Below are 230,686 nucleotides of genomic sequence, written 5' to 3'. Positions count from 1 at the left end.
TAGGGTTTCAGATGACGTTGCCAACGATTCCGTTGTTTGTCCAACACTTGGGTGGAAGTGATGAGTTTATTGGAATTATTACAGGTATTTTTACATTTTCAGCATTGCTTTTGCGACCAACTGCCGGGCATGCGTTGGAATCTAAGGGAAGACAATTTGTCTATATGATAGGGTTGGGCATTTTTGTGATTTCGATTGGTTCCTATGCGTTTATTACGAGCATTGTCTTTTTATTTATTATGCGCTGTGTTCAAGGGTTAGGTTGGGGTTTCTCAACAACGGCTACTGGTACAATTGCAACAGATTTGATTCCTAAGAGTAGACGTGGGGAAGGAATGGGCTATTTTGGTCTTTCTGGTAATATTGCGCTTGCTTTCGGGCCCGCACTAGGACTTACATTGTATGGTTATATATCGTTTACGACATTGTTTTTAATTTGTTCAGCGTTAGGATTAGTAGCGTTATTGTTATCTAGTCTGATTACATATAAGCCTGTTGATCCCGAAGCCAAAAAGGTAGTTGTTCCAAAGTTTGATGTGTTTGAGAGAAAGGCATTACGACCGTCGTTATTGCTATTTTTTATTACGACATGTTTTGGCGGAATTGCTTCGTTTCTACCGTTATATACTGAGCAAGAAGGGGTGGCAGGAATTGAGGTTTATTTTGTTGTTTTTGCGATTTTCTTAATGATCACGAGAACGTTTGCTGGGCAATTATATGATAAAAAAGGGCACATAGTGGTGTTTTTACCAGGGACAAGTGCAATTTTGATCGCAATGGTCTTATTAGCATGGTTGCCAAATTCTTTTGTTCTGTATTTAGCTGCAGCATTGTATGGATTAGGATTTGGTACAGTACAGCCAGCGCTTCAAGCGTGGGCAGTTAATCAGGCGCCTGACAATCGTAAAGGAATGGCGAATGCGACTTTCTTTTCCTTCTTTGATTTAGGTGTGGGTGTTGGTGCGATAGGTTTTGGTTTTATTGCATCTGGTTTTGGTTACAGCTACATTTACATTGCAGGTGCCGCTTCAGCGATGATTTCGATTTTATTATATATATCGTTGTTGGTGAAAGATAAAAAGGTTCGGCAACAGGGAGTGGTTTAACAGATGGTTTGGTCGTTAATGTATAGATTTGCGAATATCGGATGCTTTATAAAGAAAGTATACTTGTTTTATAAAGAGCACAATCATACAAATCTACTAAAAGGATGAATATTATGCCGGTTAATTCTTTTGTATTATCGCATGAGCCGGAAGCCATCGATTGATAAAGCGAAAAGGTCATTTGCAAAGCAATAAAACAGGACATTGTAAATGGAGTTTTATTACCTGGCACTATGCTTCCTCCACAATGAGAACTGGCTGGCTATTTAGATTAAAATTTGAGTACCATTTCCAAAGCGTTCAAAGTATGGCGAGTCAAAAGGATTGTTAAGTGCAGCTGTGGGTAACGGCACATTTATATCTTATGATACGTTATCAAATGCTTATTTACTAGAAGAAACCAAAACATTTAATAGAAATGGGTGCAACACTATCTGATGATGATTCTTATCATCCATTATTCCTAACTCCGATATTGGATATTTATGTTAAAATGTAAATGAGTTTGTGAAAAAATTCATTTAAACTGGCAGTTAAGTTGAACAAGAAATGTAAGTGAATTTCAAACTTTGGAGGTACATATGAAATTTGTAATATATCCTAGTGAATGTGAAGCAGTCGAATTTTTTGAACCAGCAGATGTTACACTTCAAGGAAAAACTTTGATAGGCATACCTTACGATGCTTATCCAGTTGAATGGAGGGTCTAGCCATGGGTATTAGGAATTATCTTATTGAAGGCGTTTCCTGCACTGGCAAAACGACGGTCTGCAACGAATTGCAGCGGCGCGGCTACCATGCTATTCATGGTGACCGTGAATTGGCTTATCAAGGCGATCCGGAAACTGGTACACCGACGGATAGCGCCACGCACGAGAACCACATTTGGCATGTAGATAAAGTAAAAGCTTTGGTCGCCAACCAAGATGAGGCGGTAACATTTTTTTGCGGTGGTTCTAGGAACTTTTCGAAGTTCTTAGATCTATTTGACGGCGTGTTTGTCTTAGATGTCGACATTGACACATTGAACCGGCGGCTTGACGAGCGACCGGAAAATGAGTTTGGCGGAAAAAAAACTGAACGGGAACTCATTGTACGATTGCACCAAACGAAAGAAGACATTCCGAAAAACGGAATTATAATCAACGCCAACGCATCAATCGAGCACGTTGTTGACGAGATCATTCGGCAAAGCGAAATAAATAAACGCCAACGATAGTAACTTACGCTTGCTCATGTATAGAGACCAATACACCGGTGCACATCGAGACGAATAATATAGATTTGTAAAAAAATCACTTAAAGTAACGGGGCTTTTCTGCAAAAAGCAAAAACGTTTATTTTACTATTGAGGCAGGATTTTTGAATTAGAAGGGGGAAAAGATGAATGTAAAGATATTTTTCAGCACAGTTAAATGCTTATCATGAAACACTTAAGCGTTACTAAATTTAATTGATGGCATGCTGAAGAGCAAGCTAACTGAAAACCAAAAAAATGCTTCATTACTTTAAAAGCATCATACTAGACCATCTAACCTGTTTGTTTTCTTTAGCAACTCTTAATTTAGCTGAACTCTTTGAACGTTGTTAATTCCTTTGTAATCGTATTTTTTATTTTCTCCCCACATCTCTCACTACATATAGCAACTATACCATCAGTTCCTTGGTTCTTTGTTTATAGGTCACTAGCTGTTACAATCCTAGGAACACCTAGTATTACGATTACTTAACTTTATTTGAGTAATCCTACTCTCACTGCTCGAGAAATCTACGCCTTTTGCAAACTTAACACTTAATCCAAATCTGGTTTATCATCTTTCATACATCAGGCACAACCCAACATTGAATATCACATCCTAATCAATATTATCAGGTAATTACCTTTCATTATTTACGTAGCACTTTTTATTAGTAATGAGAGTTCCGCTATTACTGTATTTCGCCCGATTCATGAAGATCAAGGGGCAATTTAAACCGGTACCCAATTATTAAAGCATTAGCTATCAGAACAAGTGAAGAATTGGAAACAGATTGTTACCGATATTTTAAGTTTATGAATTAAAGGAAGGAACTATCGAAAAAGTCATGGCAAAAAGCAGTTTGGAATTGGGCTTAGAGATTCTAAAAAAAACGAATCGATGGTAGATAACCTTATTCCATAATCATTTTCTTGTACAAAATTTTTAAAGAAAATTCGCCACACTCTAAGGATTAGGTGGCTTTCTGATTGATTAATTTTTAGAAAATTCAGTATTTGTATTGATTGGAATACATTTCCATTATATACTTTTATAGGTACCAACTAGTTGCTATTAGAAAAGTAACACTCGTAAAGGAGATGATTTAATGACATTGTCTAAAGGATTCTGACAATACTTCTTTGGAGGGGAACCACGATATCTTATTTAGGTTAAATTAATATTTTCATAGGGGAGATTTTCGTGATGAAAAATAAAGTGAAAATGATGTTGAGTTTTTTATTGATCTTTACAATGATTTTCGGTGGATCTTGGCAAGCAGTGATTGCCAAGGGTAATGATCAGAATTCTAGTGAGAAAAATGTAAAACAGTGGTTAAGTGAATATGAATTCTATGAGGATACCAGAGATGGAAAAATCTATGAGAAGGTTGCAATAAATGAATTAAAGCGCTTTGCAAAAGTCATAAAAGATACGAATGCTAAGTTTGATTCTAAAGCACTTGATAAGGAATTTGATAAAACCAGCGACTTTAAGCAGAATGATATTAATGAGCTTGATAGGTTTGAAGAATTGATTAAGCAATATGAAGAGGCAGTTCAAGAGGAGTATATAAAAGGAGTTGTTCTAAAAAGTGATCGACTCTTGAAAATTAAACATAAGTTAACAGTATATCTATGGGGGTATGTATCAAAAAATGATTTTAATCAACCAACTGAAATATTAATTGCAGATATACTCTTTAATTTTTATTTATCCGATAAAATTGTCAATAAAAATGCTATCGGCATCCTAAAGGATATCTCTGAAAATACGGATCACAAAGGAAATAAAATAAAAGCTCATTTGAATAACGCTGTAAAAATGCATGAAAAAGCTAATGAATTTCTAGAAAAAGATCTGGCTATCCCTGCAGCAAAATCCTATCAAAATGTATATAAACAAGTATTATTCGGACTTGAAAAAGCAGGCTATCAATTTAACACAGAATTCTTTGAATCTACTTCTGACACGGATGGTGACACGATAACCGATGGAATAGAATTTCTAGAGGGAATGAATCCATTTGAAAAGGATACAGATGGTGATGGATTAAAGGACAAAATTGAATATGAGATGAAGTCCACTATTTCCCCTATAAAATATGATACAGATGATAATGGCATAAGTGATGCTGATGAAGATAGCGATGAAGACGGCCTCAAAAATAAAGATGAGCAGGCTTATCAAACAAATTTGATGAAGAAAGATTCAGACCAAGATGGTTTAACTGACAGTTTTGAAGTTCAACAGTTTGATTCATTACCTAATAAGAATGATACAGATAGCGATGGATTAAGTGATGGAGATGAACATGTTTTAAAGACAAACCCGAATGCTGTAGACAGTGATAATGACGAGACTATGGATTCACAAGAACTCCATCAACAAACTATTCGTCAATCATTGAAACCATCTGGAAAATCAGAAATTACAAGTGTAGAAATTAGTTTTAGTGCAAAGGATAATATAAATAAAACGACTAGAATTAGCACAAACAAAGGCAATATGAAAACAACTAATTTACACGGTATTATTGGTTCTCCTATTAGGATCAATACGCAATCAGAATTTGAGAAAGCAAGCATTACATTTACTTATGATGAATCAAAGCTAGGAGACACGTTGGAAGATGATCTAGCCGTCGTTTGGTATAATGAGGAGAAAGAAATGTTTGAAAGCCTTAACGCTGAGTTAGATACAAGTAAGAATACCATAAATGTGGAAACGACTCACCTTAGTGAATATATGGTTGTTGATAAGAAAAAATGGTTGGAGCTTTGGGGTAAGGAAATAGACTACTTAAGCAGAGAAAAGAATATAGTTGCTAGTAGCGATGATTCAAGTGGAGAAGTGACAGATCTAAAAGATTCAGATGGGGATGGCTTAAACGATACCTATGAAACTGAAGGCATGAAAACACCATACGGTATAATTTACTCAGACCCTAAAAAGAAAGATAGTGACGGTGATGGGCTAACCGATGGGCAAGAAATGGGTCCATTCGAATCATTCACGTTAGAAATTTTTGGGGTTACTCTTCATTTTGAAGGTTTCTTTCCAACCAGTTTTCCTGACCGAAAAGATAGTGATGGAGATGGAATATTTGATAATGAGGATTCGAGACCATTCTACTCTGATTTATCCGAATTAGTAATTTATCAATCAGATAGACCAGAAGGCTACGATGAAAATGGAAATGTTGCGAATGATATGAAAACAAATGATTATACAGGAGATGAGATAAGAGACATTAGCTGGATGTTTAATTTCCAATTACTTGAATCTTACTTCCCAGGTATTCTCTTTGATGAGTTCGAGACAATGTCAACAAGCTTATTTTCTATGGGAGAAATGGAAGATGTTATTTTAGATATGATTGATCATTTTGAGGAAGGCAATGGTACTGATTATCGCAATCAGACTTTAACGAAAAAAGCGAGGGAGCATGAGACAACAAAAGCCTATATTGAATTTCTAAAAAATGCTTTAGTTGATGAGTTAGAGAAAAATGGAGGCAATTTGGCAGCACTTCAGTTTGATAAAAGTACAAAGGATACAAATAAATTTTATCAATATATACAGGATAATGCTTCGTACCCGACGTTTAGCAGTTGGGATGATAGATTAGGCGGACTTACAATTACAGTAAATGATACGTGGGGGAATACCATTTCCGTAAAAGATTTTTCTGTAGACAACAATCACTTTGAAGGTGTCATGCATGTCCGTTTATATGATCATTTTGGCTTAGATCAGCCAGATGTGGAGAAGATGTATGTCAATTTAGCAGGATTTCGCGCCTGGTTTGTCTTACAGCATCATGAGGATTATGACGGTGAATATAAGCCTTTTATTACTTTAATGGAAATGGATATACCATTCGAGGGGGACTTGAACAATTAAAGTTAATTTTAAAATTCTAGTTTTGATTATTGGTATTTGCTTCATTCCGTTATACTTAATTGGATGTACAAAGAATGAGGGAACAAGCGGGGAAACAAAGATTTTCGAAATTGCCAATACAGAACAGGTCGTTGGTAAAAAGGATGAAGAAGTGGTAACGCTTAGAAAGCATTATATGATACTGAATCCGCCAAAAGATTTAAAGGGTTTGAAAGAAATAGTTGAAAAATACATGAAGAATCATCCAGTTGAAGATGAAATGAAAGAAATAGAAGGAAAAAACAGGATTTTTTATATGTCCTTCTACAGGGAAAGTGACGATTTGCCAAGAGACTGGCAGCCTGATGAAAGTTACATGAATACTGATCGGATGGAACACCATAAGCATGATCTCATTGCATCAAGCATTTGGTCAGATGCTGAGCCGCAAAAAGAATACAATGTTTATGATAAAAATAAGGAAGGAAAGATAATTAAAAGGATGCGTTTTATTGGGGATCAGCTTGTTGAGTGATACACGATCTATACACTAAAATAAATAATTGGACATTATCGGAAATTAAAATAGGAACACTACATGATAGACTGGGGATCACTATGAATATTTTCCATAGTGGCCCTCATTACTCGAGCTACTCAGTTATTCTGTTATAGGGCGCTATCCTTGAAGAGGGTAGTGCTTTTTCCTTTTAAGGACCATATTGTGCAACAAACGTTTAAAGAAAATTGGTAAAGACGAAGGGAATGTGAAAGAGATGAATGGTGCTAGAAAATTCAGAAGGATTTTTTGGCACTAAAAAACAGCTCCCGGATAAACCCACCCTAGAGCTGTGTAAAGATTATTTACCAATTTTACATCAAATCATATACAGATTCCTCGAAATAGAGCCAGTGAAAATATTCAATTTGTTCGTCTGTCATATTGAATAATGTTTCCTCATTAAATTTGTTTTTTTCTAGTAGATGTTCCATTTTGTCATTTCTTTCTATTTGGCTCATGTTAAGTCCTCCTCATGGCTCTTTAAAAAGAGTTATCATTAATGAATTCGCTTTCATGATGTTACTTTTATTGTAAATCTCAATATAAGATTATACAAATATCAATTTGAGAACGATTGGATATAAAGCAATATGATGTTGCTATAGTTAAGCGAACTTGGACTTTAAATAAAGAATCATCTCATTATAGAGTTGACAAGTTCTCTAAATTTAATACAATAAAAGTTGGCTCTTTCATTGGAGCGGGTTGGGAGAGGGACAATTAAATAGAGGGAATTACATTGAGAAAAGATATTTTTCAATTAAAACAACATGAGACCAGTGTAAAACAAGAACTATCCGCAGGGTTAATCGGATTTTTTACCATTGCTTATATCATTGCCGTGAATTCCTTGATCTTATCAGAAGCAGGTGTTCCTTTAGAAGGAGCGGTACTGGGAACCATTCTTACTTCATTTGTAGGCTGTCTGATAATGGGGATCTGGGCCAATGCACCAATCCTGGTCGTTCCTGGTATGGGCATTAATGCGATGTTTACTTACACGCTTGTACAGGCAATGGAGTTGACGTGGCAACAGGCATTGGGTGTTACTGCGGTGTCTGGGCTTATTTTTACGTTGGTTGCATTTTCTTCCTTAACAACTGTGATCAAGAATGCCATTCCTGAATCTTTAAAATTAGCGATCAATATTGGAATTGGTCTATTTCTTATGTTGATCGGTTTAGAGAAAGGTCATCTGGTTGAAAGAGGCGATCAATCGATTATTGCCTTAGGTGATTTCAGTGACCCAGCTGTCTTTGCAACGATTGTTACGTTTATCATTGCGCTTGTATTATTTGTTCGTAATGTAAAAGGTAACTTCTTGTGGACGATTTTAATCGGGACTGGAATAGCATTTTTGTTAGGAGTTTTACCGTCTAAGACAAATGATTCGTTTTCTTTACAAGGATATGGAGAGGTCTTTGGTGGTTTATCATTTGCTAATTTGGCTTCATTTCCTTTTTTAGTAGCGGTGTTTTCGATCACTATGGTTGTGTTGTTTGAGAATGTTGGATTAACGTATAACCATGTTGCGGCAACAAATCGCCCGGAAAAGTTTAAAAAAGCTTTTCAAGCAAATGGGATCTCTGTTATGTTATCTGGTCTATTTGGTTCAAGCCCGACAGTATCAACTGCTGAAACAACAGCAGCAATTACTGCAGGTGGACGTACAGGCTTAACCACGATTACTACAGGTTTCTTGTTTTTAATGGTTACGTTTTTCATTCCATATATCCAAATGATTCCGTCCAATGCGATTGCACCGGTGTTAATGATTATCGGTGGGCTCATGATCCAAGATATAAAGAAATTGGAGTTACGTGATTTAAGTGAGTCTTTCCCAGCGATCTTTATTATCGTGATGATACCTTTCACGTATAGTATAGCGGATGGAATTGCGATTGGATTTATACTTTATGTAATTTTGAAATTGAGTACTGGCAATGCAAGAAAAGTATCCTTTACACTTTATGTGATAGCTTGCTTGTTTTTGATTCATTTCATTATTCAGTATGCTGTTTGAGCCTTTGTTTTTTAAAGGCTCTTTTTTTTATAATAAAATGGCGTGAATGAACAATAAAAAGCATGTTTGATGGATGAAAAATGGTAGGGATAAAATTAATGTATTTATTGACAAATCTTTTAACCACGTAAACGGAATTATGTGCTATAAAAATTTACAAAGGTCTATATAATTTCTTTCATCTTTAAGCTGTTTGTGAAAGTTGGCGTAATTGACTATGATTGCATCTAAAAGTTCCTATACTATATAACTAATCAATTAGTTGGAGGTGAAGCTTAAAAACAAGGTACTTTATCACGGTGCTAATCGTCCGTAAAACCCCCACTTTAAGTTTCGGGTAAATCAAAGAAGCTAAGTGAGGATAACGGACGTTAACACCCTGATAAGTTTCACTAACCATCAGTGGGGTCAAAAATCCCCACTGATGGAAGACTCACTTTATGGAATAATGATGAAAGGTGGGGCAAGATGTTAAAGGTTGCTGTCGTAGGGGTTAACAAAATAGGTAAGCTTCACTGCCAATATTATCATCTTCATCCTGACACAAAGCTTGTAGCGGTTTGTGATTTAGCTCAAGAACGTGCTCAAAAGATGGCAGAGAAGTATGGTGCTGCATGTTATAAAGAAATAACTAGAATGCTTGATGCAGAAGAAATAGATATTGTAAGTGTTGCTACTGCAGGTGAAGAAAATGGTAGCCATCATTATTTACCGGTTATGACAGCGGTGGAAGCAGGAAAAGATGTATTAGTGGAAAAGCCAATATCCAACAACATAATGGAAGCTCGCGAAATGGTACAATTTGCAGCACAACAAAAAGTACGATTCGTGTGTAACTTAAACCATAGATTTGTACCTGCAGCAAGTAAAGGAAAGGAATTAATAGAAAAAGGCAGTTTAGGATCTTTATTATTCCTAAATATGAAATTAACCATTCAAAATCCAAAAGACATGACCGAATGGTTTCACATGCGAGCACTACATCCACATTCCATTGATGTTATGCGGTATTTTGCTGGTGATATACGGCGTGTTCAATCCTTTATGACGAAGGCGCCTAAAAGGAATACGTGGTCTACGGTTTCTGTTAATATCGAATTTACATCAGGGGCTGTTGGTCATTTAACTGGGAGTTATGATATGTCCAGACTTCACCCTATCGAGTATTGTGAAGTAGCTGGAACTAGAGGGCGATTTGAAATAGATAATGTTTATGAAAGATTTACTTTTTTTCCACATGAAAGAGATGAGCTGCTCGTCCAGCGTAATTCTATTATGTCGGGTGTCGGGAGCTTTCATGATACTTTTGCTAATCGTTTTGCTGATTTTATTCGTCAAGTAAAGGAAGGTGTTCCACCTGAGCAAATGAATGCCTCTGGTAAGGATGCTCTTGCTGTACAAGAAGTGATCGAAGCAGCTATTCAATCCCACATCAATAATGGAGCTGTCATTGAAGTTCCTCAAGTTAGAAAACACATCATCCATTAACACTTCATTTTTTTTAACACATTAATGAAAGCGATTACACTTTTCGACAAAAGGTGATTTTGAAAGAAGATTAATTTCAAAAAAAGGGAGGAATGAAAATCATGGGTCAGATTAAATTAAATTTCTTCACACTTTTATCCTGTTTATTGCTGTTTATGATTCTTCTTGTGGGCTGTAGCAGTTCAAATGAGGAAACAACAACTAATGAAGATAATGCCTCAACGGAAGAAGCGGACAGTGGTACTGATGAATTGACTGAAATTACATTACTAATGGGTGAAGCCGATGATACCGCAGGCTTTAGAGCTGTAATGAAGGCGATGGAAGAAGACATAGGAATAAAAACAAAGATTGAATTACGGCCAGGTGGACCTGAAGGAGAAAATATTGTAAAGACTCGTCTTGCAACTGGTGAAATGTCAGATATTCTGTTATTCAACTCTGGATCTTTATTGATGGCACTGAACCCGGAGAAATACTTTGTCGATTTATCGGAGGAACCGTTTGTTGACAGAATTATGGATTCTTATAAAGAGGTTGTTTCTTCGGAAGGAAAAGTGTATGGGATTCCAGAAGGTTCAAGCCAAGTAGGAGGCTGGTTATATAACAAACGAGTATACGAGGAGCTAGGTCTAGAAGTTCCGAAAACATGGGATGAATTGATGGAAAATAACGAGAAAATTAAAGAAGCGGGTAAAGTAGCTGTCATTGGTACTTATGGGGAAATTTGGACATCTCAGCTTCCAATTCTTGCTGATTTCTATAATGTTCAAGCAGAGGCACCAAACTTTGCTGAAGAATATACAGCAGGAAAAGCAAAGTTCGCCAATACTCCACAAGCGCAAAGAGGATTTGAACGAATTCAAGAACTTCATGAGCGTGGCTTTATGAATGAGGATTATACCGTTGCCGAGTATGGGCAGGGAAGACAAATGTTAGCAGAAGGTGAAGGGGTTCATTACCCCATGTTGACACAAGCACTTGAAAATATTAATGAAGATTTCCCAGACAAGGTAGATGATATCGGCATTTTCCCTCAACCAAGTGATGATCCAAATATTAATGGACATACGGTTTGGATGCCTAATGCGTATTTGATTAATAAAGAGTCAGAAAAGGTAGAAGCGGCAAAGAAATGGATGGAATATTTCATATCAGAAAAAGCAATCCAGCTGTACGAAGAACATTCTAAAAGTATTGGGCCTTATGTTATTGAAGGGGTTGAATTACCTGAAGATTCTTATACAGCAGTAAAAGACTTAGTGCCTTATTTTGAGTCAGGTAATGTTGCACCAGCATTAGAATTTGTTTCTCCAATAAAAGGACCAAATTTACCTCAAATCTGTACATCGGTTGGAAGTGGACAAATGACTGCGGCAGAAGCGGCTAAAATGTACGATGATGATGTAGAGAAGCAAGCAAAGCAACTAGGGCTTGATTGGGACTAATGCAATAATTGAGCTGTCTTTAAGGAGGCTTGCAACTGTTAGGATAGTGAGTCTGTCTTTTGGACAGTTTGATTTTCCTTAGGAAAGGAGATGACATAGAAATGAACGGTTCGACCAAAAAAATGTATCCATTAGCTTTTCTTATCCCGGCAGCACTGGTGTATTGTACCTTTTTCTTGTTTCCGACATCGATGGCGTTTTTTTATAGTATGACTTGGTGGACATTAGATGATTGGGAATTTATTGGATTGGAAAACTTTATTCAATTCTTTAAAGAGCCATCACTGCGGATCGGATTTCGAAATACATTGATTTATGCTTTTACTACTATGGGTGGGAAAGTTGTACTTGGTTTACTCCTTGCAGTGTTTCTCTGTTCTCAGATTAGAAATAAGGATTTTCTAAGATCTATTGTTTTTTTTCCTGCACTACTAAGTACCATTGCTGTAGGGTACACCTTTAGCGCGTTAATGCACCCAACAAATGGGATTATTAATAAAGCATTATCATTAGTGGGGATTGCAGGACCAAATTGGTTAGGCGATGCAAAGATAGCTTTGTTATCTGTTGCGATGACTGATATATGGAAAGGGGTTGGGATTGCTACCGTTATTTTTATTGCTGGGATAATGGCTATACCTGGTCATTATTATGAGGCGTTGAAAATAGATGGTGGGAATGCTTTTCAATCGTTTCTTCATATTACGTTACCCCTTTCAAGACCAGCGTTTAATACAGTTGTTATCCTAGCATTAATCGGAGGGCTGCGAACTTTTGATTTAGTGTGGGCAATGACTGGTGGAGGACCAGGGTTCAGCTCTGACCTTTTAGCATCGATCGTGTATAAGCAATATGCAAGTGGCTTTTTTGGCTTGGCAACAGCTGGGAATGTCTTATTGTTTTTGTTTGTTGGTCTTATTGCTTTCCCAATCTTTAAACTCTTAAATCGGAAAGAGGTGGACCTATGAGTTCAAAACAAGAAGATGTTCTACAAGCATCTATACCACTTCAAAAGAAGAAAAAATCGCCAAGGAGACTGTTTGCGATTGAATCATTAGCCATTTTGCTTGCGATTATCTTTTTTGGGGTTCCATTCTATTTTGTCATTATTAACTCCTTGAAAGATAGTGCTGCAGCAGCGGAACTGAGCTTGGCATGGCCGGAAACCGTTCAATTTATAGCGAATTATAAAGAAGTTCTCACACTAAACGATGGAATTGTATTGAGAGCTTTCTTGAACAGCTCCATCATAACAATATCGTCCATTACAGTCATTATTTTGATTTGTTCTATGGCTGGCTTTGTTCTTTCGCGCAGGCAAGGAATGGCTAAAAGGCTTAATTACGTTATCCTGATGGGACTGATGATTCCACCGACCATTGTACCAACCATTTGGGTGTTACAACAGTTGGGGTTATTCAAGACTTTTCCCGGAATTATCTTTCTTGAATCTGCATTGCACTTTTCGTTTGCTTGTTTGTTGTATACAGCCTTTGTAGCTACTATTCCGCGTGAGCTCGATGAAGCAGCGCTAATGGATGGATGTGGGCCATTTCAATTGTTCTTTAAAATTATCTTTCCATTATTAAAGCCGGTAACTTCAACGGTTATCGTATTGTCTTCGATTCAGATTTATAATGACTTTGAAAACATGCTGTACTTCTTTCCTGGAGCGGAAAATGCTACGGTACAGCTCACTCTTTATAATTTTACAGGAGTTTATGGAACATCTTATCATTTGTTGTTTGCTGATGTATTGTTGATTTCAATTCCACCACTTATTTTATTTATTTTCTTTAATAAAAAAATAGTAGATGGAATGACTGCCGGTGCAGTAAAAGGTTAAGTAGTCCTTTGTTTTTATCACGGTCTAATCGTCCGTAAAATCTCCACTGGTGGAAGTCTCACTTTATAAAATGTCCTAAATGGCTTAAGTGAAGGCAAGATGAACCATGCAAGCACCTTTTTTTACCGATATCCTTTAATTAGACGCTATATAGTTGAGATATGAAATGGTCTATATAGTAGGGTTTCGATAATAGACTAGAGGAGGAAGATAAATGAAATTGGGAGTTAACTCTGTTCTTTTCAGCGGTTATGATTTAGCAACAGCTATCCAATACATCAAATTTAGTGGTTATGATGGTATAGAATTAGCATCTATTGTTGGAATGGTGGAACATCTGACAGATACAGCAAGTGACGTTGAACTTACTGAAATACGGAAAATGGTAGAGGAGGCTGGGCTTGATCTTTATTGTGTAGAAGCAGCTACTAATATACTTGTCCCAGAAAATCTTGAACGAACGAAAAGAGTTTTTGAACGTGCTGCCAAGCTTGGTATTCCGATGGTAACGACAGGAAGTGCCGGGAAATCTGATGATAAAGGAAGTACAGAGGCTTCCATTCGAGCAATTGAGAAATTGGCACAAGCTGCTAGTGATGTTGGCATACGTTACGCATTGAAACTACACTATGGGCAAAGTATTTACAATACGAAAACGGCTCTTAAGCTAATGAAAGAAGTGAAACATCCTGCATTAGGGCTGAATTTTGATGCGACACATGTTGGCCGTGTAGGTGATGATCCTGTAGCAGCAATTGAAGCTCTTTCGGACCATATCATTCATTCTCACATCCGTGACACCTTTATCGAACAATTACAGATTGCTGCTCCTGAATTTCAAACAGCTGGAAGGGGAACAGTTCCTTTAAAAGAAGTAGTTGATAAAATGGTTGAAATAGATTATCAAGGAGCAACAGTACTCGAAATTATTGGTGCAAAAGACTATGCATTACCAGAGGTTACAGCGATTGCGGCGGAAAGCCGAGGTTATTTAAACCGCTTATTTGCAGAGGCAAAGGAAAAGAGGGAGGAATTACAATGCTAAAGGTGGCCGTTGTAGGTGTTGGAAATATCGGGAAAATTCACTGCCGGTATTATAGTGAAAATCCGAAAGTTGAGTTAGTAGCGGCTTGTGATTTAATAGAAGAGCGTGCGCAAGCAATGGCTGATCTTTATGGAGCACAAGCTTATCAGGATATGGGAACAATGCTAGAGAATGAAGAAATTGACATTGTTAGTATCGCAACGGCAGGAAAAGAAAACGGAGGTGATCATTATAGACCAGCAGTAATGGCCATTGAAGCTGGAAAAGATGTGTTAGTGGAAAAGCCGATCTCCAATAATATAGAAGAGGCAAGATCAATGGTTCGGCTTGCTGCTAAGAAAAATGTTCGATTAGTAAGTAATTTAAATCACCGCTTTGTTCCGGCAGCATATAAAGGGAAAAAATTAATCGATAATGGTGATTTAGGTGCGTTACTTTTCTTAAATATGAAATTAACTATTCAAAATCCAAATGAAACAAGTCCGTGGTTCCACTTGCGAGCACTTCATCCTCATTCTATTGATGTCATGCGCTATTTTGCTGGCGATATAGAACGTGTGCAAGCTTTTATGACCAAAGCTCCTGGTAGAAGTATTTGGTCGACAGCTTCTATTAATCTAGAGTTTGCTTCAGGTGCTGTTGGTCATTTGACTGGAAGTTATGACATGGCTGGACGACATCCAATCGAATACTGTGAAGTAGCAGGGAACAGGGGCCGATTTGTGATTGATAATGTTTATGAAAATTTTACTTTTTATCCACATGATAGTGATGAATTGTTAGTTCTTCGTAATTCGATCATGACTGGAGTTGGAAGTTTTCAAGAAACATTTAAGAATAGATTGGACCATTTTGTAAAGCAAGTTGAAGATGGGGTAGAACCAGAAAAAATGGAAGCATCTGGTGCACATGCGTTAGCGGGACAGGAAGTGATTGAGGCAGCTATCCAATCACAAATGGCTAATGGAGCAGTAATAGATGTACCGAAAACAGATAATGAAATTTTGTTATGAAAGAATTTATTTTTGATATATTTTAAGGCTAATAATTTACAACAACGGAGAAATCGCTAACGAATATTTGGAAATAAAGGAGCGGGATGTGAATTGAGAATTAAAAGCAGTCTGTATATGAAGGAAAAGGAATTCCCATTCTGGATTGATCACAGAGTTCATACAGCCCGTAATACTCCACCAATACATGCGCACGATTTTATTGAATTAGTCTATGTAACAGAAGGAGAAGCTGAGCACCTTTTTGAAGGGGAGCATTATCCATTATCAAAAGGTGATGTGTTTATCATTAATCCTGGAGAAGTGCACACGTATAAAGTAAATCCTAAAAGTGAATTAGGAATTGTCAATTGTCTCTTTATGCCAAGTTTATTTGATGAAGCATGGCTTCGTGGATTGGGAATCTCTGAATCTATGGACTATTTCTATGTACACCCTTTTTTAGAGAAATGTGAACGATTTCATCGTTGCCTAAAATTAAGAGGACAAGAAGCAGAGGATATACGGACTAAATTGGAGGAGCTTTCGGAGGAATTTGTAAGTAAACGGAATGGTTATTCCCCGTTAATTCGATTACAACTCGTTCAATTACTCATCTTATTATCGAGAATTTACGTTAGGCGCAACGTTACGACAGAACAGTTAAATGTCAAATCTCATGAAAGAAAAATGTTTATTCAACGGATTTGTGGTTATTTGGAAAGACACTATGACCAGAAGATAACGATAGCGAATTTATCTAAATTGTTTAATATAAGCACACGACATTTGAATCGGGTTTTTAAGGCAGAGACAGGAAAAACTGTTATTGAGTTTATCCATCACATACGGATCACAAGAGCAATGAAATTGTTAACCGAGACGAATGAAAAAGTGATTTCTATTGCCATGGATGTAGGCTATGATGATCCTGCATTTTTTACACGATTGTTTACTAGAAAGGTCGGATGCTCACCTGGGAAATACCGTGACCAAAGTAATGTAGAGGTATTTAGGAGTGAAGAGTACCTAACTTCGCCAAATAAGCAATCACTTAATGAAGTATCCAAGGTATGAATCTGTTTTAGGGAGGATTTTTATGAAGAAACAACCAAATGTTATTGTTTTTGGCATTGATAGCCTAAGACGTGATTATATGAGTAGTTATGGATATCATCGATTAACTACTCCGCATATAGATGAAATGGCAAGTCAGGGAGTGTTATTTGAAAATCACTTTAGTCCAAGTATACCAACTACACCAGCTTACGCTTCTATGCTTACAGGAATGGATTGTTTTGGGACAGATGTGGTAGCACTACGGCATCAAGGGGGATTAGGAAACCATGTCAAAACATTACCAGAAATATTAGGTGAACATAATTATAATACGACATGTGTTGGTTTTTCTAATAATCCTTCTTCGAGAGGATTCCAAAAATACTTAGATTACGAGGCGTGGCAGCCTGATGAAACAGGAAGATGTCCAAAAGCAGAGAATTTGAATGAAGTGGCCATTCCTGAATTGAAGCGATTGAACGAAGCAGATAAACCTTTCTTTCTATTTTTAAGACATATGGATCCGCATTCGCCTTATCTTCCGCCAAAACCATTTGAGAGAATTTTCTATGATGGAGATGAAAAGGATCCTACAAACAAATCGATGCAACCAGTGTATAACTTCAAACCACATGCCGACTTTTTTAAATCCTGGATTCCAGAGGGAGTTACCGATCAACGTTATGTATGTGCACAATATGAAGCTGCTATAGCGTATATGGATGTTTGTATACAGAATATATTTGCTACTGTAGAAGCGCTAGGAATCGAAGAAGAGACGTTGATCGCTTTGACTTCTGATCATGGGGAAACTTTATATGAGCATGAATGTTATTTTGATCATCACGGCATGTATGACAATTGTCTAGTTGTACCACTTATTTTAAAGTTTCCAGGGAAATTACCTGAAGGCAAACGAGTTACAGATACTACGGTGATACAAGATGTAACACCGACCATTTTAGAATTATTAGGAATTGAAACAAATATCTCCTTTAATGGTCAGAGTTTAGTTCGTCCTTTGAAAGGCGAGAATTTGGCTGCTGTATCAGATTTTTATATAACGGAATGTACTTGGATGAGAAAGCATGGATGGCGCACGCCTGAATGGAAGTTGATTCAAGCATTAGAACCGGATTTTCATTTTAAACCAGAGATAGAACTATATAACTTAGTAAAGGATCCCGAGGAAAATCACAATGTAGCGAGTCAGGAGCCTGAAGTTGTGAAACTGTTACAGCAAAGAATGGAGCATTATATTGCGAAGCGTGAAGTGGAGACGGGAAGAATCAATCCGATGTATACGAATATTCATTACCACGGATTAGAAGAAGCACCATTGAAATCTTCTCAAGAAGCTTATGATAAATTATATCTTGGTTCGATTTCGAATGCTAGAAAAATCCAAGCCAAATAACACAATAGAGAGGGTCTGCCGAATTGGGTAGATCCTTCTCCGATTTGATAAAAGGTAGGAGGTAAATTATGGGGAGTTTTGGCGTATTAAAAATACCGGAATGGATTTTGAAATTCGCTTTTGTGAATGTATTATGGATTTGTTTTTCTCTCTTAGGTTTGCTAATATTTGGTCTTTTTCCTGCAACTATTTCCATGTTTGCAGTTCTTCGTAAATGGATCATGGGGGAGACGGAGATACCGATTTTTCGTAGCTTTTGGACGTATTTTAAAAAGGACTTCATAAAGAGTAATGTGTTAGGTCTAATTCTTATTCCAATTGGCTATACGTTATATATCGATTTTCAGCTTCTTCAACATGCTAGTGATAGTATGTGGATAACTATTATTTCATATGTTGTTGCAGCTATCGCCTTTATGTATATTTTAACCGTTTTATATGCTTTTCCTGTTTTTGTGCATTATGAGATTCCAATCTTGAAGGTGTTAAAAACCTCATTTCTAACGATGATTGTTTCCCCGCTTTCTACTATTATGATGATTGCAGGGAGTGTTATTCTTTATTTTTCATTGAGGAATTTTCTTGGATTAAGTGTTATTTTAGGTCCTAGTTTGTTTGCGTTTTTAATTATGTGTTCAGCTTATTTGTCCTTTAGAAATATCATACAAAGTAAAAGTAGCCAAGTAACGAAAGAATTCTAGGAAGGGGATGCCGTAGTGAAAAAAAGGCAATCATCTTGGAAAATTAAGAGATTACCTTTTTAATAAATTATCACGGTGCTAACCGTCTGTAGCCCCCACTTAAGTTTCCAGTAACAAGGAAGCTAAGTGAGGGATAACAGATGCTAACACCCTGATAAGTTTCACTAATGCTCAGTGGGGGTCAGACCCCCACTGAGCATAGTCTCACTTTATTTCTGCAAGAGTTTTTCTAACCTTTCAGCGGAAGGATTCTCTAGCCATTCTTGCCAGCTGAGCCCAACCGTACTTAGAATATTATCAATTCTTCTGCGGAATGGCAGTCCTTCTTGCGTGATTTGTATTTCCATAGGGTCTTCTTTGCCCTGTAAAATGCTCTTTATCCATGTATCTAGCTCATGCTCTAATTGGTCTGTGATTTGATGATGTGAGTGAGCAAGATTAACCGTTTCTTCTGGGTCACTGTACAAATCATACAATTCTTTTGGTGGTCGAGTGAAAGGACCACTGTCCATTGTGCGGATAAATTTGTATTGCTCTGTACGTACCCCCCTTGCTGCTTGCCATGCACATTCACTTAAATAGATTTTAGATTGTGTCCCTCGCTCTTCTCCCAAAATAGATGGCCATAGACTTTTACCATCAATATTTTCTGGAAGGGATAGAGGTTCAATGTTTGGTTCGTCACTGTTATTAATTGCATCGAATAATGTAGGCATAAGATCTACTTGTTGAACTAATCCTTTCACTCGTTTTCCGTGTGGTATTTGTTTAGGCCATCTCATTATTAAGGGTACTTGAACAGTTGTATCATAAAGACCGCAGTGATCCCAAAAGATATCATGTTCTGTTAAACTTTCCCCGTGATCGCCAAAAATAATAAGTAGAGTCTCCTCTTTAATCCCTATTTCCTCCAGATAGTCATCCAGTTCCTTTAATTTGTCATCTAAATACCGTATTTCTGCGTCATATAATGCATTGACGTATTCGGCATCTGTGATGGGACCTAATAAATCAAAATGGTGATGTTTAAAAAAGGGGAAGGCTAAATGGTTATAGGCTGGTTTCATACTGTTATTTTGCTTATCATAAGGATCTTTGTTTATGTCATAAAACTCAGTTACATATTCTTTTGGAGGCAGGTAAGGTGTATGAGGATCCCAGTAGTGAAGAAATAAGAAAAAGTCCTCATCTTTGTGCTCTCTGATCCATGGTTTCGTTAATTTGTTTATCGTTTCTCCCTTTATCCACCTTCTATTTCCGACACTATTAATATAGTAGCGAAATCCTCTCGCAAACCATTCTTGTAATTGGTATAAGTTATCTACCGCTCCAGTGGTAATCCCTGCTTGGCGTAACATGGTGGGGAGCCACTCGGTCGATTTAGAAAGGTGGTTTAACTGTGACCCGTGGGAAACAATCCCCGTGCGTAGCCCTACTTTTCCAGTGAAAATCGAGGTGTGAGCTGCCTCAGTTGGTATATCAGATGCAAATGCACTTTCAAAAAGTACACCTTCTGAGGCTATATGATCCAGATAAGGACTTGTAGGTTTAGAATATCCGTAGCATCCTAATCTTTTAGCTCGTAGAGAATCTAGTGAAATCATAATAATTTTCAAAAGAGTAAACCCCCTTCTAACCATTCGTTGATTGCCTATAAACTTATATTCTATTCTAGATGGTTAAGATGGTATTAGCGACACCGATCAAGCCATGTTTATGGTCTATTGCGCCATCTGAAATCGTTATATAAATTTGTTTGATCTTTTTGGAAGTGTATGATTATGGATATAATGTTAATAGTTCCCTGAATGAAGCCGATTGGTACCTAGATGAGGAGGACTTTAATGAAATGAAAAAGAAAAGAACGATATTCTCGATAGCTTCTTTCATATTTTCAATTTATCTCAAGCAACAAGAAAGCACTTATGATAAAAATACAAGTGCTTATTTTAGTTATCTATGTGTCGTTACAGATAAACGAAACATTCTCAGAATCTTTCGTTAATGAAAGATCTACTTGATTCACTACCCAATCATAGACTTTGGGTACCTTGATACAGATGATCTCTTGGTTTTGATTGATTGAAATTTGTTGAAGATCACTCACACTAACACTGGTGTTTAGAGGTTTATTTTTCTGTGTGAATATTTCGTTATTGGCTAATGGAAAAATTTCTGGGCATTGTCTTGGAAGCTGTAATGGTGGACACATAGGTGCAATATCAGGACGTGGCTGACAAACACGTGCTGGAATTTCCGTTGTGGCTTCGGCTTGCGTTTGAATACTTTGGCATATTGTCAAATCAATGGTTAATTGTTGAAACAAACCATTCTGACATACGAGGTTGGCATGACAATCCACATCTGTGACTTCACAGTTTAGTGTCGTACCCTCAGGCGCACATAAAATCAGCGTTTCCACTATGCAAAAAGGAATGGGTTCCGTTAAACACGTCGCATTATTACCGGTAAGTTGGACGACCACAAATCCTTGTTTCGATACCCTCACCTTTTGTAATACCACTTCCTCACCAGTTGGCAGCTGTACATTGATATTTTCTCTATCTCCTGCTGAACGATTTTCTTGACAGGAAATGGCTAATCTAGGATCGAGTAGATTTCCTTGGTCATCCGTAAGGAAACAAGTAACTGTTGGATTATCGCCAACCACTTCACAAGGATCCACACCTGGCTGAAATTGGACGATGGTTTCCACAGCAACTACATTATTATCTGGATTTGGGTCAGGCTGTTCTCCACCAACTGCAGCCATATTGGTTATTGTTCCAGCATTATTTGGAATGACTTCGATTTCTATGGTCTCACTTTCTCCGATATCAAGGCTATCAAGCTCACATGTGACAATATTGGTTGCAGGGTCGAAGGTACAATTTGATGGAATAGAGACTAAGGTCGCTTCTTGTGGCAAGACATCCATTATGATGACGCCAGTAGCAGGGGATGGACCGTTATTGATAGCTGTCACCGTGTAGGTCAATGTTTCTCCGACTAATACTGGATCTGGCATATCTGTTTTCGTAATGGTGAGATCGGCACTTGGTTCACCCGGCTGTTCTACCGATGTTACTGCAATCGCAACATTATTATCGGGATCTGGATCTTCTTCATTTCCTGAAACCATCGCAATATTAATGATTGTTCCGGCTTGGTTCGGTGTAACAACAATGGTGATTGTTTCGCTCTCACCAGGAGCCATGTTTCCAATATCACAAGTAACCGTATTGGTTGCAGGGTTAAAGGTACAATTGGGCGATGCAGACACAAACGTGACTTCTGTTGGTAACAGATCTTCTATGGTTACCCCTGTAGCTGGGGAAGGCCCGTTATTGGTTACGGTCACGGTATAGGTTAGATTCTCGCCTACCAGTACGGGATCAGGTGCATCTGTTTTGACAATAGATAGATCAGTTTCAGCTAATAAAAATTTCGTTACAAACGCATTCACATTTCCAGGATCCATAGTTTGAAAGGCTCCTGGAGTTGTTGGAAAATCAGATGAATCAGTTCGTCCCACTACGTATGCATTTCCTGCATTATCCAATGCAATGCCATTTCCTTGATCGTCACTGCTTCCTCCTAAATAGGTGGAAAAGACGATGGATGACCCATCAGGGCTTAATTTCGTTACAAATGCATCCTCACTCCCAGAAAGTGCTAGTTGAGTAGGGTCCTGTGTCGGAAAGTCACTTGATAAAGTAATCCCCGTCACGTAAACACTGCTAGAATTATCCACTGCGATGCTGAATCCTTCATCATAATTACTACCTCCTAGATAAGTAGAAAAAACGAGGGAAGACCCATCGGGGCTCATTTTCGTAATAAACGCATCAAAATTTCCGGCAAGAGCTGGTTGAATTGGATTTTGTGTTGGAAAATTAGGTGATAAGGTAAACCCTGTTACGTATATATTTCCAGTATTATCCACTGAAATCCCGTTTCCTCTGTCGGCGCTACCTCCTCCTAAATATGTGGAAAACACGAGGGAGGAACCATCCGGACTCAGCTTTGTGACAAACGCATCATTACTTCCAGCAATAGTCGGTTGGAAAGCATTCAGCGTCGGAAAATTATTGGAAGTAGTAATCCCTGTCACGTAGGCACTGCCTATAGCATCCACTGCTATGCCGTTCCCTATATCGTCACTGTTTCCGCCAAGATAAGTGGAAAAAATGAGAGAAGAACCATCAAGACTCAGTTTCGTGACAAACGCATCCCCATTTCCGGGGGCTATTGTCTGAAAGGTTCCCGGAGTCGTCGGAAAATTGTTTGAAAAGGTTCGACCTGTCACGAAGGCATTACCAGCCGTATCCACTGTGATGTCATTTCCTATGTCGAAACTGCTTCCCCCTAGATAGGTGGAAAAAACAAGGGAAGAACCATCGGGACTCAGTTTTGTGACAAATGCATCAAGGCTTCCTGCAAAAGCCGGTTGGAAAGCATTTTGTGTTGGAAAATTGGTTGAGCTAGTTTGACCCGTCACGTAGGCACTACCCACTGTATCCACAGCGATACCAAATCCATCATCGCCTCCACTTCCGCCAAGGTAAGTAGAAAAAATAAGTGATGAACCATCAGGACTTAGCTTCGTAATAAATGCATCACCGTTTAAATTTAAAGTTGGTTGAAAAGCATTTATTGTCGGAAAATTTAATGAAATGGTTCGTCCTGTTACGTACGCATTGCCAGCAGAATCCACGTCGATATCTAATCCTTCATCAAATGAACTTCCTCCTAGATAAGTAGAATAATCTAAACTAGGATCAATGATGAGAGGGTAACGAGAATCATAGTCCTCAACCTCAAAGCGATAATGATATAGACCATTTTCCAATTGTTCAATGACATAGTGGGTATCAATGCTTATCTTTTTACCGTTTATAATCTGATAACTTATCGGACGTTCATCGATAAAGGTTCCTAAAGGAGTGTTTATCTCAAGATTTCCTTCTCGGTCGATGGATACATCATCAATCCCTTTATAACCAAGTTGGATATCATTCGGATCAGCTCCAGGCTGGACGACCCATTCATATTTCAGTTTGCCGTTTTCTCCACGGAACACCCCATCAATATTTGGCCAAATCTCATGATAAACGGTCTCTTGATAAGTGGACATATTGGTATACCACTTATGAGGGTCATTACCTTTCAAATAATTAACTTTTCCCTGTAGTTTCTTTTGTCCTCCAATGGTCACCTCTTTATTTGCATTGATAAACTGTAAAGCAAAAGCAGTTCCATGTTTTTTAGAAGACTCCTTTGGTAAATTATCTACTCCTGATAGTTGCTTTTTTTGTTCAGAGAAGGATTCCGAATTATCCCTTTCCATAAATGCAAAAACAACCTCTTCCGGTGTAAAAAACACGCTACTAGCAGCATCCTTTGCATAAAAACTTACTTTTTCATCCACTTGCCCATGGTTTGGAATAAAGTGTAATGGAAGTTTGGAAAAAGCCTCCTTTACACTATGATTGTCAGACACTCGTATCACCTCAGTTAAACGATTCCTTACTGTAGGTAATATATGCAGAGTAAATGCCTAATGAAAGCCCTTTTTATTGACTCAAAAAGTTTAATTTTTAATTAGTTATTAGTAAAGGGTATCTTTACAGCCTTTTGATCAATGAAAGATTCACTTGAATCCCATCAAAAACACAGACTTTTGATACCTTTGAAATTATTAAAGTAGGCGGGGGTTACAAGCATTATTTTATAAAGGAAAATTTGATAGAGGGATGTTAATACAAAAGGAGAAATCATTTTTAAGAAGAGGATAAGCTTCAAAAGAATGGAGCATGTGAAAAACATGCTCTTTATTCTGTCGCTTATTATAATCTCAAGTGATGGAAGAACAAACAACATGTTAATATGGAGTAGGTACAATTTTGATTCCTTCAGCTTTATAAATAAAAACGTTCTTTAATCTTATTCGAAGAAGATTTTTTTGCGCTAAATCATTTTAGGCAGCAGCCACCTTTTCGTTTTCTTATAGTTATTCTTTTATTCGTTGAGGAATTGATTTCAATCGGTTGTTTAGAACGTTTGACAGGTTTAGAATAAGTTGCTTTTTTTCTTATTGTTTTTCCTTTCAAGTTGTATCAGCTCCCTTCTTTTATAGTGCATTATAGTGTCAATAATGCAAAGAAGGGTGGACCATTAGGAAGGATCTATAAAAAAAAGGCGCTCAACATAATTGGAGCCTTGAATTTGATACCATTTTGTTTTTGGTGAATTGTTTTTATATGAAATAATAACCATATCTACATTATCATCAGAATGATTTAAAACATCATAACTGGAAGGAACAGGGTCTGTAGTTGGATGATTGTGATAAATGGCTAATACCTGTTCTTCCAGTTGTTTTATTTTTTGTATGGATTCCTCAACTATTTCCTTTTTAACAAAGAAACGGCTTACTGACTTCACTTCGTTTTTCAATGGCCATATTGACAGAACATGATTATCCTTTCCCGATAACAAGCCTCATGATTCATAGGGTAGATTTGACCTGCCATTTTCAAGCATTTTATTATAAATGAATTGAGGGATAATTTTCTTTTTTTTTACTCATATTAACCCTTCCTGAAGATATGGAAGAATGAAGCCAAATCTTTTTTTATACTTGATTGCTCCCGATCATCTTGTTGATTTTTTGCGTTATTTTGTTTTTCTGTAGATGTGAAGCCTTTTTCTGTTTTAGTTTTTGTAGAAATAGAATTTTCGTCTGTCTTATTTTGGGTAGTGGTAATACCTTCATTAGTCTTATCTGTGTTATTTGAAATTGGTTCGTCTGATGTCTGTGGAGAAGTATTGTTATTGATAGATACACGGTTTGTGTCTTGTTTTCGAGGTTGATCTATGTTCTTTTCTGAGTGGTTTTTAGTATTTATAGGTATTTCTATGTTTTTTTTCGTAGAATTTTCGTTAGAAAGAGATGAAGTTTTATCCTTCTTAATTTTCAACGCTTTTTCATTGTCATGGTTATTAGCGTCATTGTTTCCTTTTTTCGGTTTTTCTGGTGTAGACGTTCGGGTAATGATATTCTTGTTGTTTAAGCCATATTGAGAGCTGTGAAAGGTTTTTGTTCCATTATTTATTGATATAGTATTTTGACTATTGTCCAAAGATCTTGTTCGACGAGGTTTATGGTTAATGGATGTTGTTTGATTTAAAGTGTTTCTATTTCTCATGCTGTTGTTGGATTGATTGGAAGGTTGATTCATATTATTAGAATGCAACATGTTTTGTAATTGTCTGTATTCTGACATTCTACGACGTGTTGGTTTCTTAGGAGGATTTGATTTTACGTGTTCTTTTAGTTGTGAAAATTCTTTTTTTTGTGTATCGATTTGATTTATAACATTTGTTAAATTATCTTCTGTCTTATGAATTACCCTATTCATCTTTTCATGCATTTCAGAAAAACGCATTCCTTTAACTTTGACTTTGATCAAGTTCACCTCTTGTTTTAGTTGATTTATAGAATCATTGATGGATTGAATTTGCTCGGAAACTATTTTCTCCTGCTTTTCATATTCGGTTATTTTTTCTTGATACATTTCTTCCATAACCTTCATTTCTCCTTTAAATTTAAAAAATTTTAATTTTAATCAAATAATTCCCTTTGCGTCTTGAGATGTTTGGATCCCTCACTAAGGAATCTAACGTTGATTTGTAGACCTCTAGATCTCATTTTAATTTTCCAGCGTCTTCAGAGTTATATAGCCTATATTGATACATGAGTATTCACCCTTTTTCAGTACATTAATATAATATTGATGAAACATTAAATCGTGACAGATGTGCTATGTTTTTGCTATTTGGAAACGTTCTGTTCTTGCGTTCTACCTTAAGAACTACTGTAAGTCATGGTTGTTGTTGCAATTATGCGGAGTATTGTAAGTATGATATTCACCCAACTTCCTAAATATCATGATATTTCCGCTAATTCACTAAAACGTTTTGTGGGGTACTGTCATAGGCTATAAGGACATTAATCTTATTTGGAGGTGTTTGCATAATGCAAACAGAAAATTTAACTGGAGGGCAGGAACTTCTGTGTATTAACACAGAGAAAGTATTTGACTGGATTCTAAACGAAGCAACTTTTGATCTAAGTTTAAATGACTTAGATTTACCGGTTAACCCTGTAACTGGTGATCAATTAGAGTGTGACGATATAGATCTTGATACCGTTACATGTACGGTTGCTCCTGCTGAAGTAGATCCGATCGAGGTATTGGATCGAGAAAATCAGGTATTTGTGGTTGATGGGGCAGAAGTGACATTACAAATAGTGAACCTTCGCAAAAACTTTGAAGTAACTATTTTTGTAGACTTAGTACCAGAGCTTGGAGGAGCCACAGTCGAAGTCGGTACTGTAGAATTTACCCGTTGTGAGCAGGTTATTTTATGTGCACCGGAGGGTACTGACATAGATGTAACTTTTACCGACTTAGACTGTTTTGTTTGTACAGCAGCGTGTGATCCCGGAACAACTACTGAGGTGGATGAACTTGATGTGACCGTTACAGTTCGTCTATGCCAAAGTATTCAATCAACTTTTCCTGTAACACTTGAGCTAGTTGCCGACTTCTGTCAACCAAGAGATATACTACCATTCCCACCATGTCCTGCACCAACTATTCCACCACAATGCCCTGTGGTTTTCCCTAGTAATGGGAATGGGGATACAGGTGATATCGGATAATTTTTTAGCATAGGTTTAAAGAGAGGAAATACTCCTCTCTTATTTTTTTCTACCAGAAAGTATAAGAAAAAAGGGCTTTAACCACGTATTCTTTATGGAGGTGAATGATTTTTATGCAAAAAATGAATGATGTTCGTAAGAAAATTTTGGATTGGAAAGAACTGAATACCACTTATCTAAAAGAAATGAAATCATTAGTAACGGAAATAAAAGCATCAAAAGAATTTCAAGTTATTAGTTACTTCACCTATTCTTTAAATATATCCCACGAACCTGGACGTGAAAATTTTTGCCTTGGTTCCTATCACATCCAAAATATAGGAGGAAAGCCGCTTACCAATCCGTACATTTGTATAAAAGTATCCTCAGATTCTGTTTTCGATTTTTCTGGTAAATATTTGTATAAAAATTCTAAGCAAGCAGTCAGATTAACAAATGCCTGGGAGAGATTAAATGAATCGACAAATAAAGAAGAATTTTGGCTAAAACCGAATGATAAGTTTACACTTGAACCATCTGAAACAGTTTCTTTTTCGAACTTTCAAATCAAATGGCTTCCAGAAGCATCTTATTCGGGCAGCATACAAGGTTTTACATATGGGGATGAGATTACTCAGGGAATAAACGCTCTGAACCGAATCAACATTAATGGTAAGGTAGACATTGTTGATGATGATGAGGAGGTATATGAGGATGAATAACGAAAACAATGAGTTGATGCAACAACTAATTCGGAATTCTATGAGAGAATATACTGATCGATTAAACAATGAAAGTCAGCAAAAGGATAATAATAGTTTTATTTTTTTAGAGAATAACACGCTTAATATGTTAATGACTTATATGTTCATGCATTTAGAGAATCAACAGGATAATGGTCGAAAGGATGAAGTGCAATCAGCCGATTTAGAGGAAATTTCACTGTCACTTGACTCAATGGTAGAAGAAAGTAAAGCGTCATTTGAAGAAATGATAGATATTTTAAAGGAAAGAACTTAGTTTGGGGTTAAAACTAGCGGTTTTATTTGTATATTTTCTTTTAAGAAGGGTTGAACAAAGGTGAAAAAAAATAAAGGATGGATATATTTACCCGTAGAAGTAAAAGTTAGAGAATTGGATGCTAAATTACTATTAGCCTATTATGCCGCCAAAGAAGGATATCAGGTTGGCCTAGGCGATCATATCATGGTTGAATTAGCAGCAGAGGAATACCCTAATGGCATTTTCTTTTCCAAAGGTGGTCCACATGGATTTAGAAAAAGGATTATTACACATGCCAAAAAAAGTGGTCATAAAGTAGTTGAATTAGATGAAGAAGGGTTACTTTTTAAAGAGAAACAATATCTTCGAGATAGAATGAGAAGAGATATGCTTCAGTTCGTTACTCAAGAATACTGTTGGGGGTTATATCAAAAAGAAGTTATTATTGGAGCGAATTCAGATTATAAAAAGAAGTGCCATATTGTAGGTAATCCAAGATTTGATCTTTTAAAACCAAAATTCAGGAGTATTTATAAAGAGGATACAGAACAAATCACAAATAAATATGGAGAGTTTATTTTAATCAATACAAGGTTTTCTCAATATAATGCTGCAAAAGGTAAGAAAGATAACATACATTTTAAGCATATCAAAAAATTATATTACAGCTTTTTGGAAATGATTAAAGCAACATGCAAAAAGTTTCCGAATATAAATATTATCATTAGACCGCATCCAGGAGAAAACTTTGCATCTTACCGTAAAGCTTTCGCTGGTAATCATAACGTACATGTGATTCATGAGGGGAACATTATTAAGTGGCTTTTAGCTGCTAAAGTCATTATACACAATGGGTGTACATCAGGTATTGAGGCTTTTCTGCTTGGGAAACCTTTGATTTCCTATGTACCTTTTACCTCAAATGAGATGAATATTCCCAATCAATTAGGGGCTAAAGCTACTAATATTGATGAAGTAAATGCTTGTGTAGAGGATATTCTATATAAGAACAAAACTCAAGATCATGCAAAGCAAATGGATCAGAGCGAAGAAGGTTTGTTTTATTATTGTGACTGGTCAAAGGACAATTTTTCCTATGAATCTATTCTGCGATTATGTAACATGATTCAACTACCACCACAACCGAAAAAATCATCCTTGACCAAAAAGCCATTTCTTATAAAAGATAATAAGAAACGGAAGCGCCGTTTCTCGCTAACAGAAAAAGAAATAAAGAACTTTTACTCCAAATTAGATGAGATAGAGGGGGAGAATAGTCATCTTATTATCAGGAAGTTAGGAAATAACCTGTATCAAATTCAAAAAAGGTAATATCTTTGTTAAAGCAGTTTATTCTAATCGCCTCATACTTAGGGAAACGTGTTTGATAAAATCATCCCATCCGTTTCTAATTAAAAGAATTGACTAAACTGATTTCCCGCAGCCACAGCCGCCTCTTCGTCTTATCTTCCTTTTTTTAATCGATGACGAATTAATTTCTATCGGCTGATTAGTATGTCTTATATGTTTAGCGTTGCTTACTATCTTATTCACTTTTTTTCCCTTCATAATCATCAGCTCCCTGTTTGGTTATAGTGCATTATAGTATTTTTTACAAAAAAAGTTTGGGCTAATAAGTTTGTTTTTAAAAAAGGGGCTTAACATTGCTTTATTGATCATTTTATTTTTTTTTGTTTTTTTGATGTGGAGATACGGGTAATGGTATTTTTGTTTAATTCATATTGGGATCCTCGAAACATCTTTGTTCCTTTGCTCGTTGGAATGGTATTTTGACCAGTGCGTCGAGATTTTTGATTGATAGATGTCGTTTGTTTAAAGGTGTTTCTATTTGACATGCTATTGTTGATTTGGTTGGAAGTTTGGCTCACATTTTTAACAGATTGAAGCATGTTTTGTAATCGTCTATATTCTGAAGGTGTGCGACTTTGTGGTTTACTAAGAGTAGTTTGTTTCATATGATCTTCAAGTTGAGAAATTTCTTCTTTCCGTGAATGGACTTCAGTTTTTATATTTGATAAATTCTCATCGGTTTTATTCATTACAATATCCATCTTTTCAAGTAATTCATTAACACGTATTTCTTCTACTTCACTCTTAATCAAATTCATCTCTTGCTTTAATTGGTTTAATGAATCATTAATATTTTGAATTTGGTCTGAAATGTTATACACCTGCTTCCCATAGCCCGTTAATTTTTCTATTTGATTACCTTCCATTCTATTATTTCCCCTTTCAAATGATGATTTTAGTTTTTTCATTGACCAAAACAACACGATTTCCGATTTAAGAACCCATTAACATATTATTGATACATCATTAATTCGTGACAATTGTATCAATTTTTTCCACTAATTCATTAACGTTTTGTTGTGAGCTGTCATAGGCTATAAATGAAATTAGTCTTATTTGGAGGTGTTTACTAGATGCAGTCAGGTAATTTAACTGGGGGTCAGGAACTTCTGTGTATTAACACAGAGAAAGTATTTGATTGGATCCTTAATGAAGCAACTTTTGATCTAAGCTTAAATGATTTAGAATTACCGGTTAACCCTGTGACTGGGGATCAATTAGAGTGTGACGATATTGATCTTGATACCGTTACATGTACGGTTGCTCCTGCTGAAGTAGATCCGATTGAGGTATTGGATCGAGAAGATCAAGTGTTTACAGTCGATGGGGCAGAAGTGACATTACAAATAGTGAACCTTCGCAAAAACTTTGAAGTAACTATTTTTGTAGACTTAGTACCAGAGCTTGGAGGAGCCACAGTCGAAGTCGGTACTGTAGAATTTACCCGTTGTGAGCAGGTTATTTTATGTGCACCGGAGGATACTGACATAGATGTAACTTTTACTGATTTAGACTGTTTTGTTTGTACAGCAGCTTGTGATCCCGGAACAACGACTGAAGTGGATGAACTTGATGTGACTGTGACAGTTCGTTTATGCCAAAGCATTCAATCAACTTTTGATGTGACACTTGAAATTGTTGCAGATTTCTGTCAGCCAAGAGATATATTAACATTCCCACCATGCCCTGCACCAACTATTCCACCACAATGCCCTGTGGTTTTCCCTAGTAATGGAAATGGAGATACAGGTGATATCGGGTAATTTTTTAGAGTAGGGATAAAGAGAGGAAATACTCCTCTCTTTTTTTTCTATGAAGGCGACCATTTACTGTTTTGGGTTATAGGAAGTATTCATATGGAGAAGGGTTGTACAGCAGTGAAAAAAAACAATAAATGGATATACTTACCTGTCGAGCAAAAAGTAAGGGAATTAGATGCTAAATTGTTACTCGCCTATTATGCAGTTATAGAAGGTTATGACGTTGTCATAGGTGATCATATAATGGTTGAATTAGCATCTGGAATATACCCTAAAGGTATTTTTTTTTCAAAAGGTTATCCGCATGGATTTAGAAAAAGGATTATCACGAATGCCAAAAAAAATGGACATTCAGTGGTTGAATTAGATGAAGAAGGTTTACTTATCCAACCTAAAAATTACCTTCGAAACAGATTGAGAAAAGAATTACTTCAGTTAGTCACACAGGAATACTGTTGGGGACACTTCCAAAAAGAAGTCATTACTAGGGCAAATCCTGAGTATAAAGGGAAGTGCTATATTGTAGGTAATCCTCGGCTTGATCTTTTAAAACCAAAATTTAGAAGCCTATATAAAAAGGATGCTGAAAAGTTAATAAACAAATATGGGGATTTTATTTTAATTAACACAAGATTTTCTAGATATAATTCTAAAAAAGGAATGAAAGATAACGTCTATTTTAAGCATATTAAAAAATTATATTATAAATTTATTGAAATGATTAAAGTAATGTCTGAGAAATTCCCGGATACTAATTTTGTTATCAGGCCACATCCAGGAGAAAACTTTGAAACTTACTGTCAAGCTTTCTCCGTCTATAAAAATGTACATGTGATACATGAAGGTAACATTATCAAATGGCTTTTGGCTGCTAAAGTTGTTATACACAATGGGTGTACATCAGGTATTGAAGCATTTTTGCTTGGTAAACCGGTAATCTCCTATATGCCTCCTATCTCTAATAAGGATGAGGTTAACCTTCCAAATAAATTAGGAATAAAGGCTGCTAATATGGAAGAGTTGCATACTGAATTGAGAGATATATTACATGAAAAAGACAAAATTAAAACTGATCTTAATGAAAATGATATTGATAGGAACGAAAAAGGCTTGTTTCATTATTGCGAATGGTCAACAGAAAATTATTCTTATGAATCTATCCTTCGTTTATGTAACACGATTCCATTACCACCTCCGGTATTTGAAAAAGTTTCTCTTTCCAAAAAATTATTCCATAACAAAGATGTAAACGGGAGGCAACGTTTTTCTTTAACAGAAAAAGAAATACAGGATTTCTTTAACAAATTAGTCGAAATAGAGGGCGAAAGTAGTCGTATTATGATAAATAAATTAGGAAACAATCTGTTTAAAATTCAGGAAAATTGATTGTGGTAAAGAAGATTTCTCTATTAGAAAGGACCGGGCGGATTTGCTCGGTTTTTCTTACCATATCAGAATTTATATCGTGTTACAGATGAAGTGAATTCGACGTAGATACCACGATGAGGAAGATAGATAAGTGCAACTACGTCTCTGACTTCGCCAAAGGCTCGTCAATAGACGAGTTTTCTTTATACGTTAGGCAAATATACAATTTTAGCAGGAAGTTACGCGACGTAGTAAAAATTTTAAGGTAAGAAGTAAATTGAAACTTACTGCTCTGCTGTCGCCTAAAGGATCGGCAATCGCCGAGTTTTCTTTAAAATGGGTTGAAATAATAGGCTGTGGTCTTTAACTGATATTTTCTTTCTTAATATACATATAAAGTAAGTATTTATCCTTCCTTAGAGTGAACGAATAATCTAGTTAGGAAAGAGGGAGAAGTTGTGTATTTTGAAGGTAAAAAAATATTAGTTATCGGTGGTACCGGAACAATAGGTAAAAGCGTAATAAAACATCTGATAAAAGAAAATCCACAAGTGATAAGAATATTTAGTCGGGATGAATATAAGCAATACAAACTTCAAGATGAATTCGGTAATAGTGATAAATTAAGTTTTGTCATTGGAGATATTCGCGAATACGATACATTGCTAAATGCAATGAAGGACATTGATTATGTGTTGCATTTGGCTGCGATGAAAAGGGTTGATTCTTGTGAGAACAATCCGTATGAAGCCGTAAAAACAAACGTTCATGGTACTAATAATGTAATGAATGCGGCTATCTCCCAAAATGTAAAAAAAGTCATTTTTACAAGTTCAGATAAAGCTATTTCGCCCACTAATTCATATGGAGCAACAAAACTTATTGCAGAAAGGTTAATTTCAGCTGCTGAACGGAACAAAAAAGAAAATGAAACGATATTTGCTAGTGTGCGGTTCGGCAATGTAATGGGTTCAAGAGGTTCGGTAATCCCTCTTTTTAAAGAAAGTATTCTTAAGAATAAGAAGATATCCATTACAGATAAAAATATGACACGTTTCATGATGACTTTGAATCAGGCAACGGAATTAACAATAAAGACCCTACAAGAAGCAAAGGGCGGTGAAGTGTTTGTATTAAAAATGCCTGTCATTAACTTAGGAGATTTAGCGGATGTTTTAATAGAAGAAACATGCAATAAACATCAAATAAATAGTGAAGAAATTGATATAGAAGTGACAGGACTTAGACCAGGAGAAAAAATGTATGAAGAATTGATGACATATGATGAATCAACATTAGCTTTGGAGTTACCTGGTATGTTCATCATTCCCGGAAGTACAAGTGGATTGAACAGATATCGTAATGCGAAAAAGGCTAAAACGGGAACGTACAGTTCTAGTAGTCAAGAAACGATAAACACTAATAAATTGCGTTTATTGCTTAAAGAAGCAGCGTTAATTTAATAATAGGTAGAGTAAGTTGGGAGGTTACTATGGATACATTTTTAAGGAATTATTGGTCTCTGTATCTTGATTTTATTAAAGATTTTGAAAAATTGAATTATAAAGGTTTTTCATTACCTTATTTATGTCATTTACCTAGTTTAATTCTTAATAATGATAAAATTTTGAATGAATTAAAGGATAAAAATTATATAAGAAAATTAAAACATCAAGTTAATGCGCCAAAAGAGTTTCAAGAGGTATTTAATCATTTTATCCGATCACACCAAAAACCGTTAGTAAAAAATAAAAATGGAAAAGTTGTTATACATGTTGATAAGTTACTCCGTTTTCCGCCACATACGTTAAACGATTTTTTTGATCCATCCAATACAATTTTACTAACCAAAGGAAAAAAGCCTAGCTCATTATCTGGTAATAAAAGCAAGGTGAAAAAAACTAGCGGTAAAAAGAGTAGTGCAAGAAAACCTGCCCCATCAGCCAATAATAAAAGCAAGGCAAGAAAACCTGCCCCATCAGCCAATAATAAAAGCAAGGCAAGAAAACCTGCCCCATCAACCAATAATAAAAGCAAGGCGGGAAAACCTGCCTCATCAGCTAGTAAAAAACGAACAGTGAAAAAAAACAACTCATCAATACAGAATAAAAGAAAGAATACCAGAAACCAATCTTTAAATAGTAAAAATAAGAAATCTAGATCAGGTAGTAATATTAAGGCGATCAAAGCTAGATCATTAAGTACCAATCATATCAATAAGAAAATGAGAGCTGTATCACTAACAAATGCCGAAAAACAAAGGAAAAGGAACAATGCCGTAAAAAAGAGGAACAATGCAAAAAACAAGATAAATGCAATGAAAAAGAATACTCCATTGCAAAAAAGATTTCCTTACGTTCATTTATTTAATTATGCAATAGATACGAGCAAAGAAGCAGTAAAAGTACAGGCAAGAAATATGTTAAAAGCTTATAAGGGGCACCATTTTTATAAGAATAAAGAATTCCAAACTTGGTTTTTAAATAATATCGCTACAGTTATATTTCATATTGAAATGACTCAAAATTTCCTTAACAAAGTTCCAGTTTCTTGTATAGTTGTATCGACAACACATAGTTTTAGGAATCGTATATTAGCTTTAGTGGCTGCGGAAAAGGGGATTCCAACCATTTGTATGCAGCACGGGATCATTTCAAGTGAATTAGGATATATACCGAAAATCGCCACGGTGGACGCAGTATATGGAAACTTTGAGAGGGACTGGTTCAAAAAAGTGGGAGCCCCAGATCAATCTACCGAAGTTATCGGACACCCAAGGTTTGATGAGGTGTTTGCATCTCCTAAAATGACACGTACTCAATTCAACAAGAAATTAGGGTTAGACCCAAAAAAGAAAACATTAATGATTGCTGTTAGAGGAACTGAAGATGACGACAAATGGAGAACGTTAATCCAAACAATTTCTAAAAAACTTAACCTTAATATAATCATTAAAAATTATCCAAGTAATACGCCTCACAAATTAACTAAAGAGTTTTCATTTGTTCTTCCGACACAAGGTTATACTATTTATGATATATTTCCACATGTTGATGCAGTAGTTACCTATTCATCTACAGTAGGATTAGAGGCTATGCTTGCCCAAAAAAATGTGTTTATTTTGAACACGAACTTTTCCGGTTATACAGGATACTATAAAGGTCTAGGAAAACTAGTTCAAGCCGATCCTCGAATATTAGCTAACCTCATTATAAGTTATTTTACGAATCGACAAATGAGCAGTTATGCAGCGAATACACGTGAAAAATTCATTGCTTACGCTTATCCTAATTTAAGCAAATCCGGAGCACGATTGAAAAACTTAGTAAAGAAGTTGACAACTTAGCATGATGTGTAAAAGGAGGAATTATGAATACGTACGTAAAAAATTATTGGTCTTTATATCTTGATTTTATTCAAGATTTTCAAACGTTAAATTATAAAGGTTTTTCATTGTCTTACATCTTGCATTTTCCTCGTTTGATAAGAAAACATACGGAACTTTGGAATGCATTATATGACAAAGAGTTTAGCAAACAATTTAGAAATCGTGTTAAAAATCCAAAAGAAATACAAGAAGTTTTTAATAAGTATGTAGAGTCTCATAAGAAAAAAAACTTTGTAAAAAATAAGCAAGGGAAAGTGGTCGTTAATTATGACACAATTCTTAGATTTCCAGAAAAAACGTTCAAAGAATATTTTGATCGATCACATACAATGATCGTAACTGCTGGCAGTAAAAACAAAAAAAGACCAAGTGTTTCCGCTATTAAAAATAAACAGCTTTATAATATTCCGACTAAATATTTAAGTAATTATACAATTGACACAAAAAAAGATATCGTTAAAGTTCAAAATCAGGCCAGAATTTTGTTGAAATCCTATAAAGATCATCATTTATATAAAAACAGAAATTTTCAAAGTTTGTTATTAAATAAAATAGCTGAAGTTATTAATTGTATTGAACAGTCTATCAAACTTTTTGATGAAGTTTCTGCTTCATGTGTGATCGTATCTACTACTCATAGCTATATAAGCCGAATACTTTCTTTGGTTGCTTTAGAAAAGGGAATACCTACAATCTGTATGCAACATGGAATTATTGGAAACGAATTTGGCTTCACACCTAAAATTGCAACGGTAGATGCTGTCTATGGGGATTTTGAGGTAGATTGGTATAAAGCAAGAGGAGCTCCAAAAGACTCTTTGGAAGTTATTGGACACCCAAGATTTGACCAGGCATTTTTGCCACCTACCATATCACGGAATAAATTTTTTAAGCAATTAGGCGTTGATAAAAGTAAAAAGACTTTATTAATTGTTGTTAGAGGAAATCGAGATATCGATAAATGGAGAATGTTAATTAAAACCATTTCTAAGCAGAATAACTTAAATATACTAATTAAAGACTTTCCTAATAGTCCCCCGCATCCATTGACAAAAGAGTTTCCGTTTGTCCATTCTACACAGTCATTTGATCTTTATAACATTCTTCATAAGGTTGATTGTGTTGTATCTTACACATCTACAGTAGGCTTAGAAGCTATGCTAGCACAAAAACCTGTATATATTTTGGACAATAAGATACCAAGTTATACAGGGTATTATGATGGTTTGAATGAATTGGTTCAAACAGACCCAAAGAAATTAGGTAAATTGATTTTAAAATATTTTAATGATCCTATTTGGGCAAGTTATGTCAAACAGAAAAGAGAAGAATTTATTCGTTATGCTTATCCCGATGCCAGTATGTCAGGCGAACGTTTGAAAAAGTTAATTAATGTGCTGACAAGTTAGATTATTTCAAAGAAGTTTTTTTTTATCACGGTGCTAATCGTCCGTAAAACCCCCACTTCAAGGTTCGAGTAAATCAAAGATAAGTTTAGGGATAACGGACGCTAACACCCTGATAAGTTTCGCTAACCACCAGTGGGGGTCAAAAACCCCCACTGGTGGAAGTCTCACTTTATATGATAATTTAATTTATTTAATAAGAGAGGGAAAAACATGAACGATTTTAACAAAAAAACGCTTGATGAAATCCATGATTATTGGATTAATCAAAGTATACCAAAAAACTATATCAAGCATGTGAAAAGAAGTGAATTTTTAGCTAAATATGTGAAAAATTATATAGAACCAAAAGGAAAGATCATTGAAATTGGATGTAATGTAGGAAGAAATTTAAACCACCTTTATGAAAATGATTTCAAAAAATTAACAGGTATTGAAATAAGTGAAAAAGCGATTATTGAACTAAAAAAAACATATCCATCTTTATATGAAAGTGCAGAGATTATTCATTCTCCTATAGAGGATATCATTAAAGACTTTACTTCTAATCATTTTGATCTGGTTTTTACCATGGCTGTGTTGCAACACATTCATCCAGATAGTGAATGGATTTTTGAAGAAATAGCAAATATCACCAAGTCCTATTTAATTATTATTGAAGCTGAGAAACAAAAGCATTGGAGAGTTTTCCCTAGAAATTACAAAGAAATTTTTGAAAAACTGGGATTAAAACAAGTAGAAGAGAATATAGTTGACCAATCCGAAGGCTTGAAAAAATATACAGTTAGGGTTTTTAAAAAATTGAATTCTTAAAAACAAATACAAAACAACTTCTTTATGATCAATTATTTTGATCACTAAGAAAGCTTTTAGGAGAGGATGGAGGCTTGAGTGAAGTATTTATTGTTATCAACATATCCCATTGATAGTTCCAGAAATTCTGGGGATGATTTAATTGGGAAAAGTTTAATCAAACTTTTAAAAGACTTAAAAGGTCAGAATGTAAAAGTAGACACTAGGTATATTGCAAAGACAAATTCAACAGAGGACTTAAAGCAAAACTATAAGGCTATTTTAGCTCCAGCTATGAAACTAAGAGTAAGTAATGGAAAGGTTGCACCAAGGTATCGTAATGAATATATGGAATTTGCTCTTCAATATAATATTCCAGTTTATGCAATTGGAGCCGGATGGAATCATTACCCTGGTACTTTTTCACAGTCTGAAAATGTTGAGCTAGCTCAGCCTGAAATAGAGTTGTTTAATAAACTATTTAACAAAGAGAATGCTGTGAAAAGTCGGATATCTTGTAGAGATATATACACTGAAAACATTCTGAAAAATCATCATATTTCTTGTTTTGGAACGACAGGAGATCCTGGTTTGTTTGACACTGATTATATAGGACGGGCACCTAATTTGCCTCAAAGAATCAATACGATTGCTGTTTCACTCCCACATAATAGACATAATTTTGATAAAGCCTACGAAATAGCTTTAAATCTAAAAAAGAAATACTCATGTCAAGTTAAATTGGTCCTTCACGGATATCGAGGTAAATTATACTCACGATTACTACAAAAATGGTCAAATACACCTATAGAAATTATTGATGCATCTGGTAGAGCAGAAAAATTAGAGTTTTACAATGATATTGATTTGCATGTTGGATTTAGGCTTCATGCACATATCTGGTTTTTAAGAACTAGAAAGCCGAGTTTGCTGATTGCTGAGGATGGAAGGTCGACTGGACATCTAGCTACCATTAACGGACTTGGTTATATGGCAGCTCCAAAGTTTGCGATTATTTTGGCACAGCTTTTACCGGAACTAGCAAATGAATGTAGACTAGAACTTCATAAGCAACCCCCTTCAGATGATGTCTATAACCTACTAGAAAAGGAAATGGAATCGGGGTATGAGGTGACAAAAAACTCATTAAAAATAGTGGATCAATTGTGGGAAGAAAAAATGAAATCATTTCTAAATTTGATCCCTGACTAGTAACTAAGCTCTCTAAGCAATTTAAAACCTTATTATTCTACATGAATATATTTTAGTAAAATGACCCTAATCTGTTAATTAGAAAGGAGAAAGATTTATGTATCAAGATATTTGGGTTAAAGGGAAGGTGATACAAAAAGGCAGTAGAGAATGTGAAAATAGATATAATAAAATTAAACAAGAGCTATCTAAATATAACTTTAATAGACCTTTAAATGTTCTTGATTTAGGTGCCAATTTTGGGTATTTTTCATTCAGAATTGCAGAAGATTTTGATGCACAAGTCACAATGATAGAATCTAATAAGGAAATCAAAAAAATTCTAAAACAAAATCAGAATAATAACGTAAAATTAATAAATAAACATGTAAGTGTAAGTGATTTAAAAAATATCCTAACAAAAGAGAAATTCGATGTCATACTGGCACTTAGCGTTTTGCACCATTTTGAAAATTATAATGAGGTTATAGATACGCTATTTATTGCTTCTGAATTGCAATTTATTGAGGCTTCCGCTTTAGAAGAGGCAAAGGGTGGATACAATAGTAACCGTGTGAAAGGTATCATGAAAAATCTACAAGCAAGGAACCCAGAAATTTTAACTTATACAAATAACATAAGAAATATTGGCAAGAGGCCGCTTATGTTATTTAGACAGTCAATTAAAGGATAAAAAGAAGCTACATGATTCATCTAATAAGAATCATGTAGCTTTTTTAGTTTAGAAGGTGTAACTTTTTAGCCTTTTCTTTTCCGGTATTTGAAAAATATGAATGAAAGATAGCCATTGCTGAATCCTTATCAAACATCCCATCCAGAACATGTGGCCAGGATTGGATATTCTCAATATCTATAACTCTCTTCCATTTATGATAAACCTTAACTTGTATCTTATCATAGCCTAGTACACCGAGCGCTGCTATTCGATGTTGCCCTCCTGAAATTAAAAATCGGTAATTATTCTTATTCTTTAAAAAATGGCCTTTAATATATCCATCTGCATATTGTTCTGGTTGATAACCCTCTAAAGCCAGCTTCTTATAGATGCGAATTGTTCTTATAAATTCATTCTTTATAAAGATATCTGTTTTAGGTCCATAATGATGATCATCTGTTCTATCTAATTTAAAAGCAACCCCCCAAGGTAATTGCAGTTTATGATTAGTAATTGGAGGAAATGGTTGGTCATTCCTGACAAATAAACAATCTTGAATAGTTTTTGGTTGAAATGATTGATAATATTTATTTAGTATAGAGTCTTTATAACTAATAGTTGGATCCTTAATATATTCTTTTAACAATGCACTTAAATAATGCCAACCTTTATCGGTAAAAGTATAACCGAGCCAATCACAACACTTATTAATTTTGACTGTCACTATAGTGGAATCGCTATCTAAAGCCTTTAAACCTTCTGGGATAGACATAAAACATTCTCCTTAATACTTATTGGTCAGTTGAAATGTTATCTCCTCTTATCAAAATACTTATAATATATATATAGTTTAAAGAAAAATTCATTCGCTTTTTTAATGATTAGAGTTAGATTATTATCAATACTCTAGGTTATTGTTAAAGCCAATATAATTGTTTGGCATATTTACAGCCTAAAAATACAAATCGAGATTTAATTTAAACGGCCACCCATTAAATTACATTATTCATGAATATATTTTTGTTAGTAAAAATAAGATAGTGTGAGAAGGGATTAGAAAGGGTGAAGAATTTGAATATCCTTGTAACGGGTGGAGCAGGTTTTATTGGAAGGTGGGTAGTTGATCAACTTTTAAAGGATGGTCATAAAGTTTGGGTGTTGGATGATCTTTCAAACGGGAGAAAAGAAAATCTTGAAGACTTGAAAACTAACAAATATTTTATGGGTTTTATAAAAGGTGATATAAAAGACATTCGTGTACTTAACCATTTGTTTATGAAAAAGTTTGATATTTGTTACCATTTAGCTGCAAGCATTAATGTACAAGACAGTATTGATAATCCTAAAACTACTTTTAATAATGATGTCGTCGGCACCTTTAATATATTGGAACAATGTAAAAGACATCATGTGAAGATCGTCTTTATGAGTACTTGTATGGTATATGAACGTGCTTGGAGCGATGAAGGTATTCATGAGAATAACCGAGTGAAGCCTGCTTCTCCGTATGCAGGTTCGAAATTAGCGGCAGAAAATATGGTTTTATCTTATTATTACGCTTACGGTCTTCCTGTAACCGTTATTCGGCCATTTAATACGTATGGACCTTTTCAAAAAACTGGAGGAGAAGGTGGCGTAGTCGCTATTTTTCTTAAAAATAAGCTAGCGGGTAAATCACTGCATATATATGGTGACGGAACCCAAACTCGAGATCTGCTTTATGTAGAAGATTGTGCTCGTTTTGTAGTGGAATCTGGCTATTCTAATAAGGTAGATGGTGAAATTATTAATGCAGGACTTGGCCAAGATGTCACTATTAATCAATTAGCTCAACTTATTGTCAAGGATGAAACATGGATAAAACATGTTACACATATTCACCCGCAAAGCGAAATACCTAAATTACTATGTGATTACAGCAAAGCAAAAACGTTATTGGACTGGGAGCCGAAATATAGTTTGGAGGAAGGAATCCAAAAAACGGAAGAATGGATTGAATCTACAAATCTTATATAATGGAAAGGAATTAAAGATGAAGAGTAAAGACCATCTTGCACTTCACGGTGGAAAACCGGTTAGAGATTCCTATTTACCATATGGAAAACAGTGGTTGGATGAGGAGGATGTAAAAGCTGTTACCAATGTATTAACTAGTGATTATATTACTACTGGACCTGTTATTTCCGAATTTGAAGATGCAATAGCTTCATTTGTCGGTGCAAAGTATGCTGTAGCTTTCTCTAGTGGAACGGCTGCATTACATGCTGCATGTTTTGCAGCTAGAATCAAAGAAAGTGATGAAGTCATTACAACTCCGATAACATTTGCAGCAACATCGAATAGTATTTTGTACAATAATGGAACCCCTGTATTTGCCGATATACACCCTCAAACGTACAACATTTCTCCGAAAGCAATCAAGCCTCTTATTAATAAAAAGACAAAAGCAATTATTACTGTTGATTTTACGGGGCAGCCTGCAGAGTATGATGAAATCATGTCCCAAGCTAAAAAACATGGACTTATTGTGATTGATGATGCCGCACATGCATTAGGTGCTACTTATAAAGATCAGCTTATAGGTTCTATTGCAGATATGACTATGTTTAGCTTTCATCCAGTCAAACATATCACCACTGGAGAAGGTGGCATGATAACAACAAATAATAAGGAATATTATGAAAAATTATTGAGTTTCAGAAATCATGGTATAACTCGTAATCCTATGAAACTTCAACGAAGAAATGAGCCTTGGTATTATGAAATGCAAGATTTTGGCTTTAATTATCGAATGACAGATATTCAGGCAGCTCTAGGATTAAGTCAAATGCAAAAGATAGATACAATCCTTGCTAAAAGGAGAGAATACGCAAAAAAATATAATCATGCATTTGAAAAAATGGATGAGATTATCACGCCATTTCAACAAACTTACAGTAACTCCAGTTGGCATTTATATATTATACGATTGAATTCTAGTAAATTAAAATCAGGACGTACCGAAATATTTAAAGCATTGCAAAAGGAAAATATAGGAGTAAATGTTCATTACATCCCAGTTTATCTACATCCTTTTTATCAGAAATTGGGTTACCAAAAAGGGGTATGTCCACATGCTGAACAAACTTATCAAAAGATTATAACCCTTCCATTGTTTCCAAAAATGTCTGAACAAGATCTTGATGACGTAATAACAGGTGTGAAAAAAGTGATATCTTATTATTCTATTTATTGAGGTGACAACCATGAAGGTAGTGGCAATCATACAGTCACGAATGGGATCTACTAGATTGCCAGGAAAAGTTTTAAAAAAAGTACTTGGAAAACCATTGTTAGTTTATGAATTGGAACGCATAAGCAGGTCCAAATATATAGATGAATTCGTAGTTGCTACTACAGATCAATCAAAGGATGAGCCGATTGTATCATTATGTGAGTTTATGCAGATACCATTTTATCGAGGTTCAGAGAACGATGTGTTAAAACGATATTATCAGACAGCTACGGCTTTTAATGCAGACGTAGTGATACGTTTGACTTCCGATTGTCCTCTTATTGATCCTGAACAAATTGATAGAGTGATAGAGGATTACTTCAATCATGATTATGATTTACAATATGTCTCCAATGTACTAAAAAGGACATTCCCAAGAGGAATGGATACAGAAGTATTTTCACTCCAAGCATTAAAGAAAGTTTATGAAAAGGCAATATCAAAGGAGGATCGAGAACACGTCACCAGATATATCATAAATCATCCGGACATTTTTAAAATATTTAACGTTGCTCACAGTGAAAACTACAGTTATCACCGCTGGACAGTTGATACGCACGAAGACTTTACCCTCATAAAGAAAATCATCGAAACATTGTATCCTCATAACCCGTATTTCACTATGGAAGACATTATACATTTACTTGAGAAATATCCTGCATGGCAGTCAATTAATACGCATATCCAACAGAAAAAAGACTGAAAGGTAGAGTTTATGAATGTATTGATAAGGGCAGATGCTTCTATTGATATAGGAGCTGGTCATGTTATGAGGTGCTTAGTTTTAGCGAATGATCTCCGTAAGAGGAATGTTAATGTCACTTTTATTTGTCGTGAATTACCCGGTCATTTAATAGAATATATACAATCAAACGGGTTCAAGGTCCATTCTCTTCCTGCTTTACAAAACGAGGAGAACCATTTAAATTGGCTCCAAAATAACTGGAAAGTAGATGTACTGCAAACAATTGAATTATTAAGGCAAGCATCTAATATAGATTGGTTCGTTATTGATCACTATGCTATTGATGAGAAATGGGAATATATCATAAGACCATTTGTTAACAAAATAATGGTGATTGATGATTTAGCTAATCGCTATCATGATTGTGATTTGCTTTTAGACCAAAATCTGTATCGAAATATGGAAGAACGCTATTTAAAACTTATCCCTAAACATGCTACTGCTTTATTAGGAATTAAATATCTTTTGCTAAGACAAGAATTTAGAGATTTAAAAGATATAAAAGAAAGAAGTGATATTGTAAAACGAATACTTGTATCTTTTGGTGGCAGTGATCCAACGAATGAAACAATGAAAGCATTAAAGGCCTTGGATATGATGAAAAGGCCAGATATCACAGTTGATGTAGTGATTGGATTTTCAGATCGGAACTATTCATCTATTAAACAATTTTGTGATAAAAAGCCTCATATAAAATTGCACAGTCAGATAAATTATTTAGCAGAGTTGATGGCAAAAGCTGATTTGGCAATTGGAGCAGGCGGAAGCACGACATGGGAAAGGTGTTATGTTGGTTTGCCAACTATTACGATTGAAACAGCGGAGAATCAGTCTGAAATATTATCATACTTATCAGAATTAGGTGCGATAAGTCATTTAGGACATAGCGAGAAGGTAACAGAACAAGACATAACAAATAATCTCCAAAACGCTATCAATTCTCCAAATATGATCAAGAAGATGATAGGTGCATCTAAATGTATCATGAAGGACTTTGAAGATTGCTCAGTTGTTAAACATTTAAAGTAAAGGAGGATCGTTATGGGTGAAACTGGAGATTTTCAATTGAAATCACTTAATCTGAAAGATTTGAAAAAGGTTCTCCAATGGCGTAATTCAAAAAGAATTAAGTCAAAGATGTATAAAGATCATCACATAACTTGGGAGGAACATTATCAATGGTTTAAAAATGTATCAATAGATTCACGTCAAAAAGTGTGGTTATTGTATCATCAAAACCGACCTTTGGGATTAGTAAATTTTTCAGATATTGACAAAGAAAATTCCCGATGTTACTGGGGATTTTATATAGGGGAAGAAAAGGCACCTAAAGGTTCTGGAACGATTATGGCAATTTTAGCCCTGGACAAAATTTTTAATGAAGTTGGACTATACAAAGTTTGTTCCGAAGTTATTTATACGAATAGTGAAAGTATCCATTATCACAAGAAGTTGGGATTTGAATCAGAAGGTAAATTTGTTGATCATGTGTGGAAAGATGGTCAATATTTGGATGTTATTCCTATGGCATTATTTAAGGAAAAATGGGTGCAGGTTAAAACAAAACTTATAAAGGACTTGGGGGGTGGATAACCGTGAGAGAAATATATTTGGGAGGGCAGCAAGTAGGAAAAAGTAATCCTCCATTTATTATTGCTGAAATGTCTGGTAATCATAATCAATCATTAGACAAAGCACTGAAAATAGTAGATGCAGTAGCGAAGACAGGGGCAAATGCACTTAAAATCCAAACATACACCGCAGATACGATGACATTAAATGAGGCTAAAAATGAATTTGTGATAACCGATGCCAAAAGTCCTTGGAAAAATAAAACATTGTATGAACTCTATCAGGAAGCGTATACGCCATGGGAATGGCATGAACCGATTTTTCGACGTGCACGTGAAATAGGAATCATTCCTTTTAGTACACCGTTTGATAAAACAGCAGTTGATTTTCTCGAAACATTAAATACACCATTTTATAAAATTGCATCATTTGAAAATAATGATATACCGTTAATTAAAAAAGTTGCCTCAACGGGTAAACCAATGATTATATCTACAGGCATGGCTACTGCAGCTGAATTAGATGAAACAGTAAAAGCCGCAAGAGAGGCTGGCTGTAGAGACTTAATTCTCTTGAAATGCACCAGTACATATCCAGCAAGTCCGAAGAATACGAATATTACAACGATTCCTCATATGATAGATCTATTTCAGACACAGGTAGGTTTATCAGATCATACTTTAGGAACGGGTGTTGCTGTTGCAAGTATAGCGTTAGGAGCGACTGTCATTGAAAAACATTTAACATTAGACAGAAAAGACGGTGGTGTGGACTCTACCTTTTCTATGGAACCGTCTGAAATGAAATCATTAGTAGAGGAAACTAAGCGTGCATGGCAAGCGATAGGTAAGGTGCAATATGGTCCAACAAACAAAGAAAAATCTTCTTTACAATTTAGACGTTCTATATACGTTTCTAAAAATGTGAAGAAAGGAGACATTTTTACAGAAGATAACATAAGAGTTATAAGACCAGGATATGGTTTGTCTCCAAAATACTATGAAAAAGTATTAGGAAAACAAGTAAAAAATGATATGAAATCTGGCACTCCTCTCACTTGGGATAACCTGTAACCTTTTTACAGACATTTATGTAGTAAGCAGTAAATAACCCCCACCAATTAATGATGGGGGGGATTTAACGCTTAAAAGTTTCTATTTTACGATTAAAACAGGACATTCCACATTTTGAACAATACCGTTACTAACACTGCCAAGGAAAAATTTCTTTATACTGCCAAGTCCCCTGCTGCTTCCAGTTCACTGTCCATTGTGCGGATAAATTTGTATTGCTCTGTACGTCCCCCCCTTGCTGCTTGCCATGCACATTCACTTAAATAGATTTTAGATTGTGTCCCTCGCTCTTCTCCCAAAATAGATGGCCATAGACTTTTGCCATCAATATTTTCTGGAAGGGATAGAGGTTCAACGATTGGTTCGTCACTGTTATTAATTGCATCGAATAATGTAGGCATAATATCTACTTGTTGAACTAATCCTTTCACTCGTTTTCCATGTGGTATTTGTTTAGGCCATCTCATTATTAATGGTACTTGAACAGTTGTATCATAAAGACCGCAGTGATCCCAAAAGATATCATGTTCTGTTAAACTTTCCCCGTGATCGCCAAAAATAATAAGTAGAGTCTCCTCTCTCCCTTTATCCACCTTCTATTTCCGACACTATTAATATAGTAGCGAAACCCTCTCGCAAACCATTCTTGTAATTGGTATAAGTTATCTACCGCTCCAGTGGTAATCCCTGCTTGGCGTAACATGGTGGGGAGCCACTCGGTCGATTTAGAAAGGTTGTTTAACTGTGACCCGTGGGAAACAATCCCCGTGCGTAGCCCTACTTTTCCAGTGAAAATCGAGGTGTGAGCTGCCTCAGTTGGTATATCAGATGCAAATGCATTTTCAAAAAGTACACCTTCTGAGGCTATATGATCCAGATAAGGACTTGTAGGTTTAGAATATCCGTAGCATCCTAATCTTTTAGCTCGTAGAGAATCTAGTGAAATCATTATGGTTTTCAAATGTGAAAGCCCCTTTTCAGACTAAACGAGATGATCCGTCATTTGAGTATATTTTTATTTTAAATATATACGGAAACTGTATCGACATTGATTAAGCCATGAATGTGCTTTAGTTTTTTAGGAATGAGAGTAGTGTGTTAATATAGTGAAAACGATATCAAAATTTGAGCTTTAGGTAATTACGAGGAGGAATAAATATGATTAAAGGTATAAGCCACACCGCGTTTACTGTTCAAAATATGGAGGAATCGTTAGAGTTCTATTGTGATCATTTGGGTTTTGAAAAACTGTTTGAGTTACATAACGAAGATAATGAGCCGTGGATTATTTATCTAAAAGTTTGTGATGGGCAATTTATCGAATTGTTTTATGGAGGAAAGAAAACAACAAACATAGATAGTGAGACTATTGGTTATAATCATTTATGCTTAGAAGTAGACGATATAACTGAAATTGCAGATCATTTAAAAGGAAAAGGATTAACATTAGATGTGGAACCAAAACAAGGCTTGGATCTAAATCAGCAATGTTGGATAAAAGACCCAGATGGTAACCGAATTGAATTTATGCAGTTACATCCAGACTCTCCGCAATCAAATAAATAATTATGTTTATCACGGTGCTAATCGTCCGTAAACCCCCCACCAACAGAAGCAAGAGGAAACAAAAGAGGAGAAAAACTTTTTGGATCGCTTATTAGATCTATTTAGATAAAGAATATTTTTGATGGCATACCTGTCTGTTAGGTATGCTATCTTTATTGTATAGACCAAGCATGAAAAAGTGACAGGACATTTATTCCGTTATTTTAGCTTAAATTGGTGTTTTTTATATGTTCGCGGACATCTGTTCCGTTATTAACTCAAAATCTTACCATTTTTCTAGTCAAATGACTAAATAGCGGAATAGATGTCCATCAACGCTGGAAAAAGAGTATTTCACAAGGAAATAAGGGATTAAATGTCCGGAAACGAGTGAAGCATGATGAGATACACCGGAACAAACACGGGCAAATACATTGGAACTTACAAAATGGACAGAGAACTCGGTTACCATCGATATATCCACTTTTTTGAGCGGTTTTTGCTCGAAAAAGTTAGCTGAAGGGTAAAACCCACGAACAGGGGAGTGGGCAGCCTATTGTCTAGTTTTTTTAATAGTTGGAGTCTTTCTCCTAAAAAATTTTTGCTTTTTGTGAATGGTGTAAGGAGTAGGAGACTGACTTAGGAAGGGAGGATAAAATTATAAAAAGAGAGTTGACAAAAAAATAAAATTGTTATAGCATCTATGTAACCGCTTAAATAAACGCGTGTTTACAACATTTGTTTTTACATATATCTGTTATAACATCAAAATAAACACGTGTTCATAACAAAAGTGAAATCTAAAATAAACACGTGTTCACAAATGATAATTTTCGATAATATACTTCAAAAAGTATAAACAGAGGTGTCTTGATATGACAAAAATCAATAGTGCAGAAATTGCGAAGCTAGCAGGTGTTTCCAGAAGTACGGTTAGTCGTGTGATTAACAACTACCATAACGTACCTCCTGAAACAAAAGAAAAGGTATTAAGAGTGATTAAAGATTATAACTATTATCCGAAGTTGCATGCGCAGGTTATGGCAGGAAAGAAAACAGGAACAATTGTGTTATGTATCGTTGATGATGGTAATATATCGAATGATTCCACCAGTAACTTTTTGATTACAAGAGTGATTGAAAGTGCTGCAAGTGCTGGATATTATGTTTTGACAGTTGTTATTCGAGATATAAATGAAGCTGGTGCCAAAACACAAATAAGAGAAATCTTCCATCAGAAACGAGTAGATGGAGGAATCTTTATCGGTGTTGATCTACAGGAGCCGTTAATCGCTGAATTAATCACGGAAGGATTTATTATTGGACTTTTCGATTATGAAAAAAATATTGATGCTCCTAATCTATTAACCTATAACTTTGATGATGTAAATGGAAGTAGTGTGGCAGTGGAACACTTGATTGAATTGAATCACAAAGATATCGCTATTTTAACAGGAAATATGAAACGCTTCTCCGGAATGAAAAGATTCGAGGGCTACAAGGAAGCAATGAAAAAACATGGACTTCAAATTAGGGAAAACTGGATTGCTGGTGGGGACTTTAATTCCAAAGCAGGCTATGAGGGAACAAAGCAAATTATACAGTCCGCTACCAATATTCCGACTGCGATTTTTGCCTCAAATGATAGTGTGGCTTTTGGTGCAATGAAAGCTCTTGGTGAAATGGGATTAAAAGTTCCTGAGGATATCTCCATTATCGGGGTAGATGACCATCTATTAAGTCCGTTTCAAAAGCCAGCTTTAACTACTATGAGGGTGGACTTCAATACTATGATGCAAAACTTAACATTTGATGTGATCAGAAGCATTAACGATGAAACGATAGAAGAACCAAAGCTTACCAATATGGAACTCGTTGTAAGAGAATCCTGTAGAAAAATCTAATGTTGAAATAACTTGAGGAGGTGGTGGAACCCAAAAAAATAAGTATAGCACTCTTCACCCAAGAATTCTTTTTCAGAAGATGTAAGTTACTGTCGGTCTTTTAATGGTCCAATTAAGGGGAGGTAATTTATAAAATGAGAAGAAAGAATTTATTTGTTGTCATTATGTCTTTGTTATTTTTATGGATGACTGGTTGTTCATCAAGTTCAGATGAAAGTAGTAACAACAGCAGTAACGGCGATGGTGAAGGAGCATTTACTTATTGGTATCCATGGGGAGGAGATTCTGAAAAGTGGGATAAAGGCAGAATGGCCGATTATGAAGAAGAAACAGGAACAGAAATTAATGCTGTCTATGTCCCCCCTAATGGTGGTTTAGATAATGGAAAGCTATTATCTGCAATCAGTGGTGGAAATCCCCCTGATTTAGTGGTTACTTCTGGAGATGGCTACCAGTTAGCCTATGGATTAGCGGCACAAGGGGCTTTGGAACCGATTGATAAATACCTTGAGAATGCAGGTTTTAATGAAGAGGATGTTCTAGAGGGATTCCGTGATTTAATGAAACAGCCAGACGGAAAAACCTACATTTTGCCACAGGATTCAAATGTGAATATGCTTTACTACAATGTGGAAATGTTCGAAGAAGCCGGGTTGGATCCTGATAATCCTCCACAAACAATTGAAGAACTAGATGCAGCGGCAGAAGCCTTAACGAAAATTGAGAATGACAATATCGAAAGACTCGGCTTTATTCCTTGGTTAGATGCAGGAGAAGAACCCTATTTATGGGGGTGGATTTTCGGAGCTAACTATTTCGATTCAGAGAAAAAAGAAGTGACCCTAGAAGATCCAGCAATAGCTGATGTCTATAATTGGATGGATACTTATGCACAAAAATACGATCCTGAGAGAATAAAATCTTTCACATCAGGTTTTGGAGGCGCTTTCTCCCCCGATCATCCATTTATGACTGGAAAAGTTGCCATGACGGTTACCGGAAACTGGTTTGCTAATGCCCTGAAAATTTATTCGCCAGATACCGAATATCGAGTAGCACCAATTCCAAGTCCTCCTGGAGGAAGAGAAAAATCTACTGTGTTTGGTACGAACGTTTACTTAGTTCCAAAAGGAGCAAAAAATCCTCAGGCGGCTATTGACTTTGCTTTGTATGGAAATACAGATGAAGTATTGGCTGGAAACATTAACATTTGGCGCTCTATTTCCATCTGGAAGGAGAAATCAGATGCGATTGAGTGGGAAAATGACCCTATCTACGATACAGTATTGGAAATTGCCGCTTCCCCAGAATCAGGGCATCCAGCTTTAACTTCAATAGCTGGAGAAATGGGAGATGAACTGATTAGCCTGCGAGACAGTGTCATCTATAACGACAATGATCCGGCAGATCTTTTAAAAGAGTCTGATAAAAAATTACAAGAAGCTGTAGATAAAAAATAAAGATCATCTGATTACAGCTGAATAATCAGTTATTCAGCTGTAATCAAAAATGGAGGTCACCCTTTATGAAAATGCCTGTTCTATCTAACCGAGAGACAGATAATGCGGTATCTTCCATCTCAAATCGGCTGAATCTGCAAAAGTTTTTGAGCAAGATGCCTGTCTATCTGTTTTTATTTGTCTTTGCATTTGTGTTTATTGTTCCTTTTTTTTGGCTACTATCAGGTTCCTTGAAAACAAGCTCTGAAGTGTTTGCAGACCCACCAATATGGATCCCTGAAACGCTCAACTGGGCAAATTACAAAGAAGCTTTTACTTCTTTTCCATTTTTTCTTTATTTTAAAAATACCATTATCATTGTCTTTTTTACATGTGTTGGAGCAGTCTTTTCCAATTCATTAATTGCGTACGGATTTTCCCGGATTGAATGGAAGGGAAGAGATGCTGTATTCATTATCGTGCTGGCAACATTAATGTTACCTTTTCAGGTTATTATGGTCCCTTTATTCTTATTATTTAAAGAAATCAATTGGGTTGGTACATTCTTGCCATTAATTGTGCCACACTTTTTTGGAAACCCTTTCTTTATTTTTTTACTGCGTCAGTTTTTTATGGGCATACCCAAAGAATTGGCTGAATCAGCACGGATGGATGGGGCAAACGAATTGATGATTTATTGGAAAGTCATTCTACCTTTATCGAAGCCGGTATTGGCAACGGTTGTCATCTTTCAATTTATTGAGGCGTGGAGAGATTTCCTTGGACCACTCATCTTTTTAAATGACAATAAATTATACACATTGTCGTTAGGGGTTCAACAAATCATGTCGCAGAATGACCCAAGGTGGACATTGTTGATGGCTGTTGGGGTAGCGATGACCTTGCCGATCATTATCATCTTTTTCTTTTTACAGCGCTATTTTATTGAAGGTATCACATTTACAGGATCAAAAGGGTAAATACAACTGAAAAGGGAGATTGAACGTATGAATACGGAAAGAAGGAATTTGCGAAACGGCTTACTGTTTATTTCTCCATGGATAATCGGATTTGCATGTTTTACGGCTATACCGTTATTCAGTTCATTATACTATTCGTTTACACAATACGACCTAATTTCAGAACCGACTTTCGTGGGATTCGATAATTATCGTAGCTTGCTATTTGAGGATGATTTATTTTACCAAGTATTAGGAAACACGATGTATATGATATTTATTGGATTAACTTTTACAACGATTATGACGATTTTCATTGCCATCTTATTGAATACGAAAGGGATTAAAGGAATCTCTTTCTTTAGAGTTGTATTTTTTATTCCGACTCTAGTTCCATTTGTAGTGTTAGCGATATTATGGATTTGGATTTTACAGCCTGATTCGGGGGTGGTTAATTCTCTCTTAGGTCTGTTTGGTATTGAGGGTCCTGGCTGGTTTTCAAGTCCTACTTGGTCAAAACCTGGATTTATCCTGATGGCGACCTGGATGGCCGGTAATATGATTTTAATATATTTGGCGGCATTAAGTGATATTCCGCAATCCCTCTATGAAGCAGCATCTATCGATGGGGCAAACGCGTTACACAAAGTCTTTCTAATTACATTACCCATGCTTAGACCTGCCATCCTGTTTAATGCCATCACAGGAATGATTGGTGTATTCCAGTCTTTTGCAGAAGCATTTATTATTACAGACGGGGGTCCGGATAACTCTACATTGTTTTATTCACTCTATCTGTATCGAAACGCCTTTCAATATTTTAATATGGGCTACGCTTCAGCAATGGCATGGATTCTATTAGTAATTGCTTTAACGATTACAGCCATCTTTTTCTCTTTATCGAAAAGATGGAGTTAATACATTTAAATAATACGAGGAGGATTTTTATAATGGAAAAAAAATCACTTTTAGGAACAGATGTAGTAGCACAAATAGGAATTATTGTGAAGGATATTGAAAAGACTTCTAAAACGTTTGCTGAATTCTTTGGAGTAGACGTACCATCAGTAGATTGGACAGATGAATTTGATAAAGCACAGACTCATTATAAAGGAAAGCCTGTCAAATCTCGTGCTAAGCTAGCTTTCTTTGAAATGGGAAATATTCAGCTCGAATTAATCGAACCGGATGAGCATCCTAGTACATGGAGGGAATTTCTAGAAAACCATGGGGAAGGTGTCCATCACATTGCATTTGTGGTCAATGGAATGAAGCAAATTATAGCCAATATGGAAAATCAAAATATGCCTCTTGTACAGACGGGGGAATATGAAGGTGGACGTTACGCGTATATGGATTCATTTGATCAATTAAAAGTCATCCTGGAATTATTGGAGAATGATTAGGAGGAGGTTGCAAATGAAATACCTGATTACAGGTGCCAATCGAGGTCTTGGACTTCATTTAACAGAAGAAGCCTTAAAACGAGGTCATCAAGTATTTGCTACGACTAGGAAACAACAGAATGATCATTTACAGGAATTGAAAGATAACTATACGGAGGCCTTAACCATTTTGATATTGGATGTTCAAAGTGAAGAAGACGTGGAAGAAGCGGCAAAAAAGTTAAGAGACAATAGTCAAAAGCTAGATGTGCTGATCAATAATGCGGCCATTTTAAATGAAAGAGAAAAATCGATCGAGGATTTAGATATAGAATTATGCTCCACTGCCTTTGATATTAATGTGTTAGGCCCAATGAGAATAGTGAAACACTTTTTACCTTTGATGAATAAAGGAACATCCTCTTCTATACTCAATATATCGTCTGAAGCGGCCAGTTTTACTAACGCATATGCTGGAGATTACCCTTACGGCATTTCAAAAGCAGCTTTAAATATGTTATCTGAGAAACTAAGCAAGTATTTAAAGGAAGAGCAAGTACAAGTGCTATCCATACATCCTGGATGGATGAAAACAGATATGGGAGGTGAAAAAGCACCTTTTGATCCGATTGAGACAGCAGAAATGATTATTGACCTTTCCGAAAGAAAAAAAGAAGTGAAATCTCGATTTACCTTCGTTAACAGGGATGGTAGTGCTATGGATATCTGACAGAAAGGTGTGTTTGACTATGAATATACTAGCGGTAGTAGGAGATTATTACCATGATGAGGCGTTAATGAAGAAGGCGTTGAATGATGTGGTCGGGGATATGGATGATGTTGAACTGACCTATTCTGATCGTGTAAATCTAGTGAAAGACCTAAGCAGTAACCCCGATCTCGTCATATTAGGTGCTGAAAATCGTTTAAATCCGAATGAAGATGTAATCGAATATTGGTTATCAGAAGACGATGCTGAAATTATTGCTGAATATGTAAGGAATGGCGGAGGTTGGTTTGCCTGGCATTCAGGGATGGCAAGCTACGAGAACAATCAACCATATATCAACATGCTCGGTGGATTTTTTCAATATCATCCTGATGAGCACCAAATGGTTACTTATCTTTATCAAGCACATCCTCTTTTCGAAGATAAACAAGATGCTTTTCAAATTAAAGATGAACATTATTTCATCAAACATGGAGATGAAATAGAAATCTTTTTGAAGTCAGAGTCTGTTGATGGTGAATCAATTGCTGGATGGACTCGAAGTTACGGAAATGGCCATGTAGCATGTTATGCACCCGCGCACTTAGAAAGTGGCATGCAGCATCAGGATGTTCAAAATGATATGAAAAGGTTAATGGAATGGTGCTTAAGCTAGATTAATTCGACATGGAGGTTACTATGAATTCACTATCAACAAAAGAAATTGTGAAGATCGGTATTATTGTAAAAGATGCTAAAGCTTCTGCCTCTGCTTATGCCAAATTATTTGGAATAGATGAACCGAATGTATTTACAGTTAGCCGAGATGATGATCCTACCAAGCATCCTGATACTTGGTATAAAGGTGAAGCAATTTTACCACCTGAAGTTCGCATTGCTATAATAGATACTGAACCGATTTATTTAGAATTAATCGAGCCGATATCCATTGAAGAAAATCCATTTAGGGACTATTATACAAAGCATGGATCAGGTGTGTTTTTTCTATCTTTCTTTGTAAAGGATTTTCAACAACATATTAGCTTGATGGAAAATATGGGTATGCCGATGAATTATAAACAGTCATTTGCAAATGTGGAATACGCTTATTTTGATTCTGAAGACGAATTAGGTCTTGCTTTAGAGTTGAAGGAAGAGAAATAACAAGAAAACCATGCTTGTCTTTCTGAAGAGAGAGGCAAACATGGTTTTTATTTATAAAGCAGGAAAGCATAACCATTGGTATCACAGCATTTTGGTATCCTATCCCCGTTTAAAATGAGTCATAAATAAAGATATAGTTGACTAATCATGTTGTTTATGATGAAAGTTATCGTGTGCAAGAAAACCGCTTCGGCTACCCACTTCCCTTTCCACGGGGTTTTGCTCGGTTTTTCTTAAGCATCAAGACATACATATGGTGTATTGGAATGTTTAAATGGTAACATGGCAAGTGAAGTTATCAAAGCAGACAATCATATAAAATGAATGATCGTTATGTAGAAAAATATTATACATAGAGGAGGAATAAAAAATGACTGAGCTGAACACATTGTTTCGTGAAAAAATCGGTATGCCAGAGAACAAAAAAGTCACATTTACGACGCTAGATCACATTCTTGAAAAAACGGCAGTTGCGTTTCCTTTTGAAAATTTATGTATTATAGCAAACAAAACGGAAGCTGTAACCAAACAGAATTTAATGGACAAAATACTCGTTCGAAACGAAGGTGGTTTATGCTATGAGTTAAATCCATTACTTTATTTTTTTCTGGTGGACAATGGATGTAAGGTAACTTTAATTCGTGGAGAAGTGTACAATAATGAAAAGAAGGACTGGTCTCACCTGGGAAGAACTCATGCAGCAATTCTTTTGGAACATGAAGGCAATAACTATTTGCTGGACACCGGATTTGGTGGCAATTTGCCATTGAAGCCTGTGCCGTTAAATGGTGAGACTGTTACGTCACGTAATGGGGATTTTCGAGTTCGAGCGCTACAAAGTGAATATGGGGATTATGTGCTCGAAATGAAATTAAAATATAAACATACGGAATGGCAAATAGGTTATGCTTTTGATTCACAACGACTAGTGGGGAATGTAACTGAATTAGATGAAATAAGCAATATTATTGTTCACACGCAAAAGTCACCTTTTAATAAAACGCCAATGATTACCCAACTTACAAGTGATGGGAATATAACATTAACGAATACTTCTTTCACGCAATGGAAACATGGGAAATCGAAAAAGGAACAGATTGATGAGACAAGATTCAAACAGTTGGCGAAACAGTATTTTGGATTCCAAGATCTGTGAGAAGTCGGATTCTGTCATTTAGCCAAGAGGAATCCCGCAATGTTAATGGCATCCTTGTACACACTTCAAGAATCGTGAGTCTCACTTTATTTGCTGGCCACACTCACTTAATGTCACTTAAAGGAAGTGAAAGGATGAAAAAAGAAAAACTAATCAAGAAGTTTGATAAACAGGTGAAAATGTATGAAAATAATCGCAAAAATGCAACACTCTTACCATGGAGAAAGAAATTAATAAAAAAAGCATATGGCAATGTTTTAGAAGTCGGAGTTGGGGCTGGGGCAAATTTCCCTTTCTACACAAAGGAAACTGTTCAAGTTACTGGAGTAGATTTTAGCTCAGAGATGATAAAGAGTGCGAAACAATCGGCATCTAATTATCATTTCCATACAGAATTTCTGGAGGAAGATGTCGATCATTTAACATTCGCACCGAACTCCTTCGATTGCATTGTATCAACCCTTTCACTATGTAGTTATGCCAAACCACATGAATTAATGAATAAATTTAATGACTGGTGTCGAGAAGATGGTACCGTGTTATTAATGGAACACGGTCTTAGTTCAAACCTTTTTTTATCTTATACACAGAAAATTATTGATCCCTTACACAAAAAAATAGCTGGCTGTCATTGTAATCGAGATATAGGGAAGATAGTTAAACATTCAGACCTTCAAATTAAAAACATCGAAACATATTGGTCTGGTATTCTATACTTAATTTGGGCTATACCTAACAAGAATTAGTTCAGACTAATTCAGTAATACTATAGATTCTGAACACACACTCAAGTGAATTTGCAGGATCCTTAGCCTCTATTTCGACTACTGCATCTGATTACCTCAATCTGATCAAGGTTGGGGAAAATTATTGGCAACATAATTGAGTTTTTTTTAATCGTTTTGTTAACTTTTCATTTTTCGTTGAAATCAATGTCTCGCGCTTGCTGGACTTGAGCAATGGTATAAAAATCACGTTACGGGATATACCTTAAAGGGTTGGTGCATTGTCTACTTTTGTCAATGCATTTATTTTGAACTCTATCCGTATGGAGGCCATCCAATTACTAGCAAAAGCGAATGGAACCGCCCATTTGGAAGAGTGGGACCTTTTTCGTAAATTCAATAGAGAGTCACGCTAAAAAAGCGTGGCTCATTATTTAGTGAGGATTGGTTTGTGTTTAGGCAAAATTATTAAGGTGCTCATATTGATTCTTAAGAGTTATTTTGCAAAAATCTAAGCTGGACAATACTATTTAAAATAAAAACAGAACAAGAGAACAATCCCCATACAATATTACTTTTTCTCAAGTATCTCCTTAATTCTCTGTAAATCTTTCCTATTTGCTCGTCTTATCATCATCCCCATAAATGGTGTGAACAATTTCGAGAACCCTGATGGTTTGCCTTTGTTTCTCAACACCATTTGAGTACGATTATCATCTACAAAATGCCATGTGTAAATCGTCTCCATTGGAAAAGGTCCGTTTGCAGTTTTCATCACAAGTTTACTACCAGGGATTAATTCAGTAATTTGATAAACATATGCAAGCTCTCCTCTGAGAAACCAAGCTTTGAATGCAATTTGTGAACCTAACTGAAGTGGCTTTGAATTTTTCCACTCAGCTGAATGAATGTTTTCATACCATTCAGGGGCGTTGTCAGGGTTTGTAGCATACGCTGATACATCATCAATAGGACGGTTTATTGTGATTTCTGTTTCTATATCTACCATTGTGACTTCCTCCAACCTCCTTCCTGATTTTTAGAAAGATTCAGGGATTATTTATCTCGTGCTAACTGTCTGGTAAGACCCCACTTCAAGCTTCAAGTAATACAAGGACAAGTTATGGAAAACAGACACTATCACCCTGATAAGTTTCGCTAATGATCAGTAGGGGCCAAAACCCCCACTGATCATAGTCTCACTTTCTTTCTACATAATTTTTTAGTAAGGTGCCAAGGAGATATTCCCAGCCTTTTGTGTGATCTTCTTCCCAATTTTCTTGAAGAATGCCTGAAGCTGTGTGGGATAGTTGAAGTAATGTACCACCGTCTTTTTCAATCAGACGATAAGTATAGGCACTGTTTACTGCACCTTGCATGCCAAGATGTCCGAATAAACGAATTTCTTCAGGAGCATTTACATAATAAACTTTTCCCCAAATGGCACCTTCATTTTCTCCCCATTTTTCAAGAAAATGTCCTCCCGGAACTGGCTCAAATGTGAATTGAGATTTTTTACCTTCAGGGGCTAAGCGGAACTCCCACCATTCTTGTACTTTATCTGTTAATGCTTTAAATACTGCTTCCCGTGGTGCAGCCATAAATATTTCTTGCTCGATATTAAAACCATTATTGTTTGTTGTCATTGTTTGTGTCCCTCCATTTTGTTCTACAGTTGATTTTAAGTTAAGTAATGCACTAGCGGTGGGTTTCATATACTTTCCTACCCATCGGTTATACACCTCTTGAAGTGGAACGGCATTAAGAAAGTTTATTTTATATTTCCCCTCACGTCTGACTAAAACCAAATTTCCTTCTTCCAAAACATTCAGGTGTTTCATGATGGCATATCTTGTAACGTTAGGGAAACATTCATTTAGTTCACCAGTTGTTTTAGGTGATTCCTTTAGTAAATCAAGAATTTGTCTTCTAATTGGATGTCCTAATGCTTTAAATACACTAGTAAATGCTTCTTCCATTACAAAAATCCTTTCAATAGTGGTGTTCCCATAAATGTGACCAAAAGGTAACGTATATAATGTGACTTAATGGTAACATGTGAAGAAAGGGTGAGTCAATATTGTTGTTGCCTTGCTTTGATTTTGGTAGAGTAGAGTGTAACTTAAGTAGCTTTAAGGGCGCTGAAAAATAGCTTAATAGAGCCAGTTTTCTTGTTTAGATAGTAATGTATTAATGTGTATACAAGGTTAATAAGGTATTTAATAAAACATCGAATTATTTTAAAAATGGGTTAAAATGTAACCGTTGACATTATAAGTTGAAAATAATTATTTTACTACATTAAATATGGAGGTGACATATGAAGATAGCAATTATTGCTGATGATTTATCGGGTGCAAATGATACAGGAGTTCAGTTTGCGAAAAATGGATTTAAAACCTCTGTACTGATAAATCAAGATGATTTTCCATTATCAGATTCTGAGGTGGTTGTACTGGATACTGATAGTAGATCCATATCAAGCTCTGAAGCATACCTTAGAGTGAAAGCTGCCTCACAACTTATTCATGCTCAACCTTTTGAGATGGTGTATAAGAAAATAGATTCTACACTGAGAGGGAATATCGGCGTAGAATTAAATGCCGTTACGGATGTTTTTACACCTGATTTCGTTATCATAGCACCTGCATACCCGGAGAATGAAAGAATAGTGGAAGATGGCAAGATGTATGTACAAAATAGTCCGTTGCATCTTACGGAATTTGCTTCAGATCCGAAAACACCGATCTCCACTTCCTTTATACCATACATTTTACAGCGAGATATACAACAGGAAGTTGGTTTAGTAAATAAAAGGGATTTAGAAAAAGGAAAAGCTCATATTCTTAACAAGCTTGAGAAATGGAAGGAAAAGAATATTACTTACATCTTGTTTGATTCTAATGAACAGAGTGATTTAGAGAAAATCGTTTCTTTTATCTACTATTCCAATTTCCATTTAGTATGGTGTGGCAGTGCTGGCTTAGCGAATGCGATAAGCTGCCTAATTGAAAGAAGAAGTGTTCCACCACATTTGCATAAACAAGTTGAGAACGGTACTATCTTGACGGTGATTGGGAGCGTTAATCAGAAAACGAGGGAACAGTTTGATAGATTGTTATCTAGCCAAGAAAATAAAGGTATCCAACTTCACTCCCACTTAGTAGTTGAAAACGAAGCTACTTGTCTAGCGGAGTTGCAAAGGGTGACAGATGATGTACTTGCTTCCTTATCTACATATAAAAGTATTGTAGTATATGCTGCTGGTAACAAACGAGAAATTGCTCAAGCAAGGGAAATAGGTAAAAAATATGGGTTAACTTCAACTATGATCAGTGACAAGATTTCTCAATCGTTAGGAGTCATTACTGCAAATGTGCTGGAACATAATGAATGCGCTGGTTTAGTCTTAACTGGTGGAGATACAGCTAGGCAAGTATGTTTATCTTTAGGTATAGCAGAACTTCGTTTAGTGAGTCAGTTAGAAGAGGGGATCCCAGTTGGTGTCATTAGGTGGAAAGGATCAGATTTAATAACGATAACGAAAGCAGGAGGATTCGGAAAGGTAAATGCATTAGAAAATGCAATTGATTACTTGAAGGGAGTGAATGGATAGTGCGTCCAATTATAGGTATAACAATGGGAGATGCAGCAGGTGTTGGACCCGAGATTATAATAAAAGTACTGAAAAATAACGATGTGTATAAGTTGGCAAAGCCGTTAGTGATAGGAGATGTGAAAATTTTAAAAAGAGAAGCGGCTTATATAGATTCTTCATTACAATTTAATGTGGTGGAGAATCCAAGTCAAGGTTTATATAAATATGGCGTAATAGATTGCTTGGATGTAGATCTATTGCCAATTGATCTACCTTACGGACAAGTTTCTGCAGAAGCAGGTCATGCAGCCTATTCCTTTATTGAAAAAGCAGTGCAATTGTCACTTGTAAAGGAAATAGATGCTATTTGTACTGCGCCATTAAATAAAGAAGCACTACATAAAGGTGGGCATACTTATCCAGGGCATACAGAAATATTAGCTGAGCTGACAGACACGGATGATTTTTCGATGATGTTAGCTACACCAAAGCTAAAGGTTATTCACCTTACTACTCATGTGGGTCTTCATGACGCGATTGAGCAGATTACGCCTGAAAGAACCTATAAGGTTATTAAGTTAGCTTATGATACGTTTGCTAGAGCTGGTCATCGAGACGTGAAAATTGCTGTGTGTGGTATAAATCCTCATGCTGGAGAGAACGGCTTATTTGGAAATGGAGAGGAAGAGGAAAAGCTAGTGCCAGCGATTCAGAAGACTAATAAGGAAAATATGAATGTAACAGGACCCTATCCAGCTGATACATTATTTTACCGGGCTGTTCGAGGGGATTTTGATATTGTAGTTGCTTGTTACCATGATCAGGGGCATATTCCAGTTAAAGTAATGGGTTTGGAAAAGGGTGTTAATATTACTGTTGGTTTAAAAAATAATGTCATTCGTACTTCGGTCGATCATGGCACAGCATTTGATATTGCAGGTAAAAATAAAGCTGATGAACGCTCTTTATTAGAAGCATTAATAATGGCGGTTGATTTAGTTCCTGCTCCACATAGTCTATAATGTTTACACTTTATGCTATTGGGTTTCATTTTGGTACTTACACTGACTTTAAGTACCAACATTGCTTCGTGTGCTTTCTGGTTTTAGTACTTAAATGTCTTTTAAGTACTATTTTGATGTTGCGCATCTGTATTTTGGTGCTTATTTTTAAGAAAGGGAAAATTTCTATAAAACGCTTGATCTCAACATTGCTTAACTTTGTCAATATAGTATCTCCATACAGATAGAATATTTTCCGCATTATAATAATAGTAGCTACAGAAAACGCTTAAACAATCTGGTATAGTATGAATAATATGAATGTGATTAAGAGGGAGGAAAAGTAATGAAAGCAGAAGTAGCTTACGAGATTAAAGCATTACTTGGTGAAGGACCATGTTGGGATGAAAGGAATCAAATTTTGTACTGGACAGATATTTCAGGAAAGGTCATTCACCGATTCGATCCGGAAACGAATCAGAACGACACGTTTCAAATCGGTCAGTTTGTCGGAGCAGTTATTGTGGCAGAAGATGGACGATTAGTTTTGGCGGCGGAAAATGGTTTTTTTTTCTATGATACTGTAACAGAACAATTGACCTCAATACATGATCCAGAAGTAGACAAACCTGACAATCGATTCAATGATGGAAAGGTGGATCCTGCTGGAAGGTTTTGGGCAGGAACGATGCAAAAGAATGACAATGATCCAGAAGGTGCTTTGTACTGCTTGGATGATAAGCTTGAAGTTAAGAAAAAGTTATCTGGATTACGAACTTCCAATGGTATGGCATGGGATATGAAATTTAATAGAATGTATTTTATCGATACTCCTACTAGAAATATTTATATATTCGATTATGATTTGGAAACGGGAACTATTTCGAATCAGCGTGTTGCCTTTCAATTCCCTGAAGCATACGGTTTTCCTGACGGTATGACGATTGATACGGATGGCATGCTCTGGATCGCTGGATGGGGTGGTGGTAAAGTAAGTAGGTGGAATCCGGAAACAGGGGAAGTTTTGTCAACGGTAGAAGTACCGGCCCTAAATGTCACCTCCTGTACTTTCGGTGGAAAAGGTTTTGACACACTATACATCACAACTGCAAGAGTGGGGATGACAGACGAGGAATTGGAAAAACTCCCGTTGTCCGGCAGCCTATTCTTGGTCAAAACCAATACAACAGGATTGCCAGCTGATCGTTTTAGGAGCAGTCACAACGTTTAAATGTTACGTCCGAGAATCAGCTTTGTGACTTCAGATCAATCTTAGAAGAGTACATAAAAAAATAAAAAAAGGACATGGTAAAATGTGCTATCCCTGATTGCTTCTCAGTAGAGGTGATCAGGGGAGTTGGTGTTTGTTATCACGGGCAATTCGTCCGTGAAACCCCCACTGATGAAAGGATCACCTTATATTGTTCGGTTGTGAAGTAGTGTAATGATTCCGTTTTTGCATGCTGCGATTTTCATATTATTATTAAGTTGGAAATTTATAAATAAACAAGCATTATTGTAAATACTTTTATTGAGATCCCTTTTATCATGAAGAAGTGTCAAAATTATATAAAGGGGAGAGTAACATGAAAAGTATGAAACGTATTTTTTTATTTTTGGTTACTGCTTTATCATTAGTATTGATTCTATCAGCATGTAATACAGAAAATACAAACTCAATTGGTGAAAACAATGAGACGGACAATAATGGTGAGGAAGTTTCAAATGGTGATAATGAAGTAAGTGAAGAAAATGAAGCTTCTTCTGAACCTATTGTGGTTGGTTTTTCACAAATTGGTGCAGAGAGTGGATGGAGAACGGCCGAGACTCAATCTATTAAAGATACATTAGAAAATGATCCACAGTTTGAATTGAAATTCTCTGATGCTCAACAAAAACAAGAAAACCAAATCAAGGCACTCAGAAGTTTCATTGCTCAACAAGTAGATATAATAGCATTAGCTCCTGTAGTAGAATCTGGGTGGGAAACGGTTCTAAAGGAGGCAAAAGAAGCAGATATTCCCGTAATTTTGTTAGACCGTCGTATTAAAGTAGAAGATGAATCATTGTACACAAGCTTTATAGGATCAGATTTTATACTTGAAGGTGAGAATGCAGCAAAAGAATTAATTAACCTTATTGGTGAGGACGTAGAAACGAACATTGTAGAACTTCAAGGGACTGTAGGAGCCAGTGCAGCAAATGACCGTATGGAAGGTTTTGCAAATATTATTGATGAAAATGATAATTATAACATTATTAAATCGCAAACTGGTGACTTTACAAGATCAAAAGGTAAAGAGGTTATGGAAGCGTTCTTAAAATCAGATGGAGAAAATATTGATGCGGTTTATGCTCATAATGATGACATGGCATTAGGAGCAATTCAAGCCATTGAAGAATATGGTTTAAAACCTGGGGAAGATATAAAAATTGTATCTGTAGATGGAATTAAAGATATATTTGAGGCAGTAATTGCAGGGAAATCAAACATTATTGTAGAATGTAATCCATTGTTAGGTCCACAGCTTGCACAAGCAGCAAAAGATTTAATGGAAGGTAAGGAAATTGAAAGATGGATTAAAACAGAAGAATCAGTGTTTGTCGGTGCAGAAGCAGCAGAGGCAGCCTTACCAGATCGCAAGTATTAAATGAAGCTAAAAATCGAGATTGTATTTTCAATCTCGATTTTTATTCCTCTTGATAAAAATTTCTTAATAATGAATAATGAGTTTAACTAAGAATTTTACTAAGGGGGAAGAACAATCAATGTAAAAAAAGTAGTATTATATTTTAATAACAAAAGTATTAGATTTAAGCTCTTATTTTATTTTTTTATAATTATCATACTATGTGTATCTACATTGAGTTTTTTTGGCGGAAATATTTATAAAGATTCACTAGAAGAAGAAGCAAATATGCATACTGATCAAATGATTAATCAAGTATGGAGCAATATAAAAACACGGATTGAAGAAAACGAAAATATCATGTTTTACCTTTCGCAAGAAGAATCAGTAAAAGAGTTCATGCTGGAACAGGAAAGTAATAGTTACAAAGAACACTTAATAAAGAACAAAATGCGAATTTACAAAAATAGACATCCTGAGATTGCGGGAATTTTAGTCCTCAACAAGCATGATAGGTTTATAAGTAATGAAATCTCACGTATTTCAAGAGATCCACTCACAAAGGAACCCTGGTATATAGAGACAATAAAGACTCCTGAGAAAACCCATCTAATTAGCAATCCGATTGGTAGAAATATAAAAAACGATTCCAATTATCAAGTAAATAATGTACTCACACTTGTAAAGGCATATGAAGATCCTACTACAAATGAAGTAATGGGTGTTATCTTAATAGACTTAAAATTAGATTTCATCAAAAATATCATTGAATCTATAAAGTTAGGGAAAAGTGGTTTTGTTTTTATTACTGATGAGAGCGGTAAAGTTGTATATGCACCTGTAAATGATATTGTTTATCGAATCCATCCAAGTTGGTTACAGAATGAAAGCCCCTCACCGATTGAACGCACTATTAAAGGGAATAATTATCAAATAATTCACAACACTATATCTGAAATCGGGTGGAAAGTAGCAGGAGTTTTTTCTTTAGATGAAACGACAAAAGTAGTTTCTGAAGTTCAAAAGCTTACTTTTGTAATCGCTTTAATTACTTTGCTGGTTGGTTCTATATGTTCATTGTTTTTTGCAAGTATGATAACAAAACCAGTAAATAAATTGAAAACATTGATGGGAAATGTAGAAGAAGGAAGGTTTGATTTACGATTTCATTCCAAATACACAGATGAAATAGGACAATTAGGTAAGAGTTACAATAAAATGATTGATGAAATTGAACGTTTAATTGAATTAGTATATAAAGAACAAAGAAGCAAGCGAGAAGCCGAATTAGAAATCTTACAAGCACAAATTAAACCACATTTTCTATATAATACGCTAGATACTATTCAATGGATGGCTGACGAATATAATGCCACAAAGATAACGGAACTAGTGAATGCGCTAACAACACTTTTCCGAATTGGATTAAATAAAGGCAAGGAATTTATCACAGTAGAAGAAGAAGTGGAACATGTTAAAAGCTATCTTATTATACAGATGACAAGATACGAATCAAAGTTAGAGTATGAGATAAACATGAATGAGAGTTTGAAAGATTATCAAGTCTTAAAACTTATATTACAGCCCTTGGTAGAAAATGCAATCTATCATGGAATAAGAAATAAGAGAGGCAAAGGGAAGATTCTAATTAATATGGATACTCAAGATGATAAGCTTTTATTTACAGTTCATGATACTGGAATTGGGATCAAAAGCGATAAATTGCGAGAGATTAATAATTATTTAAAGGAAATGGATTCTAATGATTCTAAAGGGTATGGTTTGTTCAACGTTAATGAAAGAATCAAATTATCATACGGAACTGACTATGGTCTTAAAGTGTATAGTGAATATGAAAAAGGTACAACAATTATTGCAATCCTTCCTCTTAAGTTATTCTAATTTATCATGGTGCTAATCGTCCGTAAAAACCTCACGATTCGAGTAAATCAAAGAAGATAACGGACGCTAATACCCTGATAAGTTTCACTAACCATCAGTGGGGTTAAAAACCCCCATTGATGGAAGTCTCACTTTATTTTCAAGGGGTGTTAATTAATGTGGAAATTATTTATTGCTGAAGATGAAAGTATTATTAGAAGAGGGCTGAAAAAATCATTAGAGTGGGAAACTTATTCAATAAATGTGATAGGTGAAGCTGAAGATGGAGAAGAAGCGCTAAATAAAGCTATCGAATTGAGGCCGGATATTCTTTTTATCGATATCAATATGCCGTTTTTAAATGGCTTAGAACTAATGGAAAAATTACGATCAATATTGCCGGATGCGGTTTTTATCGTTATTTCAGGTTATAATGAGTTCATTTATGCTCAGAAAGCAATAAAAATGGGAACAATAGATTATATATTAAAACCAGTAAAAAAGCCGGAATTAAAGCGGGCGGTTGAGAATGCTATTGACATTTTGAAAAGAAAATCTATGAATAGGCTTCGTGAAAAACAATTAGAAGGCAATAAACAACTTCTGAAGGAAAAATTTCTATTAAGTTGGAGTCTTGAACACTATCAAGAGGACGAAATAAAAAAACATGCACAGTTACTTGATATCCATTTATCGAAAAGCACTGGATTATCGGTGTTTAAGATTGTAAAGGAAATTAACATTGGAAGTATGGAACAAAATTGGAGTGATGTTCTATTAAGTTTTTCAATAAAAAATATTATTAGTGATCTCTTAAGTGGCTATCAATCAAAAGAAATGTTCGAGGATCAATCTGGTCATGTTGTCTTATTGTTACCAATGATAGATACAGAAACTTTATTCGATATCAATCGAAAAATAGTATTAGAATTAGAGCGGTTTCTAGGAAAAGTTGTGACTAGTCGGGAATGCGTATTAACTTCCTTTTTGGATTTTCCTAATGAATATAAAAAAATAATAAGTGATTTAAAATCAGCTAATAGAATGACACCCATTGTCGCATTGGCGAAAAATTATATTGATCAACACTATTATAGTCAATCTATTTCATTACAACAGGTTGCTAGTTATGTACAAGTAAATCCTACGTACTTAAGTAAACAAATTAAAAATGAACTTGGTGTCTCATTTATTCAATATCTTACAAATGTGCGAATTAATAAAGCGTTAACCTTAATGAGGGATCCATATTTAAAAATATATGAAGTTGCGGAAATGGTCGGTTATAGTACACAACATTATTTTTGCAACGCCTTTAAAAAAGTGGTTGGGATCTCACCAACTGTATATCGTACAGGGGAAAAAATACATGAATAAAAGAAGTGTCACAACTATCATAGCGTTTGGAACGCTTATGGTAGGTTTAGTAATGTTTATAACTTATGAAATGTATCAATCGAATTCTAATTCAGAGCCGGAAGTAGATTATGTTATTGGTGTTTCACAACCTAATCTACAGGAACCTTGGCAAATTTTAATGAATGAAGAATTACGAGAGGAAGCTTCCAAACATCCTAATTTAAGAGTTATTTACACGGACGCAGCGCAAAGTACACAACAGCAAATTGATGATATTAATACTTTAAAAGGATATGATATTGATTTATTAATTGTATCTGTTGAGGATTCAATAGAAATGACACCAGTTATATCGAATGTCTATAATGAAATTCCAGTAATTGTATTAGGTAGAGGTGTGGAAGGCTATAACTATACACTTTATATTGGCACTGACCATTATTTAATTGGTGAAATGGCTGCCGAAGCCACTAAAAAATTGTTAGGAGATCAAGGTGGGAAAGTAGTTGAAGTGCAAGGCTTAACGAGTGCAGTTCAAGCAGAAGAAAGAAGTCGTGGCTTTAGAGAAAAAATAAATCAAACGAAAAATATTAAAATTGTAAACACTGTTGTTGCTAATTGGCAACGAGATAAAGCAGAAGATAAATTAAAGGCATTATTAAAAAATAGTCATGAGAAACCCGATCTAATATATGCCCACAATGATGCGATGGCTTTAGGGGTGTATAGAGCGCTTCAGTCGTTAGATTTTGGTCAAATTAAAATAATAGGTAGTGATGGAGTAGATAAGCCAAATGGAGGACTTCAACTTGTAAAACAAAAGAAAATAGATACAACTTTTATAACTCCTACAGGTGGTAAACAAGCAATACAATACGCTATTCGTATTCTAGCGGAAGATACAGAAATTCCTAAAAAAATAATATTAAGAAATCATGAAGTATCTTCTCAAAATGTGGATGACTTTTATCTTAAGAAAAATGTGTTAAATAATCATTCAAAAAATGATGAGAAAGTAACACTAGGGTTTGCACAAGTAGGGAGTGAAAGTGCTTGGAGAACAGCGAATACAGATTCTATTATAAAGGCAGCTGAGCGTGAAAATGTCAATTTACTAATAAAAAATGCTAATAATAATCAAGCAAAACAAATAGAAATCATTAGGGGATTTATCCAACAAGGGGTAGACGTTATTGGATTTTCGCCTATGGTTGAACACGGATGGGAAGAAGTATTACAGGAAGCAAAAGATGCGGGAATACCTGTCATCTTGTCTGATAGAGAAATAAAGGTTAAAGATGATTCATTATGGACTTCTTTTATTGGATCAGATTTTGTTGAAGAAGGAAGAAGAGCTGCGCAATGGGTAGTAGATCAAATGAAATCAAGTAAGGATTCAGTTAATATTATTGAATTAGAAGGCACAAAGAATTCAGCTCCAGCAACAGACAGAAAACAAGGGTTTAAAGAAGTGTTAAAAAACCATCACAATCTTCAAATAATAGATTCATTGTCAGGCGATTTCACATTGGGAAAAGGTAAAGAAATGATGGAAAAAGCGTTACAACAGTTCGGCAATGATATTGATATAGTATATGCGCACAATGATGATATGGCAATTGGAGCAATAGAAGCTATTGAGAATTATGGTTTGCGACCTGGGAGTGATATCAAAATTATCTCAATAGATGCGACCAATAAAGCTTTTAAAGCATTAAGCACTGGTAAATTAAATTTTACTGTGGAATGTAACCCGTTGTTGGGACCACAAATTATGCAAGCTGCTAAAGAATTAAAAAAAGGTAAGGAGATACCGATGAAGATTATTACTTCTGAAGAAACCTTTACCCAAGAAGAAGCAAAAAAGGAAATGAAAAAAAGGAATTATTAAATTTAGTCGATCCTAGTCCCCGTTTCACTAACAATGAAGCGGGGATATTTTTTTGTTTATCACGGTGCTAATTGCCCGTAACCCCCACTGATGGAAGTATCACTTTATCATTTAGCGGAAATGTGCAAAAAAAGACTTTTATTTTTAAATACAAAAATAGAGGATGAAATTATACTTTAATTAAGCCTGTTCTTACTTTATCACGGTGCTAATCGTCCGTAAAACCCCCACTTCAGGTTCTTAGTAAATCAAAGAAGCTAAGAGGGGGCTAACGGCTAACACCCTGATAAGTTTCATTAACCATCAGTAGGTGTCAAAAACCCCCACTGATGGAAGTATCACTTGCAATAGGTTAAAACACAGAAATAAGAGGGTGTTCTATATGGTTTCTGAATATTTGTTAAGGGCCGAAGAGATATCTAAGTTTTTTCCAGGCGTAAAAGCCTTATCAAACGTAAACTTCACTTTAAAACAAGGTGAAATTCATTCCCTTATGGGTGAAAATGGTGCTGGTAAATCCACTTTAATTAAAGTGCTTACAGGAGTTCATAAAAGGGATGAAGGTTCTCTATTTTTCAAAGAAGAAAAGATCGATATTAATTCTCCACAAAGTGCTCAGAACATGGGGATTAGCGCAGTGTATCAGGAAGTTAATTTATGTGAAAATCTCTCTGTGGCTGAAAATATTTTTATTGGTAGGGAGCCAAAGAAAAAAGGGAGAATTAATTGGAAAGAAATTAATTCAAGAGCTGAGCAAATACTTTTGACGAGACTAAATATAGAGATTGATGTAAATAAAGCTCTTTCTTCGTATTCTACTGCTATTCAGCAAATGGTAGCCATCGCAAGAGCTGTTGATATGTCTAGTGGTGTTCTTATTTTGGATGAACCTACTTCCAGTTTAGATAAAAATGAAGTAAAACAATTATTTAAGGTAATGAGAGCTTTGAAAGAAGAAGGAATGGGAATTATATTTGTTAGTCATTTCTTGGAGCAAGTCTATGAAATATCTGATCGGATTACTGTTTTAAGAAATGGCCAATATATTGGAGAATATGAAACGAATCAGCTTCCCAGAAAAGATTTAGTATCGAAAATGATTGGACGGGAATGGAATGAAAATTCTACTCGCAAAGAAGAACAAATTAAAAATCTACCATCACCCGAATTACTTTTAAGTGGAACTAATCTAGCAAGAAAAGGATCTATTAATCCATTAAATATAGAGCTGCACAAAGGTGAAGTATTAGGGTTAGCTGGATTGTTAGGATCAGGTAGAACCGAATTAGCTAAATTGCTTTTTGGAATTGATAAGCCTGATCAAGGAGTTCTTTATTTAAACAATGAAAGAATTCGATCATTAAACCCAAAATTATCAATCGAAAGAGGTTTGAGCTTTTGTCCGGAAGATCGCAAAGTAGAAGGGATAATTAATGATTTGACCATTCGCGAAAATATTATTTTAGGATTACAAACCAAAAAAGGCTTATTAAAATACATTCCTATGAAAGAACAAGAAGAGATCGCTAATAAATATATCAAGTTATTAAGAATAAAAACACCGAGTATGGAACAACGCATTGATAACCTTAGTGGTGGGAATCAACAAAAGGTGATTCTTGCTAGATGGTTAGCAACAAATCCAACTTTACTTATCTTAGATGAACCAACAAGAGGAATTGATGTTGGATCTAAGCAAGAAATAAGACAATTAATTTTTGATTTAGCAAAAGAAGGAATTACCATTTTATTCATATCTGCTGAGCTAGAAGAAACGGTAGCTTGTTGTGATCGAGTGATTATTTTAAGAGATCGGCAAAAAATTGGAGAATTACAAGGAGAGGAAATGACAGAGTCCAGGATTATGGACATGATAGCCAAAGGAGATGAAATAGATGAAGCTATATCTTCTTAAATTTTCTAGGCAAAAAATATTTTGGCCTTTAATAGCTTTAGTTTTAATACTGGTTTTAAATTTATTTATAGACCCTGGTTTTTTTGAAATTGAAATAAAAAATAATCACTTTTTTGGCAGTCTGATTGATATTTTAAATCGTTCGATACCACTTGTAATAATTTCAATTGGAATGACACTTGTTATTGCAAAAGAAGGTATAGATATTTCTGTTGGTTCAGTATTAGCCATATCAGGTGCTACAGCAATTGCTATCATGGAGCATCAAAACGTGTGGGTTGCTTTAATTGTTGCTTTAATTGTCGGAGTTGTTTGTGGTTTTTGGAACGGGTTACTTGTATCCGTATTTGAAATTCAGCCGATGGTAGCAACTTTAATATTGCTCGTTGTTGGTAGAGGGATTGCTCAATTGATCACTGGCGGGCAAATCTTAACGACAGATAACGAGACTTACGATTATATCGGTACTGGATTTTTGTTTGGTTTTCCGTTTCCAATTTACATCGGTATATTTGTTTTTTTGATAATGCTTTTGCTAAAGAAACGGACAGCAATGGGTTTGTTTCTAGAATCTATTGGTAATAACATGACTGCCAGCAAATTTGCAGGGATTCAGCCAAAAAAAATTATTCTACTCGTTTACACGATTTGTGGGCTTTGTGCTGCGATCGCTGGCGTTATTGTAAGTGCAAATGTCAGCAGTGCAGATGCAAATAATGCTGGATTATGGATAGAACTGGATGCAATACTTGCAGTTGTAATTGGTGGTACGTCTATGCGGGGAGGAAGGTATTTTTTAGGTGGTACTGTAGTTGGGGCATTATTTATTCAGACATTATCAACCACTATTTATTCGATCGGGATAAACCCACAAATTGTCATGGTAGTTAAAGCTGTGGTCGTCATTCTGGTGTGCCTAATGCAGTCGGAATCATTTAGAAGAATCTTTGCAAATTTGGGCAAAAAGAAGGTGTCATACACATGAAAATTTTTAACATCGCATTAAAAGAAAATCATATTTTTATACTGGCAACAACTGTATTAATTATATTGTTATATGGATATGGATCTCTTTCATTTACTGGATTTTTTAGTATTCAAGTTTTCTTGAATTTACTTATTGATAATGCCTACCTTATTATTGTAGCGACTGGAATGGCTTTTGTAATTATTACCGGTGGTATTGACCTATCAGTAGGAGCATTTGTAGCGTTTATCAGTATGGTTTCAGCTACTCTATTGGAAATTGGATTCAATGCATATTTAGTTATCATTCTCTCTCTTTTAATTGGCGTTCTTTTCGGCGGATTTCAGGGGTATCTCATTAGTCAATTTGATTTGCATCCTTGGATTGTCACATTAGCCGGTATGTTTTTAGCGAGAGGTGCTAGTTTTTTAATTAGTACAGAAAGTATTGTAATTACTAACGAAACATATAGTGATTTATCAAGTGCGAAATTACCGATCGTCGGAGGAGGCTATTTATCTATTGGAGCCATTATAGCGTTATTGTTAGTAGTAATCGCTATATTCATGGCCAAATATACTAAGTTTGGAAGAAATGTTTACGCAATAGGAGGAAATATAAGTTCTGCAAGATTGATGGGACTTCCTGTCAGGAAGACCACCATTTTAGTATATATGTTTTCAGGCTTTTGTTCTGCGCTGGGTGGTTTTGTTTTTACCCTATACATGCTTTCTGGATATGGTTTGCATTTATTGGGTATGGAAATGGATGCGATTGCAGCATGTGTGATAGGAGGAATCTTATTAACCGGAGGCTTTGGTTACTTGATAGGACCTATGCTTGGAGTCTTAAGTATGGGTACTATTCAGACGATTATCATGTTCCAAGGTACACTTAGTTCATGGTGGACAAAAATAGCTGTTGGTTTTTTGCTTTTTATTTTTATCGTGCTCCAACGACTTGTTGTTTTAAATAGAAGAAGGAGAGAGAAGAAATTCAGTAAAGAAATAAAGGGTAAACCTGACACTGAATCATTTGCTGCGAACAGCTAGATACGTATTCCTTTTTCACATTCATCAATAGTATCAACACACCTTTTGCTATCCATTAAAGGAGGTGATCTAAGTGTAGATTTTAGTAAGAAGTTCGTGTACGTGATTAATCATTTTTGTATGAATTATGCTAAGAGGAGGATTCTATGAATATCAAAATGACAAGGAAATTAATGTTTGCATTTTTTATCATCTTTATGTGTTCACTACCACTCTCCACCTTAATTGCTGATTCGGAAAACAATGGCCAAAATGGTTTAAAGGGAGAGTTTTACACTAGTTCAGAACCAGGTGCATTTGATTTCGATGAGAAAAAAGCAACTGTTGTGACACCCAATATCAACTTTGGTAATTTGGAGTCATTATTAGAAGAATTAACGGGACAAGCTGATGATGCATCTGTAAGATGGACAGGTCAGCTAATGCCTGAATTCACTGAAGATTATACCTTTTCAATGATAGGAGATAATGGCTTTCGCTTATGGATAGATAATGAACTAGTAATTGATCACTGGGTGAACGATTGGGATAACGAACAAGAAAGTGCTCCTATTTCATTAGAAGCTGGTCAAAAGTATGATATTAAAATTGAGTATTTTGAAGACATGGGTGGTTCCAATTTAAAGTTAAGCTGGTCCAGTGATTCACAGCCAAAAGAAGTGGTTCCTATTCAAAACTTATATTTGCCAGAGGATTATTCTGTTCCTGGTCCAACTAATGGGGTCATTTCAGCAGACGGGATGCAAGTTTCGCTGAATTTTGAAAACGCTTTAGAGGAGTTGCCAGATGAAGCTGCCAGTTATTTTTCAGCAATAGGTAATAAGCAAGTGGTTAACGCTGAAAGAAAAGCAGATGATCCTTCTACCATTATTTTGGAACTAGACTATCCAATTACTTCAAAAGATAATGACTACCTCTATGTATCTTATGATGGTAATGGTCCAATTACGACTACAGAAGGCAATTCACTGGAAGGTTTTACGACTTTCGCTATTAATAACTCTGAGTATATTATAGCCTCACCATGGGCAGAAGAGGTAGATGCAGAGAATGTATTACCTGAGTACCCAAGACCACAAATGGTTAGAGATGACTGGATGAACTTAAATGGCGAATGGCAGTTTGAATCTGCCGCTAGCGATGATTCACTTCCAACCGGTCAAACCTTGGATGAAACCATTTTAGTACCATTTGCAGTTGAGTCAAAATTATCAGGTATTGAAAGACACGAAGATCATATGTGGTATAAACGGAATTTTACGATTCCTGAAGAATGGTCTAATAATGATCTGTTATTACATTTTGGTGCAGTCGATTGGGAAACAAACGTTTATGTGAATGGCAATGAAGTAGGTACACATAAAGGTGGATATGATGCCTTTAACTTTAATATTAGCGAATATTTAGTAGAAGGAGAAAACGAATTAATCGTTGAAGTAAAAGATTCTACGTCATTAAGCAGGGCGCTTGGGAAACAACGATTAAATCCAGGTGGAATCTTTTATACATCTGTTTCAGGTATATGGCAAACAGTATGGTTAGAACCTGTTTCTAACACACACATTAGCAATTTGAAAATGACACCTGAAATAGATGACGAGTACTTAGAGTTACAGGTAGATGCTACGAATCACACCGATCAAGAAGTAGAAGCAATTGCATATAAAGAAGGTGAAGAAGTTGGCAGAGTAACAGGTACTGTTGGAGAAAAGATTCAAATACCGGTACCAAATCCTAGATTGTGGTCAACTACAGATCCGTTTTTATATGATTTGGAAGTGCGATTGAAGGATGAAGATACGACTGTTGATGAAGTGACTAGTTACTTTGGTATGAGAGAAATATCAAAGGGGATGGTTGACGGAACGCTTCGCCCATTACTCAATGGTGAATTTGTTTTTCAAATGGGACCGCTTGACCAAGGATATTGGCCAGCTGGTCTTTACACAGCTCCAACAGATGAAGCATTAAAGTTTGATATAGAACAAGCAAAATCTCTTGGTTTTAACATGATTCGGAAACATGCCAAAGTAGAGCCACAACGTTTTCATTACTGGGCGGATAAAATGGGTATGTTAGTTTGGCAAGACATGCCTAGTATGTTTAATAATAATCCCTCACCAGAAGAAGCTGCACAATTCGAACATGAATTTGAAGAGATGATCAATGAGCATTATAATTCCCCTTCATTAATTTTATGGACAGTGTTTAATGAAGGATGGGGTCAATATGATACAGAAAGAATTACCAATTGGGTTGAGGACTTAGATCCAACTCGCCTTGTCTCTAATGCTAGTGGATGGACTGATGTGGGTGCAGGTGATGTGATAGATTTCCATGCATATGTAGGTCCGGATTCACCAACACCTACCGAAGATCGTATCGCTGTACTTGGAGAGTATGGTGGGCTTGGCCTACATGTTCCTGGCAATGAATGGAGTGGGAATGTTTTTAACTATGAAATGCAAAGTAGTAAAGAAGCATTGACAAACCGCTATCTTGGGTTAATTGATGGTATTAAAGTATTAAAAGAAAATCCTGGTCTAAGTGCAGCTGTCTATACGCAAATAACCGATGTGGAGATTGAAATTAACGGTTTACTTAGCTATGATAGAAAAATTGAAAAAGCTAATTTTGACAAACTGCGTGCTGCACACCGAGAACTAATTGGCATTGTTGAAAATAGTGACTTAGAGAAGCTAATCAGTGAAGCTCAAGAGTTACTCGATAATGCCCAAATAGGGGAAAAACCGGGACAATACGATCAGGCTGTTGCAGATGCATTACAAAAAGCAATAGCTAGCGCTCAAGAATTTTTGGAACAGAATGTACAATCCAATCAATTGTTAAAAGAAGCTATAGCAGATTTAGAAGAAGCAATGGATCAATTTAAAGATCAGGTAAATCCTCCAATTACAATAGGTGCAACAGTTGATCAGTTTGATAGCGACTCATTATCAGAAGAATGGTCTATTTATAGGGAAGTAGAAGACAGATGGAGTTTGACAGATGTACCTGGTAAGTTAAGAATTTTAACATCAGAAGGTGATTCTCATGAAGCATCTAATTCATTGAAAAATCTCTTTTTAAGAGACGCTCCTGATGGTGATTTTGAAATTACTACGAAGGTTACTGCTCCTATCCGTCAAAATCATCAACAAGCTGGTTTGTATATTTGGGAAGATGAAGATAACTATGTAAGATTAGGACATGTTTGGGATACTAGCACTACTGATGGATACAGTATTGAGACAGCTAAAGAAGAAGAAGGGACGTATTCGAAACCAGATAATATGGTCGCACATCCTGAAACAGACACTATTTATTTGAAATTGAAAAAAATGGGTGACCAAGTGACCTCTTATTATTGGAATGGATCTGAATGGATTCAAGCGGCAGATCCTATGACGGTTTCACTAGATAATATAAAAGTAGGATTTTATGGCACATCTACTTTTGCTGGCGATATCAATGCAGACTTTGACTACTTTACACTTCAAGCTTTACCGATCAATCCACCAGATCTACAGGAACTAATGGATAGCTATATTGAGTCTGGTGATTTAACAGGTCCATTAGCGGAGCAGTTGACAAATACGTATAAACAAGCAGTTCATCATTATGAGAAAGAATCAGAAGCTCAAGCACGTAAGTTTATTGAAAAGTATTTGACACAGATCGAGAAACCATCGATGCAAAAGCATATTTCAGAAGAAGCAAAAGAAGCATTAGTGGAAGCAGCCGATGCTTTTAGTGAACAGTTGGATAAAATGAAATAAATGGAAGAAAGAGGAGTAGCAAATTGCTACTCCCCTTTTTACCTTTAAAAAGGCACCTATCTGAGGTGTCTTTTTTTAAGTAAAGATAGTAAAATTTTGGTGTTTGTCTAGCTCCCGGCGCTCTACGCTTTTCTTAAGTTTAAAAACTAGTATTAGTAAGGTTCGACTGTTGAGAGGTGAAAAAAATAAATCTTATGAAGTGCATTAAATGTTTTCTAATGTACTTCATATGGTATAAACTGTGTTATGATCTACATTAGTTGTCTTAAACGGAATCGATAGAGAATTTATTTATAGGATATTAGGAAGGTGAGCTTTCTGTTATGATTGATTTTTTTCAGAATTTTAATCCAATAATCCAGGCATTTATAGCTACATTATTTACTTGGGGAATGACTGCGTTGGGAGCTAGTCTTGTTTTTGCAACAAAAACCATCAATCAACGATTAATGGATAGTATGCTGGGGTTTGCTGGTGGTGTCATGATTGCAGCAAGTTATTGGTCTTTACTAGGACCAGCTATTGAATTGTCAGGTGACAACAAGATCGGAACTTGGTTTCCGGCAGCGTTCGGATTTTTATTAGGTGGTATTTTTTTATGGGGAATAGATAAGGTTTTACCCCACCTTCATCCAAATACTCCTGTTGATAAAGTGGAAGGAATCTCTCAGAAAAAAAGAAAAAGAAGTACATTACTAGTACTCGCAATTACGTTACATAATATCCCAGAAGGGTTAGCGGTCGGAATTGCTTTTGGTGCCCTTGCAAATGGTGGAACAGAAGCATCTTTAGCTGGAGCCATAACATTAGCGCTTGGAATCGGTATCCAAAACTTTCCTGAGGGTGTTGCAGTTGCCATGCCGTTAAGGGCAGAAGGGATGTCTCGGGGGAAGAGTTTCCGGTACGGGCAATTTTCCGGAATGGTGGAACCAATTGCTGCGGTCATTGGAGCAATTGCAGTCTCTTTTATGGAACCATTATTGCCTTATGCATTAAGTTTTGCAGCGGGAGCGATGATTTTTGTTGTAGCTGAAGAAGTTATTCCAAGTTCACAAGAGAAAGGCAATAAAGATTTGGCTTCCATGAGTTTAATGGTAGGTTTTGTATTAATGATGATTCTTGATGTGGCATTAGGTTAATGGACAAATTTTAATCAAAGCAAGGATTTATCACGGTGCTAATCTTCCGTAAAACCCCCACTGATTGATGGAAGTCTCACTTTATCTGAAACTAAATTGTTACGATTAGGGGAACAGGAATTGTATTGCTGAAGCATTTTGGTGGGAAATGGTTTTAGCAATACATTTTTTTGCTGGAGGATTTATATAGCATTTCTACGACTATCTATTTTTAGGGTGTATAAATTATTGGATATTATATTAACTTTGTTGGATTTTTTAGCTTATTCTTCTATGAGATAATCCAGAATGAAAGCGATAACAAAAACGGAGGGTTAAATATGAGAAAGTGGAGTAATAATTTATTTCTAGGTTTAGTCGTTTTGTTGGTAAGTTTATTAGTAGCATGCTCAGGTGATAGTGGAGAGGAAACGTCTTCCAATAATGGAGAATCCTCAAGTGATGATGCTGTCACTCTTAAATTTTGGAAATCAGAAGATATTGGTCGTGCTGATTACCAAGCATTCATGGATATTGTTGAGAAATTTGACAAAGAGCACCCGAAAATCAATCTTCAAGTAGATACAACTCCAAATGCTGATTATCGAACTCGGTTAAATACACAGGCAGCTGGTGGACAATTACCTGATGTATTCCAAGTTTGGCCAGGAGCAGAGCTGAAACCACTTGTAGATGGTGGTGTTGTACAGCCAATCAATGATATTGTCAGCTATTGGACAGAAGAGACAGGTCTATTGGATGAAGAAGACTTCGATGACTTTTCGATTGATGGTGATGCCTATGCGGTTCCCGCTAACACGAACCCAACACACATGATTTTTTATGATAAAGATATGTTAGCGGATGCAGGATATGATGAGTTTCCTAAAACATACGATGAGTTCCTACAGCTTATAGATGATCTGAAAGCAAATGATATTACACCTATCGCCTTAGGTAACTCAGATGCGTGGGTATTGCAATCTGTTTATATCTCAACGATAGCTGATCGATTTACCGGTAATGATTTCTTGCAAGGTGTTGCAAATGGAGAAAGAGCATTTACAGATGAAGACTTTGTGAAGTCATTGGAAGTGATTGATGAGTTAGTGAAAAAAGAAGCGTTTAATAAAGACCTTAATACGATTGATAGTTCCCAAATGATTGATTATTTTCTTCAAGGTAAAACAGCCATGGTTATTGATGGTAACTGGGGAATTTCTTCAATTCTAGAGAATATGCCGGAAGATAAAAATATAGGTGTTTCGATGATTCCTTTAAATGATAAGAAAACGATATCCACTGTTGCAGGAACGGGAGTTGCTATTAATAGTGAATTAGAGGGAGAAAAACTCGAAGCAGCACACACTTTCTTAAAATATGTCTATAATCAAGAGTTATGGGAAAAGTTAATTAAAGTTGGTCGTCCAATCATCGCAAACGTAGAGGTACCGGATGATGCAGAGTTGCATCCGTTAACTAAACAAATGTTTGAAGTGATTGCCGAATCTGAACCAGCACCTGTTTACGATGCAACCTTAACACCTGCAGTAAATGATCAATTAGAAAATGAGTTGCAATCGATAACGGTTGGCGGGTCAACCCCTGAAGAGGCAGCAAAAAATATTCAACGTGTAGCAGAGAGTAATCAAAAATAGCCATAGTATGTGCTGGAAAGTAGAGTGTCTAAGGATACTCTACTTTTTGCGCATAAGGAAAATGTTATACTCTTCTTATTACTAATGATGAATTTAATAGGAGTAAATAGACATGCAATTTATCCACTATATTAAAAACAGTTTAAAATGGAAATCTGTTATTATTTTTCTTTTACTTGTAACGATTCCAAGTGGTTTAATCGGTTCGATCGTTATTTATCAATCTAACAATATATTAAAAGAACAGGTTATTAACACTACTTACCGTAATTTAAATAACATGGAGTCACAATTAAATACTGTTATCAAAGAAGTTGAGGAGATATCTAGATATATGATTTATAGTAATGAATTCCGAGACTTCATGACATATCCAGCTGTTACTGGAGAAGATTACAAACATTTAAATGAAGTTCGCAGTAATTTGAACGGATTTTTCGTATTCCACCAATCAGAGAAAGATTATTTTCATTCTGTAGAAATAGAAGGAGAGAATCAGCAAGTACTGTCAGTTGGTGAAATTGTTGAAGGAAATGAAGAATATTGGGTTAACAAGGCGAAAGAGAAACAAGGGGAAATCCTTTGGAGTACACCTTATGAGATGCATAATCAACGAACCAATCAAGATGAAAAGGTGATCACCTTATACCGTGTAATTAATCATCTCTATGATATTAAGCGGCCAATTGGACTTGCTCGTATCCGACTAAATCAACAAGCGTTGTATCAGTATGTAACAGAAGGCTATACAAACGAACAGCATCAAGCTTTTTTTGTTCATAACCGAGAACAGGATATTACTGGATCTGATTCGGGAAAGGACTTTAGCTATCAAACCTTTATGGATAATATCCAAACGGAAGGAGAGAGTTTTCAGCTTCAGTCAGATGGAGATGTATATTATGGGGTATCAAGATATATCGAGAAGATAGATATGCATTTAGTATCGGTTGTCAGTGAAAAATATGTTCTGTCTGAAATGAAGGATATTCAATCGACATTTGGATATATGATTGTAATCGCAGTGTTAATGGGACTGATGACATTTGCTGGATTTGTCTTCTTTGTCGTTCGTCCTATATTAGAATTAACAAGAGAAACAAAACGGCTGGAGCTCGGAGACTTTAAAGCGAGAGTTAAAATCCGATCGAAAGATGAAGTTGGTCAGCTCGGCTATCGTTTCAATTCGATGGTGGAACAGATTCAGAAATTAATCGACAGCAAATATAAGCTGGAAATTCAAAATAAACATTCAGAATTAAAAGCGTTACAAAGTCAAATAAATCCTCATTTTCTATATAATACGCTAGATATGATTCGTTGGACAGCTCGTTTAGAGCAGGCACCGGAAACAAGTAAAAGTATCGAAGATTTATCTACTTTGTTTCGAATTACCCTTAGTCAAGGGAAGATATGGATTCCATTAAAGGATGAATTAAAATATGTCCAAAGCTATATGGAGTTGCAGAAGAAACGATTAGGAGAAACATTTCAGTATGCCATTTTTATGGAAGCAGGTTTAGCTAACAGTATCGTTTTAAAATTAATACTGGAACCTCTTGTCGAAAATAGCTTTAAACATGGTTTCAGGCAAGCACAAGAAAATAAAAACATTACGATACGTTGCTATCATAAAGATGGGGGAATCGTAATGGATGTCTTAGATAATGGTGTCGGGATGGATATCGAAAGAGTAAATCAATTGCTGCATGCTGCTACACAAGACCAAGACAGTTATGCGCTGAAAAATGTTCATGATCGTATTACCAATGCATTTGGCAATTATTATGGAATTGAAATGCTAGAAAGGAAGGAAGGTGCATGTGTCCGAGTCAATCTACCATGGATTAAAGATGATTTGATGTTGAACGAACTGATAAAAGGAGATGAAAGGTCAAATGACGTTAAAGATGTTGATCGTTGATGATGAACCATTAATATGCCAAGGACTATCTAATACAATTCCTTGGGAGGAAATAGATATCGATATTGTTGGATCTGCCAATAATGGTAAAAAAGCATTAGAAATGATACGCAAAGAGCCAGTGGATATTGTAATTACCGATGTGTATATGCCAGAAATGGATGGCATAAATCTATCAAAGGCACTTGTTGATTGTTTTCCTGAAGTGAACATTATAATGATCAGTGGTTATGAAGAATTTGAATATGCTCGCCAAGCAGTTCGAATTGGGGTGAGAGATTATTTATTAAAGCCAGTGGATATCGATGAATTGCTTACATTAGTCAAAAAAGTAAAACAACAAATATTGAAAGATCGGAACGAAGAATTAGATAAACAAGAGACGATGTTAACCAACTATTTATCTCAACAACTATTTGACTTGCCTGATTCCTATAATTTGAGAGAAAAAATGGATAGGCAAGCATATGCCTTTCGCGTCATGGTGATCGAAAGAAGAAATTATATGGAAGTTTGTTCAAAAGATAAAGATGAGGAATTGGCGGACTGCTTGATACCACTAATAGTACCATTTGAGATGTCATCGATCTGTATTGAAACACATGAGAATCAATTGGTCGTCTTTCTTTATGATCAGCATGATATTTCTGATGAGCGAATGAATAAGCTAACTGCTGTCATAATGGAAACTTTTGACAACGAGATTTCAATAGCTAATTCTTCTGGTTGTCGTGATTTGGATTATGTATCGGTGCTATATCAAGAATTAAACCAACGGCTAAGTTTCTATCGAGGTTCAGCCAAACAGATTATAACGGATACAGAAGATATGCCGTCTGAAATACAATACGAAATGGATAAACAAAAAATGAGTGCTATTAGTGATGCTGTTTTTCAACAGGATATGTCTGAAGCAGAGAAACTGGTGAAGCAACTCTTCACTGACTGGGAGCATAACAAGTTAACACTGGAACAAATAAAACATCAGACTATTTGTCTCATTAACTCAATTAAGGAAAAAGGTCAAAATTCTACCTTTGAAGATCTGGATTTTACACTACATCAGGAACTAGATTTACTTATTTATAATAGTGTGGGTGCCATTCAAGATTTAGTGTTAGAGGATCTTAAGCGGGTGAATAATTACTTACAACATTCAAGCGAAAATCATTGGATTATTCAACAAGCTAAACAATATATTGAGAGAAACTATCAAAAGGATATTAAAGCAGTGGAAGTAGCGGAAGAACATTATATTACACCCAATTATTTTAGTATGCTATTTAAGCAAGAGACAGGTTACAACTATTCTGAATACCTTAATACTATTCGGATTAATAAGGCGAAAGAGCTGCTCGCAGGAACCTCGAACAAAGTGTTTGAAATAGCGGAGTATGTCGGATATCGGGAATATAAATATTTCGTTCAAGTATTTAAAAATTATGTTGGTATCACTCCTACACAATTTCGCCGGTTCCATTCCATAGAAAAGTAGATATAATGTTAACTTTTTAGGATTTCAGATAAATGAAAGCCCTTTTATAATGGAGGAAAGTTAGCAGTTGTAGGGAGTGATGACATGCATTTACTAAAGAAACCGTGGATTATCGCGGTGGGTGTTATACCCGCATTAACGATCTATTTGATTTTTAGTATAGTTCCAATTTTTATTTCCTTTTATTATTCTTTTATGTCTTGGAATGGTTTTTCTGAGATGCAATTTATTGGACTAGCAAACTTTAAAGAGGTACTTCAGGATTCTGTCTTTTGGTTATCTGTACGGAACAATATTTTAGTAGTTCTGGCATCCGTGTTTGGACAGATACCGATTGCTTTGGCATTAGCGTTATTATTGAATCGAAAAATAAAAGGCGCTAAATTTTTCCGAACGATCGGTTTTATGCCGGTAGTTATTTCAACGGTGGTTATTTCGATAACCTGGCGTATGATCTATAACTCGGAATATGGGATGATCAATAACTTTTTAGAGGCAATAGGGTTAGGTTTTTTACAACAGAATTGGCTTGGTGATCCAACCTGGGCAATGGTTGCTGTTTGTATCACGATTATTTGGCAGTTTGTCGGGCTTTACTTTATTATTTTCTTATCCGCATTGCAAACGGTTCCAAAGGAAATCTTAGAAGCTGCAGACCTTGATGGGGCGTCAGAGTGGCAAAAAACACGTTATGTGGTGATCCCATCGATATGGAATATCATTTTAATTTCGATCGTGCTTTGTATCAGTGGTAGTTTGAAGACATTCGATTTAATTTATGTAATGACATCTGGTGGACCTGCGAATTCCACGGAAGTAATGGCTACTTATATGTATAACAAAACATTCGAAGGACTTCGCTATGGGTATGGTAGTGCGATTTCTGTATTAATCTTTGTGTTTAGTATCGGACTGATCTTAATAACTACTAAATTACTTCGTAGAAAAGAGGTGTAGATAATGAGTGATTCAATGGTTACTTACGATACCGTTTCCAAACAAGCACGCAAGAAAAAGAGGTTTAAACGAAGTACGATTTATTTGATACTATTGGCGTTTACCATTATCAATGCTTATCCGATTTTTTGGATGATTATGAATTCCTTTAAAACAGGTCAGGAATTTTCTTTTGATCCGTTCGGCCTGCCAAATGACTGGGTGTTTGTCAATTATGTTGATGCATGGGTAACGGCTAATATTGGATCCTATTTCTTCAACAGTTTATTTGTCGGTATTGTCGCTTTGATTATTTGTATATTAGTTGGCGCATTTGCTTCCTATTTTTTGTCGCGCTTTGAATTCAAAGGTAGAAACATGCTTTATGGCTTTTTTGTAGTAGGGCTGCTTGTACCGATTCATGCTACATTGGTACCGATGTTTATTTTAATGCAGAAGCTTGGTTTCATTAATACTCATCTTGCCTTAATTTTTCCATACGTAGCGTTCAATCTACCAATTACGATTTTCTTGTTAACAAGCTTTATGGGTTCTTTTCCAAAAGAAATTGAAGAATCAGCTATTATGGATGGATGTGGTCCGTTTCGGATCTTTTGGTCGATTATTTTGCCGATGAGCCGTCCAGCATTAGCGACGGCAGTAATATTAAACTTTATTAACAACTGGAATGAATTTTCATTTGCATTAGTATTAATTAACGATGATGCCTTAAGTACTTTACCATTAGGGTTAGCAAATTTTGCAGGTGAATATGCAACCAATTATACTGCCCAAATGGCAGGGTTAACGATGGTATTGATTCCAACTATTTTGTTTTATTTAGTAATGGAAAAACAAATCGTGAATGGTATGACACAAGGTGCTGTAAAAGGTTAAGAGGAGGATTACGTGTGACAAAAACATTGTTTTTTTATGATGAGCAATTTCCTTATGAGGGGACTAGGCCATCACAAGAATGGCTGAATCAAATCGGAGATCAATTCGAGGTGGTAGATGCAGATCATTTATCTGAAGCGTTAACTAATCATGATTTTAGCAGTTATGTGCATTTACATGGTCCTTATTTTCCTAAAGAAGTATGGCCGGATTTGTTAGCTTTCTTTCAACAAGGGCATGGTCTATTACATATTGGAGGTGCTCCTTTTCGCAATCCGGTTAATCAATCAGAACAAGGGAATTGGCAAATTGAAAGAACACAAACAGCTTATCACCGACAATTACAGATCCATGAAATATTACCGGTTGATCCTGAGCCAATAGAGCAACTAGTGGCCGATTGTAAGGTGCCAATTTTGGAGGGGAAAGAGTCGCTTTTTTCCATCAAACCGACACATAACCTGATTTTGCATGTAACGCGATATCGAGATCGTCCAGAAGAAAATGGCTCTAGTGGTCCAATGGATGCTCATATTTATCCGCTACTCAAAGGAATATCCAAAGATGATCGGGAAGTAGCTGCTCCAGCAGTATTATTGGAAAATACGAAAGGAACCTTTGCTGGGGGTAAGTGGTTATTGATCAATCAAACTATTAATGATCACTTCTGGCAAAATGGCGGAGTAGATGCGATATCAGAGTGGGCGGCTTTTACTGACAAAGGTGTGACGGAAATTTGGGTCAAGCCAAATTACGCAACATATGAGCCTGGTGACCGGCCAACCATTACGATTCAGACAGAAAAAATGGTTAGTAATGAACAGGCTTCGGAAGCATGGCAGTTTGATATTACACTTACCCATGAATCGGAGTTAGTCTGGACAGGTAGCGAAAAAATAAACGTAACAGATGAGCTACAATTTTTACGAATTCCAGTAGATGTAACTATTGAAAAAGGACAATATCTAATTGAATGTCTTGCCACTGCTGAGTCTGGAGAAAAGCGCATTTTCACACAAGGCTTCTGGGGAAATGATCCAAATTTATTACAACAAGGAAGTGTCATGGAAGCAGGAAGAGACTATTTCTGGAAAGATGGTCGTCCTTTTCCAATTGTTGGGCAAACCTATATGACTTCTGATGTTGCACGTAAGTTTATCTTTATGCCAAACGTAGCAGCTTGGGATCAAGACATGGCTACAATGAAAGAAGCAGGGATTAATTTAATTCGTACCGGCCTTTGGACAGCATGGCGTCATATGATGTTTATCGATGGACATCCATCTGAAGAGGTATTACGCGCAATTGATGCATTCCTGCTTACTGCCAAAAAGTATGATATCGAAGTAACCTTTAACTTTTTTGCCTTTACGCCAATTGCTTTTGAGGGGGAAACCCCTTATCTTGATCCGCGTAGTGTAAAAGCACAAAAACGTTTTATTAGCGCATTAGTATCGAGGCATGCAAAGACGACTAATGTGCAATGGGATTTAATTAATGAACCATCAATGTTTGATCCGAAGCGCTATTTCCAAGGTCCTCGCTCGGCACAGGATCGCTTTGAACATGCCGCATTTGTGAAATGGTTGCAAGAGAGACATGAGTCCATAACTATACTTCAGGAGCGTTGGGACATGACACCTGAGGAATTGCCGGACTTTGAGTCAGTTGCATTACCTGAACAAGAAGAGATTAATTTTGATATCCAGGATATGAAGCAGCCCAAACAAGGACTGCGTTGGCTGGATTATACGTTATTTACGATGGACATGCATAATCAGTGGGCAAAGGAATTAACCACTACGATTAAGTCAATCAATCAAAAACAGTTAGTGACAGTCGGGCAAGACGAGGCGTTAAGCAGCCAGCGTCCAACGCCGTTTTTCTATGAAGAAGCGGTTGATTATACTACTGTTCACTCCTGGTGGCTGATGGATCAGCTTGTATGGGATGGTATTTTTACCAAAGCACCATATAAACCGAATTTGATTCAGGAAACTGGTATTATGTATGTCGAAACAGCAGACAGTAAAGCGAAACGATCGGAAAAAGAGTTGCGTAATATTCTCGAACGAAAATATGCGTACGCCTTCTCAACCGGTGGAGCTGGTGCAGTCCAATGGTTATGGAATACTAATTTTTATATGGACAATACGAATGAATCTAATATTGGTGCGCTACGAGCAGATGGTACACAAAAACCGGAAGCAGATGTATCCTATGATTTTGGAACGTTTATCGGTGAAATTCGTGATCTATTTGTTGATCGAAAACTAGAAGAGATAGCGGTTGTGTTCCCTTATTCTAATGATTTCTCTAATCGTAAATTTGCTTTTGATGCAACTACTAAATTAACAAGGGTTCTCGCTTATCAACTGAATGTACCATTTAGAGCGATGGGTGAATATCACTTAGAAGCATTGGAGGAACAACCGCCGAAGCTGTTGATGGTACCAAGTGCGCATAATTTTAGTAAGGAAGCGATGGAGAAAATATTTCAATATGTTGAAAATACAGGTGCGACCCTTTTATGGACAGGACCGATTGGGCTGGATGAATACTGGAAGCACAGACAGAAACTAACAGACAAACTAGGAGAATATCAGTTATCCAATGTTGTACGGGAAGAAGTAATAGCGATAGATGGTGTGAATTATCCCGTTTCGTTCGGTGATCGTCGTATTGGCGAAGTAAGCAAGGAGCGTATAATTGGTCAGGATGATGCAAGTTTAATAGAAGTAGAGATAGGTAAAGGAACATTACTATGGTGCCCGTTGCCTGTTGAATTGAACGAACGTACCGATGTCTTAACAGCTTTATACCAAAAAGCAATATCTTATGCAGGTGTAGAAGCAGAACTGGAATGGGTAGAAGGTGGAGACCTTCCAGGGGTTTATGGAAGAAAATTGTCATTCCGAGATGGATATCTGTATACATTCGTATCCGAATATGCAGTTGATACAGATATAAAAATAAAAGACACCGCAACCGGCCACGTATATCAGTTTAATCTGGAGAAAGAACGATCTGTCTTATTTGCAACAGACAAGCAAGGTAGTATAAAAGCATCCTATCGAGATCAGAAGATTACCTAAAATAAGGTCCTACCCTTAGGTTTTGTATTAGGGTGGGACCTTTATTAGATAAACGACAAATCAAAGAAGTGAGCAGATAGAATTGTTGAATAATACAGAGATAAACGACAAATCCAAGAGTAGAGCGTGAAGATTTGTAGAATAAATCGAGATAAACGACAAATCAAAGGAGTGAGCAGATAGATTTGTTGAATAAACAGAGATAAACAACAAATCTATAAAGAGCGGAAAAATATTTGTGAAAAAAGGGGAACAAAAGACAAACTCAGGATTTTATCCAAAAATTTATCACGACATTCAAATTAATCGTTCTCTTTTTTAAAAACATTAGAAATGGTGATAAGAATTATGCCAATTATGATGGCAGGAGTAGAGAAAGAATAGACACTTTCAGGAGCATCTTGAATAATATCTAATGTCCCATTAAACGCTATTCCTAGAACAAAAATCACAAAACCTAACCAAAAAACCATCTTGCCAAACGGAGTATGTTTTTTCATCATTGCCTCCCAAAAAAATTATTTATCTCTTTTCCTCGTAAGTAGAATAACACATAATGATGTTTTAAAACTATAATATTTGTAAAATAATTACCATCTCTGATTTTTAATGATTTTCCACTGATATTTTGTATTACGAAATTCATTTTCTCTGTTATAATCATGTTCACGAAGGGAGGCGAAAAGAATTGAGCTAAGACCGTTTTATTATGCGCATTAATGTAAGCGTTTGCTTAAATGGTAACTGGTATGAAACGGTCCAAAAAATTAGAGGAGTGATTATTTGAGAAATCAATCGTTCACTAAAAAAGTATTTAGTTCAATCACAGCCATGACTTTACTTCTATCAGGTGCAGCAAGTGTATCAGCAAATGATCATAACACAAACGAACAATCAGATGTAACAGAGGGAATTCAACTTGAGAACTTAGACAGAGGATTAGTAGCAGCTTCCACCTCTGAAGGTGTGTTTTTAAGTTGGCGGCTTTTGGCAAATGAAGTATCCGGTTATTCGGATAGTGGTCTAACAGGTGTCGACTTCAACGTATATCGGAACGGTGAAAAAGTGGCAACGGTGGAGGAGAGTACCAACTATTTAGATACAGAAGGTTCCTCTGGAGATGAATATACTGTTAGTAAGTTAGTGGATGGAGAAGAAATAGAGGAGAGTGATACAACCATACCATGGGACGACGGATATTATGATTTACCTCTACAGAAGCCAGATGATGGGGTGACTCCAGCTGGAGAGTCTTATACGTACCATGCGAATGATATGAGTGTTGGTGATGTGAATGGCGATGGTCAATATGAATATGTCGTAAAATGGGAGCCGAGCAATGCTAAGGATGTGTCACAAGTTGGCTACACCGGCAACACTTATTTAGATACTTATACAATTGATGGAGAGCTTCTTTATCGAATAGATTTGGGTGTTAACATTCGTTCAGGGGCTCACTATACGCAATTTTTAGTTTATGATTTTGATGGAAACGGCAAATCGGAGATCATGTTTAAAACAGCACCTGGAACAAAGGTCATCAAGTACAATGAAGATGGTGAAGTTGCATCAGAAGAATATATAACAATGCCAGAAGAAGATATCGAAGCAGGGTTTAGTCATGATGATGATTATCGCATGAGTAGTGATGACTATTATGAGCATATTGTGGATTTATTTATGAACTGGCATAAGCAAGAAGAAGTTGTGAATGGTGACTGGCCAGAAACTTTGGAAGAATCCTTTGGCATCGAGCAACAGTATGATTATCCATTATCTAGAGAAGATGCGGAAAGCTTAGCAGATTATTTCATGGATGAGTATGCACCTTCCCGTAGTGGACGAAATGATCTGAGAAATTTTGAAGGATTCATTTTGGAAGGGCCAGAATATGTAACAGTATTTGATGGTGAAACAGGTGAAGAGTTAGAAACGATCCATTACAAACCAGCACGTGAGGATGATGGTTTAAGATGGGGAGACTATGCGATGTCACGAATTGAACCTGGCAATCGTGTTGATCGTTTTCTAGCTGGTGTTGCATACTTAGATGGAAAGAATCCTTCCGCTGTATTTGCGAGAGGATACTATACGAGATCAACTATCGTTACCTATGATTGGGATGGAGAAAATTTAAAGGAAAACTGGTATGTCGATAGCGGTTGGACACCAATGAGCAATCCGTTTAATGATGGACCACATGGCGTAGATGGAACGAATGAAGAGTTTGGAAGCATTACGACACAAGGGTTCCATTCTTTAAGTGCAGCAGATGTCGATGGCGACGGCAAACATGAAATTGTCTATGGTGGTGCAACGATTGATCATGATGGTTCTTTACTATACAGTACGTTCGATGAAATGCCAGAAGAAGGATCAGCAGAAGGCATGGCACGATTAGGTCATGGAGACGCAATGCATGTAACTGACATTGATCCGAACCGTCCTGGCTTGGAAATGTTCATGGTATTTGAAGGTGGACCATGGGCACCATATGGTTATGCCTTACGAGATGCAGCCACTGGTGAAGTCATTTATGGTGCGTATACCGGTCGTGATACTGGACGTGGTATGATTGGTGACGTTCTGCCTGAAGAGCCTGGATTAGAGACATGGGCAGTTGGCATGCATACAGCTGACGGAAGAGAAATGGCGGATAGCTGGCGAGATGCACCAGGAACGAATATGAATATTAAATGGGCTGCAGATATGACAACACAAATTATTAATGGTTCGAGGGATCAAACCCCAACGATTAACCACTGGCAAAAGGGTACTGTCTTAACGGCTGAAGGAACGAGAACGAATAACTGGACAAAAGGGAATCCGGGCTTAGTGGCTGATATATTTGGAGATTGGCGAGAAGAACTACTTGTAAGAACAGAAGATAGTTCGGCCATTCGAATATACTTAAGTACGGAAGTGACGGATCGAAAACTTTATACATTGATGCACGATCCACAATATCGAGCAGAAGTAGCTAGGCAAAATACAGGCTACAACCAGCCTTCTTACACAAGCTTTTATTTTGGTTCTGATATAAATTGGTCTCAAGTACCAATTCGAAATGTATGGCTGCCGATAAATACTTCAGTTCTCCAAGAACTAATGGATAGCTATATAGAAGTTGGTGATTTAACCGGTCCATTAGCTGATCAATTGGCGAACACGTATAAAAAAGTGGTTCATCATTATCAGAAAAGATCAGCAGATCAGGCACTTAAGTTTATCGAAAAGTATTTGACTCAGATTGAGAAGACATCAATGCAGAAGTACATTTCGGAAGGTGCAAAAGAAGCATTAGTGGGAGAGATCGAAGCTTTTGCAGAGCAGTTGAATTAATTCGGATAAAAGGTAGATGTTCTATTTAAAATAGACAGAAAAGGAGTAAGCACCTGCTTACTCCTTTTTATTTCCAAATATGTTCAAATATGAGAGGTGAGTATATTTCTAGGGAAGATAGATTTCTTTTTATTAAAATAATTTACATGATTTTCTATCTATTGAATGCAGATTTTAATAGTGCTAAAATTATATCACTAATTTATGGAAGTCTTATTTATAGTGTTTGGTCTATATTTTTTCAAATTGTGTAAAAAAATGTATTAAATTTTTGGTTACAGATCAAGAGTTTTATAATTGCTAATTTAGAAAACGCTTTCTTTCTATTAGAAATTATTAAACTTAATTGTTTCTAGTATTTTAATCTTTCAAGGAGGAAAATAAGTGAAATATGCAAAAATAAACCCTCTCTCTAGATATCCTTACTCACTAAAAAGTAGACTTTATATTATGTTAACAGCAAGTTCAATTATCCCTCTGATATTAATAGGCACGATTTCAGTCTACGCAATATATTCTATATTAGTAAATAAAATTGATAAGGGTATTGAAAATAATATAGAACAAGTAAGTTTAAGTTTAGAAAATACCCTAGAGAATATGAATTATACATCTCAGCAGTTTACATTTAATGGTTTAATTGGACAAGACGTATACAAATATTTAAGGTCGGATGATTTAGTTGAGAAAATCAAACAAACAAATATGATAAATCACAATATTGCTTTAATGAATTATACAAACCCTATAGTAGGTATGACGTTATATTATGATAAGAAAAATCAAACTCCCCTTTTTACTAATATGCAAACAGAAGACTTCCAACTAAAACATTTACCTTTATTAACTACAACGCAAGGTAGTAATTTTTATGGCCCTCACGAGTCACAATATAAGAATAGCAATAATAATGTATTTTCTCTCAGTAGAAAATTTGATATCACTAATGATGAGCAAACTTCTAATGTAATAATTTATATTGAGAGTAATTTTAGTGCCTTTGAAAATATATTAACCTCAATGCAGTATGGAATGGAAGCATTTCATATTTTAGTGAATAGTAATGGGAAAGTAATTTACACAGGAAATGAACAATTAATTCTAACTGGAAGTGATTATGATTTAAATAGTGTAGAAGGCTACAAAGCCTTTAGTAAAGAAAGTGATCAAAACTGGAGAATTGTTACTTTTATTGATCAAAATGACTATGGTTATGAAATAAGAAAATGGTTATATACTTTTTTATTATTTGCATTATTATCACTTCTATGTAGTATTTTTATTGCTGTATTAATTAGAAAAATAGTATATAAACCACTGAATAAAATTAATCAAGGGATTGCCATGATATCAGGTAACAATTTAGAAGTGAAAATGAATTTTAGTGGAGTTAGAGAGTTTGATTCTATCATTTCCGAGTTTAATAACATGACTAATAAAATTAAAAATTTGGTAAAAAAGGTGGAATTGGAAGAAAAGAATAAAAGTGAAGTCGAAATTGAAAAGTTAATGGCACAAATTAATCCACATTTTTTGTATAATTCTTTAAATACGATACAGTGGCTATCTAGAATGAGGGAACCAGAAAAAACAGATCGATTTGTAGCATTGTTTATAAAGTTACTAAATTATAATTTAGCAAAAGGTGGTTATGTTGTACCAATTAAAGAAGAAATTAATACGTTGCTAGATTATATAGAATTACAGAATATTAGGTATGACAATATATTTGATGTTGAAATAGAAGTGGATGAACAAGCATGGGATTACAAAACGCCGAGATTTTTATTACAACCCCTCGTAGAAAATGCTTTATATCATGGCCTAGAGGGTAATGAAGGGTCAATTAAGGTATACGTCACAGCAATTGGTAATAATAAATTATCGATTGTTGTTATTGATGATGGTAAAGGGATGGTTGAAACAGAAATTGCTGATTTATTAACAGGAAGAAAAAAGAAATACGGACTAGGTATTGGTCTGAATTATGTTGATAAGATGATTAAGATTTATTTTGGTCCTAGTAGTCGGCTTGATATATCAAGTGAAGAGAATAAAGGAACAAAGATTAGTATAACATTACTTTATGAAGAAAGGATGGTTGATCATGATTAAAGCTTTGATTGTTGATGATGAGCCTCTTGTTAGAAAAGGGCTTAATTTTGTACTTCCCTGGACTAAATATGGTATTAAAATTGTTGGGGAAGCTAATAGTGGCCGTAAAGCTCTTGAATTTATACAAGAAAATAAAGTTGATTTAATCTTTACAGACGTTAGTATGCCCGAAATGGATGGTCTAGAATTATTAAAGGAAATTTCTCAGGATTATCAAGATATTTCTGTTGTAGTATTAACATGTTATGAGGAGTTTAACTATGTTCAAGAAGCGTTACGTTTAGGTGCTATAGATTATATTCTAAAAACTCAATTAGAAAATGATAAAGTTGATGAAGTTTTAGCACCAATAACAAAGCGACTACATTCCAAATTACAAAGAGATACATTTAATAATTTTAAAAATGGACTTATGTATATATCCCTTTATCAAAATAAAGATACTGAAATAAAGGAATGGTTAACACTGCATTTCAATCTTCCTGTTTCTGAAGGTGTTGGGTTTATACCGACCGATGAGGATGGTGAGCAAATGGCAGAAGAATTCCTGAAAGAAGAAATAATAAAGGAGCATCATGGGCTAGTCGTAGTAAAAGTTTATAATCTTGAAGGATATTCATGGGAAAAGATATACAAACTGTTAAACCATTACATAGAAAATGTTTTTTATTATGATTACAATCCTAATACGAAGATTTATGAATGTAATATTAACGATTTACAAGATGCTAACCCAAAAGATTTGAATAAATTAATCTTACAATGGTCGAGCTATGAATGGATGTTTAATGATAGTTTCTTTAACAAATTACTATCTTTAGTGGAAGAAATGCGTCCATATCCAAGTGAAATTCGGCAAATATTTTACGAGGCAATGTTTAAATGGGCAGATGAATTTGCGATCAGTCATTTTATTCACGAATGGTTGAGTAAATTTGATGAATTTCATTCTTGGCAGGATTGGAAATCTTGGCTAGAGGACGTCCGCGATTCCATAAAAAAAATATATAATAATAGTCAATACCCTGAAGAAATTGTTGTAGCTATCTATAGATCAATTGAATATATGCGAACTCAAGAAAATCTGAATTTTACACAAGAAGATATTGCTGAAATTGCATGCATGAGTAGAGTTTATTTTAGTCGGTATTTTAAAAAAATCGTTGGTTCCAACTTTGCTGATTTTGTAAAGCAACTTCGTATTGAGAAGGCAAAATATATTATTTCTACAACGAATCTTCCTATTTATGAAATTGCCGAACAAACTGGTTTCAAAGATGAGAGATATTTTAGCAGGGTTTTTCAAAATACTGTAAACTGCTTACCTTCGGAATATAGAAAAAAGGCGAAAGCCCAAACGAAGTATGAAAATCGTAAAAAATAATGCAGAAATCTGTTCAGATATTTTTGTAAACGGTTACAATATTAGGCGTTTTTATATACAGTAATCTATCCCTAACATCTTACTTTTTAAATTACAATTAGTTTGTAAAACATTATGAAAAAGAGAGGGGAATAAAGTTATGAGGAAATCATTTTTATTTTTAATTTCATTACTTTTTTTGGCTTCTATAGTGGCCTGTAGTGATGATGAATCTTCATCGTCAGAAGATAATAATCAAGTGCAAGATTCATCTGGTCCTATAGAAATAACAATTGGTAAAGCGGGTAATTTAGACTCCGATCTACCTAATGGGGATACGGTAGAGGACAACGAATATACGAGATTTTTGGAAGAGGAACTGAATGTTGACTATATGCTTGCATATCAAGGAAGTTCACAAGATATTCAGCAGAAAAATAGTTTAGCAATTGCTAGTGGAGATATACCAGATGTAATGGTTGTTGACAAAACCCAACTTACACAGCTAGTCGAGGCTGATTTAATCGAAGATATGACAGATGCATTTAATAATACAGTATCTGATGATTTAAGAGGCGCATATAAAGATACGGATGATTATGGATTATCACAAGCGACATACGATGGCAAGTTAATGGCGATTCCTAATATTAATCCAGGAGCTGATGGAGTTAATTTACTCTGGGTACGTGAAGATTGGTTAGATAATCTCAACCTCGAAAAGCCTAAAACTTTGGACGAAATTATTGAAGTAGCTAAAGCTTTTAAAGAACAGGATCCGGATCAAAATGGAAAAGATGATACTGTCGGACTTCTAGGTAGTCAAAATATTGTAAACATTGGAAATAGTTTATTTGGATTTGATACTATCTTCAGTTATTTTGATGCCTATCCTGAAATGTGGATTGAAGATGAGGCTGGGGATGTTGTTTATGGATCGATTCAACCTGAAACAAAGGAAGCACTTGCAAAATTACGGGAAATGTATGAGTTAGGTGTCTTTGAATCAGAGTTTGGTGTGAAAAAACCTGAGGATTCGGAAGAACTCGTAGTCAGTGGGAAATCAGGGATTATTTTATACCCATGGTGGGCTCCTTTTTCGGTACTTCGAAGTCAGTTAGAACAGGATCCAAAAGCAGAATGGACAGCATTAACTGCTCCAAAGAATGCTCAAGGAACAATGAATACACATATGACAGCTCCCAGCTCATCTTATTTAGTTGTTAAAAAAGGATTTGAAAAATCAGAAGTCATTGTAGAAACATTAAACTATCAATTTGATATTGATCAGGTACAAGGTGATGGTTATGGGTTTTATGAGGGTGTAGAAGATATGGGATTTAACTGGGCAAATATGCCTTTCTCGTTGTTACTAAGTAGATATGATGATAAGGAAGTGAAAGCTGCTCAAGTGCGAGAGGTTATAGAAGGTAATGGTTCACCGGATAACTTAAAGGGAGAACCTAAACAGATTTATGAAGATTATTTAATAAACCAAGAGAATCCGAAAAAGGATCTGTCCGCATGGGCAAGAGCTAATGCATTTCTAACAGGTGCCGATGTGATTAATAAAACAGATGTAAACAAGGTCCAGGGAGTATTTTATGGTCAAACAGAAACAATGGAAAGACGTTGGGCAAATCTGCAAACAATGGAGGATGAAGTGTTTTTGCAAATAATTCTTGGCTCCGAGCCTTTAGATTATTTTGATGAGTTTGTTTCAAAATGGAAAAGCCAAGGTGGCGACAAGATAACAAAAGAAGTAAGCCAAATTGTTGATGGGAATTAACATTAACAAACGAGAAATGGATTATTTGGCCATTTCTCGTTTACCTTTAATGGTGACATTTGTTAAAACGAGGAGTGGAAGAAATGCAGTATAAAGGAGTAACTATACACTATCATTTAATGTTACTACCAGGAATGATTATATTATTTATTTACAATTTATTACCTATAGCTGGTAATGTTATGGCTTTCCAAGATTATATTCCGGCAAAAGGGATTTCTGGCTCTGAGTGGATTGGATTTGAAAATTTTACGTACATGTTTGAATTGGATGGTAGTAGGAGAGTATTTTTTAATACGATTTTTATTGCCAGTATGAAAATTATAATGAATATTATAGTTCCAGTAACATTTGCTTTACTATTAAATGAAGTCATATTTATGAAAATAAAAAGGTCGATTCAAACAATTGTTTATTTGCCACATTTTTTATCATGGGTTGTGCTAGCTGGTGTGTTAATAGATATGTTATCAGGTAATGGTTTAATTAATAAAGTAATTTCATTTTTCACTGGTGAAACGATGTTCTTTTTGGCAAGTAATACTTGGTTTCCGGTTGTAATTGTTTTAAGCGATGTTTGGAAGGAGTTTGGCTTTAATGCAATTATTATATTGGCTGCACTCACTGCTATTAATCCTGCATTATATGAAGCGGCAGATATAGATGGAGCTAGTCGTTTACGAAAAATCTGGCACATTACCTTGCCTGGTATTGCACCGACTATTGTATTATTATCAACATTAAGTATAGGTCAAATTCTTAATGCTGGATTTGATCAGATCTTTAACTTATATAATCCACTAGTATATGAATCCGGTGATATTATAGATACCTATGTTTATCGTACGGGATTAATAAATGCCCAATTTGGTTTAGCTACTGCAGTAGGAATGCTGAAAGCTGTTATTGGATTTGTGTTAATTATACTATCATATCGACTTGCATATAGATATGCAAATTATAGAATATTCTAGCTTCGACATTGAGTGAAAGGATGTGTTTAAGTGGATGTTGTAAGAAGAAATACGAGTGTAACTACGAAAGTTAAGGGAAAAAGACTTAATATAACTGATCTAGTAATTCTAACAATCCTATTGGTAATATCATTTCTTTGCTTACTGCCGATAGTCCATATCTTTGCTCTATCTTTTAGTAACAGTTCTGCTGCCTCAGCTGGGATCGTGACGCTGTTTCCAATAGAATTTACGATTGCACCGTATACACAAATAATTGATGATCCATATTTTTTTAATTCATTTTTTGTCTCTGTTAAAAGAGTATTACTTGGTGGGATTATTAACTTTGTATTAACTGTAATGATGGCATTTGCTCTCTCTAATGAAACATCAGAATTTCGAAGTCGTAATATTTATATGTGGATCATTGTTTTTGCTTTTATGTTTAACGGTGGTTTGATCCCGACATATATGGTGGTACAGTCTACGGGTTTAATTGATACTTTATGGGCCTTGGTTCTGCCAACAGCTGTGCCAATATTTAATGTAATAATTTTAATGAACTTTTTTAGAGGTCTACCAAGGGCTTTAAAGGATGCAGCTATAGTTGATGGTTCTGGACCTTGGCGAATGCTTATTCAAATATATATACCATTAGCTCTTCCTGCGATTGCGACTGTAACTTTATTTAGCATTGTAATGCATTGGAATTCCTTCTTTGATGGATTAATCTATATGAATAAAACTGAAAATATGCCATTACAAACATATATTCAACAGCTAGTAATTCGTCCGGATGAGATAACATCAGCTAATAAGGATGAGATAATGCAGAAAGCATCTAGTAGAACTTTTAATGCAGCTAAGATAGTGGTTACTATGCTTCCTATTTTAGTGATCTATCCATTTCTTCAGAAGTACTTTGTAAAAGGTATCACTTTAGGTTCAGTTAAAGAATAACTAGTTAGTCCCAATAATGTTAAAAGATAATTGTTGCAAACGTAAGCTTGTTAACAGGAAATTCTAGGTTTGTTATATAGAGAGTGGGGGGTGAAATATCAATGAATTCTAGTGGGTTTATGGGATTGTTTATTAGGGTATCGGAGTGGGTATTCCGGTTTACGGCTGTTAATTTATTATGGATTATCTTTAATTTACCTATAATATTTTTGATGTTAAATATTCTATTAGTAACAAATTTCCATCATTTAATCATACTATATTTGTCTGTAATAGTTATTGCGCCTTTTATTTTTTTTCCGGCTACAACAGCAATGTTTGCGCTTATACGCAAATGGACGTTGGGAGAAGATATCTCTATTATAAAAACCTTTATAATGTATTATAAAGCGAATTATTTGAACAGTATGCTAGGTGGAGGAATTATTTCTATAGTATTGGTGGTATTATTCATAGATTACTGTTATCTGGAAAATTACTTAAGCCCAAATAGACCTGTTTTCATTTTGTTTCTGTTTATATTCATGTTCATGTTCATTGTGGTATTTACCCTGCACTTTTTTTCCATAACTGTTCATTTAGAAATAAAGTTATTTTCCATTTTAAAAAATTCGCTATTGATAACGTTAGGAAAACCTATTCTCACTCTTACTTTAGGAGTTGTTAGTTCATCAATCATTTACATTAGTATTAAAGTTTTTACCTTTGCTATACTTTTTTTCATGGGTTCACTTATTGCTTACATCGCTTTTGTTTGCTGCAGTAATATTTATGAGAAATTTTCATCCGTACAGGAGAATGTGTAATTTCAAAGATGAACAAGAGTTTTCATACTTTATAGATTATGGAGGTAAATTTGATGGACAGACAGAAACCAATTATTGAAGGGGAATGGGCCGATCCATTCATATTAAGGGATGGAGAATATTACTATTTATATCCAACGAAAGATAGTGAAGGATGGTTATACGAAAAATTCCATGTGTTTCAAAGTGTTGATTTAGTGAACTGGGATGGACCATATTTAGCATTGGACTTGAGTGATGTGAGTTGGGCAAGTTCAAGAGCTTGGGCACCGAGTGTAAATAAATACAATGGTAAATATTACATGTATTTTTCTGCTGAAGCCCAAATTGGTGCAGCTGTATCTGATTCTCCAATTGGTCCATTCAAAGATTTACTTGGTTATCCATTAATAAAAAAGAACGAATACAATTGTCAAAGTATTGATGCAGACCTATTTATTGATGATGACAATCAACCATATTTATTATGGGGACAAGGTAAATGTTGGATAGTACCGTTAAAAGAAGATATGGTTACATTTAAATCGAAACCAGTGTTATTATCCAATCAATTATATGAAAGCCGTAGCAAAGACCCAAATGTATTTGACATTGGTGTTTATAATGAAGGTCCTCATCTGCAAAAAATGGGAGAAATTTATTTACTGACATGGAGTAATTACGATACCCGAGACCCAAGATATCAAATTTGCTATGCGACAAGTAAAAATATTTATGGTCCTTATAAAACTCCCGTAGATAACAGAGTGACACGTCCATCCAATCATGTTTTTGGAACTGGTCATGCATCAATAACAGAATATAATGAGGAATGTTTTTTAGTATACCATAGGCTAATAGACCCCGAAGAGTCTTTATTGAGAGAGACGTGTATAAGTAAAATTGATTTTATAGATAAGAGACCGGTTGTTAATGTGGATAAACAAATTGAATAATTTAAATCAATATTAATAGTAGTGATTAACTACGGAGTGGTAGATACTAAGTATTGATATTTGTTCATATTTGGTTTGAGGAGGGGGATTTTTTGTAGTTAACCAACCAGTTCGATTAACTACAAAATAGTCCCCGTCTATTTTAAAAAATTCCCAATAAAGTCTGTATGTTTCTTTAAATCATATTGTTTGTATAGTTCGCTTAATAGTCGATTTGGACTCCCTAAGAAAAAACGTTCATATTGGGTTTGCCTGCTGCCAAATGCACTCATTGTGGCGTCCCAAGCTAGGCGAAACAACTGTACTCGGTCTTTTGCCTCTAGTGTTGCACTTTGCAAATATTGATCGAGATCTCCTCTAATCTCGGACTCAAAATCAGCTTCGGTTGGAATAGACACAAGCCCGCTAGATCCTAATAGTTGGACAATTTCCGATAGTCGAGCATATACTTTTGGAAAAGTAGAGGTAGCTACTTGTAAAGGAGATAGTTCTGGACGCATTAGTTCAAATTCATCCATCTTTGCATTCGTCTCTGCTTTCAATAATAAGGCTTCCATCGTTTCTAACACTGTAATCATTTCGGCCATATTTTCTTGAATATTTGGATATTCACTAATATTAATGGTATTTACAATGGCCTCTGCCAGTCCTATCATAAACTCTGTTTTAATAATCTGTCTGCTAACGATTTGATGTAAAGTATAGGGAGCAAATGCACTTGTATTTTTAAAGCTATTGGATATTTCTAAATTGTTATAAAAGAATACTCTTTCCCATGGAACAACTACATGATCAAATACCACCAAACTATCTGATTCTTCAAACCTAGAGCTTAGTGGATAATTATAAGTTGACTCGCCTCCAACAAAGGAATCTCTGCTAATGAATTTCAATCCTTTTGTATCACTTGGAATAGAAAAAGCAAATGCATAGGCTTTATCTGAGATACCGCCAGGGGAAAAGACAATAATTTCATCGGTAATGCCACCTTGGGTTGCTAGTAAACGAGCTCCTTTTATGACGATTCCTTCTTCGTTTTCAGCAACCACTTTCGCTGCGATCGGTTCTTCGGAGTCTTCAAAGTAAAGTTGTGACCGATTAACTTGTGGGCTTATAAAAGTATGTGTAAATGATAAATCCTCTTCTCTGGCCTTCTTATAAAAATTAATCAAATGTTGTGGGAAGCAATTTTCTTTTCCATTCAACAGTTTAGCCGAAGCAGCAAAAGTCATTAAAACAGTATTCATATAATCAGGGCTTCTACCAAGCATACCTCCGCTCATCTTCGCCCAATGTTGAGTCGTTTTTCTCCTTTTTATCAGTTCTTCTTTTGTGGTTGGCTGTAAGTAAGAGGTTCCGACTAAACTTCCTGTAACAGGTGAGGGGTAGGTCATAATATCTTTTTGGTCTTTTTGATGCTGTAGGTCATAAAGGGAGGCCTGACTCTTAATAATTCCTCTAAACGCATGATGCTCTAAGATGTTTTTTACTTTTTCTCCATTATGCCAAAGTTCCACTTGCCGATTATTAATTCTGTTTCTGTATACTTCCCCTGTTATTGCTGGCATACTTAGCCCCCTTATCACAAAAAATAAACTCACATTATTATATTTTTGGATGGGGAATATGTTCCGGTTGAGGGATGTACTGTTTGATGATTATCTTGTATGTTGAGTGTGATCAAAGAGATCACATGTTTTATATTATTTAATGGGTAAAGAGGGACATCTTACTGTCCCTCTTGGGTGAGAGCACGTGTTGTCTCTCCTTTAACCAGCGTAGCACTGATTTCGTCCTTTTTGATTTGGAGATCTCCTTTGTACATATCCATTAATCGCTTGATCGTTTTTTTTCCTAATTCTTTTTCATCTTGTTTTAAATGTGAAAAGTTTAATTCAAGGTCATTAAATGGTGGACTATCAAAACAAATAATCGATATATCATCTGGAACCTTCAAATCTAATTCTTCTATGGCCTTTTTGGCTAACAACGCGATATTATATTCTAAGGCAAAAATAGCTGTTATTTCTGGGTGTTTTTGAATATGTTTTTTAATACTTTCGATGTCTTCTTCTTTAGAAGCAAGCGGATATGGCAAAGTACTGTGAATATCAGCGTGCCATAGACTTTTATCTACCATCACATTTTTTTCTGCATATGCGTGAACAATGCCGGCAATCCGATCTTCAATAGTGGTTGTTTCAAAGTTAGACGGCATAAGTACAGCAATATGTTGATGACCGATGTCAAATAAATAGTTAACACCTGTTTGTGCTGCTTCTTGATTGTCCGTAGAAACAGAAGTTACACCGATTCCTTTGATGGATCTGTCAATTAAAACAAGTGGAAATTTATTTACGACCATTTTTAATATTTCTGAACTATAATGTTCAGAATGTGCAGGAGCTACAATCATGCCGTCTACTCCTAATTCGATTAGCTCCTGCATCATTTGTTCTTCTTTATCTGGTAGTCCTAAAGATATTTTTAAAATGACGAAAAATTCTTCATCGGTATCCTCAGTTAATGAAGTTACCAAATCATTTCCGAAGCTTCCATCAAGTGATGTGATAATTAATCCGAATAGCGGCTTTTTTACATCAGGTGATTGTTTTATTTGATTAGTGGAGGAATCTGCGACGAAAGTTCCTCGTCCTCGTTGCCGGTATACATATCCTTCATTCATTAGTAACTCAAGAGCTTTTTTACTGGTAATTCTACTGACCTGGAATTTTTCGGATAATTCCTTCTCTGATGGGATCCGGTCACCTACTTGGAATTTTCCGTTTGTGATGTCAGCTTTTATGGATTGATAAACTTGTTGGTATAGTGCTTCCATTATGCATACTCCTTAATTAAGACCTATAAATATCATCATCTCTATTAATCATATCAAAAAGGTCTTGAAAAACAATCTAATTAACTTTGTAGTTCAATGATGAATGCTTTGATTTCATATGGGTGTATCGTGAAATGTAGCGGTTCATCAGTCTTGTTTTGCGATATTGGTTCCTCAACTAAATTACATTCTTGCCAGGAATGAATAGGGAAATCACTTTTGATCTCGATTTCTTCTCTAGCTCCTGTAAATTCATGCAATCTAACGATGATTTTATTTTCGTCTTCTGCTTTTTTTACAGCATCAATCATGACGTGATCAGAATCAACAGAAAATAAGGATCTGTTGTCTTTTTTTCCTTCGATAGCAACAAGCGGGTTATTCAGGTTCCATGCTTGTTGAACTGTTTGTGCATTTCTCCAGTCGCCTTGGTGTGGATAAAGCGAATATTGAAAATAATGTTCTCCTTGATCTTGCTCGACATCAGGATTTGTAGAACTTTTCAATAACGTTAGTCTCATAGTGTTATCCTTGATATCATAGCCATATTTACTGTCATTTAATAAACTGACGCCGTAGCCTGTTTCTGATAGATCTGCCCATTGATGTCCGACAGATTCAAAACGGGCAAGATCCCAGCTTGTATTCCAATGAGTTGGACGTTTAACATTTCCGTACTGAATATCATAAGTGGCTTCTGTTGATCGTACATCTACCGGAAATGCAACTTTTAATAGTTGTTCTCGTTCATGCCAATCAATATATGTCTCAAAATCAATACGGGAATTTTCGTTATAGACGATCATATTTTGTTTGATGGTCGAATTAGCATACTCCCATTGAAATTGAACAATAGATCGGATTGGTCCATTTTCTATTAAATCTACAGAAGTTAACTTATGGATCTCTTTCATTTTTTGTTGATAATAGATGTCGATATCCCAAGCATCAAATTGCATTGGTTTATCCTCAAACACTTGAAAGGTATTAGCTTTTGCTTGAGCAGGAAGGACATCTCTTTTTGCTTTTTTATCAACTATTTTGGTAAGCTGTCCGTTTTCGTTCCATGCGATTTCGAGTAAAGGTGTCGATATCGTATCACCAGAATAGGCAAAAACAGTTGAAGACGCATCTTTATGCCTTTTGGCGTAGATGGATTTACTACCTAATGCTGGAACATCATTCACCTTCACCACCCAACTGCCATCTTGCGTCTTTTGAGATTCCAGTTTCTCTCCTTGAGCATCATACCATTGAAGCTCTTCTGCTTGGTTTGCTATTTCGACTAGGTCATTTCTCGTGAATGAAGAAGAGTTCATAACAGTATAACAATCGGATTGAGTTTCTACCAGACGGGTAGAGGCTTGATCATAGGATTCTTTGGCCAGTTGATAGGCGTCTCTATACTCCTGATAACTATCTTCATAAACTTCTCTTATCGAAGAACCAGGTATAATATCATGGAACTGGTTTCTTAAAACAATTTTCCAACTGTCATGAAGCTTTGTTTGAGGGTAGTGTTCCCAATTTTTCTCCATAACCGAAGCAAGAACATTGATCCATTCACTATCTCTTAATAACAATTCCATTTTTCGGTTCATTCGTTTATTATATGCTTGGCTCGTATAAGTTCCTCGATGGTATTCTAAGTATAATTCTCCGTCCCATGTATGGACGTATTGATCTGTATTTTCAATCGTATCGTGTAATCGTCTGAAATATTCATCAGCTCTACCTGTTTTGATATTCGGTAAACCAGGCATCTTATCTAATCGCTCGATCATTTCCAACATTTCGCGATTTACACCACCACCGCCATCACCATAACCGTAAGCTAAAATCAGTTCATTGTTTACGCCTTTGTCACGATATGCTTCCCAAATCCCTTTAACTGACTTAGGATTTATTTTTCCGTTATATGTGTAAAACCAACGGTCATCTTCAGGTGTTGTAATAAAGTGGGTTAAAATTTCTGTTCCGTCAATGCCACGCCATTTAAATGTGTCATGCGGCATTTTATTATACTGGCTCCAGCTTATCTTCGTTGTCATAAATGTTTTAATACCCGATTTCTTCAATATTTGTGGTAATGCCCAGCTATAACCGAATACATCGGGAAGCCATAAATATTCACATTCTTTGCCAAATTCCTCTTTGAAAAATCTAGTTCCGTGTAAAAGCTGTCTAACTAATGATTCTCCAGAAGTTAAGTTACAATCTGCTTCCAGCCACATACCGCCTTCCGGTTCCCAGCGTCCTTCTTTTATACGTGTTTTCATTTGTTCGTAAATCTCGGGGTAGTCGTGTTTTATATATTCATATAATTGTGGTTGTGTTTGTAAAAAGATATAGTCTGGGTATTGCTCCATTAAACGTAAAACAGTGGAAAAGGAACGTGCTGCTTTCTCACGGGTATGCTTTAAGCGCCATAACCAAGCGACGTCTATATGTGTATGACCTATAGCATTAATGGATACCGGATATTGATTTGGAATATTATCTAGTTTTTCTTTTAAGACAGATAAAGCATGATAAGCAGATTGGTAGAAATCATCTGTACCTGGATTTGACCAATCAATCTCACGGTAGGACATATCCACTGCTTTTAATAGTTCCACTCTTTCTGGCTGATTTTGCTCTAAGTATTTAACTGTTTCTATCGTCGCCTTTGACGTAAAATACAAATCATCTAATGCTGGATCTAGACATGCGAGAAACGCTGTTTTTAACTGATGTTCTTGAATGGTAGGCTGGCCACCGCCTTCTAGTCCCGACCAGAGACGGAAGCATAGTGTCAGATTATTCCCAGCTAATTGCGAGTCGAAGAATACTTCCTGATGATTAGAATCTACTCCTTGGTAGGGCTGATCATTAACATAGAGTAACGATTCGAATCCGGAGTTATGACCTCCACCTGTTTTTCCAAAATCAAAAACGCCAATTATTTTGGAGTCTTTCCAAGTTTCAGGGATCGTTACGTCTGTTTTTAACCAAAGGTATTTATCTCTTCCTTCCCATCTATCATTAATATTTATTGTTTGCCAATCAGTGCTAGATGGTGGACGTTCACCAATTCTACCTTCTTCATCTAGTAAACTGTTAAATGATGTGATTCGTTTAATATTACGATATCGGTAAGTTTGTAATTCGTTTATTTGTTTATCGAGCTTTTCAACAGTCCAAAACATGTTCTGTTCCCTCCATTTTTTAGTTATCCTTTTGTTGCTCCGCCAAAGCTAAATCCTTTTGACATGAACTTTTGCGAGAATAAGTAAAGAATCACAGCAGGCATTGTGTAAATGACGGAAAATGCCGCTAGCTTTCCGTATTCGACCATTCCATATGTGCCGAAGAATTGATATATCGTTACAGATGCTGGGAATTTATCTGGTGATTGAATCAAAATATAAGGAACAAAGAAATTTCCCCAGCTCATGGAAAAGGTAAAGATCGCAACTGTGCAAATACCAGGAATCATTAATGGTGCGACTACTTTACGTAAACAAAGCCAGATCGATGCACCATCTACCCATGCGGATTCTTCTAATTCTATTGGTACCCCGTCCATAAAATTCTTTAGCATCCATATTCCATAAGGTAGGCCAGATGCGGTTAAGAAAAACATCGTTCCAATTAATGAATCTTGTAAGTTAAGAAACATAAACAATTGATACACAGGTACCATTACTGCTGTAATAGGTAGAGAGGTCATAAACAATACGGTAAACATAAAAGGTTTTTTATATTTTAGAGCATATCGGGATAGAGGATATGCAGCTAATACGCCAACGATTATGACAAGTATCGACTGACCTAATGATAAAAACAACCCAATAATAAATGAACGTATATTGGTAGGGTCTGACAAAATAGCAGTAAAATTTTTGATCGTAAACGCAGAAGGAATCGTTAAGGCTTGCTTGGCATTGGGATCAATTGATGCGAAGATTACCCATAATAGTGGTAATACAAACAAAATGCCAATGATGCTTAATACAACGTACGGTATTATTTGTTCCAGTTTAAATCGATTCATTGTTCTCCTCCTCCCTACATCTGAACTTTCATTGATCGGATATAGAACAAGCTAGCGACAACACCAATTAACAACAGTACGAGTGAAATGGCGGTACCATATCCTAATTGATAATTGACAAAGGCTTGATTATACATAAAAATAGGTAGTGTTTGAGTGGATGTACCAGGACCACCACCTGTCATCGCATAAATTAACGTGAAGACTCCGAGCGTTTGTAAGGTAACTAGAATCATATTCGTCACAATAGAACCTTTGACAATTGGGATGATAATACGAGATAAGATTTGGAGTCTGGAGGCTCCGTCAATTTTAGCTGCTTCTTCTAAGCTTTTGGGAACGTCATCAAGAGCTGCTTGGAATACTAACATGGAAAAAGCTGTTCCATGCCATATATTCGCAATACATACACTAATCATCGGAAACGTATATAGCCATGTTACTGATTCCAAACCAATCGATTGTAAAATAGTATTGAGTGTTCCACTGTCGCTTAAGAAGGCTACCCAGCAAAATGCTACGACGATTTCTGGTGTCACCCAGCCTGCAATCACTACAATACCAATGATTCTTCTAAAGGTAGTATTTTTCTCTTTCATTAAGAAGGCTAATAGAAACCCTAAGATTTGTTGCCCGACTATTGCTGATAGAAACAGGAAAATAATCGTTTTGGTCAAACTTATTCGAAAATTAGGATCCTGAAACATTTTGACGAAATTTTCAAATCCAGTAAACTGCATATGCTGTGCTTGTGCACCAGTTAATGCAAGGTTTGTAAAAGAAAAATAAAAGGTTAGTAGAATTGGTCCGACAAAGAAAATTAATAAGAGTACCCATGATGGTAAAAGAAAAAATATCGATCGACGAGCAATGGATCTGGCTGCTAGATTCACAGGATCACCTCGTTTTTCATCATTGTATAGAAACTCCCTCTTGAAAGGGAGTTTCTCTTTTATAAGTTAAGAATGCATATACACCTAATTTACACAGCAACTTTTATGACTTTCTCCCATTCTTTCGTGGATGAGTGGTAAACCGTCGCTGCGGAAAAACGCTCCCTTTCCGTGGGGAACGCTTCAGCCTCCTCACGAGCAAAAAACGCTCGTTGCGGGGTCTTCAGACTGTTCCTTTCCCACTGGAGTGTCGCATTTTTCCGCAGCTTTGAATAGTGTTCTGTACGAATAAGAGGAAAGCCTAGAAATATTCAGAGGATTTCTCTTTCATAAATCAGAACATAATAACCAGTGAAGTATCTTGCCGGAGCGTCTCCTTGTACTCATCTTTAATTAGAATGGGATCAAAACAAAATAGGACAGTGCGGGTTATACCCGATTTTTCTTATTTTTCCATTACCTTATCTTCACCTACAATATCTGTTACTTGTGTTTGGTATTGTTCTACTGCTTCTTCTGGTGATATCGCGTCTGTGACGACTTGTTCTACTAGTGTTTGAATGACGGTGGAGACGTTTGGATACTTGTCAACGGCTGGTCGGAAGTTTGTGTTTTCTAGGAAAGAAGTAGCTTCATCAAAGAACTCCATTTCCTGATATTCAGGCTCTTCCGAAACATCTTTAAACGGAGTGATATTTCGATCATTTAACTGCAATTCAAGATTCATTTCTGGAGTTGAAGCCATTTTGATAAATTCCCAAGCCATATCTTTATTATCAGATTTTGCTGGAATGGATAACGCCCATCCACCAGACATGGATGTGGTGCCAGGTTCCTGGCCATTTTGTGTTGGCATGGCAGCAAATCCGAGTTTCTCATCGAATTCTGGCCAAGGAGCTGACCCTTCTTCGTGCCAATTACCTGTTTGCCACATGCCGTCTAGCCCGATGGCAAGCTTACCTTCTGGCATTAATTGTTGGTAGGCAATTGTACTACCTTGACCATTTAACACTTGTGATAATTCTGGCCCTAAACCTTGTTCATAAATCGTATCAATAAAAGTGAATGAATCTAACAAGCCGTCGCTCTTCACGATCCATTTTTCTTCATCAAAGTCATACAGTGGATCTTTCGTTCCGTATAATAGCATTTCGAATGTTTGCATAGAAGTCGCTTCACCTGTAGCTTTACCTGAATTCATCCAAATAGGTGTGACATCTTCACCTAAATTTTCTTTGACAGCAGTAGCTGCACTTAATATGTCTTCCCAGGATTTAGGCTCCCAAGGTACAGTTATACCAGCTTCAGCTAATAAATCCTTGTTATACCAAAGCCCTCTAGTATCTGTGTTGTATGGAACTCCATAAATACTACCGTCTTCTGCTTTGACTCCATTTTTTACAGATTCCGTAATGTTGTCCCAGCCATCCCATGAATTAACGCGATCATCAAGTGGTTCAAGATATCCTGCACTTGCATCCGAATTCACCATAAAAGTATCCTCTGTAACGATGTCTGGAGCTGTATCTTCGGATTGAAGTAATAGGGCAACTTTTGCGAAGTAATCCCCCTCATTAACTTCCAGCGGGGCTAGGTTTACATTCACATCTGGGTATTCTTCATTGAACTTTGGAATGACATTGTCATTTAGCCAATTTACTAAACCTTGATTCGTTCCACCGCCAGAGCGGAAAGTAATGCTAATTTCGTTCGTGTTTGCATTATCATTGTTGTTAGTGGACTCTTCATTTTCACTATCAGTTTGGTTTTCTGTTTCATCTGGAGGAGAGGTATCTTGGTTAGACTCGCTTTCAGAGCAAGCGGTGATAAACATTAAAAATGACATACATAATACAAAAAACATCATTTTGTTCATTTTCATTTCAAAACTCCCCTTTTTATGAAATTTGAATAAAAGACGCAAACAACCTCAGGAAACGCTTACAAACAACTGGTGAATTTAATAAAAAGATCACTTCCTTAACCTAAAATGATATGTTGATATACTATTGTATGTTAATGGATATGTCAATATGTTTTATTTATGCTATTTTAAAAGATGAAAAAATGTAAGTAAAATACTGCGAATATATAAAATTATGTAACCTCTTAATTAGTAAGATTAGGAAAGGAGGAGAAGTCGGTTGAATAACAAGGTACGTTTAATTCAAATTAAGAAAGGATAGTGGAATATGAGAAAGTTAATCAAGCTATTGCTGGTATCTTTCACCTTTTTATTTATAATGGCGTGTAGTGATGACAGTACTTCAAACCAAGAGCAAAATGATGGTGATGGGTCAAATGAATCGGAGGGAGAAACTAATTCTAGTGATTCTGAGGAGCTATTTGAACTGTCTGTTATGTTAAATCTCCACACACCAGAGGTACCTCAAGATAAATTAGAAAAGTTATTGGAAGAAAAAACGAATACAGCACTTGAGATTCAGTGGATTCCAGACGGTAACTATGAAGAACGAGTTAACACAGCTTTTTCCACCAATTCATTACCTCATGCCGTTCTAGTCAAAACAGCTCAATTCACACAATTTAAAGATGCGATACGAGATGAACAATTTTGGGAGATTGGTCCTTACTTAGAGAAGTTTGAAAATCTAAGTAAACTCCGTGAAAGTACATTGGAAAATTCCAAAGTGGATGGGAAATTATACTCTTTGTATATGGGACGTCCGTTGTCACGTTCAGGACTAATCTATAGAAAGGATTGGGCGGACAACTTAGGAATTGATACGCCGACTACTACCGATGAATTTTATGAAATGTTACGTGCTTTTACAGAAGACGACCCGGATGGCAATGGAGAAGATGATACAATAGGTCTTACGGATAGAGGAAACTTAGGAACATTTGTTACAGTTTCCAGCTGGATGGGTGGACCAAATAGATGGGGCGAACGAGACGGTCAGTTGTTACCTGAATTTATGTTTCCAGAATATAAAGAGACCTTGGACTTCTTTAGAGATTTGCATAGTAACGGATATATGAACAAGGACGCACCAGTAACGAGTAAGACAGATCAACAGGACATGATGAAAAATGGAACAGCAGGCGCTTATATCGGATCTATGCAAGATGTGCATGGCATTTATCAGGATGCAAAAGGCATCAATCCAGATGTGGAATTTGATGTACACAATTATATCGAAGGACCAGACGGGGAATTTGGCGTCCGTGCTATACCCGGATATGGCAGTCTTATCCTGTTTCCGAAATCCGCTATCAAATCAGAGGCAGAATTGAAAAATGTACTTCAATTTTTTGATTATTTAATGTCAGAAGAAGGTGCTAATTTACTCATTTGGGGAAAGGAAGGAGTACATTATGAAGTAGTTGACGGTCGGGCGAAAGTAATTGACCAGAACAAATTTGATATCGAGATTAAACCGTATACGCCATTTGAGATTGGTGAACCACTTACAAATGGTAGATATGAACCTTATTTCGACTATGAGCCTGCCGCTAAAGCAAATGAGTTATATAAAGATAATGATAACTATGTGGTCAATGACCCAACGATAGGGCTGGACTCTGAAACATATAATCAAAATGCTGCTTCATTAGATCAAATTATCGAAGATGCGACATACCAATATATCTTGGGGGAAATCGATGAAGCAGGGTTTGACAAAGCCATAGAAAAATGGAAAGAGGCCGGTGGAAATGACGTGATAAAGGAATATAATGAGTAATGGTATGAGTTTAATATCCCGCTACTAGCGGGATATTTTTTTGTGAGAAAATATAGAATCCCCATGTTGCCAACCTTAACATTAGTTGCTATGCAAAATCTAATGGACAAAATTTCGTTTTCAGTACAAACTTTGTCTATAAGAACTAATCTTGCGGACAGATTATCATTATTTGACATATTATTGTCCGTAAGAGCTAATCTTATGGACAAATTTGTTTAAATCGCTCTTTTTTGTCCGTAAGAAGGAAGCTTATAGACAAAAATAGTGAAATGTTCATTATTCTGTCCATAAGAATTTCCTACTTGCATAGAACTTCTTATGCGTAAGGCGGAGAGGTTTTTCTTATCTTTTTAAATCCGCATGATACCCAAGACATAGGTATTATTGCACTTTCCATATGATAGGGAATTCGGTATGCTAAAATTACTTTCTGGAAAATTAAAGGAGGGGTAGTTTTGGCAGAGAAGGTAAATGTATCTTTACGAAACAGGTCTTTTTATATCGATTATTCCCGTGGTTATGAGAATAGTCGCGATATGCAGCACTATCATCTTCATCAGGATTATGAGATTTTTTATTTGCTTGAAGGAGAGAAAGTTTTCTTGATTGATGATGAGAAATTCATCGCTACAAAAGATACTATCATGCTGATTGATAAAAATATCCTACATAAAACGATCGTCAATGATCATAAATATCAGCGAATCGTCCTAAATTTCCGAGATTGTTTCCTCTTGGAAGATGATCAATTCCTGCTTTCTACTTTATTTAAAAGAGGCCCTCTGATGCTCTCAGTTAAGAACCCAACCACATTTCGAAGCATTTTAGAAAAAATGTTAGAAGAATATTATCTAGATACTCCTGGAAGTGATCGTTACCTACAATTACTCCTGTCACAATTTTTACTCGAATGTGAACGGCTAATACGTACTCAGACGTCGATGATGGAACAATCAAAGGCTGCTTGTAATCAACATGAATTAATAGATGGTATGATTACGTATATAAATGAACGTTTCCATCAAGATATCACATTGTCGATCCTTGCTGATACGTTTTTTCTCCATGAGCAATCGATAAGTAAATTATTCAAGCAAACTATTGGATGTAGCTTCACAGAATACTTGAACGCTGTACGTATTACAGAAGCAAAAAGGTTACTGATAGAAACAGATATGAAGATCAACCAAATTACCAAGAAGGTTGGTTATATGAATCATGTCCATTTTTGGAGAATCTTTAAGAAATTCACCGGCATGTCACCAAACAATTTTAGGGAAGTAGAGACAAATAAATGTAAGCGTTTCACTAATAAAGCGTAAAAAAATGTAATCTAGCGATTGGTAAAATAAAACTAATAAATGATGGAGGTGAATAGTCGAATGAAAAAGTTGAAAAAGATGCGGCAAATGTGGTTGATTGGTGTTATCGCGATTTTACTTGTACCTTTGATGGAAGTGGATGTTGTAAACGCGGAAGAAGCAGAGGACGAGAAAGTACTTGCTTTCCCCGGAGCGGAAGGTGGAGGAAAATATACATCAGGTGGAAGAGGTTATGATGTGTATGAAGTAACAACAACAGAAGACTATGGCGAAGATGAGGAACCGATTGAAGGATCATTACGAGATGCGGTAAGTGAGGATAACCGCACAATTGTATTTCGTGTGTCAGGTACCATTGATTTGGAACAGCCTCTAAGAATTAACAGGAAAAACCTTACGATTGCAGGCCAGACTGCTCCAGGTGATGGGATCACTGTAGCTGGATATGGTACTGATATAAGTGATTCAGAAAATCTTATTATTAGATACATGAGATTTCGTCCTGGTAGTGACAATATTCACACAGAGTTTGATGCATTTGGTGGACGAGATATAAAGGATGCGATCATCGACCATGTTTCAACAAGTTGGGGGATCGATGAGACTTTTTCTATGTATCGAAATGAGAATACTACTGTACAGTGGAGTATAATCAGTGAAAGTCTATTAATCTCTGGACACTCCAAAGGAAGACATGGCTATGGCGGGATCTGGGGTGGACATAATGCGACGTTCAGCAATAATCTAATCGCAACCCATATTAGTCGTGCGCCTGCGCTAGGAAATGGTGGCAATACCATTCATCCGGTAGCCAATGATGAACTAGTGAATAACGTCATTTATAACTGGGGATTCAACTCGATGTATGGCGGGGAAAATCAGCGCAATAACATAATTAATAACTATTATAAGCCCGGACCTGCAACATATAGCAATGTCAGCCAGCGAATTATTAGTCCTGGCCGTGATGGCGAACCAGGCTGGTTTTATATTGCTGGTAATGTGATGCATAATAATGAAGAGGTAACGGCTGATAATTATTTGGGTGTAGAAGACATTAAACAGGATGTAACGTTTGGTGATCAACCTTATCCTGTCGCCTATCAGAATGAGTTAAATATTAAGCCAGCTGAAGAAGCATATGATCTCGTGTTAAAAAGGGCAGGTGCAACCTTACCGAAGCGTGACCCAGTAGATGCTCGTATTGTTAACGATGTCAAGAATGGTACAGGTCGTATCATTAATAATGAATGGGAGGTAGGCGGCTTCCCAGAAATGAAATCAGAGAAGGCACCACAAGATTCCGATCATGATGGAATGCCGGATAGATGGGAAATGGAAAATGGACTCGATCCTGAAAATGCAGAGGATGGCAAAGAGATCTCGGATTCAGGATATTCCAATTTGGAGCTTTATCTGAATTCATTAGTGGATATGGAGCATGAGCCAGCAAATCCTGAGGTGGAGTTAGCATCTCCAGTTGTACACAGTGTACATGAGACGGGGAAGGATATTACATTTAATGTGAATGTGGCAAACAAAGAAGATATTGACAAAGTGGAATACTATCAAAATGATGAAAAAATTGGCGAAGGTTCAGGACGCTCTTTCTCCTTCACTTGGGAGGATGCACCAGAAGGAACATGGTATGTCTCAGCGAAAGCAATTGATGAAGGTGGTAATGCCACTCAGACAACTTCAGCACCGATTTACGTAAATACGAAAAATCAATCCGGTGACTGGAAATCGAAAGACATCGGAGGAGTTGCAGTAAAAGGTAATGCATCCCTTGCGGATAATGCCTTAACAGTAAAAGGTACAGGCCGTATTATGGGAGATGAAGATGAATTCCAATTTGCTTATCAAACATTGAACGGTGATGGCTCTTTAACTGCAAAAGTTTCAGATATAACCAAATTAAATAACAATGCGATATCTGGATTAATGATAAGAGACCAGCTAGCACCTGATGCCAAAACAGCGATGATTAGTACTTCTGTCGTTAAAGCTGACCGTCAGGATACATTATATGCGATACATTTTTCATCGAGAGAGGAGAAAGGAGCAGACATTATCGCACCGGGCGAACATGATAGACCGGAAGAGAATGGAGTTCCGTCTTTATTAAATACGGATATCCCGTATTGGTTAAAAATTGAACGAGAAGGCAATCAAATTACAGGATATGCATCTGAAGACGGAGAAAGCTGGGTAGAAGTCGGTCAGAAACAAATCGACATGTCCGACAAAATTTATATCGGATTTGCAGTTGATGGCTCGCAAAACCCTAATCAATTAATCCATTACACTACAGCGACTTTTACTAATATCCAATTAGAAAATGATTGATAAGGAATAGGGAAAGGTCCTGTGAAATAAACCATACTACTCATATTTTTGAGGTGGTGTGGTTTTTTCTTTTACTCTGATATATGTAAAATCATGTTAAAATAGATTTAATGTACTAACAACGACCGGGCAAAGAAGGTTTACTAGTGAGTTCCTATACTAAATTACCCTTAACAGACGCTGAAAAAGTAAAACTTAGAAGAGCCAAAGTGAAAATGGGAGAACTACATACTTTTAATAAAGACCAGATAGCCCAGATACTAGATATTTCAGTTGATAAAGCTAATCATCTTAAGGGGTTAGCTGATTTTCAAACTGTTCCTTCCGTTGGAGATAAACTAGCAAAAAACCTGGTTTATCAATTAAATATTTTTTCGTTATCAGAAATCAAGGAAAAGAATGCAGCTGAACTTTTTGATAAATTAGAACAAACCCTAGGTGTTTGGGTTGATTCTTGTGTTGAAGATCAAATTCGTTGTGTAGTTAACTATGCAAATAACCGAACAAGTAATAAACAGTGGTTTGATTTTACTGAAGAAAGAAAAGCTTATCGTGAAAAAGTTGGGTTTCCTGAAGATAGACCTACAAAGGCCTGGTATGAGTGAAATAAATTCGTGCACAAAGTCCGCCTTAGTTTAAAACAAACGAGGAGGTGAAAAAAATCATTACTTAAATCGACTTTCCTTTTTACCTTGAATGTGCTAATGTTTACTCATTATGATATCGCTTTCAATTATTGTTTTTTACGTAACTTTCCTATGGTAGGAAAATGGAATATCCCAAGTACTTTACTTACAGTTTATCTTTTAATAATACATACTAATGTGCAAAGTAGGTGTCACATATGGAATTACGGGGAATTTGGGGAGTTTTTTATAAAATATCGATTTGGTTAACTCGCGTTGCAAGTGTAAATCTTCTGTGGTTTCTCTTTAATTTACCTGTAGCAATATTTTTATTTAATATACTTTTAGCAAATTATATAGGAGAGTTAATCGTTTCTTTAACGTTAATCGTAATATTAATTCCACTGGTTACTTTTCCAGCTACAACTGCTTTATTCGCTGTAGTGCGAAAATGGGTTTTAGGAAAAGACATAAAACTAGTAAAAGATTTTTGGAATTATTATAAGCAAAATTATTTGAACAGCCTAAAAGGTGGCATATTTATTACATTAGTCTGGAGCTCGATGCTATTTTATTTTTATATCCTAAAATTTAATTCTCTAGAGATATTTACATATTTATTTTATCTTTTGCTTGCTATATTATTTGTCTTCACTATTCACTTTTTTTCTATCACGGTCCATTTTCATTCGAAGACAATTATCGTTTTAAAAAATGCATTGTCATTTACAATCATTAATCCTATTCTGACAATTGAAATTCTGGTGGTTAGTGGCTTACTGATTTATCTGAGTAGTACGTATTTCTCTTTCCTGATCCCATTTTTTATCGGTTCTACTATTGCATTTGTTTCTTTCCTAGGTTTCCACCGGTTCACATCTAGGTTAAAAATTGTAGATTAACATGTCTTTCCAATTGAGGAGAGGCATTATTTTTTTGTGATAATGACCTTGATATAAAAGGCTTTATTAAAAAAAGACAAAGTTATAAAAAAAGTGTTAACCCCATTTTTTAAAAAATAAAAAGAGTATTATTGCAGGAAAGGTTTCCACTGTTTACATTTAAAACACATCTTTTTTCACAGATTCTACATATGAAAAGGATATTTGTAAGCGCATGCATAACTGAGAATTTTAAGGAGGGATTAAAAAAATGGAAAGGGCAAAAGAATTAAATCAACAGGAATTAATGAATAAATCCAAACCTAAAAGTAAATTAAAGAAATTTTTGTTACAGCTATCAAGGGATAAATACCTTTACCTCCTAGCGTTACCGGGTTTAATTTATTTTCTCCTATTTAAATATGTCCCGATGTGGGGGATTACTATTGCGTTTAAAGATTTTTCTCCTTTTTTAGGGTTTGCGGAAAGTCCCTGGGTAGGGTGGCAGCACTTTCAAAGATTATTTACAAACCAAGATTTTTTTATGTTATTAAGAAATACACTGGCGATTAGTTTTTTGAATTTGCTTTTCTTTTTCCCTTTACCGATCGTTCTTTCACTATTATTAAATGAGGTAAGAAACCAGTTTTATAAACGGACAGTACAGTCGATTGTGTATTTACCACACTTTTTATCATGGGTTATTATTGCTAGCTTAACCTTTATGCTATTGTCTAAATCTGAAGGGATCATCAATCAGCTCATTGTGCTTTTTGGATTTGAAAAATTTGATTTTCTCACTAATTCGGATATTTTCTGGTTTTTACTTACAGGACAATCCATTTGGAAGGAAGCTGGTTGGGGTACGATTATCTTTCTGGCAGCCATTGCTGGAGTAAATACCGAACTTTATGAAGCTGCGAGAATTGATGGTGCAAATAGATTTCGCCAAATTTGGCATGTGACATTACCTGCGATTAGAAATGTTATTATTATTTTACTTATCCTGCGATTGGGAGATGTTATGGAAGTAGGATTTGAGCAAGTTTTCCTAATGTATAATGGAGCAGTTTCCGAGGTCGCAGAAGTATTTGATACTTATGTTTATCGTGTCGGGATCCAGCAAGGCCAATTTAGTTACAGTACGGCTGTAGGGCTGTTTAAGTCATTTGTCGGATTGATTTTAGTAGTGATTGCCAATAAGATGTCTAAAAGGTTTGGTGAAGAAGGAATTTATTAGGAAAGGAGTGTAAGGAAAATGATTAAAAAGAGTTTAGGAGATAAAGTATTTGATGTTTCTAACTTAATTTTTCTAGCAATTACAGCGATTGTGACAATCTTTCCAATTTATTATGTAGTCGTAGTTTCCTTTACAGATCCGATTGAGTATATACAAAAGAGTATGGTTATCTTCCCAGAAAACTGGTCACTAGCTTCCTATGAGTATTTGCTCTCATCCGGAGCATTTGTGCAATCATTAGGGGTGAGTACCTTTTTAACTGTTGTAGGTACAACATGCAGTTTAGTGATTACTTCATCATTTGCTTATGCTCTATCAAGGAAGAAATTTAAAGGTAGACGATTTATTTTATTATTAGTTTTGTTTACGATTTTATTTAACCCCGGGATAATCCCTAACTATTTGCTTGTTAAAGAGTTAGGCTTAATTAATAGCTTATGGTCTGTCATTTTAGTCTCATTATCCAATGGATGGTTTGTCATTTTAATGAAGGGATTTTATGACAGTATTCCCGATACGTTAGTGGAAGCTGCTACCATTGACGGATGTAATGATTTAACAGCATGGATTAAAATTATTTTGCCATTATCTCTACCATCAATTGCAGCATTTGGGTTATTTTTTGCCGTGCAATATTGGAATCAATATTTTAATGCCTTGTTATATTTAAATGAATCAAGTAAGTGGCCGATTCAAGTATTGCTGCAAAACATGTTAATAGATGCATCCAGCAGTAGTTTAGGCGATGTGGATCCACTTCTGCAGCCACCACCAAGTGAAACGCTTAAGATGGCTGCGGTTGTTATTGCGATTATACCGATCCTTATGATATATCCATTTCTACAAAAACACTTTGCTAAAGGGGTGATGATTGGATCGATTAAAGAATAAAAAGGCATCGGTATGAATACAAGAAAAGTTCAAAAATAGGAGGGTTAATATGTTGAAAAAAGGTTTGCTTATGTTAGCAATATTGTTCTTATCTATTTTAGTAGCTTGTAGTGGTAATAATGAAGAAAGTAGCAATAATAATGATGATAGTAATGAAGATACTGGTACTGAAGAGAATGGTGGAGAAGAAGCTGCCAATAATTCTGATCCTACCAAAGTAAGGATTATGAGTCACTTCTTTAGTCCAACGCCACCTGAACAAGATGGGGAAGTTGAACAGAGAATCGAAGAAGGAACCAATACAGACTTAAGTATTGAATGGGTTTCAGCAAATAACTATGAAGAAAAATTTAATGTAATGTTAGCTTCAGGTGATTTGCCCGATCTTATGCTAGTGCCAGATCCATTTAGTCCGGTATTTCGTCAAGCTGCACAACAAGGTGCTTTTTGGGATGTGTCTCCATATATTGATGATTACCCAAATATAAAAGAAGGTATAGCTGATATTGCCTGGAAATTGACGAGTATGGACGGAGCAAATTATGGGATCCCACGCCCAAGACCGTCTGAAGGAGATACATTCTTCTCTCTCAGAAAAGATTGGTTAGATAATTTGGGAATGGAAATTCCAGAAACATCGGATGAGTTATATGAAGTAATGAGAGCGTTTACTCATGATGATCCTGATCAAGATGGTCAAGACGATACAATAGGTTATGCAGGCTATGTAAATCCAACTGATATGGGTAATATGGGAGTTTTTGAAGGTATCTTTACAGGTGCTACCGGTCAATGGAAAGATGTAGATGGAGAGCTGATCCACACATCCTTATTACCCGAAACCCGTGATGCAATTGAGTTTTTAAGTAATGCATATCAAGACGGATTAATTCCAGAAGATTTTGCGTCCCTTCAGAACAGTCAGACACAAGAAATGTTTAAAAGCGGGGAAGCAGGAATACTAAGTGAAAAAGCAGGTGCTTTCCAGCAAGTATATGACACATTAAAAAGTATCAACCCTGATTTTGAGTTTACTAGCCTTTATCCACTGGAAAAAGTGAATGGATATAATCCAGCAGGACCTGGTTTTGCTAGTGTCAATGTTATTCCTAAAAGTGTACCGGAAGAAAAAATGAAAAGTATCTTGCAAATGATTAATGACTGGATGGAAGAGGATGTATTCCAACTACATCGACATGGTATTGAAGGTGTTCATCACACAGTAGAAGACGGAGAAGTAGTGATAAACACAGAAAAAGCACAAGAAGATGCCATCGGTGACTTTAATCAAATCGTATATGTATCTGATCCTTATGCAAGTACTGTAAAACCAACGTTCCCAGAAGAGGCTAAAAAGTTATACAAAGAAATTCAAGATGCCCGAGAAAAAACTAGTGTTCCAGATGTAAGTTTAGGGTTGTATTCGGAAACTGCCCAAACGTATTTACCTGAGTTAGAGAAAAACTTACAAGACTTGAAAACAAAAATTATACTTGGATCGGAATCAATTGAAGCTTGGGATAGTCTTGTCGAAGAGCTTAAGCAAGATCCTGATATGCAAGCAATGACTGAGGAAATGAATGAGGCTTATCAGGCACGATAAAAAATAAGAGTAAAAAAATCTCTCTGCTAATACACTAGTAGGGAGATTTTTTAATCCAAGGATATATGCTAAAATAATGAAAGCGCTATTATTTGGAGGGAGGAAAAAATTATTGAAGCAAAAATTTCGAAACTATCGGACTTATATCGCTAATCTGCTCTTAAATAAAAATTATCGGAAAAATTTAATTGGTTTTTTATTAGTTACAAGTCTTCCAGGTATTATCTTTACGTTTGTTCTTTTCATCGTAAGCAAAACACAAATGGAAAACGAGCTACATGAGGTTCATGAGAATTATTTGAATAAAACGATTGAAACAATTGATGAACATTTAACGAATATTGAGTTGTTACTCGGACATTGGGCATCAGATTCAAATTTCATGAATACTTATAACAGTATTGATGTTGTAACCGAATATGAAAGTGTACATCGCATTTATAATACGTTATTAATTATGGAAGGTTCTAATCCTTTAATTGGCAGAGTAGAGTTATTTATTAATGAACCAAAACCGTTAGTCTTTTCGAAAAATGGCTATTTTCATTTAACAACCGATGAACAAAAAGAAAATTATCAACGTTTATTACATGACTATGATCGAAATTTATATTGGACATCGGATTTAGCTCCCATTGAATCAGGTTATGCGAATAGGTATGCACCGATAAAATTAGTACATAAAATCACCACATTTGATTCTCCTGGTTCGGCATCGATCATTGTTTTTCTGAATAAAGATGCTTTACTTGAATTAATCAATTCACCTTATAAAGAAGGTTCGGTTTTTATTCAGAGAAATGAAACAGATTGGATTTTTACTGAAGATGGTCGCAGTAAATTAACTGACTTAGAAAACGAAGTATTAACAGAAATAGAACAACATACCTTCCTGAAAGAGCCCTTTGTTTTAGAATGGGATGGGCTTCGGTATACCGTCACATATGATACTATTGCACGGTTACAGGAAGATTGGAAATACATTTCTGTGGCACCTTTATCGACGATTACTGAACCGGTTGTATTTATTTCCAAGTTATTTCTCATTATCAGTTTTAGTATGCTGGCAATTGCTATTATTTTAACTATTTTTGTTTCGAATAAACTGTATGCACCTGTTAAAAAGCTTTTGGAGAAAATGAATCGAAATCGAGATCGAAAAACTATTAGTGAGTTTGAAATTATTGAAGAAGCATGGGAGAATTTATCAACTGAAAGTGCACAACTGGAGAAAAGGATAAAAAGCCAGCTTCCTTATTTGCGGCAAGGCTTCTTATTACAGTTAATACAAGGTTTTTTTTACTCATATCCTGAACATATCTTGATTGAGAGAATGGAGCATTTTGGCTGGACAGTTAAAAACCACCGTTATATCTTAATGTATATTCAACTATTTGGCTTTTCCAAAATTAAAGATAAGTTCGGAGAAGATGAAGGGCTGATTACATTTGTAGCGTGTAATATTACTGAAGAATTGATGCAAGATGCTAATATTCAGGCAAATGTCATTAATTTTCATGACCTGTCTCTAGGTGTATTTATTACTTATGACGATAACATGTCATATACTGATTTAAAAAATGAGCTAGTAGAGATAAGCGAAGATATTATAAAATATATCAATCAATTATACAAGCTGGACGTATCTATTGGTATCAGTAGAAGAATTGACAGTATTAAATTGATCCATCATCATTTTGAAGAAACAAAAAATGCCCTAAGCTTTCGGAATGTCCATGAAAATAATCAAATCATTGAAATTGATCATATTGATTATCTCACAAAGAAAAGCGCAACACTTGAATACCCTCTTGATATCGAAAAGCAAATGTCACAAGCTATTAGATTGAGGGATAAAGAAGAGACGAGTCGTTTATTGAAGGTGTTTTTTCAATCTATTACATCTAATTACACTAACGAAGCACTTTTTAAACAGAATGCCTTTCAATTATTAGGCAGTGTTCTGCAGGTAGCAATGCAATCCGGGTTGATGAATGATTTTGTCTATAAAGGTGCTAATTTGTATCAGCAATTGAATGCTATCAAAGATATGGAAGAAATCAATCGATGGTTTGAAGTGAAAGTGATTGACCCGATGATTGATGAGTTGTCACAGAAGAAAAATCAAAGGCTGCAAATAATAGTGGAAAGGGTTATGGAACTGTTGGAAGAACATTATATGAGCGATATCTCGTTAGATGAGTGTGCGGAACAAGTGAAATTAAATCCATCTATTTTAAGTAAAGTATTTAAAGACATCACGGGCTGGAATTTTATTGATTATTTGACTAATATTCGCTTGAACAAAGCGAAGGAAATGCTGATTGAAACAGATTTAAAAATTAATGAGATAGCCCAAAATATTGGTTATCGCCACAGTTATTTTAACCGTCTTTTTAAAAAAAGTGAAGGTGTGACTCCGAGTGAGTATCGTTCACTAAATCGGAAAGTCATTTAATCAAAAAAAGATAAATTTTTAAAAAATGTATCATTGCAAGGAATGGGAATATCAGATAGAGTTTTATTGAAAGCGTTTTATCATGGTGCTAATCCCTCATTTCAAGGTTCGAGTAAATCAAAGATAGGTTTAGGGATAACGGACGCTAACACCCTGATAAATCTCACTTTATATTTAGGGAGGTAAAATAATGGATTTTCAAGATTTCAAACATCCAAGTCCAGAATACGGGATTCATCCATTTTGGTTTTGGAATGGAGAATTGACTGAGGCGGAGATTTCCCATCAGCTAAAAGAAATGGCAGATAAACATGTGACAGGAGTGTATATTTGTCCAAGACAAGGAATGGACGTACCTTACTTGTCCGATCAATGGTTCGACAAGGTAGAATATGCAATTCAGACTGCTGCAAGTTATGGTATGGATGTTTGGTTGTATGATGAATACCCTTATCCAAGTGGGATGGCTGGTGGAGAAGTAACATTAGAGCATAAGGATGCCAAACAAACAAACCTGGTCCATCATGCGGAAACAATAAGTCGAGAACAGAAGGTAAGGATTCAGTTACCTTGGGGCAAGATTCTTTTTGCCAAAGCTGTTCCGCTCCATCCAAATTCGGAGGAACTTTTATGGGAGGAAGCGATTGATCTAAAGCTCAATATAGGCAACTCACAGGTTGAACATATCTATCAAAAGACAGGGTTAACAGCATATAACCAAAGACGTTTCTTTACTTATGGACCTAAAAAAGTACTAGAGTGGGATGCACCTCATGGAAGCTGGGAGATTCATTGTTTTATTGAAGAGGAAATAGAAGATTTTAAATACTATGGTACTTTTGTAGATCCATTGCATAAAGAAGCCATTCAAACATTTATACAATTAACACATGATCGTTACTTAGAGAAAGTAGGTACACATTTTGGACAAACGGTAAAGGGAATGTTTACTGATGAAACCCATTTATTGGGGCGATTTCCATGGTCACCAAAGCTAGTCCCATATATCAAGGATACTTATGGATATGATATTAGAGATTATTTATACTTACTAATCACTGATGCGAAGGGTTATGCAAAGGTACGCTATCATTATTTTCAGTCGATTCATGTTTTGCTAAGAGATACTTATCATAAGCAAATTCATGATTGGTGCGAGAAAGCAGGAATTGACTATGTCGCAGAAGTGCCATCTACCAGAATGTCAGGTCAAGTTTACAGTCATGTCCCTGGTGGTGATAGTGCACATGAGAAACTAGGACGTTCCCTTGATTGGATTTTAAAAAGGTACTTCTTCAGCATGAGAGCCAACCCTAAAATGATAAGTGCCTTAAGTAATCAACTCAATCGGGATAGAGCATTGATCGAATGCTTTCACAGTGTAGGCTGGTCGATGACATTGCAGGATGCAAAATGGATGATTGATCGTCTTTCGGTATTAGGCATTAATTTCTTTAATTTCCATGCCTTTTTTTATACGCTAAATAGTTTAGTCAAACATGATGCCCCACCTTCGCAATTCATGCAAAATCCTTATTGGAAATACTATCGAAAGCTTGGCGATTATGTTTCACGGATCAGTTATTTAATGAGTCAAGGAGAAGTTGTTCGTCCTATCGCTGTGTTAGATCCTACAACAAGCTTCTGGACCAAAATGGCGAATCCATTTGCCTCTTTTTCTTATGCAGGAGAAGATGATAAGGAAAAAGCCATGCTGGAAAGCTTGAAAAATGACTGGGCAAGTATTTGTTTGGAACTGACAAAGGCTCATAAGGATTATGACCACTTGGATCCAGAAATTTTATTACAGGCGGAAATAGTAGATGGCAATATTAAAATCGGAAAAGCAACCTATAAGGTATTAATTTTGCCTCCGATGACAAATTTAGAAAAACAAGCATGGGAAAAAATCAAGCTATTCCTTGATCAAGGTGGAACAGTCATTGCTAATGGATTATTACCATATGAAGAGATTGGAGAGGGTACGGATCATTATCAAGAAATGAAGTGTTTATTTGATGATGATGTGAATGCTTATTTTCTACCTATTTCTGCAAACCTATCGTTATTAGAAAAAATTCTAGATGATGAAGTGTTTATCGATGTGAAGGATCAATCGCAAAGCTTTTTGGTTCAGCATCGGAAATGGGATGATTCTGAACTGATTTTTATTACTAATCAGGAAGACGGTAGACACGAGGTATCACTTGGGCTTTATCAAGCAACAGAGGATTATTACTACTACTTAATAGATTTAGAGACAGGGGAAAGAAAACCAATATCATCGGTATCAAGAGAGGGGATTTATCAAATAGATTTGTCTTTTGAGCCATTTCAATCTTATATGGTGCAAATCGAGGAAAATTCCCGTCAAATAGTAACAAGCAAAAAAGAAGTAAAAAACATGACAATAGCAAGTAATCAAGAATGGCAATTGGAGACAAAGGATAAAAACATCGTAAGATTTAATTCCTTTTTGTTGGACATTGCAGGCTCTGATGTAAAACAAAGTCAAGTAGCTGCCAAAACCTTTATTGATCAATGCGAAGATTTAGCTCAACATAATACGTTACCTGTTTCCTTTACACAGTTATTTGGGACACCAATGAAAGCTCGTTTAAATTATCCGATCGACGTTAACTATCAGACAATGTTTATTGTTGATAAAATGCCGCCTGACTGTACACTTGTGATGGATCGCAACGCTATTTCAGAAGGATTGTCGATCTATATTAATAATCGAAATATAGATTCTGAGTCCTTTGAAGATATGTTTGTTTATGATCACAATAATATCGTTGCAGATATAAGGGGTTATTTGGAAAAAGGAGAAAATGTTATAACAATCAAAGGAGAAGTGGAGAAAGATTGGGATGGAGTTGTTGATCCTATTTATTTCAGAGGAGATTTCGGGATTCAGTTTAATCAAGAGAAAACACCTATTCTAGTAGAAAAACCAACTACAGCTTATTCATTGGTCGGACCTTTTGAACGATTACCTTTTTATGCAGGTACCATTGAATTCACTAGAAACATAGAGCTTCATCCTGAAGACACTACTTATCGAATAAATATCGAAGAAATCGACGAAATACATGATGTTGTCGAAGTAATGGTTAATGATGTTTCATTAGGTGTAAAAGCTTGGACTCCTTATACTTGGGACGTGAGTGGGGATCTGTTAAATAAAGGTTCAAATAAAATTACGGTACGGATTACGAATACGTTAGTAGGCCTACTGGAAGGGAAGTATTTTGACTATAAGAAACATGAACTGATAGATGTGACAGAAATGGAATAAGGAGGGAATCACTTGAAAAAACAATCTACTAAACCGAACGTCATTGTATTTTTTACTGATCAGCAGCGTTGGGATACCACTGGTGTTCATGGTAATCCCTTAGATTTAACCCCTAATTTTGACAGAATTGCACAAGAAGGCACACACTTATATCATTCTTTTACTTGCCAACCTGTATGTGCGCCTGCACGTGCTTGCTTTCAAACGGGCAAATATGCAACAGAGACAGGATGCTTTAAAAATGGTATTCCATTACCGGCGGAGGAAAAGACTTTAGCGGATTACTTCAAAGCGGATGGCTACTATACCGGATATATCGGAAAATGGCATTTAGCTGCGGAAGAACCAGTAAGTGAAGAAAGGCAAGGTGGCTATGATTACTGGCTTGCGGCCAATGGATTAGAGCATACGTCCGAACCTTATCAAACAAGAGTTTATAATAACAAACAAGAACCTGTTGATTTACCAGGTTATCGTGTTGATGCGCTGACAGATGCAGCGATTCGTTTTATCGAAAAGGAAGAGAAAAAATCACAGCCTTTTTTCTTATTTTTATCCTTCTTAGAGCCACACCATCAAAATCGCACAGATAATTACCCAGCACCAACAGGATATAGTGAAAGATATACGTCTAAATGGACACCACCTGACCTTCAGGCATTAAGTGGAACGGCTTTTCAGCAATTAGGTGGCTATTATGGCATGGTAAAACGACTTGATGAAGCATTAGGGAGATTAATGGATATACTTAAAAGTTTGCAAATAGAGGATAATACCATTGTATTGTTTACTTCAGATCATGGCTGTCATTTTAAAACACGTAACCAAGAATATAAACGCTCTTGCCATGAGAGTTCTGTTCGAATACCTACAGCTGTAACCGGCCCTGGTTTTGTTCAGGGTGGACGAAAGAAAGAACTAGTAAGCTTAATTGATTTTGCACCTACATTATTAGATGCAGCTGGAATCACTATACCTGATGAATTGTCGGGACAATCCTTTTTGCCTTTGGTAAATAATAAAGACACAGATTGGAAGAATGAAGTGTTTATTCAAATCAGTGAATCACAAGTAGGTAGAGTGCTTCGTACAAAGAGATGGAAGTACAGTGTTTCCAATCTGTCCATCGATCCTATTGAACATGATAAAGCATCCGTTTACCAGGAAGAATTTTTATACGATTTGGAAGCTGATCCATATGAGCTAACTAATTTAATAGAATTAGAATCTCACAAAAAAGTAAAAGAACGTTTGCGTGAGAGATTATTAGACTACATTCTTGAGATAGAGGGAGAAACTCCAGATATTCAAAGCAAAACTGAAATACCAAGTGGTCAGCGAAAAGTGTTACCTGATGAAATAGGTTTTTAGTAGATAATTTAATTAAACAGTAGTAAAGCAATGCAAAAAGTGTCATTAGAACCCTAATGACACTTTTAGTATGAAAAGAATTATGAATAGACCGTTTCTAATAACAATTATGATAAGGATTGGTAGCAAAAATTGTAAAAAAGATCCAGTGATAAATAGGGATTTAATATTAGAAATATTTTAGTGAATCGTCGATATGTAGCTGTAATTAGATTGGTTTAAAAACGAAAGGGTGTATGTAAGATGGAGTTAAGTTTAAAAAAGCTTTAATCAAAGAAAGCTTTGGGGCGATTGAGGAACAAATTATAAGTATAAAGGAGTTTCGTATAATGCAAAAATGGTTTGGCTCTTCAGGTATATGTATTAATAAGAACAATGAATTGCTTATGGTGTTACAAGGAAAACCAGACGAAAATAAAAAATGGTCAGTACCGTCAGGGGGACAAGAAATTAACGAAACTTTCGAAGAATGCTGTATTAGGGAAATGGAGGAAGAAACAGGTTATATTGTGGAATTAATTGATGAAATAAAAGTGAAAAAAGCTAGTTATAAAGAACTCAATATATCTGTTGAAGTTCATTATTTCTTAGTCAAGATTGTTGGTGGGGAGAGAAAAATTCAAGACCCTGACCATTTAATCTATGATATTGCATGGAAAAACATAGATGAATTAAAAGAATTAGATTTAAGTTTTCCAGGAGATAGAATTTTATTAATTGATTGCATGAACAACCAAAAATAGTGACTTAAGTTTTAGAGAGCGTATATTTTTTGGTGAATAAAAGTGAAAACTTTTTGAAGCATTATTCTAGAGTGAATGTTGTTAATCATGTAAAATCAACTATGATAGCGCTTTAGTATAGTGTTAGAGTTATAGAGAATAAGTCACAATGTCGGCTAGTTGAAGTGGTGAGTGTAAAATGTCAAATCAGGACAGCAAGAAATCAAGCTTGAAAAAGATCGGCTTACTAGCGATAACATGGCCAATTTTTATTGAGGTTTTTCTGAATACCTTTATGAGAATAGCTGATATTTTCATGCTAAGTTTTGTTTCAGATGAAGCAGTTGCGGCAATTGGTGTGGTCAATCAAATTATGATGTTTACATTTGTATTGTTCAATTTTACAGCAATGGGATCTGGTGTTGTTGTTGCACAGTTTGTCGGTGCCAATAAACTACAAGATGTTAGTAAAACAATTGCGAATGCGATTTTTGTTAATTTACTCTTCGGTTTCTTTATCAGTAGTATGGTCGTGGTTTTTCGCTATCAATTTTTAGATCTGTTTCATTTGTCCCCGGAATTGATCGAATATGCCAATATTTACATACTTATAGTTGGGGGAACATTGTTTACGCAGGCAATGGTTATGACTCTTTTTTCTGCACTTCAAGCTCAAGGATATACGAAAGAAGTGATGTATGTTGCCTTAGGGATGAACATACTTAATATATTTGGTAACTACTTATTTATTTTTGGTCCGTTCGGTATTCCATCATTAGGTGTAATGGGGGTGGCGATTTCTACTGCATTATGCCGTGCAATGGCAATGGTCGTTATCTTTGTCCTTTTATACAAAAAAACAGCAGTCAAAATCAAACTACAGGATTACTTCAAGTTAAAAAAAGAATATGTAAAAAAGATATTAAGTATAGGTGTTCCTGGTGCCGGGGAGCATTTATCACATAATTTAAGTCAATTAACGATTACCGTTTTTATTACGATGCTAGGGGCTGATGCGTTAGCAACTAGAGTGTATACACAAAATTTAACGAATTTTATGACAGTATTTTCATTATCTATTGCCAAGGGAATGCAAATTTATATTGGTCAACTCGTTGGGGCAGGGAAGCTGGAGAAAGCATACAAGGAGATGTATCGCGGCTTAAGAATTGCGATAATTGTTGCCCTAGTAGTTGGAGTTACGATCGCTCTTTCTGGGAAATTCCTGCTTGGATTCTTTACGAGTGACGGTGATATTATTGCGCTAGGCTCTATTATTTTATTTTTAGGAGTTATATTGGAACCAGGCAGAACATTTAATCTTGTAATCATTAGCTCTTTACGGGCATCAGGTGATGCTACATATCCAGTAATGGTAGGTATTCTTTCGATGTGGGGAGTTAGTGTAACACTAGCTTACCTGTTAGGACTGCCATTAGGCTATGGATTAATAGGGGTGACTATTGGAGTGATTGTTGATGAGTGGTTCCGTGGCGGTTTAATGTTCATCCGTTGGCGTAGTAAGAAATGGCAGGAAAAAGTGCTCGTGGAAGAAGTAAAGCCAGCTGTTGGTCAATAGTATAAAATTAGAAGGTTATTTAAAGGAGGTAAACATCGTGAATTTTGTTCCAAATGACCAAACTAATCAGAAATCCAAACAGCAAGGAGCAGTCAGTCGTTACGCTACACAATTCGCACTTGGATTCGGCCAAATAAACATTGATATTAAAGAAACCGACTAAGAAATATTTGCTATGATATGCTAGGAATTGGAGAATAAGGAAGACATACATATTGATATTCAAAACAATACGTTGAACATTAGCGGTTCTATCCATAAAATAACTGATACGAAAGAAGACAATATGTATCAATCACCAAACTATGAAAGTAGTTTTCAGCAGTTGTTTTTGCCCCCCAGTACCGTATCGGAGGAAAACGTTGAAACATCTTATAATAATGGTTAAGAATAATACACCTTTTTAGGCTGCTTTTCCTCGAAAAATTCGAGAGGGGATTGGTAGCCTGTTTTTTTATATTCTTACTTCACCATAATATTTTCACATACTTTCTAACTAGCGTTCTATATTGCCTCAAGAATGTCCTACTTATTTATAGTTTTTTATAACATTTTTAACATTTTTTATATATAAAAAGAGAACATTATTCTATATAATCAGAAATGTAAGCGATAACAATAAGGGTGAAGGGGTGAATGTTTTGAGGTTAAAGAGAATGATACTGAGAAGTCTTATCTTATTATTCGCACTAATACTTGTGGGGTGTAATGACGAATCCACTAATGGTGGGCAAGAAGATCAAAAGAACTCTGATGAAGAGACACAAACAGAAGATTCTACAAATGAACAAGTTGAGTTAAGAGTAGCTTGGTGGGGAGCGCAAGATCGTCATGATCGAACACTTCAAGTGATTGAACTATTTGAGAAAAACCATCCTAATATAACCATTTTGCCAGAATACACTGGATGGGATGGTTATTGGGAAAAATTAAATACGCAAGCAGCAGGAAGCAATTTGCCGGATATTATTCAAATGGGCGATACTAAAATGAATGAGTATCTATCTCATGGTACATTAATGGATTTAGCACCATTTATCGATGAAGGTATTATTGATATGTCGAATGTTGATGATGTCTATCAGGATATAAATGTTGAAGGAGAGAAAGTTTGGGCTATTTCGTTAGGTGCAGGTGCAAATGGAGCGATTTATAACCAAACTCTATGGGATGAAGCAGGAATAAACTTAGAGCCTGGTTATACGTATCAGGATTTATATGAAGAGATGGTAAAAGCAAAAGAAGTGTTAGGAGAAGGTTTTTATGGCTATAGCTTCTCCAATGCAGACTATGAGCAATTTTATATTTATGCAAGACAAAATGGAGAACAATTTTACAATGATAAAGGAACAAGTCTTGGATTTAAGCCGGAAACACTTATAAATTATTTTAAATATGTTTCTAAATTAATAGAGGATGAGGTAACACCTCCACATTCATTAGTATTAGAACACTTGGATTTATCAGATTCATTAGTTGCTAGAGGAGAAGTGGCACTTCAAGTTGCTGCGAGTAATCAAATTGTGGGGGTTCAGTCGGGAACTGAAGACGAAATTGGGCTAATAGTACTCCCTTCATTAGAAAATGGTGAACATGGTAACTGGATTCGACCGAGTCAATCACTTGCTATCAATTCAAATACAGAAAATGCAGAAGAAGCAGCAATGTTTATTGACTTTATGACCAATAATTTAGAAGCAAATGAAATATTAGCAGCTGAACGAGGAGTACCAATTTCGTCTGAGGTCCGAGATCATATATACGATAAGTTAGATGCCTCCACACAAAAACAATTTGCATTCTTAGAATCGCTAGCTGAATACTCCAAACCAGCTGATCCATTACCACCACCTGGTGAAACGGAAGTGAGAGCTGCTTTCATGAGAATTGCCGAAATGATTAACTACGGTCAAGTTACGTCTGAAGAAGCAACGGAACAATTTATGAATGAAGCTAACAAAATTCTTTCTGATTAAAAAAAGAGCTTTTAGCTCTTTTTTTAATCAATAGGAAAGATAACAGCAATAAGAATGAGGTGGAGATAATATGAATGCAGAGAGTCATAGTATTGCACAATTAACACAAGAAAAGAAGGTTCAACTAGAACAGGCTAAAAAAAGAAAGCGATTGAAAAAACATATTGAAGGATACTTGATGATTTCCCCATGGTTGATAGGGTTTATCTGCTTTGTGCTTGGTCCAATGATTGCATCTCTATATTTTTCTTTTACTAACTACGATATGCTATCTAGTCCTGCTTGGGTTGGTGTAAATAATTATATTGAAATATTCACAGATGATCCAAGGTTTGTAAAATCATTGCAAGTAACATTGATATTTGTATTTGTTTCAACACCATTAAAGCTGATTTTCGCTTTGTTTCTTGCGATGCTATTTAATATGGGCAGAAAGGGAACAAAATTATTTACCACTATTTATTATGTACCATCTATTATTGGGGGAAGTGTAGCCATTGCGGTTGTTTGGAAGCAACTTTTTGGAAATGAAGGGGCATTCAACTCCGTTATTGAGTTGTTTGGTATCCAAAGTGTAAATTGGATTGGACATCCTGATTTTGCCTTGTCCGTTTTGATTTTGTTAATTATTTGGCAGTTTGGATCTCCTATGATTATCTTTTTAGCGGGTTTAAAACAAATACCAACAGAACTATATGAGGCAGCTGCAGTTGATGGGGCAAACAAATTTACACAGTTTTTTAAAATAACGATCCCACTTTTGACCCCGGTGATTTTTTTTAATTTAGTAATGCAGACAATTGGTGGTTTTATGACATTTACTCAGTCCTACTTGATTACGAAAGGTGGCCCAATGGACGAAACGCTTTTTTATGCGGTTTATTTGTATGAAACAGCCTTTCAATTCTTAAGAATGGGATATGCTTCAGCTATGGCATGGCTTCTATTAGTGGTGATTGCTATAATTACTCTTATTTTATTTAAGACTTCTAATCAATGGGTCTTCTATGAAACAAAGGAGGGAAAATAAGGTGAAGAAACATCTACCTAATATATTGTACTATCTGTTTGTTATTGGGCTAGGGTTTATCATGATCTATCCGATTCTTTGGATGATAGCTAGCTCACTTAAGCCTAATCAAGAGATTTTTAGCAACGTTACTTCCCTTATTCCAAGCGAATTTGTCTGGTCTAACTATATAGAAGGATGGGAAGGGTTTGGAGGGACATCCTTTGCATTATTCTTTAAAAATTCTATAATCATTACAACACTAGTAGTGAGTGGCTCCCTATTTTCATCAAGTATTGTAGCTTACGGGTTTGCTAGATGTACTTTTAAGTTTAAAAAAATTCTGTTTGCTTGTTTAATAGCGACTGTTATGTTACCTGTTCAAATTACACTTATTCCACAGTATATCTTGTTTCATAAATTGGGGTGGGTAAATACGTTTTTACCACTCGTTGTACCGGCGTTTTTAGGAGGTGTTCCCTTTTTTATTTTTCTAATGATTCAGTTTATAAGGGGGATTCCCAAAGAATTGGATGAAGCTGCTGTTATAGATGGTTGTTCTACATTTGGAGTTTTTTTGCGAATTATATTACCATTATTGAAAGCACCTTTAGTTACTGTTGCAATTTTTTCTTTTATGTGGACATGGGATGATTTTTTAGCACCATTAGTTTATTTAAATGAAACAAGTGTGCAAACAGTAGCATTAGGATTAAGAAAATTCATGGATTCACAAACAGGAACAACTTGGGGGCCGTTGTTGGCGATGTCTAGTTTATCATTGTTACCACAATTTATTCTGTTCCTCTTCTTTCAAAAGTATTTAGTGAAAGGTATAGCGACTACCGGATTGAAATGATGTAAGTAATAATAGAGGGAGTTGGGAGTGCCAATTTGTCAATTTTTAAACGCTATCGAATAAAGAATATTTTCTTTGTGAGTTTTTTCCTCCTTATGTTGATTGTTTTTATCATGGTGATTATTATTAGTTACCACTTTTCGGTCAGAGAAATCGTACAAAAAACTACCGACCATCAAGAAAAAAATCTAAAATTAATCAGCGAAGATATTGATGGAAATTTATCCTCTCTACAAGATTATACGATTGTAATGTCACGACAACAAGCGTTTCGAGATGCTTTAAAAAGCTTTGCTAATAATTATGAGAGATCAACCACTTTTTCAACACTAACAAAAGACTTTTCTAATATCATTTATAGTGTACCAGTACCGCATTCAGTCGAAATATTTATAGAAGATCCACCTCGTGACAATTTATACTATCCTGTTCGATATCAAGAATTAGATTATGTAATTAGTGAACCATGGTTTTCTGATTTGGAGAAAGTGAATTCAATTTGGTTAGATGAACGAAAGGTTAATACAATAGCGGGAGAACAAGAAGTTGTTAGTTTAGGAAGAAAAATTGTCTCGCCAAGAGGAAGTTTGCAAGCAGTACTTATTGTGAATATTGATCCTGTCATTGTCGAAGGATGGTTACGAAATTATAAAGAAGATGCCAATGTTGTGTTAATGCTTAATCACAACGATGTTATTACGAAAATTGGCGACCAAGCTTTTCAAGAAAATTTTCCTATAGAGTTGTTAGGTAAATATTCAAGACAATTAACTCAACAAGATGTCTCAAACCTAAAAATCATTCGTCAGGGGCAAGAATATGTGGTCGTATCTTATCAGATTCCATCTGTTGATTGGGTGTTAATGGAAGTTACACCATTGACAGAGTTAACATCAGGCTTAAAAGATATGATTAATTATTTAATTTTGATCGGAATAACTGCTATTATCATTGCATTTATCGGAACTTTTTATCTGACACGGAAATTCACCGAACCAATCATATTCCTCGCAAGAATGATGGGTACGAAGGAATTGAGTAAGTCCAAGAAGCATATTCCGGGGGATTATACAAATGAATTTGGTGAATTATTCAAAGGATATAAAAAGTTAATTAATAGAGCAGAAATATTATATATGTCATTAATAAAGCAAATGAAGCGTCAAAAAGAAGCAGAGGTGAAAGCATTACAAGCGAATATTAATCCTCACTTTTTATATAATACGTTGGATCAATTAAATTGGATGGCGATCGAACGTGACAATCACGATATGAGTCAGATGCTTGAGTTGCTCGGAAAAATGTTGCGAGTAGGTTTGTCGAAGGGAGAGAGTATTTTTACGGTAGAGCAGGAATTACAATATTTATATTATTATTTGCAGATACAAAAACTTCAATATGGTGATGCTTTACAATATTCAATTGATGCACCTGCTACTGTATCAAAATATTATATTCCAAAGCTCACGTTTCAACCCTTTGTAGAAAACGCCATCATTCATGGTTTGCATAACCAACATTCAGGCGTGATTTCTGTTGAGTTAAATGAAACAGATAAATATGTTATCTGTAAAATAAGTGATAATGGCGTAGGTCTTACATCCGAAGCTTTTACTTCATCGAAAATGAACACAGGTGGGTATGGTATACGTAATGTCAGAGAAAGATTAGATGTCTATTTTGGAACAGAGGCAAGTGTGACAATTGGCGAGAGAGCAGAAGGTGGAGTAGTAGTAACCATCAAGTTACCTAAAATTATGGATAAAGAATTATTAGACCAATTTTTACTAGAGTCCTTTTAATTACAGGGGGTTAGCAAAATGTGGAGCGTAATGATAATTGATGATGAAAGCAGAGTGCTTTCTGGGATGAGGAAGATCATACCATGGGAAGAACTTCAATGTGAATGTATAGCTGAAGCTAATAATGGGAAGGAAGGTTATCAATTAATATTACATTACAACCCAGATATTGTAATTACGGATATTTATATGCCTGAATGGAACGGGATAGAAATGATCAAGAGGTTAAGGGAAGAAGGATATGATGGAAAAGTAATTATATTAAGTGGTTATAGTGACTTTGAATATGCAAGACAAGCAATGCGTTTAAAAATAGATGATTATTTAGATAAGCCAGCATCTGTAACGACCATACGAAATGTAATGCAAAAATTGATTGATACTTTAGAGAGGGAAGCTAATGAAATGTTGCGATATTCTCAGCTAAAGGAAAAAATAAAGCTATATGAACCTGTAGTAAAGAAGGAATGGTTAAAGTCAATCATTATGGGGGCAGAGTTGGTGGAAAGATCACCGGTGGTTATTGCAGAAGAATGGAAGTGTAAGTTACATGTAGTCATAGTCCTTTCTTTTGATAAAACTTTAGAGGAAATAACGGTATATAAAAATGATTGGTATTTATTCAGGTTTGCCATTGGGAATATCGTAAAAGAAGTCACAAGGCAATACTTTGATGATTTCCATTATCTTGAATTATATAGCCACCAGTCTGCTTTAACGTTGCATATAAAAAAAGAAGCAGATGTCGAATTACAGAAGAAAGTGGATCTACTAAAAAAACAATTGGAAAATCGAATAAGAGTATATATGCAAATCAATGTCGTGATCTCTATAGGTAGGATTAAAAATGATTGGAGAAATTTGGGGGAATCTATGAGTGAAGCTCTTGCCAAAACACCACTGGAGAAAAATTCAACATTGATTGATGGAGAAACTACTTTTTTTAAACAACAAAGAATACTAAAGTCAATGGAATTTCATCAAAAGATCTCGGAAGCTATTAGATTTGCTAATAATACCATGGCGAATCAGGTAATGGATGAATTGTTTTATCAAGTAAAAGAGCATGATTTTAAGCAAACGACTGCCATTCAGATTGGTATTGAGATGTGGACAATTATGACATATTCTTTGTATGACATTGGTATTCGAATTGATGAAATGTTCGATACTCATTTTGATATGTATCAAGAATTATCCATGATCCATTCCTGGGAAGATTTTTTACTTTTTATGAAAGAAAAAATTCAAATCGTTTGTCGCAATCAACAGTGGGATGAAAACTTAAAACATCGACAATTAGTAGAAAAAATGATGGAATTTATCCATCAGCATTTACATGAAAACATTACTTTACAAGATATCGCTGACGAACTATATATTTCTCGAAATTATCTAGGTCAAATCTTTAAAAAAATTGTCGGGGAACCTTACAAGAATTATATTACAAGAGTCCGTATGGAAAAAGCAAAGAAGCTGATACAAGAGGGAAATAATTTAATATATGAAGTATCGGAAAGTGTTGGCTATGATAATCCAGCTTATTTTTCTACTATCTTCAAAAAATTCATTGGTTACACACCATCAGAATTAATTAATAAACAGATAAACTAATTTCGGTTCTTTTTGAACTTTCTCTGATTTTGAGGGACATTTTGTTTATGTAGGTCTATTTTCCAAAAACAAATTATTGTATAAATTCCGGTAAAGATAAAATAAGGTGTTAACTTACGGATATTAGTCATATAATTTGTAGAAACCGATTACATAGAGAAAAAGTAGGAGGAAGTATGAAACAAAAATCCATAACGATATATGATATAGCAAAAGAAGCAGGAGTTTCCTCCGCTACAGTTTCAAGAGTGATAGCAGGAAATTATCCTGTAAGTGAAAAAACTAGAAAAAAAGTGCTTGATCTCATAGATAAATATGATTATCATCCGAATGCTGTAGCGAGAAGTTTAACAAAGAAAGAAACAAAAATGATAGGATTCGTTTTGCCGGATATTACGAATCCTTTTTTTTCGCAAGTATTTATTGAAGCAGAAAAATATGCACTAACTAAAGGGTATACACTTATATTATGTAATTCTATGAACAGCAGTGAAATGGAATCAAAATATTTAAGGATACTTTCTGAGCGTCAAGTAGAAGGTATGATTTTTATGGGGGGAAGAATTAATAAGACGTTTACTGATGTCGTGGAGGTAAATGAATTATTACACGTACTCGATAAAATGCCTGTTGTGATGATTAATGGAAAGATAGATGGTCTTGATTGCTATAGTGTTCGAACAGATGAAGCAAGAGGGATTGAATTAGTTATCGATCATTTAGTAAGTCTCGGACATGAGAAAATCGGTCTTATCGGTGGTGTAAAAGGAGTTACAACTACCGATATAAAAGTCGAAGCTTATAAAAATCTCTTATCAAAATACAGATTAACATTTAGAGACAGTTGGCAGATTTATAGTGGATTTGATGTGCAAACAGGAAAAGAAGCAATCAATCAATTAATGGAGTCAGATAAAGAAGAGTTACCGACGGCATTAATAGGAATAAATGATTTAGTTATCATTGGGGCACTAAAAGCATGCAGACAGAAAAGAATAAAACAATTCTCTTTTGTCGGTTTCGATAATACAGATTTAGCCAAAAATTCTAGTCCTGAAATAACGTCTGTAAGCCATCCTTATAGTGAACTTGGAAAAAAAGCGATAGATCTGCTAATAAACGCTTCTAAAGCAAACAGTCAAAGAAAAGATATACTTATTGCTCCTTATTTAGAAGTAAGAGAATCATCTGGGCTTACTAAATTGTGAATCATAGGTCTCGTAATGAATAAAAGATAACACAAACCCAATATAGAAATATACTTAGATCGTAGGAGGAGGATAGCATTGGCAACGCCTAAGCACATTGTTTCAGCAGCTACAATTGTGATAAACGATAAAAATGAAATGTTATTAATAAAAGGACCACGTCGGGGGTGGGAGATGCCTGGTGGACAAGTTGAAGAAGGGGAATCATTGAAGGAAGCAGCAATAAGGGAAACAAAAGAAGAGTCCGGTATCGATGTTGAAGTAGAAAAGTTTTGTGGTGTTTTTCAAAATGTTAAAGGTTCCATTTGTAACACATTGTTTTTGTGCAAAGCAATCGGTGGAGAGATAACAACTAGTTCGGAAAGTTTAGAAGTAGGTTTCTTTCCTATTAATAAAGCTTTAGAAATGGTCGAATGGGGAAATTTTAGACAAAGAATTGAGTATACGTTAAACGAAAGTCTTCATCCGTTTTATATTGAGTTTTAAGAACTTTGAGAGGAAAGAAGATAGCTAAATGAGCTATCTTCTAGAAATTACATTTGAAAAGAAGTTGATCTAATATTAATTCTGTTGTTGATCATGTGCTTCATCTTTTATTTCTTCTCTTAATCCCGAAATTGCTTCTTCTCTACGACGATTTTTTTCTTTAATTTTTTCTTTTTCCTCTTGTGAAGCAAATTGCATTGTGTCATGTGCCGCTTCAATATTCTCTATCGTATCCTGTACCATATGTTGTAATTTTTCAACATTATCTGATCGGTCATCTGGCTTTGGTTTGTTATATTGCTCTGCCACCATAATTCCTCCTTCAACTTTAATTATTTTTATTATGAGTAAGAGAGACGAAATTATGTATCCACTAATTATTGGGAGCGTAATCATAGAGCTGATGGATTCAGAGCAAAAATATAACGTAACCAACATTGTGAATTTTATATTATTTTATCCTATTTCTGCTTGAAAACTAAACAATAAGGTATAAAATACTTTGATATGAGTATTATCATATTTTTTTACTAACAGTTTGGAATAGCAGGGATAGCTTACTTAAAAGGCATCTGAATTAATGTTTTAGAAATCTTCCCATTTAAAGCTCCAATCAGTTATTCTTAACCAAAAAACATAAGGAGATAGCATGAAAAAAACGAAGTGTAATTTAGTCCAGATTATCATAGGAACTATATTTCTATGTGGTATAATGTTTATCTCATATGGTAACAACACAATATTAGTCCTACTTGTATTTACTTGTTTATTTGTACTTGGAATTACTATTAAGAAATATAGATATATAATCATTACCATTTTTATTTTTCTGTTAAGTTTTCAGTTATATGTATCGGTAAGGAAGCTGTTACACATATACATGGAAAACATCCAGATAATAGTTATTTTAGACCGCATCTTACTCAGTATTGTAATATTAAGTCTTGTATTCACCTCTTACCTTTATAAGAAGCCAGTGGATTCTTACCTAAATAAACCACAATGGCATAATAGAGTATACTTTCCGTTTGTAACGCATGGCTTTCATTTTATCAAAATAAGTAAATTTCTAAAAATAGCTATTTTATGTAATGTGGTAGTATTCGTTCCACTGATTTTAGTCTTTAAAAATATAGGAGAAATAAGAAATCTGTTCTTCTTTGCTATTATGTTTTCGCTCATCAATGCTACTATAGAGGAGCTAATTTGGCGAGGAGCATTTTTGAATATGCTCACTAAAGAATTTTCGAAGGTCTTTGCGTTAATCGTTACTAGTTTAGCTTTTGGAATTCAACATATCGTTCTGGGTATTCCAATAGTTGCTGCCATTAGTTTTTCCATTGGTGGTCTATTCTTTGCGATTGTTGTGATACGAGCGAATAGCATTTTTCCGGCAATTATGTGGCATTTCATCATTAATTTGTTTATGGTTTTTAGTGGTTTAATTATTTGATTTTAACAATATAAAATACCTTTGACATAAACAAATTATACATTGTCTGGATGCCAAAGGTATTTTTCCAGGAATATCTGTTTTTTTATCACGGTGCTAATCGACCGTAAAACCCCTACTGATGGCAGTCTCACAGTACGGTTACTTAGTGATTAAGTAAGTTTTTCCATCCCGTTGTTCAATTTTTCTTTCTTTCATTAACTTGCCAAGTGCACGTTTGAATGCTGCTTTACTTATGTTAAAGGTGTCACGGATATTTTCTGGGTCACTTTTGTCGGAAAACGGAATAACACCATCACTTTCTTCTAATCGTGCCAATATCGCATCAGCATCTTCCCCCATACTGTGCTGTTTTAATGGTCTTAGTGAAACATTTAATGTACCGTCATGCTTCACTTCAATCACGCGTCCCTTCACTAGTTCACCTAACCGTGGTTCTTCCTTTCGTTCGGTGTGATGGATAAATCCGCGATAACCTTCATCAGTTATACATACAGCCCCTTCTCTGTCTGTACGATAAATACGACCACTGATGGTTGAATTTAATAGATCATCAGGTGCTAATTCGAATTCTCTTTCAAAAATTCCTTCAGTTGCAGGGATTGCGAGAAGGCGTCCTTTACGATCTTTTCCTAGTGTAACATAAAGCTTATCGCCTACCGCTGGCCATACATTTTCAAACAATGGCAAGTCATCTTTTGATACGAGGATTTCTTTTGATGTACCAATGTTAACAAATACTCCTAAGTGTGGTAATACTTCCACAACTTCAGCCCAGCCATACGCATCGATTTGAATAGTTGGTAATTGTGTAGTTGCAACAGTTTGTCCTTTTTTATCCTGATAAATAAAAACATCAACAGATTGCTCAGCTTCAAGTTCTGAGTCTGTTTCATTATGGTGTAGGAGTATGTCATTTTCTAAAACATAACCAGTATCAATTTTTCGTAGTACCTCCAGTGTTTGGATCGTACCTATTAGATTATTCATGTTAAGACCTTCTTTCTTCATTTATATGTATTGGAAAAGGGGTACTCTTACTATAAGAGTACCCCTTAGGTTTATAAAGTAACACATAAGATTTATTATTATTTTTATATCCCGATAAATTCGGGTGGGAAATTTCAATAATGGAATTTCGCTTAACCGCGGTACATGTTCCACTGGGTATTTTCTAACTTAAGCAACGTAAGCCCTACCTGCTCTTACGTCCTTGCGACCCCTTAGTCGCGCCAGTGTGAATAAGCATCTTCAAAAAACTTTCCGTAGAATGCCAGATACACTTAGTTGTTACTTCAGTTTTGTTAACTTGACTATAATCTCATAAATAAAGATAAATGTCAACTATTGTAGATCTTTTCTCGATCCCAATCATTCTTACCTTACGGATTCGATCACCCAAATAAAAAAATAGTAACCGGTTTCTATTTTATAGCATTTTATTTTATTTCGTTAATACTATATATAGTAACCGGTTACTTTGAAAAAGGGGAGATTTCGTGTTCGATATTTCTAATAAAGCACAAACAATAGAAGGATTTGGGGCCTCAGGAGCTTGGTGGTCACAGGCTATTGGCGAATGGAATGATGAAAAGCGTAAACAAATTATTGATTTATTGTTTGATCAAGAGGTTGGAATTGGCTTATCCATTTATCGTTATAACATTGGGGCAGGTTCTGGAGAAGAAATCAGTGATCCGTGGAGACGATCGGAATCATTTGAAGTAGAAAAAGGTATCTATAATTGGGGTCGAGATAAGCATGCAATAAGAGTATTAAAAGAAATTCATCGTAAAGGTGTCCAGAATATTGTAGCCTTTGCAAATAGCCCGACCGCAAGAATGACAAAATCGGGTCTGGTTACTGGTGAGAAAGATGGAACATCCAACTTGAAAGAGGATATGTATGAAGATTTTGCAGCGTACCTCGTTGATGTAACCAATCATTTGATCAAAGAAGAAGGCATTCCAATAACATATTTGAGTCCTATTAATGAACCACAATGGGACTGGAGGATGGAAAAAGGTCAGGAAGGCTGTCATTATTCTCCTGATGAATGTGTTCAACTGTTGAAAATTTTGCGAAATAAGTTAGAACAACAGTCTCTATACGATGTAAAAATATCAGCTATCGAAGCGGGAGAATGGAAAACGGCTCGAACATATATTGATCCTATTTTCAAAGATAACGAATTAATGATAGCGCTTACTCATTTTGATGTCCATTCTTACTGGTCTGATGTACAAGATAAAATAAAAATCGCTAACTATTTGAAAAAGAATTATCCGTCACTAAAGTTAAATATGAGTGAATGGACCGAAATGAAGCAGAACCGAGACTATGGCATGGATTCGGCTTTAGTATTAGTGAACACAATTCATGATGATTTAACCGTAGCAAATGTCAGCTCATGGCAATATTGGATTGCAGTTTCAAAATACGATTTCCGAGATGGGCTCATCTACACCAATGAGGGAACAGAGGACATAGAAGAAACGAAGCGATTATGGGCGATGGGCAATTACAGCAAATTTATTCGACCAGGTGCAAAGAGGATTAATCTGCCTCAGCCTGAAACACAAGACTTCATCAAAACCTCGTTATTTTACGATGAAGCTGCCCAGCAATTGATTTACGTTGTTATAAATAACGACAAAAGCAAAAAACGTGTACCAATCCAATTTACTGAGTTTAACTATGCAGAGTTATTCGAAACCTCCGAAATTAATAACCTAACCAATCTATATAAAGGAGAACTCCCAGAATATTTTGACGTTCAGCCAGAGAGTATCACCACCATTAAAATATATTAATTCCTTTTAAGGAGGTGATTTTGTCACTTAGGTAAAAGCCAAGTTACATCTATTCTTTTAAAAAATAATAATGGGGGAAGTGTCAATGAAAAAGATAAGTATATTCATTCTTAGTATGATGGCGGTCTTATTAATACTTAGTGCCTGTAACTCTAATGAGGAAGAGGAAAGTGGTAAGGAAGACGAGGATGTTGTAACACTTTCGTTCTGGAATAGATACCCGGAACTTAGAGGTGGATTTGACAAGTTAATCGAGCAATTTGAAGCAGAGCATCCAGGAATAAAGATTGAAAAACAAGAAGTCCCAGAACCAGAAACACAACTTCGCACCGCGCTTTCAGAAGGAAGTCTACCCGATATGTGGACTAATATTGTGGAATTAGCTGAATTAACTGAAGTAGATGCGGTAAAAAATCTGGATGAAATATTTACCGAAGAAGTGAAAGGTCAGTTTCAGGAAGGTACTTGGTTTGAAAATGGGACAACTTCAGACGGTTCTGTATACGGATTCCCGTTGGCATCACCAAGAAGTAAAGCAATGATCATGTATTATAATAAAGACGTTTTTGACATGTTAGGTTTAACTGAAGATGATATACCTTCTTCATGGGCTGAGTTTAAAGAGCTTGGTAAAAGAATTAAAGAAGAATCAAATGGTGGTGTTTATCCGATCGTTTGGAATAATCCAGGTTGGGCGAATGAACAGCTAGTTTCCATGATGGGAACTGCGATTACACCGGAAGTGCCTTGGCAAGAAAATTATAAAGAAGGTGTTCCACAAGTATTAACAGAAGGTAAAGTTGAAAGTGCAAAATTTTTAAAAGAACTGCTAGATGAAGGACTTATGGCACCTCAAAGTGTTGAAATTGGCTTGGGTGAGGCAGAAGCAACTTTTTCAGTCGGTCAAAGTGCCTTTTTATGGAGTGGTGACTGGGTTGGCAGACAGCTGTTTGTTGAAACAGAGTTTGAAAATTGGGGTGTAGCGCCACTTCCAACAAAAGATGGTAATCCATACTATTACCATGCTGGATCAGAAGCGACCAGTATCCGTGTTAATAACAAAACAGAACATTGGGAAGAAGTAAAAACATTTTTGGAGTACTCACTTGAGCATCTTCACGAAGTAGTTTATGTCAATACAGGTGCTGGGCTGCCTGCTAAAAGAGATGTCGGTGGTGAGCCGCCATTTGAACAATATAAAGACATAATGGAATTAGAAAATGAATTGGCAATTCCAGTACCAAAACCAGCAGAATTCAACCCTAAAGTAGTTGAATTTAACAAGGCTTACAGAAATAAATTAGAAGTTGGCGGTATCGGTGATGCTGTAGTCGGTTATATCACAGGCAATATTGATGATCTGGAAGCAGAAATAGAAAAAATAGATCAGGATATGAAAGATGCTTTCTTTGAAACACTAGAGGAATTCCCAGAAGTTTCTCAAGATGATTATATTTATCCGAACTGGGAACCTTTTGAACCTTATACAGTTGATAAATATGATGAGCTAAAGTAGGTAGACATAAATTACTATAGTCTGGAAGCGGGCTATAGTAATTTATCCTTTTCTGTCAAAAAACAGTTAGAAAGGGTGAAAGTGTTTTGTCAAAAAATAGTAAATCGGAATTTAATGAAAAGTCTGAGTCTAATACAAAGTTACAAACTTTAAAAAAGAAAAAGGCCATTTGGGCATATATTTTTCTAGCACCGCAAATTATTGTGTTTTTTGTTTTCTCCGCATATCCAATTGTGATGAGTTATGTGTATTCCTTTTATGAGTGGACAGGAATTGGTCCTTTGAATGATTTTGTAGGGTTAGGTAACTATCAGCAATTATTATCTTCACCACGTTTCTGGAATTCAGCATTGGTTTCTATTTATTATATTTTAGGGACAACCTTACTTGGTGTTGGGGGTGCGTTAATATTAGCGATTATCCTGAACGATCAAAAGCTTAACGGGAAAGGCTTTTATCGAGTGATTTACTTTCTCCCGGTTGTTACGACAACAGCAATTGTTGGGATAATTATGGGGAATATTTTTGGAATTAATGGTTTTTTTAATCAAATTCTTTTAGATTTCAGTATTATCAATAAACCGATTCCCTGGTTAACAGACCCTTTCCTTGCGGTAATCATATTAATTGTGATTGGATCCTGGAAAGGTCTCGGAATTAACATGGTCTATTGGCTGGCGGGTTTGCAATCGATTCCTAATGAACTATATGAATCGGCACAACTCGATGGAGCAGGATTCTGGTCGATTTTAAGACATGTTACATTACCATTATTAAAGCCAATGGCCGCTGTTATTATTTTGTTATCACTCGTAAGTGGTATCAATGCATTCGACTTAGTAAAAACACTAACAAATGGTGGGCCAAACTTTGCAACCGAGACGATGGATCTATTTATTTATAATTTCGCCTTTTCCAGTCAACTAGGCGGGGGGCAGGTGCGAATGGGGTATGCTTCTGCAGCAGGTGTTTTATTAGGGTTATTTACCTTTGTTATCAGTATGATATTCGGTGCTGCTTCATTTGGTAAACAGGTCACAAGACTTAGAGGAAGCAAAAGAAGAAAAGGTGGTGTGAATGTATGATTTCGACTAAATCAGCGCGCCTTGTTATACACGTATTCTTAATCCTTTTTGGGATTGTTTGGATTTATCCTTTTGTCTGGATGGTGTTTTCTTCATTAAAAACAAATCAGGAATTTTTGACTAGTGGCACAAAACTTATTCCGGAAGAATTTCAATGGGAGAATTACGCAAATGCTTGGTATACTGCAAATTTTTCAGGTTACTTCATCAACACTGTGATTTTCACAGTAGCTACTGTTGTGATTGTCATTTTCCTTTCCTCATTAACCGGCTATGCACTAGGGAGAATTGATTTTCCAGGTAAAAAAACAATTATGATTTGTGTAGTAGCTATTATGTTTATACCCAAAGGCTACACTATCATTCCATTATTTAAATTAGTAAGTAATTTGGGTCTAGCTGATTCCATTTTAGGTATTATTGTTGCAGAGGCTTCGGGTGCTCACGTTTTGTTTATTCTTATGTTTGCTTCTTTCTTTGCGAATCTGCCGAAATCAATTGAAGAAGCAGCTGAAATTGATGGTGCCGGATTTTTAACGGTCTTCAGCAGAGTCATGCTACCGTTAAGTATGCCAATCGTCGCAACTACTGCGATTATGCAATTTATTTGGACGTGGAGTTCTTTCTTAGTACCTCTCGTATTAACCATTAGTAAACCAGAGCTGAGAACCCTAGCAGTAGGGATGCAGAGTTTTGTTCAAACATATGCAGTTGATTTCTCTGGTATGGCAGCTGGAGCAACGATTTCTTTATTTCCAGTCATGATTATTTTCATCATCATGCAACGTTACTTTATTGAAGGGGTAGCAGGGGCAGTTAAAAGCTAACTATGCAATAGTAGGGATTCCCACAGATAACAATGTGAAAGTATTCCTGTGGGATCTCTTTTTCCTCCATAAAAAAGAAAGGTATGATAAAAGGTGAATACGTTTATTTATAAAGGATCTGAGTGGGTAATGAAAGTGTGTTTCCTGAATGTATTGTGGATTATTTTTACAATTATCGGATTAGGATTTATCGGTTTTTTTCCAGCTACCGTTGCGATGTTTACGATTGTAAGGCGCTGGATCAAAGGGGATGTTGAGGTACCGATTTTTAAAACATGTTGGGATTGCTTTAAGAAGAACCTTTTCAAAGCAAACATTCTTGGATATATAAGTGCTGCTGGTGGAGTCGTATTATATCTGGATTATCTCCTGGTCAAACATATCAGTGGACCAATTCAAATAGTTCTGATGTTTTTACTGATTACCATCTCTTTCTATTATGTAATGGTAGTATTTTATGTTTTTCCGGTATATGTACATTACGATATCAGGTTAATGGAATGTTTTAAATATGCATTTGTAATTGGTTCCTCCTATCCTTTACGTACGATATATATGGCGTTTGCAACCTTTGTAATCTATTTTGTAACAGTCTCTTTACCTGTTGTTTTTTTATTTTTCTCTGGCAGTATATTAAGTTTGCTTCTGATGCGTTTTACATATGTAGCTTTTGAGAAAGTAAATGACAGGTTAACTGCAAATGCATAATTTTGATAGAAGGATCTGGTAGAGAGTATACTATCAGCTTAATGCTTAGAATTTGTCTAACTTTTCTGATTTGTGGACAAACATGGATTCAGAACTTTTTATTCTCTCATAGATTAAAGAAAAAGGAAATGAGGGGATAATTTGTTTGGATATTCTATGATTCATATGGTGCGTAGCTATGCGAAACAACTAGATAGACCTTTGCGTGATGAATTAGTTAATCTGTATCGGCCTTTTAAATATACACCTTGTTTTTTGCATCGCTTATCTGAGAATCGGTTAAAGCGCAGAAAAAAACTGTCAGTTATTCTTCAGTTTCACCCAGAGGCTTATGATGATGGTTGTTATCAATTAGAGCAGATTACCAAGAAACATGGAAAAAATAAAATAAATCATTACTATTCCAGGATTTCCTGTTGTTCAGCTGATATAACCCCAGATAGCTTGGATGAGATACTAACAAACTGTAAGCATGTTAAGAAGGTGTATAAGAATAAAGAGGTTCATGCCTTGTTAGATGTAGGTGTTGAATCAGCTAACGCAAAACAAGTGATTAGAAATGATGTAAGGTTAACAGGGCAAGGGACGAAGATTGCCATTATTGATACAGGTATTTATCCTCATCAAGATTTGTCAGGAAGAATCACTGATTTTGTAGATTTTATTAATGGACGCTCGGAACCATATGATGATAACGGTCATGGAACACATTGCGCTGGAGATGCTGCCGGAAATGGATATGCTTCATCTGGAAGGTATATGGGACCGGCTCCACAAGCAAGCGTTGTAGGCGTGAAAGTATTAAATAATATGGGGTCAGGTACCTTAGACACGATCATACAAGGTGTTGAATGGTGTATCCAATATAATGAAAATAATCCGGATAGTCCGATTGATATAATCAGTATGTCTCTGGGAACAGCTCTACAAGAATATGGAGAGGAAGATCAGGATCCGATGGTTCAAATCGTTGAGGAAGCTTGGAGGAATGGGATCACTGTTTGTGTTGCAGCTGGTAATAGTGGACCTGATCCACAAACTATTTCCAGTCCAGGTCTAAGTGATCAAGTTATTACTGTTGGAGCGTTTGATGATCGTGACACCGCAGATACACGCAGTGATGATGATGTAGCAAGCTTCTCCAGCAGAGGACCAACGATTTACGGTGAAGTAAAGCCAGATATTCTCGCACCAGGAGTCGATATTATCTCCTTACGTTCCCCGAATTCTTATATTGATAAAATTCAAAAAAATAATCGTGTTGAAGAATATTACTTCACCATGTCGGGTACGTCGATGGCGACACCAATTTGTGCCGGAGTAGTTAGTTTGATGAAACAGCATAACCCGAATTTAACCCCTGACCAGATAAAAGAATTATTGAAAGCCGGAGCCGATTTATGGGAAGACGAAGATAATAATATCTATGGTGCTGGTTATATTAACGCTGAAAATTCAATACCACAATAAGTGGGGAAGTGGATCAGAAATATGAATAAACAAATTAGTAAGATTTAAATAATCAAACAAACGCTAGGATATAACTATGTTATTCCTAGCGTTTTTTATATGTATGAGTAAAGAAATTTATGTATTTGTCTAGCTCCAAGTGCTACGTTTCTAAGCGGGAACTCTGAGCTTTTCTTGTAAGGTAGGAAAGTATATAACCGTTGGTATCACAGTATTTTGGTATCCTATTCGCATTTTAAACAATGCGTTATTTATGCACTTTCACAGGCATAATAACCCAAGTTGCAAGGTCTGACAGATGTTGTAGCGCATGCATTAAACGAAGGCGCCCACTTCAACTCCTGTGGGACTCGTTTGCCCTGAAAATCCACTTTTTTGAGCGATTTTTGCTCGAAAAGTTAGCTGAAGGGCAAACTCCACGGGAAGGGAAGTGGGCAGCCGGAGTGGTGGTCAAACGGACAATATATTTCATAATGGCTACTAATAGCAATCGTCACATATTTACTTAGCATATAGTTATAAGGCTGGGTGGTTTTGCCCAGTTTTCCTTATTCAATTAATTACAAAGAATAGCTAACAATTTTCAATCGTTTTTTACTGGAATGGACAGTTGTGTTGTTTGCAAATTGTCTGATGTAGCTGTGACAGTAATGATTCCTTCTTCTTGTTTGGAACGGAGGAAAGCTAATACTTTTCCATGGTAGGCTCTTCTATTATTAGCGTTGTATATTTGCAAGTCTTGAACATTACCGTTTTCCATCCCAATAATTTCTCCCGGTCCTTCAACGGAAAGTTCAATTCGATTATCTGCGAGAAAAACGGGGTGTCCCTTTTCATCTGCTATTTGCATTTCAACATGTGTGATATCCTGACCATCTGCTTTTAACACGGGATAGTCAATTTCAATATCAAGTTTCTTTGGATGTGAAGCAGTTATCAGTTGATTGGTATGTTCGTTACCATCGATATCTTTTGCCACCACCTTTAACACACCTTCTTGAAAAGCCACATGCCAGTGAAGATAGCTGTCAGCTTCTTTCATTTTTTTCTTTCCTAAGGAGGTGTCATTCAGAAATAACTCGGCTTCTTGGCAATTTGTATAACAAAAGACTTCAAGTTGCTCTCCATTTTTCCAGTTCCAATGAGGATCACCTTTCCATCTGGGATTTTGTTCTGAGGCTAAATCGTCTTTGCTTTTTGCAGCCAAAAATACCATAGGTTCTTCACTCCAGAGACTTTGTCGGTAATAATAGTTTGATTTTTTATTGCCGGCAAGGTCTAAGAAACCAGCTTGAGCGGCCCTTATTGGCCAGCCTTTTGCCTCTCCCAAGTAATCGATTCCGGTCCAGATGAATTGAGCACAGATGGCATCATTGTCTTTTACTTTTAGCCATGCATCTAAACTAGGGCTGTTTTCACTACCATAAATCACATGGTCTGGAAATTGTTCGAGGTCATTTAGATATAGGTGTTCTTTATAATTGTAGCCGACGACGTCCAAAGCTTGTGCATAACCAGTCAGATTAGACAGCTCGGGAAATGCAAGTGCTGATGTAACAGGTCTTGTATCATCACACTCTTTCACATATTTAACAAGACGTTTGGCGATGGTGGCTAGTCTTTCTGCATTAGGTTTATTAGGATCATAGATTCTCTCGGTAGCAGGTTTATTTGCATCGTTATTACCTGTCATTGTTCCGAAATAAGGATGACAATAAGGATCGTTAGGATAATCTATTTCATTACCAATACTCCATAAAATAATAGAAGGGTGGTTTCGGTCTCTTAAAACCATTTCCTTTAGATCTGTTTCACCCCATTGTGGAAAGTCCTCGTAATAACCAAAATGTTTAGGTGGGTATACGTTATGCCCGGTAGACCACTTGTTTTTTACACCTTCCCATTCGTCAAATGCTTCATCCATCACTAAAAATCCCATGCTGTCACATAAGTCTAGTAAGTTTGGGGCTGGCGGGTTATGACTCATTCTAACTGCATTACATCCCATTTCTTTTAAGGCTTTAAGTCTTCTAATCCATACCTTTTGTGGAACGGCTGCTCCCAAACCTCCAGCATCGTGGTGCAGACAAACACCTTTTATTTTCATATTTTGATCGTTTAAGAAAAAGCCTTTCTTTGCATCAAATGAAAATGAGCGAATCCCGGTTATCGTTGATACATCGTCAACAACCTTATTGTCTTTTATCACTTCTGTGACAACCGTATAGAGATAAGGATGATCAGGAGACCATAAATTTGGCTCATTTATAACTATTGTCTGATCGACTTTGATACTGGATTCTTCTGATATAAATTTAGTTTCAGAGGAAGATCCGATAAGATCTCCAGATTGGTCAAAGAGTGTATTTATTATTTGAATTTCCTCAGATTGATTTGTCTCATTGGTTAATTGTACGTTGACTGCTACAGTAGCCTCTTCCGCTGATACTTCTGGAGTTGTTACGAATACCCCGTATTGATCAATATGAATTGGATCTGTTACCGTAAGATAGACATCACGATAAATGCCAGAGCCCGTAAACCATCTGGAATCAGCGATATCTTTATGATTCACCTTTACAGATATAGTATTGTTTTCTTCAAAGCTAACAAAGTCCGTGATGTCATATGTAAACGAACTGTATCCGAAAGGTCTTTTACCAATGTAGTAACTATTACACCATACCTGGGAATTGTTATATATACCTTCAAAAGTAATATAAACTTTTTTTCCTTTTAATTCAGGAAGAAGTGTGAAGTCTTTTCTATACCATCCGATACCGCCTGCTACGTAACCAGTTCCACTTGAGTACTCTTCGGAAAAAGGTTCTTCAACAGACCAATCGTGGGGAAGAGTTATATCTCTCCAGTTGGAATCGTCATAGCCTTTATACCATGCTTTAGGTTCATCTCCTCGGGAAAATTTCCAATTTAGATTCATATTACGAACGATTCTAGTTTGGTTCATTTTGTCACCTCTCCATTATTTTTTTGGTAGATTGAATCAAAGGTGAAGATTACTATTAGTATATAAATATAAATTAATGAATGTAATATATTGCTAGAAATAGACAGTAGCTCGGAGGCAACTTGTTGACTTTGGCAGAACAAATATTGGTTAACAAACATATGCTTTAGTACCATTCTTTTGTAAGGGGCTTAAGTATGATAAGGAAGGCGACGAATCAAGATGTTCAGTTTATTTTATCGAAAGCAAAAGAAGTAGCAAATGAAGCTATGTTATCGAAAGATGCCATAAGTCAGGAACAGGCTCTGCAAATGGCTTTATTTACCCTTGAGCAAAAAGGTTATTATTTAGTATATGAGAATAAAAATCGAGACATTGCTGGTTGGGTTCTAGTGGGGGAAAATATTGATTATATCACCAATCAAACTCATGCCTTTATTTACGAGCTGTATGTTTTACCCAAATATCGGGATTTAGGCATAGCTAAGCAATTATTACAAGCTGCCATAACAGAAAGTAAGCTTTATGGTTTTAAAGAAATTCGGCTCAATGTGTTTGCTAATAACTTTGCGAAAGAAATATATAATCGGATCGGTTTTCAAGATTTGCAAACCATTATGTATAAGAAGCTGTAGTTTCTAACGTCATCCTTCATTCAAGTGAAGGGTGACTTGTTTATGTTTTTATTTTTAAAAAGAATCAACTTTAGTAGATTTGATAAATTCTTTAGGTGTCATATTAGTATGTTTCTTAAACACTTTTGTAAAATAACTTTGATCCGAAAAATGCAGTGCATTACATATGTCTGTGAGAGAGCGATTAAAATATATTATCATCTTTTTCGCTTCCTTCACTTTTGCTTTTTGCATATATTGACTAATCGATATGCCAACTTCTTTTTTGAATAAATTAGATAAGTATTTTTTATTTACTTTTAAGTAATTGGCTATCGCCTCCACACTTAAATCAGGGTCATAGATATGTTTGTATATATAATCCTGACTGAAGGTAATTTTCCTAGTGTATGTTTGTTTTTTAATTTTTGTCACCATGTCGGTAAATTTATATAGGATTTCTTCTCTAAACCACGAGATTTTAGCAGTTGAATTTAATTCTTCCAATTCTTGAATCATAACATCACCTAAAGAATAGGCATCTTCTGGGTGAACGCCTCCCCTTATTGCCGCTCTGGTTGCCAGTGTTATCGTAGCAATCGTTATATTTTTATCACTTCTTATAGCACTTGTTCTAGATAGAACGCCTAACTTAAAATCGTCTCTATTCATAAACGCTTTATAATAAGGAATAATCTCTTCTGTATTACCCTCTTCAATTATTTGATATATCCTCCTTTCCAGAATAGGATCGTGATGATGAAACGAGTTTTCTCTAACATTTGCAATGTACTCTGAAGAATGGGTGATATCTGAAGCATAGTCCCTGTGTTTTATCATATTTAATTCTTCTCTAATATTAATTTGAATTCCTTTTAATAAAAAAAGTGCTAGATTGCCAGCTTCTATTAACTGATTTTTGCTTACTACCCTTAATGATAATAGATATTCTTCTACATCAACTTTTAAGTATGATTTATTTATATTATCCAGCAGTCTTCCTATACTATTTTTGGAAGGTGGATTATATAAGACAGGACCTAATACAATCCAGCCATTACCATCCGAAAAAGGTATACTTAAAAAAGTTTCAAAGTACATGGTGTCAATCAATTGTATATCAATACCTAGTACCTCGGTATATTCTAGATGTTCACTTAAAGATTGGAATAATGGATTGAATGGCGTTTGCTCCGGAATGGATTCATATGTTTGGGAATCCTGGAATATATTCAATGGTATTTTTGTCAATTCATAAAAAGATTCAAGTAATGATATATTATGGTGATTTTTCAGGTTAGGCATACTATTCATCCCTCACTTATCTGAAAGCGTATACAATTTAAATGAATAATTACTGAAAAGCTAACTTTTATACCATAAATAAGCGTATCAATTAGTTATACTTTTGGCAAGTTAGTGAATAGTTATTAGCGTTCAGTATTTTTAAAAAAACAGAGGGGTGAAATGATGTTTACGAAAAAAATGGTTGGAGTAGTGTTCTTATTTATTTTGGTTAGTTTATTAGTTGCATGTAGCAATTCATCCAGTGGTGGAGATGTAGAAGATCTCACTATACCAGAAAATCCGGAAGATATAACTGGTGATATTACCGTTTGGGCATGGGCGCTGGAAGCAAATTATTTAGAGAAAGATGTATTGCCAGCATTTCAAAAAAAATATCCAAATGTAAATGTAACGGTTGAACACATTGGCGTTGATCAAGTTTATCAAAAAGTAAGTGCTGGGCTATCGAGCGGTGGCAGTGGTTTGCCTGATGTCGTCCAGGTTGAAAATAACCGTATTCATTCATTTACAGATGAATTTCCAGATGCATTTACTAATTTAAGTGCATTGGGTTATGACGAACATGAAGATAGATTTTCAGAAGCTAAAATCTCGGGGTTAAAAGATCAAGATGGAAACATTATAGCAGCTCCTCGTGACTTAGGGCCAGTAGGTGTAATTTATAGAGTAGATATTTTCGAAGAAGCTGGTGTTGATCCTTCTACAATTAATACTTGGGATGATTATATTGAGGCAGGCAAAAAAGTTGTTGATCATACCGGGAAATATTTCTTAGGAACTGATGGTGACGGTCTACTCAGAATTATGATGCAACAACAGGGAAGCTATTACTTTGATGAAGAAGGGAATTTAGATATTACATCAGCGGCTGGAGAAAACGCAGCAAGGGTATTACAAGAAATGAAAGATAATAACTTAATTACTTATACCAATAATTGGGATGGTCAAGTAGCAGCAATGAAAAATGGGGAAGTTGCAACTCAACCAGGAGCTGTCTGGTGGAGTGGTACGATGTTAGAGCAAATGCCTGAATTGGCTGGAAAGTGGGATATGTTTAAACTACCAGCATTTGAAGAAGGTGGAACAAGAGCGTCCAACGATGGTGGTTCTGCTTTAGCAATTCCTTCTTCATCGGAAAATAAAGTTGCTGCATATGTTTTTGCAGAGTTTGCAACAACAGATGTTGACTCACAAATAAAAGCTTTAACAAATAGGGGATTATTCCCAGCTTTACTCGAAGCATATGAAGAACCTATATTCTCGGATAACCAAGAATATTTTAACAATCAACCATTTTTCAAAAAATTTGCAGATACAGTAGAAAACATACCTCCAGTTAACCATGATGGTGCAGAATTAGAAGTCCGTTCTGTTATGGGAAGCGAGATTGAAGCATTCTTATTAGAAGATAAACCTGCTATAGAAATGCTTGAAGATGGTGAGAAGCAAGCAGCACAGCAAACGGGTAAAGAAACAACAGAATAAATAATGGGCTGGCTGATGCATGCTATCCAGTCAGCCTTCTTCTTAATTAGGAGGGATGTTACGTGGAAAATGCAGCTGAAAAAGTTGATTCGAAAAAATATAAAAAAAGTATTATTACCCCTAAGACAGCACCATATATTTTTGTGTTTCCAGCAGTGGTACTATTTCTAGCATTTACTGTGTATCCTATAATCGCTTCATTTTTACTCAGTTTTCAAACTAGAGTTGGTGGTGTATATACCTTCTCTGGATTTGATAACTATATAAGATTATTTAGTGATCCTATATTTTATAAAGCTTTAGGTAATACTTTTATCCTTTTAATTGTTCAAGTACCTATTATGTTATTTTTTGCGCTGATTTTGGCGGTGTTTCTTAATTCAAGATTACTTCAGATGAAAGGTTTTTATCGAGTTTCTTTCTTTACACCTGCTGTTACATCGTTAGTTGCAGCTTCTATCATTTTTATTCTGCTACTCAATACTGATTATGGGCTAATTAATTATATATTGACTTCTATTGGTCTCGAGAAAGTCAATTGGTTAACTAATGCGTTTTGGGCAAAGGTAGCTTTAATCATTGTGACGACATGGAGATGGACTGGGTACAATATGGTTATTTTGTTAGCTGGACTTCAAAATATTCCAAATGAATTATATGAAGCGGCAAGTATTGATGGTGCTTCGACGATTCGTAAATTTTTTTATATAACAATACCTCAATTAAAACCAGTGTTATTGTTCTGTTTTGTCCTTTCAACGATTGGTACATTCCAATTATTTGATGAGCCATATAACTTAACGAATGGTGGACCAAATAATGCTACGTTAACGATAACCTATTACCTATATAATCAAGGCTTTGGCTATTTTGATTTTGGATACGCTTCTGCGATTGCCTATGTCATTGTATTATTTATTGCGATACTATCATGGCTTCAATTTAAGGTGGTGAAGGATGACTAATGAAAAGTGTATATGTTAAAAAATCATTGTTACATTTCATTTTAATAGTTGGGGTTATCATTTCACTTGGACCTTTTTATTGGATGATCGTTGGTGCGACAAATCCTTCAGGTGATGTATTAAGCTTTCCACCAAAGATTGTTCCAGGGAATTATCTGATGGAAAATTTATCGAATTTGAGTGATGCTATACCAATAATGAAAGCTCTTTTTAATTCGGCAATCATTGCGGTAACATTTGTAGTAGCTAGTTTATTTGTTTGTTCAATGGCAGGTTATGCCTTTGCAAAATTTAAGTTTAAGGGTAGCAATATTATTTTTTCAAGCTTTCTATTAGCAATGATGATCCCTTATCAAGCAACCATAATTCCTCTTTTTCAAATTTTTGGAGCTTTGGATTGGATCAATACGTATCATGCGGTCATATTACCGCAGATTTGCTATCCATTTGCTATTTTTTTGATTCGACAAAATATGAAGGGGATTCCGGATTCCATGATTGAAGCAGCTAGAATTGATGGTGCTGGTGAAATTTCTATTTTTTTTAAACTAGCGTTACCTACTATGAAACCTGCATTAGCAGCAGTAGGCATATTTTTATTTACGCATCAATGGAACAACTTCATGTGGCCATTAATTGTCATGACGACAAGTGAAAAATATACATTGCCTGTTGCACTGTCAACATTGGCAGGACTAAACTCTGTTGATTATGGTCAGTTGATGCTTGGAACAGCTATTTCCGTATTACCAATCATGATTGTATTCTTAATGTTGCAGAAACATTTCGTTTCAGGTATTTTAGGTGGATCTGTTAAGGAGTAATAGTAGAATTTATCATGGTGCTCGACCGTAAAACCCCCACTGATGGAAGTCTAACTTTATAGAGAGAAAAGGAGTTTAACAAATGAAAAATATTATAAACGAAACAGCAATCAAACTAGGAGTTTGTTATTATCCCGAACATTGGTCGGAGCAGTTATGGGAAGAAGATTTTACACGAATGAAAGAAATAGGATTTGAGTACGTGCGAATGGCAGAGTTTGCATGGACGATTTTTGAGCCTGCAGAAGGAGAGTTTACATTTGATCTTTTTGATCGGGCGATAGATTTAGCGGGGAAGCAAGAGTTGAAAGTAATATTAGGTACACCGACAGCGACACCTCCTGTCTGGTTAACAGAGAAATATCCAGAGGTGTTAAATGCATCGCAAGAGGGTGTTCGTTACAGTCATGGATCAAGAAGGCATTATAATTACAATGCAGAAATTTACCACACTCTTTCTAAAAGAATTGTAACAAAAATGGTCGAGCATTATCGCGATCATCCGGCAGTAGTTGGCTGGCAAATTGATAATGAAATAAATTGCGAAATCAGTATGTTTTATTCAGAAGCGGACACCTTAGCATTTCGTGAATGGGTGAAAAACAAATACGGTACATTGGATAATTTAAATGAAGCGTGGGGGACGGTATTTTGGAATCAGACTTATACAGATTGGGAGCAAGTATTTTTACCCCGTCCAACTGTGAATAACTCCCAGAATCCACATCAAAGTCTTGATGAGAAGCGTTTTATCTCTGATAGCGCCATTCGTTTTGTGAAGATGCAGTCCGATCTAATCCGTTCTTTAACCAATAAACAATGGGTGACGACGAACGGCATGTTTGGCCATCTTGATAATCACCGCATGACGAAGGATGCGTTAGATTTTTATGCTTATGATTCCTACCCGAATTTCAATAAAATTATAGAAGATTCATCGACCAAGCAGTTACGAGATCGGAAATGGAGTTTGAATTTAAGTACGGTTCGTAGCATGGGTGGCAATTTTGCGATATTTGAACAACAAGCAGGTCCGGGAGGCTGGGTGAATCGCATCGAACAGCCGACACCAAGACCGGGCCAATTGCGTTTGTGGACGTATCAATCAATGGCACACGGCGCAGACTTACTGCTGTATTTCAGATGGCGTACAGCTACGAAAGGTTCAGAGATATATTGGCACGGAATTAATGATTATCATAATCTGCCGAATCGCAGAATAAGTGAAATTAAACAAACGAGCAATGAAATTAAAACAATTGGTTCGAAATTATTTGGTTCAAGTTATGTTGCAAAGACCGCCATTCTTATGGATTATGATAATGAATGGGATGGCGAAGAGGATAAATGGTATGGCAGCTTTATTGGAAAAAGTCGTGAGGCGTGGTTTAAAGCATTTCAATATCATCATATCCCGGTTGATATTTTTAATGTGCATACTGAAACAAAGCTGGATGATTTATTAAAATATGAAGTGCTTGTTTACCCTCATGCTGCAATTATGACAGAAAGTACTGCTGAACTTCTGACCCAATTCGTCGAGCAAGGTGGTCAAATAGTATTTGGCTCAAGAACTGGCTACAAGGATGTAACTGGTCAGCCGTATATGAAAGCATTTCCAGGTACTATTAAAGAGTTAGTAGGCATCACGGTAGAGGAATATACATTGTTGAATGGCTGGCAGGAAAACCCTGATGTGAGGTTATTTAATAAAAAATTGGTTGAGACTTTTGGGTTTAACGAAGTGCTTCGAATAGAAGATGATGACGTAGAAGTTGTGGGAACATATGAAAATGCTTTTTATGAAGGAAAGCCTTCACTAACGAAGAGAAAGGTTGGAAAAGGGAAAGCCTATTATTTCGGAGGAGTATTCGATTATGAAATTGCCACAATGGTCTTGGAGGATCTGCAAGTGACAGACTATAAGGATATGTTTAAGCTGACAGAAGAGATTGAATTGGCAGTACGTGAGAAAAATGGTGAAACGCTCTTTGTTTTGATGAATTATTCAAAGGATGAACAGGTTGTGGAGTTAAAGCAAGAAATGACTGACTTGTTAAGTGGCAAGACTATAAATGGTAAGAAGCAACTGCATGCATATGATGTGGTGGTATTGAAGTAATAGCATCTTAATTTGAAAATATTAGTCACTCCTCAAGTATTTTTGGAGTGACTTTTTTAATCATGCAGCTTATCTTACTACTAGACTATCACAAGAGATTTTGTTATCTTTAGAGCAGAATAATAGAAAGGAAGCTTGATAAGATGCAGCGGGATAAACCGTATGAGTTACAGTTGTATGACGCTTTAAACAGAAGAAAGTTATTATCGAATGAAGAAAGAAAAAAATATAAAAAGCTCCAAATAGGATATCAAGGCGAATTATTATTCGATGCCTTCGTTGATAAAATACCTTACAAGACCTCTCCCTTTCCTTCAAAAATCGCTACTTCCAAATCGACAGTATTCATATCATTAACAATCAACTCCATTTATTTGAAGTGAAAAACTATCAAGGCGAATATTATTATGAGAAGGACAAGCTCTACCTGGAACAAGGTGTTGAAGTCGATGATCCATTAATTCAATTGAAGAGGTCAGAATCATTACTTCGTCAATTGATATCAGGATTAGGATTTCACATTCCCATTCAAGCACATGTTGTTTTTGTTAACCCTGAATTCACATTATACCTCGAATCGCGCCATCCTAAAATTTTACTACCTACACAGTTGAATCGTTATTTCCATCAATTTCAGCAAAATATACCAATAGCTCCTACTTTCCATTCATTAGCAGCCAAATTAAAAGAGCGTGCACTTAGCAAGTCTCCCTATTTACAATTACCAAGTTATCATTTTGATGAATTACAAAAAGGCATTCCATGTAAAAAATGCAATACTTTTTTACAAAATACAGATGGTCGACTTGTCATATGCTCCACCTGTGGTAATCAAGAGCTAGTGCAAGACGCTATTTTACGAAACATTCAAGATCATCTATTTCTTTTTACAGAAGAAAAACTAACGACTAAACGAATGGCGGAATGGTGTGGACCAAATGTTTCTAAAGAACGTATTCAATATACTTTAACTAAAAATTTTGAGAAAAAAGGAAATAAAAAGGGTGCGTACTACACAAGACGAAATAATCCAGATTCACGTATATAAAAAACAGAACGAAACATATAATAGGGATTCACACACGTAAGAAGCGGTGTGAATCCCGAAAAAAGCGTATAATCGGTATTCACGCATCCAAAAAAAAGGGTGAATCCCTTAAAAAAGCGTATAATCGGTATTCACGCATCCCAAAAACGGGTGAATCCCGAAAAAAAGCGTATAATCGGCATTCGCGCATCCAAAAAACGGGTGAATCCCTTAAAAAAGCGTATAATCGGTATTCACGCATCCAAAAAACGGGTGAATCCCGAAAAAAAGGATATAATCGGTATTCACGCACCAAAAAAACAATTGAATCCCTTAAAAAAGCGTATAATCGGCATTCGCGTATCAAAAAAATGAGTGAATCCCGAAAAAAAGCATATAATTGGTATTCGCGCATCCAAAAAAACGAGTGAATCCCGAAAAAAGGATATAATCGGCATTCGCGCATCCCAAAAACGGGTGAATCCCGAAAAAAAGGATATAATCGGCATTCGCGCATCCCAAAAACGGGTGAATCCCGAAAAAAAGCGTATAATCGGTATTCGCGTATCAAAAAAACGGATGAATCCCGAAAAAAAGGATATAATCGGCATTCGCGCATCCAAAAAACGAGTGAATCCCTTAAAAAATAGAAAATCGCCATTCTTTTTATCACGGTGCTAACCGTCTGTGAAATCCCACTGACCATAGTCTCACTTTATCTTCATACAAAGAAATGTCATCTAAGTTTAAAAATTGTTATAATAACTAGGTAAGTCATTCTATAGGAAGGGGGCATTTTCGTGAAAAAACTTACGTTAGATTCAGAAGAGTTTAAACGAATTATTCATAATTTACATATTGAACAGCTTCACTTAGATGAGAAACGTCAAAAACAAATATTATCATTAGTAAACTCAGGAATGAAAATTACTCCTTCAGTGCTTAAGGAAGCATGGAAGAATGGATAAGTATAATAATGAACAAAATGATCAGTTTTTGTTAGAGGTAAATCTGTTAGGAGCCGAGACATACGAGGAACTGAAAGAAGCTGAGGCATTTGCTTTTGCAGTGCGTGCAGCAGAATTGGAACGGACACAGAATCGGATCAAATCATTTAAAGAAAGTGACTTTCAGGAGTTACACCGTTACCTTTTTCAGGATATTTACCCGTTTGCCGGACAATACCGAAATGTGCAATTGTCTAAAGGTAATACACGTTTTTGTCAGGCACAGTTTATTTCTTCCTACGCGGCACAACTATTTGAGGAATTAAATAATGAGTCCGGGTGGGAAAATAAAGACAAAGCTGCAGAGCGTTTAGCTTATTTCAAATCTGAATTAAATTTATTACACCCTTTTCGTGAAGGGAATGGAAGAACGATTCGAATTTTCCTCCATGCATATGCCATGACGATGGGGTATAAATGGGAATATGAAAAAATTGATAGAGAAGCATATTTAAATGCGATGATAGCATCAGTTACAGATACTAACGCTTTATATCAATTGTTTTTGGATTCAATCGTTATTGTTTAAATATTTTATGTTGACACACTTTGGGCAAAAGTGTGGCTTTTTTTTGCACTCAAAGAACTATAAAATTCGTCTAATCTGTCCTACAATCAGATAATCATTTTCTTAGCATTTGGGATTAAATCTTAAGGACGTCTGCTGTTTTCATGAGAAGGTAAGAAAGTGATTGTATTGAAACAACAAATATTGAATATACATTACTTATCGTCATTTTTAACCTTTACCACGGTGCTTACCGTCTGTAAGCACCACACAAGCTTCAATTAACACAAGGATATGATCAGTGGGGGTCAAAACCCCACTGATCATAGTCTCACTTTATTAACAGGAGGTAATGTTATGAAAATGAAAAAGACGGCAATATGGTTGTTGGTTCTATCCTTTTTTACGTCATCGTTATTATGGGGTGAAACTATCGTAACAAACGCATCAGAGATTGATTCTATTCCAAACACAACAAGAAATATCAAGGACTATGACGATAGTTATCTTTCCGTAACTGGTTATGCATCATTAGGGGTTAATGACCGAAGTCAATACATTGATACTTCTTATTATCGAAAGGTTAAAACAGAACGAGAGTTTTTACAGGCGATTTTGGATGCAGGAAATGGAAGTGTCAAAGTAATTGAAGTGGCGAGAGATTTAAACCTAGGGTGGAAAGAGTTAAATCTGAGTGAAGAAGAAGCTAAAAAGTATCGTTTTATAAGGGAATATCGGGATCCTATGAATGGATTTACCAATCCAATATTAGCTTCATCCGGTGTTTCACAATTAGATGTAAATAATGTGAATGGGTTAACTATTTTTTCGAAGAAAGGAAAAACAATTAGGCATGTAGAAATAAATTTACAAAGATCAACGAATGATGTTGTTATAAGGAATCTCAATTTTGATGGAATGTGGCAATGGGATGATACTGGAAGACATAAGGAAGTAGGCTGGACATTTATAAAGGTTAATGGGGCGAATAACGTTTGGATCGACCATAGTAAATTTTCCATTGCATCTGATGGTTTAATTGATACAGAGAATGGTGGCTCTAATATAACTATTTCATGGTCTGAGTTTGGATTACCTGCAAACGAGAATCCGCCAGAAGATAGTGATATTTATCAATCGATTCAGTTTATGGAAGAAAAATATGCTGCAAGTGAACTTAATATAGATAGTGTGTATTATAAGATGCGTAATGGCGGTGCGACCAAAGAACAGATTATGGCATATTCCGCCTATCACAGTAAGGTGCATTTAACTGGTTCAGGAGATAAGGACTATGTAGATTATGTAAGTAGTAGTGGAAAAGATTACAAAGATGGTAATCAAAGAATCCGATTAACTCTTGCCTATAATCGTTATACCAATATTGGGCAGAGAGTTCCAATGATTCGTCAAGGTACTGGTCATGCATACAATCTGTATTTAGACAACTCAACTCATGAAGATGTTTTAGAAAATGTAAGTGCTATTTCTGAGCATGGAAGAGATACACTTTCACGAGCTCTTAATGCAAGAAACGGTGCTTCGATTGCAGCAGATACTTCTGTATTTCATGACATTAATGAGCCAATTATAGGTGCTGAAATACAAGGATTAGATACCAAAAACATGGATGCACAATGGGCGGAGCTATTCCATGACGCTTATAATAGAAATTTAATTGTAAATTCCCAAATATCAAATAAATATGGAACGTATACAGGAAGCAGTTGGGATAATAATGGTGAAAATCTATTTACTAGAGGGTTTACATGGTATGACAAATCAACAATCGGAAATTGGGCGTGGTCTTCTCATATTGTGGGAAGTGAGAATATGGATAAAATGAATCCACCGTCAGAACCATTTACCTTTGAATATAATTATGATGAGGAACTACCCTATACGTATAATGTACTTCCTTTAAATAGTGTTGTGGAAACACTTAGTGAATACGCAGGGGTAAACAAAATTAACAATAATATTAAAGATTGGTTAAAAACAGAATGAAAATGGATATAATCTGAGTGTAATTTAAGTTTGGACTGTTCAGCAATCGGCCATAGGTCTGATTGCTGAACATAAAGGTTAAAATCATTTCTATTTAACAGTAAAAGTGCCTCCTGAAGTATTGCCACGTTACTTCCTCACATATTTTTATTTTCTCCTTTATTCAAATGTATAAAGTGATTAGAGCAATTCTTTACACTTTTTTTATACTTTTCTAGTTAAATTATTTATACCTACCACTTACTATAAGATTATCACGGTGCTAATCGTCCGTAAAACCCCCTTCAAGATTTGAGTAAATCAAAGAAGCTAAGTGGGGAATAACAGACGCTAACACCCTGATAAGTTTCACTAACCACTTTATCAACATCGAAAGGGTGAATATATATGTCAGAAACGATTCTTAAAGCAACGAATGTTTCCAAAAAATATGGCAAAAACAATGCGCTTGATAAAGTATCGATCGACATTAAACGAGGTATGATTTATGGATTAATTGGTGAGAATGGCGCAGGAAAATCAACATTTATGCGCACGATCATGGGGTTAAGTACCATTGATGAAGGCGAAATCGAACTTTTTGGAGAAAACAGCAAGAAGGGGTTGCAATATGCACGAAAAAAAATGGGACAATCTATTGAAACACCAGCACTTTATGACCGATCATTTTTATGACTTAGCACGGATTGAAACGAATCAAAAAGAAATAGAATTAACTTCCGTTTCTCTCCCCAATTTAGTCGAAGAAATTTTTTTGTCCTATTATGAGCAATTGGAAGAAAAAAACATCGGGCTTCAATTCCCTGGACAAATAATGGACCGACAAGTTATTGCCGATCCATTAATGCTTACTCGCGTTATCCAAAATATCGTGCAAAACATTATTCGTTATGCCAAAAGTCAAGCGGTTATCCATTATAGAAACGAAGATAGCTATCCGTCATTATTGTGAAAAATGACATCAAACCTGATAGTAAAGTTGCGGTAGAAAAAGTATTTATGCGTTTTTATACGGAAGTTACCAGTAGAACGAATGCTGAAGCAAGTGGGTTAGGCCTTTATCTGTCTAAAAAACTGGTAGAAAAGATGGATGGGAAAATGGAAGCAGAGATTGAAAAGGATTGGTTTATTCTTCAAATCCATCTTCCTGTTCACGGTATGCAAACTTAATTTCCAGATGGGTGTTATGCGCTTTTCTTAATAATTTGATCAATAATCCCGTATTCCATTGCTTCTTGTGCGCTTAAGAAGTAATCACGTTCTGTATCTATTGCTACCTTTCCAACATCTTGACCTGTTCGCTCAGAGATGATTTTGTTAATGTGATGTTTCAGTTTTAAGATTCTCTGAGCTGTAATTTCAATTTCCGTCGCTTGACCTTTTGTTCCACCGCTAGGTTGATGAAGCATTATTTCGCTGTTGGGAAGAGCATATCTCTTTCCTTTTGTCCCCGCAAGAAGCAGTAGGGCTCCAAAAGATGCAGCCAACCCCGTGCAAATAGTTCTAACATCCGGTTTTATAAGTTCCATCGTATCAAAAATTGAAAATCCTGCTGAGGTGGATCCACCTGGACAGTTAATATAAATGGAAATATCTTTTTCAGGATCATCTGCTTCCAGAAACAACAGTTGGGCTGTAACAATATTTGCTACTTGATCATTAATTTCATCGCCTATGATAACAATTCGATCTTTTAACAAACGTGAGTAAATATCGTATGAACGTTCTCCGTTACTTGACTGTTCAATTACATATGGAACGGTAGCCATATCATTTCCTCCTTTTCTATGCGGCCATAGAATACATATTGAGAGGTGAATTGGAATGCTTTTGCTGTGGTTCTGCCAACAAATGCAAAGTGGAGATACAATCAATTAATACAACTGGATCATCTGCCTGAAGGGACTGATAGAGCGAGTTATATAATATTTCTCTCTCTTCTTCCTGCCAAAAAGAATCAATGGATTGAAGGGAGGTGTCGGTCTTTAATCTTTTTTTCGCTCTGTGAAGGGTAGATTTGACTGCCATTTCTGTTGTGTCCAGCAAATCCGCTATTTCATTTGATTGATAACTGAATGCTTCTTTCAAGATGAAAATGGCTGCTTGTTTTGGAGTTAAATTACTCACTAATAATTTGACCAAATCAATTATTCTGTCTGTCTTGCGTACATTGTCCTCTTTTCCTTCATCCTCTACTGTATTAACAACCTCAAGTTTTCTTTTCTTTACGGTATCAATCCATTGATGATAAGCAATCTTGTTCAAAAGTGCTGAGCTTATTTCAGACGAATGATAATATTTAATCGCTTTAAAGAAAGTTTCTTGCATGAGATCTTCAGCATCCCATTTATTTTTGGTAAGGAAATAAGAATATCTCTTCAACCCGGGATATAGCTTTTGTACTTTCACATGATGACCTCCTTGATTGGCAGTGTTAGCATTCAATTCATTCACTCCTTTTTAACCTCTCTACTTATATAACTAATTTAGGGAATGGAAAGATACGGGCAAAATAAATTTATTTATTATTATTCTGTGTAACTTTATTTTAAATGTAAATACGAACTTTATACCAGGATATACAATTGGTATTCTTAATTCGTTTTACAAACATTATAATCGATCACATGATAAAATGAACTAGTGTAATTTTGTAATGAGAGGAGTTAATATGATGAAGGAAAGAAGCTTAGTGATTGCATACTTATTATGGTTTTTCTTTGGACAAATCGGTGTGCATCGTTTTTATACAGGTCGAACCGGAAGTGGTATTGCCCAATTATTACTTGGTGTTGTGGGATGGGCTACTACTTGGATCCTAATTGGTTGGATTCCGTTAGTCGTACTATGGATTTGGTTATTTGTAGATATATTCTTAATACCGGCAATGTGCAGGAATCCAAGATAAAGATAAGTCTGTTGTATCCCTTTTAGGTGATGCGATAGGCTTTTTTATTTGGATAAAAAGTTATTGGTGTAACTTTTCACCAAATGTATCGACTAACTTAAAAAAGGGAGTGATGATGTGTTTAGAAAGAAAATATATATAACTTTTGTGTTTTTCTTTATCTTATTCTTAGTTGGTTGTGAAGGAAGTGAGACCAGTGAACAAAAAGAAGATAATACTAATACTGAAAAGCAAGAAGAAGAGGTTGTTACTGAGAAGGAAGTTACTGAAGCAAGCACCCAAACCAAAAGTAAGGCAGATGATGTGATAACAGTAAAAAAGCAAGTAGGAGATGCTAATAAATATGAAGACTTTCAAGAAATCACTGGCGAAACATTAACTGAGTTAGTGAATGTTTTTGAGACACTTGATTGGGAATTGGGGGTAATAGATCTAGAACACTCTCCAAAATATCAATTGAATTTTAAACTGTCTGATGCAGAAAGGAAAACATACTTGTTATATTTATATTCTGATCATAGTGGTTTTACATTGGTTGAAGAAAATGGTGCTAGGTATGTAACACTAGATCATCAAAATAGAGCTTCGAAAATATATAAAATAATTAGTGGTAAGGAGTTAACAGTAGCAAAGTAATAATTGAGATAGCGCTTTTAAAGGGGGCTATTTTTTGTGTCTAAGTAGGCGTATTTTATATTCGGAGGAGGCATCCATCATTACCACAATAAATACTCCGCATATATTTTGTAGTGAATATGGCTGGTTCTTTTTTTAGGCTAAGACTAGTATTTAGCTTACATTTCGATACTTTTACAATTGCCACTGACTTAACCCACAACTATTACCAATTTTTTCTTGACGAGAACATAAGGTATATGTATAATTATAAATCGTAATCATTACGCTTTGAGGAGGGGTGTTGTAAAATGAAAATGTCATGTGCAAAAGGGTTAAGAGTTTTAGTTATCAGTATGTTACTTTTAGTAGTTGGGTGCAAGGCTACAAATTCATTACAGGACGGGTCTGGAGATAATGAAACAACAACATCTTCATCAGCTACAGAAAACTCGTCTGAAGAACAAGAACAAACTTCTGAAAGCCAAACACAAGAAGATGGCGAACATACACACGAAGAAGATGATCATGATCACAGTCATGTGCATGATGAAGAAACAGAACAAATTTATGCCGGTTATTTTGAAGACAGCCAGGTAGAGGATCGTCCACTTTCAGATTGGGAAGGAGACTGGCAATCTGTATATCCATATTTAGAAGATGGTACGCTTGATGAGGTATTTGCCCACAAGGAAGAAGAGGGTGATAAGACAGCTGAAGAGTATAAGGAGTATTATGATGAAGGGTATCAGACAGATGTTGATCGTATCGTAATTGAAGGAGATACTGTAACTTTCTTTGAAGACGGTAAAGAAAATTCAGGTGAGTATGTCTATGATGGATATGAAATTCTAACATATGATGCGGGAAATAGAGGAGTCAGATACATATTTACACTAGCTGAAGAAGCTGAAGAACTTCCTCAGTATATCCAATTTAGTGATCATAGTATCTATCCGACTGAAGCTGACCATTATCACCTGTATTGGGGTGTCGACCGAGAGGCTTTATTGGAGGAAGTCACAAACTGGCCTACCTATTATCCATCAGAAATGGGTGGACATGATATTGCTCATGAGATGATGGCGCATTAAACTTTAAAAAAGCAATAAAAAGATGGTGTGATTTGATATTTCACGCCATCTTTTTGTTTAAGTAAAAATTTTCAAAATATTTTACTTCACCTGTCGTAGTAATTGTGATAAAATGAAATTACTACGACAGATGAAGTATATGGATTTTAAGGAAAGGAGGATCAGCTTTTTGATTAGTAGTGATGTTATTCGTGGATACAATGATACAATCATTCTTTATTTACTGTTAGAAAAAGAGTCATATGGATATGAAATATCAAAAAGAATCAAAGAGCTATCCGATGAAAAGTACGTCATCAAAGAAACTACTCTTTACTCAGCCTTCAACCGACTATTGAAAAAAGGCTTTATTGAATCTTTCCATAAAGAACAAACCTTCGGGAAAAAACGAACGTATTATAAAATGACCGAAGCAGGATTGCTTTATTATAAAGAAAAATGTCGAGAGTGGGAGTTAACAAAAGAAGTGATTAATCGATTTATAAAGGAGGAGTTTCTATAATGGATACCATTATTAATTACTTGGATAATATGTTTTCTTCATTACCTAAATCACCTGAAATGAGACAATTAAGAGATGAGCTTTTAGCTAATATGGAGGATAAATATCATGAATTAAAACAGGGTGGTAAGACGGAGAATGAAGCAGTAGGTATTGTTATTTCAGAATTCGGTAATATTGACGAAATTATTGAAGAATTTGGGATTTCACTTGAGGAAGATAGAAGGTCAAAGCCATTACTAACAGAGGCTGAAGTGGAGGAATACCTCAACACAAATAGAACAACAGGTAAGTTGATCGGAATAGGAGCGACTTTGTGTATTTTAGGTGCTGCAATGCTTGTTCTTTTACTTGGTATAATTGAAAATGGGTTCATTAATATCTCTACGGAAACAGGAACATATGTTGGATTAATTTTTCTTCTATTATGTGTAGCGATTGCAGTTGGTTTGTTTATTTATGCTGCGATGAAACTAGAAAAGTATAAATCTATCAGTTTCGAAGGAGATTTTGATTTGTCAATTGGGCTTAAGGATAAAGTTAGGGCAAAGAAGGATGCTTTCCAACCAACTTATATGGCAGTAATGATTATTGGAGTTGTTCTCATTATTTTCTCACCAGCTGTTCTCTTTACCATGATAGCTTTTAACGAACAAGCAGCTAATTTTGGTGTGTGTATTATGTTAGTACTTGTCTCTATAGCAGTATATTTATTTGTCTATTTTGGTAATGTTTATGCTGCATACGAAAAGCTACTAAAGGGTAAATCTCAAAGAAAAAAAGCAAAAGAAGAAGAAGGAGACCGTATTATTGGTGCGGTAGCATCGATTATTTGGCCGTTAGCTGTCATTGTTTTCTTAATAAGTGGTCTCGTTTACGGTCAATGGCAGATTAATTGGATAGTGTTTCCTGTTACAGGTTTGTTATTTGCTATGTTCAGTGGAGCTTATTCTATTTTGGTAAGAAAAGAAGGATAAAGATTGGAAAGTGCGCGCCCATTTCAAAATACATGCATTACTTAAGCTCAATACAGAAAAAGGTAGGTAATGCATGTTAGGGTATCAACTAATACAATAGCGTTTAAGAGATTTCATTTTAAGTACCAATTAAAAGCATTTTTATATAGAACCTTTTCAACTTGATTTTCGTCAAGAACATCGTAAACTAGCTCTAAATCAGAAACATTAAAAGGTCTATTTGCTCTTGTTGAAGGTAAGTCTGTTCCGAACATTAATGCATCTGGGTTGATAGAATATATATTCCGAATTGCTTCTCCTGGGTCGAAATCAATTCTTCCGAAACCAGTCGCTTTTACTTTCACTCCTTTATCTACTAAAGATAAAAGGGTGGAAAAGCCACTTTTTGATAAACCCAGATGGTCTATAGAAACCGCAGGCAGCTTTTCGACTGTTGTTGCTATCTCCGTTAAGGATTTAGAATTGATGTATAGCTCTGTATGCCAATTCACTAACTCATAGACTCTTCTAGCAAAGTAATCCAAACGTGAGATATCCTCAGAACCTCCACGATTGACATTAAAACGAATAGCTCTCACACCAAGTTTGTGTAGTTTAATGATTTCATCATCTGGTGTAGTGTAAGGTAACTGAGTGACTCCAACAAAATTTTCACCAAGGGTTTGTAATGCATCGATTAAATAGGATTGATCAAATCCTTGAAAAGAGCCTGATACAACAGCTCCTCCAACCACATTAAAATTATTTACACTGTGGAGGTAATCTTGACTGGTAAAAGGATCAGGGATATATCCTTGGTTTTTAATCAATGGAAATTTCGTGTCAATAATATGTAAGTGTGAATCAAAAATTTTCATGTTTTTCTCCTCCAGTATCTAACTTACAGCGAAAAAACAGTGAGCTTTTTCTCCATGAAGAGACACACCCATAATTAAATAACAAATTCTATCAGTTTTTTTGATGTAACTCTATCAAGTAATGAATAAGGGAAATTAAGTAACATAGCAATAATATTATAATTGTACCAATTGATAACAATGTGGTTTCTATATGGTCTCTACCATCAAAAATAGTATTAAAAATAATAAAAAGGATATAGCAAATTACAAAAGTCCCCAAAAATAATCTAACTGATATTCTCAAGGTATTCCCTCCTTTTTCCTACTATCAGAAAGCAAATTTCTATTCATCATTCCTACTACTTCACTTCTACAAATAGCGGAGTTGTCTTCTTGAAGAATCGCATTTGTTTGTAGAACAAATTAAAGCATAGTAACCTCTGTTGGTTGAGACAGTATTAAAAATAACCTTTTAGTAGTAATTATTTTATTTTGATTATCATACATTAAAATGAATTCCCCTTTTCTTCAACTAATTTTAATATACTATTCAAAATGGTGATTTGGAAATTTAAATAAGAACAAACGATAAAATTAATGATCGCCTATGTTGACTCTTGCAACTCGTTAGTTGAAAATGATCTACACGAATCTTGGTAATTCTATGCTTCTTACTCTTAATAAAAGAAATAACTGCTCTTCTTTTGCAAAGGTGCCGGTTCAGGATTATAGATGAAACTATTTTTATATTCTACATAGAATGTATTAAGTTCTAAACTCTATGGAGGTGTTAAGAATTATCCATATAGTTAAATCCGGTGAAACACTAACTCAGATATCTTTAGATTACCGAAAATCACTAAATGAAATCATCCGTGCTAATCCATCTATTAACCCCAACATTATATATCCTGGTCAATCAATTGTTATTCCAGGTTTTCCGCCACAAAGTGCAATCCCATACCAGATTGATGTGTCTATTAACAATCGATGGCTAAAGTTACTAAAAGGTCGAGTTCTGCAGAAACAATATCCCATAGCTGTAGGAAGAATGTTACATGATACACCGATAGGGAATTATATAATTATTAACAAAGCTCCTAACCCTGGTGGCCCGTTTGGTACAATGTGGATGAGTTTATCCAAACAACATTATGGAATTCACGGAACAAATGACCCAAGTTCGATCGGTAAAGCTGTATCTAAAGGTTGTATTCGGATGTATAATAGAGATATTGAGGAATTAGCTAGTATTGTTCCAATAGGAACACCAGTTACAATACACCCATAATTTCCTGAAGTATGTAGATAATCTATATACTTTTAATTTGTTTTTTTAGTTTTTTTGGGTACTACTTTAAGGTACTCTATTAAAAAGAATTCTGATAGTAATTGTTTTATAGATTCATCTGCATAAAAGGAAAAAATCTTTTGTCTTCCCAAATCCTCTCGTAATTTTTACCACTATAAACCTAAAATAAAATAGTCCAGATGGTTTTAAGACCCTGTTCCAATAATTGAAGTTTCCTCTTTCCCGAAGAGTACCACCCCATTAACACTATAAGGCCAAAACATTTAAACGATGGATTCAATGATGGCAAGGAGTTGCATAATCTTCTTATCTGAATAGCTCCCTGTAAAAATTATCTCTGCCTAATTTATCAAGGTAGTCAATTTTTCGTTTTTCGAAAAAATCATTTACATTACCTCTTTCAAAATACCAAATACAATCAATTAAAATTGAAAATTTAATTAAATCAAATAAATGTACTTTTTCAGATTTATTCAGTGGTCTATAATTCGAATATTCTAATACTATTTTCTTTGCATTACTAATATCAAAAACATTTTCTTCTAAACTGAATTTTTCCCAAGTATCCCAATCAAAGCTAGTTTTAAACGGTTCTATCAAACACACAAGGTCAAATGCTAAAAAGGTATAATTGGCATCATCGAAGTCTATTAGAGCCTTAAATTTGTCATTTTGATAAAGGACATTTGTGAAATGAAAGTCACTATGACAAATACCTTTTGGCAATGAGCAAGGAAGCTTTAGCTGATTTAGTTGATATATGTACCACTTTAGTTTTTCTTGAGCATTTAATGTATTAATCTTTTCAGCACTTTCCCGAGCTAACTTTTCGCATTGTTCAACGTTGTAATTCAAGCGGTACTGTATTAAATCCGATTTATAGCCTTTAGTAATATTGTGTAATTCTGCAACTTTTCTAATGAACTGTTTTTTTTGATTATATGTTGGATTATCTATATGCTCACCCTCAATAAAATGAAATAAAACATATGGTTTATCATGATAGATACCAATATACTGTCCATAATGATTACATAATGGAGTGGGACAAGGAAAGTTTTTATCTTTTAAATAGTTTATTAAGTTAATTTCAAAGCAAACCGATTCTTTAGTACGATTTTCATAATATCTAAAAACAAGTTTATCGGTTGTTGTCTTCATAAAATAATTAGTCTGAACTGTACCTGAGGTAATTGGGTAAGCATATTCAAGTTCACCTAGGCTGTAATATGAAAGTATATTTTTAAGATGATCAGTTGAAAAAGTTGTTTTAACCGCCATAGCTTATTCCCCTTAAGAAATTCGTAATTCTACTATTATAAATAACTAATATTTGATTAGGGTCATTGTACATCAAAAGAAGATTTATTTCTTCTATTTTATTGATCTCCTTATTGTACCAACTTGCTTCGTTAGTACAATATACTAGATAATCATTTGCCCTTTTTCATCTGCATATAAATTGCTTTTTGTATTAACTTATATATATATCCAATTATTCTTCTAGTGAAGGATTAAAATGAATGATAAATAAATTGTAGTTATCGACTCTTTCAATCACTATCTAAAAATAGATAGCGATTTTTTTATGTTTTTTCAAGTATATTTTCTTTTTCTCACACATAATGTTTTAAAAATGTTCGATTTAAACATTAACGAACAAAAATAAAATATCATGCATGGAGTGAGGAATAAATATATGGAAAAATCCCTCAATCAAAGGCAACACAAGATTTATAATTTATTAAAAATAGAAGAAGCGGTAAAAGTAAATGATTTATCAAAGCAATTTAACGTAGCAGAAATGACAATAAGAAGAGATTTAGAGAAGCTAGAAGAACACGGCTTAGCAAAACGAACTTTTGGAGGCGCTATCTTATCTGCTAATACGGATATTACTTTTAACAGCCGCAATGCATTACATGTAAAAGAAAAAAAGATGATTGGCTATCTTGCAGCGCAATATGTTCAGAATGGCGATTCTATTTTTATTGATGCTGGCACAACAACCTCCCATTTTTCCCGTTATTTATCAAGTAGCCTGGCGATATCACTTGTAACAAATGGAGTGAACATCGTTTCTCAGAATCAGGATTCAAACAAAGAAAAAATTTTACTAGGTGGTATTTATAGAGAATCCACCAAGTCTTTAGTTGGACCTATTACCCAGTCACATCTGGGAAATTTATATTTTGACAAGGCATTTCTTTCCGCTTCCGGTTTTTCTGTGGAGAAAGGATTTACAAACTCGAACAGTTTGGAGGTTCAAATTAAACAAAAGGTAATAAAGCAATCGAATGAAGTAAATCTGCTTATTGATAGTTTTAAATTTGAAAAAAATTATCTTCACAAGATTTGTGACTTACACGACGTCCACCGTATTTTTACAGACAAAATGCCACCTGACAATCAGAATATAATCATTCAACAATCTGGAGTGGAACTAGTCATATGTGACATCTTTTTACAATAGGATGGATAACGTTAATAATCACATTAATTACGTGATTTATTAAAAATTTAAAAGGGAGAGGTCAGCTATGAAAAGGAAATGGTTATTATTTTTATTATTATCAGTCTCATTTGTCTTATTGTTAGTAGCTTGTAATGAGGACACACAAAGTGATGGGGAAAAGGATCTGGGGAATGACGCTGATGAAGAGAACTCTGATGGCTATACATTCGGATATACCTCGATGACGCAAAACAATCCTTTTTTTCAAGTCTTAGAAGAAGCAATTAGAGAAAAAGTGGAAGCGAATGGAGATGAGTTGATCACAACCAATCCCGCGATGGATGTGGAGTTGCAAATCAACCAAATAGAGGACATGATTGCCCAGGATATCGATGCGATTTTTCTAAATCCAGTTGATTGGGAAGGAATCAGACCTGCGTTAGTAATGTTAGAAGAAGCTGGTATTCCGATTATTAATTATGACACAGAAGTCAAGGATTTTGAATATGTGACAGCGTATGTAGGATCTGACAACAAAAATGCAGGAAAAGTAGTAGGAGAAGACTTAGTGGAAAGATTTCCTGATGGTGGGGAAATAGCGATTCTCGACAGCCCGACAATGAATTCGATTAATGATCGAATAGAAGGATTTATGGAAGCAATTGACGGTCATAATTTTGATATTGTGGCACAACAAGATGCCAAAGGAGATTTAGAGACTGCTTTAGGTATTACGGAAGATATTCTGCAAGCACATCCTGACATTATTGCAATCATGGGAGGAAACGATCCAAGTGCATTAGGAGCTTTAGCGGCAGCAAAGTCAAATAATGTGCAGGATATTGCGATTTATGGTGTAGACGGTTCTCCGGATGCAAAAGCTGAAATCGCAGAAGGTAGTCAATTCGTAGGTACCGGGGCCCAATCCCCGATTTCTATCGGAGAAAAGTCTGTTGAAGTAGCGTATCAAATTTTAAATGGTGAAGATTACGAAGAGAGAACCCCAGTAGATACGTTTCTTATTAATGAAGAAAATGTAGAGGAGTATGGGGTAGACGGCTGGCAATAAAGCGGTTAGGAGTTTTACATACGGTGTAAAACTCCTTTCTATACAGATTAGATAGAAGGTCGAAAAGAGGTGAGGGTATGAGTAGAGAACTATTAAGTATGAATCGAATCACCAAGTCATTTCCAGGAGTGAACGCATTAAACGAAGTAGAATTTCATTTGGAGCCAGGCGAAGTGCATGCTTTGCTGGGAGAGAATGGTGCCGGGAAATCAACGTTGATTAAAGTTTTAGGAGGCATCTATCACCCAGATGATGGTGAAATTTCTGTTAATGAAAGGAAAGTGAAGATAGAGAAGGTTACCGACGCTCAAGAAAATGGGATAAGTATTATCCATCAAGAAATTGTGCTCGTACCGTATTTGTCGATTGCAGAGAATATTTATCTGGGAAGAGAACCATTAACAAGAGCCGGATTCGTTGATATGGATAAAATGATTGAGTATTCCACAAAGTATTTAGAAGATTTTGGTCTGTACTTGAATCCGAGAACAATTATAAAAGATTTGACGGTAGCACAACAACAAATGATCGAGATTATTAAAGCGGTTTCATTTGAAGCGAAGATTATTGTAATGGATGAACCAACGTCTTCGTTAACAGACAAGGAGGTGAAGGCTTTATTCCAGACAATTCGCCGGTTGAAAAAGCAAAAGGTAGGCATCATCTATATCTCCCACCGCATGGAAGAATTATTTGAGATTACCGATCGCATCACGGTAATGAGAGATGGTGAGTATATCGGAACAGTGCAGACGCAGGAGACCACTCGTGATGAATTAGTAGCGATGATGGTAGGGAGGAGCGTTAGCAATATTTATTATAGAGAAAAAGGAAGGAAGAATGAGGATAAGGTCTTAGAAGTTAACCATCTTTCAAAAAAAGGTGTAATCGAAGATATTAGTTTTAACTTAAATAGAGGTGAAATTTTAGGTTTTTCAGGTTTAGTTGGCGCAGGAAGATCAGAGCTAATGCGGTGTCTTTTTGGTATCGATGCATTTGACGAAGGTGAAATTCTGTTGAATGGCAAGCAGGTAGAAATTGAACGGCCCAATGATGCGATTGAGTATGGATTAGCTTATGTACCGGAAAGCAGAAAAGATCAAGGCTTGTTTCTGTCTAAAGCAGTGGATTACAATATATCGATTAAATTTCTCAATAGATTTATTAAATGGCTACGGGTAGACAATAAAGTCGAACAGCAGCAGGTAAATTATTATATTAATGAGTTAAAGATTAAGACACCCCATGCGAAACAGACAGTGAGAAATTTAAGTGGTGGAAACCAGCAGAAGGTACTGATATCAAGGTGGTTAGCAACAAAACCAGATGTATTAATACTAGATGAACCGACAAGAGGGGTTGATATAGGGGCAAAGTTTGAAATCTATTCGATTATGCAAAAATTGGTCGAAGAAGGGGTCTCAATTATTATGATTTCTTCGGAGTTACCAGAAATTATTCATATGAGTGATCGAGTCGTTGTGATGTACAAAGGGCGAGTTGGTAATGTATTAGAAGGAAACGCAATAAAACAGGAGCAAATCATGTATTACGCTACAGGGGGTGGAATTAGGTGACTCCATTAACCTATGAAAATGGCAGAGAATCGATATGGTTTAAAATGAGCAATGCTGTTACGAGTTTTATGAGAGAGAATATGGGGATTTTAATTGGATTACTCGTATTATGTACCTTTATCTCAATTATGAATCCTGATTTTTTGTCTACTAATAATCTTATGAATGTCTTAAGACAAACCTCAACTAACATGTATTTAGCGATAGCGATGACAATGGTCATCATCTTAGGTGGTATAGATTTATCCGTCGGCTCTATTATTGCGGTAACCGGTGTTGTAACAACATTGTTAATTGCGATTTTAGGATTTCCGGTTTGGGCAGGAGTTTTAGCAGGATTATTAGTTGGTATGCTTTTTGGTGCGTTTAACGGGTATGTGGTGGCCACTACTATTATTCCACCATTTATTGTGACCTTAGCTACGATGAATATTGCCAGAGGTGCCGCCTATGTCTTTAGTGATGGAAAACCGGTGAGAGTGATGTCTGATTCCTTCAATAACATTGGTTCTGGTTATATTGGAGGAGTTCTGCCAGCACCTGTTCTCTATCTTATTATTATTTTAATCATTGCTTACTTCATTATGAATAAAACAAAATTAGGAAGATATATGTATGCTGTTGGTGGTAATCCGGAAGCTGCAAAATTTGCCGGAATTAATATTAAAAAGATAAAAATCATAGCTTATACCTTTAGTGGTTTGATGGCAGGGGTAGCAGGGATAGTGTTATCTTCTAGGATGTTTTCTGGTCAGCCAACTGCAGGTGATATGGCGGAGTTAGATGCGATTGCCGCCGTTGTATTAGGTGGTACGAGTATGACTGGTGGGGCAGGTAAGATCGGAGGAACGGTCATCGGCGCACTGATTATCGGTGTCTTAAGCAACGGCCTTAATTTAATGGGAGTTAGCTCCTTCTGGCAATACATCGTAAAAGGTATCGTTATCCTTATCGCAGTATACGCAGATGTCATCAAGAAGCGGAAATAGTAAAACGCTATATGTAATTTTGTAGAATACAGGGGGTGTATTTTTGCGTAATGGGATAGCGATTGCTGGTACTGTTATGGTCGATGAAATCAAAACAGTGAAAGGATACCCGGCAAAATCAGAATTAACGACGATTGAACGGATGAGTCGGTCAATGGGAGGAGCTGTTTCTAACTGCTCACTATCTTTGGCTCATATAGATCCAGCTTTACCTATTGAGGTCATTGCTTATTTTGGAGCAGACGAGAAGGGACATTATTTATATGAAGGTTTTTCTAAATATAAGAATATTGATTTAAGTAAGGTTCAATTTACTAAGGAGACACCATTTACGGATGTAATTTTTGATGAATTCGATAAAACAAGAACCTTTTATACGTTTAAAGGAAATTCTACTTCATTTAACGAAGATGCTTTTCCACTCACTGATATTAGGGCGAAAATTTTGCATGTTGGTTATGTCCTCTTGCTAGATGCCTTAGATAAAAACGATGAGCAATATGGGACAAAGCTGGCAAAATTATTGTACCATGCCCAAAAAGAGGGGATCCAAACATCGATTGATATCGTGAGTGAAAATAAAGATAGATATGAAATGATTGTGCCGCCAGCTTTAAAATATACAAATTACTGCATTGTAAATGAATATGAAGCAGCAAAAAGTACAAGAATAGAATTACGTGAGCAGGATGGCAGATTAATAGGAAGAAACATAAAAGGTGCGTTGGGTGAAATGAAGAAGATGGGAGTAAAGGATTGGGTGGTGATTCATGCACCAGAAGGAAGTTTTGGTTATAACGGAGAAACATTTTATAGTTTACCTTCTCTGCTGATCGACAAAGATAGAATCAAAGGTACGGTTGGAGCTGGTGATGCCTATGCAGCAGGTGTCCTATATGGTGCGGAAAAAGGGTATTCACTGTATGAATCTATGAAAATCGCCACCGCCAGTGCTGCTTCCTCTTTGTTGGAAGAAGATAGTACTTCCGGGGTGAAAGATATACAAACATTAAAAGAGATGTATGATGACTGGAAGAAAAGAGATGAGATTTCTTTTTCATAGGGGGATAAACGATGTTAATTACACTTAGAGAAAACCTGGAAATGGCGGAGAAAGGGAACTATGCGGTAGGAGCCTTTAATGCTCCTACCATAGAATCGGCAAGAGCTGCATTAGAGGCAGCGGAGGACTTAAAAGCTCCGCTTATTTTAGCGCATGCCGAGGTTCATAATGAGATTATGCCACTACAGTTTATCGGACCAATTCTGGTGGAGATGGCGAAAAACGCAAGAGTGCCGGTTACGGTTCATTTGGATCACGGTTCTAGTTTCAAGTTAATCGAACAAGCGATTGACATAGGTTTCACATCTGTCATGATTGATGCTTCTCATTTACCTTTTGAGGAAAATGTCAAAGAAGTGAAAAAAGTAGTAACGTATGCGAAAGCACGAAATGTTTCGGTAGAGGCAGAATTAGGGGTGATGACTGACTCCAAAATAGGTGGCGGAGAAAGCTATGATGGTGCAAGTAAAGAGAGGGAAGATAATGACGGTATTTATACCGATCCGGAAACTGCCAAAGCATTTGTGGCGGAAACAGCTATCGATGCATTAGCAGCTGCATTTGGCACCGTACATGGTATTTATTTAGAGGAGCCTAAATTAGACTTTGATCGATTGGAGCAAATCTATCAAGGAACAGGTAAACCTATCGTGATGCACGGCGGTTCCGGCTTAAGAGAAGAGGATTACACACAGACCATTAATGCAGGGGTAAGAAAAATCAATTACTATAGCTATGCAGCAAAGGCCGGGGCTGAAGCCGTAAAACAATATGTCAATCACTCAAAACACATTTTCTATCACGATATCACCACCGTCGCCAAAAAGGCGATGAAACAAAACTACCAACGCGCCATCGAAATATTCATGAATTAGGCGGGATGGATCTCAGCCACAAAGATATATTCACCGATACTAGAATAAAAAGATACACAAGTTGCCTGTAACTGCCTAGGTTAAGCTAAGATAACTGAGGAGTTACAGGTTTTCAATGTTAGGAACAATGTTGTGAAAACCCCCTGTAGTTTACCAAAATTATAGTATAATAGATTAAATGTCACCAAATACTTTTTAACAGACAGTTTTATCTCGCCAACCGGTTAACTTATAGTTAAATCATTTTTTCGGCGCCTCTCATTGTCGAAAGAATAGAAGGAAGCACATAATTAAAAAGGAAAAAGGAGGCTTCATATGTCTGATTACTCGCTAACAGTCGCTACAAGAAAAAGCCGATTTATCGCCTTATTTATCGATTGGTTATGTATCAGTGCCTTTCTTATCCTACTCTTAGGTTTAACACAGCTCTTTTATTGGCTCGTTTTTAATGGAATTCCCATTTTGTCGTATTTGCAATCTCAACTAATTGCTATTTTCACAACTGTGATTCCAGCCATTATCGTATTTTCAATTATGGAAGGGTCATCTCGTTCTTCCACTTTCGGTAAACGAATCCAAAGCTTGAAAATAAGCTATCCTGATCATCCCAAAACAAGGAGTACAATACGTAATATAGTGAAGTTTCTGCCGTGGCAGTTAGGCCATATGGGAGTTATTCACGGTATGTATCATAACTTCAATTGGGTAGCGCTGACGCTTCAAAGCATATCAATGTTGTTAGCTTTTCTCTATATTATGATGGTTCTTGTACGTCGGGATCATCGCCATCTTGCAGACTTAATAGCTGGAACGACGGTAGTAAAAAGTAACTCCTCAAATCCTTAATGCGATGCTTGATGAATCATAGTATAATGAGGGGAAAAAAGGGTGACCGTTACTTTCGAAGGAGTATTTCTATATGAATAAAACCTATTTTATGTGGATTGCTATTCATATCCTTGTATGGCCTATAGCAATTTGGGGATCGGATCTACATTTATCTTCACAGCAGTTGGCAAGTTTATGTTTATTTTTAATTATCTTGTTTATTATTCCACTATTTTCAGAAAAAGCACTCTTACAAACGATATTATTCTGTGTACAATCACTTACACCATTGATTATTTTTTATCCTGCTGATCAGGTACTCAATCCATATCTAATGCTTGTTCAAGCATTAGTAATAGCAGAAGCGGTGTTTAGACTCTCTCTGACAAAAAGTATAGTTGTGATGCTGGCTCAGATTGCAGGATTACTCTTGCTTCTAACGCAAACGGCCCTTTCCACTTACCAATTAGCGTGGACGGTCCTTTTTTACATATTAGTTATGGTAGGGTTGTTGTATTTTCAAACGGTAAAAAAAAGCGAAGTAGAGGTCCGGGAAAAGAATGACGTGTTACTCGATGAATACAGAAGGATGAAAAGACAACTAGTGACTGAAGAGGAGAACGCTAGACAAGATGAGCGGATGCTGATTGGACATGAAATTCATGATTCTGTCGGTCATAAACTGACAGCTTTGTTAATGCAATTAGAGGCATTTCGCTTAAATACAGATGAAAAAGATAAGGAAAAAGTTGAAAAACTAAAAGAACTGGCAGAACAAAGCTTGGAGGAAACAAGACGAGCGGTGAAATCCTTTAAACAAAATGAAGTCGGTGGATTGCAAGGTTTAATAAGATTAATTCGTAAATTAGAAATGGAAAAATTCATGAAAATCAATTTTTCCGTCAAGCATGGAGCATTCGCCGCATCATTGACAGGAGAGCAGTCCTTTGCGATTTATCGAGCGGTACAAGAGGCACTAACTAATATTATGAAGCATAGTTCTGCAAGAGAGGCTCACATTTCTTTTGAGGCACCGGGTGGAAGTGTTTTTCGCTTTGAAGTGGTAAATCCTGCAAGAGCAAACTCCTTTTTTCAAGAAGGTTACGGATTACATGCAATGCGAGAACGCTTGGAAAAGGTGGGCGGCACTTTGGAAATACACCATGATGAGCGACAGTTTGCTGTCAGAGGTAGTATTCGACTAACGGAACGGAGAGGATAGTATGATTAAAGTATTGTTGGCTGAAGATCAGGTGATGGTACGCCAAGGTTTGAAGGCGATGATCGAAACAGATGCGGAAATTGAAGTAACTGGGGAAGCGGATAACGGTAGGCAGGCTGTAGCATTGTGTGAAAAACAATTATTCGATGTCGCCGTTTTAGATATTCGCATGCCAGAAATGGATGGAATTGAAGCAGCTAAAGTGTTACGATCCCGTTTTCCTCATCTTAAAATTTTAATGCTGACAACTTTTGATGATAATCAGTATATCATGGATGCGCTAAAACTTGGTGTCAGCGGTTATATGCTGAAGGATGGAGATACTGAATCGCTAATTCGCTCAATCAAAAGTGCTTTAAAAGGAGGTCTGTCACTTCAGGATCGAGTGGCAGCAAAAGTAATGCCATCATTACTGCAAAATGAAGAAAAAGAGGCAGTTGATCCAACATTAACACCACGAGAAAGAGCAATCCTAAAATGTATTGGAGAAGGACTGAATAACAAAGAAATTGCAGAGCGATTGGGATTATCTGTTGGTACCGTTAAAAATCAAACTAGTCAAATATTAGACAAACTAGAATTACGAGACAGAACCCAATTAGCGATATATGCAATTCGTCACCACTTAGTATGATGTGTAGAAAAAATGACTAAAGTAATATATAAATAAAGAATGAGTGACCAGAGTCAGTAGTGACTTTGGTTTTTTTGTTTTATGATGGATATATCAATGACGCAAGAGATTAAAGGAGGCAATCACATGCTTGAAACGATACATTTAAGTAAGTCCTTTAAGGGCAAAAAAGCGGTACAGGACGTTAATTTATATCTCGATAAAGGTGAATCAGTTGGCCTATTAGGTCCAAACGGTGCAGGGAAATCAACAACGATTTCAATGATTTCGACTTTACTAAAGCCAACTTCTGGTGAAATAAAGTTGAACGGCATCAATACGGTAAATAAACCTGGGGAAATAAGAAAAATTTTAGGTGTGGTTCCACAGGAATTAGCACTTTACCAAGAGCTTTCTGCTTATGAAAATCTGAAATTTTTTGGATCTATTTATAAAATGAAAGGTAAAGAATTGGAAAAAAGTATTCAACATGCCTTGGAAATTGTCGGGTTGAAGGAACGCCAGAAGGATTTAGTGAAAACTTTTTCCGGAGGTATGAAGCGAAGAGTCAATATAGCTGCCGCCTTATTGCATCAACCACAAATATTGATTCTCGATGAGCCGACAGTCGGTATTGACCCCCAATCGAGAAATCATATTCTCGAAACCGTACGAGCATTAAATGAAACGGAAGGCACGACGGTTTTATATACGAGTCATTATATGGAGGAAGTTGAGCAGCTATGTGACCGTGTGTACATTATGGATGATAGCGAAGTAATTGCGGCAGGCAGTAAAGCAGAACTGCTCAGCATTTTATCGTCAGAAGATACGATCAAATTGGAATTAAGCATGATTAATGAAGATTTCGTGGAAAAGGTCAAATCTCTGGAAGGCGTTCGTAAGGTGGAAGTGGTTAATTCACAGCTGAAGATCATTGCAAAAAAAGGAAGTGATTTGATCAGTGAGCTGGTCCATTTATCTGACGGACACCAAATTCAATTGCTGAATTATCAAACAGAGACACCTAGCTTGGAGGATGTATTTCTCCATTTAACAGGCCGGACATTGAGAGATTAAGGAGGTGTTGGTATGGGAAGTTTCATCAAAAAGGATTTATTAATGTTTTTGCGTGATCGTAAAGAACTGATTATAACACTTGCGCTCCCAATCATTATCATCGCTGTGTTGAATTTTGCTTTTGCCGGGTTATTAGGGAGTGACGAGGAAATTTCGATGGATTTACAATTGGCTTTGGTCAATCAAGATGATAGTGAAAATGTAGCGCAAGATTTGCAGAAAAAACTGGTTGCTGAGAGTTCGATTGACGAAACAAAGGCAGCTACGATCGCAGAACAAGCAAATTATGGTGATCCCGTGCAAGCTTTGTTTGGTTTTCTTAAGAGTGAGGATTTACAAGAGTTGGTCACTGTACACGAACTGGACGAAGCAGCAGCGGCAGAAAAAGTAGAGCAAGGTGAGATCGATGGCATGCTCGTGATTCCGGATGGTTTTACGGTGGAAAGTCTATATGCCGCCTTTACCGGTAAAGCGCCTAATGTTTCGTTGATCTATAAAATGAAAGAGGAAACGACAAACAATGGGACCTTATATGATATTATTCACGGGTTTATTGATAATCTGAATTACCAATTTGCCATCCAGCATATTGGTGGCAGTAATGAAACGGAAATAGTTCAACCACAAGGTGGTGTGGAACAATTAGGAAAAGGAGAAGCTTTCACATTATCCCAATATTTCACGCTCGCAATGGGGATTTTGTTTGCATTATTTCTATCAATTACTGTAGCAACTAAGACAGGTGAAGAAATCAGACAACAGGTTTTTAACCGGATTTTGGTGTCAAATAGCCATCCTATACTATTTTTGATGGGGAAAATGGTATCAACATTTATATTAGCATCGTTGCAAATGACTGTCGTCTTTATTTTAGCGCACTTTATATTAGACGTATTTCCTGGTCGCTCCGTCGAATTTTGGTTAGGTGTTGGGACGATCATTTTACTTTTTGCTCTAGCGGTTGCCAGTTTAGCGGCAGTGTTCACATCTATTTCTTTAAAAATGAAAAATGTTGATGCTGCGAATGGTGTGTTTAATGCTATTGTTATGGTATTGGGTGTACTTGGAGGGAATTTCGTTCCGATCTACGTTTTCCCTGACTGGATGCAGAAACTTGGTGAATGGACACCAAATGGCTTGTCGCTTTCTGTGTTGATGGAATGGATTCAATACGAAGAAGCATCTTCTTTAATGATACCAAGTTTGATGCTGATAGGTTTCTTTATACTATGTACGGTGATTGGTTTAGCGATGTATCCTAGAAGGGGGGAAGCATAATGAAGTCGGTAATATGGGCACAAATTTCTAAAGATAAACGTAATCCAATCCTTGTTCTTGCTTTTATTATTGGAAGCATTTTGGCGACCCTCTTTTTTGCAGGTGGCATACAAACACCAACAAAAGTAGCTATTTTTAGTGAGGAAGTGAATGCTGAGGAAATTGAAGCAAAATGGGAAGAACTTTTAAATGTGGATGATTCTTTGAATTTTGTTGTAACAGATCCTACTGAAGCACGTGAGGATGTGCGTGATGGCAATATAGACGTAGCTGTGCAATTAATGGAGATGGATTACAGACTTTTAGTGACCTCTGAGCTTCCGACTGTTTCGATAGTCAGACAGCATGTTGATAAGGTGTTTCAACAGGAGGCGCAAATTAGTGCACTGATCAGCTCAACAGGGGATGAAAATGTCCGAAGTGAAGTCGAAAATTATTTGGCTGATGCACCTGTGCAAATGGAAGCACAAGGGTTAGATAGTGAAGAGGTGCCGAACTATAACATGGGTATACAATTAATGTTTGCTTTTACCTTTCTGATCTCAATGTTTCTTGTTGGATTTAAAGTCAATAATGTCACAAATGATAAAGTTTCCGGTGTATGGAATCGGATGATTCTATCTCCGATCAGTAAAACAAGTATGTATTTCGGCTATATTCTGTACAGCTTCTTAATCACCATGTTCCAAATTGTTGTTGTTCTAGTAGTCTTTAAGTACGTAATGAATTATGAGCTGGGCGATAACTTATGGATGCTTGTCTTAATTTCAGCGTTTTTCACATTCAGCATGATCAGTATTGCGATGCTTTTAACTGGACTCGTAAAATCACCGGAGCAATTTTACGCCATCTATCCGTCTATAATACCGTTAATACCATTAGTAAGTGGAGCATACATGATGCCAGGTACGATCACAAATCAAGTTTTGTTGTTTATCGCAGACTTATTTCCACTGGCACATGCAATGGATGCGCTTATGTCCGTTATCTTCTACGACGCCAACTTCAGTGACATCCTGATGCCATTGTTATTCATGATTCTAATTGGTGTTATAGCCATGGGTATCGGCATTAATCTGATTGAAAGACGTGGATTGAACAAAGTAGTGAAGTAAAGTTATTTTAAGTGCTGAACTATAGTGGGTAAGAAGAGAGAACCTGGGCGAGTCGGGGTTCTCTTTTTTGGATTTTTACTGTCTTTTTTTACGATAAAAAACACGTCGTCAGAAGCGATCTAATCGACGTTACGGTTCAAAAAACAAGGGGAAACGTCGATTAGATTTTCTACAGTAGAAAAGGTAGAGTCCCATAAAGCATGAGGGACATTCCCTTTTCTTTTTTGTGTACATAAAATCTGACTGCCAGCTATATATTTGTATTAGGGCTAGTACGTTTCAAAGGTGGGGGATCCCAGTGAAGCTAAATGAAGAAGTTATTCGTGTAGGGCAGTCGGCCTCGGATTGGGAAGAGGCGGTGAAGCAGTGTGGACAGTTATTGATTGAAAATGGAAATGTGGAAGCCCGTTATGTCAATGCAATGGTGAATACGGTTCATACGTTGGGTCCGTATATTGTTATTGCCCCAGGAGTGGCATTACCGCATGCTAGACCGGAGGATGGGGTTTTACAACAAGGGATATGCGTTTGTGTTTTGCAAAAACCTGTTTCTTTTTCCCCAGATAAAGAAGCAATCGTTTTTATTGGTTTAGCTGCGCAAAATAAAGTAATGCATTTGAATTTATTGAAAGCGGTTGCGGAGGTGGTAGGAGATAGTGAAAAGTTAGCACAATTAAAAAAGGCAAGAACGGTACGTGAAGTACAACAGTTGTTTGAGAAAGGGAGCGGGTGAAGGTATGAAGATATTAGCTGTTTGTGGTATGGGCTTTGGTTCAAGTATGATGCTGAAAATGACAGTGGAACAGGTGTTAAAAGAATTAAACCATGTAGCAGATGTAGAGACAGCAGATTTTAGTACAGCAGCTAGTTTACCAGCAGATTTAATCGTAACGAATGCAGAATTTGCCAAACAGCTGGATGATGGATCAAAACCAGTAATAGCGATAGACAATATAGCGGATAGCCAAGAGGTTAAAGAAAAATTGATTGCATATGTTGGGTAAAACTGATGACCGTTTTGATAACCTAGGGGGTGGAAGAAATGGGCTTTTTTGAATTTTTAATGAATGAAGTGTTAAGTATTCCTGAGGTATTAGTTGGTCTGATGGTATTAATTGGTCTTGTTGCTCAACGCGCTATTGTATCAAAGGTTCTAACAGGAACGCTAAAAAGTGTAATTGGGTTTGTCATATTAGGTGCTGGTGCTGGGGTTATTATTGGCTCGCTAGATTCGTTGGGTGGCATTATTGAAGAAGCGTTCCATATTCAAGGGGTGGTACCGAATAATGAGGCAATCGTTGCGTTGGCTCAGCAGACGTTTGGTGCGGAGACAGCCTTAATTATGGGATTTGGATTTATAGCTAACATTTTATTTGCACGGATTACCTCATGGAAATATATTTTTTTAACCGGACATCATACATTATTTATGGCTGCTTTATTATCGGCTGTTCTTGGCACAGCAGGATTAAACGGATTCTGGCTAGTATTTATTGGTTCCTTATTATTAGGATTTTTAATGGTGGCTATGCCTGCATTAGGCCAACCTTTTATGCGTCAGGTAACTGGTAATGACCAAGTAGCAATTGGTCATTTTGGTACAATTGGATATATTTCCTCCGGGTTAGTTGGAAAATGGTTTGGCAATAAAGAAAAGTCAACTGAAGATATCAAAATCTCTGATCGTTGGGCCTTTATAAAAGATTCCTTAGTTTCTACAGCGCTGACCATGGTTGCTATTTTTATCATTATTGCTGTTTTGGCAGGGTCGGATGTTGTCTCTAATTACAGTGGTGACCAGAATTATTTGATGTTTAGTATTATGCAAGGGATTACCTTTGCAGCAGGACTAAGTATTATTTTGTTAGGTGTACGGATGATACTAAATGAAATTATCCCTGCATTTAAAGGGATAGCAGATAAGATTGTTCCAGGTGCTAAACCGGCATTAGATGTGCCGATCGTTTTTCCATATGCACCAACTGCTGTGATGATTGGTTTCTTGTTTAGTTTTGCAGGTGGATTAATTAGTATGGCAGTACTTGGAGTACTAGCACTTCCATTGATTATCCCTGGACTTGTCCCACACTTTTTTACAGGAGCAGGTGCAGGTGTATTTGGAAATGCAACGGGTGGACGTTTAGGTGCTGCTCTAGGCGGTTTTGTTAACGGGGTACTCATTAGCTTTATTCCTGCCTTTTTGTTACCGGTGTTAGGTGATCTTGGATTTGCTAATACGACATTTGGTGATACGGACTTTGGGATAGTTGGTATTTTAATTGGTATTTTAACATCCTTTTTTCAATAAATAGATGAAACCAGTCGTGAACATAGTTCACGGCTGGTTTTTTATAAGATATTTATCCTTTCACAGATCCCGCTGTCATCCCCTCAATTAATTTTTTCTGGGCAAAGAAGAACATAATACAGACAGGAATGATGGTAATGATCCCCCCAGCCGTTAATAAATCCCACTGCACACCCAATTGACCGATTAAATTCTTTAATGTGACAGGTATCGTTCTAGTAGCTTCATTCGTAAAAAGTACGGCAAAAGTGTATTCATTCCATGACTGAATAAAAATATAGACACCAGTTGCAACAATTGATGGCGTTAGGACTGGCAGGATTACTTTTATAAAAGCTATGGCTCGATTTGCGCCATCTATCATGGCTGCTTCCTCTAATGCATTAGGCAAGTCTTTTAAATAACCTGTAAGCATCCACACGGAGAAAGGAATCGTAAATGTTGCATAAGCCATTACTAACGATAGTGGCGTATATAATAGATCAAAGCTTCGCATGATCGCAAATAAGGGAATAAGCAACAATACATTTGGAAACATATTATTCGTTAAAAATAAACCCATCAGTAGACTTTTTCCTTTGAATTCGTATCTGGTAAAAGAATAAGCTGCCAAAGTAGAGACAAAAAGTGTAACAAAGGTAGTGATCGTCGCCACTAAGAAACTATTCCAGATCGGCAAAAGAAAATTAAACTCGCCAAATAGTTTTTGATAAGAAGCAAAAGTTAACTCTTTTGGCCAATAGGTGACGGTGGAACCATATAACTCATCTTCCGGTTTGATGGATGTAACAAATGTCCAATAAAAAGGAAACAGCAAAAACAGTAAAATAGTACCCAATGGAATATATAATGAAACAATTCTCTTCCAACGCATCACTCATTACCTCTCTTTAAACGCATTTTTGAGATATGGAACAGCTACCATGGCTAACATGAACATTAAGACAAGTGCCATACTGGAAGAATAGCCTAAGTCCAAAACTGTAGCCTTATTGAAGATATAAACACTTAAGGTTTGTGTAGAGTATGATGGGCCACCACCAGTCATGTTATGGATAATATCAACAGAATTAGAAACCCAGATAATTCGAAGTAATATAGTAATTATGATGACATTCTTTAATGATGGAATCGTGATATGAAATAGCTTTTGTAGTTTGCTGGCACCATCAATTTCAGCAGCTTCATACATTTCCCGTGAAATCACTTGCAATCCAGCCAATATCATAATGGCAAAAAAAGGGATACCTTGCCAAATGATTGTGACGATGACAGATCCAAAGGCGGTGGATGTTTGAGACAAAAAGGGAATTCCTTGATCAATCAGTCCTAATTTCATTAACAAGTCGTTTAAAACCCCATAATTTCCATCGTAAATCCACTTCCACATCAGACCTATTAAGACACCAGGTGTAGCCCATGGGATAAGGCTAACCGCACGGACAATGCCGCGTCCCCTAAAAGATTGGTTCAATAATAACGCCAACAAAAAGCCGAACAAAAATTGCAATCCAACACCAAAAACAACCCATACAATCGTGTTTTTAAAGGCAAGCCAAAAGATAGGATCAGAAAACATGTCTGCAAAATTTTGAAATCCAAGATAGGCAATCTTATCAGGACGCCTTAAATCATAGCTCTGAAAACTCATGAAAATGGCCTCAATAACGGGTATAAAAACAACAAAGGTGACAATCAATAATGCCGGTAATACTAGTAGATAAGGCCATAAATTTATTTTTTTCCGTTGCACCTTTTTTCACCTCTGTTTCGTAGTGACTTGGTAAAAGGATTCATGACACAAATTTTGGTAGGTCATGAATCCTGTTGAATCCGATTACATTTTTGTTATTCTTCGTGTAGACTTTTTTGTAATTGCTGCATAGCTTCTTCCGCTGTGATATCTCCTAATAATGCAGAGGCTGTCGTGTTTGGCCAAACTGTACTGATCCATTCTGTCGTCGTATCTTTAATCGGTAAAATTCCGGCAAAAGGCATTCCTTCAATCGAAGCTTTCATAAATTTATTGTTTTGAAAATGGTCCATTTCCTGTACACGAGTACTTACTGGTACATTACCTGTTGCGATCGTCCAATCTTCTTGACCTTTACCAGTGGCTAAATAGGAAACCCATTCGAATGCTGCTTCCTTATGTTCGGTTGATTCGAAAATAACATTATTGGTATCTCCCATTGATGTCCATTGTCCAACACCTTTAGGGAACGGAAATGCAGACACATCATCACCGAATGTTTCCACCATTCCAGCGGAAGAACCTGTATGGTGAACGGTCATGGCAGTCCGCCCTGATTTGAAATTAGCAATAATTTCATTAAATCCATCAGTAGTAGCAGATGGTGGGGCATATCCATTTTGGTATATATCAATAAAGTCCTGCATGCCTTGAATTGCTTCTTCACTGGTCATATTGTCAAAGTCCCCGCCACGGGCATGAATAAAACTTCCCCAAGGCTCCTGGCCACCAGTGGCACCACGCATACCGAAACCATAAATATCTGTATTTCCATCACCATCAGTGTCCATTGTTGTTTTCTCAATGGCGGTTAACAATTCTTCATAGGTGGTTGGAACTTCAACACCTGCCTCCTCAAAAATCGAAGGGCGATAATACATGTATAAAACTTGCGTATTCCAAGGCATTACATATATGCTGTCTGTGCCACTTGCTGTTTTCATAATATTGTATAAGTTCTCGTCGATATCGGATTTATCTTCCCAGCTATTAATATAGTCATCAAGATTCACCAGTAAATTATTTGCAGTAAAAAGTGGAGTAGAGGTCAGTTTAAAAGCAGCAACATCTGGTCCGCCGCCACCCATTGCAGCAGTAAACAATGTTTCACTATATCCGCCGCCATCCCATGGATATTCTTCTCCAACAACTGTAATTCCTTTATCATTTGTCTCATTAAATTCTGCTATAATATCTTGCATTAAGTTAGAGTATTCGGAATTATCAGCCCAATACCAATAGGTTAGTTCAACCTTTTCCTCCTGATCTGACTGCGTTCCTTCCTGTTCCGTTTCGGTTGATTTGTCATCTTCAGAGTCAGTGGTATCTTGATTGGAAGAGGAGTTATGGGTAGAGACACAAGCAACTAAAAGGAAAGATAATGCCAATACGAACATCAATGCTATTAATCTCTTCATCCTTTTCAACCCCTTATTTTTAAATTTTGTTCTTTATGATCCAATGCTTTTTTACAAGCTGCGACAATGTTGTCAGCAGTTAATCCATACTTTTCGAGCAATTCTTCAGGTGAAGCGGATTCTCCAAACGTATCTTGTGTTCCAACTTTGTGCACTGGTACAGGGTATTCTTCAGCTAAGAGTTCTGAAATAGCACCACCTAGCCCCCCGATAACGGAGTGTTCTTCAGCTGTTACCACACATCCAGTCTGTTGTGCTTCATTAATAATAGCTTCCCTATCCAGTGGTTTAATGGTATGGATGTTAATAACGGAAGCATTAATTCCTGCTGAAGCTAGCTGTTCTCTAGCTTGGAGTGCACGTTCGACCATAATCCCACATGCAAAAATGGATACATCTTTCCCTTGTTTAATTGTACGTGCTTTACCGATTTCGAACGGAGTGGTTTCGTTAGTAACGATGGGAACCGGGGTGCGTCCTAGCCTTAGGTATACTGGTCCCATCCATTCCACGCTAGCTTTAGTGGCTTCATATGCTTCATTTTCATCAGCTGGAACAATAACAGTCATTTCAGGCATGGCTCTCATCGATGCAATATCTTCTAAAGCTTGGTGAGTTGCCCCATCCTCTCCACATGTCAATCCTGCATGGCTGACTGCGATTTTTACGTTTGCCTGATTGTAGCAAGCGGCTAGACGTATTTGTTCATTTGCTCTTTGTGCGGCAAAAACAGCATAAGTAGTAGCAAATGGAATGTAATTCGATAATGCTAAGCCTGAAGCTGTTCCGATCATATCTTGCTCTGATATTCCAATTTGAAAGTACCTTTCGGGATATTTATTCGCGAAAGCCTCCACTCTGACAGATTCAGCTAAATCGGCACATAAGGCGACGACCTTTTGATTTTCTTCTCCCATTTCTAGCAAAGCTTTGCCAAAACCATCACGACCACTTTTTGCCTTAGTCATCAGTATTCCTCCTTCATTATCATTTCGCAATTAAGTCTGATCCGAAACTGCTAGTGCCGATTTCTTCCAGTGCGCGAGTGGCTTCCTCTGTTGAAGGAGCCTTTCCGTGCCAGATTGCTTCATTTTCCATAAAAGAAACTCCTTTTCCAATCACAGTTTTTGCGATAATGGCTGTTGGAGCACCAGTGTTTTGTTCAAATAGATCAAATGCCTTTTTAACTTCATTTACTTCGTTTCCATCAATTTCAATCGTATGCCAGCCGAATGCTTTGAATTTTTCAGCGATAGGCTCAATATTCATGACATCCTTGACATGGCCGTCAATTTGGATGTCATTCCAGCTAACAATTAATGCGATTTGATCCAAATGGTGATGTGCTGCTGTCATCGCTGCCTCCCAAACTTGGCCTTCTTGAATTTCACCATCACCAACTAAGCAATAGATCTTCGCATCGCTTCCTCGAAGACGATTGGCTAGTGCCATTCCATTGGCAATTGAAAGTCCTTGTCCCAGTGGACCTGCTGAGGTTTCAAGTCCGGGTAAGTCATGACGAGATGGGTGTCCCTGTAATCGGGAATGTAGTTTTCGGAAAGTCCATAATTCTTCAATCGGGAAGTAGCCACTTCTTGCCATGGCTGAATAGAGCGCTGTACAAATATGCCCATTGCTTAAAACAAAGCGATCACGGTCTTCCCAATCAGGTTGTGATGGCCGATGGTGTAATCGATTGAAGTATAATTCGGCAATGATGTCGGCAGCACCTATTGCACCACCGGGGTGCCCAGTATTTTTACTTGTTAATTGAATGACATCACGTTTAATTCTTTTTGCAATTTCTTTTACTTCTCTCGTATTTGCCATTAATATTTTTTCCTCCTTTAATTTGGATTGGTCTCCATCATGTTGACAATTCGTTGTCTAACATCATGAAACTGCAATTCTAGTAATTTTTCTGCTTCCCCAATATTTTGCGTTAGGATAGCTTGATATAGTTGGTGATGAAGTTCTGCAGCTTGTGCTAAATTTTCGGAGTGATGTAGTTCGCTTTTTTGTTCGAACAATTCCCAAAATGCATGAAGTAATTGGTCTAACACTAGGTTGTTTATTCGTGAATAAAGAATACGGTGAAATAATTGATCCTCTTCTTTAAATAGTTGCTTTTTAAGAGCTTTTGCTTCCATCCGATTAACCAAATCTCTCATCATCTGTAAATCTTCCAAATTTAAAGCTTCAATGGCGGAAGGTAAAAACCCCCTTTCAAGGTTATAGCGAACATCTAATAGTTCCAGTAAGGATGCCGGTCTTGCGCGAAGCAGAATGTTCCAACCACCGAGTATGGAGTTGCTGACATCAGGGAATTTCACTTCTCTTCCTCTTCCTTGTGTAGGTACAATAATTCCACTTGCTTCAAATTCACGTAACAATTCACGTAAAACAGGCCTGCTAACACCTAGGCGTTCTGTTAATTCTTTTTCTGATGGTAGATTTTTTTTTGCTGATAGGCATTCCACGATGATGTCGATAATTGCACCTTTTTGTGCCACTTTTTTCTCTGCATTCTTTTTCATCATCTTCCTCCAACTAATAGGGACATCTTAACTTGTTAAACATTTATTAGATTTGTATGACAAATGGATAATAAGTATGACAAAAATAATGAAGCTGGGGGTCATGAGGAACTTAGCCAAGTTCTATTCGACCATAAGGATAAAAAGACAGTGTGGGACGTCGGTTAGAAGAGTTCTATTCGACGGTAAGGATAAAAAAACAGGATGGAACGTCGATTAAAAGGATTCCATTCGACGATAAGGGTGAAAAAAAGGGGATGCCCATAAGTCATTTGCTAGTACTTATGGGCATCCCTTCGATATTCTTATTCATAGATATAAGCAATGGTATCTAATGCTTGATCGATATTTTTAACGGTGACATTAGCTTTGTTAGACAGTTCTTTTAATGGATGGATGAGTGATTCTGGTCTGACAATAATGGTTGGAATATTCATCGCAATCGCAGTGCTTGTGTCCATTGCGGTATTCCATTGCGGTATTCCATTGCTTGAATTTTTCGCCAAAAAGGGCAATGACGATATCCGATTTTTTCATCAAAACTTGTGTTCTAAAATTATTAATATCTGAAGCAGCAGCGTCTTTATATAGATTACTAGGTTGTTTACCTAAGATGTCCTCTCCGACATTATCAGAACGGTCATGATTTGTTTGTGGTCCGACAAATGTTAGTGGAAGGCCTTTTTCTTTTGACTTTGCTTCTACTTCTTTTCGCCAATCATCATGGATCTGTCCTGCCAAATAAACAGTTAACTGCATATATAATCCCCTCTCTAATCAATATTATCTTCATCATATTAAAAACTGCATCCTTTTTCAAAAAATAGAATATTAATGATAGAAGCTTCTTTGAGATAATGTTAACAATTGTAAAAGGATATGTTAACATTTTAGTAGGAAATAATTTACTTTTTCGGGGGCGTAAAGATGAAAAGTAAAGCTCGAACAATCAGTACACTTATATGTAGTTTACTTATTTTTGCTGTTGGTTTATATAGAATATTAACTGAATCACTTACTTCAACACCTTTGATTGTAGCATATATCTTTGTAATTGCTGGACTAATTGGAGTTGTGGCAAACGGTATTCTGCTAGGTAAAATACCAAGTGCTAAATAAAAATTCAAAAGATATATTCACGAGATAAGTGCTAGTATCTCGCCAAGAAACAAACTATATTCCCCAATGGAGGGTTGTTAATTGGAAATGATAATTAACGTAGTACTTGGAGTAGGTATTGTCTTTTTAGTATTAGTTTCGTTTATTGTGTTTCATAGCTTTAAAAACAGATGAAAAGGAGGATTTGCATGGCTCCAAATAAACCTTTTAATGATGTAATGGAGCATAAACAAAACATAGAGGGGGCTCCTACACATAAAGGTGGTCGGCTTCCACTCCCAATTAAAATAATCGGATATTTCCTTTTTGGTGGGATGATCCTGATGGGAATTATGGCTATGGTTGCTAATTTTATCTTTTGAGGAATTTCGCTCCTTGCCCAAGCTACTAATTAAAGGATGGAATTAAATGACTATTTATCTTGTGCGACATGGTAAAGATGAAGATGGCTTCCGAGGTGGTTGGAGCCAAAGAGGACTTATTGACGAAGGCATTCAACAATCTAAGAAGTTAGGAAACTATTTGAAAGAGAAAAAGAAGAATTTTAGGATAGATCGTATTATTTCAAGTGATTTAAGAAGAGCCTTGGACACAGCAGAATATATTGGTGATAATCTTCAATTATCTGTTTTATCATCTAAGTATTGGAGAGAAACAAACAATGGTTTGCTTGCTGGAATGCCAAATGAAGTAGCAAATCAAAAATATCCAGGCTTATACTTTAATAGTTTGAAAATGGATGAGAGATACCCTGGTGGGGAAAGTCCCATGGAAAACTTCACAAGAATAAAACAGGCATTTGAAAGGTTATGTATGGAACAAGTTAAACGAAATCAACAAGAAAATATCTTAATCGTAACTCACGGTGGGGTCATAAATATCATTTATCATATCTTGAAAGGGAAAGAATGGACCAATAAAAATAAACCATTTCCTGCTTTTCATACAAGTATTCATACTATTGAATATATCAATGATAATTGGGAAGTTACGCAAGAGAATTCAAATGCACATTTAATATAACAGAATTTTTAATTTAATTATAGAGTAACTAGAAAAAGGTGGTCATAGAAATTGATCGCCTTTTTTATTGGAGAAATCAATTATATATATGGAATAATATGCTAATATTGAATTGAGTAGTTATTGAACTTATGGGTAGTATTGTTCTACAAGGTTAATGGAATATTTTCTAAAGCTTAGGTAAGAGGTGTTTGGTTATATGAATAAGTTTTTATCTTATTTAGCTTTATTAATTGTATTTTCTTTAGTAGGTTGTTCAGATAGTGAGAATATCTCTAAAATCAAATTCAATGATATTACACAAATAAGAATGAGTATGTGGACAATCACTACGATAATGTAGGTGTGGAATTAACTCAAGACGAGATTAATCAGGTTTTAGATTTATATAATTCGGTTCCAGAAGAAAGAATTAGTGAAGTTAAGCAAGTTCCCTCTGACCTAAAAGCAGGAATTACATTTGATTTAAAGAAGGAAACGGAAATTCGTATTCAGTATGATGGGGAGAAAATTTATAAAACATACTCAGATAAAAAAGGACAAAAAAAGTATGTAATTGATTATCCAGAATTAAATACATTCTTTGATAACAAATTAGAAGAGAAAAACTAGATTTTCTTACTGTACTAACTTGGTAGTTGAATAAAAACAAGGAGAATTATTAAATATCTGTGGGGGGATAATGTGAGTTTGTATTTACGCAATTATTCGAATGTACTTAAAAAGAACTTTATGTTACTCATAATGGGATCAGTTTTGTTGATACTAACCTTCTTTATATGGGCTGGGGTTCCTTTTTTTATAATTGGAAATGCGGTAGCAGAAATAACTTCTAATATGGCAATTATTCATTTTTGTATTTCTATTTCAGGAGGACTTTTGTTTTCTTTGTTCTTTGTGCCAATCAATTTAAAAGTTGCTACAAATATAGCTAAGATAAAAGATTGTAGTGTGGTGAATGCTTTTATTCGTATAGAAATAATATGGATATTAGTATGTTCTTTAATTTTTGAAATAGTTTTAATTATCGTAATTCAACTATAGGGTATTTTTCACAACAATGGTAATGCTTTATCTTTAATTAAATTACTATAATCAAATAGAAGGAGAGTACAATGGAAAATTCTTTATTAATGAGGGCAGAGGTAACCTATTCTTTGAATTTTTTGATTTACATACAAAATATTTACCTTAATCAAAATCGTAGTGAAGGAGAATTAAGATTCCCGTATTATCGATCTGCAATATCTTTTAAGGAAGAGTTTGCTTTAAATTTTAAAAATGTATGGGATGAAATTTCACAAAGAGTATCTGATCATCCTAGTAACGGTTTAAAAATATTTGCTGAAGAAAAAGATTTGTTTTATCAAAGTTTGTTCATTAAAAATCCCGATAGTTTAAAGGAATTTCATGAAATTTATAAATCCTTTAAAGTGTGGTGGGATAGCTTTATAGGGCATTTTGCATTAGAAAGGTCAATCGATGAAAAAGGTCAAGAATTATATAAAGAGCTGGCAACTGCATTAACGCAAAGAAGAATTCAACCTCAAAAGGAATTGGATATTAGCTTAGTTTATGATGAATGTTTATTAGTTAATTTAGATATTTCTTCTTACTTTGCAGTCGTTCCTATCAAAGATTTCTTTTTTAAGTATAATGATTTGGTTTCCGAATTACAGAAGTGTATTGATTAAGCTTAACTTAAAAGAGAGGTGAAACGATGAAAGAAAGAGTGAAAGAAACATTCAATCAGCTTGCCAAAGTTTATGAACACAGCGTAGACACAGTGAGTTTGTATAATAGTGAATATGAAAGACCAGCTATGTTAGAGCAATTGCCACAATATTTATATGATAAAAGTATTTTAGATGCTGGATGTGCAGCGGGATGGTATACTCTGCAATTTATCAACCGAGGAGCAAATGTGGTAGCAACTGATATAAGCCCCGAAATGGTTAATGCTACAAAAAGACGTGTAGGAGAAAAGGCAGAGATACAATGTTTAGATTTAGCGGCAGAACTACCTTTTGAAGATAATACGTTTGATATCATAGTTAGTTCACTTACACTTCATTATCTCAAGAAATGGGATAATACTTTTAGCGAATTTCAAAGGATATTGAAACCTAAAGGGATCCTATTGTTTTCCGTTCATCACCCTTTTACTGATATAAAATTACCTCACAATGCCAATTATTTCTCAACAGAATTAATTATTGATAAATGGAATAAGGAAGGCAAATTATATGAAGTACCATTTTACCGACGACCTCTAAGCGAAATAATAAACCAAACACAAAAATATTTCTCTATTGAAAAAGTTACGGAGCCGCAGCCTACTTTGAAATTTAAAGATCAATCACCGGAGAGATATAATATATTGATGAAAGATCCACAGTTTTTAATTATAAAGGCACTTTTGAAATAAAATATGAAAGGAAGGAGCATCACATGGCTATATATAAAGTAATTTTATTCGATTTGGATGGTACACTTTCAGACCCAAAGGTAGGTATAACTAAATCTGTTCAATATGCGTTACATAAAATGAATATTTTTGAGCCTGATATTGATAAATTGGAATGTTTTATTGGACCACCATTACAGGTGTCATTCACTGAATATTATAATTTTGATAGGGCAGACACACAAAAAGCAATAGATTTATATAGGGAGAGGTTTAGAGAAACGGGACTGTTTGAAAATGAGTTATATTCCAATATTCCTATACTATTAAAAACGTTAAAAGAACAAGGGGTTTCTTTAGTTGTTGCAACTTCAAAGCCTACTGTTTTTGCGGAGAGAATATTAAAGTATTTTAATATCGACCAATATTTTGAACTTATTGTAGGAAGTAATCTCGATGGAACAAGATCCTCAAAAACAGAAATTATTCAATACATATTAGATACATATAATGAACATAAACTGGATGACTTTATTATGATTGGAGACAGAAAGCACGATATTATTGGAGCAATTAATACAAGAATTGACTCTATTGGAGTTACTTATGGGTATGGTTCATGTGAAGAATTGAGTGATATCAAGCCAACTTATATTGTCGAAAGTGTTAATCAGTTACAAAATACTTTGATGGGGGGCAAAGTAAAATAAGCAATTGGGAAGCATTTTTTTAGGATTAGAGCCTTTTTTTCACAGGGTATGGGTAGAAGAGGGAAATCACCTTTTTTATTGAAGTAAAGGAGGAGAAGATGAATAAACATATACAGCGGGAATTGTCACTTCTATCTCTTGTCCTTGTAATTGTATTTGTTGTCATATTCATAGCTTGGTTATTGTTTAAGGATTCTTTAAGCCTAGAAACAGTTGTAAGAGAAAGTACGATTGAACGTGTGAATAAACAGGAAGGTACTATTACTGTAGAGTGTGTACAAAGCAAAGTTGATGAGATTAGTAAATTTAAAGAGGGACAAAAAGTAAAGGTATGGTTCGCCGTACCAAGAAGTGATGAAGACCTTTGGAATTGCAAGGAAAATAAAATTAAAGGTGTAGAAGTTTTGGAATAGTAAGAACAATTATTATCAACTTGTCCTTTGTTTTGTATTTGAACTTAATGACTTTAGAGTGTATAAGATAATACGATAATATTCTAATGGTGGTGAAGGTAATGAGTATTGGTGCCTGGGTTGCCTTAGGTATCGCCGTAACCGTCGCAATAGGTTTGTTTGGAAAGTCGAAAGAGAAATAATTGCTTCTTTAATATTTTATGAATGGAACCAGGTGGTCAACATGTTGATCGCCTTTTTGTATTGTAAAAAAATTCCACTATTAAAGCTGAGTAAATAACTTGTGATCTCTTCTATTTTGATTTATAATCAATTACAGACATAAAAGGTCTTTAATATATCTATGAGGTGAAAAGTAATGAAATATTCAAGAGCCACTAATTATGCTTTACACACAATGGCCTATTTAACGTTGACACCAAAGGGAAAGTCTGTTGGTGTAGATCAATTAGCTAAAATCCAAAATCTATCACCAACTTACCTTTCGAAGATATTAACAAAGCTTGTCAAAGCAGGGCTTATTGAATCAACTCCTGGTGTTAAAGGAGGATATAGTATTGTAAGACATTCTCGTGAAATTTCTTTTTTAGATGTGATCCATGCTATTGAAGGGGAAACCACCTTATTTAGCTGTTCATTGGAACATGAAGATAATAAAAATGGAGAATGTTTAATTGAAAATGTCATGATTGAAGCAGAAAGAAAGATGAAAGATGATTTAGACAACAAATACATTATTGATATCGCAAAACAAATCGAATCTGCAAAAAATCATAAAATAAACTGTGAACAATCACATTAATTTTTTTATCCCAATTATAGATATTAAAGGTCTTTAATGTAATTAATAAAAGGAGGAAGATAAAAATGTTGTTAGATTGTGTCATTATCGGTGGAGGACCATCAGGCCTTAATGCTGCTTTAGTGCTAGCAAGAGCAAAAAAGAATATTATGCTGTTTGACGAAGATAAACCTAGAAATGCTGTAACCCATGAATCACATGGATTTATAACAAGGGATGGTATCAAACCTTCTGAATTTAAACGAGTTGCTAAGCAGGATTTAATGAAATATTCCAATTTATCAATTGAAAATCAACGAGTGTCTGATATAAAAAAAGAAAATAGATCCTTTATTATTCAAACAGGTAATAGGCAATCTTATCGTTCTAGAAAGGTTATTTTAGCTACGGGTCTTAAAGATGTACTGCCAGATATAGCAGGAATTCATGATTTTTATGGTACGAGTTTATTTGTTTGCCCCTTTTGTGACGGGTGGGAATTAAGAGACCGTCGACTAGTTGTTATTGCAGAAAATGATCGTGCAATGCATTTGACAAAAATGGTTTCTAATTGGAGCAGTAACCTAGTTGTCTGTACAAATGGAAAAAATATATTCTCACAAGAGGAGGTAGAGTTACTAACTAAAAAAAATATCAAGATTATGGTAGATGAAATAGACAGTTTACAAGGAGAAAATGGTCATCTGCAAAAGGTGCAGTTTAAGAATGGTAAAGAAATCGAAAGAGAAGGAGGTTTTGTCGCCGGTGAACTAAAGCAGGCATCATTTTTGGCTGAGACATTAGGATGTGCCAAGAATAAGATGGGTGGCATAGAAACAGATAATTTGGGACGTACGAATATTGAAGGAATCTATGCCAGTGGAGATACCACTTTCGCACTCCCTCAATTAATTGTAGCCGCAAGTGAGGGCAGTAAAGTTGCAAGTGGAGTTGTAAGTGACTTAATAAATGAAGATTTTTAAAGTAAATGAAAAGGAGATTGATTCAAATGGACAACAAAGAGTTTAGTTCCAAAGAAATGGCACATTTTGCAAAAAAAGTTGAATTCCTTGATAATCCTGAAAGAAGAGGAGATATACCTCCAGGACAACTACTGCAAATGATTCCTGTTCATAAAGGTGATAACATCTTAGATTTAGGTGCAGGCACAGGATATATAACCATTCCAGCTGCTAAAAGCGTGGATGGGTTAGTGTATGCATTAGATATAGATACTAAAATGTTAGACATTGTAAATACCAAGGCAAAAGAAGAGGGGATTACAAATGTCAAAACGTTGGAAGCTAGTATTGATGATATTCCTTTGAATGATAATGCAATTGACATTGTATTAGCTTCCTTAGTTTTACATGAGGTTAAGGATTTATCAACTTCACTAAAGCAAATTAAACAAGTACTAAAACCTGCCGGATACTTCGTTTGCGTTGAAATAGAAAAGCAGGAAAATCATAATGAAAACCATCCGAGAATTCCTTCATCGCTTATGGAACAAGAGATTAAGAATGCAGGACTTAGTGTAATGCAGAAATTGTATACAACTGATGATATATACATTATCATTGCAAAGAAATAATAATTGAAGATTAAATGCTGGAGCCTCATATTGGAGAGGTTCCTTCTTTAGTTGCGCTAAATTTTAACTTGTTATAAAAAAATGATCATGTGACAAATAGTAATTTCATATTCTTTACAATAAGCAGCGACACAAGATCTCACTTTTAAATAATACAGGGTAAAAATAACAACGTTGTTAAATGAATTAATGAAAGGAGGTGGTTTGTTTTTAGCTTAGTGAATCATCAATAGGGGGTATGGATTAATGGGGAAAAAGAGCATTTTTGTATGGAGTATGTTGGTAATGTTCATGTTAGCTGCTTGTAGTGATGATGATACATCATCAAATGAGGAATCATCATCAGGGCCTCAAGAGATATCGATGATGTTCAATTTGCATGTGCCCGAGGTTCCGGAGCCTCGTCTGGAAGAACTTTTAGAAGAGGCAACAAATACAAAATTAGATATTCGCTGGGTACCTGATAATAATTATGCAGAGAATCTTAATACGGCAATTGCGACAAACAATTTACCTGATGTATTTTTGCTAAAGGATGTGACATTGGATCAGCAAAAAGAAGCTGTACGAGACGGTCAATATTGGGAAATAGGACCATACTTAGAGGAGTTCCCTAATTTAAATAAGTTAAAGCCTGAAATTTTAAAAAATACGATGATAGATGGTAAGTTATACACTTTATATGCTGGACGTCCACTTTCTCGTCAAGGATTAATTTATCGCAAGGACTGGGCAGATAACTTAGGTTTAGATGCACCAACTAATTTAGAGGAATTATACGAGATGATGAGAGCGTTTACCGAAGATGATCCAGATGGAAATGGCAAAGATGATACAATAGGTTTAACTGATCGGGAAATTTTGGGAACATTTGAAAACTTCGCAACGTGGCATGGTGCACCGAACAACTGGGGTGAAAAGGATGGAAAGCTCTTGCCACAATTTATGTTCCCTGAGTACCGTGAGGCAATGGATTATTTTAAAAGCTTATTTGATAATGGCTATATCAATCGTGATGCTCCAGTAACAAGTAAAACTGATCAGCAGGATTTATTGAAAAACGGAACTGCAGGTGTCTATATTGGCACAATGGGTGATGTAGAGCCGATGTATCGAGATGCAGTTGCAATTAATCCAGATGTTGTTTTGGACGTGCATAATTATATAGAAGGCCCTGATGGTGAATATCGCACCAGATCGATTCCGGGATATGGAAGTATGTTAATTTTTCCAAAGTCCTCCGTTGAAACAGAGGAGGAGCTAAAGGGGATCCTCGCTTTCTTCGATTTCTTAATGACACCTGAGGGTTCCAATTTGTTGTATTGGGGTGTAGAAGGTGAGCATTATGAAGTGGTAGATGGTTATGCGAAAGTAATACCAGAAAATAAAAATCAATATAATCTTGAAATTCGGCCATATACCCCTTTAGAAATTGGTGAGCCTGAAACGAATGGACGATATACGGGTTACTATGAATATGAACCACGAGCAAAAGCAGATGAGCTTTATATGGATAATAATGATTATCTAGTTAAAGATTTGACTGCTCCACTTGATTCTCAAACATGGGCGGATAAATCAGAAATTTTATCTCAGATCATGGTGGATGCTACTTATCAATATTTCCTTGGAGAGATTGATAGTGCAGGTTTTGATGCGGCGATAGAAAAATGGAAAGAAGAAGGCGGCCAACAGGTGATAGAGGAATATACTGAACAATGGAAGGAAATGCAATAAACAAGGCTTACGGGAAAACAATGGGACAGAAGGAATTATCCTCTGTCCCATTTTTCTATAATTTATCACGGTGCTAATCGTCCTTACAATTCCAATGATGGAAGTCTCACTTTATCGTTGCTCAAGCTTGGCAATACGTTCTTCTAAAGGTGGGTGTGATGAGAATAACGATATCATGCCACCTTTTCCGCTGATTTTCATCGTCTGGATGGCGGAGTCGTCGGAACGATCATTAATTGTTGCTCGGTCGACATGCTTTTGTAAAGAGCGTAATGCATGTGCCATTTTGTCACGTCCTGCCAAGTCCGCTCCACCTCGGTCTGCGTGATATTCTCGGTGTCGGGAGTAGGCACTTACGACGATACTACCAAGAATTGAAAATAAAATTTGAAAGACAATAATTGCAGCAAATTGTACGATCCACTGGATTTCTGAACGGACAAAACGTGATACGATAATCGCTGCAATACGAGAGAAGAACACAACAAACGTATTGACAATACCTTGTAAAAGCGTCATTGTCACCATATCACCATTAGCAACGTGTGCCACTTCGTGTGCGATAATACCTTCTATCGCATCGTCATCCATCGTTTCTAACAGTCCTTGTGAAACAGCAACCAATGAACGTTTTTTAGTTGGTCCGGTTGCAAAAGCATTTACTTCTCTGGATTGGTAAATCCCAACTTGCGGTGTGTGTGCCAATCCGGCTGCACGGGATAATCGCTCCACTTTCTCATATACAACACGTTCTTGAGCTGATGCTGGACGGTTTGGATCAATTACTTTTACCTTCATCATCATTTTAGCCATCCAACGAGACATCGCTAGTGAGATGAAAGCTCCTGCAAAACCAACTACCAAACTAAAGACCATGAGTGTAGTGTAATTAATAGTACCATCACTTTCGATGGTTCCACCAATATTTGTGTATCTTGTGATAATTGACCATACGATAACAATCGTCGTCATTACCAGAATATTCGTAAAAATAAATAATAATAAACGCTTACCCATTTCTTAACCCCCAATTCAGTGAAATCTTCATATTCTATAATATCATACTTGTCCATTTAGCAAATAATATAATGATACTTCACATTTTATCACGGTGCTAATCGTCCGAAAAACTTCCACTTCAAGATTCGAGTAAATCAAAGAAGCTAAGTGGGGGATAACGGACGCTAACACCCTGATAAGTTTCACTAGCCATCAGTGGGGCCACTGATGGAAGTCTCATTTTATCGTTGCTCAAGCTTGGCAATACGTTCTTCTAAAGGTGGGTGTGACGAGAATAACGATATCATGCCACCTTTTTAGATCAGCTAGAGCATTTACCTGTATGTAATACCATTATTGATATTTATGATGATCGTTTTAGAATTGAATCCTTCCTTCGTAAATTCGGTCTGATTTCTAAGGAAAAAGCACCCCTTTTTTAATAGTATAAAAAGAAGGGGTATTTGTGATGCTTTCATTTATCTGTTAACGACGGGTAAATTCAATAATTCCTATTTCTAAACACTATGAGAGATAAGTCATGGTCTTCCTTTTTGCTAAATTCAAATAAATACGAAAGGGAAATTGTGAATATTGTAAATAAGTCTTTTATTATGTGAAAAACCTTTTGATCAAAATACACTTAAAAAGTGAGCAGTTAAGCTGTGGATTACTTTCTTTGTTTATATAAGAGTTAGCTGATTTTTCTTCTCTTATTCTTAGGGAACTTACCTTTGGATTTTATGGATTTATTAGAAAAACAACACATTAATCCATTGTGTATCAAGAGATTAGATCGGCTGTAAAAGAATATTTATTTTAATAGATCTCTTATTTAATAGAAGTATATTATTGTTTAATTGTTAATATATATCATAAGTTAAATTAACCATATTTTTAAGACAAATTGACAAATAGTTTTAGTGGTTTTATATCAAAAGGTTATTCCTTTTTATTAGTATTCTTTTCTGGTTAATAGGTTGCTCGGAATCAGAAACATCTGAAGACATTATTAATGAAATAAAACCAGATGAAAAGGTAAGTTTGTTGTAATGTCTTTTTTAAAAGAGGTTCTAGAGCAAGAAAATTCGAAAAATGCCGAAATATTTTTTAACCAAATGTATTGAATTTATATTATTTATATTGTAATATGTCTGTAAACGATTACTTATATTATTTTAAACACATTAAAATTATAATCTGAAAGCGATGGAATATGAACGATCTCTTGAGTTATTATGTTGCAACTTCAATTATTAATAATAAATCAGTGTAAATAATCGTGTTTTTAAGATAGCTATGGACAATTATATTTTTTAACTCATGTGATAACGATTACACATATGGTGAATCAGGAATGATAATTTCAAAGAAAAGGAAGTTGATCAAGTGGGTATATTAGTTGTTGGAAGTTTTATGATGGACTTAGTGGTACGAACATATAGGGCGCCAGAAGAGGGAGAGACAATTATAGGAGACAGTTTTGCTAGGTTTCCTGGAGGTAAGGGGGCAAATCAAGCAGTTGCAGCTGCTTGATTAGGAGAAAAAGTGACAATGGTTGGAAACTGAGAACGGATGAATTTGGTGATGAGGCAATTCGTACTTTAGAAAAGGAAGGTATTAATACAAATTATCTCTTGCGAGATCCGAAACATACAACTGGTGTTGGTTCTGTTACATTAGAAAGGGATGGAAGTAATCGTATTATTGTTGTACCTGGGGCAAATTTAGCTACTCAGATACGGATGTAAACCAAGTGAAAGACATTATTCGCTCTTCAAAAATATTAGTTATTCAATTGGAAATGGATATAAAGATGGTTGAAAGAGCAGTTTCATTATGAAACTGAATCAGAAATATTAAAAGGAATTAAAGTTAAAGATACTAAAGATGCTGAAAGAGCTGTTGGGAACCAGAGTTATCATTAGTCCAATTGTACTAAAATAATATCCTCTATCTTGGTTATGTATCCGAAGTGCTTCATTTTTGTGAAGCTATTTTTGAAGACCTGAGATAATTTAAAGATCATATGTAGCTATTTATGATTTATGGAGTGTACATGGAAGTGTTGATTTATATGCAGATGAGTTATCTAATTTCCTGAAATGTGGTTGAGCCTGGGATAATATTTTTTTCAAGGGAGGAGAAACATTGAATAAACAATATAAATTTGTTCTTCTTAATCAATCTGATAATGTCGTTGTGGCACTAGACACCATACCTAAAGGTAGTGTTGTACCTATAGAAGAAATAAACGGAAAAATGAATGATATTAACTTAAAAATGGAAATAGCTTTTGGACATAAATTTGCGATTCGGTTGATTAAAAAAGGAGAAGCTATCATTAAATATGGGGAAGTAATTGGCTCAGCAATAACCGATATTGAATCTGGTGAACATGTACATGTTCATAATTTAGAAGGAGTAAGAGGGAGGGGAGATCAACTTGACAAATATTGATAATCAAACATTTATGGGATACCGAAGACATGACGGTAGTATAGGTATACGAAATCATGTATTAATCCTACCTACTATTACGTGTGCTACACAAGCAGCTAAACAAATTACTGAACTTGTTGACGGAACGGTTTCCTTTATACATCAACATGGATGTGCTCAAGTAGGCGATGATTACGAACAAACATTTAGAACGTATTATGGCATGGGAGCGAATCCTAATGTATATGGTGTGGTAGTGCTTGGATTAGGTTGTGAAACACATCAAGCGAAAACAGTTGCTGGAGAGTTAAAAAAAACAGGTAAGCCAGTTGAACTAGTTTCCATTCAAGATGAAGGTGGCACCTTAGATGCTATTAGTCATGGTGCGAAGTTAGCAGCGAAGTTAGTACAAGAAGCATCGACTCAAAAGCGCGAACCTTGTAGTTTAATAGATTTGATTGTTGGAACGGAATGTGGAGGATCTGATGCTTGTTCAGGTTTATCGGCAAATCCGGCAGTAGGAAAAGTGAGTGATTTAATTGTTGAACAAGGAGGGACAGCAATATTAGCAGAGACAACAGAATTGATTGGTGCCGAGCATCTTTTGGCAGAAAGAGCAGTCAGTCCACAAGTTTCTGAAAATGTATTTGAAATTATAAAGAATATGGAAGGCCGAGCATTTGATATGGGAGTGGATATTAGGACGGGGAACCCAAGTCCAGGAAATATCAAGGGTGGAATTAGCTCGTTGGAAGAAAAGTCATTAGGTGCGGCAAATAAGGCCGGAACCAGTTTACTTCAAGAGATAATTGCTTATGCTGAAAAGCCTACTAAAAAAGGACTTGTGTGGATGGATACACCAGGTCATGATATTGAACAATTAACAGGAATGTCTGCGGGAGGTGCGCAAATAGCTTTGTTTACTACTGGACTCGGAACACCAACTGGGTCTCCTATAGTACCTACAATCAAGATAAGTACAAACACACCTTTATTTGAACGAATGAGCGAAAATATTGACATGAATGCAGGAACAGTTATTGAAGGAGCAGAATCACTGGATAGTGTAGGAGATAGAATCTTGAAAGAAATAATTAACGTTTGTTCAGGAAAACTGACTAAAGCAGAAATATTGAAACAGCATGATTTTGGTATATGGCGAATTGGTCCGACATTTTAATTTTAGGAAGTGAGATACAATGATGATAATAAATAGATATTGATTCAATGAGTCCCAAACACTTCGTAATTCATGAATAATCTTAATGACGGCTATCTAGCAACTGCACATGTTAAGTCTTTCCCTAAATGTTTAGGAAAGGTGTGTTGATGATTTTTAAATTGATTGAAATGGGACAAATTGATAATGATTTTATAGATAGAACCCCATTCAAAGTAATGGAAGGAAGTTCATATTTGTGTCATAAATCGTACTGTAATAGATTCGAGTTGTAGCAAGAAGTACCGATATGCCTGATAGTTCAAGTGGAAATATTGGGTATAGGTGTGTAAACGGTCTATGAATAACCGATATTATCAGAAAAAGATATATAATATTTAAGCATAAAAAAATCGCCTCATTGTGTAAGTGATTAGAAACAAAAAAGGAGGCGATAAAAAAGAATATGGTTAAAATTCTTTTTAAAAATTATATTCAAAGTATGTAAATCACACAAAATACTAATCTAAATAAAAACTAATTTCTATAGTGTAGAGGTGAAATTTTGTTTATATTAATAAAACTATTGCAATAACAATTTATATTATAGTATATTATGTGTAAACGATTACCTATTAAAGTTTACGCTTACATAATAAAGTGGATTCCTGTAGTATAAAGACACTACAAAATAAAGGATGATATTGATATAAATGTTTGTAAGAAGCATTAATTTTTTACAGATAATTTAATGAAATGTAATAAAAAAATTTTTTTAAGTATATCTGATAACGTTTACATATAAGTATAAAGAATGTGAAAGGGGTGATATAACACTAATTGAAATTTGCATTACACTCACTATTATAATAAAAATGCGTGGTAACAAAAGTTGAAAAATGGAGAGTTTATTTGTTTTTAATTCAAAGGATTTTGTTTTAATTTTGACAACATGTTCTAATGTTTCTGAATCAAGTTGAGCCAATGACGATGTAGTCACTGTGAAGCTTTGGGGCTTTCATACTGATGAAGATATGAAGTTTTTTTGTGCGTTAGAAGAAGAAGAATATAGTAGTCAATAAATTTACCAAATGAAAAAAATATTGAGGGAGAAAGACTTGCAAAAGGAGGAGGTATAAAGAAGTAAGTTAGTTAATAATCCAATTCTTTCTCGCCACTATATGAAAGCACTTACAGATAATGATGATATTGCAGACAATTGAAAAGAAATGAAGTTAATTTAAAGAGTATAAAGTAATGTATGAATAGGAGGAAAAAATATATGAAAAAAACAATAATATTTATGCTGTTAATGTTGCTTGCTTTTTCAGTAAGTTGTAGTTCTGATTCTAGTACAAATAATGATAGTACGGATAACGGTGTAGTTGAATTAAGTTTCTGGAGACATGAACACCCAGAGGAAGAGGCAGCTTTAAAAAAACTTATAAAGTCTTTTGAAGATGAACACCCGGATATAAAAATAAACATGGAAATTAAAGCTGACTATGAGACTGCTATTCGAACGGCATTGTCTGGAGGAACTGCACCGGATATTATGCAAATAGATGGTCCTACACTTGCTTCTTATGCTGCTAATGATGCAATCATACCACTAGACGAATTTTATGAACGTGATGGAGGAAAAGAAGATATTCTTGATCCTATTGTAGAAAGCTTGACATATGAGGGTAAGATGTACGCAGCTCCACTTAATGATGCTAGTATAGCAATGTTTTATAATAAAAAATTATTCGAAGAAAACAATGTAACAATGCCACCAAAAGAGGTGAGTGAAGCTTGGGATTGGAATGAAGTCCTAGAAGCTGCTAAAAAAATTACTGATAAAGATAATGATGTGTATGGTTGGCAACCATCTATGGGTGGTGTTGATTCAGGTGAAGGTCAAGTATTTTCTTTAATGCCATTAATATGGCAATCGGGAGGATCAATTGTAAGTGATGATGTTTCTACTGCCAGCGGATATCTAGATTCAGAAGAATCCATTAAAGCACTTGATTTTTTGAGATCGCTTTATCATGAAGAAGGAGTTGCACCTGTAGAACAACAGGAAGATGCATTTCCAAATGGAAAAATTGGAATAATGACTGTTGGGCCTTGGGAAATTCCTTATTTAGAAAATGAATTTCCGGATTTTGTATTAGGTGAGGATTGGGGAATTGCTCCTTTATGGAGAGGAAAAGAGCAAGTTACACCAAATGGTAGCTGGAATATGGCTATTACTTCACAAACCGACTATGAAGAAGAAGCTTGGTTATTCCTTGATTGGGTAACAGGAGAAGAAGGTGCAAAGGTATGGTATGAGGAAACAAAAAATTTACCAGCAAGGGAATCAACAATGGAATTTTATGATGAATTAGGTGAGTATCCAATGAATATATTTGTCGAACAAGCAAAAAATCACGCTCATCCACGCCCTGTTACTCCCGAATACGTTACAATAAGTCAATCTTTTGGAGATTTGTTTGTAGATTTAGCGATTAAAAACACAGATGTAGAATCTGCAGTAAATAAAGCAGTTCAAGATATAAATAGCGTTCTTGAATAATGAGCAATTAGAACAAATTAAACTAAATGAGGAAGTTTAAAGAACTTCTTCATTTAGTTATAGATTGGGGATGAACTATATATGAAATTAATTTCTTACCGTAAAAGTGAGGCGATAGCAGCATACTCATTTATATTACCGGCTTTTATATTACTCTTGATTTTTATTCTAAACCCTATGTTTCAATCATTAATTACAAGTTTTTATGATGTGAATTTAATTAGTGATGATAAATCATTAGTTGGAACAGCTAATTATACAAATTTACTTAGTGATATGGATTTTTATTCGAGTTTGGGTCATTCTTTTTATTTTGGACTATTAGTTTTACCTATACAAACAGCGGTTGCCTTAGGGTTAGCGCTACTAGTAAAAAAACATTTTCGTGGTGTGGGAATATTTAGAATGATTTATTTCGTTCCCTTTGTGATATCGATGAGCGTCGCTTCTTCAATATTTAAAATGATATATAATAAAGATTCTGGTTTAATGAATGCGATTCTTAGTGGTTTTGGCTTTCCATCCTTAGATTTTTTATCTAATCCTAGTATAGCAATGCTAGGTGTAGCTCTTCTAGGTACATGGAAATCTATGGGATTTTTTATGATAGTTTTTTTAGCAGGTCTCAATAATATTCCGGATGATTTATATGAGTCTGCTCAAATAGATGGTGCTGGACCAATAAGACGTTTTATTTCAATTACTCTGCCATTACTGAAAAAAGTTATGACATTTGTTGTTATTATTACAACGATGGATGCATTAAAAATATTTATTCCAGTTTATGTAATGATGGAAGGTGGAGGTCCTGCTGGCTCTACAAGAACTGCTGCATATTTTATATACAACACAGCATTCCAAAAAATGGATATGGGATATGCCTCAGCATCCGCGTTTATATTCTTTATTATTATTTTAATAATTTCTTTAATTCAATTAAGGGTGCTTCGTTCAGATGTCGAGTATTAAGAGGGGGAAGCAATTTTGAAAACATTTAAAGTATTTTTTATGACAGTTATTTCGTTTTTTATATTATTACCTATTATCTGGATGATATTAAGTTCTTTTAGATTTGAAGAGGAAATATTTAAGTATACCGAATTAGGTTTACATTTACTGATTCCTGAAAATTGGACATTGCAAAATTACAAAGATATCTTTTCCGGAGATCAACGACCATTAGATGTGTACATGCTTAACACACTCTTTATTGCTGTAGTAGGGACTTTTTTAGGATTATTGGTTAATTCTCTTGCGGCATTTTCATTTGCGAAATTACGTTTTCCTTTCAAAAAAACATTATTTATGGTTTTCTTGTCAACTTTAGCTATCCCGTTTGAAGCTATAATGATTCCACAATATTTAATAATTAGGGACCTAGGATGGTTAGATACTTATACAGCATTGATAGTGCCTCAAATCGTTTGGGCATTTGGGATTTTTTTACTAATTCAATTTTTTTCAGATATACCCACTAGTCTAATAGAAGCTGCTCGAATAGACGGTGCCTCTTGGCTGAAAATTTATACTCGAATAGCTATTCCAATGAGTTGGCCTGCGTTGATTACTTTAGGTATTATTACATTTGTGAATAAATGGGATGAATTTTTATGGGCATTGATTGTTATAAGTGATGATGCTAAACAAGTGATTCAAATTGCAATAGCGTCTTATTCATTAGAACATTATACATCTTGGGGAATGACTTTTGCAGCTTCTACTATTGCCTCTATTCCAACTATGCTTATTTTCTTATTACTGCAAAGATATTATGTCCAAGGTGTAAATACTTCAGGTTTAAAGTAAAATACTTATGGAGGATGACAATGGAGTTTTTGGTTGAAAAGGGATATGCAGTAAAGTGGTTTGAAAAAGGAGATTGGAAAAAATATTTGTTAAAACAAAAGAGCGAAAACGAATTATATTGTATTTAATGTATGGTATGTGTAACTATAATGCAACTGGTCACGTTTATTATAAAATGGGTCCGATAGATCATTATATCGATGAAAAAGTGAGTTTTCAACTGGTCTTGGGAGAATGGAAAAAAGATATTAGATCAGTAAAACGTGATTATCGTTCTATAGAACAATTTTTATGGAATAGATTTGCTCAGTTAGAACTAAAGTCGTTGGAAGATGATTTTCGAAATTTAAAGCTTTTAGAACCCTATGTCCATCACACTTACAATTGGGCTTTTAATAATTGGAATTCAGTATGTTGGCAAGAATTTAATTTAAATAGTGAAAGAGTAGGTATTGTTACTGCTAAGCAAAAGCTAGGTGAAGGTGCGGAAAATCAATGGCGAGAAAAAAGGTTCTGCGTCAAATGTTGGGGTAGGAATCTTTGCTCCTATCCCTTAACCAACTTGAAAATCTAGGTTTTTAAATAGTTGATGCAGTAATACGCGTAACCTTAATCGATCGTATCGTTTAAAGCCAAATGCATTACGTTTAATAACCTTTGTTTGATTATTTAGTCCCTCCACAAATCCATTGTTGTAGTCAAAGGCAAAGCTATTTAAAACTTCTGCTTGCCAGTTCTTGAGTGTACCAGCGGCTTTGATGAACTCATCTAGTCCTGCTTTTTCTTCCTGCTTGTAATAGTTATACAGTCCTTGTTTTACTTCACCTTGATCTTTTGTTCCAACCTTTTTCGCTTCTTCAAACCAGGAGCGAAATGCTTCCTTTAAACCATAGGCGTTTCGTAAATCCTCGGACAAGCCTTAATCTTTCTCTAAATACCACAAGTTTTAAAGAATTTAAAAAGTGAGGATGTAGACACAGCAGGAAGAAATTGATTGGGGAAAGGGTGAAAAGGTCAAAGTAATTTTTATGGTCGCACTTCGGATTGATAAAAATAAAAGAAATATAATAAAAGATCTTAAATTTTTTAGTTGGTCCGGTTGCAAAAGAACGTGTTGTATATGAGAAGTGGAGCGATTATCCCGTGCAGCCGGATTGGCACACACACCGCAAGTTGGAATTTACCATTTTATCACGGTACTAATCGTAAAACCCCACTGATGGAGTCTCACTTTATATAAAACAAAGGCTTATCGTCACATAAAAATAACGATAAGCCTTAATAAATCATTTCAACAACGACTCTGCGCCGTCAATAAACAACTCGGTACCGGTAATATGACTGGATTGCTCGGAGGCAAGGAAGGTAACAAGATCCGCAACTTGCTCTGGCTTTCCGGGTTGATGTTCTAATGGTTTGTCTCCTTTTGGATACTTGACAGGAATATCGATCTTTTTTAGTTCAGGGGTTTTCTTTGTGTTTTCCCCAATGTTTGTCTTAATGGCGCCAGGACAAATGATATTGACTCTGATTTTATACTTGGCTAATTCTAACGCCGCCATTTTGCCAAAGGCCATCTGTCCGGCTTTTGACGTGCTGTAAGCTGACATTCCGAAATTAGAAAAGATTCGATTGCCATTAACCGAACTTGTGATGATCACACTGCCGCCTTTTTCTTTCATAAAAGGTATGGCATATTTGACCGTATGGAAGGTTCCTTTTAAGTTGGTATTGATGGTCTTGTCCCAATCTTCGGGAGTTAAATCTTCAATCGGTGCAAGCACACCGTTTATCCCGCCATTTGCAAAGATAATATCGATTCTTCCCCAGTTGTCTACAACTTCTTTCATTCCTTTTTCGACTCGTACAGGATCAGATAAATCAACATCTGTAATGAGAGATTCACCACCGTCTTTTTCTATTTCTTTTTTTACCTTTTCTGCTTGTTCTTCTTTCAAATCCATTAAGCATACTTTTGCACCTTCTTTTGCAAGTTGGATGGCAGAAGCACGTCCAATACCTGAACTACCACCGGTTACTACAGCTACTTTATCTTTAAATCGTTGGCTCAAGGGTGATGCCTCCTTTTATCTTCATTGTTTTAGTAAAATGTAGCGCCCGGCGTCTAGTATGACTTCTCTCGCCTCCGTACGATAAGTTACCATCGATTCACTTTCAGCTCGTCGTGTTTTATCTCCTGCAGTTCAAGTCCAGTCCATACGTCGCTGATCGGGCACTCTGCGCTTTTCTTATAAACTTTCCCCATTTTTGATTTATTTACACATTAAGATGGGAGGTAACGTTTGCAATCATCGAGATGCGGTGATACATTTTTAACAAATGATAAAGAGGTGAGGGGAATGCAATATACATATTTAGGTCGCTCTGGCATGAAGGTGAGCAAACTATGCTTAGGAACGATGAATTTTGGTGTTAGCACAGAGGAAAAAGAAGCGTTTCGAATCATGGATGCAGCACTCGATGCCGGAATTAATTATTTTGACACCGCTAACAATTACGGTTGGGGAGAAAATGCCGGACTGACAGAAAAAATTATTGGTAAATGGTTTGCGCAAGGTGGCAATCGCAGAGAGAAAGTAGTATTAGCGACAAAGATGCATGAGAAGATGTTTGAGCCAGTTTATGGACCAAACGATGAACCTGGATTATCAGCGTATAAAATAAGACATCATCTAGAAGACTCATTACGAAGACTGCAAACAGATCATGTGGAAATATATATGATGCATCATATTGACCGTCATACATCATGGGAAGAAATATGGCCGGCCTTTGAGAATGCTAATTATCAAGGTAAGATCGATTATGTAGGTTCAAGTAATTTCCCTGGATGGGCATTAGCGGAAGCACAGTCTCATGCAAAATCGAGGAACTTTTTGGGGATCATTGTCGAGCAACACAAATATAATTTGAATTGTCGTTTGCCTGAATTAGAAGTATTACCTGCTGCCAAAAGATATGGAATTGGTGTTGTACCATGGAGCCCGCTAGATGGAGGTCTGCTTGGTGGAAATGCGTTAAATCCAGCGAAGAATTCACGAAGCAACCAAAACAAAGAACGTGCTGAGAAACAGCGCCATCAATTAGAGCAATATAGTGACTTGTGCAAAGAAATCGGTGAGAGAGAGGATACGGTGGCATTAGCGTGGTTATTGGCGAATCCGGCAGTGGACGCACCGATTATTGGTGTGCGAACCGCAGAACAATTAGAGAAATCTCTTCGGGCAGTTGAAGTGAAGTTAAATGATGAAATTCTTGGTCATTTAGATAACATTTTCCCAGGACCGGGAGGACAGGCGCCAGAAGCATATGCTTGGTAAAAGGGAGGAAGCGTCAGACAAAAGTATTGTCAGACGCTTTTTCAATGGAGTGGATGGATTTAGATGCAACATGTTCTGTTCCTGGATGAATCCAATGAACAGCGCTTACGTGTCTTGTTGTGTTAAGTCCTGAAAAGCTTGTTGTTGCTGTACTAACTCTTGACGTACGAGATTTAGTGCATTTTGATCATCCGTTACATTCTCTGCTTGAGCGAGTGAACGTTCTGCTCTGTCGATCGAATGTTTAATTTGATCAATAATTTCTTCATTCATATGACTTTGTGCCTGATTCATTGCCCGCTGCAAATGGAGGATCGACTGTTGCGCTTGTGCTAGCTGGTTTTGATCCTGCAAACTGGAGATATTGTTACCTTTTTTCAATGTTACTCCTCCTCTGTATATCATCACAGTTATAATGTGTTGTTATATAGATGGAATTATACATTGAAAAAGGCGAGAGCAAAAACTCTCGCCTTGATAAGAAACATTACTTAATCTTATCTGATCCAAACAATTCATCGCCTGTCTCAATTGCAGGGCGTGGTGCTTCTTCCATATTATAACCTAGGAAAAAGCCAGTATGTGGAGGCTGATTATAAGCGACATTTTGCCAGGCAATCCCTAGACGGTAAACTGGATCATGCATTAACGTATAAATTTTTTCTTCCGTTAGCTCAGTTGTGGTGTAAAGACGTAATTCTTCGCTGTCAGACGATGGCCAGATTACTTCTTCACGCCAGTCACCAACTAAATCTGCTTGTAAAGATGGGTTACCTTTTGTCCAGTTGTTCGTTCGTGTACCTTCTGGAGTTAAAAGGTTAACGAGTTCTTCTTTTTCATAATCCCATTTATCAATTCTGCCAACACCGTGTGGATCATTGTTTGAATCAAAAGTATGATCAAGCAATTCTCGACCAAGATCACCATCCCACCACACAGCATGGTTAACAGATCTCGGAGTATTTTGGGAAATTAATTGTCCATCTGCGGCATGAAGGCCATTACCTGCACTGCCATCCCATACGCCAGATGCCCAGAATTCAGCACCATCGAAGCGAGGATCGATATCTGCAGCTAGTCCACGACCGACATCTGTCCTGAGATCAACACCAAACAGTTTTTCGCCACTTTCGGCATCACGAATCCCATATCCAATTGGAATCGAACTATCTTCATGAACTTGGAAAATTTCAAGACCTGGCCGATTTGGATTTAAATCACTAACATGTTGTGCGTCACCATGTCCCCAGCCGGTTGAATGAAGTCCAGTACCATCGTCGTCGATAACCGCTGCGCCGTAAATGATTTCATCTTTACCATCTTGATCAACATCAGCTACAGAAAGGCTGTGATTTCCTTGTCCGGCATAATCTTCATTACCTTCCTCATCACTATCAAAAACCCATTCTTTTGTTAGTTCACCATCACGCCAGTTGTAAGCAACAAGTACAGCGCGTGTATAGTAACCACGTGCCATCACAATGCTTGGGCGTTCTCCATCAAGGTAGGCAACACCCGCCAGGAATCGATCAGCACGGTTTCCATAGTCATCACCCCAATCATTGAGATTGCCACGACCAGGAGTGTAATCAATGGTTTCTAATGCTTTTCCTGTTTCCCCTTCAAATACAGTGAGATATTCAGGGCCTTCTAAAATAAAACCGCTGCTATTGCGCCAGTCAGCTTCTGGATCTCCAATTACATTACCTTCTCCATCAACGGTTCCATCAGCTGTTTTTAATACAACTTCTGATTTCCCATTGCCGTCAAAGTCGTACACTAAGAACTGAGTATAATGAGCACCAGCACGAATGTTTTTACCAAGGTCTAAACGCCACATTTTTGTTCCATCCAGCTTATAAGCATCAAGATAGACATTACCAGTATAACCGGAGCGGGAATTGTCTTTTGAATTGGACGGATCCCATTTTAAAATAATTTCATATTCACCGTCTCCGTCAAGATCACCTACACTAGCGTCATTAGCACTGTACGTATAGTCGACGCCATCTGGTGTTGTCCCACCTTCTGGCTTGTCTAATGCGATACTTAAGTAGTTTTTAGACCATACGTTAACTTCTTTTGTAATCTTGTCGCCACTGCCTTTGATAATTTTTACTTGATAGGTAGAATCTATAGTTCCATCCTCATCAAAAAAGTTTGAACTGTTTTCAATTGGCTTTTTGTTTACTTTTTTACCATCACGGAACACATTGAATTTAACATCTTTCGGATCAGTACCAAGTGTCTTCCAGCCTACATACACCCCGTCGTCCGATTCAACTGCGACTAACGAGCGATCAAGTTGTTCCATCTGGCGTTTTTGAACTTCGGTAATTGGAGATTCCACTTTATTGGATGGATTTGAAATGCCGCCTTCATTTACAGTACGAACCTGATAATAGTAGGCATTATACGTTAAAATGGAATCATCGGTAAAGCTTGTATCCGAAGTAGTCCCGATTTTTTCAAATTCGACAGCACCTTCTGGATAATCGTCTGGGTTAAAATTAGCACGATATACATAATAAAGACTAGCATTATCGACGGCATCCCAGCTTAAAGTAACGTTATCGAGCTCGGCATTACTTACTGACAAATTACTTGGAGGTTGAGGTTTGTCCACATCCTCATTGATTATCGAAGCGGATACTTCATTGCTTCTTTCTGACTCGATACCAGATGAATGCACAAGTGTTACCGCATATGTGTAAGAGTAACCTAATTCAACGCTAGTATCAGTATAAGTTGCCTCTGTTACTTCATCTATTTTCTTGAAGTCTTCGTCATTTTCTCCTTTGCGATAAATATTATAATGACTGGCGTTTGGATCACTTTGCCATGACAAAGCTACTTCACTGTCAGCTGTGTAGGAAATGGAGTCAACTTTTAGACTATCAATTTGTTCCATTGAAACAATTTCTAGCCCGTTAATTCGTCCATTTTCACCGATATCGATGGTTAATTTTCCATCGGTAATTGTTACATCAGTAGTTAACTCAGCATATTCACCACCATTTGAGGTGATATTGCCGTAATCCTCGCCATTGATGACAAAGCTTGAACGATTGAAGGCAATATCATCACCAGCTATAATGCGTAGGAAATACTCTCCGTTTGGTATATCCAAAGTGAAAGAATAGTCGGAGTTAATAATAAAGTCGCGACGTACGTCATCAGGGTTACCACGGTCACGATAATCAACTGTCTTACTTAATCCGTAACCTCTTTCCTCATCATAAAGTAAGGTATTGGACACTTGTGTGTAGCCATCAGCAACAGGACTATCTGCTGAGCCGAAGTCGAATAAATAACCGTCATTTGTTTCTGCTTGAATAGAATCTGGTAAATTGGTTGGAAGTAGACTAACCACTAATACAGTTATTAGGGCGATGGAAATTTTCTTCATCAAAAGAAAAAACCTCCTATTTTATTGGGATGAAATGGATTACTTTTTGAGGATTCTATGGTGAGAGAATACAGTTGGGTCTTCATCACAGTCTCACTTTATATATATCACCACCTTTATAGGCTATTTAGTTGGTCCATAAGTCATAGGTCTATGTGATGACAACGCTTACATTTTTGAGGCGGTATAGATTTCAATCAAGAATCCGGATTACTTGATTACATTATAGATTAGAGAAGTGGGATAAATTCGTCAAGGAAATGTCTGTTTTTTATACAAAGAAATCTAGTTTTTGGTGTTTATCAATTGCCATCTAAAGTAGAACAATACTGTGAGACTATTACTGTAAATGGATAAACTGTTAAGAGAATAACAAAACTCCAACATAAACTTATATGCTGGAGTTTCATATTACCGAATAGATTCAATTAATGATTGAAGACGTGCCATTCCATCACCAGCTTCTATAGCGTATTCGTACTGAATTACGAGCACATTGTCTTCGATTTGATAAAGATAATAGCCTTGATGCTGATTTTTAGCACGAAATGTTAATCCTGAATAGGGATTATTACCATCTTTTGGTTCCTCGATTTCACTTACATTGTCGAACTTTTCGCTATATTGCGCTTGAAATTCTGTTGCAAGTTCTTCTATCATTGCATTTTCTTCCACGTATAATCGAATCGATGCATATTTATCGCTTTCGTCATGGTACCTTACAGTAGTTCCTTCGATAGCATACTTACTAAAATATTCATCAACCTTATATTCAATGCCATATGGTTCCATTCGATATTTATATACTTTTGTGTTTTCTTCCGTTCCTTCAATGCTGATAGTTTGTGTTTCTTCACCTATCCTATTAACTTTAAAATCTTGTGGGCTGACATCTTCATTATCATTTTCTCCCTTATCAGGTGTTTTATCCTGACCAGGTATAGTCATATCATCCTTATCTTCCGTCTCGTCCACACTTAAACCTTCCATATCATTAGGATTTTTTGTATCCTCTCCAGCATTACCAATCTCTTCATTTGATTGGTTGTCATCTGCTGGTAGTGTAATTTGGTCTGTGTTGATCATAGTGTAGACAAGTACCCCGCAAACCAAGATTGCAGCAGCAGTAGAAAACCAGATAAATGTTTGTTTGGCAGTCGATTTAGTCCGTTTTTTCTTTGCGTGTTTTTGTAGAGCCATTTTCATCGATTCTTTTTTATGTGGATCTAACTGGGCATTAGTTTTCAAATCTTTTAACTCCTTTATTAATTCGTCTTCATTATGACTCATAATAAACCTCCTCCACTTGCAGTTTCAAAGCCTTCAAAGCACGATGAAATGTTACTCTAACTTTTGAATCAGACCATTTTAAAATGTTTGCTGTTTCAGATACAGATAACTCCTCAATTCCACGAAGGATAACGACATCCCGATAGTCGTGCTTGAGTTTTGCAATTGCTCTGTGCAGCTCCAGCTTTTTTTCAGTTAAAAGATGTTTGTCCTCTGGGGAGATGTCGATTTTATCCTCATAGGTCTTAATCAGCTTTCGCCAGTCTTTTCGTTTTTGTTTTCTTGCTTCATCTATCGCCAAATTTCGAGCAATGGAGATTAACCAAGTCTTGGGACTGGAATCCCCTTTGAAAGAATCATATCGATCGATTGCTTTAATGAATACTTCTTGTACCAGATCTTCGACATCTGATGTGGATGTATAATAGACCAAAAAACGGTACACATCATCAGCATAAGCATCAAACCAATCTGTAATTAACTCTTCATCCATTCCGTGACCTCCCTGTTAGTTTGTCTTTGGTTGTTCTTTACTTATAAGACGACGTTTATACGAAAACATTACACTTTCCGCATAAAAAAAGAAAGGTCCTCATGAAAAGAACCTTTCTTGATTAAAAGTGTTGTTAGACAGTTTCCTAATACCACATTAAAAAGTGGGTTGTGTTTGTTGTTCAAGGGTTGTAGTTAGTTGAGTAATTTGGTTTTGCAGGCGTTGCTTGGTGTCATAGTCAACGATTGGGTCAGTTGGTTGTTGTTTGTCGATGCATTTGTCGATGACATAAACCCCTTGCAGACTCTGCCCTTTTAAAGTGGCGATTAACGGTTTTAATGAATATTCAATAGCTAATAAGTGTCCTGCACTTCCTCCAGTCATGACTGGTAAAACGGGTGTTTCTTGTAAAACATCTGGTGGTAATAAGTCGAGTAATGTTTTTAAGACACCGGAATAAGACGCTTTATAAACAGGTGAACCGATAACGACAGCTTTTGCTTTGCGAATTAGTGTTGTTACCTCTTGGATTTTTGGATGATCAAATTGTGCTTTGAATAACACTTCAGCTGGTATATCCTGAATAGAAAGATAGGTAGTAGTTAATCCTTTCGCTTCGAATGTTCGTGCAGCATATTGTAAAGCTAAATCTGTTCTGGAACTAATCGACGGGCTTCCGGATAATAAAATAATTTCAGACATGATGTAAAACCCCTTTTCGTTAAATTATAGGCAAATAAATGAAAAAAACCCTCTTCTATAAAGATAGAAGAGGGTAGATATTGATTAATTAAGTCCGCTCTTCTTATCTATCAAGCATCAAGCTTGCTGGAATTGGCACAGTACTTTCACTTAAGTCTGTTGCCGAGGCTTCAAAGGGCCAGTCCCTCCACCTCTCTGGATAAGAAAACTTTTTCGTTTATGAAGTTAAGTCACACTATACAGAACATAAAAATAACTGTCAAGGGTTTTCTGAAAATTCCTTCTTTTCTGAATATAAGGTTGACAAAAACATGTAACCTGTGTAAATTAGTTCTTAATTTCATATTTTCAAAGCTTATCAAGAGTCAGGGTAGGAACTGGTCCGTTGATCCTGCAGCAACCACTTTATTAAACAAAGTATGGTGCTACTTCCAGCAGACGAAATGTCTGATAGATGAGATTACATTTACGGGTTATCCTGTTTTTCTCATTGAAAAGCAGGATTTTTTTATTAAGGGGGAATCAAGTGACACAGATAATTGAAACAAACCATCAACTAGAAGCAAAAAGATTAGCTGACATTTTCGCTGAAAGAGCTGAGCTGATCGATGCAGAAGCAAGTTTTCCGTATGCCAACTTTGAGGATTTGAAGAAGAGTGGCTTTTTATCCTTAACCATTCCAAAGGAGTATGGAGGAGAAGGGCTTAATCTATATCAATTCTTGCAAATTCAGGAGACATTGGCAAAAGGGGATGCACCTACAGCATTATCACTAGGCTGGCAATTAGGAGTGTTATTAGAACAAGCAGAGGATCGTAATTGGAGTGAAGAAAGCTTTGCCAAAGTGTGCCGGTTAGTAGTGGAGAAAAAGGCATTATTAAACTTAGCTCAAACAGAAAGAGCTACTGGCAGCCCCTCCCGCGGTGGTATTCCGACTACTGTTGCTGAAAAAGAAGGGAATGGCTGGAAGATCAATGGTTCAAAGTCATTTACTTCTATGGCTGTCGCACTTGATTATTCGATTGTCACGGTGGACGTCAATCGAACTGGTAAAAAAGGCTATGTACTTATTGATCATAAATTACCTGGTGTTCGAGTGGAGGAAACATGGGACAGTATTTCTATGAAGGCGACGAAAAGTGATGATTTAATTTTAGATAATGTGTTGGTAGCAAAGGATGACTTATTATTTCAAGAAGATCCGAAGAAGCCTTTTCCTAAAGGATGGTACTTACAAATTCCTGCTGTTTATTTAGGAGTAGCTGCAGCTGCAAGGGATTATGCGATCCATTTTGCCTCTACTTTCCAACCGAATACATTGCCTGGTCCGATTAAGGAAGTACCAGAAGTCCGTAGGAAAATTGGGGAAATCGAATTGGAATTGTTTAAAGCACGGGAAGTGTTATATGCTGTTGCGACAAAATGGGTAGAACAACCGGATAAACGAGCAGAACTTGGCCCGTCCTTACAAGCAGCTAAACACATTGTCACCAATAGTGCGAACAATATCGTGGACTTGGCAATGAGAATTGTTGGAGCAAGAAGCTTGTCTGCTAAAAATCCATTGCAACGACATTATCGCGATGTCCGTGCTGGATTACATAATCCGCCGACAGATGATGCTATTGTCTATAATTTAGCGAAAAGTGTATTGGATTAAAGTTAGTGCTTTATAACAAAAATGTAAAATAATGATTGACAATTATCTACAAAAAAGTTACATTGTTAACTATAATTTTATAGCGAACTCGTTTTCTTATCGCGAGAGGTGGAGGGACTGGCCCTTGGAAGCCTCGGCAACAGACTTGAATGAAAGTACTGTGCCAATTCCAGCAAGCTTAATGCTTGAAAGATAAGAAAAGAATAGGACTGTTAAGTATTAAAAAAGTCTCTTCTTTTCTTAGAAGAGGCTTTTTTTTATTAGTGTAATGAGGGGGAAACAAAATGGGAAAACAAATCATTTTAAACGCATTTGATATGAATAGTGCCATGCACAATTCGCACGGTTTATGGAAACATCCGGAAAACGAAAGGCACCGTAAATATAAGGATTTGGATTACTGGATCGAATTAGCAAAATTATTAGAGCGTGGCAAATTCGACGCTGTATTTTTCGCAGATGTATTAGGTGTGTATGATGTCTATCAAAAAAGTAAAGCACCATCAATTAAAGATGGATTGCAAGTACCGTTAAATGATCCGGCATTACTCGTTTCTGCGATGGCAAGTGTGACAGAACATCTGTCGTTTGCTGTAACGGTAAGTACAACATATGAAGCACCATTTGGTAATGCGAGACGTTTTTCAACCTTGGATCATCTAACAAAAGGCAGAGTTGCCTGGAATGTTGTTACCTCTTATTTACCAAATGCAGCTCGGAATTTTGGGTTAGAAGACATGATCAAGCATGATGAACGTTACGATATTGCAGATGAATACCTGGATGTATCGTACAAATTATGGGAACAAAGCTGGGAAGAAGAGGCCGTAATAGAAGACAACGAAAATAATACATTGGTAGACCCTGAGAAAGTGCACGAAATTAATCATAAAGGGCATTATTTCAAAGTAGAAGGTCCTCATTTAAGTGAACCATCTCTGCAACGGACACCAGTTATATACCAAGCAGGTACATCAGAAAAAGGCCGTGAATTTGCTGCTAGGCATGCAGAATGTATTTTTGTCGGAGGTCCAACACCGGAAAGGATTCGCTATTATGCCGATGATATTAGAGAACGTGCCAAAAAGCATGGCCGTAACCCTGACCATGTTAAAATTATTTCCTTTTTAAATGTGATTGTAGCTGAAACAAGGGAAGAAGCGGAAGCGAAATTCGAGGCGTATAACAAAGAGTGGAGTGCAGATGCCGCTAAGGCACAATATGGTGCAAGTGGTTATGATATTGCTGAATATGAGGAATACGATCGAGATGAGCCTTTTAGTTACAAGAAGAAAACAGAAGGTGGGCATTATAAAGCTGCTACATTAACCAAAGATGCACCGAAACAATTGACAGTAGGTGAGGTATTGGATCGATTCGAGTCAATTGACCGCAATAGTTATATTATAGGTAACCCGAAAGAAGTAGCAGATGAGATCCAATACCAGTTTGAAGAATCAGGCGTCGATGGATTTAACTTAACTCATTTAGTTACACCAGGGGATTTAGAAGCATTTGTTGACCTGGTCATCCCAGAACTGCAGGAAAGAGGTTTATACAAAAAAGATTATCGAGAAGGAACATTACGAGAAAAATTATTTCCACAAGGTAATGCGACATTACCAAATGATCATCCTGGAAGTAAATTCAGAAGGAAGTGATTGTAATTGATTGTCTTAGATCAAGTGACCAAGGAGTTTAAAAGCAAAAAAAAGAAAATCATCGGTGTTGATAATGTCTCTCTTACGATTGAGCAAGGTGAAATTTACGGTATTGTCGGTTATAGTGGAGCCGGAAAAAGTACACTGCTTCGTTGTATGAATATATTAGAACGCCCAACATCAGGCAAGGTAATCGTTAATGGCCTCGATTTAATGACATTATCGGGTCCGAAGTTACGGAGTGCCAGGCAATCAATTGGCATGATATTTCAAGGGTTTTATCTTGTGTCATCCAAAACTGTTTATGAGAATGTAGCATTTGCTTTAAAAGCAGCAGGTGTTGCTAATCAGAAGATTAAATCGAGAGTAACACACTTGTTAGAGCTGGTGGGACTTGAGGATTATGCCGGGCAATATCCTGCACAATTAAGTGGGGGACAAAAACAACGTGTCAGTATCGCACGTGCTTTGGCCAATAATCCGAAAGTGCTGTTATGTGATGAAGCAACCTCAGCTCTTGATCCAAACACAACTAAATCTATTTTAGCTTTATTAAAGAAAATTAATCGTGAGCTCGGTTTGACGATTGTAATTATTACCCATGAAATGGAAGTGGTTAAGGAGATATGTCACCGTTGTGCAGTGATGCAAGAGGGGCGAGTGATTGAACAAGGAGCAACATATGATATTTTCTCTAACCCGAAGGAACCATTAACGCGAAAGTTTATCGAAACGGTTCTTGATTTCCAGTTACCTGAACAATTACTCACCAGTATTGATGGGAAATTGGTCAGATTGCACTTTTGGGGCGATCTGGCAGCTGATGCGATTGTATCTGATATGCTGCAAAATTTCGAAGTGAGAGGCAATATTTTGCATGGGAAAGTCGAATATATTCGCGATGAACCACTAGGTATTTTTGTCATGGAGATTGAAGGTAATGAAAAGGTAACGCAGGATGCAATTGATTACCTGAAAAGACGAGTTAGCAAAGTAGAGGTGATCAAAAATGGATAGTGTTATAGAGCTGATCCCAGAATTAAATGTAGCCTTTTTTGAAACATTGCTAATGGTCGGCATTGCACTATTGATAGCGATAGTAATTGGCTTACCGTTAGGAATTATTCTATATATTACCGATAAAGGGTTGTTCCTGGAGAATAAATGGGTGAAAGGTATTGTTGGTGTCATTATCAACTTAATTCGATCGATTCCATTTATCATCCTATTAGTGTTCTTATTACCTTTTACGGATTGGATTGTCGGGAAAACAATTGGCCCGCTGGCTGCCTCCGTATCCTTGTCGGTAGCGGCGATACCTTTTTATGCAAGAATTGTAGAATCAGCTGCGCGAGAGATTGATAGAGGTGTCATTGAGGCAGCAGTAGCAGTAGGTGCTTCACCTTGGATGATTATCAAAAGCATTATTTTTCCTGAAGCAAAGCCGGGTTTTATTAGTGGTTTGACCATTACGGCTATTAGTTTAATAGGTTATTCAGCCATGGCAGGCACAATTGGTGGTGGCGGTATCGGGGATTTGGCAATTCGATATGGTTATTATCGCTATGATGATACGGTAATGTTTACTACGGTCATTTTGTTAATTGTATTAGTACAGTTTATTCAATACTTTGGAGACTTTTTAGCGAAAGCTGTCAATAAAAAATAGGGAGAATGATAGAATGAAAAAATTAATCTTATTTATAATAGTTATTAGTTTATTAGCGGCGTGTGGATCAGATGAAGGAAATGCAACAGAAGAGAAAAAGGAGTTAGTACTAGGTGGAACCATTCCATATAGTGATATGTTGGAGGAAGGGGTTAAACCATATTTAGAAGAAAAAGGATACACCGTGACAATCAAAGAATTTAATGATTATGTACAGCCAAATAAAGCTCTAGACAATGGTTCTTTGGACGCGAATCTGTTCCAACACCTCGTTTACATGGAGGCATTTGCTGAGGAGAATGATATGGAGTTATCGAGTGTGATTACAGTGCCAACCGCTCCAATCGGCATTTATTCGAATAGTTATGATTCATTAGAGGATATTGAAGAAGGTAGCACGGTAGCAGTTGCTAATGATCCGACCAATTTAGCACGAGGACTGACTGTATTACGGGATAATGGTCTTATTGAGTTTTCCGAAGATGTTGATCCATTGAAAGCATCTGAAAAAGATATTACAAGTAATCCCTTGAATTTAAAGTTCGAGCCTGTTGAAGCGGCACAATTACCACGGACATTAGATTCAGTTGATGTAGCAGCGATAAATGGAAATTTTGCGATTTCAGCAGGTATTGATTTAACGACAGCCTTAGCTCGCGATGAATTGCCAGAAAATATTATTAATCGTGTCGTTGTGAACACCGAAAATATTGACGATCAGTATGTGGCAGATATAAAAGAAGCGGTTGAGTCCGATCATTTTAAAGAAGTGATTGATGAACAGTTCCAAGGATTTCACCGTCCGGATTGGATGAATGAATAATGGTACAGCTCTTAAAAAATTTTATTCAAGGAAAATGGGTTTCGGCATCCTCTGATCAATTTCAAGAGGTGCCGAATCCAGCAACAAAAGAAGCGTTAGCACAGGTTCCGATTTCATCCGAGACAGATGTGGATCAAGCTGTATCGGTGGCACGAGAAGCGTTCAGCTCCTGGAGACGTACTCCTGTTCCGAAACGAGCACGTATTCTGTTTCGTTATCAACAATTACTTGTCGAACATCAAGAGGAGTTGGCACAAATTGTCACAGAAGAAAACGGAAAAAGTTTGAAGGAAGCTCGTGGTGAGGTGTTAAGAGGAATCGAATGTGTGGAATTCGCAACAAGTGCTCCTAGTTTATTGAAAGGAGAAACGTTGTCAACAATTGCGACAGACCTTGATTCGGAGTTGTTCCGATATCCTGTAGGGGTTATTGGTGGGATTACCCCTTTCAATTTCCCTATGATGGTACCATGCTGGATGTTCCCACTTGCAATAGCGTGTGGTAACACCTTTGTATTGAAGCCTTCTGAGAAAACGCCATTATTAGCAGTAAGACTGGCGGAATTATTACAAGAAGCAGGGCTTCCTGACGGTGTGTTTAATCTCGTGCATGGAGCAGAAAATGTTGTAAACGGGTTGTTAGAGCATGAAGAAGTGGATGCCATCTCCTTTGTCGGTTCGCAGCCAGTAGCTGAATATGTCTATCAAACCGCAGCGAAATACGGAAAAAGAGTTCAGGCGTTAGCGGGCGCAAAAAACCACTCGATTGTATTGGCTGATGCTGATTTAGATGTTGCGGTGGAGCAAATCAAAAATGCTGCATTTGGTTCTGCGGGTGAGCGTTGTATGGCATGCTCGGTAGTTGTCGCGGTTGATGAGATTGCTGATCAATTAGCCGAAAAGTTAGCTGAAGCTTCTCGTAATGTGACAATTGGAAATGGATTAGATGAACAAGTCTTCTTAGGACCAGTTATTCGAGAACAGCATAAACAGCGAACCATTAGTTATATTGAGAAGGGGATTGAAGAAGGTGCGGACCTGTTATTAGACGGACGAGAGCGAGAAGGTAAGGATGGCTTCTTTATAGGTCCGACAGTATTCGATCGTGTCAACACCTCGATGAAAATATGGCAAGAAGAGATTTTTGCTCCAGTGTTATCAATTGTACGGGCTAAGGATGTAACAGAAGCCATTACGATTTCAAACAAGTCTCATTTTGCTAATGGTGCTTGTTTGTTTACGAATGATGCTCGAAGTATTCGAGAATTTCGCGAGACAATTGATGCCGGCATGCTCGGCGTTAATATAGGTGTCCCTGCTCCAATGGCATTTTTCCCTTTCTCAGGGAATAAGCAATCTTTTTATGGTGACCTGCATGTGAATGGTAA

The 230,686-nt window shown here is 36.0% G+C and carries 199 protein-coding genes, 5 pseudogenes and 3 riboswitches (2 of these 207 cut by a window edge); of the genes and pseudogenes, 162 read left to right on the top strand and 42 right to left on the bottom strand.

Annotated elements, in window-relative coordinates; translation table 11 throughout:
• The 6 genes and pseudogenes from ACTWP4_RS02140 to ACTWP4_RS02115 all read left to right on the top strand — a co-directional run.
• Nucleotides 1–1,106: the 3' portion of an MFS transporter gene (locus ACTWP4_RS02140; protein WP_443127357.1), read on the top strand. It extends 67 nt beyond the left edge of the window; 1,106 of the gene's 1,173 nt are visible here — the last part of the coding sequence; its start codon lies off the left edge, out of view; its stop codon occupies nt 1,104–1,106.
• Between the two features lie 113 nt (nt 1,107–1,219).
• Nucleotides 1,220–1,566 (top strand): annotated as a pseudogene (locus ACTWP4_RS02135) (winged helix-turn-helix domain-containing protein); the annotation flags it as partial.
• Nucleotides 1,567–1,687: 121 nt separating this feature from the next.
• A complete protein-coding gene (locus ACTWP4_RS02130; protein WP_443127106.1) occupies nt 1,688–1,816 on the top strand; it encodes a hypothetical protein in 129 nt (42 codons plus the stop codon).
• Nucleotides 1,817–1,818: 2 nt separating this feature from the next.
• A complete protein-coding gene (locus tag ACTWP4_RS02125) occupies nt 1,819–2,325 on the top strand; it encodes an AAA family ATPase (protein WP_443127105.1) in 507 nt (168 codons plus the stop codon).
• A 1,225-nt stretch (nt 2,326–3,550) separates the two neighbouring features.
• Entirely contained in the window at nt 3,551–6,250 is a 2,700-nt protein-coding gene (locus ACTWP4_RS02120) for a DUF3289 family protein (RefSeq protein WP_443127356.1), read from the top strand.
• A 22-nt stretch (nt 6,251–6,272) separates the two neighbouring features.
• On the top strand, nt 6,273–6,764 hold the full coding sequence (locus ACTWP4_RS02115; RefSeq protein WP_443127104.1) for a hypothetical protein: 492 nt from the start codon (nt 6,273–6,275) through the stop codon (nt 6,762–6,764).
• A gap of 338 nt (nt 6,765–7,102) precedes the next feature.
• Here the strand turns inward: ACTWP4_RS02115 and ACTWP4_RS02110 are convergent, their stop codons facing one another.
• Nucleotides 7,103–7,249 (bottom strand): BH0509 family protein, encoded by a 147-nt coding sequence (locus ACTWP4_RS02110; protein WP_443127103.1) that lies wholly within the window; start codon nt 7,247–7,249, stop codon nt 7,103–7,105.
• A 281-nt stretch (nt 7,250–7,530) separates the two neighbouring features.
• Between ACTWP4_RS02110 and ACTWP4_RS02105 the strand changes: the two genes are divergently transcribed.
• From ACTWP4_RS02105 to ACTWP4_RS02060, 10 genes are all read left to right on the top strand, one after another.
• Nucleotides 7,531–8,814 carry an NCS2 family permease gene (locus tag ACTWP4_RS02105; protein ID WP_443127102.1) on the top strand — a complete coding sequence of 428 codons (1,284 nt, stop codon included), beginning with the start codon at nt 7,531–7,533 and terminating at the stop codon, nt 8,812–8,814.
• A 468-nt stretch (nt 8,815–9,282) separates the two neighbouring features.
• The gene (locus ACTWP4_RS02100; RefSeq protein WP_443127101.1) at nt 9,283–10,302 is read left to right on the top strand and encodes a Gfo/Idh/MocA family protein; all 1,020 of its coding nucleotides are present in this window, start codon (nt 9,283–9,285) and stop codon (nt 10,300–10,302) included.
• 101 nt (nt 10,303–10,403) lie between these two features.
• The gene (locus tag ACTWP4_RS02095; RefSeq protein ID WP_443127100.1) at nt 10,404–11,750 is read left to right on the top strand and encodes an ABC transporter substrate-binding protein; all 1,347 of its coding nucleotides are present in this window, start codon (nt 10,404–10,406) and stop codon (nt 11,748–11,750) included.
• A 101-nt stretch (nt 11,751–11,851) separates the two neighbouring features.
• Nucleotides 11,852–12,718, top strand: coding sequence for a carbohydrate ABC transporter permease (locus ACTWP4_RS02090; RefSeq protein ID WP_443127099.1), 867 nt, complete (start codon nt 11,852–11,854; stop codon nt 12,716–12,718).
• Nucleotides 12,715–13,596, top strand: a complete 882-nt coding sequence (locus ACTWP4_RS02085; RefSeq protein WP_443127098.1) for a carbohydrate ABC transporter permease — start codon at nt 12,715–12,717, stop codon at nt 13,594–13,596. The genes ACTWP4_RS02090 and ACTWP4_RS02085 overlap by 4 nt, the downstream gene beginning before the upstream one ends.
• Nucleotides 13,597–13,810: 214 nt before the next feature.
• A complete protein-coding gene (locus ACTWP4_RS02080; RefSeq protein ID WP_443127097.1) occupies nt 13,811–14,641 on the top strand; it encodes a sugar phosphate isomerase/epimerase family protein in 831 nt (276 codons plus the stop codon).
• Nucleotides 14,635–15,654 carry a Gfo/Idh/MocA family protein gene (locus ACTWP4_RS02075; protein ID WP_443127096.1) on the top strand — a complete coding sequence of 340 codons (1,020 nt, stop codon included), beginning with the start codon at nt 14,635–14,637 and terminating at the stop codon, nt 15,652–15,654. Before ACTWP4_RS02080 ends, ACTWP4_RS02075 begins: the two co-directional genes overlap by 7 nt.
• Nucleotides 15,655–15,747: 93 nt before the next feature.
• Complete coding sequence (locus ACTWP4_RS02070) at nt 15,748–16,710, top strand: helix-turn-helix domain-containing protein (RefSeq protein ID WP_443127095.1); 963 nt, start codon at nt 15,748–15,750, stop codon at nt 16,708–16,710.
• A gap of 22 nt (nt 16,711–16,732) precedes the next feature.
• On the top strand, nt 16,733–18,109 hold the full coding sequence (locus tag ACTWP4_RS02065) for a sulfatase family protein (RefSeq protein ID WP_443127094.1): 1,377 nt from the start codon (nt 16,733–16,735) through the stop codon (nt 18,107–18,109).
• A 68-nt stretch (nt 18,110–18,177) separates the two neighbouring features.
• Nucleotides 18,178–18,810, top strand: coding sequence for a YesL family protein (locus tag ACTWP4_RS02060; RefSeq protein WP_443127093.1), 633 nt, complete (start codon nt 18,178–18,180; stop codon nt 18,808–18,810).
• 209 nt (nt 18,811–19,019) lie between these two features.
• On the opposite strand, the gene ACTWP4_RS02055 is transcribed toward ACTWP4_RS02060, so the two are convergent.
• The 4 genes from ACTWP4_RS02055 to ACTWP4_RS02040 form a co-directional block, all read right to left on the bottom strand.
• A complete protein-coding gene (locus ACTWP4_RS02055; RefSeq protein WP_443127092.1) occupies nt 19,020–20,426 on the bottom strand; it encodes a sulfatase in 1,407 nt (468 codons plus the stop codon).
• A gap of 341 nt (nt 20,427–20,767) precedes the next feature.
• The gene (locus ACTWP4_RS02050; protein WP_443127091.1) at nt 20,768–24,313 is read right to left on the bottom strand and encodes a DUF7948 domain-containing protein; all 3,546 of its coding nucleotides are present in this window, start codon (nt 24,311–24,313) and stop codon (nt 20,768–20,770) included.
• A gap of 674 nt (nt 24,314–24,987) precedes the next feature.
• Entirely contained in the window at nt 24,988–25,311 is a 324-nt protein-coding gene (locus ACTWP4_RS02045) for a Mov34/MPN/PAD-1 family protein (protein ID WP_443127090.1), read from the bottom strand.
• A 92-nt stretch (nt 25,312–25,403) separates the two neighbouring features.
• Nucleotides 25,404–26,399, bottom strand: a complete 996-nt coding sequence (locus tag ACTWP4_RS02040; protein ID WP_443127089.1) for a hypothetical protein — start codon at nt 26,397–26,399, stop codon at nt 25,404–25,406.
• A 452-nt stretch (nt 26,400–26,851) separates the two neighbouring features.
• Between ACTWP4_RS02040 and ACTWP4_RS02035 the strand changes: the two genes are divergently transcribed.
• From ACTWP4_RS02035 to ACTWP4_RS02020, 4 genes are all read left to right on the top strand, one after another.
• The gene (locus ACTWP4_RS02035; RefSeq protein WP_443127088.1) at nt 26,852–27,541 is read left to right on the top strand and encodes a hypothetical protein; all 690 of its coding nucleotides are present in this window, start codon (nt 26,852–26,854) and stop codon (nt 27,539–27,541) included.
• 113 nt (nt 27,542–27,654) lie between these two features.
• Nucleotides 27,655–28,242 carry a hypothetical protein gene (locus ACTWP4_RS02030; protein WP_443127087.1) on the top strand — a complete coding sequence of 196 codons (588 nt, stop codon included), beginning with the start codon at nt 27,655–27,657 and terminating at the stop codon, nt 28,240–28,242.
• Complete coding sequence (locus ACTWP4_RS02025; protein ID WP_443127086.1) at nt 28,235–28,540, top strand: hypothetical protein; 306 nt, start codon at nt 28,235–28,237, stop codon at nt 28,538–28,540. The genes ACTWP4_RS02030 and ACTWP4_RS02025 overlap by 8 nt, the downstream gene beginning before the upstream one ends.
• A gap of 60 nt (nt 28,541–28,600) precedes the next feature.
• On the top strand, nt 28,601–29,854 hold the full coding sequence (locus ACTWP4_RS02020) for a surface carbohydrate biosynthesis protein (protein ID WP_443127085.1): 1,254 nt from the start codon (nt 28,601–28,603) through the stop codon (nt 29,852–29,854).
• A gap of 344 nt (nt 29,855–30,198) precedes the next feature.
• On the opposite strand, the gene ACTWP4_RS02015 is transcribed toward ACTWP4_RS02020, so the two are convergent.
• On the bottom strand, nt 30,199–30,759 hold the full coding sequence (locus ACTWP4_RS02015) for a hypothetical protein (RefSeq protein WP_443127084.1): 561 nt from the start codon (nt 30,757–30,759) through the stop codon (nt 30,199–30,201).
• A gap of 207 nt (nt 30,760–30,966) precedes the next feature.
• Between ACTWP4_RS02015 and ACTWP4_RS02010 the strand changes: the two genes are divergently transcribed.
• The 8 genes from ACTWP4_RS02010 to ACTWP4_RS01975 all read left to right on the top strand — a co-directional run bounded on the left by ACTWP4_RS02010 (nt 30,967) and on the right by ACTWP4_RS01975 (nt 40,492).
• On the top strand, nt 30,967–31,656 hold the full coding sequence (locus ACTWP4_RS02010) for a hypothetical protein (protein WP_443127083.1): 690 nt from the start codon (nt 30,967–30,969) through the stop codon (nt 31,654–31,656).
• Between the two features lie 114 nt (nt 31,657–31,770).
• Nucleotides 31,771–33,039 carry a surface carbohydrate biosynthesis protein gene (locus tag ACTWP4_RS02005; RefSeq protein WP_443127082.1) on the top strand — a complete coding sequence of 423 codons (1,269 nt, stop codon included), beginning with the start codon at nt 31,771–31,773 and terminating at the stop codon, nt 33,037–33,039.
• Nucleotides 33,040–33,479: 440 nt separating this feature from the next.
• On the top strand, nt 33,480–34,484 hold the full coding sequence (locus ACTWP4_RS02000; RefSeq protein WP_443127081.1) for an SDR family NAD(P)-dependent oxidoreductase: 1,005 nt from the start codon (nt 33,480–33,482) through the stop codon (nt 34,482–34,484).
• 29 nt (nt 34,485–34,513) lie between these two features.
• Nucleotides 34,514–36,367 carry a hypothetical protein gene (locus ACTWP4_RS01995; protein ID WP_443127080.1) on the top strand — a complete coding sequence of 618 codons (1,854 nt, stop codon included), beginning with the start codon at nt 34,514–34,516 and terminating at the stop codon, nt 36,365–36,367.
• 23 nt (nt 36,368–36,390) lie between these two features.
• Nucleotides 36,391–37,818 (top strand): hypothetical protein, encoded by a 1,428-nt coding sequence (locus ACTWP4_RS01990; protein ID WP_443127079.1) that lies wholly within the window; start codon nt 36,391–36,393, stop codon nt 37,816–37,818.
• A gap of 210 nt (nt 37,819–38,028) precedes the next feature.
• On the top strand, nt 38,029–38,628 hold the full coding sequence (locus ACTWP4_RS01985; RefSeq protein WP_443127078.1) for a class I SAM-dependent methyltransferase: 600 nt from the start codon (nt 38,029–38,031) through the stop codon (nt 38,626–38,628).
• A 78-nt stretch (nt 38,629–38,706) separates the two neighbouring features.
• Nucleotides 38,707–39,819, top strand: coding sequence for a polysaccharide pyruvyl transferase family protein (locus ACTWP4_RS01980; RefSeq protein WP_443127077.1), 1,113 nt, complete (start codon nt 38,707–38,709; stop codon nt 39,817–39,819).
• 97 nt (nt 39,820–39,916) lie between these two features.
• Nucleotides 39,917–40,492, top strand: coding sequence for a class I SAM-dependent methyltransferase (locus ACTWP4_RS01975; protein WP_443127076.1), 576 nt, complete (start codon nt 39,917–39,919; stop codon nt 40,490–40,492).
• Nucleotides 40,493–40,535: 43 nt separating this feature from the next.
• Here the strand turns inward: ACTWP4_RS01975 and ACTWP4_RS01970 are convergent, their stop codons facing one another.
• Nucleotides 40,536–41,246, bottom strand: a complete 711-nt coding sequence (locus ACTWP4_RS01970) for a hypothetical protein (protein ID WP_443127075.1) — start codon at nt 41,244–41,246, stop codon at nt 40,536–40,538.
• Between the two features lie 299 nt (nt 41,247–41,545).
• Here ACTWP4_RS01970 and ACTWP4_RS01965 point away from each other — a divergent pair, with 299 nt between their 5' ends.
• From ACTWP4_RS01965 to pseI, 6 genes are read left to right on the top strand one after another with little or no spacing between them, the layout of a single operon-like run.
• Nucleotides 41,546–42,490: a dTDP-glucose 4,6-dehydratase gene (locus tag ACTWP4_RS01965; RefSeq protein ID WP_443127355.1), complete on the top strand. Its 945-nt coding sequence runs from the start codon at nt 41,546–41,548 to the stop codon at nt 42,488–42,490.
• A gap of 16 nt (nt 42,491–42,506) precedes the next feature.
• Nucleotides 42,507–43,709, top strand: coding sequence for a UDP-4-amino-4,6-dideoxy-N-acetyl-beta-L-altrosamine transaminase (gene pseC / locus ACTWP4_RS01960; protein WP_443127074.1), 1,203 nt, complete (start codon nt 42,507–42,509; stop codon nt 43,707–43,709).
• Between the two features lie 10 nt (nt 43,710–43,719).
• Nucleotides 43,720–44,451, top strand: a complete 732-nt coding sequence (locus ACTWP4_RS01955; protein ID WP_443127073.1) for a cytidylyltransferase domain-containing protein — start codon at nt 43,720–43,722, stop codon at nt 44,449–44,451.
• Nucleotides 44,452–44,463: 12 nt separating this feature from the next.
• Nucleotides 44,464–45,522, top strand: a complete 1,059-nt coding sequence (pseG, locus tag ACTWP4_RS01950) for a UDP-2,4-diacetamido-2,4,6-trideoxy-beta-L-altropyranose hydrolase (protein ID WP_443127072.1) — start codon at nt 44,464–44,466, stop codon at nt 45,520–45,522.
• 12 nt (nt 45,523–45,534) lie between these two features.
• Nucleotides 45,535–46,086 (top strand): UDP-4-amino-4,6-dideoxy-N-acetyl-beta-L-altrosamine N-acetyltransferase, encoded by a 552-nt coding sequence (gene pseH / locus ACTWP4_RS01945; RefSeq protein ID WP_443127071.1) that lies wholly within the window; start codon nt 45,535–45,537, stop codon nt 46,084–46,086.
• Between the two features lie 2 nt (nt 46,087–46,088).
• Nucleotides 46,089–47,138 (top strand): pseudaminic acid synthase, encoded by a 1,050-nt coding sequence (gene pseI, locus ACTWP4_RS01940; protein WP_443127070.1) that lies wholly within the window; start codon nt 46,089–46,091, stop codon nt 47,136–47,138.
• Between the two features lie 81 nt (nt 47,139–47,219).
• On the opposite strand, the gene ACTWP4_RS01935 is transcribed toward pseI, so the two are convergent.
• The 3 genes from ACTWP4_RS01935 to ACTWP4_RS01925 are packed head-to-tail and all read right to left on the bottom strand — an operon-like array spanning nt 47,220 to nt 48,099.
• Nucleotides 47,220–47,297 carry a universal stress protein gene (locus tag ACTWP4_RS01935; protein ID WP_443127354.1) on the bottom strand — a complete coding sequence of 26 codons (78 nt, stop codon included), beginning with the start codon at nt 47,295–47,297 and terminating at the stop codon, nt 47,220–47,222.
• Nucleotides 47,294–47,731, bottom strand: a complete 438-nt coding sequence (locus tag ACTWP4_RS01930; RefSeq protein ID WP_443127069.1) for a sulfatase/phosphatase domain-containing protein — start codon at nt 47,729–47,731, stop codon at nt 47,294–47,296. The genes ACTWP4_RS01935 and ACTWP4_RS01930 overlap by 4 nt, the downstream gene beginning before the upstream one ends.
• A complete protein-coding gene (locus ACTWP4_RS01925) occupies nt 47,671–48,099 on the bottom strand; it encodes a sulfatase-like hydrolase/transferase (RefSeq protein WP_443127068.1) in 429 nt (142 codons plus the stop codon). Before ACTWP4_RS01925 ends, ACTWP4_RS01930 begins: the two co-directional genes overlap by 61 nt.
• 197 nt (nt 48,100–48,296) lie before the next feature.
• Between ACTWP4_RS01925 and ACTWP4_RS01920 the strand changes: the two genes are divergently transcribed.
• The 11 genes from ACTWP4_RS01920 to ACTWP4_RS01870 all read left to right on the top strand — a co-directional run bounded on the left by ACTWP4_RS01920 (nt 48,297) and on the right by ACTWP4_RS01870 (nt 58,145).
• Nucleotides 48,297–48,704 carry a VOC family protein gene (locus ACTWP4_RS01920; RefSeq protein ID WP_443127067.1) on the top strand — a complete coding sequence of 136 codons (408 nt, stop codon included), beginning with the start codon at nt 48,297–48,299 and terminating at the stop codon, nt 48,702–48,704.
• 854 nt (nt 48,705–49,558) lie between these two features.
• Entirely contained in the window at nt 49,559–50,587 is a 1,029-nt protein-coding gene (locus tag ACTWP4_RS01915) for a LacI family DNA-binding transcriptional regulator (protein WP_443127066.1), read from the top strand.
• Between the two features lie 134 nt (nt 50,588–50,721).
• Complete coding sequence (locus ACTWP4_RS01910) at nt 50,722–52,047, top strand: ABC transporter substrate-binding protein (protein ID WP_443127065.1); 1,326 nt, start codon at nt 50,722–50,724, stop codon at nt 52,045–52,047.
• A 65-nt stretch (nt 52,048–52,112) separates the two neighbouring features.
• Nucleotides 52,113–53,006, top strand: a complete 894-nt coding sequence (locus ACTWP4_RS01905; protein ID WP_443127064.1) for a carbohydrate ABC transporter permease — start codon at nt 52,113–52,115, stop codon at nt 53,004–53,006.
• 27 nt (nt 53,007–53,033) lie between these two features.
• Nucleotides 53,034–53,903, top strand: coding sequence for a carbohydrate ABC transporter permease (locus ACTWP4_RS01900; RefSeq protein ID WP_443127063.1), 870 nt, complete (start codon nt 53,034–53,036; stop codon nt 53,901–53,903).
• Between the two features lie 32 nt (nt 53,904–53,935).
• Complete coding sequence (locus tag ACTWP4_RS01895; protein ID WP_443127062.1) at nt 53,936–54,391, top strand: VOC family protein; 456 nt, start codon at nt 53,936–53,938, stop codon at nt 54,389–54,391.
• Nucleotides 54,392–54,404: 13 nt separating this feature from the next.
• On the top strand, nt 54,405–55,100 hold the full coding sequence (locus ACTWP4_RS01890) for an SDR family oxidoreductase (RefSeq protein WP_443127061.1): 696 nt from the start codon (nt 54,405–54,407) through the stop codon (nt 55,098–55,100).
• 19 nt (nt 55,101–55,119) lie between these two features.
• The gene (locus tag ACTWP4_RS01885; RefSeq protein WP_443127060.1) at nt 55,120–55,755 is read left to right on the top strand and encodes a ThuA domain-containing protein; all 636 of its coding nucleotides are present in this window, start codon (nt 55,120–55,122) and stop codon (nt 55,753–55,755) included.
• Nucleotides 55,756–55,778: 23 nt separating this feature from the next.
• Nucleotides 55,779–56,243 (top strand): VOC family protein, encoded by a 465-nt coding sequence (locus ACTWP4_RS01880; protein ID WP_443127059.1) that lies wholly within the window; start codon nt 55,779–55,781, stop codon nt 56,241–56,243.
• A 370-nt stretch (nt 56,244–56,613) separates the two neighbouring features.
• Nucleotides 56,614–57,399: an arylamine N-acetyltransferase family protein gene (locus ACTWP4_RS01875; protein WP_443127058.1), complete on the top strand. Its 786-nt coding sequence runs from the start codon at nt 56,614–56,616 to the stop codon at nt 57,397–57,399.
• 134 nt (nt 57,400–57,533) lie between these two features.
• A complete protein-coding gene (locus tag ACTWP4_RS01870; protein WP_443127057.1) occupies nt 57,534–58,145 on the top strand; it encodes a class I SAM-dependent methyltransferase in 612 nt (203 codons plus the stop codon).
• A 550-nt stretch (nt 58,146–58,695) separates the two neighbouring features.
• Here the strand turns inward: ACTWP4_RS01870 and ACTWP4_RS01865 are convergent.
• Both ACTWP4_RS01865 and ACTWP4_RS01860 read right to left on the bottom strand, forming a co-directional pair.
• On the bottom strand, nt 58,696–59,133 hold the full coding sequence (locus ACTWP4_RS01865; RefSeq protein ID WP_443127056.1) for an SRPBCC family protein: 438 nt from the start codon (nt 59,131–59,133) through the stop codon (nt 58,696–58,698).
• A gap of 190 nt (nt 59,134–59,323) precedes the next feature.
• Nucleotides 59,324–60,103, bottom strand: a complete 780-nt coding sequence (locus tag ACTWP4_RS01860) for an SRPBCC domain-containing protein (protein WP_443127055.1) — start codon at nt 60,101–60,103, stop codon at nt 59,324–59,326.
• A 341-nt stretch (nt 60,104–60,444) separates the two neighbouring features.
• On the opposite strand from ACTWP4_RS01860, the gene ACTWP4_RS01855 reads away from it, so the two are divergent.
• The 18 genes from ACTWP4_RS01855 to ACTWP4_RS01770 all read left to right on the top strand — a co-directional run bounded on the left by ACTWP4_RS01855 (nt 60,445) and on the right by ACTWP4_RS01770 (nt 89,320).
• Nucleotides 60,445–61,740 (top strand): four-carbon acid sugar kinase family protein, encoded by a 1,296-nt coding sequence (locus tag ACTWP4_RS01855; protein ID WP_443127054.1) that lies wholly within the window; start codon nt 60,445–60,447, stop codon nt 61,738–61,740.
• The gene (pdxA, locus tag ACTWP4_RS01850; RefSeq protein ID WP_443127353.1) at nt 61,737–62,744 is read left to right on the top strand and encodes a 4-hydroxythreonine-4-phosphate dehydrogenase PdxA; all 1,008 of its coding nucleotides are present in this window, start codon (nt 61,737–61,739) and stop codon (nt 62,742–62,744) included. Before ACTWP4_RS01855 ends, pdxA begins: the two co-directional genes overlap by 4 nt.
• 325 nt (nt 62,745–63,069) lie before the next feature.
• A complete protein-coding gene (locus tag ACTWP4_RS01845; RefSeq protein WP_443127053.1) occupies nt 63,070–63,954 on the top strand; it encodes an SMP-30/gluconolactonase/LRE family protein in 885 nt (294 codons plus the stop codon).
• Between the two features lie 355 nt (nt 63,955–64,309).
• Nucleotides 64,310–65,374 carry an ABC transporter substrate-binding protein gene (locus tag ACTWP4_RS01840; protein WP_443127052.1) on the top strand — a complete coding sequence of 355 codons (1,065 nt, stop codon included), beginning with the start codon at nt 64,310–64,312 and terminating at the stop codon, nt 65,372–65,374.
• Nucleotides 65,375–65,587: 213 nt separating this feature from the next.
• Entirely contained in the window at nt 65,588–67,255 is a 1,668-nt protein-coding gene (locus ACTWP4_RS01835; protein ID WP_443127051.1) for a cache domain-containing sensor histidine kinase, read from the top strand.
• Between the two features lie 156 nt (nt 67,256–67,411).
• Complete coding sequence (locus ACTWP4_RS01830; RefSeq protein ID WP_443127050.1) at nt 67,412–68,611, top strand: response regulator transcription factor; 1,200 nt, start codon at nt 67,412–67,414, stop codon at nt 68,609–68,611.
• Nucleotides 68,604–70,484, top strand: a complete 1,881-nt coding sequence (locus ACTWP4_RS01825; protein ID WP_443127049.1) for a substrate-binding domain-containing protein — start codon at nt 68,604–68,606, stop codon at nt 70,482–70,484. The genes ACTWP4_RS01830 and ACTWP4_RS01825 overlap by 8 nt, the downstream gene beginning before the upstream one ends.
• Nucleotides 70,485–70,866: 382 nt before the next feature.
• Entirely contained in the window at nt 70,867–72,399 is a 1,533-nt protein-coding gene (locus ACTWP4_RS01820) for a sugar ABC transporter ATP-binding protein (RefSeq protein WP_443127048.1), read from the top strand.
• On the top strand, nt 72,380–73,384 hold the full coding sequence (locus tag ACTWP4_RS01815; RefSeq protein WP_443127047.1) for an ABC transporter permease: 1,005 nt from the start codon (nt 72,380–72,382) through the stop codon (nt 73,382–73,384). The genes ACTWP4_RS01820 and ACTWP4_RS01815 overlap by 20 nt, the downstream gene beginning before the upstream one ends.
• Entirely contained in the window at nt 73,381–74,418 is a 1,038-nt protein-coding gene (yjfF, locus tag ACTWP4_RS01810) for a galactofuranose ABC transporter, permease protein YjfF (RefSeq protein WP_443127046.1), read from the top strand. The genes ACTWP4_RS01815 and yjfF overlap by 4 nt, the downstream gene beginning before the upstream one ends.
• A gap of 146 nt (nt 74,419–74,564) precedes the next feature.
• A complete protein-coding gene (locus tag ACTWP4_RS01805) occupies nt 74,565–78,197 on the top strand; it encodes an FIMAH domain-containing protein (protein ID WP_443127045.1) in 3,633 nt (1,210 codons plus the stop codon).
• 323 nt (nt 78,198–78,520) lie between these two features.
• On the top strand, nt 78,521–79,336 hold the full coding sequence (locus ACTWP4_RS01800) for a ZIP family metal transporter (protein ID WP_443127044.1): 816 nt from the start codon (nt 78,521–78,523) through the stop codon (nt 79,334–79,336).
• Nucleotides 79,337–79,656: 320 nt separating this feature from the next.
• Nucleotides 79,657–80,973, top strand: coding sequence for an extracellular solute-binding protein (locus tag ACTWP4_RS01795; RefSeq protein WP_443127043.1), 1,317 nt, complete (start codon nt 79,657–79,659; stop codon nt 80,971–80,973).
• Nucleotides 80,974–81,085: 112 nt separating this feature from the next.
• Nucleotides 81,086–82,897, top strand: a complete 1,812-nt coding sequence (locus ACTWP4_RS01790; protein ID WP_443127042.1) for a histidine kinase — start codon at nt 81,086–81,088, stop codon at nt 82,895–82,897.
• Entirely contained in the window at nt 82,872–84,392 is a 1,521-nt protein-coding gene (locus tag ACTWP4_RS01785) for a response regulator transcription factor (protein ID WP_443127041.1), read from the top strand. Before ACTWP4_RS01790 ends, ACTWP4_RS01785 begins: the two co-directional genes overlap by 26 nt.
• 84 nt (nt 84,393–84,476) lie before the next feature.
• Nucleotides 84,477–85,349 (top strand): carbohydrate ABC transporter permease, encoded by an 873-nt coding sequence (locus tag ACTWP4_RS01780; RefSeq protein WP_443127040.1) that lies wholly within the window; start codon nt 84,477–84,479, stop codon nt 85,347–85,349.
• A 3-nt stretch (nt 85,350–85,352) separates the two neighbouring features.
• Nucleotides 85,353–86,225: a carbohydrate ABC transporter permease gene (locus ACTWP4_RS01775; RefSeq protein ID WP_443127039.1), complete on the top strand. Its 873-nt coding sequence runs from the start codon at nt 85,353–85,355 to the stop codon at nt 86,223–86,225.
• Between the two features lie 14 nt (nt 86,226–86,239).
• Nucleotides 86,240–89,320: a beta-galactosidase gene (locus ACTWP4_RS01770; protein WP_443127038.1), complete on the top strand. Its 3,081-nt coding sequence runs from the start codon at nt 86,240–86,242 to the stop codon at nt 89,318–89,320.
• A 302-nt stretch (nt 89,321–89,622) separates the two neighbouring features.
• Here the strand turns inward: ACTWP4_RS01770 and ACTWP4_RS01765 are convergent, their stop codons facing one another.
• Complete coding sequence (locus tag ACTWP4_RS01765) at nt 89,623–89,820, bottom strand: hypothetical protein (RefSeq protein ID WP_443127037.1); 198 nt, start codon at nt 89,818–89,820, stop codon at nt 89,623–89,625.
• A gap of 331 nt (nt 89,821–90,151) precedes the next feature.
• On the opposite strand from ACTWP4_RS01765, the gene ACTWP4_RS01760 reads away from it, so the two are divergent.
• The 8 genes from ACTWP4_RS01760 (at nt 90,152) to ACTWP4_RS01725 (ending at nt 101,586) form a co-directional block, all read left to right on the top strand.
• Entirely contained in the window at nt 90,152–92,662 is a 2,511-nt protein-coding gene (locus ACTWP4_RS01760; RefSeq protein ID WP_443127352.1) for a rhamnogalacturonan lyase, read from the top strand.
• Between the two features lie 384 nt (nt 92,663–93,046).
• Nucleotides 93,047–94,777: a histidine kinase gene (locus ACTWP4_RS01755; protein ID WP_443127036.1), complete on the top strand. Its 1,731-nt coding sequence runs from the start codon at nt 93,047–93,049 to the stop codon at nt 94,775–94,777.
• Complete coding sequence (locus tag ACTWP4_RS01750) at nt 94,770–96,161, top strand: response regulator transcription factor (RefSeq protein WP_443127035.1); 1,392 nt, start codon at nt 94,770–94,772, stop codon at nt 96,159–96,161. Before ACTWP4_RS01755 ends, ACTWP4_RS01750 begins: the two co-directional genes overlap by 8 nt.
• Before the next feature lie 139 nt (nt 96,162–96,300).
• A complete protein-coding gene (locus ACTWP4_RS01745) occupies nt 96,301–97,929 on the top strand; it encodes an extracellular solute-binding protein (RefSeq protein WP_443127034.1) in 1,629 nt (542 codons plus the stop codon).
• A gap of 83 nt (nt 97,930–98,012) precedes the next feature.
• A complete protein-coding gene (locus ACTWP4_RS01740; RefSeq protein ID WP_443127033.1) occupies nt 98,013–98,903 on the top strand; it encodes an ABC transporter permease in 891 nt (296 codons plus the stop codon).
• A gap of 30 nt (nt 98,904–98,933) precedes the next feature.
• Nucleotides 98,934–99,845 carry a carbohydrate ABC transporter permease gene (locus ACTWP4_RS01735; RefSeq protein WP_443127032.1) on the top strand — a complete coding sequence of 304 codons (912 nt, stop codon included), beginning with the start codon at nt 98,934–98,936 and terminating at the stop codon, nt 99,843–99,845.
• A gap of 101 nt (nt 99,846–99,946) precedes the next feature.
• A complete protein-coding gene (locus ACTWP4_RS01730; RefSeq protein ID WP_443127031.1) occupies nt 99,947–100,651 on the top strand; it encodes a YesL family protein in 705 nt (234 codons plus the stop codon).
• A gap of 53 nt (nt 100,652–100,704) precedes the next feature.
• On the top strand, nt 100,705–101,586 hold the full coding sequence (locus ACTWP4_RS01725; protein WP_443127030.1) for a family 43 glycosylhydrolase: 882 nt from the start codon (nt 100,705–100,707) through the stop codon (nt 101,584–101,586).
• Nucleotides 101,587–101,723: 137 nt separating this feature from the next.
• Here the strand turns inward: ACTWP4_RS01725 and hpaB are convergent, their stop codons facing one another.
• The 6 genes from hpaB to ACTWP4_RS01695 all read right to left on the bottom strand — a co-directional run bounded on the left by hpaB (nt 101,724) and on the right by ACTWP4_RS01695 (nt 111,236).
• On the bottom strand, nt 101,724–103,154 hold the full coding sequence (gene hpaB / locus ACTWP4_RS01720) for a 4-hydroxyphenylacetate 3-monooxygenase, oxygenase component (RefSeq protein WP_443127029.1): 1,431 nt from the start codon (nt 103,152–103,154) through the stop codon (nt 101,724–101,726).
• Between the two features lie 161 nt (nt 103,155–103,315).
• Nucleotides 103,316–104,425 (bottom strand): GntR family transcriptional regulator, encoded by a 1,110-nt coding sequence (locus ACTWP4_RS01715; protein WP_443127028.1) that lies wholly within the window; start codon nt 104,423–104,425, stop codon nt 103,316–103,318.
• An 80-nt stretch (nt 104,426–104,505) separates the two neighbouring features.
• Nucleotides 104,506–107,613, bottom strand: a complete 3,108-nt coding sequence (locus ACTWP4_RS01710; protein ID WP_443127027.1) for an alpha-mannosidase — start codon at nt 107,611–107,613, stop codon at nt 104,506–104,508.
• A 23-nt stretch (nt 107,614–107,636) separates the two neighbouring features.
• Nucleotides 107,637–108,461, bottom strand: a complete 825-nt coding sequence (locus ACTWP4_RS01705; RefSeq protein WP_443127026.1) for a carbohydrate ABC transporter permease — start codon at nt 108,459–108,461, stop codon at nt 107,637–107,639.
• Between the two features lie 14 nt (nt 108,462–108,475).
• Nucleotides 108,476–109,354 (bottom strand): carbohydrate ABC transporter permease, encoded by an 879-nt coding sequence (locus ACTWP4_RS01700; protein ID WP_443127025.1) that lies wholly within the window; start codon nt 109,352–109,354, stop codon nt 108,476–108,478.
• Nucleotides 109,355–109,799: 445 nt separating this feature from the next.
• Nucleotides 109,800–111,236 (bottom strand): extracellular solute-binding protein, encoded by a 1,437-nt coding sequence (locus ACTWP4_RS01695; RefSeq protein ID WP_443127024.1) that lies wholly within the window; start codon nt 111,234–111,236, stop codon nt 109,800–109,802.
• Nucleotides 111,237–111,546: 310 nt separating this feature from the next.
• On the opposite strand from ACTWP4_RS01695, the gene ACTWP4_RS01690 reads away from it, so the two are divergent.
• From ACTWP4_RS01690 to ACTWP4_RS01585, 22 genes are all read left to right on the top strand, one after another.
• A complete protein-coding gene (locus tag ACTWP4_RS01690; protein ID WP_443127023.1) occupies nt 111,547–113,061 on the top strand; it encodes an extracellular solute-binding protein in 1,515 nt (504 codons plus the stop codon).
• A gap of 458 nt (nt 113,062–113,519) precedes the next feature.
• The gene (locus tag ACTWP4_RS01685; RefSeq protein ID WP_443127022.1) at nt 113,520–114,386 is read left to right on the top strand and encodes a helix-turn-helix domain-containing protein; all 867 of its coding nucleotides are present in this window, start codon (nt 113,520–113,522) and stop codon (nt 114,384–114,386) included.
• Nucleotides 114,387–114,446: 60 nt separating this feature from the next.
• Nucleotides 114,447–116,735: an Ig-like domain-containing protein gene (locus ACTWP4_RS01680; protein ID WP_443127021.1), complete on the top strand. Its 2,289-nt coding sequence runs from the start codon at nt 114,447–114,449 to the stop codon at nt 116,733–116,735.
• A gap of 146 nt (nt 116,736–116,881) precedes the next feature.
• Nucleotides 116,882–117,340: a helix-hairpin-helix domain-containing protein gene (locus ACTWP4_RS01675; protein WP_443127020.1), complete on the top strand. Its 459-nt coding sequence runs from the start codon at nt 116,882–116,884 to the stop codon at nt 117,338–117,340.
• A 239-nt stretch (nt 117,341–117,579) separates the two neighbouring features.
• Entirely contained in the window at nt 117,580–118,263 is a 684-nt protein-coding gene (locus ACTWP4_RS01670; RefSeq protein ID WP_443127019.1) for a YesL family protein, read from the top strand.
• Between the two features lie 250 nt (nt 118,264–118,513).
• On the top strand, nt 118,514–119,482 hold the full coding sequence (locus ACTWP4_RS01665) for an ABC transporter permease (protein ID WP_443127018.1): 969 nt from the start codon (nt 118,514–118,516) through the stop codon (nt 119,480–119,482).
• 18 nt (nt 119,483–119,500) lie between these two features.
• Nucleotides 119,501–120,373 (top strand): carbohydrate ABC transporter permease, encoded by an 873-nt coding sequence (locus ACTWP4_RS01660; RefSeq protein ID WP_443127017.1) that lies wholly within the window; start codon nt 119,501–119,503, stop codon nt 120,371–120,373.
• A 49-nt stretch (nt 120,374–120,422) separates the two neighbouring features.
• A complete protein-coding gene (locus ACTWP4_RS01655) occupies nt 120,423–121,976 on the top strand; it encodes an extracellular solute-binding protein (RefSeq protein WP_443127016.1) in 1,554 nt (517 codons plus the stop codon).
• 112 nt (nt 121,977–122,088) lie between these two features.
• On the top strand, nt 122,089–124,434 hold the full coding sequence (locus ACTWP4_RS01650; protein ID WP_443127015.1) for a helix-turn-helix transcriptional regulator: 2,346 nt from the start codon (nt 122,089–122,091) through the stop codon (nt 124,432–124,434).
• 190 nt (nt 124,435–124,624) lie between these two features.
• Nucleotides 124,625–127,735, top strand: a complete 3,111-nt coding sequence (locus ACTWP4_RS01645) for a glycosyl hydrolase (protein ID WP_443127014.1) — start codon at nt 124,625–124,627, stop codon at nt 127,733–127,735.
• 12 nt (nt 127,736–127,747) lie between these two features.
• The gene (locus tag ACTWP4_RS01640; protein ID WP_443127013.1) at nt 127,748–129,106 is read left to right on the top strand and encodes a sulfatase-like hydrolase/transferase; all 1,359 of its coding nucleotides are present in this window, start codon (nt 127,748–127,750) and stop codon (nt 129,104–129,106) included.
• Between the two features lie 329 nt (nt 129,107–129,435).
• Nucleotides 129,436–129,849 carry an NUDIX hydrolase gene (locus ACTWP4_RS01635; protein WP_443127012.1) on the top strand — a complete coding sequence of 138 codons (414 nt, stop codon included), beginning with the start codon at nt 129,436–129,438 and terminating at the stop codon, nt 129,847–129,849.
• A 178-nt stretch (nt 129,850–130,027) separates the two neighbouring features.
• On the top strand, nt 130,028–131,407 hold the full coding sequence (locus tag ACTWP4_RS01630) for an MATE family efflux transporter (RefSeq protein ID WP_443127011.1): 1,380 nt from the start codon (nt 130,028–130,030) through the stop codon (nt 131,405–131,407).
• Nucleotides 131,408–131,444: 37 nt separating this feature from the next.
• Complete coding sequence (locus ACTWP4_RS01625; protein WP_443127010.1) at nt 131,445–131,570, top strand: hypothetical protein; 126 nt, start codon at nt 131,445–131,447, stop codon at nt 131,568–131,570.
• Nucleotides 131,571–131,597: 27 nt separating this feature from the next.
• Nucleotides 131,598–131,795: an Hsp20/alpha crystallin family protein gene (locus ACTWP4_RS01620; protein ID WP_443127009.1), complete on the top strand. Its 198-nt coding sequence runs from the start codon at nt 131,598–131,600 to the stop codon at nt 131,793–131,795.
• 253 nt (nt 131,796–132,048) lie between these two features.
• Nucleotides 132,049–133,383, top strand: coding sequence for an ABC transporter substrate-binding protein (locus ACTWP4_RS01615; protein WP_443127008.1), 1,335 nt, complete (start codon nt 132,049–132,051; stop codon nt 133,381–133,383).
• A gap of 70 nt (nt 133,384–133,453) precedes the next feature.
• Nucleotides 133,454–134,413, top strand: coding sequence for a carbohydrate ABC transporter permease (locus ACTWP4_RS01610; RefSeq protein WP_443127007.1), 960 nt, complete (start codon nt 133,454–133,456; stop codon nt 134,411–134,413).
• Complete coding sequence (locus ACTWP4_RS01605) at nt 134,391–135,251, top strand: carbohydrate ABC transporter permease (RefSeq protein ID WP_443127006.1); 861 nt, start codon at nt 134,391–134,393, stop codon at nt 135,249–135,251. Before ACTWP4_RS01610 ends, ACTWP4_RS01605 begins: the two co-directional genes overlap by 23 nt.
• A gap of 35 nt (nt 135,252–135,286) precedes the next feature.
• Entirely contained in the window at nt 135,287–137,053 is a 1,767-nt protein-coding gene (locus tag ACTWP4_RS01600; protein ID WP_443127005.1) for a sensor histidine kinase, read from the top strand.
• An 18-nt stretch (nt 137,054–137,071) separates the two neighbouring features.
• The gene (locus ACTWP4_RS01595) at nt 137,072–138,667 is read left to right on the top strand and encodes a response regulator transcription factor (RefSeq protein WP_443127004.1); all 1,596 of its coding nucleotides are present in this window, start codon (nt 137,072–137,074) and stop codon (nt 138,665–138,667) included.
• A gap of 176 nt (nt 138,668–138,843) precedes the next feature.
• Nucleotides 138,844–139,875, top strand: coding sequence for a LacI family DNA-binding transcriptional regulator (locus tag ACTWP4_RS01590; RefSeq protein WP_443127003.1), 1,032 nt, complete (start codon nt 138,844–138,846; stop codon nt 139,873–139,875).
• Nucleotides 139,876–139,953: 78 nt separating this feature from the next.
• The gene (locus ACTWP4_RS01585; protein WP_443127002.1) at nt 139,954–140,361 is read left to right on the top strand and encodes an NUDIX hydrolase; all 408 of its coding nucleotides are present in this window, start codon (nt 139,954–139,956) and stop codon (nt 140,359–140,361) included.
• Between the two features lie 75 nt (nt 140,362–140,436).
• Here ACTWP4_RS01585 and tlp read toward each other — a convergent pair whose 3' ends face one another.
• The gene (gene tlp, locus ACTWP4_RS01580) at nt 140,437–140,670 is read right to left on the bottom strand and encodes a small acid-soluble spore protein Tlp (RefSeq protein ID WP_443127001.1); all 234 of its coding nucleotides are present in this window, start codon (nt 140,668–140,670) and stop codon (nt 140,437–140,439) included.
• 340 nt (nt 140,671–141,010) lie between these two features.
• Here tlp and ACTWP4_RS01575 point away from each other — a divergent pair, with 340 nt between their 5' ends.
• A complete protein-coding gene (locus ACTWP4_RS01575; protein ID WP_443127000.1) occupies nt 141,011–141,814 on the top strand; it encodes a CPBP family intramembrane glutamic endopeptidase in 804 nt (267 codons plus the stop codon).
• Between the two features lie 141 nt (nt 141,815–141,955).
• On the opposite strand, the gene ACTWP4_RS01570 is transcribed toward ACTWP4_RS01575, so the two are convergent.
• On the bottom strand, nt 141,956–142,804 hold the full coding sequence (locus ACTWP4_RS01570; RefSeq protein ID WP_443126999.1) for a CvfB family protein: 849 nt from the start codon (nt 142,802–142,804) through the stop codon (nt 141,956–141,958).
• Between the two features lie 509 nt (nt 142,805–143,313).
• On the opposite strand from ACTWP4_RS01570, the gene ACTWP4_RS01565 reads away from it, so the two are divergent.
• The 6 genes from ACTWP4_RS01565 (at nt 143,314) to ACTWP4_RS01540 (ending at nt 150,233) form a co-directional block, all read left to right on the top strand.
• The gene (locus tag ACTWP4_RS01565; RefSeq protein ID WP_443126998.1) at nt 143,314–144,627 is read left to right on the top strand and encodes a glycoside hydrolase family 30 protein; all 1,314 of its coding nucleotides are present in this window, start codon (nt 143,314–143,316) and stop codon (nt 144,625–144,627) included.
• Between the two features lie 85 nt (nt 144,628–144,712).
• Nucleotides 144,713–146,143, top strand: a complete 1,431-nt coding sequence (locus tag ACTWP4_RS01560) for an ABC transporter substrate-binding protein (protein ID WP_443126997.1) — start codon at nt 144,713–144,715, stop codon at nt 146,141–146,143.
• Nucleotides 146,144–146,229: 86 nt separating this feature from the next.
• Nucleotides 146,230–147,228 (top strand): carbohydrate ABC transporter permease, encoded by a 999-nt coding sequence (locus ACTWP4_RS01555; protein WP_443126996.1) that lies wholly within the window; start codon nt 146,230–146,232, stop codon nt 147,226–147,228.
• Nucleotides 147,225–148,055: a carbohydrate ABC transporter permease gene (locus tag ACTWP4_RS01550; protein ID WP_443126995.1), complete on the top strand. Its 831-nt coding sequence runs from the start codon at nt 147,225–147,227 to the stop codon at nt 148,053–148,055. The genes ACTWP4_RS01555 and ACTWP4_RS01550 overlap by 4 nt, the downstream gene beginning before the upstream one ends.
• 129 nt (nt 148,056–148,184) lie before the next feature.
• Nucleotides 148,185–148,763 (top strand): YesL family protein, encoded by a 579-nt coding sequence (locus tag ACTWP4_RS01545; protein WP_443126994.1) that lies wholly within the window; start codon nt 148,185–148,187, stop codon nt 148,761–148,763.
• A gap of 141 nt (nt 148,764–148,904) precedes the next feature.
• Nucleotides 148,905–150,233, top strand: a complete 1,329-nt coding sequence (locus ACTWP4_RS01540) for a S8 family peptidase (RefSeq protein WP_443126993.1) — start codon at nt 148,905–148,907, stop codon at nt 150,231–150,233.
• A gap of 583 nt (nt 150,234–150,816) precedes the next feature.
• On the opposite strand, the gene ACTWP4_RS01535 is transcribed toward ACTWP4_RS01540, so the two are convergent.
• Nucleotides 150,817–153,201 carry a glycoside hydrolase family 2 TIM barrel-domain containing protein gene (locus ACTWP4_RS01535; RefSeq protein WP_443126992.1) on the bottom strand — a complete coding sequence of 795 codons (2,385 nt, stop codon included), beginning with the start codon at nt 153,199–153,201 and terminating at the stop codon, nt 150,817–150,819.
• 197 nt (nt 153,202–153,398) lie between these two features.
• Between ACTWP4_RS01535 and ACTWP4_RS01530 the strand changes: the two genes are divergently transcribed.
• The gene (locus ACTWP4_RS01530) at nt 153,399–153,836 is read left to right on the top strand and encodes a GNAT family N-acetyltransferase (protein WP_443126991.1); all 438 of its coding nucleotides are present in this window, start codon (nt 153,399–153,401) and stop codon (nt 153,834–153,836) included.
• Between the two features lie 54 nt (nt 153,837–153,890).
• On the opposite strand, the gene ACTWP4_RS01525 is transcribed toward ACTWP4_RS01530, so the two are convergent.
• Nucleotides 153,891–155,120: an AraC family transcriptional regulator gene (locus ACTWP4_RS01525; RefSeq protein WP_443126990.1), complete on the bottom strand. Its 1,230-nt coding sequence runs from the start codon at nt 155,118–155,120 to the stop codon at nt 153,891–153,893.
• Nucleotides 155,121–155,285: 165 nt separating this feature from the next.
• Between ACTWP4_RS01525 and ACTWP4_RS01520 the strand changes: the two genes are divergently transcribed.
• The 11 genes and pseudogenes from ACTWP4_RS01520 to ACTWP4_RS01470 all read left to right on the top strand — a co-directional run bounded on the left by ACTWP4_RS01520 (nt 155,286) and on the right by ACTWP4_RS01470 (nt 166,238).
• On the top strand, nt 155,286–156,608 hold the full coding sequence (locus ACTWP4_RS01520; protein ID WP_443126989.1) for an ABC transporter substrate-binding protein: 1,323 nt from the start codon (nt 155,286–155,288) through the stop codon (nt 156,606–156,608).
• A gap of 110 nt (nt 156,609–156,718) precedes the next feature.
• A complete protein-coding gene (locus ACTWP4_RS01515) occupies nt 156,719–157,573 on the top strand; it encodes a carbohydrate ABC transporter permease (protein ID WP_443127351.1) in 855 nt (284 codons plus the stop codon).
• The gene (locus tag ACTWP4_RS01510) at nt 157,573–158,397 is read left to right on the top strand and encodes a carbohydrate ABC transporter permease (RefSeq protein WP_443126988.1); all 825 of its coding nucleotides are present in this window, start codon (nt 157,573–157,575) and stop codon (nt 158,395–158,397) included. Before ACTWP4_RS01515 ends, ACTWP4_RS01510 begins: the two co-directional genes overlap by 1 nt.
• Nucleotides 158,398–158,479: 82 nt before the next feature.
• The gene (locus ACTWP4_RS01505) at nt 158,480–160,519 is read left to right on the top strand and encodes a beta-galactosidase (protein ID WP_443126987.1); all 2,040 of its coding nucleotides are present in this window, start codon (nt 158,480–158,482) and stop codon (nt 160,517–160,519) included.
• 304 nt (nt 160,520–160,823) lie between these two features.
• Nucleotides 160,824–161,567: pseudogene (locus tag ACTWP4_RS01500) on the top strand (nuclease-related domain-containing protein); the annotation flags it as partial.
• A 779-nt stretch (nt 161,568–162,346) separates the two neighbouring features.
• On the top strand, nt 162,347–162,514 hold the full coding sequence (locus tag ACTWP4_RS01495) for a Zn-dependent hydrolase (protein ID WP_443126986.1): 168 nt from the start codon (nt 162,347–162,349) through the stop codon (nt 162,512–162,514).
• A complete protein-coding gene (locus ACTWP4_RS01490; protein ID WP_443126985.1) occupies nt 162,507–163,082 on the top strand; it encodes a Fic/DOC family protein in 576 nt (191 codons plus the stop codon). Before ACTWP4_RS01495 ends, ACTWP4_RS01490 begins: the two co-directional genes overlap by 8 nt.
• Nucleotides 163,083–163,418: 336 nt before the next feature.
• Complete coding sequence (locus ACTWP4_RS01485; protein ID WP_443126984.1) at nt 163,419–165,068, top strand: hypothetical protein; 1,650 nt, start codon at nt 163,419–163,421, stop codon at nt 165,066–165,068.
• Between the two features lie 387 nt (nt 165,069–165,455).
• Nucleotides 165,456–165,743 (top strand): ATP-binding cassette domain-containing protein, encoded by a 288-nt coding sequence (locus ACTWP4_RS01480; RefSeq protein ID WP_443126983.1) that lies wholly within the window; start codon nt 165,456–165,458, stop codon nt 165,741–165,743.
• Nucleotides 165,679–166,020 carry a sensor histidine kinase gene (locus ACTWP4_RS01475; protein ID WP_443126982.1) on the top strand — a complete coding sequence of 114 codons (342 nt, stop codon included), beginning with the start codon at nt 165,679–165,681 and terminating at the stop codon, nt 166,018–166,020. The genes ACTWP4_RS01480 and ACTWP4_RS01475 overlap by 65 nt, the downstream gene beginning before the upstream one ends.
• A 47-nt stretch (nt 166,021–166,067) precedes the next feature.
• Nucleotides 166,068–166,238, top strand: coding sequence for a hypothetical protein (locus tag ACTWP4_RS01470; protein WP_443126981.1), 171 nt, complete (start codon nt 166,068–166,070; stop codon nt 166,236–166,238).
• 14 nt (nt 166,239–166,252) lie between these two features.
• Here the strand turns inward: ACTWP4_RS01470 and clpP are convergent, their stop codons facing one another.
• The gene (clpP, locus tag ACTWP4_RS01465) at nt 166,253–166,837 is read right to left on the bottom strand and encodes an ATP-dependent Clp endopeptidase proteolytic subunit ClpP (protein WP_443126980.1); all 585 of its coding nucleotides are present in this window, start codon (nt 166,835–166,837) and stop codon (nt 166,253–166,255) included.
• A 16-nt stretch (nt 166,838–166,853) separates the two neighbouring features.
• A complete protein-coding gene (locus ACTWP4_RS01460; protein WP_443126979.1) occupies nt 166,854–167,477 on the bottom strand; it encodes a sigma-70 family RNA polymerase sigma factor in 624 nt (207 codons plus the stop codon).
• Nucleotides 167,478–167,742: 265 nt separating this feature from the next.
• On the opposite strand from ACTWP4_RS01460, the gene ACTWP4_RS01455 reads away from it, so the two are divergent.
• The 5 genes from ACTWP4_RS01455 (at nt 167,743) to ACTWP4_RS01435 (ending at nt 171,164) form a co-directional block, all read left to right on the top strand.
• The gene (locus ACTWP4_RS01455) at nt 167,743–167,976 is read left to right on the top strand and encodes a TM2 domain-containing protein (protein WP_443126978.1); all 234 of its coding nucleotides are present in this window, start codon (nt 167,743–167,745) and stop codon (nt 167,974–167,976) included.
• Nucleotides 167,977–168,093: 117 nt separating this feature from the next.
• Nucleotides 168,094–168,612, top strand: coding sequence for a hypothetical protein (locus ACTWP4_RS01450; protein ID WP_443126977.1), 519 nt, complete (start codon nt 168,094–168,096; stop codon nt 168,610–168,612).
• A gap of 290 nt (nt 168,613–168,902) precedes the next feature.
• Nucleotides 168,903–169,685 (top strand): metal-binding protein ZinT, encoded by a 783-nt coding sequence (locus ACTWP4_RS01445; RefSeq protein ID WP_443126976.1) that lies wholly within the window; start codon nt 168,903–168,905, stop codon nt 169,683–169,685.
• A 169-nt stretch (nt 169,686–169,854) separates the two neighbouring features.
• Nucleotides 169,855–170,187, top strand: coding sequence for a PadR family transcriptional regulator (locus ACTWP4_RS01440; protein WP_443126975.1), 333 nt, complete (start codon nt 169,855–169,857; stop codon nt 170,185–170,187).
• Nucleotides 170,187–171,164: a permease prefix domain 1-containing protein gene (locus ACTWP4_RS01435; protein ID WP_443126974.1), complete on the top strand. Its 978-nt coding sequence runs from the start codon at nt 170,187–170,189 to the stop codon at nt 171,162–171,164. The genes ACTWP4_RS01440 and ACTWP4_RS01435 overlap by 1 nt, the downstream gene beginning before the upstream one ends.
• Nucleotides 171,165–171,277: 113 nt before the next feature.
• Here the strand turns inward: ACTWP4_RS01435 and ACTWP4_RS01430 are convergent, their stop codons facing one another.
• On the bottom strand, nt 171,278–172,021 hold the full coding sequence (locus ACTWP4_RS01430; RefSeq protein WP_443126973.1) for an amidohydrolase family protein: 744 nt from the start codon (nt 172,019–172,021) through the stop codon (nt 171,278–171,280).
• Between the two features lie 778 nt (nt 172,022–172,799).
• On the opposite strand from ACTWP4_RS01430, the gene ACTWP4_RS01425 reads away from it, so the two are divergent.
• On the top strand, nt 172,800–173,294 hold the full coding sequence (locus tag ACTWP4_RS01425; protein WP_443127350.1) for a L,D-transpeptidase family protein: 495 nt from the start codon (nt 172,800–172,802) through the stop codon (nt 173,292–173,294).
• Between the two features lie 327 nt (nt 173,295–173,621).
• Here the strand turns inward: ACTWP4_RS01425 and ACTWP4_RS01420 are convergent, their stop codons facing one another.
• On the bottom strand, nt 173,622–174,596 hold the full coding sequence (locus tag ACTWP4_RS01420; protein ID WP_443126972.1) for a homoserine kinase: 975 nt from the start codon (nt 174,594–174,596) through the stop codon (nt 173,622–173,624).
• 418 nt (nt 174,597–175,014) lie between these two features.
• On the opposite strand from ACTWP4_RS01420, the gene ACTWP4_RS01415 reads away from it, so the two are divergent.
• The 15 genes from ACTWP4_RS01415 to ACTWP4_RS01345 all read left to right on the top strand — a co-directional run bounded on the left by ACTWP4_RS01415 (nt 175,015) and on the right by ACTWP4_RS01345 (nt 189,787).
• Nucleotides 175,015–175,788 (top strand): DeoR/GlpR family DNA-binding transcription regulator, encoded by a 774-nt coding sequence (locus tag ACTWP4_RS01415; protein WP_443126971.1) that lies wholly within the window; start codon nt 175,015–175,017, stop codon nt 175,786–175,788.
• A gap of 67 nt (nt 175,789–175,855) precedes the next feature.
• On the top strand, nt 175,856–176,839 hold the full coding sequence (locus tag ACTWP4_RS01410; protein WP_443126970.1) for a sugar ABC transporter substrate-binding protein: 984 nt from the start codon (nt 175,856–175,858) through the stop codon (nt 176,837–176,839).
• Between the two features lie 77 nt (nt 176,840–176,916).
• Nucleotides 176,917–178,416: a sugar ABC transporter ATP-binding protein gene (locus tag ACTWP4_RS01405; protein WP_443126969.1), complete on the top strand. Its 1,500-nt coding sequence runs from the start codon at nt 176,917–176,919 to the stop codon at nt 178,414–178,416.
• A gap of 44 nt (nt 178,417–178,460) precedes the next feature.
• Complete coding sequence (locus ACTWP4_RS01400; protein ID WP_443127349.1) at nt 178,461–179,405, top strand: ABC transporter permease; 945 nt, start codon at nt 178,461–178,463, stop codon at nt 179,403–179,405.
• 43 nt (nt 179,406–179,448) lie between these two features.
• Complete coding sequence (locus tag ACTWP4_RS01395) at nt 179,449–180,468, top strand: carbohydrate kinase family protein (RefSeq protein WP_443126968.1); 1,020 nt, start codon at nt 179,449–179,451, stop codon at nt 180,466–180,468.
• 11 nt (nt 180,469–180,479) lie between these two features.
• Nucleotides 180,480–181,343: a class II fructose-bisphosphate aldolase gene (locus ACTWP4_RS01390; RefSeq protein ID WP_443126967.1), complete on the top strand. Its 864-nt coding sequence runs from the start codon at nt 180,480–180,482 to the stop codon at nt 181,341–181,343.
• Between the two features lie 315 nt (nt 181,344–181,658).
• On the top strand, nt 181,659–182,189 hold the full coding sequence (locus ACTWP4_RS01385) for an RDD family protein (protein ID WP_443126966.1): 531 nt from the start codon (nt 181,659–181,661) through the stop codon (nt 182,187–182,189).
• A 73-nt stretch (nt 182,190–182,262) separates the two neighbouring features.
• Nucleotides 182,263–183,393 carry a sensor histidine kinase gene (locus ACTWP4_RS01380; protein WP_443126965.1) on the top strand — a complete coding sequence of 377 codons (1,131 nt, stop codon included), beginning with the start codon at nt 182,263–182,265 and terminating at the stop codon, nt 183,391–183,393.
• Nucleotide 183,394: 1 nt separating this feature from the next.
• Nucleotides 183,395–184,027 carry a response regulator transcription factor gene (locus ACTWP4_RS01375; protein WP_443126964.1) on the top strand — a complete coding sequence of 211 codons (633 nt, stop codon included), beginning with the start codon at nt 183,395–183,397 and terminating at the stop codon, nt 184,025–184,027.
• Between the two features lie 126 nt (nt 184,028–184,153).
• On the top strand, nt 184,154–185,086 hold the full coding sequence (locus tag ACTWP4_RS01370; RefSeq protein ID WP_443126963.1) for an ATP-binding cassette domain-containing protein: 933 nt from the start codon (nt 184,154–184,156) through the stop codon (nt 185,084–185,086).
• 12 nt (nt 185,087–185,098) lie between these two features.
• Nucleotides 185,099–186,364 (top strand): ABC transporter permease, encoded by a 1,266-nt coding sequence (locus ACTWP4_RS01365; protein ID WP_443126962.1) that lies wholly within the window; start codon nt 185,099–185,101, stop codon nt 186,362–186,364.
• The gene (locus tag ACTWP4_RS01360) at nt 186,364–187,479 is read left to right on the top strand and encodes an ABC transporter permease (protein ID WP_443126961.1); all 1,116 of its coding nucleotides are present in this window, start codon (nt 186,364–186,366) and stop codon (nt 187,477–187,479) included. Before ACTWP4_RS01365 ends, ACTWP4_RS01360 begins: the two co-directional genes overlap by 1 nt.
• Before the next feature lie 298 nt (nt 187,480–187,777).
• Nucleotides 187,778–188,212 carry a PTS sugar transporter subunit IIA gene (locus tag ACTWP4_RS01355; RefSeq protein WP_443126960.1) on the top strand — a complete coding sequence of 145 codons (435 nt, stop codon included), beginning with the start codon at nt 187,778–187,780 and terminating at the stop codon, nt 188,210–188,212.
• Nucleotides 188,213–188,216: 4 nt separating this feature from the next.
• Nucleotides 188,217–188,483: a PTS sugar transporter subunit IIB gene (locus tag ACTWP4_RS01350; RefSeq protein ID WP_443126959.1), complete on the top strand. Its 267-nt coding sequence runs from the start codon at nt 188,217–188,219 to the stop codon at nt 188,481–188,483.
• Nucleotides 188,484–188,521: 38 nt separating this feature from the next.
• On the top strand, nt 188,522–189,787 hold the full coding sequence (locus ACTWP4_RS01345) for a PTS ascorbate transporter subunit IIC (RefSeq protein WP_443126958.1): 1,266 nt from the start codon (nt 188,522–188,524) through the stop codon (nt 189,785–189,787).
• A 52-nt stretch (nt 189,788–189,839) separates the two neighbouring features.
• Here the strand turns inward: ACTWP4_RS01345 and ACTWP4_RS01340 are convergent, their stop codons facing one another.
• The 7 genes and pseudogenes from ACTWP4_RS01340 to ACTWP4_RS01310 form a co-directional block, all read right to left on the bottom strand.
• Complete coding sequence (locus tag ACTWP4_RS01340) at nt 189,840–190,661, bottom strand: carbohydrate ABC transporter permease (RefSeq protein WP_443126957.1); 822 nt, start codon at nt 190,659–190,661, stop codon at nt 189,840–189,842.
• A gap of 6 nt (nt 190,662–190,667) precedes the next feature.
• A complete protein-coding gene (locus tag ACTWP4_RS01335; RefSeq protein ID WP_443126956.1) occupies nt 190,668–191,540 on the bottom strand; it encodes a carbohydrate ABC transporter permease in 873 nt (290 codons plus the stop codon).
• Between the two features lie 95 nt (nt 191,541–191,635).
• Nucleotides 191,636–192,958, bottom strand: coding sequence for an ABC transporter substrate-binding protein (locus ACTWP4_RS01330; RefSeq protein WP_443126955.1), 1,323 nt, complete (start codon nt 192,956–192,958; stop codon nt 191,636–191,638).
• Between the two features lie 5 nt (nt 192,959–192,963).
• Nucleotides 192,964–193,926 (bottom strand): transketolase family protein, encoded by a 963-nt coding sequence (locus ACTWP4_RS01325; protein ID WP_443126954.1) that lies wholly within the window; start codon nt 193,924–193,926, stop codon nt 192,964–192,966.
• A 19-nt stretch (nt 193,927–193,945) separates the two neighbouring features.
• Nucleotides 193,946–194,788, bottom strand: a complete 843-nt coding sequence (locus tag ACTWP4_RS01320) for a transketolase (protein WP_443126953.1) — start codon at nt 194,786–194,788, stop codon at nt 193,946–193,948.
• Nucleotides 194,789–194,805: 17 nt separating this feature from the next.
• On the bottom strand, nt 194,806–195,495 hold the full coding sequence (locus ACTWP4_RS01315; protein ID WP_443126952.1) for a FadR/GntR family transcriptional regulator: 690 nt from the start codon (nt 195,493–195,495) through the stop codon (nt 194,806–194,808).
• A gap of 305 nt (nt 195,496–195,800) precedes the next feature.
• Nucleotides 195,801–196,254 (bottom strand): annotated as a pseudogene (locus ACTWP4_RS01310) (YtoQ family protein).
• 168 nt (nt 196,255–196,422) lie between these two features.
• On the opposite strand from ACTWP4_RS01310, the gene ACTWP4_RS01305 reads away from it, so the two are divergent.
• The 13 genes from ACTWP4_RS01305 (at nt 196,423) to ACTWP4_RS01245 (ending at nt 205,279) form a co-directional block, all read left to right on the top strand.
• Nucleotides 196,423–196,614 (top strand): hypothetical protein, encoded by a 192-nt coding sequence (locus tag ACTWP4_RS01305; protein ID WP_443126951.1) that lies wholly within the window; start codon nt 196,423–196,425, stop codon nt 196,612–196,614.
• Nucleotides 196,615–196,802: 188 nt separating this feature from the next.
• Complete coding sequence (locus tag ACTWP4_RS01300) at nt 196,803–196,976, top strand: hypothetical protein (protein WP_443126950.1); 174 nt, start codon at nt 196,803–196,805, stop codon at nt 196,974–196,976.
• Between the two features lie 46 nt (nt 196,977–197,022).
• Nucleotides 197,023–197,637, top strand: coding sequence for a histidine phosphatase family protein (locus ACTWP4_RS01295; protein WP_443126949.1), 615 nt, complete (start codon nt 197,023–197,025; stop codon nt 197,635–197,637).
• A 318-nt stretch (nt 197,638–197,955) separates the two neighbouring features.
• Complete coding sequence (locus tag ACTWP4_RS01290; RefSeq protein ID WP_443126948.1) at nt 197,956–198,249, top strand: hypothetical protein; 294 nt, start codon at nt 197,956–197,958, stop codon at nt 198,247–198,249.
• A gap of 72 nt (nt 198,250–198,321) precedes the next feature.
• Nucleotides 198,322–198,681: a hypothetical protein gene (locus tag ACTWP4_RS01285; RefSeq protein WP_443126947.1), complete on the top strand. Its 360-nt coding sequence runs from the start codon at nt 198,322–198,324 to the stop codon at nt 198,679–198,681.
• Nucleotides 198,682–198,752: 71 nt separating this feature from the next.
• Nucleotides 198,753–199,331, top strand: a complete 579-nt coding sequence (locus ACTWP4_RS01280; RefSeq protein ID WP_443126946.1) for a hypothetical protein — start codon at nt 198,753–198,755, stop codon at nt 199,329–199,331.
• Between the two features lie 26 nt (nt 199,332–199,357).
• Nucleotides 199,358–200,065, top strand: coding sequence for a class I SAM-dependent methyltransferase (locus tag ACTWP4_RS01275; protein ID WP_443126945.1), 708 nt, complete (start codon nt 199,358–199,360; stop codon nt 200,063–200,065).
• Nucleotides 200,066–200,088: 23 nt separating this feature from the next.
• Nucleotides 200,089–200,754: an HAD family hydrolase gene (locus tag ACTWP4_RS01270; protein WP_443126944.1), complete on the top strand. Its 666-nt coding sequence runs from the start codon at nt 200,089–200,091 to the stop codon at nt 200,752–200,754.
• A gap of 98 nt (nt 200,755–200,852) precedes the next feature.
• Nucleotides 200,853–201,167 (top strand): hypothetical protein, encoded by a 315-nt coding sequence (locus tag ACTWP4_RS01265; protein WP_443126943.1) that lies wholly within the window; start codon nt 200,853–200,855, stop codon nt 201,165–201,167.
• A gap of 358 nt (nt 201,168–201,525) precedes the next feature.
• Nucleotides 201,526–201,969 carry an Rrf2 family transcriptional regulator gene (locus ACTWP4_RS01260; RefSeq protein WP_443126942.1) on the top strand — a complete coding sequence of 148 codons (444 nt, stop codon included), beginning with the start codon at nt 201,526–201,528 and terminating at the stop codon, nt 201,967–201,969.
• A gap of 65 nt (nt 201,970–202,034) precedes the next feature.
• Nucleotides 202,035–202,931 (top strand): NAD(P)/FAD-dependent oxidoreductase, encoded by an 897-nt coding sequence (locus ACTWP4_RS01255; RefSeq protein ID WP_443126941.1) that lies wholly within the window; start codon nt 202,035–202,037, stop codon nt 202,929–202,931.
• Nucleotides 202,932–202,957: 26 nt separating this feature from the next.
• The gene (locus tag ACTWP4_RS01250) at nt 202,958–203,542 is read left to right on the top strand and encodes a class I SAM-dependent methyltransferase (protein ID WP_443126940.1); all 585 of its coding nucleotides are present in this window, start codon (nt 202,958–202,960) and stop codon (nt 203,540–203,542) included.
• 246 nt (nt 203,543–203,788) lie between these two features.
• A complete protein-coding gene (locus tag ACTWP4_RS01245; RefSeq protein WP_443126939.1) occupies nt 203,789–205,279 on the top strand; it encodes an extracellular solute-binding protein in 1,491 nt (496 codons plus the stop codon).
• A gap of 111 nt (nt 205,280–205,390) precedes the next feature.
• Here the strand turns inward: ACTWP4_RS01245 and htpX are convergent, their stop codons facing one another.
• The gene (gene htpX, locus ACTWP4_RS01240) at nt 205,391–206,296 is read right to left on the bottom strand and encodes a protease HtpX (protein ID WP_443126938.1); all 906 of its coding nucleotides are present in this window, start codon (nt 206,294–206,296) and stop codon (nt 205,391–205,393) included.
• Between the two features lie 1,371 nt (nt 206,297–207,667).
• Between htpX and ACTWP4_RS01235 the strand changes: the two genes are divergently transcribed.
• From ACTWP4_RS01235 to ACTWP4_RS01195, 9 genes and pseudogenes are all read left to right on the top strand, one after another.
• Nucleotides 207,668–207,814 carry a PfkB family carbohydrate kinase gene (locus tag ACTWP4_RS01235; RefSeq protein WP_443126937.1) on the top strand — a complete coding sequence of 49 codons (147 nt, stop codon included), beginning with the start codon at nt 207,668–207,670 and terminating at the stop codon, nt 207,812–207,814.
• A complete protein-coding gene (locus tag ACTWP4_RS01230; protein WP_443126936.1) occupies nt 207,811–208,029 on the top strand; it encodes a PfkB family carbohydrate kinase in 219 nt (72 codons plus the stop codon). The genes ACTWP4_RS01235 and ACTWP4_RS01230 overlap by 4 nt, the downstream gene beginning before the upstream one ends.
• 400 nt (nt 208,030–208,429) lie before the next feature.
• Entirely contained in the window at nt 208,430–208,738 is a 309-nt protein-coding gene (locus ACTWP4_RS01225) for a UxaA family hydrolase (RefSeq protein ID WP_443126935.1), read from the top strand.
• 13 nt (nt 208,739–208,751) lie between these two features.
• Nucleotides 208,752–209,900 carry a UxaA family hydrolase gene (locus tag ACTWP4_RS01220; RefSeq protein ID WP_443127348.1) on the top strand — a complete coding sequence of 383 codons (1,149 nt, stop codon included), beginning with the start codon at nt 208,752–208,754 and terminating at the stop codon, nt 209,898–209,900.
• Nucleotides 209,901–210,112: 212 nt separating this feature from the next.
• A pseudogene (locus ACTWP4_RS01215) lies at nt 210,113–210,243 on the top strand (SUMF1/EgtB/PvdO family nonheme iron enzyme); the annotation flags it as partial.
• Between the two features lie 918 nt (nt 210,244–211,161).
• Entirely contained in the window at nt 211,162–212,445 is a 1,284-nt protein-coding gene (locus ACTWP4_RS01210; RefSeq protein ID WP_443126934.1) for an ABC transporter substrate-binding protein, read from the top strand.
• Between the two features lie 81 nt (nt 212,446–212,526).
• Nucleotides 212,527–213,414, top strand: a complete 888-nt coding sequence (locus tag ACTWP4_RS01205; RefSeq protein ID WP_443126933.1) for a carbohydrate ABC transporter permease — start codon at nt 212,527–212,529, stop codon at nt 213,412–213,414.
• 15 nt (nt 213,415–213,429) lie between these two features.
• Nucleotides 213,430–214,251, top strand: a complete 822-nt coding sequence (locus ACTWP4_RS01200; protein ID WP_443126932.1) for a carbohydrate ABC transporter permease — start codon at nt 213,430–213,432, stop codon at nt 214,249–214,251.
• Nucleotides 214,252–214,324: 73 nt separating this feature from the next.
• On the top strand, nt 214,325–214,825 hold the full coding sequence (locus ACTWP4_RS01195) for a hypothetical protein (RefSeq protein ID WP_443126931.1): 501 nt from the start codon (nt 214,325–214,327) through the stop codon (nt 214,823–214,825).
• Here the strand turns inward: ACTWP4_RS01195 and ACTWP4_RS01190 are convergent.
• Both ACTWP4_RS01190 and ACTWP4_RS01185 read right to left on the bottom strand, forming a co-directional pair.
• Nucleotides 214,805–215,167, bottom strand: a pseudogene (locus tag ACTWP4_RS01190) (transposase); the annotation flags it as partial. The gene ACTWP4_RS01195 and the pseudogene ACTWP4_RS01190 overlap by 21 nt on opposite strands.
• Before the next feature lie 370 nt (nt 215,168–215,537).
• Nucleotides 215,538–216,323: an SDR family oxidoreductase gene (locus ACTWP4_RS01185; RefSeq protein ID WP_443126930.1), complete on the bottom strand. Its 786-nt coding sequence runs from the start codon at nt 216,321–216,323 to the stop codon at nt 215,538–215,540.
• Nucleotides 216,324–216,611: 288 nt separating this feature from the next.
• Between ACTWP4_RS01185 and ACTWP4_RS01180 the strand changes: the two genes are divergently transcribed.
• Entirely contained in the window at nt 216,612–217,592 is a 981-nt protein-coding gene (locus tag ACTWP4_RS01180) for an aldo/keto reductase (protein WP_443127347.1), read from the top strand.
• Nucleotides 217,593–217,697: 105 nt separating this feature from the next.
• Here ACTWP4_RS01180 and ACTWP4_RS01175 read toward each other — a convergent pair whose 3' ends face one another.
• The 5 genes from ACTWP4_RS01175 to ssuE form a co-directional block, all read right to left on the bottom strand.
• Complete coding sequence (locus ACTWP4_RS01175; protein ID WP_443126929.1) at nt 217,698–217,973, bottom strand: hypothetical protein; 276 nt, start codon at nt 217,971–217,973, stop codon at nt 217,698–217,700.
• 106 nt (nt 217,974–218,079) lie between these two features.
• Nucleotides 218,080–221,001: a rhamnogalacturonan lyase family protein gene (locus ACTWP4_RS01170; RefSeq protein WP_443127346.1), complete on the bottom strand. Its 2,922-nt coding sequence runs from the start codon at nt 220,999–221,001 to the stop codon at nt 218,080–218,082.
• A gap of 411 nt (nt 221,002–221,412) precedes the next feature.
• Complete coding sequence (locus tag ACTWP4_RS01165) at nt 221,413–222,291, bottom strand: hypothetical protein (RefSeq protein ID WP_443126928.1); 879 nt, start codon at nt 222,289–222,291, stop codon at nt 221,413–221,415.
• Nucleotides 222,281–222,784 (bottom strand): RNA polymerase sigma factor, encoded by a 504-nt coding sequence (locus ACTWP4_RS01160; RefSeq protein WP_443126927.1) that lies wholly within the window; start codon nt 222,782–222,784, stop codon nt 222,281–222,283. Before ACTWP4_RS01160 ends, ACTWP4_RS01165 begins: the two co-directional genes overlap by 11 nt.
• 156 nt (nt 222,785–222,940) lie before the next feature.
• A complete protein-coding gene (gene ssuE, locus ACTWP4_RS01155; protein WP_443126926.1) occupies nt 222,941–223,486 on the bottom strand; it encodes an NADPH-dependent FMN reductase in 546 nt (181 codons plus the stop codon).
• Nucleotides 223,487–223,586: 100 nt separating this feature from the next.
• Nucleotides 223,587–223,692, bottom strand: a riboswitch (SAM riboswitch).
• A gap of 146 nt (nt 223,693–223,838) precedes the next feature.
• Nucleotides 223,839–223,947, top strand: a riboswitch (SAM riboswitch).
• A 65-nt stretch (nt 223,948–224,012) separates the two neighbouring features.
• Here ssuE and ACTWP4_RS01150 point away from each other — a divergent pair.
• The 6 genes from ACTWP4_RS01150 to ACTWP4_RS01125 form a co-directional block, all read left to right on the top strand.
• Nucleotides 224,013–225,146 (top strand): acyl-CoA dehydrogenase family protein, encoded by a 1,134-nt coding sequence (locus tag ACTWP4_RS01150; protein ID WP_443126925.1) that lies wholly within the window; start codon nt 224,013–224,015, stop codon nt 225,144–225,146.
• Between the two features lie 93 nt (nt 225,147–225,239).
• Nucleotides 225,240–225,345, top strand: a riboswitch (SAM riboswitch).
• Between the two features lie 85 nt (nt 225,346–225,430).
• A complete protein-coding gene (locus tag ACTWP4_RS01145; RefSeq protein ID WP_443126924.1) occupies nt 225,431–226,807 on the top strand; it encodes an LLM class flavin-dependent oxidoreductase in 1,377 nt (458 codons plus the stop codon).
• A 6-nt stretch (nt 226,808–226,813) separates the two neighbouring features.
• Nucleotides 226,814–227,824: a methionine ABC transporter ATP-binding protein gene (locus tag ACTWP4_RS01140; RefSeq protein ID WP_443126923.1), complete on the top strand. Its 1,011-nt coding sequence runs from the start codon at nt 226,814–226,816 to the stop codon at nt 227,822–227,824.
• Nucleotides 227,817–228,476 (top strand): methionine ABC transporter permease, encoded by a 660-nt coding sequence (locus tag ACTWP4_RS01135; protein ID WP_443126922.1) that lies wholly within the window; start codon nt 227,817–227,819, stop codon nt 228,474–228,476. The genes ACTWP4_RS01140 and ACTWP4_RS01135 overlap by 8 nt, the downstream gene beginning before the upstream one ends.
• Nucleotides 228,477–228,489: 13 nt before the next feature.
• Nucleotides 228,490–229,299, top strand: coding sequence for a MetQ/NlpA family ABC transporter substrate-binding protein (locus ACTWP4_RS01130; protein ID WP_443126921.1), 810 nt, complete (start codon nt 228,490–228,492; stop codon nt 229,297–229,299).
• On the top strand, nt 229,299–230,686 hold the 5' portion of the coding sequence (locus ACTWP4_RS01125) for a CoA-acylating methylmalonate-semialdehyde dehydrogenase (protein WP_443126920.1). 52 nt of this gene lie beyond the right edge of the window; 1,388 of the gene's 1,440 nt are visible here — the first part of the coding sequence; the start codon lies at nt 229,299–229,301; its stop codon lies beyond the right edge, outside the window. The genes ACTWP4_RS01130 and ACTWP4_RS01125 overlap by 1 nt, the downstream gene beginning before the upstream one ends.

The organism is Gracilibacillus sp. D59 (assembly GCF_052246695.1).
Classification (GTDB): domain Bacteria; phylum Bacillota; class Bacilli; order Bacillales; family Amphibacillaceae; genus Gracilibacillus.
This window is presented reverse-complemented; position numbering and strand designations above follow the sequence as displayed.

What these genes read in the sequence shown, in the direction of transcription:
- ACTWP4_RS02130 (WP_443127106.1), top strand. Translation starts at nt 1,688, where the DNA reads ATGAAATTTGTAATATATCCTAGTGAATGTGAAGCAGTCGAATTTTTT.
- ACTWP4_RS02125 (WP_443127105.1), top strand. Translation starts at nt 1,819, where the DNA reads ATGGGTATTAGGAATTATCTTATTGAAGGCGTTTCCTGCACTGGCAAA.
- ACTWP4_RS02120 (WP_443127356.1), top strand. Translation starts at nt 3,551, where the DNA reads ATGAAAAATAAAGTGAAAATGATGTTGAGTTTTTTATTGATCTTTACA.
- ACTWP4_RS02110 (WP_443127103.1), bottom strand. Translation starts at nt 7,249, where the DNA reads ATGAGCCAAATAGAAAGAAATGACAAAATGGAACATCTACTAGAAAAA.
- ACTWP4_RS02100 (WP_443127101.1), top strand. Translation starts at nt 9,283, where the DNA reads ATGTTAAAGGTTGCTGTCGTAGGGGTTAACAAAATAGGTAAGCTTCAC.
- ACTWP4_RS02095 (WP_443127100.1), top strand. Translation starts at nt 10,404, where the DNA reads ATGGGTCAGATTAAATTAAATTTCTTCACACTTTTATCCTGTTTATTG.
- ACTWP4_RS02090 (WP_443127099.1), top strand. Translation starts at nt 11,852, where the DNA reads ATGAACGGTTCGACCAAAAAAATGTATCCATTAGCTTTTCTTATCCCG.
- ACTWP4_RS02085 (WP_443127098.1), top strand. Translation starts at nt 12,715, where the DNA reads ATGAGTTCAAAACAAGAAGATGTTCTACAAGCATCTATACCACTTCAA.
- ACTWP4_RS02080 (WP_443127097.1), top strand. Translation starts at nt 13,811, where the DNA reads ATGAAATTGGGAGTTAACTCTGTTCTTTTCAGCGGTTATGATTTAGCA.
- ACTWP4_RS02075 (WP_443127096.1), top strand. Translation starts at nt 14,635, where the DNA reads ATGCTAAAGGTGGCCGTTGTAGGTGTTGGAAATATCGGGAAAATTCAC.
- ACTWP4_RS02065 (WP_443127094.1), top strand. Translation starts at nt 16,733, where the DNA reads ATGAAGAAACAACCAAATGTTATTGTTTTTGGCATTGATAGCCTAAGA.
- ACTWP4_RS02060 (WP_443127093.1), top strand. Translation starts at nt 18,178, where the DNA reads ATGGGGAGTTTTGGCGTATTAAAAATACCGGAATGGATTTTGAAATTC.
- ACTWP4_RS02040 (WP_443127089.1), bottom strand. Translation starts at nt 26,399, where the DNA reads ATGGAAGAAATGTATCAAGAAAAAATAACCGAATATGAAAAGCAGGAG.
- ACTWP4_RS02035 (WP_443127088.1), top strand. Translation starts at nt 26,852, where the DNA reads ATGCAAACAGAAAATTTAACTGGAGGGCAGGAACTTCTGTGTATTAAC.
- ACTWP4_RS02030 (WP_443127087.1), top strand. Translation starts at nt 27,655, where the DNA reads ATGCAAAAAATGAATGATGTTCGTAAGAAAATTTTGGATTGGAAAGAA.
- ACTWP4_RS02025 (WP_443127086.1), top strand. Translation starts at nt 28,235, where the DNA reads ATGAATAACGAAAACAATGAGTTGATGCAACAACTAATTCGGAATTCT.
- ACTWP4_RS02015 (WP_443127084.1), bottom strand. Translation starts at nt 30,759, where the DNA reads ATGGAAGGTAATCAAATAGAAAAATTAACGGGCTATGGGAAGCAGGTG.
- ACTWP4_RS02010 (WP_443127083.1), top strand. Translation starts at nt 30,967, where the DNA reads ATGCAGTCAGGTAATTTAACTGGGGGTCAGGAACTTCTGTGTATTAAC.
- ACTWP4_RS01995 (WP_443127080.1), top strand. Translation starts at nt 34,514, where the DNA reads ATGGATACATTTTTAAGGAATTATTGGTCTCTGTATCTTGATTTTATT.
- ACTWP4_RS01990 (WP_443127079.1), top strand. Translation starts at nt 36,391, where the DNA reads ATGAATACGTACGTAAAAAATTATTGGTCTTTATATCTTGATTTTATT.
- ACTWP4_RS01985 (WP_443127078.1), top strand. Translation starts at nt 38,029, where the DNA reads ATGAACGATTTTAACAAAAAAACGCTTGATGAAATCCATGATTATTGG.
- ACTWP4_RS01975 (WP_443127076.1), top strand. Translation starts at nt 39,917, where the DNA reads ATGTATCAAGATATTTGGGTTAAAGGGAAGGTGATACAAAAAGGCAGT.
- ACTWP4_RS01970 (WP_443127075.1), bottom strand. Translation starts at nt 41,246, where the DNA reads ATGTCTATCCCAGAAGGTTTAAAGGCTTTAGATAGCGATTCCACTATA.
- pseC (WP_443127074.1), top strand. Translation starts at nt 42,507, where the DNA reads ATGAAGAGTAAAGACCATCTTGCACTTCACGGTGGAAAACCGGTTAGA.
- ACTWP4_RS01955 (WP_443127073.1), top strand. Translation starts at nt 43,720, where the DNA reads ATGAAGGTAGTGGCAATCATACAGTCACGAATGGGATCTACTAGATTG.
- pseG (WP_443127072.1), top strand. Translation starts at nt 44,464, where the DNA reads ATGAATGTATTGATAAGGGCAGATGCTTCTATTGATATAGGAGCTGGT.
- pseH (WP_443127071.1), top strand. Translation starts at nt 45,535, where the DNA reads ATGGGTGAAACTGGAGATTTTCAATTGAAATCACTTAATCTGAAAGAT.
- ACTWP4_RS01920 (WP_443127067.1), top strand. Translation starts at nt 48,297, where the DNA reads ATGATTAAAGGTATAAGCCACACCGCGTTTACTGTTCAAAATATGGAG.
- ACTWP4_RS01915 (WP_443127066.1), top strand. Translation starts at nt 49,559, where the DNA reads ATGACAAAAATCAATAGTGCAGAAATTGCGAAGCTAGCAGGTGTTTCC.
- ACTWP4_RS01910 (WP_443127065.1), top strand. Translation starts at nt 50,722, where the DNA reads ATGAGAAGAAAGAATTTATTTGTTGTCATTATGTCTTTGTTATTTTTA.
- ACTWP4_RS01905 (WP_443127064.1), top strand. Translation starts at nt 52,113, where the DNA reads ATGAAAATGCCTGTTCTATCTAACCGAGAGACAGATAATGCGGTATCT.
- ACTWP4_RS01900 (WP_443127063.1), top strand. Translation starts at nt 53,034, where the DNA reads ATGAATACGGAAAGAAGGAATTTGCGAAACGGCTTACTGTTTATTTCT.
- ACTWP4_RS01895 (WP_443127062.1), top strand. Translation starts at nt 53,936, where the DNA reads ATGGAAAAAAAATCACTTTTAGGAACAGATGTAGTAGCACAAATAGGA.
- ACTWP4_RS01890 (WP_443127061.1), top strand. Translation starts at nt 54,405, where the DNA reads ATGAAATACCTGATTACAGGTGCCAATCGAGGTCTTGGACTTCATTTA.
- ACTWP4_RS01885 (WP_443127060.1), top strand. Translation starts at nt 55,120, where the DNA reads ATGAATATACTAGCGGTAGTAGGAGATTATTACCATGATGAGGCGTTA.
- ACTWP4_RS01880 (WP_443127059.1), top strand. Translation starts at nt 55,779, where the DNA reads ATGAATTCACTATCAACAAAAGAAATTGTGAAGATCGGTATTATTGTA.
- ACTWP4_RS01875 (WP_443127058.1), top strand. Translation starts at nt 56,614, where the DNA reads ATGACTGAGCTGAACACATTGTTTCGTGAAAAAATCGGTATGCCAGAG.
- ACTWP4_RS01870 (WP_443127057.1), top strand. Translation starts at nt 57,534, where the DNA reads ATGAAAAAAGAAAAACTAATCAAGAAGTTTGATAAACAGGTGAAAATG.
- ACTWP4_RS01865 (WP_443127056.1), bottom strand. Translation starts at nt 59,133, where the DNA reads ATGGTAGATATAGAAACAGAAATCACAATAAACCGTCCTATTGATGAT.
- ACTWP4_RS01860 (WP_443127055.1), bottom strand. Translation starts at nt 60,103, where the DNA reads ATGGAAGAAGCATTTACTAGTGTATTTAAAGCATTAGGACATCCAATT.
- ACTWP4_RS01855 (WP_443127054.1), top strand. Translation starts at nt 60,445, where the DNA reads ATGAAGATAGCAATTATTGCTGATGATTTATCGGGTGCAAATGATACA.
- ACTWP4_RS01845 (WP_443127053.1), top strand. Translation starts at nt 63,070, where the DNA reads ATGAAAGCAGAAGTAGCTTACGAGATTAAAGCATTACTTGGTGAAGGA.
- ACTWP4_RS01840 (WP_443127052.1), top strand. Translation starts at nt 64,310, where the DNA reads ATGAAAAGTATGAAACGTATTTTTTTATTTTTGGTTACTGCTTTATCA.
- ACTWP4_RS01830 (WP_443127050.1), top strand. Translation starts at nt 67,412, where the DNA reads ATGTGGAAATTATTTATTGCTGAAGATGAAAGTATTATTAGAAGAGGG.
- ACTWP4_RS01825 (WP_443127049.1), top strand. Translation starts at nt 68,604, where the DNA reads ATGAATAAAAGAAGTGTCACAACTATCATAGCGTTTGGAACGCTTATG.
- ACTWP4_RS01820 (WP_443127048.1), top strand. Translation starts at nt 70,867, where the DNA reads ATGGTTTCTGAATATTTGTTAAGGGCCGAAGAGATATCTAAGTTTTTT.
- ACTWP4_RS01815 (WP_443127047.1), top strand. Translation starts at nt 72,380, where the DNA reads ATGAAGCTATATCTTCTTAAATTTTCTAGGCAAAAAATATTTTGGCCT.
- yjfF (WP_443127046.1), top strand. Translation starts at nt 73,381, where the DNA reads ATGAAAATTTTTAACATCGCATTAAAAGAAAATCATATTTTTATACTG.
- ACTWP4_RS01805 (WP_443127045.1), top strand. Translation starts at nt 74,565, where the DNA reads ATGAATATCAAAATGACAAGGAAATTAATGTTTGCATTTTTTATCATC.
- ACTWP4_RS01800 (WP_443127044.1), top strand. Translation starts at nt 78,521, where the DNA reads ATGATTGATTTTTTTCAGAATTTTAATCCAATAATCCAGGCATTTATA.
- ACTWP4_RS01795 (WP_443127043.1), top strand. Translation starts at nt 79,657, where the DNA reads ATGAGAAAGTGGAGTAATAATTTATTTCTAGGTTTAGTCGTTTTGTTG.
- ACTWP4_RS01790 (WP_443127042.1), top strand. Translation starts at nt 81,086, where the DNA reads ATGCAATTTATCCACTATATTAAAAACAGTTTAAAATGGAAATCTGTT.
- ACTWP4_RS01785 (WP_443127041.1), top strand. Translation starts at nt 82,872, where the DNA reads ATGACGTTAAAGATGTTGATCGTTGATGATGAACCATTAATATGCCAA.
- ACTWP4_RS01780 (WP_443127040.1), top strand. Translation starts at nt 84,477, where the DNA reads ATGCATTTACTAAAGAAACCGTGGATTATCGCGGTGGGTGTTATACCC.
- ACTWP4_RS01775 (WP_443127039.1), top strand. Translation starts at nt 85,353, where the DNA reads ATGAGTGATTCAATGGTTACTTACGATACCGTTTCCAAACAAGCACGC.
- ACTWP4_RS01765 (WP_443127037.1), bottom strand. Translation starts at nt 89,820, where the DNA reads ATGAAAAAACATACTCCGTTTGGCAAGATGGTTTTTTGGTTAGGTTTT.
- ACTWP4_RS01760 (WP_443127352.1), top strand. Translation starts at nt 90,152, where the DNA reads ATGACTTTACTTCTATCAGGTGCAGCAAGTGTATCAGCAAATGATCAT.
- ACTWP4_RS01750 (WP_443127035.1), top strand. Translation starts at nt 94,770, where the DNA reads ATGATTAAAGCTTTGATTGTTGATGATGAGCCTCTTGTTAGAAAAGGG.
- ACTWP4_RS01745 (WP_443127034.1), top strand. Translation starts at nt 96,301, where the DNA reads ATGAGGAAATCATTTTTATTTTTAATTTCATTACTTTTTTTGGCTTCT.
- ACTWP4_RS01740 (WP_443127033.1), top strand. Translation starts at nt 98,013, where the DNA reads ATGCAGTATAAAGGAGTAACTATACACTATCATTTAATGTTACTACCA.
- ACTWP4_RS01730 (WP_443127031.1), top strand. Translation starts at nt 99,947, where the DNA reads ATGAATTCTAGTGGGTTTATGGGATTGTTTATTAGGGTATCGGAGTGG.
- ACTWP4_RS01725 (WP_443127030.1), top strand. Translation starts at nt 100,705, where the DNA reads ATGGACAGACAGAAACCAATTATTGAAGGGGAATGGGCCGATCCATTC.
- hpaB (WP_443127029.1), bottom strand. Translation starts at nt 103,154, where the DNA reads ATGCCAGCAATAACAGGGGAAGTATACAGAAACAGAATTAATAATCGG.
- ACTWP4_RS01715 (WP_443127028.1), bottom strand. Translation starts at nt 104,425, where the DNA reads ATGGAAGCACTATACCAACAAGTTTATCAATCCATAAAAGCTGACATC.
- ACTWP4_RS01710 (WP_443127027.1), bottom strand. Translation starts at nt 107,613, where the DNA reads ATGTTTTGGACTGTTGAAAAGCTCGATAAACAAATAAACGAATTACAA.
- ACTWP4_RS01705 (WP_443127026.1), bottom strand. Translation starts at nt 108,461, where the DNA reads ATGAATCGATTTAAACTGGAACAAATAATACCGTACGTTGTATTAAGC.
- ACTWP4_RS01695 (WP_443127024.1), bottom strand. Translation starts at nt 111,236, where the DNA reads ATGAAAATGAACAAAATGATGTTTTTTGTATTATGTATGTCATTTTTA.
- ACTWP4_RS01690 (WP_443127023.1), top strand. Translation starts at nt 111,547, where the DNA reads ATGAGAAAGTTAATCAAGCTATTGCTGGTATCTTTCACCTTTTTATTT.
- ACTWP4_RS01680 (WP_443127021.1), top strand. Translation starts at nt 114,447, where the DNA reads ATGAAAAAGTTGAAAAAGATGCGGCAAATGTGGTTGATTGGTGTTATC.
- ACTWP4_RS01670 (WP_443127019.1), top strand. Translation starts at nt 117,580, where the DNA reads ATGGAATTACGGGGAATTTGGGGAGTTTTTTATAAAATATCGATTTGG.
- ACTWP4_RS01665 (WP_443127018.1), top strand. Translation starts at nt 118,514, where the DNA reads ATGGAAAGGGCAAAAGAATTAAATCAACAGGAATTAATGAATAAATCC.
- ACTWP4_RS01660 (WP_443127017.1), top strand. Translation starts at nt 119,501, where the DNA reads ATGATTAAAAAGAGTTTAGGAGATAAAGTATTTGATGTTTCTAACTTA.
- ACTWP4_RS01655 (WP_443127016.1), top strand. Translation starts at nt 120,423, where the DNA reads ATGTTGAAAAAAGGTTTGCTTATGTTAGCAATATTGTTCTTATCTATT.
- ACTWP4_RS01645 (WP_443127014.1), top strand. Translation starts at nt 124,625, where the DNA reads ATGGATTTTCAAGATTTCAAACATCCAAGTCCAGAATACGGGATTCAT.
- ACTWP4_RS01635 (WP_443127012.1), top strand. Translation starts at nt 129,436, where the DNA reads ATGCAAAAATGGTTTGGCTCTTCAGGTATATGTATTAATAAGAACAAT.
- ACTWP4_RS01630 (WP_443127011.1), top strand. Translation starts at nt 130,028, where the DNA reads ATGTCAAATCAGGACAGCAAGAAATCAAGCTTGAAAAAGATCGGCTTA.
- ACTWP4_RS01610 (WP_443127007.1), top strand. Translation starts at nt 133,454, where the DNA reads ATGAATGCAGAGAGTCATAGTATTGCACAATTAACACAAGAAAAGAAG.
- ACTWP4_RS01605 (WP_443127006.1), top strand. Translation starts at nt 134,391, where the DNA reads ATGAAACAAAGGAGGGAAAATAAGGTGAAGAAACATCTACCTAATATA.
- ACTWP4_RS01595 (WP_443127004.1), top strand. Translation starts at nt 137,072, where the DNA reads ATGTGGAGCGTAATGATAATTGATGATGAAAGCAGAGTGCTTTCTGGG.
- ACTWP4_RS01590 (WP_443127003.1), top strand. Translation starts at nt 138,844, where the DNA reads ATGAAACAAAAATCCATAACGATATATGATATAGCAAAAGAAGCAGGA.
- ACTWP4_RS01575 (WP_443127000.1), top strand. Translation starts at nt 141,011, where the DNA reads ATGAAAAAAACGAAGTGTAATTTAGTCCAGATTATCATAGGAACTATA.
- ACTWP4_RS01570 (WP_443126999.1), bottom strand. Translation starts at nt 142,804, where the DNA reads ATGAATAATCTAATAGGTACGATCCAAACACTGGAGGTACTACGAAAA.
- ACTWP4_RS01560 (WP_443126997.1), top strand. Translation starts at nt 144,713, where the DNA reads ATGAAAAAGATAAGTATATTCATTCTTAGTATGATGGCGGTCTTATTA.
- ACTWP4_RS01550 (WP_443126995.1), top strand. Translation starts at nt 147,225, where the DNA reads ATGATTTCGACTAAATCAGCGCGCCTTGTTATACACGTATTCTTAATC.
- ACTWP4_RS01545 (WP_443126994.1), top strand. Translation starts at nt 148,185, where the DNA reads ATGAAAGTGTGTTTCCTGAATGTATTGTGGATTATTTTTACAATTATC.
- ACTWP4_RS01535 (WP_443126992.1), bottom strand. Translation starts at nt 153,201, where the DNA reads ATGAACCAAACTAGAATCGTTCGTAATATGAATCTAAATTGGAAATTT.
- ACTWP4_RS01530 (WP_443126991.1), top strand. Translation starts at nt 153,399, where the DNA reads ATGATAAGGAAGGCGACGAATCAAGATGTTCAGTTTATTTTATCGAAA.
- ACTWP4_RS01525 (WP_443126990.1), bottom strand. Translation starts at nt 155,120, where the DNA reads ATGCCTAACCTGAAAAATCACCATAATATATCATTACTTGAATCTTTT.
- ACTWP4_RS01520 (WP_443126989.1), top strand. Translation starts at nt 155,286, where the DNA reads ATGTTTACGAAAAAAATGGTTGGAGTAGTGTTCTTATTTATTTTGGTT.
- ACTWP4_RS01510 (WP_443126988.1), top strand. Translation starts at nt 157,573, where the DNA reads ATGAAAAGTGTATATGTTAAAAAATCATTGTTACATTTCATTTTAATA.
- ACTWP4_RS01505 (WP_443126987.1), top strand. Translation starts at nt 158,480, where the DNA reads ATGAAAAATATTATAAACGAAACAGCAATCAAACTAGGAGTTTGTTAT.
- ACTWP4_RS01490 (WP_443126985.1), top strand. Translation starts at nt 162,507, where the DNA reads ATGGATAAGTATAATAATGAACAAAATGATCAGTTTTTGTTAGAGGTA.
- ACTWP4_RS01485 (WP_443126984.1), top strand. Translation starts at nt 163,419, where the DNA reads ATGAAAATGAAAAAGACGGCAATATGGTTGTTGGTTCTATCCTTTTTT.
- ACTWP4_RS01480 (WP_443126983.1), top strand. Translation starts at nt 165,456, where the DNA reads ATGTCAGAAACGATTCTTAAAGCAACGAATGTTTCCAAAAAATATGGC.
- ACTWP4_RS01475 (WP_443126982.1), top strand. Translation starts at nt 165,679, where the DNA reads ATGCACGAAAAAAAATGGGACAATCTATTGAAACACCAGCACTTTATG.
- ACTWP4_RS01470 (WP_443126981.1), top strand. Translation starts at nt 166,068, where the DNA reads ATGCGTTTTTATACGGAAGTTACCAGTAGAACGAATGCTGAAGCAAGT.
- clpP (WP_443126980.1), bottom strand. Translation starts at nt 166,837, where the DNA reads ATGGCTACCGTTCCATATGTAATTGAACAGTCAAGTAACGGAGAACGT.
- ACTWP4_RS01455 (WP_443126978.1), top strand. Translation starts at nt 167,743, where the DNA reads ATGAAGGAAAGAAGCTTAGTGATTGCATACTTATTATGGTTTTTCTTT.
- ACTWP4_RS01445 (WP_443126976.1), top strand. Translation starts at nt 168,903, where the DNA reads ATGAAAATGTCATGTGCAAAAGGGTTAAGAGTTTTAGTTATCAGTATG.
- ACTWP4_RS01435 (WP_443126974.1), top strand. Translation starts at nt 170,187, where the DNA reads ATGGATACCATTATTAATTACTTGGATAATATGTTTTCTTCATTACCT.
- ACTWP4_RS01430 (WP_443126973.1), bottom strand. Translation starts at nt 172,021, where the DNA reads ATGAAAATTTTTGATTCACACTTACATATTATTGACACGAAATTTCCA.
- ACTWP4_RS01420 (WP_443126972.1), bottom strand. Translation starts at nt 174,596, where the DNA reads ATGGCGGTTAAAACAACTTTTTCAACTGATCATCTTAAAAATATACTT.
- ACTWP4_RS01415 (WP_443126971.1), top strand. Translation starts at nt 175,015, where the DNA reads ATGGAAAAATCCCTCAATCAAAGGCAACACAAGATTTATAATTTATTA.
- ACTWP4_RS01410 (WP_443126970.1), top strand. Translation starts at nt 175,856, where the DNA reads ATGAAAAGGAAATGGTTATTATTTTTATTATTATCAGTCTCATTTGTC.
- ACTWP4_RS01405 (WP_443126969.1), top strand. Translation starts at nt 176,917, where the DNA reads ATGAGTAGAGAACTATTAAGTATGAATCGAATCACCAAGTCATTTCCA.
- ACTWP4_RS01400 (WP_443127349.1), top strand. Translation starts at nt 178,461, where the DNA reads ATGAGCAATGCTGTTACGAGTTTTATGAGAGAGAATATGGGGATTTTA.
- ACTWP4_RS01390 (WP_443126967.1), top strand. Translation starts at nt 180,480, where the DNA reads ATGTTAATTACACTTAGAGAAAACCTGGAAATGGCGGAGAAAGGGAAC.
- ACTWP4_RS01385 (WP_443126966.1), top strand. Translation starts at nt 181,659, where the DNA reads ATGTCTGATTACTCGCTAACAGTCGCTACAAGAAAAAGCCGATTTATC.
- ACTWP4_RS01380 (WP_443126965.1), top strand. Translation starts at nt 182,263, where the DNA reads ATGAATAAAACCTATTTTATGTGGATTGCTATTCATATCCTTGTATGG.
- ACTWP4_RS01375 (WP_443126964.1), top strand. Translation starts at nt 183,395, where the DNA reads ATGATTAAAGTATTGTTGGCTGAAGATCAGGTGATGGTACGCCAAGGT.
- ACTWP4_RS01370 (WP_443126963.1), top strand. Translation starts at nt 184,154, where the DNA reads ATGCTTGAAACGATACATTTAAGTAAGTCCTTTAAGGGCAAAAAAGCG.
- ACTWP4_RS01365 (WP_443126962.1), top strand. Translation starts at nt 185,099, where the DNA reads ATGGGAAGTTTCATCAAAAAGGATTTATTAATGTTTTTGCGTGATCGT.
- ACTWP4_RS01360 (WP_443126961.1), top strand. Translation starts at nt 186,364, where the DNA reads ATGAAGTCGGTAATATGGGCACAAATTTCTAAAGATAAACGTAATCCA.
- ACTWP4_RS01350 (WP_443126959.1), top strand. Translation starts at nt 188,217, where the DNA reads ATGAAGATATTAGCTGTTTGTGGTATGGGCTTTGGTTCAAGTATGATG.
- ACTWP4_RS01345 (WP_443126958.1), top strand. Translation starts at nt 188,522, where the DNA reads ATGGGCTTTTTTGAATTTTTAATGAATGAAGTGTTAAGTATTCCTGAG.
- ACTWP4_RS01340 (WP_443126957.1), bottom strand. Translation starts at nt 190,661, where the DNA reads ATGCGTTGGAAGAGAATTGTTTCATTATATATTCCATTGGGTACTATT.
- ACTWP4_RS01330 (WP_443126955.1), bottom strand. Translation starts at nt 192,958, where the DNA reads ATGAAGAGATTAATAGCATTGATGTTCGTATTGGCATTATCTTTCCTT.
- ACTWP4_RS01325 (WP_443126954.1), bottom strand. Translation starts at nt 193,926, where the DNA reads ATGACTAAGGCAAAAAGTGGTCGTGATGGTTTTGGCAAAGCTTTGCTA.
- ACTWP4_RS01320 (WP_443126953.1), bottom strand. Translation starts at nt 194,788, where the DNA reads ATGGCAAATACGAGAGAAGTAAAAGAAATTGCAAAAAGAATTAAACGT.
- ACTWP4_RS01315 (WP_443126952.1), bottom strand. Translation starts at nt 195,495, where the DNA reads ATGAAAAAGAATGCAGAGAAAAAAGTGGCACAAAAAGGTGCAATTATC.
- ACTWP4_RS01305 (WP_443126951.1), top strand. Translation starts at nt 196,423, where the DNA reads ATGAAAAGTAAAGCTCGAACAATCAGTACACTTATATGTAGTTTACTT.
- ACTWP4_RS01300 (WP_443126950.1), top strand. Translation starts at nt 196,803, where the DNA reads ATGGCTCCAAATAAACCTTTTAATGATGTAATGGAGCATAAACAAAAC.
- ACTWP4_RS01295 (WP_443126949.1), top strand. Translation starts at nt 197,023, where the DNA reads ATGACTATTTATCTTGTGCGACATGGTAAAGATGAAGATGGCTTCCGA.
- ACTWP4_RS01280 (WP_443126946.1), top strand. Translation starts at nt 198,753, where the DNA reads ATGGAAAATTCTTTATTAATGAGGGCAGAGGTAACCTATTCTTTGAAT.
- ACTWP4_RS01275 (WP_443126945.1), top strand. Translation starts at nt 199,358, where the DNA reads ATGAAAGAAAGAGTGAAAGAAACATTCAATCAGCTTGCCAAAGTTTAT.
- ACTWP4_RS01270 (WP_443126944.1), top strand. Translation starts at nt 200,089, where the DNA reads ATGGCTATATATAAAGTAATTTTATTCGATTTGGATGGTACACTTTCA.
- ACTWP4_RS01265 (WP_443126943.1), top strand. Translation starts at nt 200,853, where the DNA reads ATGAATAAACATATACAGCGGGAATTGTCACTTCTATCTCTTGTCCTT.
- ACTWP4_RS01260 (WP_443126942.1), top strand. Translation starts at nt 201,526, where the DNA reads ATGAAATATTCAAGAGCCACTAATTATGCTTTACACACAATGGCCTAT.
- ACTWP4_RS01255 (WP_443126941.1), top strand. Translation starts at nt 202,035, where the DNA reads ATGTTGTTAGATTGTGTCATTATCGGTGGAGGACCATCAGGCCTTAAT.
- ACTWP4_RS01250 (WP_443126940.1), top strand. Translation starts at nt 202,958, where the DNA reads ATGGACAACAAAGAGTTTAGTTCCAAAGAAATGGCACATTTTGCAAAA.
- ACTWP4_RS01245 (WP_443126939.1), top strand. Translation starts at nt 203,789, where the DNA reads ATGGGGAAAAAGAGCATTTTTGTATGGAGTATGTTGGTAATGTTCATG.
- htpX (WP_443126938.1), bottom strand. Translation starts at nt 206,296, where the DNA reads ATGGGTAAGCGTTTATTATTATTTATTTTTACGAATATTCTGGTAATG.
- ACTWP4_RS01220 (WP_443127348.1), top strand. Translation starts at nt 208,752, where the DNA reads ATGGGATACCGAAGACATGACGGTAGTATAGGTATACGAAATCATGTA.
- ACTWP4_RS01210 (WP_443126934.1), top strand. Translation starts at nt 211,162, where the DNA reads ATGAAAAAAACAATAATATTTATGCTGTTAATGTTGCTTGCTTTTTCA.
- ACTWP4_RS01205 (WP_443126933.1), top strand. Translation starts at nt 212,527, where the DNA reads ATGAAATTAATTTCTTACCGTAAAAGTGAGGCGATAGCAGCATACTCA.
- ACTWP4_RS01180 (WP_443127347.1), top strand. Translation starts at nt 216,612, where the DNA reads ATGCAATATACATATTTAGGTCGCTCTGGCATGAAGGTGAGCAAACTA.
- ACTWP4_RS01170 (WP_443127346.1), bottom strand. Translation starts at nt 221,001, where the DNA reads ATGAAGAAAATTTCCATCGCCCTAATAACTGTATTAGTGGTTAGTCTA.
- ACTWP4_RS01165 (WP_443126928.1), bottom strand. Translation starts at nt 222,291, where the DNA reads ATGAGTCATAATGAAGACGAATTAATAAAGGAGTTAAAAGATTTGAAA.
- ACTWP4_RS01160 (WP_443126927.1), bottom strand. Translation starts at nt 222,784, where the DNA reads ATGGATGAAGAGTTAATTACAGATTGGTTTGATGCTTATGCTGATGAT.
- ssuE (WP_443126926.1), bottom strand. Translation starts at nt 223,486, where the DNA reads ATGTCTGAAATTATTTTATTATCCGGAAGCCCGTCGATTAGTTCCAGA.
- ACTWP4_RS01145 (WP_443126924.1), top strand. Translation starts at nt 225,431, where the DNA reads ATGGGAAAACAAATCATTTTAAACGCATTTGATATGAATAGTGCCATG.
- ACTWP4_RS01135 (WP_443126922.1), top strand. Translation starts at nt 227,817, where the DNA reads ATGGATAGTGTTATAGAGCTGATCCCAGAATTAAATGTAGCCTTTTTT.
- ACTWP4_RS01130 (WP_443126921.1), top strand. Translation starts at nt 228,490, where the DNA reads ATGAAAAAATTAATCTTATTTATAATAGTTATTAGTTTATTAGCGGCG.